The organism is Caulobacter segnis, assembly GCF_023935105.1.
GTDB classification, from domain to species: Bacteria; Pseudomonadota; Alphaproteobacteria; order Caulobacterales; family Caulobacteraceae; genus Caulobacter; species Caulobacter segnis_B.
In genome coordinates, this window is sequence record NZ_CP096040.1 from 2,806,329 (window position 1) to 3,034,290 (window position 227,962).

Here is a 227,962-nt window from a genome sequence, read left to right on the forward strand (position 1 = left end):
GCGAAAGCGGCCTGGAAGCCTGTCTGGGCCTCCCGAGAGCCGACGCCTAAGCCCCCGATCCGGGGCGCGCCGCCACAAAGCCCCGGCTTCGCCCTCTTTGCTTCAGCTTCGCCTCAGCTTGCGGGATCACACATCGCCGCGAGTTGGAGCGGCGCATGCAAGTTTTCTGCGATTTCGACGGCACGATCGCCAAGGTGGATACGACCGACCTGGTGCTGACCCGGTTGGCCGATCCTAGTTGGGAGGATCTCGAAGGGCGCTGGAAGCGCGGCGAGATCACCGCGGCCGAATGCATGCGCGGCCAGGTCGCGCTGATCGGCGGCGACGACGCGGCGCTGGACGCCGTGCTCGACAGCGTGGAGCTGACCGACGGCTTCGTTTCGTTCGCCGCCTGGTGCCAGGCCAACGCCGTGCCCCTGACGGTGGTCAGCGACGGCGTCGACTACTTCATCGCGCGGATCCTGGGCCGCCACGGCCTGGGGCACCTGCCCGTCATCGCCAACCGCCTGGCGGGCGAAGCGACCGCCAGGCGGCTGGAGCAGCCCTGGTCCCGCGCCGGCTGCGCGGCGGGATCGGGCGTCTGCAAGTGCCAGGCCGCCGCGCGGGCCGAGGGCGGCGAGGACGTCCCCCTGCTGGTCTTCATCGGCGACGGCCGTTCGGACTTCTGCGTCTCCGGACGCGCCGACCTGCTGTTCGCCCGCGACGCCCTGGCGGACTACGCCCGCTCGCGCGCCATGCCGCACCACGAATTCAGCGACTTCCACACCATCACCGCCACCCTGGCCGGGGCGCGCCAGCGCCTCGTCCGGCGCGCGGCCGTCTGAACGGAGCCCTCCCATGTACGACGCCTCCTCCCCTGCCCTCGACGAAGACAGCCTGCGCGCCCTTGAGGCCCAGTACTGCTCGTACGGCGACACGGTTCACTACCTGCCCGACCCCAAGTTCTTCACCGGCTGCGACGGCTCGTTCATGTACGACGCCCGTGGGCGCGAGTACCTGGACCTGCAGATGTGGTACTCGGCCGTCAATTTCGGCTACCGCAATCCGCGCCTGAACGCCGCCGTCCACCATCAGCTGGAGACGCTGCCGCAGGTCGCCAGCCAGTATCTGCATCGTGAAAAGGTCGAGCTGGCCGCGATGATCGCCCAGGACGCCGAGCGCAAGTTCGGCCGCAAGGGGCGCGTCCACTTCAACGTCGGCGGGGCCCAGGCGGTCGAGGACTCGCTGAAGCTGGTCCGCAACGCCACGGGCGGCAAGCAGCTGATGTTCGCCTTCGAGGGCGGGTATCACGGCCGGACGCTGGGCGCCTCGGCGATCACCTCGTCGTACCGCTATCGCCGCCGCTACGGCCACTTCGGCGACCGCGCCCAGTTCATCGAGTTCCCCTACCACTTCCGCGGCCCCAAGGGCATGAGCAAGGAAGAGTACGGCCACGCCTGCGTCCAGAAGTTCGCCCGCCTGTTCGAGACCGAATACAACGGCGTGCTCGACGTGAAGACGGGCCAGGCCGAGTACGCGGCCTTCTATGTCGAGCCCATCCAGGGCACCGGCGGCTACGTCATTCCGCCGATGAACTTCTTCGTCGAACTGAAGAAGGTCCTCGACCAGTACGGCATCCTGATGGTGGTCGACGAGATCCAGATGGGCATGTTCCGGACGGGCAAGCTCTGGTCGATCGAGCATTTCGGCGTCGAGCCGGACGTCCTCGTGTTCGGCAAGGCCCTGACCAACGGCCTCAACCCGCTGTCGGGCGTGTGGGCGCGCGAAGAGCTGATCAATCCCGAGATCTTCCCGCCGGGCTCGACCCATTCGACCTTCAATTCCAATCCGATGGGCACCTCTGTCGCCCTCGAGACGCTGAAGATGGTCTCCGAGGTCGATTACGGCGCCCAGGTCATGGAAAAGGGCGCCTACTTCCTGGAGGGCCTGAAGGAGCTGCAGAAGCGCTGGCCCCAGATCGGCGACGTCGACGGCCTGGGCCTGGCTCTGCGCGCCGAGATCTGCGAGGCTGACGGCTTCACGCCCAACAAGGCGCTGCTGAACCGCATGGAAGAGGTCGCCATGTCGGGCGAGCTCGAGGTCGACGGCAAGACCATGGGTCTGATCCTCGACGTCGGTGGCTACCACAAGAACGTCATCACGTTGGCGCCCTCGCTGGAGATCAGCAAGGACGAGATCGACCTGGCCCTGAAACTCCTGGATGCGGTGCTGCGTCGGTGCGTCGACTGAGTGATAGACTGACGCCGGTGCTCCTGGACCTCGACGGCGCGTTCGAGGACCAGGGCGTCCTGGTCGAAGAGGCCCTGGCGGCCGGCGGCGATCAGGTCGCCGCCCGCGACCTGGGCCCGGCCTTGCGCCTCTGGAGTCGCCCGCCGGCCCTGGACGCGCTGCGCGATCGCCTGAGCCGCGCGGCGCCGTCCGGGCCCAGCCTGGTGTTCACCGGATCCGGCGACTTCCACCATGTCTCGCCGCTGTTGATCGAGCGCGCGATCGCGGCCTCCTGGAGCGGCCCCGTGACGGTCCTGCACTTCGACAACCATCCCGATTGGGTGCGGTTCGAGAACGGGCTGCACTGCGGCTCCTGGGTCGGGCGCGCCGCGCGCCTGCCCGGGGTGGCCAAGGTCGTGACGGTCGGCGTCTGCAGCCGCGACGTCGAACGGCCGACGCCCAAGGGCGCCCACCTGGATCTGATCGAGGACGGGCGCCTGGAGATCTATCCCTATCGCGCGCCCGACGGCGGGCCCGCGCTAAAGGTGGGCTCGGTCACGCGACCGACCGTGGAAAGCCTAGGCGAGGCGGCCTTCGTCGACCTGCTGGCCGCGCGCATCGAAACCGACGCGGTCTATGTGACGATCGACAAGGACGTGCTGCGCACGGCCGACGCCGCCACCAACTGGGACCAGGGCCGCACCAGCCTCTCGTTTCTCGAGGCCATGCTGACGCGTGTTCTGGATGAACACCGGCTTATCGGCGCCGACATCGTCGGGGACTGGACGCGGCCGCGCTATGGCGGCGGTCTGACGGCCGCGGTCCTCAAGCAGGCCGAGGCCCTGCTGGACCAGCCCTGGACGGCGCCGGCAGACGCGGTCCGACAGGTCAACGAAGGTGTCAACCGGCGTCTGCTGCGCCTTTTCGTGCAGATGGCCGCGTGACCAGTCCGGTCGTCTCCGCGGCGGGGTTGCTCGCCTTCTGCGTCGCCGCCGAGATCGCCCGCGAGCTGTGCTTCAAGGCGGCGGCCAACGACGCCCATGACGCGCCGAACTACGCCCTGGCGCTGGCGCTTCGGCCGATCCTCTGGCTGGGCCTGGCCTTTTGGATCAGCGAGGCGATCTGCCTGGTGCTAACCTTGGAGAAAGTCCCCCTGTCGGTGGCCTATCCGATTACCAACCTGCCCTATGCGGGCATTCCGTTGGCCGGCGCGCTGCTGTTTCGCGAACGGCTGACCCGCGCCCAGGTGGCCGGCGCGGCGCTGATCACCGCGGGCGTGGTGCTGGTGGGAGCGTCGGGCCTATGACGCCGATCGACCGCAGTTTCCGCCTGCCGTCCGACAGTCGACGCGGCGTCTTGCTGATCCATGGCCTGACGGGCGCGCCGGACGAGATGAAGTTCCTGGCCAAGCGCCTGAACCGGCGGGGCTTCGACGTCATGGTTCCGCAGCTGGCGGGCCACGGCGCCGACATGGCCGCGTTGCTGCGCAGCAGCTGGCGCGACTGGCTGCGGTCGGTGACCGACGCCTACGACGCCTATCGCCGCGAGGTCGACGAAGTCTTCGTCGCCGGGATCTGCGTGGGCGGCGCCCTGGGCCTGGAGCTGGCGGCGCTGCGGCCGGACATCGCCGCGGCCGCCGTCTATTCGATGACGTTCGAGTACGACGGCTGGAACATGGAACGCTGGATGAAGGGCGCCTACCTGATCCAGGCGGTCGCCAACCTGCCGCTGATCCGCCACATCAGCTTCGCCGAACCCTATCCCTACGGCCTGAAGGACGAACGGCTGCGCGAGCGCGTCGCCAAGGCCCCCGAGGGCTTCATCGAAGGCGCGCTCGATCGCCTGCCGTTCGGGGCGCTGTTCCAGATGTACCGCCTGGGTCGCCATCTGGAGCGGGTCGCCGACCGGATCGCCGCGCCGTGCCTGATACTGCACGCGCGGGAGGACGACATGAGCCATCCCCGCAACGCTTCGAGGCTTAAGCGCGCCCTGGGCGAGCGGGCCGAGGTCCGGCTGCTCGAGGACAGCTATCACATGATCCATGTGGACCGGGAACGCGCCCTGGTCGCCGAACAGACCGGGACCTTCTTCCTGAGCCACTCGGCCCTGGAGCGCGGCGATGCTTGAGAGCCGCGTCGTCGAGACCTTGGCGGCCGTCGATCGCCAGGCGTGGGACGCGCTGTTCCCGCACGAGGTCGAGCGCTACGACTATCTGGCCGCCGTCGAGGCCGCGGGCCTGGAAGGCTTCGGCTTTCGCTACGTGCTGGTCGAGAAGGATGGACGGCTGGTCGCGGCCGCCCCGGCCTTCATCACGCGCTACGCGCTGGAGACCACCGTCGACGGCGCCGCCCGGTCTTTTCTGCGCGGCCTCGGCAAGATCGCTCCGGGTCTGGTCGCTCTGCGTCTGGCGTGCCTGGGCTCGCCCTGCACCGAAACCGCCCAGCTGGGTCTCGCGCCCGAGATGCGCACGGGTCCGGAGCGCGACGCCCTGGTGCGGACGCTGATGTCGGCGTTGGAGGAGGCCGCCCGGCGCGACCGCTGCGGCCTCGTCGCCGTCAAGGACATCCCCGTCCCTCAGGCCGACGCCTGGGACGCCGCCCTGGAGCGGCTCGGCTACCACGGCGTTCCAGGCCTGCCGCTGGCCGATCTGGCGATCGACTTCCCCGACATCGACGCCTATGTGGCCCGCCTCTCCCCGGCGACGCGCAAGGACATGCGGCGCAAGCTGCGCGCCTCGGCGTCGGTGCGCACCGAGGTGCGTCGCGACCTGACCGGCCTGGAAGACCAGGTCATGGCGCTGTACGCCGAGACCCACGCGCGCGGCGACCTACAGTTCGAGACGCTGACGCCAGCCTATTTCACCGGCGTTCTGGCGCGTATGGGCAAGCGCGCCGCCTGCGTGCTGTACGTCGTTGACGACCGCCTGCTGGCCGCGAACCTGGTGCTCATCGACCAGGGGATTCTGCTCGACAAGTTCTTCTGCATGGCCGAGGCGGGGCGCGCGCATAATCTCTATTTCCTGAGCTGGTTCACCAACATCGGCCTGTGCCTGGACCTGGGACTGACGCGCTATCAGAGCGGCCAGGCGGCCTACGCCAACAAGCTGCGGCTGGGCAGCCGGCTCACTCCGGTCACGATGCGCTTCCGGCACCGCAACCGTCTGGTCGACGCGGTCCTGCGGCTGGCGTCTCCCTGCTGGCGCCCGACGTCCCCGAAGCGTCCGCGCCGCCGCCGCCCGCGCCCTCCCCCGCGCCCCCGACCTTGCGGGCGCGCTGGGCCAGGCGCCTGCTGTTCCTGGCCCTGCCCCTGCTGGGGCTGGCCTATCAGATCAGCGCCAAGAAGACCGCCGAGGCGATGACCGGCGTGTCGTTCGGCCTCGGCTGGTTGCTGAAGGCGCTCGTCCTGCCTTGGGGCCAGGCCCTGATCGCCATGGAGATCCTGGCCTTCGCCGTCTGGATGGTGGTGCTGTCCGAGATCAAGCTCAGCGAGGCCTTTCCGCTGTCGGCACTCAGCTACGCGCTGGTGGTGGTCGCCAGCTGGACGGTCTTCCACGAGCCGGCCAGCCTGCTGCAGGCGCTGGGCGGGGCCGCCATCCTGCTGGGCGTCTGGCTGATGGGACGTTCGAGCGAAGCCAAACAATGACCTCGCGTCTTCTCCGAGCCTCGACCCTGGCGATGACGGCCAGCCTGACGCTTCCGGCCGTCGCCCTGGCCGCGCCCGCCGATCCGGGCGGCTGGGCCGTCGACGCCGGCTTGATCAGCCGCGTCCGCCCCGACCATCTGGGCGCCAGCCGCTATACGGACGACGTCCTGCCGATCCTGGAAATCGACTACGGCGATCGCCTGTCGTTCAGCGTCGACGACGGCCTCAAGATCGCCGCCTGGCGCGGCGGCGACTGGTCGGCGGGACCGGTGGTCGAGTACCGCCAGTCCTACAACGATCGCCTCCCCCGGGGCGCGTTCGCCATGAAGGACGCCATCGAGGCGGGCGGTTTCCTCAAGCGGCGCACGCCGATCGGCGAGCTGGACCTGCGCGTGCGCAAGGCCATCGACGGCTATGGCGGCTGGTCGGGCGATATGGCCTTCGACACCGGCGGCCAGATCTCGCCGCGCTGGAAGGTCGGCTTGGAAGGGCGTCTGTCCTGGGCCGACAGCAGCTTCTCTCGCGAGTACTTCGGCCTGCGCCGCGACGTCGTTCGCCCGCAGTCCCTGCCGCGCTTTGGCCAGAACGACTTCTACAGCGCGGGCGTCGAACTGGACGCCGCCCGGGCGATCGGGCCCCGCCTGTCGCTCGTCGCCACCCTCAGCGCCGACAGGATCATCGGCGAGGAATGGGAAAGCCCCCTGCTGTCCAGCCGCAACGTGATCACCGCCGGCGTCGGCCTGACCTACCGGTTCGGCCGTCTCGCTGGTCCAGGAGCGCCATGACCATGCCTTCGCCAGCCCCGCGGACCAGGACGGGCCGCGTCTTCCGCTACACGGCCTGGGACCTGGTCCCCGCCCTTCTGGCCTATCTGCATTTCGCGCTGATCCTGGCGTTCTTCTTCGCCTGGCCGGCGATGACTTGGCCCGAGCGGCTGGCGGGCGCGACGCTGTACGCCCTGGCGATCGGCTGGAACCTGGATTCGGTGTCGCACAACTTCATCCACAATCCGTTCTTCAGGTCGAAGACGCTGAACCGGATCACCGAATTCGTGCTGAGCTTCGCCCTGGGCACGCCCCAGACGATGTATCGCTTCGTGCACATGCGCCATCACGCCGGCAATTCGGACAGGCCCGGCGCCGACGGCCAGACGATCGATCCCATCTCGATCTACCAGTACGGCGCCGACGGCAAGGCCGAGCCGATGCTGCCCTATGTGCTGCTGCAGTTCTGGCGGGACGATGGGCCGTTCACCGTCGCGCGCCAGATCCGCGCCAAGCGTCCGGACGAGGCGCGCCGGGCCCTGCAGGAGTTCTGGGCGATGATCGCCCTCTATGGCGCCATGGCGATCGTCAACTGGCGCTTCGTGGTCTTCCTGGCGCCCTTCTACTACCTGGGCCAAAGCCTCTCGATGCTGATCGCCTATTACGAACACCTGGGCGCCGATCCCGACGAGCCGATGGCGATGGGCGTGTCGACCTACGGCCGGATCTACAATCTTCTGTTCCTCAACAACGGCTACCACGCCGAGCATCACTATCAGCCCAAGCGCCATTGGACGCAGATGAAGTCCCTGCGCGAAGCCACGCGCGAGGAACAGGCCCGCGCGGGGCTGCGCGTCCTGGGTCCGCCGCACATGTTCGGCTTCCTCGACCCGGCGACCCGGAAAATCGCGACCGCCAACAAGAACCATCCGAGCTGACACAACCGGCGATCTTGACTTGGCGAATCTGAAACGAACCTGCGGCGACCACGGGTCGGTCACGCGGAGCGTGCGCCGCCGCGCGCCCAGGTTGGGGCCTCTTTCCGAGCGGGCGCCCGCCGAACAGCCACCTTCAGGCCCCATCCGCCGCGTTCCGCGCCAGTCCGGTCAACGGAAAATACCATTTTAAGCCCAATTCGGGGAATCGGCCCAATCCGCCTTGCCTAAAAAGCCATACTGATCATACAAATCGTTCAGCAGCTCCTCGGCGAGTGGATCTAGATTGGTATGACCCCAATCACCACAACCTTGCCGGTCTCGGCTGTCGCCCGCGCGGCGCCCTCCCTCTTGCATAGGGAGCACGACGCCAGGCCCTTCTGGCGTCGCCGCCGGCATACCGCGGCGTCGATAGCCAGCATCGAGGAGTGGCTTCATGCTGTCGGGCTAAAGACAACACCCAATACACAGGGGATGACGGCCGAACAGGCCGGTGCGGAATACAAAAAATAATAAAATACTCGTCGCATCAAACGTCAGATGTCGAAGACGATCGCGAATAATCGCTTCGATAATGGGGGTACGGAAATGAACTTTAGACAATATGCCTTGCTTGGAACGGCCCTGTCGGGCGTTCTCCTGGCGGGCGCCGCGTCGGCGCAAGACGCCACGCCCACCGGCAACGATCAGGTCGACGCCGTCGTCGTCACCGGGTTCCGCAAGAGCCTCGCGACCGCGCTGCAGACCAAGCGTAACGACATCCGCGTCTCGGACGGCATCTCGGCCGAAGACCTGGGCAAGTTTCCCAGCGACAACATCGCCGAAGCCATTCAGCGCATTCCCGGCGTCCAGATTCAGAACGTCAACGGCCGCGGCGCCACGATCAGCATCCGCGGCCTGGGCCCGCAGTACGCCAAGGTGACTCTGAACGGCCAGGACTTCGCCAATCCCAACTTCATCGACGGCTTCCGCTTCGACATCATCCAGACCGAGCTGGCCAGCGCGGTGCAGGTGTACAAGTCGCCGACCGCCGACATGGACATGGGCGGTCTGGCCGGTACGATCGACATCAGCACGGCCAAGCCGCTCGACATCAACGGCCAGAAGCTGATCCTGTCGGCCAAGGCCCAGAAGGCCAAGCTGGCCGACGGCGGTGTCAATCCGGCCTTCGGTCTGGTCTACGCCAACCAGTATCTGGACGGGCGTCTGGGCGTCTATGCCGGCGTCAACTACCAGGAGCTGGACGACCGCGCCGACTACGCCTTCATGGATCGCTGGTATACCGCCTCGGGCGCGGCCAACGAGTTCTCGGGGACGGTCGCCACGCCCGCCGGCACGCTGGTGCCGCGCCGCTTCCGCTATCGCCGCATCGACCGCACGTCCGAACGCACCCAGTTCAACGCCGGGGTCGAATACAAGGCGACCGACAATCTGAAGCTGGGCTTCACGGGCGTCTATTCGAAGGACGCCACCAAGTACAACGTCAACCAGATGGTGTTCGGCAACTTCGCCAAGTCATCAGTGACGCCGGTCACGATCGCCAACGGCGCGGCCACGGTCGTCAACCTCGGCAACTTCACGTTCGACAACAACCGTCAGCTGGAAGTGCGCGACCTCTCGACCCAGGCCTATACGGGCTATGCCCGCTGGGACCTGGCCCCGAACTGGCAGGCCAACGTCATCGTCCACTACACCAAGGGCGACGGCTACCTGACCGAGGAAGCGGCGATCATCGAACCCAGGATCGCCTCGGGCTCGCTGGATTTCAGCAATCCCGACAACATCAAGTTCACGATGTCGAGCGCGGCGACCGATCCCAGCGTCTACGCCACCTCGAACCTGGCCTGGGCGACCTATCCGAACGGAGCCCAGAACCACCAGGTCACCGACAGCAAGTCGGCCCAGCTGGACGTCAAGTACGAGGCCGACTGGGGCGTCGTCAGCGAGCTGCAGTTCGGCGGCAAGCTGAAGAAGGAAGGCTTCGACCGCTACGTCACGCGTCGCGACTTCTTCGATGACTTCTTCCAGTACGTGCCGACCTACACAACCAACAATCCGAAGGTCACCAACTTCCTGGACGGCGCGATCACCGGCGTGAACAGCTGGCTGACGCCGGACATCGAAGCGTACCGGAAGGCGCTGGCCGCCAAGGGCGTGAACGTGCCCGCCGTCTACAACCCGCAGGACTCCTACGGCCTCTCTCGTAACGTCGACTCGCTCTACGCGATGGCCAATCTGCGCGGCGAGCTGGGGCCGGTGCCGTTCCGCGCCAATGTCGGCGCGCGTTACGAGTCGACCAAGCAGACGGTCAACGCCAACCTCACCGACGGCTGTGACTGCGACATCCAGAACGTGATCGGCAAGCTCTCGACCACGACCAAGTACGACGACATCCTGCCGAGCGCCAACGTGGTGTTCGATCTGACCGACAGCCTGATCCTGCGCCTGGCCGCGGCCAAGACCCTGGTCCGCCCCATCCTCGACAGTAGCTCCAGGCTTAACACCACCCAGTTCGAGGCCAAGGACAGCGCCGGCCAGACCACGGTCTTCGTCGACCAGGGCAGCCCGACCCTGAAGCCCCTGACCGCCAAGAACCTGGATGTCAGCCTGGAGTGGTACTACGGCCAGGGCGCGGGCCTCAGCTTCGGCGCCTTCGCCAAGGACGTGAAGAACGGCACCTTCACCTCGCTGGTCTGTCCGACCTCGTGGGGCAACGTCAACCTGACCAAGAGCGCCTCGACCAGCGATTGCGTGGGCGCCAATGGCAAGATCTACGACATCACCGTCACCCAGAACGATCCGTCGGTGGTCAAGCTGCGCGGCTACGAGATCAACTGGCAGCAGTCGCTGGACGCCTGGCTGCCGATCGAGGGCTTCGGGATCATAGCCAACTACACCTATGTCGACCCGAAGTACTCCGCCACGGGCTTCTCCCTGCGCAATCTGTCGCGCAAGTCGGGCAACCTGACCGGCTATTGGGAGAACGACAAGTTCAGCACCCGCGTCTCGGCCAACTACCGCAGCGCCTACGAGCAGAACAGCGTCGACAGCTTCTTCGCGCGTGAAGGTCACACCATCAAGTCGGGCGTGCAGGTCGACTTCTCGGCCAGCTATAACCTGAACGACCACATGACCCTCACCGCGGCGGGCCAGAACCTCTTCAACAAGAAGGAAGAGGCCTACAAGAACACTCCCGCCCTCTGGCAGGAGACCGGCGTGTTCGGTCCCAGCTATCAGGTCAGCTTCATCTACAAGATGTAGCTGTCTACCGCGCGTCGCGGCTGCAACCGCGACGCCATCCCCCCTCCTCGCCCGTCGCGCCTGGCCTGACAACCACGCGGCGGGCGCTCTTTTAGGCCGCCATCGAAAGCCCCGCCCCGATGATCGATCGACGCTCCCTGATCCGTGCGCTTCCGCTCGCCGGCGCGGCGATCGGGCCGGCCTTGGCGAGCGCGGCCGAACCGGCCCGCTCCCCGCAAGCGCCCTCGCCGCGCCAGCGGATCCGCCTCGACGACGGCTGGCGCTTCGCCTTCGGTCACGCCGCCGACCCCGACCGCGACTTCGGCTTCGGCGCTATCCAGGACACCTTCGCCAAGCAAGGACGCAGCGGCGCCAAGCCGGCGGCGGCCGACTATGACGATGGCGGTTGGCGCGCCGTGACGCTGCCGCACGACTGGGCGGTGGAGCTGCCATTCGTCCAGAACAACGCGTTCACGCGCAATCCCGCCGACAAGGACGACGAGGACCCCGCCGCCGCCCACGGCTACAAGCCCGTCGGCCGGGCCTTCCCCGAGACCTCGGTCGGCTGGTACCGCACGGTCCTGCCGATCTCGCCCGCCGACGCCGGCAGCCGGGTCTCGCTCGAGTTCGACGGCGCGTTCCGCGACTCCACGGTCATCCTCAACGGCTACGTCGTCGCGCAGCACCGGGGCGGCTACACCGCCTTCGCCGTCGACATCACCGAATTCCTCAACACCGACGACAAGCCCAACGTCCTGCTCGTCCGGGTCGACGCCAGCCTGGGCGAAGGCTGGTTCTACGAGGGCGCGGGGCTGTATCGCCACGTCTGGCTGGTCAAGACCTCGCCGGTACACGTGCCGAAATGGGGAGTGTTCGTGCGCGCCGGTCGCGACGGCCGGGTCGAGGCCGACATCGAAGTGGCCAACCATCGCGATGCGCCCGCCAACGCCACGATCGAAGCCGTCGTGCTGGACGCGGCGGGGACGCCGGTCGCCACCGCCACGACCGGTCGCGCCGTCGGCGGCTGGCGGACCGAGACGGTGGCCCTGGCTTGCGCCATCCCCTCGCCGCGCCTCTGGTCGACGGACGCGCCCAACCTCTACGTCCTGCGGGTGACGCTGCGCGAAGGCCAGGCGATCCGCGACACATACGAAACGCGCTTCGGCGTGCGCGACGTCCGCTTCGACGCTCGCGAGGGCTTCTTCCTCAACGACCGCCCGCTCAAGCTGAAGGGCGTCAACAACCACCAGGATCACGCCGGTGTCGGGGCGGCCATTCCCGACGCCCTGCAGGTCTGGCGGCTGAAGCAGCTGAAGGCCCTGGGCGCCAACGCCTACCGCGCCTCGCACAATCCGCCGACGCCCGAGCTGCTGGACGCCTGCGACGAACTGGGCCTGCTGGTCATCGACGAGACCCGGCAGATGAGCTCGGCGCCCGAGCCGCTGGACGAGCTGCGCGGCCTGATCCGCCGCGACCGCAACCACCCGTGCGTGATGCTGTGGTCGATCGGCAACGAGGAGCCCCAGCAGGGCACGCCGCGCGGCGGCAAGATCGCCAAGGCCATGGCCCGGGAGATCCGCGCGCTGGACCCGACCCGCAAGATCATCGCCGCCATGAACCGAGGCCAGGGCGACGGGATCACCGAGGCGCTCGACGTCATGGGCTTCAACTACCACGAGGACCTGATCGAGCCGTTCCGGGCCCGGTATCCGGACATGCCGATCATCGGCACCGAGACCGCCAGCGCGGTCTCCACGCGCGGCGAGTACGCCCGCGACAACCAGCGCGCCGTCGTATCGTCCTACGACGTCGACGCGCCGTACTGGGGCAAGACGGCCCACGCCTGGTGGAGCCTCTACAACGCCAAACCCTACCTGCTGGGCGGCTTCGTCTGGACGGGCTTCGACTATCGCGGCGAGCCGACGCCGTTCAACTGGTGGCCGTCGGTGGCGTCCAACTTCGGGATCATGGACAGCTGCGGCCTGCCCAAGGACATCTACTACTACTACCAGGCCTGGTGGCGCCCGGAGCTGCCGGTCCTGCACCTGCTGCCGCACTGGAACTGGGAAGGCCGCGAAGGCCAGCCGATCTCGGTCTGGGCCTATTCGAACCTGGACACGGTCGAGCTGTTCCTGAACGGCCGCTCGCTGGGCCGGCAGGCGCCGCCCAAGGACGGCCACGCCGAATGGAGCGTTCCCTACGCGCCAGGCCGGCTGGTCGCATACGGCTACAAGGGCGACAAGCTGGTGCTGAAGGCCGAACGCCGGACGGCCGGGCCGCCCGCCCGCCTGGTCCTGACGCCCGACCGCCCGCGCCTGGTCGCCGACGGCCAGGACGTCGCGGTGGTCAATGTGTCGGTCGTCGACAAGGACGGCGTGGTCGCGCCGCGCGCGGCCGTGAAGGTCGATTTCGACGTGCTGGGCCAAGGCCGCCTGATCGGCGTCGGCAACGGCGACCCCAACAGCCACGAAGCCGACAAAGCCGCGTTCCGGACCACCTTCAACGGCTGGGCCCAGGCCCTGGTCCAGACCCGCAAGTCAGCCGGCGCGATCCGCGTGTGGGCCCGGTCGGAAGACCTGACCCCCGCCGCCGTCGACTTCACCAGTCGCTAGAGGCCGCTAGAGCGCGGCCGCCGAGACCAGGGCGCGCGCCTCCTGCGCCGAAAGCCAGCGGCCGCGGTTCAGCGGGCCGGCACCCGGGCCGGTCGGATGAAACTGCGAGAACCGCGCGGACTCGGGCTGCAGCATGGTGCGCGGATTGCCGTCCTTGCCCGTGTACCACATCTCGGTCCAGCCCGCCGGAGCGATGTGGTCGTCCAGCCAGCAGTCGATGAACGCGCTCATGCCGACATAGCGCGGATCGCCGTAGCGGCCGTCGGCGAACTGGCTGGACGGCCGCCAGGGCCGGCCCAGGTAGACCGAGCCCGGCTTGGTCCCGGCCTCCTTAGTCAGGCGACAGCGATGGAAGACGAAGCCGACGACCTGGTCGATCGGCGTGCTGGGGGCGACGATATAGCCGTCGATCGGATCGACCGGACGCGGCCGCGACCGGATCTCGCAGTCGCGGAACAGGGCCCGCCCCGCGCCGAAGATGAAATCGTAGCTGCCTGTCACCAGGCAGCGGTCGAAGACCGCGCCGCCGGCGTCGGGAAACAGGGTGTCCTGGTAGCCCAGGATGTCGACCTTCGTCAGCCGCGCCCGGTCCGAGCCCTTGTCCAGCATTAGGGCCACGGCCTGGGGCCCGGCCCCGTCGTGGGAGTGCAGGCCGCCCGGCTTGGACATCTCGGCCAAGCCATCGAAGGCGTTCTGGATGGTGAGGTTGCTGGCCGCGAAGTCCGGCGCGCGGACGAACAGGGTCGGGGTGCGGAACGTGCCCCACCGCTTGCCGTCCGGCGCGGTCAGGCCCGAGGCGGCCAAGTGGCTGATCACCGAGCCGCGACGGTCCTGCCCGATCAGGTGAACGAACGGCTTGTCGATTACGACTTGCTCGTCCCAGGCGCCGCGGGTGACCAGGATGCGGAAGGGCTTGCGGCCGTCCGCCGGGGCGGCCGCGACCGCTTCCGACAGCTTGGCGTAGGCGGGCGCGGCGACCGGCGACTTTCCCGCCCCCGCCACAGCACCGCGTCATAGCGTTGGGAGGCCAGGACCGGCCCGCCGGAAGCCAACAGCGCCGCGCCGGCCAGGACGCCTCGGCGCGAAGGAAGCAGCAGCGACATCGAGCCTCTCAAATCAAAGGGGCGGGCGCCGGCGGGGAGGACCGCCGACGCCCTGTATTCCTCGGGAGGAGGAATGTTCCAGAGTTTGCTTAGAACGAGTAACGCAGCCCGAAATTGAACTGCCGGCCCGTGTGCGAATAGACGTAGACGCTGTCGCGGCGGCTATCTGTGTACTGATCGTTGAAGGCGTCGGTCAGGTTCAGTCCCTCGAACGTCAGCTTCAGCCGCGTGTTGATCGCGTACGAAGCCGAGGCGTCGATGGTGGTGATCGAGCGCACCCCGTCGATGTCGTTGGTGCTGGTGCCGCTGGGCACGGCGGTCAGGTACTTGTCGCGATAGGCCGCCGAGACGCGGGCGCTGAACTTGGAGTCCTCGTAGTACAGCGTCGCGTTGAAGGCGTTCTTCGACAGGCCGACCAGGTCGTTCTGCACGAAGCCGGTCGGCGAGCGGGCCGAGATGTAGTCGATCTTGGAGTCGACCACCGTGGCGTTGAAGATCGCCCCGGTGTGGCTCAGGAAGCCCGGCAGGAAGGTGAACGGCTGCTGGTAGCTGACCTCGATCCCTTTCAGCGGACCGCCTTCGGTATTGACCGGCTGGCTGAACAGGAAGGTGTCGTTGACCGAGACGCCCAGGCCGTCCAGCAGGCTGGCCGGCAGGCCCGAGGCGCTGAACGGCTGCGAGATCCGCGACGTCTGGATGTAGCTCTTGATGTCCTTGTAGAACAGGCCGACCGACAGCAGGCCGTCCTTGGCGAAGTACCATTCGGCCGACAGGTCGTAGGTCGTGGCGCGGATCGGCTTCAGGTACGGATTGCCCGAGCTGACGCTGAACACGCCCACGGTCGACAGGCTGCCGCCGGGGGTCAGGCTGCCCAGGTTCGGACGGGTCATCACCTTGGCCGCGCCGAAGCGCAGCAGGAAGTCCGGCGTCACCTCGGCCGTCAGGTTCAGGGCCGGCAGGATGTCGTCATAGTCGCGCTTGACCGTGGTCTGCTGGGCCGCGCCGGCCACCAGCTGATAGCCGGTCGAGCTCTGCTCGGTCTTGACGTAGCGCACGCCGACGTCGCCGCGGATCGGCCAGGCGAAGCGGTCGGTGTGGAAGTCCAGCTGGGCGTAGGCGGCGCTGTCCTTTTCCTCAACGCTGCGGATGTTGCCGCGGGCGTTGGCGTTGCTGGCGCCCGACAGCTCGAACAGGCCCGTGCCGCTGTAGATGTTGAACAGCTTGGCGAAGGCGTTCAGGTCCGGCGCAGCCCACTGGGTCGGGATGCCCGAGGCGTCCAGGCCCTTGCCGAAGCCCGAGACCAGCTTGGTCAGGCCCGACAGGGTCACGCCGGCCGGCAGCTGCGGCACGACCCCCTCGTTGACCCGGGCCAGGGCCCAGGAGTCGAAGTCGTATTTCTTGAAGTTGACGCCGACCTTCAGGTTCAGGCCGTCATTGAGGCGATAGTCGCCATCCAGCTGGGCGGTGGCGATTTTGTTGGTCACGCCCTGCGGCCGCAGCCGGATCTCCGAGCGCGCCGCGCCGAAGTTGTAGGCCAGCGGATCGGTGACGTCGAAGCCGAAGTTCATCGACGGCAGGTTGGCGTTGCCCCGATAGTCGTACGAGAAGCCGTCGGCGTTCTCGCGGTTCAGGATCACCGTGGTCTGGATCGGATTGTTGAAGTCCGACTTCGAGAAGCCCGCCAGGCCGCTCAGCTTGAAGCGGTCGCCGAACTCGTGCTCGGCGGTGAAGGTGGCCTGGGTGTACTTGGTGTCCAGCTTGTCGAAGCGGGTCTCGCTCTCGACGTCGACGTCGTCGAACAGGCCGTAGACCATATCTCCTTTCGCATTGACCACGCCGTCACGGACGATGATCTCGGGCCGGCCGCCCTGCGAGGCGTTGCGGGCGAACGACAGGGCTTCCAGCCAGTTCTCCTCGCGCGTGGCCTTGAAGTCCGAATAGAGGACGTCCAGGCCGATCAGGGTACGGTCGTCCGGACGCATCTGGAACGAACCGGTGATCCCCAGGCGCTTCTGCTCGTGGGTCAGGCGGCCGTAGCGCGGGAAGCGCGGGGTGTAGACCGAAGCCGAGCTGGCTTGCGTGAAGGTCGAGGCGGGGCTGAAGCCGCCGACCTCCGTGCCGTTCAGCCAGCCGCCCGAACCGTGCCCCTCTTCCAGCAGGCCGCGCTCGGTGTAGGCCACCGAGACCAGCGCCCCCAGCTTGCCGTCGAACCAGGTGTTTGAGGCCAGGACCGCGAAGCGCGGGTCCCACGACTTGGAGAGGTCGTTGTAGCCCTCCTGGGCCGAGACCACGAGGGTCGCGCCCTTGTAGTCGAACGGCCGGCCGGTCTGCAGGTCGACCGTGGCGCCCAGCGAACCCTCCTCGGTCTGGGCCGAGGCGGTCTTGCGCACCGTGATGCTGTTGAAGAGCTCCGAGGCGAAGACGTTGAAGTCGAAGGCGCGGTTGCGGTTGGCGCCGCCCGAGCTGTCGGTGCCGCTGGCCGTGCTCTGGCCTTCGACGCCGTTGATGCGCACGCGGGTGAACTGGGGACCCAGGCCCCGGACGGTGATCTGACGGCCCTCGCCGGCGTCGCGGGCGATCGACACGCCCGGCACGCGCTGGATGGACTCGGCCAGGTTGGCGTCGGGGAAGTCGGCGATGTCCTCGGCCTTGATGACATCAACCACGCCGCTGGCGCGGCGCTTCAGGTTCATGGCGCTCTGCAGGCTGGCGCGGAAGCCGGTGACGACGACCTCCTCGACCTCGGCGGCGGTCTCGGGCTCCTGGGCCGCGACGGGCGCGGCGGCCTGGGCGGCGATCAGCGGCACGGGCGCGGTGGAGGCCAGCTGCAGCGAGGCCGTCTGACCCAGCACCGCCGTGCGGCCGTTGTTGGAGACGACCGTCAGGTCGCCGCCGCGCAGCAGCCGCGCCAGGCCTTCCTCGACCGTATAGGCGCCGCGCACGGCGTTGACGCGCTTGCCCTGGACCGCGCCCTGCGGGGCCAGGATCTGCAGCTCGGCCTGCTTGCCGAACTGAGGAATGCCGGTGGCGGCGGGCTGTTCGGCGACATCGAACTTGCGCACCTGCGCGTGCGCGCCGGCCGCGACCAGCAGGGCCGTGGCCCCGGTGGCCAGCATCAGGCAGGACTTGGTGGTGTGATTACGCAGTGACGTCCGCATGCGCCCCTCCCTCTGGGTTTCATTCAAACGGCGCTTCTGGGAGCGCCCGTCTGGAGCGATGAGGCGGAAACCGGTTTCCGTCACAAAAAGTCGAAAAATTTCGCCGCGCCCTTCAGCCGCCACGCAAAACAATGGCGTCGCCGCTCTGGCTGACCTTGCCGTTGAAGGTCTGGGCGGCGGCCTCGGCGAAGCCTTCCGGGTCGTTGGTGAGGAACCAGCCGACGAAGCGCTCGTCGGCCAGACGCGCGTCGGCGACCTGGATCTTGCGGTCGTTGTAGCGATTGAACTCGGCGGCCGCCTCGGCCAGGGTCTGGCCGTCCAGCACGATCTGGCCGTCGCGCCAGGCCAGCTGCCGGGTGAGGTCGGTGTCGGCCTTGGGCGGCGAGATCATGCCGACGTCGTTGTCGGCGAACACCCGCTCGCCGGCGGCCACGCGGCGCGGCGGCGTGCGGCCGTCCTCGGTCCAGACCTCGACCACGCCCTCGGTGACCAGCACGTCGCTGCCGCCCTCGCGCTTGCGCACCGAGAAGGCCGTGCCGACCGCGCGCACCCGCACCGGGCCGCTCTCGACCACGAAGGGGCGCGAGGGATCCTTGGCCACGGCGAACCACGCCTCGCCGCGCTCCAGCTTCACCGCGCGCAGCCGGGGCTGCATGCTGACCTCCAGCTCGGAGTCGGTGTTGATCGCCGCGACCGAGCCGTCGGCCATCGGCACGCGTCGGATCTCGCCCAGGACGGTGTCGTAGCGGCGGGCCAGCAGGCGCGGCGCGGCCACGGCCGCGACCAGGCCCGCGGCGAGGGCGCCCAGGCCCGCGATCACGCCCCGCCGGCGCACCACCGGCGTCGCGGCCGTCGCCGGCGCATCCTGGACGGCCAGGACGCTGGCGCGATCCATGTGCGTCCACGCGGCCTCGGCGCGGGCATAGGCGCCGACGCGCCGCCGGTCACCGATCAGCCACGCGTCGAGCGCGGCCCGGACGCCGGGATCCTGGCCGTGACGGTCGACGCGGACCACCCACCGGGCGGCGTCCGCCTCGATGTCAGCGGCGCTTTCGCGTTCGACCATCGGTCTTCTCTCTGGCTCCGTTGGCCCGGGCGTGGGCGTCCTGTTCGGTCATGGCCGCGAGGATGGCGCGCAGCCCCCTCACCGCCTCGTTCTCGACCACGTGCTCGGTCACGCCCAGCCGCCGGGCGATCTCGCGCTGGGGCACGCCCTCGATCTTGCGCATCTCGAAGATCCGGCGACAGCGCTCCGGCAGAGCCGCGATCAGCCCCCTCACCCGCTCCAGCTCGCGCCGGCCCGAGACGATGCGCTCGGCCGACGGCTCTTCCAGCGCCAGGTCCAGCGACTCGATCTCGCTCACGGTCTCGATCCGGACCACGCGGGCGCGTCGGATCTGTTCCAGGGCGACGCTGCGCGCGGCCTGGAAGAAATAGCCGCGCGGCTCATCGATATGCTCGATGTTGGTCAGGGCGGCCAAACGGCAATAGGTCTCCTGGATGATGTCATCGACGTCCCCTGCCGCGGCGAACGAGCGCCGCAGCCAAGCGCGCACGGCGGCTTCATGGGGCAGGATCTCCCGCCCCAGCCAAGCCACGACGCGTGCGCGTCCTTCCGACAACGTTCCTCCGGCCTTGATCTATTGATCTTAACCCATCGCGATGCACGAGCCGCGAAATTCCGTCAAACAAAGTCGATGAACCCGCACTGAGCGAGCCCTCGGCCGGCGTCCGTCGGTCGGGTGGATGGGCAGAGGACGATAGGCTGACGCAGTTCCCAAGGCCGCCAGGCTTGGGATCGTTTCCTCGAAAGAGGCCTCGCCCCTACTTTACGGCGATGAAGATCGGGTTGGCGTAGAACCAGAGGTCCGACCAGGGGTCCTCGCCCAGCGGGTCCGGCAGCGGCTCGGCCTCGCCGCCGCCCGTTCCGCGCACCCGGACATAGGTGGGGCCGCGAACGTTCTTGAGGACGTGGACCATCGACAGCACCTCGCCCTCGCGCGCCCATGAGGTGGGGGTGAAGGCGCGGACGACGCGGGTCGAGGGATTGGCGTCGAGGGCGCGGTCGGCGGATGGCCCGGTGATGTCGCCCTGGATCAGGTCGATCCGGGCGACGCTGGGCGAAAGGCCGCCGAAGTTCTGGCCCGCCGGATCGCGCACCCGGATGACCACCGTGACGTCCGACCCCGCCGGAACCTCCAGGCGACCGCCGATCTCGGCCTTGGCGCCGCCGGCGCTGGCCGTGACGTCGACCTCCGAGACCAGGTCGCCCAGAGTCACGAAGATGCGGCCGTTGCGCAGACCGTCCAGCACGTCGTCATAGGTGTGGGCGGCCTTCACGTAGGTCTTGGAATATTGGCCGGGCCAGAAATCGTCGCCGCCGTCGGTGTAGTGGCGATGGGAGTCCGAAGTCGCTGTGACCCACCAGCCGCGCCCCTCGCCCAGCATGGCGTCCCAGAAGCCGCCCAGCTTGGCGGTCATCTGGTCGAAGCCGCCCATCGTCGGGGCGCGCGAATAACCGCCGCGATCGCCCTGGGGCTTCAGCGAACCGTCGGGCTTGAGGCTCGAGGCCTGGTGCCCGGGCGCGCCCTCCATGCCGACGGCGACGTCGGGGGCGGTGTCGTTCCAGTTGCGCAACTCGGACGGCGAGACCAGGCCGTAGCGGCCGACGCCGGTCGCGGACCGGGACGGATGGTTGGCGATCACCACGGGCGGCTTGGGCAGCGCCTTCATGTGGCGCAGCGCCTCCAGCATGAAGCCCTCCTGGTCGCGCGCCGGGTCAGCTGGCCAGGGTTCGCGCCGATTGTAGCGGCTCTCGATGCCGAACAGCGCGTCCCGTTCGTCCGCCGTGCGCGGCAAGATCAGGCTGGAGTGCTCGGCCGCTGGCGTATCCAGCTCCATGCCCCAGAACTGCAAGACGCCGGGCGTCTCGCGCCGCGAGCGCACCAGCTCGGGATAGGCTTCGTCTCGGTTCAGCTTGGAATGGTTCGGACCGCCGTGGTCGGTGGCGACCATCCAGGCGAGGCCGTACTTGGCGGCCATGCGGGCGTTGGTGGTGATCGGATTGCTGGCGTCGCCCGCCTTCACCAGAACAGGCGGCTGGGACGGGTCGGCGGCGGGCTTCACCGAAACGCTGAACCAGCTGTGGACATGATGGTCGCCAGCCAGCCAGCGGCGCTCCGAGGCCTTGGCGGGGCGCGCGGCGCGGTGCGCTGGCGCGACTGGTTGCACGGCGTGTCCGGGGTGAGCGAAGGCCGTCGTCGCGGAAGCCTCGGCCAAGAGGGCCATCGCCGCGACGGCGAGCGAAAGGCCCTGGCGTTTCTTTCGAGAGATCATGGACATGGACACGTCCTAGCCAGCGGTTGTGACAGTTGCGTCGCGAGGCTTGGACGACGCTGGCCCGCGCGGCGAAGCGCGGGCCAGTCCGAGCGCGACGGCTGGGCTGAGAGCCGGTTAGAACTTGGCCCGTAGGCCGAAGCTCACGGTGCGGCCATAGTTGGTGTAGCCGCCGAACCATCCGCCCTTCACGTACTGCCACTGGGAGGCGTTCGTCAGGTTCTGCGCCTCGATCGCCGCGGTCAGCTGCGACGTGATCTTGTAGCTGACGCTGGCGTCCAGCGAGCCGAATGCGCTGTCGTTCAGCGCCGACAACCCTGCCCCGCCGACGTCCTGCAAGACGTCGTCGACCCAGCTGTAGCTGGCGCGCGCGGCGAAGCGGTCCTTCTCGTAGAAAGCCGTCACGTTGAAGCTGTTCTTGGCGACGTTGACCATCTCGTCCTTGAGGGTCGGCGAGTAGGTCGCTTCGGTGTCGGTGTAGGTGTAGTTGGCCAGGAAGCCCAGGCCGTCGAACGGGGCCGGCAGGGCCTTGAACAGGTGCTGGTAGGCCAACTCGACGCCCTTGATCGTCGCCTTGCCGCCGTTGGTCGGCGAGGTCAGCTGATAGGTCAGGCCGTCGACGACGATGTTGGTCGTCTGGCTGTAAACGAAGGTGGTGATGTCCTTGTAGAAGGCGCCGGCGACCAGGGCGCTGCCCGGGGCGAAGTACCATTCCAGGGTCGCGTCATACTGCCAGGCCTCGAACGGCTTGAGCTGAGGATTGCCGCCCACCGCGGTCAGTTGCACGCCCGAGGAGTTCAGCGTCAGGCGCGGCGCCAGGTCGGCCAGCGACGGCCGGGTGATCACCTTGGCGGCGGCGACGCGGGCCTGCAGGGTGTCGGTCAGTTCCAGGGCGAAGTTGGCCGTCGGCAGCACGTCGGTGTAGGTCTTTTCGTATCGCACCGGGATGGCCGCCGAGCCGGTGTCGGCGTGGCCGGACGAGATCTGCTTGGTCTGGGCGATCCGGACGCCGACCTGGCCGCGCAGCGGGGCCTCGAACAGGCGGGAGTCGATGTCGCTCAGGGCGTAGCCCGCGGCGATGTCCTCGGACACGTGATACGAGTTGCGCTGATCGGCCCGCGCCGTGCCCTTCTGGTTCGGGTCACGCAGCGTCCAGAAGGCGGCCGGGTCGGGCATGACCCAGGTCCTGGGCAGGGTCCCATCGACCTCGCCCAGGAAGTCGCTGACCGGGAACGGGTCGAAATATTCGGCTCCGAAGAACTTGCCTGCCAGATTGGTGGTGTAGTTGATGTCGGCGCGATTGTACGAGCGCGAGCGCTCGCGGTACTTCACGCCGAACTGCAGGCGGCTGAGCGGGCCCCAGGCGACCGGCCGTTCAGCGTCGAACTGCAGGGCGGTCTCGTCATCGGTGGCGTCGTTGACGCGCCACTCGATGCGGCGGAACGGCAGCAGGGATGGATTGTTGAAGTCCGTCGTCAGCAGTTGGACGCTGGGGATACCGTCCTTGGCCCGCGTCATCGAGAAGGCCGTCTGGCCGATAGCGCCCTGCAGGCGCGTGCGGGTGATCGGCTTGGACGTCTCGGAATAGGCGCGCGCATAGGCCAGGTCGGCCGTGAGGGTCCAGTCCTCGAGCTTCTGGCGGATCTTGCCGGCGACCATCAGGTTGTCGTGCGCCAGGTCGCTGACCTCGCGGCCGATCTGGCTGGTGGAGGTCACCGTGCCGCCGACGAGCGTGCCATCCTTGACCACCGCCGTGCCGGCGACCAGGCTCGAGGCGGTCTGGTCGGCCGAATAGGTCAGCTCGTCATAGTGGTCGTCCAGCTTGGTGTAGCTGGCGTCCAGCGTGATCTCGGTCTCGTCGCTGGGGCGGTACTGGGCCGAAAGCACCAGACCCTTACGCTCCCGGTCTTCGCGCTCCAGCGTCGGACGGATCGCGAGGGGATAGAGGTTGATCCCCTGGGCGATGAGCGTGCGGCCCAGGCTGGTGGTCGGATCCGAATAGCTCCAGCCCACGCCGGTGATGCGGTCCTGGCGCAAGGTGCGCTGGTCGTAGACCGCGGCCGCCAGAACGCCGAAGGTGCCCGCCGCATTGGTCCAGCTGGCCAGGCCCGACAGGCGCGGATCGGTCTTGCCGGCCAGCTCCGGGCGGCTGGCGGTGGCCGACAGCGCCAGGGTGGTGCGGCCAAGGTCCAGCGGACGGAACGTCTTGATATCGACGACGCCGCCAATCGCCCCCTCGTCCAGCGAGGCCAGCGGCGTCTTGCCCACCTCGACTCCGGCCACCAGTTCGGACGGCAAGGTGTCGAAGCGGAATTGGCGGCCGCTCTGGCCGCTGTCGCGCATGTTCTCGTTCACCGCGGCGCTGCGGCCGTTCAGGGTGACGATCTGGAAGTTGGGGCCCAGCCCCCGGACGCGCACGAACAGGCCCTCGCCCCGGTCGCGGGTGATGGCCACGCCTGGCACGCGCTGCAGGGCCTCGGCGATGTTGTTGGACGGGAACTTGCCGATGTCCTCGGCCGAGATGGCGTCGACGACGTTGGCGGCCTTGCGCTTTTCCGACAGGGCGCGGGCCAGGGAGTTGGCGAAGCCGCCGGTGACGACCAGTTCCTCGACCGTGGCGGGCTCTTCCTGGGTCGGCGCGACCTCGGCCCGCGCGATCGGCGCGGCGATGGGCGCTGGCGCGGTGGAAACGCGCTGGGCGGCCGGGCGCAGGATCGCGGCTCCGCCATTGCGCACGAAGGTCAGGCCCGTGCCACGCAGCAGCTCGGCCAGACCGCGTTCGGCGTCGAACTGGCCGCGTACGCCTCCCGTGTGCTTGCCGTTCAGCAGCACCGGATCGGCCAGCACCTGAAGGCCGGTGGCTCGCGAGAAGCTGGGCAGGGCCGAGGCCAGGTCACCGGCCGGAATGGCCAGGGTCGGCTTCTCGGGCGGCGCGGCCACGGCCGGGCTCGTCGCCAGCAGCGCGGCGGCCGATGCCGAGGCCAGCCAGGTCCAGGTCTTCGCAGTCATGTCGTCATCCCCGAATTCACGGCGCTCGACGCCGGTTCGGCGGGGAAGACGCTGGCGGCGGCCAGATCCGGACAGGGATTTTTGTGAAGTTTCCGCGACGTGCTCAGCGCGACAGCACCAGACCGTCCGGCGTCTGACGAACCGTGAAGCCGTGCATCAGGGCCAGATTGCGCACCAGGGCCTGCGGCTCGTCGAGGCGGAAACGGCCCACCACCCGCTGACGACCCAAGCTCGGATCGGCGATCTTGATCGGCGTGGCCGACGCGCGGTTCAGGCGCTCGACCAGCCGCGCCAGGGTCACTCCATCTGTCTCCAGCCATCCCGAGCGCCAGTCGTCGGCGTGGAGGTCGAACGCGCGAACCGCCGACAACCGGCCCTCCTTGGCGAAGGCGCGCTGACCCATCGTCAGCTCGGCGGTGCGATGGATCAGCCCCGTCGGGGCCAGCCGTACGCGGCCGCGTCGCACCGAAAGCTCCAGGCGGCCATCGCCGCGCTCGAGGTCGAAGGCGGTGCCCAGCACGCGGGCCGATCCCTCGGGCGCCTTGACGGTGAACGGCCGTCCCGTGTCGTGGGCGACGTCGAAGAAGGCCTCGCCGCGCACAAGCTCCACCTGCCGGCGCCGGGTTCCCAGGCGCACGTCCAGGCGCGTGGCGCCGTCCAAGGTGACCCGCGTGCCATCGGCCAGGGTCGCGACACGCTGCTGGCCCGGCGCCGTTTGCAGCACGACCGGCGTGACGGTCATCAGTTGCGCTTGCGGCCAGACGGCGAAGGCGGCCAGGCCGCAGGCCACGATACCGCCGGCGAGCGCCACCCAACGCCCGACGCCGCGCGCGACGCCGCGCCGTTGCTCGCTCAGGCGCATCGCCTCGGCCAGGGCCGGATCCTGGCTGGCGCGCCAGACCTGATCGAAGGCTTGGGCGTGTGTCGGGTCGGCCGATTTCCAGGTCTCGAAGGCCGCGTCGTCACGGTCGGCGGCGTCCAGGCGCCGGGCGGCCCAGAGGGCGGCTTGCTGGCGGGCGCGGCTCATCGGCGCCCTCCTCCGACGCGCCGCTCGGCCCGCGCGATCTCACGATGCAATTGCTCCAGCGCTCGCGCCACGTGCTTTTCGATCGCCGCCTCGCTGAGACTGAGATCCTCGGCGATCTGGCGCGGCGAGTGGCCGTGCAGCCGGCGGCGGATGAAGACGTCGCGACGCAACGGCGGCATGGCGTCAAGCGCCTTGCCGAAGACCTCGACCTTCTGGCGATGCATCAGAATCTGCTCCGGCGCGGGGGCTTGGCAGGGAATGTCGTCGTTCAGCGCCTGGGCTGGTCGCCGGCTCGCGCGGCGGAAATGGTCGCGCACCAGATTCAACGCGATGCGATAGCCCAGAGCCGCGCGATCGACGATGGTCTTCGCCTGCTCGTAGGCCAGCAGCCGCTCGAAGGTTTCCTGCACCAGATCCTCGGCGGCCGCCGGATCGCGCGTTCGACGGACGATGAACTGATAGAGATCGCGCCGCTGCGCGCGCAGGCTGGCCAGGTCGCTCATCGGAGCTTTTTCTGGCCCACGGGGGCGACGGGACTTGGAGGCCACGGCGGCATGCCTCGGCGCCTAGCATGGGTTTGTGACAGTTCAGCCAGGCCTTAGGGGGCGACAGGGCCGGCGCCGAGGCTGTTCTGGCCATCACGTTCCTCAGAAGCGCCCGAATGCTAGGGCGACCTTGGCGCGCAACGAGAGCTCACTATAGCGGAATTAGTCACCGGCCATTCTTGCGGGGGTCGTCCATGGCGGGGCCGACCGACTTGCCGTGGACCAGCGTCAGGTCGATGCGCTCGTGTGGCCAGCTCGCCCGCGCGCCGCTGATCATGTCCAGCAGCCGTTCGGTCACGGCCTGAGCCATGTCGACCAGCGGTCGCCGGATGGTCGTCAGCGCCGGGGTGATCATCGAGGCGATGTCGCTGCCGTCGAAGCCAGCCAGTGAAAGCTGGCCCGGAACGGACACGCCGCGTTCGCGGGCGATCTTGGCCACGGCGGCGGCCATGATGTCGTTGGCGGCGAAGATCGCCGTCGGCGGCTGATCCAGCGACAGCAGCGCTTCGGCCGCGGCCGCGCCGCTGTCGAAACCGTAGTCTCCCTCGCGCCGGTAGGCTTCTGGCATGCTCCCGCCGATGCCTTCGAGAAAGCCGGCCTTGCGTTCCTGGGCCGACCGGAAATGCGCCGGACCTTCGATCATGGCGATCCGACGATGACCCAGTTCCAGCAAGTGCTGGCCCAGGGCTCGCGTCGCGCCCCGTTCGTTGCTGACCAGCATGCAGGGATATTCGGGCAGCGACACCGACGCGATCCCGACCGATGGCACGCCCAGGCGCGTCAGCCGCTCGGGAATGGCGGCGATCTCGGACGTCGGCGGCAAGACGATCAGCCCGTCCACGCGCGAGCGCCGGACGAAGTTCTCGATGTCGGACGCGATGTCCGGATTGGCGAAATGCACCGGGCGGACGACCAGCTCGTAGCCGTGCGAGGAACAGGCCTCGACGATGCCGCGCTGCAGAGCGCCGATCACGTGGGCGTTGGGATCGTCCTGGACCATGGCGATCAGGAACGACCGGCCCGAAGCCAGGGCCCGCGCCCGGGTGCTGGGGCTGTAGCCGAGGCGCTCGATGGTCTCGAGCACGGTCTTGCGGGTCTCTGCGCCGACATGGGGCGACTCGTTGAGGACGCGGGAGACGGTGCGAATCGACACGCCCGCCGCCAGCGCGACATCGTCGATTGTCACGGACAGCACCGCGCCAAACTCCCCTCGTCCCAACGCGAAACCTCCCTGTTCCCAGCATGTGGCATACAACGGCATTTGTATGATTGCTAGCGTTGGCAAATCGTCTGCCAGCGCTGGCATTTTTGATGCTACCGCTACCATTTGTCATTGACTCCACCCTGGGTGCGGCGCTTTTCTCTCGCTCAACGGCCTGCGGCAGACGGGTTTGGGGAGCGCCAGGATGAGATTTGATCGTAGAGGCATGGTGCTGGCGGGCCTGGTTGGAGCCGGCGCCCTGACGCCGAACCTGGCGACGGCCGCGCCGCCGAAGCCGACCTCCCCCACCGACCACTGGTTCAACATCCGCGACTACGGCGCCGTCGGCGACGGCGCGCGGATCGACACGACGGCCATCAACAAGGCCATCGCGGCGGCCGCGTCGCATGGCGGCGGCACGGTCTATTTCCCGCCGGGAACCTATGCCAGCTATACCCTGCGCCTGAAGAGCAAGGTCACCCTGCTGCTGGACGTCGGCGCGGTGCTGCTGGCGGCCGACACGCCGCCGGGCGGCCCTGGCTACGACAGTCCGGACGAAGGCGCGGCGACCAACAAGTTCCAGGACTACGGCCACAGCCACTGGGCCAACAGCCTGATCTACGGCGAGGGGCTGCACGACATCGCGATCGTCGGCCAGGGCCTGATCTGGGGCAAGGGCCTGAGCCGGGGCCACCGCTTCGACACCGATCCGCCCGACGTCAGCGGTCCCGGCGTCGGCGACAAGGCCATCGCCCTGAAGAACTGCCGCAACGTGCTGCTGCGCGACTTCAAGGTGCTGCAGGGCGGCTGGTTCGCCCTGCTGGCCACCGGCGTCGACAACATGACCATCGACAATCTGGTCGTCGACACCAACCGCGACGGTCTGGACATCGACTGCTGCCGCAACGTCCGCGTCACCAACTGCACGATCAACTCGCCGTGGGACGACGGCATCTGCCCGAAGAGCTCGTTCGCGCTGGGCTATGCCCGTCCGACCGAGAACCTGACCATCTCGGACTGCTTCCTGACCGGCGACTTCGAGATGGGCTCGGTGATCGACGGCACGTGGAAGCGCATGCCGCCGACGTTCTCTGGCTATGGCCGCATCAAGCTGGGCACGGAGTCGAACGGCGGCTTCAAGAACATCACCATCACCAACTGCGTGTTCGACAACTGCTACGGCCTGGCCCTGGAGACGATGGACGGCGCCCTCACCGAGGACATCGCCATCAGCAACATCGCCATGCGGGGCCTGCGCTTCCCGCCCCTGTTCCTGCGCCTGGGCAGCCGCATGCGCGGCCCGGCGGGCGCGGAGATCGGCAAGCTGCGGCGGGTGACGATCCAGAACATCGTCAGCCATGGCGCCAAGCCCTGGCCCTCGATCATCGCCGGCGTGGCCGGCCATCCGGTCGAGGACATCAAGATCAGCGACGTCTACTTCCACCAGCAGGGCGGCGGCTCGGCCGAGCTGGCCCGGCGCGATCCGCCCGAGGCCGACAAGGCTTATCCGGACCCGGACATGTTCGGCGACCTGCCGGCCAACGGCTTCTTTATCCGGCACGCCCGCAATATCGAGATGAGCAATGTCGAGATCGCCGTGGAAGCGCCCGACGCGCGCCCGGCCTTCTGGATGCGCGACGTCACCGACATCGACCTCTTCCGCCTGCGCCTGCCGCGCGGGGCGAACGGAGGCGCGAACTTCGCCTTGGACCAGGTCACCGGCTTCCGCAGCTTCGGCGGCCGATGGCTCGAGGACAGGCGCTTCGATGGGACCGTCACACAGACATTCTGACCGGCCATCAGGCCGACGGGATCAGCAAAGGACGGCCATCAAGAGCCGTCGCAGGAGGGATTTCAATGAGCAACAAACTTTATCTGACCGCGGCCTCGCCTATCGCGCTCGCCGTTTCCTTGCTTTTGCCAGCGCTGGCACAAGCCCAAACCGCGCCGACGACCAGTGATGGCGCCGAGGTCGAGACCATCGTGGTCACCGGCTCGCGCCTGGCTTCGCGAGGCTTCAGCGCGCCGACGCCGGTCTCGGTCGTCGACGCCGAGGAGTTCAAGCAGTCGGGCGCCGTCAATGTCGAGCAGGTGCTGAACAACGCGCCCCAGTTCATCGGCTCGCAGAACAACGGCCCGACGGCCAACACCGTCCCGGGCGGCACGGCCACGCTGAACCTGCGCGGCTTCGGGGCGCAGCGGAACCTGGTGCTGGTCAACGGTCGTCGCTTCGCCATCGCCGGCGCGGACCAGACGACCGACATCAACACCATCCCCGCCTCGCTGATCCGCCAGACGGAAGTGGTGACCGGCGGCTCGTCGGCGGTCTACGGCTCGGACGCCATCACAGGCGTGGTCAACTTCGTCCTGCGCCAGGACTTCGAGGGCGTCGAGCTGAACGTCCAGGAGAACTGGGACAGCCACACCACCACGCGGACCCATAACATCGACCTGACCGTCGGCGGCAACTTCGCCGACGGCAAGGGCAACGCGGTCGTCTCGGTGAACTATCTGGACCGCGGCGCCATCTCGCGGCGGATGCGTGGGAACTGGGCCTATGACTCGCTGTCGGACGGCTGCGTCACCGCGGCCTCGTTCAGCAAGAGCAAGGCCGGCACGCCGTTTTCGCCGCCGTCGGGCCAGACCTGCGCCCAGGCTGGCGGTCGCCAGGGCCTGATCGCGGGCGGCAGCGGCGACATCCCCAACGGCCGCTTCACCGGCGTGCCGCTGGTCGGCTCGTCGACCTCGAACCCGGCCCTGGACGCGGCGTTGGTTGCCGCCGGCCTGGGCGGCATGGGCTCGCGCGGCTTCACCTTCAACGACACCGGGACGACGGCCCGCCCTGCCCTCACCCCGCAGGACGACTTCAACCTGAGTCCGGACAACTACCTCATCATCCCGCAGAAGCGCTGGATGCTGAACGCGATGGGCCACTACGACTTCAACAGCAAGGTCACCGGCTACGTCGAGGCGCACTATAGCAACAACGTCGTCGACATGCAGCTGGCCCCGACCAACATCAACGGGCCGTTCCTGTTCAACGTCAACAACCCCTACCTCAGCGCGCCGATGCAGGAGGTCCTGCGCCAGCTGGACCTGAAGGAGACGGGGACGACGACGGTGACGACCGGCACGGCGACCCGCACCACGGTGGCCGGCGACGGCCTGGCGGTGATCAATGTCGGCCGCCGCCTGCGCGAGGTCGGTCTGCGCCGCAACAACGCCGAGCGTAACGTCTTCCGCTTCGCGGCCGGCTTCCGGGGGGACCTGGGCGACGTGTCCGAAAGCTTCCTGCGCGACCTGAAGTACGACGCCTACTATACCTTCGCCCGCACCTCCGAGACTGACCACCAGGACGGCAACGTCTCCCGCAGCCGCTTCCAGGCCAACCTGCTGTCGGTGGGCGGCGCGGCGCCGGTGCTGAACGTCTTCGGCCCGAACATCTCGGCCGCCGGCGTCCAGGCCATCGCCATCGGGGCCACCAACATCACCGAGGCCAAGCAGCAGGTCGCCGCGGCCAACCTGTCGGGCGAGGCCTTCAGCCTGCCGGCCGGCCCGGTCGACTTCTCGGCCGGCCTGGAGTGGCGCTACAACGCGGCCAAGTACATCCCCGACGAGTTCCTGCGCTCGGGCGACGTGGTCGGCTTCAATCCCGGCCTGCCGACCGGCGGCAGCACGATCGTTAAGGAGGTCTATGGCGAGATCCGCGCGCCGATCCTGGCCGACCTGCCGTTCATCAAGAACCTGACCGCCAACGGCGCCTTCCGCTATTCGGACTACAATCTGAAGGGCGTCGGCGGGGTCTGGACGTATTCGGTCGGCGGCGCCTGGGCCGTGACCTCGGACGTCAACTTCCGCGGCCAGTTCCAGCACGCCATCCGCGCGCCCAACGTCGGCGAGCTGTACGGCGGCCTGGCCCAGAGCTTCGACGCGGCCACCGACCCCTGTTCGAGCCGCGCGCCGACCGCCCAGCAGACCGCCGCCGTCCGCGCCGTCTGCGAGGCCACCGGCGTGCCGGCCGCCCAGGTGTTCAGCGCGGGCGTGCAGTCCAATACCATCATCGGCAACCTGTCGGGCGGCAATCCCAATGTCGGCATCGAGGAGTCGGACACCTACACGGTCGGCGTGGTCCTGACGCCCCGCGCAGTTCCGGGCTTGGCGGTCAGCGTCGACTACTTCAACATCGACCTGACCGGTGCGATCTCGCAGCTGGGCGGCGGCCTGAACAACACCCTGAACCTCTGCTACTACATCGTGCAGAGCGCCAGCAGCGAGTTCTGCCAGGCCATCAAGCGCAATCCCGTGACCGGCGAAATCGCCCCGCCCTACTATGCGACCGTCACCAACGCCAACACCGGCGGCCTGAAGACGGCCGGCGTCGACTTCGCCGCCAACTATCGGTTCAAGACCGACTTCGGCTGGCTGCCGGATGACAGCGCCTTCGACATCTCGACCAACTGGACCTGGACCGACGAATTCACCTCGACGCCCGTCCAGGCCTTCCCGAACATCAAGAACTACTGCGTCGGCGCGTTCGGCACGACCTGCGGCCAGCCGATCCCCGAATGGAAGGGCGGCACGCGGATCACCTGGCGCACGGGGCCGCTCAGCCTGAGCGTCAAGCACCGCTTCATCGGTGCGGTGACGACCGACAAGTACTTGCTGCCCAAGCGGCTGGGCAACACGGTCCCCGACCTGGCCACCCTGACCAATCCGAAGCTGCCGGCCCAGAACTACTTCGACCTGTCGTTCAGCTATGACCTGAGCAACGGCGTGCAGGTCTATGGCGGAGCCCAGAACATCTTCGATCGGGATCCGCCGATCGTCGGCAGCGCGGCGCCGGGGGCCAACACCTACGCGGCGACCTACGATGTCCTGGGAACCACCATGTTCCTGGGCGGTCGCCTGAGGTTCTAGAGATCGTCGAGGAAGGGCGCTTGCGCTTGTGCGGGGACCCGGCGCGTATCGGCCGGCCTGCCCCGCCGCCCTCCCTGGCGCCGGCGCGCGTGGATGCGGACCTCCCGCCGCTCCACGCGCGCCCGGACCTTCGTCTAGCCTGGAGTTCGTGATGCGATCGAGATCCCTGCCGGCCTGGATCACCGCCCTGGCGTTCCTGCCGCTCGCGGCCTTCGCCGAACCGACGCCGACCTATCGCAATCCGATCTTGCACGCGGACTATTCTGATCCTGACGTGATCCGCGTCGGGGACCGCTACTACCTGGTCGCCTCGACCTTCCACTTCTCGCCGGGGCTGCCGGTCCTGGAGTCCAGGGACCTAGTCCACTGGACGATCCTGGGCCATGTGCTGCCGCGCCTGCCGTTCGCGCCGGAATACGACCTGCCCGGCCCGGTTCCGACTGACGATACCGGCGCGCGGATGCCGCGCGACCAGCGGACCGTGGGACAGCGCTACGCCGGCGGCGTCTGGGCGCCGTCGATCCGTCATCACGACGGCCGCTTCTACGTCTATTTCGCCACCCCCTACGAGGGGATCTTCATGGCCACGGCCGAGAAGCCGGAGGGGCCTTGGAGCGCGCCGGTCGCGGTGATCGCCGGCCCCGGTTACGAGGACCCCTGCCCGTTCTGGGATGATGATGGCCAAGCCTATCTGGTCCACGGCAAGGTCGGCGCCGGCCCGCTGGTGCTGCACCGCATGGCGCCGGACGGCAAGTCGGTGCTGGACGCCGGAACCGTGATCGCCGAGGACGCCAAGGCTCTGCCGGTTCTCGAAGGCCCCAAACTCTACAAGCGCGACGGCTGGTACTACATCTTCGCCCCGACCGGCGGCGTCGAGACCGGCCCCCAGACCGTGCTGCGCTCGAAGACCATCTGGGGACCGTACGAGCATCGCGCCGTGCTGATCCCCGGCAACGGGCTGAACGGGCCGCATCAGGGCGGCTGGGTCGAGACCCCCTCCGGCCAGGGCTGGTTCGTCCACTTCAACAGCAAGGGCGCCTACGGCCGCATCGTCCACCTGCAGCCGGTGACCTGGAAGGACGGCTGGCCGTTCATGGGTCAGCCCCCGCCGGTCGGCGACGGGACCAGCGGTTGGCCGGTCATGCAGCACGCCGCGCCCGACGTCGGTGGCCGCTTCCCGGCGGTGAAGCCCCAGACTTCGGACGACTTCTCCGCCAAGGCGCTGGGCCCGCAGTGGGAGTGGAATCACAATCCCGACAACAAGCGCTGGAGCCTGAGGCAGCGCCCGGGCTTCTTGCGCCTGACGGCCGCGCCTGCTCCGAACCTGGTCAGCGCCCGCAACACCCTGACCCAGGTCCTGCAGAGTGAGCATGCCGTCGTCACGACCCGGCTCGACGCGACCGGCGTCGCCGAGGGGCAGCGCGCCGGGCTGTCGATGTTCGGCCAGGGGCTCAGCTGGATCGGCGTCGCACGGCGCGAGGGCGCGTTGCGGGTGGTTCAGTCCTATTCAGGCGCCGAGGTTCTCGGACCGCCGCTGAAGACCAGGACCATCGACCTCCGCGTCTCGGTCTCCGACCAGACCGCGCGCTACGCCTACAGCCTCGATGGCGGCGAGAGCTTCGTCGAGCTGGGCGCGGCCGCGCCGTTGCGATTCAGCTGGTGGAAGGGCGCGCGACCGGCGCTGTTCACCTATGGCGATCCGACGAAGTCGCGGCAGGGCTATGCCGATTTCGACTGGGTGAAGGTCACGCCGTGATTTTGATCCGTTTTCCGAGACAAGGCGGGTTGATCGACCCGCCGTCAACCGCCACCTCCTGGCGGTCGGCGTTCCGCGCCGACCGCGCTTTTTGACCGAGTGACGCGTAGCCATGCCCAGGCCACTGAATTTCCATGAAGATCGGCTGTTCCCGGCGGATGCGACGACGCGGTCGTACGCGCGGGGGCTTTATGGGCTGGTCAAGGACCTGCCGATCATCAGCCCGCACGGCCACACCGATCCTTCCTGGTTCGCGACCAACGAACCGTTCCAGGACGCCACCGACCTGCTGCTGGCTCCGGACCACTATCTCTTCCGCATGCTCTACAGCCAGGGCATCTCCCTGGACGCCCTGAAGGTGCGCTCCAAGGCCGGGGTTCCGGCCACCGATCCCCGCGCGGCCTGGAAGCTGTTCGCGTCGAACTTCCACCTCTTCCGCGGCACGCCCTCGTGGATCTGGCTGAACCACGTGTTCAGCCAGGTGTTCGGCTTCACCGAGTTCCTCGACGAAACCACGGCCGACGCCTATTTCGACGGCATCAACGCCGCCCTGGCCACCGACGCCTATCGGCCCCGGGCCCTGTTCGACCGCTTCAACATCGAGACCCTGGCCACCACCGAGGGCCCGCACGAGAGCCTCAAGCACCACCAGGCCATCCGCGAGAGCGGCTGGGGCGGCCATGTGATCACCGCCTACCGCCCCGACGCGGTCATCGACTTCGAGGACGAGCGCAGCCCGCGCGCCTTCGAGCGCTTCGCCGAGGTCTCGGGCCAGGACGTCTATAGCTGGAAGTCCTACCTGGAGGCTCACCGCCTGCGCCGGGCGGCCTTCATCGAGGCCGGGGCGACGTCTTCGGACCACGGCCACCCGACGGCGGCCACCGCCGACCTCTCCGACGTCGAAGCCGAGGCCCTGTTCCAGGATCTGGTGAAGGGCAATGTGACGCCGCAGAAGGCCGAGCTCTTCCGCGCCCAGATGCTGACCGAGATGGCCAAGATGAGCCTGGACGATGGGCTGGTCATGCAGATCCACCCCGGCTCGCACCGCAACCACAATGTCGGCCTGCTGGGCACTCACGGCCGCGACAAGGGCGCCGACATCCCGATGCGCACCGAATATGTCGATGCGCTGAAGCCCCTGCTGACCCGGCTGGGCAACGATCCGCGCCTGTCGGTGATCCTGTTCACCCTGGACGAGACCACCTACAGCCGCGAACTGGCCCCGCTGGCCGGCCACTATCCAGTGCTGAAGCTGGGCCCATCCTGGTGGTTCCACGACAGCCCCGAAGGCATGATGCGCTTCCGCGAGCAGGTCACCGAGACCGCCGGCTTCTACAACACCGTCGGCTTCAACGACGACACCCGCGCCTTCCTGTCCATCCCGGCCCGCCACGACGTCGCCCGACGCGTCGACAGCGCCTTCCTGGCCCGCATGGTCGCCGAGCACCGCATGGACCTCAACGAAGCCGAGGACCTCATCGTCGACCTGACGTACAACCTGCCTAAGAAAGCCTACAAGCTGGATCAGAGCGCCCGCCATGTTCATGCCCACTGACACGCCCGATAAGGCCGAACGGGTCAGCCAGACCTTGCTCCGTGCGCTGGACATCCTGGACGCCGCGCGCGGCGGTCCGGTCGCCCTGACCGAGCTGGAACGACGCCTGGGCCTGACTCGTAGCACCGCGCACCGCCTGGCTTCGGCGCTGGTCGATCGCCGGCTGCTGACCCACGACGCCCGCAAGGGCTATCGCCTGGGCCCCAAGCTGATGGACCTGGGCTTCCAGGCGCGTGAATCCACCAGCCTGGCCGCGGTCGCCCAACCCGTCCTCGACGGGCTCAGTCAGACCATGGAAGACGCCTCGAACCTGGGCGTTCCCGATGGGGATCATGTCGTCTACATCGCGCGCTCGCCCAGCCGCCGTCGGGTGGCCGTGCGCCACCAGGTCGGCGACCGCAACCGGATCAGCACGACGGCGCTGGGCCGGGCGCTGATGCTGGACGCGTCGACCGAAAGCTGGACCGCCTATTTCCCCGACGAGCCGCAACCGGCGGCCAAGGCGATCGGCGCGGCCTGGCACTTCGACGAGGCCGGCGACTGCATCCGTTGCGTGGCCGCGCCGATCCGCGACGCCAGCGGTGCGATCGTGGCGGCGGTCAGCCTGTCGAGCATCCCGCAGTACATGCCCGAGGATCGGATGGCGCTGGCCGAGCGCGAGGTCGTCGAGGCGGCTAACGCCATCAGCCGCCGCCTGGGCTGGGGCTGGGAGACCTAAGCCTCCCGACCGATCACCAGGTGAAGGTGCCCGCCGCCCGCGCCGGCAACGAAGCCTTGAACCGACGCCCGCCTTCCGTGATCGCGAAGGCCGCAGGCTCTTTACCCACGTTCAACACGATCAGGACACGGCCGCCGTCGCGATTCTGGAACGCCACCGTGCGCAGGTCGCCGACCTTGGCCGGCGAGCCGATCCGCACAGCGCCGGGCTTCACGAACCGGCTGGCGTGACCGAAGGCGTAGTATTCCTGGGTGCGGGTGATCGCGCCCGTCTTGCTGTCGATGGTCACGAACGGCCGGCAGTCGCTGCAGCCGCCCTTATGCGGACCGAAGGTCTCGTCCAGCGCCAGGTTCCACATCAAGACGCCGCGTGAGCCGCCGCGCACCGAGCCGATGATCAGGTTCTCGACCATCCAGGCGAAGCTGTCGTCGAACTTCGGGGCCCATTCGCCGCCCGAGCATTCGGTGAGGAACACCTCCTTGTCAGGGTTGGCGTCGGTCACCGGCTGCTGGGCCGAGACGTCGCCGGCGTAGCAGTGCCAGGCGACGCCCGCGAGGAAGGCCCTGGCCTTGGGATCGGCCAGCACCGTCGTCGGCTGCTCGGGTTTGTCCCAGTTATGGTCCCAGTCGAGGACCTTGGTCGCGATCTTCTCGCGCTCGAAGGTCGGCGCCAGGTGCTCGCCGAAGAACCGGGCGCGGTCCTTGGCCAGCCAACGCATGCCCGGATAGTTGTCAGGCTCGAAGTCCGGCTCGTTCTGGATGCTGAGATAGTCGGTCGGCACGCCGACCTTGCGGGCCGCCTTGACGTAGCGCGCGAAGAAGTCGGCATAGACCGGGTAGGCTTCGGGCTTCAGCTGGCCCTTCACCAGCGCCCCGGTGGTCTTCATCCAGGCTGGGGCGCTCCACGGCGAGGCCATGACCTTGAGATCGGGATTGATCTTCAGCGCCGCCCGAACTGTCGGGAAGACGTATTCCTGAGGCCGCTTCAGCGAGAAGTGCTCCAGTTTCGGATCGGCCGCGCCGCCGGGGGCCTCGTCCAGGCTGTAGTGGTCCAGCGAGAAGTCCGAAGCGCCGATGGTGATGCGGGTGAAGCTGAAGCCTAGTCCGCCCTCCCCGCGCCCATACAGCTCGCGCAGCAGCCGATCGCGCTGGGTCGGCGTCAGCTTGGTCTGGATCAGCCAGGCCGAGGCGTCGGTGATCGCACCGCCGAAGCCGACGATGGTCTGGTGGCGCTCCTTGGCGTCGACGTTCACGACCGGGAGGCCGGCGAGTTCCCCGGCCGTGACGACGCCGGACGACGGCTGCGCGGTCAGCAACTGGCTCTTGTCGCCCGTGGTCACCCAGCTCTGGAGCTTGGGCCCGGCGACAGCGGGGGCCGTCGCGACCAGCGCGACGGCGGCGACGGCGTTGGCGAGCAGTACGCGCATCACGGCTTCCTCGACCAGGCCTTCAGGTTGGCCGCGCCGGTCAGCGCGGCGTCGCCGGCGTGGCGACCGACATACAGAGGGTAGCGGCCTGCCGCGAGCGTCCAGCCGGGCTTGGCGGTGTCGTAGTCGGCTAGGAGGCGCGGCTCGACGGTCAAGGTTACCCGCCGGGTCTCGCCGGGCGCCAGGTCGACCTTCTCGAAGCCCGCCAGACGGACCATCGGCTTGCGCTTGCCGGCCGTGACGTAGAGCTGCGGCGTATCGGCGCCGGCCACCTTGCCGGTGTTGGTGACGTCGAAGCTTACCTTCAGCCCGGCGGCGTCCTCGACCTTGAGGTTCTTGTAGGCGAAGGCCGTGTACGAGAGACCGTAGCCGAACGGATAGAGCGGCTGGCGCTTTTCCTGGGCGTACCAGCGATAGCCGACGGCGGCGCCCTCGACGTACTTCACGTCGAAGGTCTTGATCGGACCAGCCTTCTGGCCGGCGCGGCGGGCGTCGTCGATCGCGGCCTGCTCGGCGAAGCCCGGCGCGCTGGCGCGCGGGGCCTGGTCGGCGGACTTCGGGAAGGTCATGGCCAGTCGGCCCGATGGATTGACCTCGCCGAACAGCAGGCGGGCGATAGCCTGGCCGCCGCGCTGGCCGGGATACCAGGCCTGCATAACCGCGCTGACGCGATCCAGCCACGGCATGGTCACCGGCCCGCCGGTCTCTAGCACCACGATGGAGCGCTTGTTGGCGGCGGCGACGGCGTCGATCAGGGCGTCCTGGTTGTCGGGCAGGACGATCGACGGCGCGTCCTGAGCCTCGGTCTGCCAGTGCCAGGCGAAGACGATGGCGACGTCGGCGTCCTTGGCCGCGGCGGCCGCGGCGGCGGGATCCTTGCCGTCGACATAGATCACCTCGGCGCCCGGCGCGGCGGCCTTGATGGCCTCCAGCGGCGAGGAGGCGTGCCAGGTGACGCGGACGAACGAGGCGGCCTCGCCACCGTCCAGCGGGATCTCGACTGGCGCGCCGCCGACCGATCGCACCTGCGACGAGCCGCCGCCCGAAATGACGCCCACATCGGCACGGGCGCCGATCAGCACGATCTTCCTGGCGCTCTTGGCCAGGGGCAGCAGGTTCCCGTCGTTCTTCAGCAGCACCGAGCCACGCTCGGCCACGGTCTGGGCGACCTTGGCGTGGGCGTCGTAGTCGATCGGCTGGGCGGTCGTCGGGGTCGGGTCGTCCATCAGGCCCGAGGTGATCACCCCGTGCAGGATGCGGCGGACCATGTCGTCCAGGCGCGCGGGGCTGACCTCGCCCTTCGCTACGGCGGCCTTCAGGTCGTCGCCGAAGAAGATCTGGCTATCCAGCTCCTGGCCCGACTGCTGGTCCAGGCCCGCCAATGCAGCCTTGACCGTGCTGTGCACCGCGCCCCAGTCCGACATCACGAAGCCCGGATAGTTCCAGTCGCGCTTGAGCACCTTGTTCAGCAGGAAGTCGTTCTGGCAGGCCCAGTCGCCATTGACCTTGTTGTAGGCGCACATGACCGAGGCCGGGTTGCTCTTCTCGATCGCGATCTGGAAGGCCAGGAGGTCGCTCTCCCGCAGGTCCGCCTCGTCGATCTGGGCGTCCATCACGTGGCGGCCGGTCTCCTGGGCGTTCAGGGCGAAGTGCTTGATCGTCGAGACGATGTGGTTGGACTGCACGCCTCGGATCTGTTCGCCCGCCATCTGACCGGCCAACAGCGGGTCCTCGCCCAGATATTCGAAGTTGCGGCCCGCCCACGGGTCGCGGGTCAGGTTGACGCCGCCGGCCAGCAGGACGTTGAAGGTCTTGGCGCGGGCCTCGGCGCCGATCATCGCGCCGCCGGCGAAGGCCAGCCTGGGCTCGAAGGTCGAGGCCAGGGCCAGGCCCGACGGCAGGGCCGTGGCGACGTCGCCCTTGCGCTGTTCGACCTGGTTGGCCACGCCCAGGCTGGCGTCGCTTTCCCGCAGCGTCGGGATCTTCAGGCGCGGCACGCCCGGCACGTAGCCCGCCGAGGGGATCATGTCGGCCGGCGCCGGCTTGGTGTTCGGCGGGAAGAGCCCGTGCAGATACGTGATCTTTTCGTCCAGGGTCATCTGCTTGACCAGGGCGTCGGCGCGGACCCAGGCCGGATCGTTGGCGCGCGGGGCCAGCGGGGCGCTGGCCTTTGTCGGCATGACCTCGGCGACGGCGCCCGACCCAAGGGCCAAAGGCAGGGGCGCGAGGGAAAGCAACGCCACGGCGGCGGTAGTCCGGCACAGGATCCGCAAGGCGGATGCAGGCTGGGCGGCGGTCGTCATGACGTTACTCCGTATGGTCTCAGGATGCTGGAACGGGGGCCGCGGCCAGCGGTGGCGCCTGGCATGTCCGGGCCACGAACTCGGCGTGGCTGGGCATGACATTCAGGCACTTGCCGATGACCGTCTCGATGTCGCCGAGGTGGCGGGCGATGGCCTCGTCCGAGTGGACGCGCACCAGCGGGTCATAGCTTCGCGGCACGACGCCCTGGCCCAGGAACACCTGGATCCAGCTCTCTTCGGTGAAGAGCTCGTCGTCCTCACGGAAGACCCGGCCGTTGGCGCGGAAGAGGTCCATCTTCCGCTGCAGCGTGGCGGGGACCTCCATGTCGCGGCAATAGCGCCAGAAGGCGGTGTCGTCGCGCTCGGTGGCCTTGTAGTGCAGGATGATGAAGTCGCGGATGCGCTCGTATTCGAAGTCAGTCTGGCGATTGAACTCGTCGATGTTGGCCGGGTCGAAGCCGCCGTCCGGCAGCAGGCGAACCATGCGGATCACCGCCGACTGGATCAGATGCAGGCTGGTCGACTCCAGCGGCTCCATGAAGCCGCTGGCCAGGCCCACCGAGACGCAGTTCTTGTTCCAGATCTTCCGGCGCTTGCCGGTCGTGAAGCGGATGCGCAGCGGATTGGCCCGCTGGGCGCCGTCCAGGTTCGACAACAGGACGCGCTCGGCCTCGTCGTCGTCGATGTGCTTGGACGAGTAGACGTGGCCGTTACCGGTGCGGTGCTGCAGCGGGATGCGCCACTGCCAGCCGGCGTCGTGGGCGGTCGAGCGGGTATAGGGCGTGAAGTGCGCCGAGCGCTCGGTCGGCACGGCGATGGCCCTGTCGCAGGGCAGCCAGTGCGTCCAGTCCTCGTAGCCGGACTTCAGGGCCTGCTCGATGATCAGCCCGCGGAAGCCCGAGCAGTCGACGAAGAAGTCGGCGGTGATCACCTCGCCGTCGTCCATGGTCACCGACTGCACGAAGCCGTCGTCGGACCGCAGCGTCACGTCGACGATCTTGCCCTCGCGCCGCTTGACGCCGCGCGCCTGGGCATAGGTCGACAGGTGCTTGGCGTAGAGGCCCGCGTCGAAGTGGAAGGCGTGGGCGATGTGGCCGATCGGGGACTCGGCCATGTCGGCGCGGGCCCGCATAAACTTGTCGCTCAGCGCCATGGCGTTGTTGATCGACAAGGCGTTGAAGTCGCCCTCGCGACCGAGCTCGCGCATGCGCAGCCAGTACTGGTGGACGCGCAACCAGCCCAGATCCTGACCCAGCACGCCAAAGCCGTGCAGGTAGCTCTCGCCCTTGCGCCACCAGTTCCGGAACTCGATGCCCAGCTTGAACGACCCCTGCGTCTTGCGCAGGAAATCGTCCTCGTCGAGGCCGAGCAGTTCGTTGAACTTCTTGATGGCGGGGATCGTCGCCTCCCCCACGCCGACGGTCCCGATCTCCTCGGACTCGACGAGCACGATCTCGTAGAGGCCCTGGAACAGGCGCGAGCACAGGGCCGCCGTCATCCATCCGGCCGAGCCGCCGCCGGCGATCAATATTGTCTTGAGCGGTTGCAACCACCCGCCTCCCGTTGAGCCGGTAGGTCGGGGACGCCGAAGCGCCCCCGCCTCCGATTGGTTCTTGCCTGGCGAGCCTGGACGCGGGGGAGCGCGGCCAGCTCAGCCTCTTGCTTAGAACCGATAGTTCACGCCGAACAGGATCTGGCGGCCGTACTTCTCGTAGGTCTCGGGCAGCGAGCCGCCGTTGCTGGTCTTGGTGCCGCCCTTGTCGAGGCCAAGGCGCGTGCGGTACGGCGAGTCCGTCAGGTTGTTGACCTGCAGCAAGACGCCCAGGTTGTTCAGCGGGCCGTCCTGGAAGGTGTAGCCGATCTGGGCGTCGACCTGCTTGTCGGCCAGGATCTCGGTGAAGCCCCGGGTCGCGAACAGCTGCACCACCTCGCCCTTGAAGGCCGAGCGATAGCGCTGGCTGATCCGCGCCTGGAAACCGCCACGCTCGTAGTAGCCGGTGACGTTGTAGACGGTGCCCGAGAGGCCCGGGATGCGGACTTCCTGGGTCGGATCGGGATTGCTGGTCGTGTTCAGGTTCGACTTGGTCAGCGACAGGCTTCCCTGCACGCCGAAGCCCTTCAGGAGGTCGGCGAACTGGCCCAGCTCGACCGCGCCGCTGAACTCCACGCCCTTGACCACGCCGCCGTTGCCGTTCGCTGGCAGGGTCATCTGGCCGATCGGGCTGACGATGACGTTTGACGGGATCGAGGTGGCCGACGACGGCGCGGGAATGCCCGTGAAGTCGAACGTGCCACTCTGCGAATAGATATAGGTGTCGAGCTTCTTGTAGAAGCCGGCGACCGAGACATAGGTCGCGGGGCTGATATACCACTCGTAGGCTAGGTCGGCGGCCTTAGCCATCCAGGGCTTCAGGTGCGGGTTGCCGCCGCTGGCGCTCCAGGGATTGACGGTCGAGCCGGCGGCGCAACCGCCTTGCCCGCTGCAGACCAGCGAATTGAACGACGGCGTCACATTGGCGCGCATGTCGTCCATGCGCGGGCGGGCCATGGTCTTGGACAGGGCGAAGCGGAGGCGATGACCGCCGCCCAGGTCGTAGATCAGGTTCAGGCTGGGCAGGACGTCGGTGTAGTCGTCCTTGGTGCTGATCTTGGTCGGGACGATCGGCTGGCCGGCTTCGGTGCCATTGATCACGACGCCGGCGGACTCCTGCTTCTGCTTGACCACCTGCACGCCGACATTGCCGCGCAGATCGCCGGTCTGGAAGTTGGCCTTGGCGAAGAAGGTCGTGACCTCCTCGGTGATGTCCCAGTTCTTGTCGTAGTAGTTGGCGTCGAGGATCGGCGCGGAATTGTAGTACTTCTTCCACACGTCGCCGATCTTGACGCTGAGCACGTCGCCAAAGCCGGCGAAGCCCAGATTGGTCGGGTCGACCAGGTCGGCGGCGTCGACATAGACCTGCTGGCGACCGTTCTTCAGGAACAGATCGTTGTCTGAAACGGTCTTGCCCTTGTCTCGCTTGGTGAAGTTTACGCCGGCCGAAAGCTGGGAGATGAAGCCGTCCATCTCGTGCTCGAGCCGGATGTCGACCGCCTTGACGTCCTCCTTGACGTGCGGGAAGCGGATCGCGCCGTCGTGACCCCAACCGCCCCAGGGGGCGCGGTCGCCCAGCGTGACCTTGCTGGCGTCGGCGTAGTTCAGGCCCTCGTCATATTGCGAGAAGCCGTTGTCGGCGACTTGGAAGCCGATGGTGTCATAGGTGCGGCCCACGTCCGGCGTGGCTGGGGTGACGCCGCCGACGCCGCGGCCGTAGCCCGCGTACGTCTCCATGATCTGTTCCTTCCGCTTGTTCGACGAATAGGACAGGTCGGCGACCAGCCTGGTCTTTTCGGACAGCTGGAACTCATTGTTGAAGCCGGCCGAGAACAGCTGGTCCTGGCGGGTGTTGAAGTCGTTCCGGATGATCGGGACGCCGTGGTTCAGCGTGCCGCCGGTGGCGAACTTCGAGCCGCCCAACTGCTCGGTGGTGACGTTCGAATAGGTGACGCCGTCGGCATAGGGGTTGGAGAACCACTGGGCGCCGCGCGTCGTCTCCTTCTGCTTGAAGGTCGAGTAGTACAGGTCCAGCGTCGAATGGATCTTGTCGTTCGGCCGGTATTCGAAGATGCCGATCACCGCGTCGCGCTTGTTGTTTCGCGAGACCGCCATGATCTCCTGGCCGTTCAACATCAGCGCGCCGTCGGCGCTGTCCGGAGAAGTCGATTCAGCCGGGAACGCCTCGTAGCCATAGGCCTTGTAGCGCTTCACCTGCGACGGCGAATCCAGGTGGGCGTAGCCCAGGGCCACACCGATCGTGCCGTCGGCGAACTGGTCGATGTAGCTGGCGCTGAAGCGGCCGCCGACGTTGTGGGAGTCGTCGTTCAACTTCTTGCCGGCGGTCTTCTCGCCGCGCAGGTTCAGCGCCAGGGCGCGCTTGCCATAGGCCAGCGGGCGCACGGTGCGCAGGTCGGCGGTGCCCGACAGGCCCATGCCCGAGACCTGGGCGTCCGGCGTCTTGTAGATCACGACGCTGGACAGCAGTTCCGACGGATACTGGTCGAACTCGACGGCGCGGTTGTCGCCCGAGCTGGCCTGCTGACGGCCGTTCAGCAGCGTGGTGGTGAAGTCGGGCGCCAGGCCGCGGATCGAGATCACCTGGGCGCGGCCGTTGACGCGCTGGGCGGCCAGGCCCGGCAGGCGGGCGATCGACTCGGCGATCGAGACGTCCGGCAGCTTGCCGATGTCCTCGGCCGAGACAGCCTCGACGATCGAGGTCTCGTTCTTCTTGATGTTGATGGAGTTCTGGATGCCGGCGCGGATGCCCGTCACCACGATGGCCTCAACGGTGTCGTCCTCGGCTTTCGGCGTCGGGGCGGCTGACTGCGCCCAGGCCGCGCCCGGCCCGGCGATGGCCAGGGTGATCGCGGCGGCTGAGGCCGTGGCGTAGAATCGCTGGATGGACGGACGCGCGCCGCTCGTGCGGTTTCGCATAGGCTCTCCCCTCTGAACCCGCCCTCTGAGCAAGGCGGCTCTTGTTCTTGTTCCAGTCAGCTTAGCTGTGGAAGCGCTTCCATGGAAGCGCTTCCAATTGCTCCTGACACGACAACGTTGTCAAGGCGGAAACAAAGCTGACCTTGTGAAAGACTAGCGCGCCGTCGTGGTCTGACGCGATACGACCGCGTGCTCGAGCTGCTCGAAGACCGGCTCGGGCCGAACGTTCGCGCCGGTCAGGCGCGCCACCAGCAGCTCGACGGCGCGCTGGCCCAGCACCTTGACGGGCTGGTGGACGGTGGTCAGTGGGGGCCAGACGATGGCGGCGACGGGGGCGTCGTCGAAGCCGGTGATCGACAGGTCGGCGGGGATGTTCAGGCCCCGCGCGTGGGCGGCCGACAGCACGCCGGCGGCCATGTCGTCATTGGCGCAGACCAGCGCCGTCGGCTTCAGCGCATGGTCCAGAAGCCGCGACGCCAGGTGGGTCCCGGACCGGAAGGTGAAGTCGCCGCGCAGAATCACGCAGTCACCCTCCCCCAGCCCCTGTTCGGCCAGGGCGCGCTGGAAACCCTTTAGGCGCCGATCGGCCGACAGGTGGCCTTCCAGGCCGGCGATGAAGCCGAACCGGCGGTGGCCCAGACGCAGCAGCTCGCGGGTGACGTCGTAGCCCCCGGCCTCGTCGTCGACCCCGACCCCGTCGGCCTTGCCCTTGCCGGGACCGCCCGGCGAGACGGTCACGACCTTGCAGCCCTGGGCCAGGACGGCCTCGATCAGGGCGACGTCGTCGCTGTAGGGCGGCGACAGGATCAGGCCTTCGCAGCGCTGGGTGGTGATCAGGTCCAGCACCCGCTTGTGGCTGTCGGGCGTCTGTTCGGGCACGTTCTGGACCAGCACCTGATAGCCCAGCGCCAGGCAGGCGCGTAGCGCGCCCAGCTCCAAGGCGGACTCGTAATACGAGTTGGGATCGTTCTCCGGATCCGAGGCGAAGACGAAGGCCAGCAGCCGGCTGGCGCCGCCCGCCAGGCTGCGGGCCTGGGGATTGACCTTGTAATCCAGCTGTTCGACCGCCTGCATGACGCGGGCGCGAACTTCGTCGCGGACATTGGGACCGCCGTTGAGCACCCGAGACACCGTCACGCGCGCCACGCCCGACAGTCGGGCGACGTCGTCGATGGTGGGTCTCTTGCTCGTCAAATCAGGCTCCCTCGAACCGGCCGGAAGATGGTCAGGAAAACGCCGCAACACAAGCGGTTCAACCGGAGCGATCTAATCTGGTCCGACCGATCAATCCATATTGGCATGACCAATAATTGACAATCTCGCGTATTGGCCAGATATCTTTCATCAAAGCGCTCGCGATAGGCGAGCAAAAAGCCCGGGGAGATCGCCTTGAAGACCGTCTGGCTGGCCGCCTGCGCCCTGACCTCAGCCGCGACCGCCGCGCATGCCGCCGACTACGCCCTGCTGGGACCGTCGTTTGGCAAGGGGCCTGTCACGCCCGCGCTGTCCGAGGCGGTGATCTCTCGCGCTATGGCGACCCCGGACCGCCCGCCGGGCGCGATTCCCCACGCGCACACCGAAGGCACCCTGCCCGGCAAGGGCATTCGCGAAATCAGCCTTAAGGCCCGCGAGGATCAGCCCATCGTACTGAACTTCGCCATCGCCTATCGCCTGACCGGCGATCGTCGGTTCCTCGACGCCGCCGGCCGCTATCTGGAGAACTGGGCCGACATCTACCAGTTCTCGTTCAACCCGATCGACGAGACGGGCTTCGACACGCTGCTGATGGCCTACGACCTGACCGAGGACGACCTCCCCGCCCCCGTTCGCGCCAAGGTCGATGCGTTCTGGCGCAAGATGGCGGTCGGTTATCTCGACGCCATCGACGCTGGGCCCCGGAACGCCAACACCAACTGGCAGAGCCATCGGGTCAAGCTGGCGACCATGGCCGCGTTCCAGACCGGCGACACGGCGATCATCGACCGGGCCCGTGAGGCCTACCGTAGGCAGATCGCCGCCAACCTGCTGCCAGACGGCAGCATGTTCGACTTCCACGAGCGCGACGCCCTGCACTACGTCACCTACAATCTGGATCCGCTGATGATGGCCGCGCTTTCGGCCCGGGCGCATGGCCTGGACTGGTTCGGCTGGAAGAGCCCGGCGGGCGCCAGCCTGCCCCACTCCCTCGACTGGCTGGCCGCCTATGCGCGGGGCGACAAGACCCATATCGAGTTCGCCAACTCAAAGATCCAGTTCGACCGCGACCGCGCCGCCGCCGGTCAGAAGGAGTACGCCCCGCACCCGTGGGACGTCGGCAACGGCGTCTCGACCTACAGCCTGGCCAGCCTGCTGGACGCCCGATACCTGCCGCTGCGCGACGACCTGGTGAAGCGCACCGGCAAGCGCCCACCCGTCTGGACCGAGATCCAGCGCGCTTCGCAGAGCCCGGCGCGTTGAACCGGTTCGGTTGACCCGGGTTCTCCCGTCTGACCCAATCGAGGCGGGAGAACCTGATGACTCGCAACAACCGTATCCTGGTCGGCGCCGGCGTGGTGCTCGCCGCCCTCCTGATCGCCGCCTATTTCGTCTCGCCGATTATCGCCCTGCACGGACTGACGACGGCGGCGAAGGCCGGCGATCGCGCCAAGCTGGAACGCGGCATCGATTTTCCCGCCGTCCGCGAGAGCCTGAAGTCTCAGCTCAAGACCGTGATGACCAAGTCCATCGCCGCGGATCCCAAGCTGCGCGACAACCCGTTCGCGGCGCTGGGCCAGATGCTGCTGGTCGGCGTGATCGACAAGGCCGTGGACGCCTACGCCACGCCGGACGCCATCGCCGAGATGGTCGCCACCAACAAGGCGCCGGAACATATCTCGACCGACGCGCCGCCGCCGATCGAGCAACCCAAGCCCGAGCCCAAGGCCAAGTCGACGACTGAAGCGCACTACGCTTACGACGGGCTGAACCACTTCCGCGCGACCTATCGCGACAAGACCGACAAGCCCGGCGACGAACTGGGCCTGGTCATGGAGCGGCGGGGCCTGTTCACCTGGAAGCTGGTCAAGATCGAGCTGCCGCCGAACCTCGGCCACTAGTCCAGGCGCCAGTCGATCATCGTCCCTTCGCAGGCGTCGACGCCCCGGCCGATGTCGGCGATCGCCGCGCGCATCGCGCCATCACGTGCCAGCGCCGCGTCCGCTAGCGCTACCATCAGGGCGTTCGGCGTGGCCTCGGGGCAGACCGCGCGCAGGTGCTTCGCCAGACTTGCTTCTCGCCCGGGCGGCCGGACCGCGCAGGCCAGGATATAGGCCGCCGCCGTCGAGCGGCTGACGCCGGCGTGGCAGTGGATCAGCAGGGTCGCCGTTCCCGCGAGCGCCAGGATCGCGGCGACATCCGCCGCCGACGGCGCCACCAGGCCGGCGCGCGGCTCGACGATGTCGTTGAACCGCAGCAGCGTGCGCGGGGCGGCGATCGATGGCGCATCGGCGTCCGGCGAGAGCAGGGTCAGGACATGGTCGACCGATGCGCGGGCCAGCAGGCGGTCGACGGCGGTGATCGGGCCGACCAGCAGTCTCATACCAGCGCCGCCACGCCCAGCAGGAAGCCCAGTTCGAACACCTGCTCGATCGCGCCCAGCACGTCGCCGGTGTGGCCGCCGATAAGGCGCTTGGCCAAGCTCGCCATGAGGATCGCCAGGAGCGCGCCGCCCGCCACGCCGGCCAGGGCCGCGCCCGCCGGCAGCAGCGCCAGCGGCCAGGCGGCGATCAGCACCGCCATGACGATCTCGCCCAGGCCTACGCCCCGGGGCACGGGTTTCCACTTGCCCGCCTCGCCCTCGGGCGCGTAGGGCGTCGCCCGCATGGCCACGACGGCGGCGGCGCGACCCAGGCCGTGAGCGGCCAGCAGGGCGACGGCGGCGGTCGGGACCGACGTCGAGGCCAGCACCGAGCCCTTTGTCGCCAGGCACAGCACCAGCGCGCAGACCCCATAGGTCCCGACCCGGCTGTCCTTCATGATCTCCAGGCGTCGCGCGGGCGTCTGCCCGCCGCCCAGCCCGTCGGCGGTGTCGGCCAGGCCGTCCTCATGGAACGCTCCGGTGATCAACAGGCCGACCGCAATGGCCAGCATCGCCGCCACCGCGCCGCCCCACACGCGCTCGGCCCCGACCAGCACCATGGCGCTGACCAGGCCGACGCCCTGTCCGACCAGAGGAAAGTACCGCGCCGAGCGGGTGATCCAGTCGGGTTTGAAGTTCGCCAGGTTCGGCGTCGGAACGCGCGTCAGGAACTGCACGGCGCACAGCAGCAGCCGGACCTGATGGCGCGCCCAGGTCATGGTCACAGGCGACCGCTCATGACGTCGTCCAGGCTGGCGACGTCGCTCAGCAATCGCGACGCCGCGCGCACGATCGGCAGGGCCAGCAGCGCGCCGGTCCCCTCGCCCAGGCGCAGGTCCAACTGCAGCAGCGGTGAGGCGTCCAGCGCCTGCAGCATCCCTTGATGCCCGCGTTCGGCCGACTGGTGGCAGAATACGCAGTAGGCCTTGGCCGCCGGGTTCAGCCGGATCGCCGCCAGGGCCGCCGCCGTGACGATGAAGCCGTCGATCAGCACCGGAACCCGCGCCGAGGCCGCGCCAAGCACCGCCCCGGCCATCATCGTGATCTCCAGGCCGCCGAACTGCGCCAGGACAGCCTCGGGCGCCGTGGCGTCGGTTCGAGCCGCCGCTCGCTCCAGCGTCGCCAGCTTGAGGGCCAGGCCCGCGTCGTCGTGTCCCGTTCCGCGCCCGACGCAATCCGCCAGCGGCGCCGGGGCCAGCCGGTGCATGACCAGAGCGGCCGAGGCGGTGTTGCCGATACCCATCTCACCCAGCGCCAAGATCTCGAAACCCTCGGCGACCGCCTCCCGGGCGACCTGCGCGCCACGCTCCAGCGCCTCGCCGATCTCGTCGGGCGTCAGGGCCGGCTCGACGGCGGCGTTGCGGGTCCCGCGCCGAACCTTCTCGTCGCGCAAGGCCGGATGCGCCGGCAGGTCGGCGTCGACCCCGGCGTCGACCACCCGCAGCTCGGCGCCGACCGCGCCGGCGAAGGCGTTGGCGCTGGCCTTGCCGGCCAGGAAGGTGGCGACCATGGCCTGGGTGACGCTGGCCGGATAGGCCGACACCCCCTCTGCGGTCAGGCCGTGATCCCCGGCGAAGACCAGCAGCAAGGCCTTGTCGAAGGCCGGTGGCGGTCCACCCGCGATCAGGCCCAGTTGGACCGCGAGATCCTCCACCCGTCCCAAGGCGCCGGGCGGCTTGGCCTTGCCGTCGAGCAGCGCGCGCCACGCCGCCGCGCCGGCCGTGTCGACCGGGGTCACAGGGGGAAGGTTCATCGTGAGGACTCCAGGCCCGCCAGACGCATGAGGGCGGGAATGTCGAAGGATTGCTCCAGGACGCCGGCGATCTCGTCCAGCGCCCGGTCGATGCGGACCGCCTGGTCCAGGCCGTCGGACGCCGCGCCAAGCTCGGACAGCAGCTCGGCCCGCGCCTCGGCCAGATCGAACAAGCCGTGGACGTAACAGCCCTTGACGCGGCCATCGGCCGACAGGGCGCCGTCGGTCCCGCCGTCGTCGAAGGCCAGCATCGGCGCGACGAGACCACCCGTTCGCCCGACATGCATCTCGTAGCCCTCGAACCGCGCACCGCCCGGCAGGTGGCCCGCGACGGGGCGCAGGGTCTTGTCGCCGGTCATCACCGTCTCGACGTCCAGCAGGCCCAGCCCCTGGATCGAGTCCGGCGCGCCCTCGACGCCGTCGGGATCCGAGAGCCGCCGGCCCAGCATCTGATAGCCGCCGCATACGCCCAGCACCCGTCCGCCCCGTCGTACGTGGGCCATCAGGTCGATGTCCCACCCCTGGACGCGCAGGAAGGCCAGGTCCGCCAGGGTCGCCTTGGTCCCGGGCAGGATGACGAGGTCGGCGTCGCCGGGCAGCGGCGTCCCGGGCGGAACGAAGGCGAACGCGACTTCGGGCTCGGCGCGCAGGGCGTCGAACTCGTCGAAATTGGCGATGCGCGACAACATCGGCACGACGATACGGATCTTGCGTCGGTCCGCCCCGGCGGCGTGGTCCAGCACCACGGCGTCCTCGGCCGGCAAGCGTCGCGCCGCCGCCAGCCACGGCGCCATGCCCAGATCCGCCCAGCCCGTGCGGCGAACGATCTCGGCGCGGCCATCCTGGAACAGGCTGGGATCACCGCGGAACTTGTTGATCACAAAGCCTCGGATCATGGCGCGGTCGTCGTCATCGAGCACGGCGTGGGCGCCGACCAGGGCGGCGATCACGTGGCCCCTATCGATGTCGCCGACCAGCACGACCGGCGTGTCCGTGGCCAGAGCGAAACCCATGTTGGCGATGTCGCCGGCGCGCAGGTTGATCTCGGCCGGGCTGCCGGCGCCCTCGACGATGACGAGGTCGCTCTGCGCCTCCAGGCGGCGGAAGCTCTCGACGACGGTGTCCAGCAGCGCGGCCTTGCGCTCCTGATAGCCCCGCGCCTTCCAGGTCCCGGCCATCTTGCCACGCACCACCAGCTGGGCGCCGACATCGCTCTGGGGTTTCAGCAGCACCGGGTTCATGTCGACGGTCGGGGCCACGCGACAGGCGATGGCCTGCAGCGCCTGGGCGCGGCCGATCTCGCCGCCGTCGGCGGTGACGGCGGCGTTGTTGGACATGTTCTGCGGCTTGAACGGTCGGACCGTCAGGCCGCGATTGGCGAACAGCCGGCACAGCCCGGCCACCAGCACCGACTTGCCGACGTCCGAGCCGCACCCCTGGATCATCAATGCGGCCATGCGAATCCCCCCACGGCCAGCATCAGCCAGAGCATCCCGCAGGCAAGCCGATAGACCTTCAAGGCGCGCCTCAGGTCCGCCGCCACAGTCGCCCTACCCTCGCCCAGGATCGGACGCTCCGACGGCGCGCCGTCGTACCAGGCCAAGCCGCCCAGCCTGACGCCCAGCGCGCCGGCCATCGCCGCTTCGGGCCAGCCGGCGTTGGGCGAGGCGTGCTTGCGGGCGTCGCGCAGCATGATCCGCCACCCGCCCTTCCCGGCCAGAGCGACGAGAACGCCCGCCAGACGGGCCGGAATCCAGTTGAGCACGTCGTCGAACCGCGCCGAGGCCCAGCCGAACGATCGCCACCGGGGCTCGCGATGGCCGATCAGGCTGTCGGCGGTGTTGACCGCCTTGTAGACGAACAGGCCCGGCAAGCCGCCGATCACGAACCAGAACAGCGGCGCGACCACGCCGTCGTTGAAGCTCTCGGCCAGGCTCTCGATCGCCGCGGCGGCGACCCCGCCCTCGTCGAGCCGCTCGACGTCGCGGCCGACGATCTTGCCGACGGCCAGCCGTGCGGCGTCCAGGTCGCCGGCGTTCAGTGGCTTGGCCACCGCGCGGACGTGGTCCCACAGGCTGTGCTGCGCCAGGCCCAACCCGCCGACAGCGACGACGGCCCAGGGACCGCCGTACCGGGTGATCAGCCATCCCGCCGCGCCGCTGGCCGCGACGACCGTCATCAGGGTCATCACCCCGAACACGCGCCGCAGCGCCTCGCCGAAGGCCGCCTGGTTCAGCATCTGCTCGAGGGCCGAGATCAGCGCCCCGATCCAGGCCACGGGATGCGGGACGCGCCGATGCAGCGCCTCCGGATAGCCGACGGCGGCTTCCAGGGCGGCGGCGGCCAGCACGATCCAGGGACTAGCCGACACGGCCCAGGACTTCGATCAGCGGGCCGATCTCGCCGGCGTGGCGACGGATCAGGACGCCGTAGACGTCCGACAGGATCTCGGGCGTCAAGGCGATCTCCGGCGCGGCGTCGGCGATCAGTTGACCGTCGCTGAGCACCAGCACCCGGTCGGCGAAGCGCGCGGCCAGGTTCAGGTCGTGCAGGGTGACGATCACGCCCTTGCCTTGGTCATGCGCCATCCGGCGGAACAGGGCCAGGGCGTCCAGGGCATGGCCTGGGTCCAGGCCGGTCAGCGGCTCATCGGCCAACAGCCAGTCGGTCTCGCCGGCCAGGGCGCGGGCGATCAGGGCGCGGGCCCGCTCGCCGCCGGACATCCGGGTGACGGGGCGATCGGCGAAGGCCTCCAGACTGGCCGCGGCGATGGCGGCGTCGATCACCGTCCGATCGCCGTCGCTGGGACCGAAGGCGCCCAGATGCGGCGTGCGTCCCAGGCCGACGAAGGCGCGGACGTCGACATCCCAGGCGATCTCGGGCGTCTGAGCCAGGAAGGCGAGGCGTCGCGCCCGTGTCCGGCCGGGCAAGGCCGCGATCGGCGCTCCGTCCAGGAGGGCCGCGCCGGCGTCCGACTTCAGCAGGCCCGCCAGGCAGGCCAGCAGGGTCGACTTGCCCGCGCCGTTGGGGCCGACGATGGCGATCACCTGCCCCCTGTCGAACCGGGCGGAGATTCCACGCAGGATCGGGCGATCGCCGAAGCGCAACGCGATGGCGTCCGCGCGCAGGCCTTGTTCGGTGCTCACGCCAGCCTCCGTCGCATCGAGATCAGCATGGCCAGGAAGAACGGACCACCCAGCGCGGCCATGGCGACGCTGAGCTTGATCTCGCTGGCCGCCGGGGTCATCCGCACCAGGATGTCGGCGCCCAGGGTCAGGGCCGCGCCGCCCAGGAACGACGGCAGCAGCACCGCGCTCGACCTGGAGCCCAGCAGCGGCCGCAGCAGGTGGGGGGTGATCAGGCCGACGAAGCTGATGACGCCGGTCACCGCCACGCTGGACCCGACCGCCACGGCGACACCGACGGCCATCAACAGGCGGGTCCGCGACAGATCCACGCCCAGCGACTTGGCGCCCTGCTCGCCCAGGGTCAGGGCGTCCAGCGATCGGCCCAGGGTCAAGAGCAGCAGCCCGCCGGCGATCACGCCCGGCGCGGCCAGCTTGACCTCCTCGACGCTGCGGTCGGCCAGCGAGCCCATCACCCAGTTGACGATCTCGTTCACCGCCCAGGGATTGGGGGCCAGGTTGAGGGCCAGGGCGATGGCCGCTCCGCACACGGTCTGGATGACGAAGCCGGCCAGGAGGAATGTGACGATGCTGGAGGTGACGCCGGCCAGGCTGAGCAGCAGAGCGACGCCGGCCCCGGCGCCGACCATGGCCGCCAGCGGCAGGATCCAGTGCGCCTCGCCCGCCGCGCCGAGATAAAGGGTCAGCACCGCCCCCAGCGCCGCCGAGGTCGAGACGCCCAAGGCGGCGGGATCGGCCAGCGGGTTGCGGGTGTAGCCCTGCAGCGCCGCCCCGGAGAGACCGAGCGCGCCGCCGACCAGGATCGCCAGGATCGTGCGCGGCAGGCGCAGGCCAAAGACGATGGCCCAGCGTGGATCCTGGCCGTGCGAGACCCAGGCGCTCCAGGGCGTCCAGACCCGGCCGGCGCACAGGCTGACGCCGAACAGGACCACCAGCAGCGCCACGAGGACGCCCATGATCATCCAGGCGGACTTTGGTCCGGGGATCTGATGGGGCTTCATGCGCCCTCCTTCAGCGCCTGGGCGCGGGCCTTGGCCATGGCGGCGGCGGTCTCGATCAGCACCGGGCCGCCGCAGTAGAGAAGCTTTTCAGGCACGCGCACCTGGCGCATCCGGCCCGCGATCGTCTTGAGCGCCGGATGGGTCATCACCCGGTCGGCCCAGCTGCGCGCGCCGGGCGCCGGCGCGCCGACCAACAGCACCTGGGGCGGATCGGCCAGCAGCCGCTCCAGCGGGACATTGCCCCAGGTCTTCAGGCCGAAGCGCCGGGCGACATTGTCGAAACCGGCACGATCCATCATCTCGTCGACCAGGGTGCCCGGACCGGCCGCGAAACCGTTGGGCTGGTAGATCAGGGCGCTCAACCGGCGCGCGCCTGGCGCGGGCGTCGCCGCGGCGATCGCCGCCTGGATCCGCCCGACCAGGGCCTCGCCCCGGTCGGGATGGCCGATCAGCTTGGCCAGCTTGCGGACCTGGGCCAGGCTCTCGTCGACCGACTTGGGGACCTTGAAGCGCTGCACCGGGACGTCCAGGCGTTTGAGGGCGTTGCGGGTGGCCAGCGCCGAGTGCTGGCTGGCCAGGACCAGGTCGGGGCGCAGCGCGATGACCTCCTCGGCGCTTTCCCAGGTGAACGGCAAGGTCCGGGCCTGGGCGGCGACGGTCGAGCCGTGCTCCTCGCGGGCGTAGTGGCTGAGGGCGGCGATCTGGCCGCGATCGGCCAGGTGGACCAGCATCGCGTCCAGACAGCTGTTCAGCGACACGATCCGGCTCGGGACGAGGTTGGACGCGATAGCGGGCGCTCCGGCCGCCGCCAGCGCCAGGGCCCCGCCGACAATCTCGCGACGATTGGCGCTCATGACCGCACCGCCTGAAGCGCTTGCTCGAAGCGATTGAAATCCTTACGGGAAGGCAAGCCGAGACGAAGCCGGTTGGAATGGTCGGCGAACGGTCGCGTCAGCACGCCCTGCCCGCACAGCCGCGCGAACAGGTCATGGGCGTCGGCGACCTCGACCAGGCGGAAGAGATCGCAACCGCCCAGCACCTTCAGTCCGGCTCGCGCCAGGACCGCGTCGACCCGCGCCGCCTGATCGGCCAGCCAGTCGCGAGCCGAGGTCCGCCAGGCGACGTCGGCATAAGCGCCAAGTCCCAGCGCCAGGGCGTCGGCGCTGATCGGCCAATCGCCCAGTCGTGCGCGAAGATCCCCAACGAACCCATTGTTTCCGATGGCGAAACCCAGGCGCGCTCCGGGCAGGCCATAGAATTTTCCGAACGAGCGAAGCGTCACCAGCCGGTCGATCTCGAGGTCCGCCACGCTGAGTTCGGGGGCGACCTCGACGAAGGACTCGTCGACGATCGTCCATCGTCCCCGATCCGACCGCTCGGCCGCCAAATCCGCCAGGGCCTCCCGCGAGATCCGGCGGCCGTCGGGATTGTTGGGATTGACCACGACCAGCACGTCGGCGGCCCTGCCCCTCGGATCGTCCAGCTCCGCGACCAGGCTCGCTTTCGCCCAGGCTTCGACGTGTCCTCCGTAGAGCGGCGCCAGCAGCGCGGCCGATGCGCCGCCAAGCAGGCCCGGCAGCAGCCGCAGGGCCGCTTCCGCGCCCGAGACCGCGACGACGCGCCCCGGATCGGCCACGCCGAACGCGCGCGCCGCCGCGGCTTCCAGATCCGCCAGGTCCCGCGGATCGGGCAGCCGCGTCAGGGCGTCCGCCGGCGCCCTCGGCCCCGGCCACGGCTCGGGATTGATCCCGGTCGACAGGTCGAGCCAAGGACCTGGCGCGTCCGGATAGGCGGCCATCGCCTCGCGGAGACGGCCGCCGTGCCGGAAGGCGCCGATGGTGGAAATCGACGCCGTCATCGGCCTAGAAGCGCGCCCGCAGGCCGACGAAGGCCCCGCGTCCGGGCGTGCCGTAGTTCAGGATGGCCTGATAGTCCTTGTCGAAGGCGTTCTCGACGCGACCGAAGACCTCGTAGGTCTCGTTGATCGTGTAGGCGGCCCGCAGGTCGACCAGCGTATAATCCTTCACCACCTGGGTGTTGAGATCGTTGTTGTAGGTCTTGCCCACGTAGCGCGCCGCCACCGTGGTGGTCAGGCCCACCGGCCAGCGATAGGCCGCCGACAGATTGCCCATGTTCTTGGGGCGACGGGTCAGCTGCTTGCCCTTGCTGGCGCCCGACTCCGACTGGGCGTCGGTGTAGGTGTAGTTGCCCGTGACCGTCAGGCCCGCGACCGGCTTGATCTCGCCGATCAGCTCGACGCCTTGCGCCTTGGTCTTCTGGACGTTGCTGTAGTAGCCGAAGCGCGGGGTTCCGCCGGGCGCGCACAGCGGATCGGTGCCGCCGGTGCACGAGAAGAAGCGGATCTCGTTGTCGGCCTCGCGCTGGAACCAGGTGGCCGAGGCGCGAGCCTTGCCGCCGAAGAAGCGTTGCTCGACGCCGGCGTCCCAGCTGTCGAACTTCTCGGGCGACAGGTCCAGGTTGCCGTATTCGCTGTAGAGCTCGTAGAGACCCGGGGCGCGGAAGCCCTGGCCGAAGCTGGCGCGCAGCACGGTGTTCCCTTCGTTCAGCGCCCAGGCGGCCGAGGCCTGGCCCAGGGTGTGCGAACCGTAGGTGTCGTGGTCTTCGTAGCGGACGCCGGCGGTCAGGGTCAGACCCTTGACCACCTCGGCCTGCAGCTGGCCATAGACGCTGTCGACGCCGACCTTGCCTGTCTTGAACACCGGGTTCGGGTCGAAGGTCGACGGCGAGCGCGTGCGCATGCGCGCCTTCTCGCTCTCGGCCCCGAAGGTGGCGCTGAACACGTCGGTGAACGCGAACACGCCCTGGTACTCCCAGCGTTTGTTCTTGCCGGCGGCGTCGAAGGTCTGCGGGACGGTCGGGCGCAGCGGGTTGATGTTCTCACGGTCCGTGTCGGTGTAGGCATAGCCGACGCGGTTGTTCCAGCGGCCGTCCAGCAGGGCGAAGTTCAGGCCCGTATAGACGACCAGTTCCTCGGTGCGGCCGTATTCGCTGCTGTCGCCGTTGAAGGTGTCGAAGTCGTTCTTGCCCTTCGAATAGACAGAGCGAACCTCGGCCGAAACCGCGTCGCTGAACGTGTAGCGCAGACGACCCGACAGGCCTCGGTTCTGGTAGCCGTCGGTCTCCTTGCCGGTCTTCCAGGCCGAGAAGCCGTCGGTCGAGTAGAAGCCGCCGGCCACCCGCCAGGTGATCTTGTCGCTGGCGCCGCCCAGGCCGGCGCGCAGATAGCCGGTCTGGCGCGCGCCGCCTTCGACGTCGACCGAGGTCGTGAACGGAACGGTCGGATCGGCGGTGACGATGTTGACCACGCCGCCGATGGCCTGGCTGCCCCACAGGGTCGACTGGGCGCCGCGCAGGATCTCGATGCGCGAGATGTCGCCGACCAGCAGGTTGCCGCTGTTGAAGCCGCCCTGGGTCGAGGACGGGTCGTTCAGCTTGACGCCATCGATCAGCACCACGGTGTGCTGGGTCTCGGCGCCGCGGATGTTCAGGCTGGTCGAGGTCCCCGGCCCGCCATTGCGGGTGAAGCTGACGCCCGGCGTCTGGGCCAGGAGCTCGACGATGGAAACCGCCTGGCTGGCCTCGATGGCGCCTTGCGTCAGGACGGTGACCGACGCCCCGACCTTCTCGATCGGCTGGGCGGTGCGGGTGGCGGTGACCACCAGTTCGGCGACGCCATTGGCGCCGGTGTTGCCGGCGACGTCGGCCTCGGGCGCCTTCTGGTCGTCTGCGTGGGCGGCCCCGGCGAGCAGGACGGTAGCGAGAGCGGTGGAGCTGATAAGCGCTCGGATCATGGTCTTTCCCCTTTTCGAAACGACCCGCGCGTTGATCCGCGACGCACTCGCAAGCCCGCAAAAGCCACGCGTACGCCCCGGACCGCGGCGCGGCCCTGTGACTGTCGTTTCTCGGGAGACCCCGTTCGTTTGGCGCACCCCGGCCAAGCGATGAACGACCACGCCGGGCAGGTCTCCTGGCTCGCGGGTCGTTGCTCTTGGCGTCGCCTTCCCAGGGTCTGGACCCCAGTGGCATGTGACGCGAGAGCTCGCCGCTTACAGTTGCGGGGGCAGCCGAGGTCTTGAACCTCGTTCCCTTTTAATCCTCTTTCGAGGAGCCTGACGCGCCGCCAGCCCTATATGCTGCGCCGCACACCGTCAATGTGGAGCTTCCATGACATCGACCCTGGTGCTGGGCGGGGCCCGTTCCGGCAAGAGCGCCTTCGCCCAGAAAGCCGCGGAAAACGTGGCGTTTGGCGGTCGCCCAACCCTGATCGCGACCGGTCAGGCGTTCGACGACGAGATGGCCGAGCGGATCGCCCGCCACCGGGCCGACCGAGGCGAATCGTGGATCACCATCGAGGCGCCGCTGGACCTGTCGGGCGCGATCACCGCCCTGCCCGCCGACGCGGTCGCCGTGGTCGACTGTCTGACCCTGTGGCTGTCGAACCTGATGCTGGCCGAACGCGACGTCGAGGCGGCGGCGACCGAACTGGTCGCGGCGGCGGCGGCCTGCCCCGCCCGGCTCTGGCTGGTCAGCAACGAGGTCGGCCTGGGACTCGTCCCCGAGACGCCGCTGGGCCGCCGTTTCCGCGACGAGGCGGGACGATTGCACCAGCGGCTCGCCCAGGCGGTCGACGAGGTCTATTTCGTGGCGGCGGGATTGCCACTGCGGCTGAAGCCACAGGGGTGAAGGGTGAGCGGAAATCCCTCTCGCATGTGTTCAGACCGGAGACAAGGTGGACACATGTTCGGGGACATGGTGGACGGTTTTGCTCTGACGTAGGTCGATCTGGGCCACGACGTGACGGCGGTAGCAGAGGTCGAAGAGGCCATCCTGGTTGGTGGCGCGTAAGGCCATTTGCTTTCCGGCGAAGGCCTTGGATGTCCGCAAGGTGCGGCCCTTGAAGGCGAACTGGCCGCTGCTGCTGATCTTCCGCACGGTGGCCTGGGGCTCGTATTCTGGCGGGCGGATGCTGTCGGGCATGGATCTTTGACTCATGCGATAGCGGGTGGCGGGGGTGTCCATGGCCAGGGCTTCGTGAGGCCGCTTGAGGTTGTAGACCGTTCGCCAGGCGTCGAAGGCGCTCTGGGCGTGGGCAAGGGACCTGAAGGTTCGCGCGTCGAGCGCCTCGGCGTTCAGGGTGCGATGGAAACGTTCGTCCTTGCCCTGGGTCTGGGGATGATAGGGGCGGCCGTGAGAGACGGCGATATCCAGATCCATCAGCCAGACGCTGAAGCTGGAGTGCTCGCCATGACCGGCTGAACCCCAGGGCGGGCCATTGTCGCACAGGATGCGCCAGGGCAGGCCGTAGCGGCGGAACACCGCCTCCAGACGCTCGCGCACCGTCTCGCCCGTCTGGTCGCCGCACGCCCCGACCTCCAGGGCGTAACGGGAATGGTCATCCAGCACCGTCAGGGGATGACATCGCCGCCCGCCCAGCGCGAACCAGCCCTTGAAGTCCATCTGCCACAGGTCATTGGGCTCAGCGTGCTCGAACCGGATCCAGTCGCGCGCCTGATCGGCTCCGGGGCCGTTCAGGGCGCCGTGTCGGCGAACGATCTGGGTGATCGTCGAGGCCGATGGCGGCTGGGCAAGACCTTGGTTCTGCAACACACGGCGGATCTTGCGCCCGCCCCAGGCCGGATGCTCAAGGCGAACCGCCATGACCTGCGCCTCCCGCTCGGGCGAGCTGCGGCCCGGAGCGCTCAACGGCCGACGCGACCGATCGCTCAGCCCCTCAACCCCCGCCGCCTTGTAAAGCGCCAACCACTTGTAGGCCGTCGTCGGACTGATCCCGAAGCGGCGACAGAGCAGTCGCACCTTACCCCCGGGCGACAGCGCAAGCCGGCAAAACTCTTCCCGTTGAGACACTAAAGAACACTCCCTGAACGGCATGTCGGCTCCTCCGCCTCATGCCAAAAGTGTCCACCATGTCCCCGAACATGTGTCCGCTATCTCCCCGATCTGTACAGCATGGAGAGAGGGATTCACGGGGATTGAACCCGCCGTATCCTCGGAGTTCGCGAGGTGGAGTCCATGCAAATCAATAACTTGTCGATTTCAGACGCCGCTGAATGATCCGCGTTCAGGCCTCCACCATACTGATCCCATCTCGTCGGGAGGAAAGGGCGCGTGGCCAGCGACCATCGTGGCGGCGGGGGGCGATCGAGCGGGGACAGGTCCGAGGGGGATACTCGGACAGTCCGGGGCTGGGCTTGCTGGGCTCACCCGCCCGCCGTCGGCGTGGTTGGAGGCAAAAGGGTCTGTCCTGATCAGTATTGATCCGCCCTCTTCGACCTTTGGGCTTCCGAGGAAACTCGGAGGCCTGGGTCCCGGTAAGGCCTGAACAGGGCCACCTGACGGGACGCTGGCGAATAACGGTCGCGCGGAGCGTCCTGGCTTCGTCGAAACGGTATCAACTAACTCACACTCCGGACGTCGTCCGGCGCTCCGCGTCCCTTTCCAGAAACTTCAGCGGCCAGCCGCGTGAAGCGGTGGACGCACGCCACGAATTGAGGAAGAGGCTGGCGCAGATGACGCAATGCCCGCACACTCGTTCAAACGGCCGTTCATCGGCCCTTGTGTCCAAGCGCGAGCAACAGCGCGGGGAGGAGTAAGCGATGACGCAGCGTAAATCGTCATGGGCTCTGGCCAGGTTCGCCGCGCCGGCCGTCCCGATCGCGGCGATGGGCTTGCCGCTGGTCGTCTATCTGCCCGAGTACTACGTCACCTCGCTGGGCCTTTCGCTGACCACGGTCGGCGCGGCCTTCCTGATCGTGAAGCTGCTCGACATGCTTCTGGATCCCGTGCTGGGCGGGCTCATGGACAACACGCGGTCGCGCTTTGGCCGCTTCCGGCCTTGGCTAGCGGCCGGCACGCCGGTGATCGCCATCGGCGCCTTCGCCCTGTTCATGGCGCGGCCCGGCGTTGGTCCTCTTTACCTGTGGTTCTGGCTGTCCGTCGTCTATGTCGGCTATTCGATGGTGGTGCTGTCGCAGACCGCCTGGGGAGCGGTTCTGTCCAGCGACTACCAGCAGCGCTCGCGTGTCTTCGCCTGGTGGCAAGGCGCCAATGTCGTCGGCATGATCCTGGTGTTGTGCCTGCCGCCGATCGTCACCGGCGTGTTCAAGGGCGACCACCTGGACAGCATTGCCGCCATGGGCTGGTTCATCGTCCTTCTGGCGCCGCTGGCCGTCCTGCTGGCTGTGACCACGGTCGGAGAGCCCGCCGCGCCGCCGCGACACGGCAAGACCAGTCTCAAGCAGTACTTCGGTTTGCTGGGCCGCCCGTCGGTGCAGCGCCTGCTGACCGCCGACCTGTTGATGGGCCTTGCGCCCGGCATCGCCGGCACGCTGTTCCTGTTCTACTTCGAGCGCATCAAGGGTTTCGACAAGACCCAGTCCGGCATCCTGCTGCTGATCTACTTCATCGCCGCCCTGGCCGGCGCGCCGATCTGGCCGATGCTGGCCAAGCGGATTGGCAAGCACAAGGCCCTCGCCGTGGCCTCGGTGGTCTACGCGGTCGTGCAACTGGCGACGGTCTTCATGCCGCCCGGCGAAGTTGTGCTGGGCATGGTCATCCTGGTCCTGGCCGGCCTGCCCTATTCCGCTGCGCAACTGCTGGTGCGGGCGATGATGGCCGACATCGGCGACGAGGAGCGGCTGGAAACCGGCGTCGACAAGACCGGCTTGCTCTATGCGATCGTAACGGGGACGGTGAAGCTGGGCTACGCCCTGGCCGTCGGCGTCTTCATCATCCTGGGCGCCCTGGGCTTCGACCCGAAGACGCCGACCGCCGCCGGCGACGCCGCGCTGGTCGGACTCTACGCCTTCGCGCCGGCGATCCTGGGACTGGTGGTCGCAGCCGTCATGATGCGCTATCCGCTGGATGCGAACCGCCTCGCCGAGATCCAGCGCCAGCTCGCGGCGCGGGACGCGGCGGCGGGCGCGCAACCGTCTCCAGCCGAACCGGATCCCCATGCCCTCCACGCCCCCGCCGAGTGACGTCCAGAGCCAAGACGGGCATCCGATCTTCCGCCTCGTGGAGATCATGGCCAAGCTGCGCGACCCGGCCGGCGGCTGCCCCTGGGACCTGGAGCAGACCTTCGCGACCATCGCGCCCTACACGGTCGAGGAGGCCTACGAGGTCGCCGACGCCATCGAGCGCAATGACCTGCCGGACCTAAAGGAAGAGCTCGGTGACCTTCTGCTGCAGGTCGTCTTCCATTCGCGGATGGCCGAGGAACAGGGGGTGTTCGACCTCAAGGACGTGGCCGCGGCCATCAACGACAAGATGATCCGCCGCCACCCGCACGTGTTCGGCGACCACGCCTATGACGACCTTTCCGCCCAGGTGGCGGGTTGGGAGGAGCTGAAGGCGCAGGAGCGCAAGGCCAAGGCCAAGACCGGGGTGCTGGACGACGTGCCGGCCGGCCTGCCCGCCCTGACCCGCGCCGTGAAACTGACCAAGCGCGCCGCCCGGGTCGGTTTCGATTGGCCGACGGCCGCGCAGGTTCTGGAGAAGCTGCGCGAGGAGACCGAGGAGATCGCCGTCGAGATCGAGGCCGGCGACATGGCCAAGGCCCGCGAGGAACTGGGCGACATCCTGTTCGTCTGCGCCAACCTGGCTCGCAAGCTGGACGTCGATCCCGAGGACGCCTTGCGCGCCACCAACGCCAAGTTCACCCGCCGCTTCGCCTTCGTCGAGGCGGGCCTGGCCGATCGTGGCAAGACGCCCGACCAGTCGGACCTGGCGGAGATGGACGCGCTGTGGAACGACGCCAAGGCGGCTGAAAAACAGGGCTGACCATGCGCATCGCCATCGCCTCGGACCACGCCGCCATCGCCCTCAAGGCAGAGTTGGCGCGGTGGCTGCGGGCGGAAGGCCATGACGTGACGGATCTGGGCGCGGACGACGACGCTCAACTCGATTACCCCGACCATGGCTACAGGCTGGCCGAGCACATCGCCGGTGGCCGGTCCGACCGAGGCGTCGCCCTGTGCGGCTCGGGAGTCGGCATCTCCATCGCCGTCAATCGCCACCCGGCGTGCCGCTGCGCGCTGGTCAACGAGCCGACCGCCGCCAAGCTCAGCCGTGAACACAACGACGCCAACGTGATCGCGCTGGGCGCTCGGCTGGTGTCGCTGGACATGGCCAAGGCCTGCGTGGCCGCCTTCCTCGCGACGGTCTTCCTCGGCGGACGCCACGGCCACCGCGTCGAGAAGCTCGGCGCGCCTAGTTATCGCTGATGGCGCCGCGGCTACTCCGCCGCGCTGATCCGGGCGTCGGGGAACTGGCGCTCGAAGCGACCCAGGGCCTGGCTGTCCAGCCGCGCGACCAGGGCGACCTCGCCGGCGGGACCGTCGTAACGGCTCAGCACCCGTCCGTTGCGATAGATCCACGCCAGGGCCTGGCCGTCCTGGGCGTCCAGTCGCACCTCGACCGGCGGCGAGTCATCGATCAGACCGCCGATGCGGCGAAGCAGGGCCTGGCAGCCCTCGCCGGTGACCGCCGAAACCGCCGAAGCCTCGGCGCGGCGCGCCTGGCCGTCGATGACCTCGCGGTCTTCCTCGCCCAGCAGGTCGATCTTGTTCCAGACCTCGACGACGGTCTTGCCCTCGTCGAAGGTGACGCCCAGTTCGCCCAGCACGGTCTCGACGTCGCGGGCCTGGGCCTCGCTGTCGGGATTGGCGACGTCGCGGACGTGCAGGACGACATCGGCCTCCTGCACCTCCTCGAGGGTGGCGCGGAAGGCCTCGACCAACTCGTGCGGCAGGTCGGAGATGAAGCCCACGGTGTCGGACATGATCGCCGGCCGGCCGTCGGGCAGCTTCACGGTCCGCAGGGTCGGATCCAGCGTCGCGAACAGCATGTCCTTGGCCAGAACCTCGGCCTCGGTCAGGCGGTTGAACAGCGTGGACTTGCCGGCGTTCGTGTAGCCGACCAGGGCGACGGTCGGGTACGGGACCTTCTTGCGGGCGCTGCGGTGCAGGGTCCGCGTGCGGCGCACTTCCTCCAGCTCTTTCTTGAGCTTGGTGATCGTGCCCGCGATCAGGCGGCGGTCGATTTCGATCTGGGTCTCGCCGGGACCGCCGGTCGAGCCGGTGCCGCCCCGCTGGCGTTCCAGGTGGGTCCAGGTGCGAACCAGGCGCGAGCGCTCGTAGTCGAGCCTGGCCAGCTCGACCTGCAGCTTGCCTTCGCGGGTCCGGGCCCGACGGGCGAAGATCTCGAGGATCAGCCCGGTGCGGTCCACGACCTTCACCTTCAGCGCCTTTTCGAGATTGCGCTGCTGGATGGGTGTGAGCTGGTCGTCGAAGACGGCGACGTCGATATGCTCGACCTCGCAGATCGCCGCGAACTCCTCGACCTTGCCCTTGCCGAACAAGGTGGCGGGCGTGACCACGCGCAAAGGCGCGATCATCATCTCGACGACCTCGAGATCGAGCGCGACCGCAAGGCCGACGGCTTCCTCGAGCCGGGCGTTGGGATCCCGGGCCTCGAGGGCCGCCTGGCCGCGCAGCTGCCGCGCCGGATGGATGACGAGCGCCTTCAGGATCGGCGCGGCGTGGTCAATCGACCTGGATGTGGATTTGGACAAACGTCTCTAATCAGTCGTCGGAGTCGGCGCTGGGCTCATAGAGCTGAACGGGTTGCGCCGGCATGATGGTGGAGATGGCGTGCTTGTAGACCAGTTGCGACTGGCCATCGCGACGCAGGAGGACGCAGAAGTTGTCGAACCAGCTGACCACGCCCTGCAGCTTGACGCCGTTGACCAGGAAGATGGTGAGCGGCGTCTTCGACTTGCGCACGCTGTTCAGGAAGGTGTCCTGAAGGTTTTGCTTCTTTTCGGCGGACATACGGGGGTTCCCCTCTCGTTGTTCTCGGAGGGCAACACGCCCCCCACACAAACAAGACCATGCTAGAGGATTTTTCGCCGAAAGCGACAAGCCGTCGGCGAAAATTTCCGCAAGGTCACGCGATGCCTGGCCGTCCCGGTCGAATATTCGTCCGACATCAGACCGCTTTTTGACGCGCCCGCTCAATATAGAGACGCCGCAGCCGCGTCGCCACCTCGCCCGGCTTACCACCACCCAGCTTGACGCCATCGACCTGCACGATCGGGGTCAGCAGCGAGCCCGCGCCGGAGATGAAGGCCTCCTTGGCGGCTTGGGCCTCGGCGATGGTGAAGGGCTTTTCGCTGAACGGAACGCCCGTCTCGCGGATCACCTCGAGCAGGGTCGATCGGGTCACGCCGCGCAGGATGTTGGCGTTGGTGTCGCGAGTGCGCAGCACGCCGTCGCTGTCGACGATCCAGGCGTTGGACGAGGCACCCTCGGTGACCAGGCCCATGTCGTCGACGAACCAGGCCTCGATCGCCCCGCGCTCCCGCGCCGCCTGCTTGGCCAGGGCGTTGGGCAGCAGGCCGATCGACTTGATGTCGCAGCGCCCCCAGCGGTTCTCCGGCACGGAGATCACCGAGGCGCCGACCGCGGCCTTGGCGTCGGCGGCCGCGCGGTCGACCGACTTGGCCGTGATCACGACCGATGGGAGGACGGCGGGGTTCGGAAAGGCGTGGTCGCGCTTGGCGACGCCGCGCGTGACCTGAAGGTAGCAGAGGCCTTCCTTGACCTTGTTGCGCCGAACGGCCTCGCGCAGCACCAGGGTCAGCGCGGCCTCGCTCATCGGATGGGCGATGCGCAGTTCGTCCAGGCTGCGCCACAGACGGGCGAAGTGCCCCGCTGCATCGGCCAGCTTGCCGTCGAACACGGCCCAGACCTCATAGACGCCATCGGCCAGCTGATAGCCGCGATCCTCAATATGGACGGCGGCCTCGCCATGACGCACGAAGCGGCCGTTCACATAGGCGAAACGCGACATCTACTCTTCCTCTTCGGCCCGGGCGCCGGCGACGCCGAGGGATTTTAGCTTTCTGTGCAGCGCCGAGCGCTCCATGCCGATGAAATTGGCGGTGCGCGAGATGTTGCCGCCGAACCGCAGGATCTGGGCGTTCAGGTATTCCCGCTCGAACAGCTCACGCGCTTCGCGCAGCGGCAAGGCGATGATCCGCTCGGCGCCGATCGCCCCGGCGTTGCCGGCGCTGGGCTGGTCGGCGCCCGCCAGCATTTCGGCGGTGATCAGGTCGCCGGGCTCGCCCGAGGCCAGGATTAGCATCCGCTCGACGTTGTTGCGCAGCTGACGGACGTTGCCCGGCCAGGTCTGGACCTGCAGCGTGGCCAGCGCGTCCTCGCCCAGGCGGCGACGCGCCAAGCCGGTGGCTTCGCTGATCTTCTCGACGAAATAGTTGATCAGCTCGGGGATGTCCTCGCGACGCTCGGCCAGGCCCGGCACACGCACCGGCACCACGTTCAAGCGATGGAACAGATCCTCGCGGAAACGGCCGCCGGCGATCTCGTCGCGCAGGTCGCGGGAGCTGGACGAGATGACCCGCACATCCACCTGGACGTCATTGTCGCCGCCGACCCGGCGGAAGCGCTGCTCGACCAGGACCCGCAGGATCCGCCCCTGTGTCTCGCGCGGCATGTCGGCGACTTCGTCGAGATAGAGGGTGCCGCCATGGGCCCGCTCGAACACCCCGATCTTGCGAGGCCGGCCGCCCTCGCCTTCCTCGCCGAACAGTTCGACGTCGAGACGTTCGGGCGCCATGCCGGCGGCGCTGACGGCGACGAACTCCTGCTTGGCCCGGGTGCTGGCGCCGTGGATCAGGCGCGCCACCAGTTCCTTGCCCGAGCCCGGCGGGCCTGACACGAGAATGCGGCTGTTGGCCGGCGCGACCTTCAGGATCAGCTGGCGCAGCGCCTGGGCTGGCGCCGACTTGCCGATCAGGCCATCGGGGGCCAGGGTCTGGGCGCGCAGGCGACGGTTCTCACGGCGCAGGCCGGCCGCCTCCAGCGCCCGCTCGACGATCAGCAGCAGCCGATCGGACTTGAAGGGCTTTTCCAGGAACTCATAGGCCCCGCGCTTGATGGCGCTGACGGCGGTCTCGATATTGCCGTGGCCCGAGATCATGATCACGGGCAGATCGGCGTCCAGCGACTTGACCATGTCCAGCAGTTCGAGGCCGTCCATGCCACCGCCCTGCATCCAGATATCCAGGACCAGCAGGGCGGGCTTGCGGGCGCGGATCGCGGCCAGGGCCTGGTCGGAATCAGCGGCCGTCCGAACCGCGTAGCCTTCATCCTCCAGGATTCCGGCCACGAGTTCACGGATATCGGCCTCGTCGTCCACCACGAGAACATCGGCGCTCATATCATCTCCTCAACGCCGCTTTGATCCGCGACGTTATTGGGGGCCGCGGCGGGTAGACGCGCGGTCGTCGGAAACTTCAGGATCACGCGGGCTCCGGGAAGCGCGCGCGCGTCGGTCAGGGCCAGGCTGCCGCCATGGTCCTCCATGATCCGCTTGACGATGGCCAGGCCCAGGCCTGTCCCCTTCTCGCGGGTGGTCACATAGGGTTCGGTCAGGCGATCCCGGTCCTTGGCGGGCAAGCCGACGCCATTGTCCTCGATCGTCACGCACAGGTCGTCGGCGTCGGACACGAGCTTGGCCGTAATGCGTCCACGCAGGGCGGGTTCGACCAGCCGGCGCGCGCCCACCGCCTCGCCGGCGTTTTTCAGGATATTGGTGAGCACCTGTCCGATCATCCGCTCGTCGCAGGTCGCCCAGACATCGTCGCCCTCGGAATGTTCGAGGATCACCTCGATCTCGGCGTCCTGGAAGCGCTGGGCGAAGACGGCCTGCCGCAGCATCTCGGTCAGGTTGGCCGGCGCGAAGCGCGGCGCGGGCATACGGGCGAAGGCCGAGAACTCGTCAACCATCCGGCCGATGTCCCCAACCTGCCGGATGATCGTGTCGGTGCAGCGATCGAAGGTCTCCAGATCGCTGGCGATCTCCTTGCGGTACTTGCGACGAAGGCGCTCGGCAGACAGCTGGATCGGCGTCAGCGGGTTCTTGATCTCGTGGGCGATGCGGCGCGCGACATCCTTCCAGGCGGCGTTGCGTTGGGCGGCGACCAGACGAGTGATGTCGTCGAAGGTCAGAACCAGGCCCTCGGCCACGTGACCGGCGGCGCGGACGCGCAGTCGGCGGGTCTCGCCCTCGCGCATCAGGTCCACCTCGACGTCCGTGTCCGGGCGGCTCTCCTGCAGCGCTTCCATCACGGGTTCGAACTCGGGCGCCAGCTGGATCAGGTCGATGCCCAGGGCGTCATCCGGCAGGCTCAACAGAGTCACCGCACGGCGATTCACGGCGGAGACCTTGCCGCGCTCGTCCAGGCCCACGACGCCGGCGCTCACCCCCGACAGCACGGTCTCGATGAACTGGCGACGACTTTCGGCGTCCAGGCTGGCGGCCTTCAAAGCGGCCTGCTGCAACTGCAGCTCGCTGGTCATCATGTTGAACGCGTTCGAAAGCGCGCGAATCTCCTCGGGGCCCGTATCGGCCTCGACCCGCGCATCCAGATCGCCGCCCGACACGCGGCCGGCGGCTTCCACCAGGCCGGCGACCGGCCCCGCGATGGAGTTGGCGGCGGCGATGCCGACCCAGACGGCGGCGACCAGGACCAACAGCGCCGTTTCCAGATAGCTGAGCCCGAAGATCGCCTGGATGCGTCCCCGGCTCCGCTCGGCGTCCCGGTACGAGACCAGGGCGTCCTGGGTCTCGATCAGGTGGTTCAGGATGCCCTTCTCGATCGGTCGGACCACATAGAGATAGGCGTCCGGAAAGGCCTTCAGGCGATACAGCGCCCGGAAGAGATCGGCGGACACGAAGCGCTGGGCGGTGACCTCTCCGCTGTCGGTCGCTTCATAGCTGGATGGCGGCGGCGCCAGGAATGGCGGGGCGTCCTTGAGCTCCGCGCGCGCCAGGATGCGTCCGTCGCGGTCCAGCACATAGGCGGCGGCGAAGCCGTTGTCCTTGGTCTGGTCGGCCAGGAAGTGGCCGAACGCGACGGGCGAGTGCGCCAAGGCGGGCGCCACCTCGTTCAGGTTGGTCGCCATCGGGCCGATGTGCTCGGAGATGTATTTGGTCTGCTGCTCTACGTAGGAATTGGCGACCTTGGCCGAGTTGCCGACCACGGTCTGGACCCGCTGGCTGAACCAGCCGTCCACGCCTCGGTTGACCAGCACGCCGAAAAACAGCGCCACGATCACGGCCGGCGCCACGGCCGCCAGCGAGAACAGACCGACGAAGCGCAAGTGAAGACGCGCGCCGGCGTCGCTGGCCCGAGCGTCGATCAGGTCGTAGAGGCGCAGACCGACGATGGTCGCCACGCCCAGGATCAGGACCAGATTGAAGCTCAGCACGACCAGGATGACGGTGCTGGCGGTGCTGATCGAATCGGTGCGTGGCGGCGAAGAGGCCAGCGCCACGCCGGCCACGGTCAGGATCGCCGCCAGGGCGTAGCCGCCCCCGATCAGGTATCGCGACCGCAGGAGCTCCCGCCACCAGGCCCGGCTGAACCGGGTCGGCGGGTCGTCCGATCCCGTCGCATAAGCCACTGAAGACATCGCCCCGGAGTTTAGGAGCGTGTGTCCCAAATTCAACAGTTATGTGCCGCGAAAGGCTCAGGCGTCTCCCTTAGCGGCGACCTCGGGTCATCTCCACGCCCAGGTCCTGGATCTTCTTGCGCAGGGTGTTGCGGTTCAGGCCCAGAATTTCGGCCGCGCGTACCTGATTGCCCCGCGTCGCCGACAGGGTCAGCTGGATCAGCGGACGCTCCACTTCCTGCAGGACGCGGTCGTAGAGACCGGCCGGCGGCACGCCATCGGGCTGATCGGCGAAGTGCGAAGCCAGGTGGCGCTCGACCAGGGTCGACAGGGTCACCGGCCCCTCTTCCGACCGCACCGCCGGCGTATGATCCTGCAGCTCGCGATCGACGATACGGGCGGTGATCAGCTCCTCGGCGTAGAGGGCGCACATCCGGCGCATCAGGTTCTCGAGTTCGCGAACATTGCCCGGCCACGGATGGGTCTTCAGGCGGTCGAGCGCGCTCTGGTCGATGGTCTTGGCGGGCAGGCCTTCGCGAGCGGCGCGCAGCAGGAAGGTGCGGGCCAGGTCCGGAATATCCTCGGCGCGGTCGCGCAGCGGTGGCAGACGAACGGGGGCGACGTTCAGGCGGAAGAACAGATCCTCGCGGAACAGGCCCTGCTGGATCAGGCCGCGCAGGTCGCGGTTGGTGGCCGCGATGATCCGAACATTCGGGCGGCGGCCAGTCTTGGGATTGATCACCGGCTCGGTGCCGTCAATCACTCGCAGCAGGCGGGTCTGGGCGTCCAGCGGCATGTCGCCGATCTCGTCCAGGAACAGGGTGCCGCCATCGGCCTCGACGAGGCGACCATTGTCACCCTCCCCGCGCCCGAACAGCTCGGCCTCGACCCGCTCGCGCGGCACGGCGGCCAGATTCAGGACCACGAACTTGCCGTCGCGACGACGGCCCAGCTCGTGCAGGGCGCGGGCGACCAGCTCCTTGCCGGTGCCGCTCTCGCCCAGGATCAGAACCGTCAGGTCAGCGCCAACCAGGCGGGCGATCGTGCGATAGACCTCCTGCATTGGCGCCGAGCGGCCGATCAGCGGCAGGCGCTCGTCGCGCATGGCGCGGGCCTGGGCCTTGGAGGCCTCGGCGTCGGCCGGACGCGACAGGGCGCGCCGCGCCGCGGCGGTGACGTCGTCGAGATCGAAGGGCTTGGAGACGTATTCGAACGCGCCCGCGTCGGCGGCGTTGACCGCCGTCAGCAAGGTGTTCTGGGCGCTCATCACGATGATCGGCAGCTTGGGCCGCTCCTTGCGGATGCGCGGCAGCACGTCGAACACGTTCTCGTCGGGCATCATCACGTCGGTGACGACCAGGTCGCCCTCGCCGTCGGTGACCCACTTCAGAAGCGTGGTGGCGTTGCCCGTGGCGCGGACCTGATAGCCCAAGCGCGTGAAGGCTTGGCTGAGCACCAGACGCACCGAGCTGTCGTCGTCGGCGATCAGGATCTTCTTGCTCGCGGCGTTCATGCTCAGGCGTCTCCGGAAAGAGTATCGGGGGCCCCGTTCTGGGGGGCGACCGGCAGCAGCACGCGGAACACGGTGCGACCGGGTTCGGACTCGAAGTCGATTAGGCCGCCGTGGGCGGTGACCAGCTTGGTGACCAGGGCCAGGCCCAGGCCGGTGCCGTTGACCTTGGTGGTGACGAACGGCTGGAACAGATGCTCGCGCAAGCTGGCCGGCACACCGGGACCGTTGTCGATCACCTTGACCTCGATCGGCGCGCCGCTGGTCGACTTGCCGTCGGCGCCGCGCACCCTGACGCCAGGGCGCCAGGCGGTATGGATCGAGATCTGGCCGCGATCGTCGCCGCGCATATGGGCGGCCTCGGCAGCGTTCTTGGTCAGGTTCAGGAAGATCTGGATCAGGTGATCCTCGTCGCCCCAGACCGGCGGCAGCGACGGATCGTAGCTTTCCTTAAGCTGCAGGCCATCGGCCACGCCGTTGGCGACCAGGGCGCGGACGCGGTCCAGCACCTGGTGGATGTTGACCGGTTCACGCGGGGTCGGGACTTCGTCGGAGAAGGCCTCCATGCGGTCGACCAGGCGGCGGATGCGATCGGTCTCGTCGACGATCAGCTGGGCCAGCGGCTGGTCGACGGCGCTGGCGCCGGTCTTCAGCAGCTGGGCAGCGCCGCGGATGCCGGCCAGCGGATTCTTGATCTCGTGAGCCAGCATCTTGCCCAGGCCCACGACCGAACGCAGACCGGCCGCGTCGGCGCCGCGATCCACGCCCAGGACGCCCTTCACGTGCAGGGTCAGCAGCACCGAGCCGTCGCCTAACGGCGCGGCGGCGCCGTCGGCCTCGAACGGCGGCTGGCCGAACAGGTTGACCTCGACCCCGTGTTCGCGAACCAGAGCGCCTTCGGTGATGGCGCGATCCAGCAGCGAGACCAGCACCGAGCCCGGCGGCAAGGCGGCGCGGAAGCGGCCTCGGGCCAGCAGCGACAGACCGTGGCCGAACAGCGCTTCGGCGGCCTCGTTGACCGCCACCAACCCACCCTCGCGGTCGACCACCAGGGCGGGCTCGGGGCTGAGGTCGAACGCGGCGGCCTTCAAGGCCTCGGGGGCGACGCCGCCCAGGACGCGGGCACGGTCGGTCATGCGGCTAATCTCCCGCCCGCCAGCCACAGGTCGCGCAGGGCGGCCTCCACGGCGGCGGGGTCCTCAAGGCGGCACAGGGTTGCGCGGGCGGCCCGCCGCGCCTCGTCCGTCTCGGGCCAAGGCGCGGCCTCGATGTACGAGGCCAGGTGCTTGCGAAACATCTTCAGGCCCAGTCGCTCGCCATAGAACGACAGGCTGCGGCGGAAATGGGTGAGCGCGATGGCCAGACGCTCCTCGGCCTGCGGCTCGGCGAAACCCCGGCCCTCGAGCGCGGCTTCGATCGCGCCGGCGATCCAGGGGCGGCCATAGACGCCTCGGCCGATCATCACGCCGTCGGCGCCGGACTGTTCCAGCGCCAGGCGGGCGGTGTCGCCGTCGACGATGTCGCCGTTGACGAGCACGGGGACCGACACGGCCTTCTTGACCGCCGCGACGGCGCTCCAGTCGGCGACGCCCTTGTAGAACTGGTTGCGGGTGCGGCCGTGCACGGTGATGGCCTTGGCGCCGACGGCTTCCGCGCGCCGGGCGATGTCCGGCGCGTTCAGGCTGTCGACGTCCCAACCCAGGCGCATCTTGACCGTCACCGGCACGTCGACGGCCTGGACCGCGGCGGCCACCAGGGCCTCGGCCAGATCGGGCTCGCGCATCAGGGCCGAGCCACAGGCGGCGCCGGCGGCCACCTCCTTGGCGGGGCAGCCGAAGTTCAGGTCGACGATATCGGCGCCGGCGTCCTGGGCCATCCGCGCGCCCTGGGCCATGAAATCGATATCGCGACCGACCAGTTGGATCACGGTCAGCGGAAGACCTTCGCCGACCGCCGCGCGACGCACGACATCGGGACGCCCCCTCGCGAACTCCGCGCTGGCCACCATCTCCGTCGCCACATAGGGCGCTCCAAGCGCCGTGGCCGTTTCTCTGAAGGGCAGGTCCGAGACCCCGGTCATGGGCGCAATCCACACCCGACCAGGGACCTCGATCCCGCCGACCTCGAGCTTGTTGCTCATTTTGTGATCATCCCCGTAGCCACCTTTTTAGGCATATTGTGCGCCGCAGTAAAGCCCCAACGACTGGACATCGGCGGCGGCCGGACTAAACAGCCGCCATGACCTTTTCCGCCGTGATCGTCGCCGCCGGCTCGGGTACTCGCGCCGGGCCCGGCCAGGCCAAGCAATGGCGGCTCGTGGCGGGCAAGCCGGTGTTGCGCTGGTCGGTCGAGGCGTTCCTGGCCTCGGGCGCGGCGCAAATCGTGATCGTAACGACCGAAGACGGCGGACAGGCCCTATACGACGTCCTAGCCGGGCTGAGCGGATGGAGCACGGCGCTGGGTGGCGCGACTCGCGCCCTGTCGGTCCAGTCAGGTCTCGCCGCGCTGGCCGCCCGCCCCGTCGACGAACCAGTCCTGATCCACGACGCGGCTCGCCCCTTCTTGAGCGGCGACACGATCGCTGGCGTCCTGCGGGCGCTAGAAGACGCCGACGCCGTTCTGCCTGCCCTGCCCGTCGCCGACACCTTGAAGCGCGCCGAGCCAGACCAGAACCCGGTCACGACCTCCCGAGAGCATCTCTGGCGCGCCCAGACGCCCCAGGCCGCGCGCCGCGAAACCCTGCTCGCGGCCTACGCCGCGTGGTCCGGCGGCGAGCCGACCGACGACGCCCAGGTGGTCGAAGCCGCCGGCGGTCGCGTGGCCATCGCGCCCGGCGATCCGCTCTTGATGAAACTCACCTATCCCGAGGACTTCGCCATGGCCGAACGGCTCGCCGGCGCCGCGCGCATCACCCGAGTCGGCCAGGGCTTCGACGCCCACCGCTGGGGCCCCGGCGAAGAGGTCTGGCTGTGCGGGGTGGCGATCAAGCACGACGAGACCCTGATCGGCCATTCCGACGCTGACGCGGGCCTCCACGCCCTGACCGACGCCATCCTGGGCGCGATTGGCGAAGGCGATATCGGCGACCACTTCCCGCCCACCGACCCGAAGTGGAAGGGCGCGGCCTCGGACCTGTTCCTGAAGCACGCCGCCGAGCTGGTCACCGCCAAGGGCGGCGCGATCGTCAATGTCGACGTCACGCTGATCTGTGAACGACCCAAGATCAAACCGCACCGTCAGGCCATGCGCGAGCGGCTGGCGCAGATTCTGGCGTTGCCGCTGGACCGGGTCAGCGTCAAGGCGACCACGACCGAGAAGATGGGTTTCACGGGCCGTGGCGAGGGCCTGGCCGCCTCGGCGGTCGTGGCGGTCGAGACGCCGGCCTGAACCGGCTAAGGTAGCGGCGCGAATCCGGAGAGCCCGATGTTTCCGCTGGAAATCCAGACCCTAGCCCGGCTGCTGATCGACGAGGCCCGCGAGAAGTCGTTGCGCGTAGTGGCGGCCGAAAGCTGCACCGGTGGCCTGGTGGCCGGGGCGATCTGCTCGATCTCGGGCGCGTCCGACGTCTTCGAGCGTGGATTCGTGACCTACACCAACCGCGCCAAGTCCGAGATGCTAGGCGTTCCGGGCGACCTGATCGCCGATCATGGGGCGGTCTCGGAGCCCGTGGCGCGAATGATGGCCGAGGGCGCACTGCGCGAAAGCAATGGGCATGTCGCCGTGGCCATCACCGGCGTCGCCGGTCCCGGCGGCGGCACGCCGATGAAGCCCGTGGGCACGGTCCACTTCGCCGTCGCCCGCGCCAACCGCTCGGTCGTCCATCGACACGAGCGCTTCGACGGCCAGACCCGCGAGGCCGTTCAGCTGGCGGCGGTGCGCACGGCGCTGGAGATGCTGCGCGAGGCGGTGGGCTAGTGCCCGAGACCGCGCCCAGCGACTGGCGGCGGTTCACGGGCCGCAATCTTTCGCAGAGGGCGCTGAAGGCGGCCGCGGCCCGCAAGACCGAAATCCGCCACGCCATCCGGGTGTCGGCCGCCGTCGGCGCAGCGTTCGCCATCGCGACGCTGCTGCGCTTGCCGCAAGGCTATTGGGCGGTCTTCACCGCCGTCATCGTGGTGCAGTCCAGCCTGGGCGCGACGATCACCGCCTCGGTCGAGCGGTTCATGGGCACGGTCGTCGGCGCCTTGGCCGGCGCCGCGGCGGCCTATTTCCACGCCCAATGGCCCGAATTCGGGGGCGTCATCCTTTGTGTCACCGTGGCGCTGCTGGCGTTCCTGGTGTCGATGCGGCCATCGCTGAAGGTCGCGACGGTCACCGCCGTGATCATGCTGATCGGCACGACCACACACATGGACCCGCTGATCGCCGCGGCGCTACGCGTGGCCGAGATCACGGTCGGCGGTGTCGTCGGTGTCGCCGCCACCTTGCTGATCTTCCCGGCGCGCGCCCACGCCTCCGTCGTGTCCAGCATCCAGAAGATCGCCGGCCTGCAGGCCCATATCCTGGACAGCCACGTCCTCAGCCTACGCGGAACGCCAGGCCCGACCGACTATCTCAAAGCTCAGGACGACCTGCGCGCCGCGCTGGCCAAGTTGCAGGCGGGCGTGACCGAGGCGGATCGCGAAAGCGCCAGCAAACTCAGCGACCGCTCGGTGTCCGACGCCCTGCCCCGCACGCTCTGGCGGCTGCGCAACGACACCGTGATGGTTGGGCGCACCCTGCACGAGCCTCTCCCCGCGCCCGATCTGGCGCCGGCCGCCGCCGACATGCTCGAGGCCAGCGCGCGGTTCCTGCGCGACACCGCGGATCTGCTGGCCGGCGGCCCACGTCCGGAGCGCATCGCCTTCGCCGAGGCGCATCAGGCCTTTCAGAACTGCGTCGAAGGGCTGCGCAAGAAGGGCGTGACGCGTGACCTTGTGTTCGACGACGCCGCCCGGGTGTTCGGCCTGGTGTTCGCGATCGAGAACCTGTTCGCCAACCTTAGCGACTTCGAGGAGCGGATCGAGGAAGCGGTCGCCAAAAATGACTAGAGCGAAGGGGCAGGCTTCACACCGTAGACCTGCCGGGCGCGATCCTCGAAACAGGCGATCAGCTTGTTGGCCGCCTTGTCGATATTGGCGGCCAGCATGGCGTCCAACAGCGCGGCCTTGAAGGCGAAGTCGATCACGAACTCGATGCGAGTCGCGCCGTCCCCGTTTCCGATCTCCGGAACGAATCGCCAGCCGTTGATCAGCCGCTTGAATGGGCCGTACAGCAGGCTGACGTCGATGGAGAGCGCCTCGCGGTCGCGACGGACACGGGTGGCGAATTTCTCGCGCAGAAAAGAGAAACCGACCTGCGCCTCGGCGTCGACGGTGCTGACGGCGCCGTCCTCGCGGGCGTTCCAGGTGCGCATGCCGGTGATCCACGGCACGAACTTCGGATAGGCCTCGACGTCGCCGACCAGGTCGAACAATTGCTCCGGCGCGTACGGCAGGACGCGCGTGACGGTATGGCGATGCAAGATTACGCCGTGCGAGCGTCGAGCGCCCGACGGGCGGCCTGCAGCTTGGCGAAATCGTCGCCCGCGTGGTGCGACGAGCGCGTCAGCGGGCTGGACGAGACCATCAGGAAGCCCTTGGCCCGGGCGATCGCCTCATAGGCCTTGAACTCCTCAGGCGTCACGAAGCGGTCGATGGCGGCGTGCTTGCGGGTCGGCTGCAGGTATTGGCCGATGGTGATGAAGTCGACGCCGGCCGAGCGCATGTCGTCCATGACCTGCATGACCTCCTCCTTGGTCTCGCCCAGACCGACCATCAGGCCGGACTTGGTGAACTGGGAGGGATCGCGCTGCTTCACGCGGTCCAGCAGGCGCAGCGAATTGTAGTAGCGGGCGCCGGGGCGGATCTTGAGATAGAGGCGCGGCACGGTCTCGAGATTGTGGTTGAAGACGTCCGGCTTGGCGTCGATCACCACGTTCTCGGCATTGTCCTTGCGCAGGAAGTCCGGCGTCAGGATCTCGATGGTCGTGCCGGGGGCCGCCGCGCGGATGGCAGTGACCACCTCGGCGAAGTGGCGGGCGCCGCCGTCCAGCAGGTCGTCGCGGTCGACCGAAGTGATGACCACGTGCTTGAGCCCCATCTTGGCGACGGCCTCGGCCACGCGGCGGGGCTCATCGGGATCCAGCTGAGTCGGCAGACCGGTGGTGACGTTGCAGAAGGCGCAGGCGCGGGTGCAGATCTCGCCCATGATCATCATGGTCGCGTGCTTCTGGCTCCAGCACTCGCCGATGTTCGGGCAGGCCGCTTCCTCGCAGACCGTGTGCAGGCGGTTCTCCCGCACGATGCTCTTGGTCTCGTTGTACTGACCCGAGCCGGGTGCGCGGACTCGCAGCCAGTCGGGCTTGCGGAGCACCGGCGTGTCCGGGCGGTTCTGCTTTTCGGGATGGCGCACCGCCCGGTCTTCCGGGCCGCGAGCCTTGAGGGTGTCGATCACCGTGGCCATGGCGCCTAAATCGGTCTTCTTGGCCTTCGGATCAAGCGCTCGATCTTGCTTAAGGCGACGATGCGCGAAATGACTGTCTGCGTATGCGTCGCCGTCCTCTCGCTGTCGCCCTGGCCCTGGTCCCGATCCTGACCGTCACCGCCTGCGGCGACGGAGCCGCGCGCGCGCCATTCGCCGACAGCCGGACCCCGCCGTCGCTGGGATCCCGCTTCTATCCGCCGCGGGGCTGGACCTGGGGTTTCGTGCGCAGCGGCGAGGGCCCGGTCCAGCGCTACGGCGTCTCGTCGCCGCCTGGCGTCCCGCGCGCCACCATCCTGATCCTGACAGGCTACGGCGAGAGCGCCGAGACATGGTTCGAGACGATCTCGGAGCTCGACGGCCAGGACTTCACGGTCTGGGTGCTCGAACGCCAGGGCCAAGGGGGCTCGGAACGGCAAACCCCGTGGCGAGATCTCGGTCATGTCGACAGCTTCGATCCCGACATCGCCTCGGTCCGGGCCTTGATCAATGGCGTCATCCGGCCGGGAAATGATGCGCCGCTCGTGGTGGTCGGTCACTCGGAAGGCGGCCTCGTCGCCCTGCGCGCGGCCGAGCAGGGCGCGCCCATGGACGGCCTGGTGCTGTCGGCGCCGGCCTTCGGCCTGAGCGACCTGCCTCGTTCGCGGGCCGAGTTCGCTCGCTTCGCGCCCGCCATGCGGAACTTGCGGTTGGGCTGGATCCGCGCGCCCGGTCAGCGCGGCTGGCGACGCGATGGTCCGGACGGCGTGCAGGCCGGACTGACCCACGACACGATGCGCGGCAAGGTCCAGGCCGCGTGGATGCTGGCCAATCCCGATCTGCGGATGGGCGGACGCAGCCTGGGTTGGTACGCTGCCTTCCTCGACGCCAGCGACGCCGCCGCGCACGGTGTTCGCCAAGTCAACACGCCGATCCTGATGCTGGACGCCGGCAAGGACCGGGTCGTCACGGCCTCGCCGCAGAACCGCCTCTGCGGCGAGATGATCGACTGCAAGGAGACACGCTACGCCGAGGCTGGCCACGACCTGCACATGGAATCGGACGCCATCCGCAGAGCTTGGCTGGCGGCGATCGTCGATTTCACCCGCGCCAGGATCGATGCCAAAGCCCCGCGTCACAGGGCTGAGCCTCACGGTTTGTGACTCTTTCTTGCAAAGCTGGACCTTCCCCGGCAGACTCCGCGTTTAACGAACGAGAGCAACTTTCGCTCTTCGGGGAGGTTTCGCCGGGATGCCGGTAGCTTACGACGTGCGGAACGGCCAAAAGGCCATCTTCGACGCCCTCATCGACGCTCGCGACAAATACGGCGCCAAGAAGCAGATCCTGGAAGACCAGGATCGCAACCCGCTCACCTATACGGACCTGATCCGCGCCAGCTTCGCCCTGGGCCGCAAGATCGCGGCCATGACCAAGCCCGGCGAGAACGTTGGCGTGCTGCTGCCGTCGGGCGCGGGATCGGTCGTGACCTTCTTCGCCCTGCACGCCTTCGGTCGCGTGCCGACCATGCTGAACTTCACGGCGGGCCTGCGGAACATCCGGGCCGCTTGCAAGCTGGCCCAGGTCAAGCGTGTGCTGACCGCCCACAAGTTCGTCGAGTTGGGCAAGCTGCACGACATCATCGACTGCATCGGCGAGCATGCCGAGGTCACCTACCTGGAGGACGTGCGCGCCACGATCGGCCTGTCCGACAAGCTGTTCGCGGCCGCGGCCGGTCTTTTCCCGCGCCATTTCCGGGCCCCGGCCAAACCGTCGGACAAGGGCGTGGTGCTGTTCACGTCCGGCAGCTTCGGCGCGCCGCGCGGCGTGGTGCTGACCCAGGAGAACCTGGTCCAGAACGCCATGCAGGTGGCGGCCCATATCGAGCTCGACCCGGACTGGGTGATGTTCAACCCCCTGCCGGTATTCCACTGCTTCGGCCTGACCGGCGGGGTGGTGCTGCCGATTTTGACGGGCATGAAGGCGTTCCAGTATCCCTCGCCTCTGCACACCAAGCAGATCCCGCCGCTGATCAAGGACGCCAAGGCCTCGATCCTGTTGGCTACCGACACCTTCGTGAACCAGTACGCCCGCGCCTCGGAGACCGACGAACTGGGCGGCTTGAAGTTCATCGTCTGCGGCGCTGAGAAGGTCCGCGAAGAGACCCACGCCCTGATCGCCGAGCGGTTCGGTGGCGTGCCGGTGCTGGAAGGTTACGGCGCTACCGAGGCCTCGCCGGTCATCGCGGTCAACAAGCCGACCGACAACCGTCCGGGCACCGTGGGCGGCCTGCTGCCCGGCCAGGAGGTTCGCGTCGAGCCCGTCGAGGGCATCGCCGAGGGCGGCCGCTTCTTCGTGCGCGGCCCCAACATCATGGCCGGCTACCTGCGCGAGGACGGCGGCGTCGACGCGCCCGAGCACGGCTGGCACGACACCGGCGACGTGGTGACCATCACCGACGACCAGTGGATCACCATCAAGGGCCGGGTGAAGCGCTTCGCCAAGATCGGCGGCGAAATGGTCTCCCTGACGGCCGCCGAGGACCTGGCCACGGCCGTCTGGCCCGATGGCCGCCACGCCGTGATCTCGATGCCCGACAAGAAGAAGGGCGAGAAGCTGATCCTAATCACCGATCGTCACGACGCTGATGTCGGCCCTCTGGTCGCGCACGCCCAGACGATCGGCGCTCCCGAGCTGGCCGTGCCGCGCAAGATCCTCAAGGTCACCGAGGTGCCGGTTCTGGGCAGCGGCAAGACCGACTATGTCGCCATCCAGCGCATGGCGGAGACCGACACTCGCGCGGCGTAACCCTATTGGCCAGCGCGCTATCGCTTCGCTGGCCCGCTACCTTCTCGTCTCGGTAAGCGTCGGGCCGCCAAGAGCCCAAAGCGTCTGACATCAAGGAAGGACAACGCATGGAACGTCTCGCCGTCTGGGCCCCGCGTGTACTCAGCCTGCTTCGCATCGTCACCGCCCTGCTCTTCATGGAGCATGGCCTGATGAAGCTCTTCCACTTCCCGGCCGCTCAGCCGGGCGCGCCCGATCCGCTGCCGCCCATGCTCCTGGCCGCGGGTTGGCTGGAAGTGGTCGGCGGCGCTTTGGTGGCGGTGGGCCTCTTCACCCGCCCAATAGCCTTCGTTCTATCAGGCCAGATGGCCGTGGCCTATTTCCTGGCCCACGCCAGCCAGGGCTTCTGGCCGGCGCTGAACGGCGGCGAGGCGGCGATCCTGTTCTGCTTCGTGTTCCTGTATCTGGTCTTCCAGGGGCCCGGGGAATGGAGCCTGGACGCCCAGGTCCGCAAGCGCCCCTAGAGGGTCGCGCCCAGGGCTTCCAGCTCCACGCGGAAGCCCTGCTTGCGGCCGTGCATGGCGCGGAGATCGGCGACGAACGCCTGGTGGTCGGGATATTCCCCGTAGTCGCTAATCATGGCCGACAGAGATTCCGCCTCCAGAAGCTGACGCGCGGCTTCGGCGTAGCGCGTGGCGACGCCATAGGTGAGCACGTACTGGATGGAAGCCCGCAGTAGCAGGGTCGCGGCGAGCGGATAGCCGCCTTCCAGGCGCCGCGCGGCCTCGGCCATCAGGGTGTCATCCGCGCCGTTAATCTCGCCCGAGCGGGTCAGCACCAGCCGCGAGGCCGCCGGCAGGTCGGGCCACGACACCAGGAACGCCAGCGCCGTGTCGAAGCGCGGGAAACGCCTGGCGACCGCCTTGGCCTGATCCTCGGCCTCGACGTCGTCGAAGTCCGGCAGGCCCTTCAGGTAGGATCGCAGAGGCGGTATCGACAGCGTGCGCTCGAATTCGGCCCAGCGGCGCTTCTGCGCCTCGTCGTGGTGGCCGGTGGCCTCGAGCGCCTCCAGCATCGCGTCTTCCCAGGCAGAGCGCTCTTCCAATGAGCTCTGGTGGCGGCCGCCCTTGTCGCTCGGCGCGCCGGCGTGGAGGGTGGCGAGCGCGTCCTCGGCGCGTCCGGCCGCCAGCAGACGTCGAGCGATCTCGGCCGAGACCAGGGGCGTCCTGCGCAGCTCCGGGGCGAAGGTGGCCTCGAAGGCGTCGACGTCCCCGCTGGCGTCGGCCAGACGCCGCAGGGCATCCTTGTAGATCGCGCCTCGGGCGTCTCGGATCGCGCGGGCGGCCGACAGCTTCTCGAGGGTCTCGCGAAGATGGGCCTGACCGGTCTTGCCCAAGGCGGGGCCGAGGGCGTTCACCAGGGGGCCGAACTGGGCGTAGTCGTCGCGGCGCAACAGGTTGGCGATGCGATCGGCGAGAGCGATCGGATCCGGCAGGGCTCCGGAGGCGATGGCGCCGATCCCGTCGCGGGCCGCCAGGAACACGTCCCCGATCGGTCCTTCGGCCTGGCTGAGGCGATCCAGAACTGGTGTCGCCAGATCCAGCAGGTCCAGCATCAGATCCAGCGCGGCGGTGGCGTCGTCCTGCGCCAGCCGCTCGATCATCCGGCGATGCAGGTCGAGGTCCTTGGCGAAGGCCGCGCGCTTGCGCCAGTGGATGCGCGAGGAGGACTTGCCGATCGTGGCCAGGCGCTTGGAGACTTCCAGGCCCAGCCCCTCCCCGCCAGCTTCGGCGAACAACTCCAGCCGCAACACGCGCTTGACGTGGCTGTCGCTGGAGAGGTCGAGCAGGATGGCGGCCAGGCGCTCGGGACCCAGGTCGACCAGGTTGGCCTCGGAAAGGGTCGTCTTGGACCCTTTCCGGACCTTGGCCGGCTTCTCAGTCGTCGTCGCGGCCTTGCGCGCCATCTAGTATCCTCAAGCGAGGCCTAGATGTGCAGGACGCGGCCGTAGGCGTCCAGCGCGGCCTCGTGCATGGCCTCCGACATGGTCGGGTGAGCGTAGACGATGCCGTGCAGGTCTTCCTCGGTGGCTTCCAGGGTGATCGCCGTGACGAAGCCCTGGATCATTTCCGTGACCTCGTGGCCGATCATGTGGGCGCCGATCAGGGCGCCGGTCTTGGCGTCGAACACGGTCTTGACGAAGCCTTCGGTCTCGCCCGCAGCCACGGCCTTGCCGTTGACCTTGAACGGGAAGCGGCCCGCCTTGACCTCGATGCCGGCCGCCTTGGCGCCGGCCTCGGTGTAGCCGACCGAGGCGACCTGCGGGTTGGCGTAGGTGCAGCCCGGAATCGGCGAATGCACGTTCGGGGTCTTGTAGCCGGCGATGGCCTCGGCGGCGTGGATGCCCTCGTGGCTGGCCTTGTGGGCAAGCCAGGGCGCGCCGGCGATGTCGCCAATGGCGTAGAGGCCGGCGACGTTGGTCTTGCCGTGCTTGTCGGTCACGGCATGGCCGCGATCCAGGTTCAGGCCGACGGCGTCCAGGCCCTCGCTGTTCGGCGCGATGCCGACGGCGACGATGCACTTCTCGGCGGTCAGCTGCTCGATCTTGCCGCCGACATCGACCGTGACCGAGACGCCGTCCTTGGTCTTCTCGACCTTGGCGACCTTGGCGCCGATGCGGAACTTGATGCCGCGCTTCTCGAACGCCTTCTGGGCGGCCTTGGAGACCTCCTCGTCCTCGACCGGCATGATGCGGTCGATGGCTTCGACGACGGTCACCTCGGCGCCGAGCGCGCGGTAGAAGCTGGCGAACTCGATGCCGATGGCGCCCGAGCCGATCACGACCAGCGACTTGGGCATAGCCTTGGGGGCCAGGGCGTCACGATAGGTCCAGATCTTGTCGCCGTCCGAGACCGCGCCGATGGCGGGGATTTCCCGAGCGCGGGCGCCGCTGGCCAGGATCACGTTCTTGGCCTGGACCGTGCGGCTGCCGCCGGCCTTCAGCGCGATGACCAGCTTCGGAGCGGGATTGCCCTTCTCGAGTTTGGCCTCGCCCTCGATGACCTCGATCTTGTGCTTCTTCATCAGGAAGGCGATGCCGCCCGACATCTGCTTGGCGACGCCGCGCGAGCGCTCGATGATCTTGGTGAAGTCGAACGAGGCGCCCTGCACCGCCAGTCCGTAGCCCGACAGATGCGACAGTTGCTCGTAGATCTCCCCGGACTTCAGCAGCGCCTTGGTGGGGATGCAGCCCCAGTTCAGGCAGATGCCGCCCAGGTTCTCACGCTCGACGATGGCCGTCTTGAGGCCCAGCTGGCTGGCGCGGATCGCGGCCACGTAGCCGCCAGGACCGGCGCCGATGACGACGACATCGAATTCCGTGGACATGTTCTTCTTACCCTAGCTTGAGCGCCATCCGGGGGAGCGGAGAACGCCGGTCGACCGAGCCTTGGGGGCCGGTCTGGGAGAAACTAAAGCAGCGCCTCGACCGCGACCTTCAGGTCTTCGGGCTTAACCGTGGGCGCGAAACGCTCGACGACCTCGCCGTCCTTGCCGATCAGGAACTTGGTGAAGTTCCACTTGATCGCCTCGGTGCCCAGGACGCCCTTCTGTTCCTTCTTGAGGAACCTGTAGAGCGGGTGGGCGTCGGCGCCGTTGACGTCGATCTTGCTCATCACTGGGAAGGTCACGTCGTAGGTCAGCGAACAGAAATTCGCGATCTCCTCGGCGTTTCCCGGCTCCTGAGCGCCGAACTGGTTGCAGGGGAAGCCCAGGACCGTGAAACCACGGTCCTTGTAGGTCTTGTAGAGCGCCTCGAGGCCTTCGTACTGGGGCGTGAAACCGCATTTGCTGGCGGTGTTCACGATCAGCAGCACCTGGCCGCGATAGTCGGCCAGGCTCACGTCCTGGCCGTCCAGCGTCTTGGCCGAATAGTCGTAGACCGACATGCTCGTCCCCTACTCCGTGATCCGGATCAGACGATCAGGGTCAGCGGCTCTTCGATCAGCGGCTTGAAGGCCGCCAGGAACTTGGCGCCGATGGCCCCGTCGACCACGCGGTGATCGCAGGTCAGGGTCACGGTCATCACGGTGGCCACGGCCAGTTGGCCGTTCTTGACCACCGGGCGCTGTTCGCCGGCCCCGACGCTCATGATCGCGCCTTGCGGCTCGTTGATGATCGACGAGAAGGCCTTGATGCCGAACATGCCCAGGTTGCTGACCGAGAAGGTGCCGCCCTGGAATTCCTCGGGCTTCAGCTTCTTGGCCTTGGCGCGGGCGGCCAGGTCTTTCATCTCGCTGGAGATCTGGGCCAGGCCCTTGGTCTCGGCGGCGCGGATGATCGGAGTGATCAGGCCGCCATCGATGGCCACGGCCACGGCGATGTCGGCATGCTTGTGCATGGCGATGCCTTCGGGCGTGTACGAGGCGTTGGCTTCCGGCACGCGCTTCAGCGCCACCGCGGCGGCCTTGATGACGATGTCGTTGACCGACACCTTCACGCCCTGGCCTTCCAGCAGGCTGTTGATCTTCGAGCGCGCCGCCAGCAGGCTGTCCAGCTCGATGTCGATCGTCAGCGGGAAGTGCGGGACGTCGCGGAAGCTTTCCGTCAGGCGGCGCGCGATGGTCTTGCGCATGCCGTCCAGCGGGATCAGCTCGTACGAGCCAGCCGGGATGCCCATCTGCTCCAGCGACTGGACCTTGCGCGGCTCGGCGCTCGCCGAAGCGGCGGCGGGCGCGGCGCTCGGAGCGGCCTTGGCGGCCGGAGCGCCCGACTTGGCGGCTTCAACGTCGGTCTTGACGACACGACCGTGCGGGCCGGTGCCCTTGATGCCCTTCAGGTCCAGGCCGGCGGCCGAGGCCAGGCGGCGAGCCAGCGGCGAGGCGAAGACCCGCGAGCCGTCAGCCGCCACGGGAGCGGCCGCCGGGGGCGTGGTTGGGGCGACCGCGGGAGCAGCGGCGGCAGGCGCCGGAGCGGCGGCGGCGGCCTTGGGCGCTTCGGCTTTGGGCGCTTCGGCCTTCGGAGCCGGCGCGGGGCTCTCACCCTCGCCCGCCAGCTTGGCGATCAGGGCGTTGACCTTGACGTTCTCGGTGCCGGCGTCGACCAGAATGGCTTCGACGACGCCCTCATCGACGGCCTCGACTTCCATGGTCGCCTTGTCGGTCTCGATCTCGGCGATCACGTCGCCGGCCTTGACGGTGTCGCCGACCTTGACGTGCCACTTGGCGAGGGTTCCCTCCTCCATGGTGGGCGACAGGGCGGGCATCAGGATGTCGATCGACATTGAGCTTCTTCCTCAAGCGTTCGGGACGGCTTCGACCAAGGTGGTCGGCGTCCATTTGGCCTTGCGACGAGCAAGGCGTTGTTCGTCCGTTTCGTCGTGATAGTCCATACGCTCCGGTTCGCGATCGGCGAAGCCGGGCATGTCGGTCCCGACGATATTGACGACGGCGTAGGCTTGGCCTTCGTCCTCGATCATCGCGCCGACATAGACGCCGCACTCGCGGCAGAGCAGGAAATCGACCTTGCGGCGGTTGAACCGGTAGCGATGCAGCGATCCGGGCGCGGCCGTGATGTGCAGGCGCCCGTCCGGATCACTGGTCGTGCGCGCCCCTTGCCGGCGGCAGAAGCCGCACTGGCAGGCGCGGATCGGCAGCTCGCCCAGGGGCTTGCCCGGTTCGAGCTGCACATGCACCGCGCCACAATGGCAGGAGCCGTTCAGGACCGTCATCAAAGCGCCCTCGCCCGCTCACACGAGCTGAAGCCGGAGTGAGCGGGCATCGGGATCACTTGTAGCTGACCGCCTTGGCCGCCTTCACGATCTTGTCGACCGAGGGCAGCGACAGGGCTTCCAGGTTGGCCGCGTAGGGCAACGGCACGTCTTCCTGGTGGACCCGCAGCGGCGGGGCGTCCAGGTAGTCGAAGCCGAACTCCGTGATGCGGGCGACGATCTCGGCGCCGACGCCCATCGGGCCCCAGCCTTCCTCGACCGTAACCAAGCGGTTGGTCTTCTTGACGCTTTCCAGGACCGTGGCGTGGTCCATCGGACGGATCGTGCGCAGGTCGACGACCTCCGCCGAGATACCTTCCTTCTCCAGCTCCTCGGCCGCCTTCAGGGCGAAACCGACCATGCGGCTGTAGGCGACCAGGGTGACGTCCGAGCCTTCGCGACGGACCTTGGCCTTGCCGATCGGCACGACCCAGTCCTCGACGTCCGGGATGTCGAACTCGTGGCCGTACATCATCTCGTGTTCGAGGAAGACGACCGGGTTCGGATCGCGGATCGCGGCCTTCAGCAGGCCCTTGGCGTCGGCCGCGTCATAAGGTGCGATGACCTTCAGGCCAGGGACGTTGCCGTACCAGGCGGCGTAGTCCTGGCTGTGCTGGGCGCCGACACGCGAGGCCGCGCCGTTGGGGCCGCGGAACACGATCGACGACTTGATCTGGCCGCCCGACATGTACAGCGTCTTGGCCGCCGAGTTGATGATGTGGTCGATCGCCTGCATGGCGAAGTTCCAGGTCATGAACTCTACGATCGGCTTCAGGCCGGCCATCGCCGCGCCGACGCCCATGCCGGCGAAGCCGTGCTCGGTGATCGGGGTGTCGATGACGCGCTTGTCGCCGAACTCTTGCAGCAGTTCGCGGCTGACCTTGTAGGCGCCCTGGTACTGGGCGACTTCCTCGCCCATCAGGAAGACGCGGTCGTCCTTGCGCATCTCTTCGGCCATGGCGTCGCGCAGGGCGTCGCGAACCGTGATCTTCTTCAGCGCCGTACCGGCCGGGATCTCGGGATCGGCGAAGGTCGAGGCGGCCGAGATCGGACCAGCCGCCGGAGCAGCGGCGACGGGAGCCGGAGCGGCTTCAGCGGCGGGAGCGGCAGCCGGAGCGGCCGGCGCCGCGGCTTCGCCCTCGCCCTTCAGGCGCGCGATCAAGGTGTTGACCTTGACGTTCTCGCTGCCGGCCGGGACCAGGATGGCTTCCACCACGCCTTCATCGACGGCTTCGACTTCCATCGTCGCCTTGTCGGTCTCGATCTCGGCGATCACGTCGCCGGCCTTGATGGTGTCGCCTTCCTTGACCAGCCACTTGGCCAGGGTGCCTTCCTCCATCGTGGGGGAAAGCGCGGGCATCAGGATGTCCGTCACTCGGCGGCCTCCAGGTAGACGTCGGTGTACAGTTCCGAGGGCTCGGGCTCGGGGCTCGTGCGGGCGAACTCGGCGGCTTCGGCGACAATGCGCTTCACGTCCGCGTCGACGCCCTTCAGGTCGTCTTCAGTGACGCCGGCCTTGGCCAGGCGTTCCTTGATGTGGTCGATCGGGTCGCGGGTCGTCTTGACCTCGTCGACCTCCTCCTTGGTCCGGTACTTGGCCGGGTCGGACATCGAGTGACCGCGATAACGGTAGGTCTTCATCTCGAGGATGTAGGGGCCCTGGCCGCTACGGGCGTGCTCGGTGGCGCGAGCGCCGGCTTCGCGGACGGCGACGACGTCCATGCCGTCGACTTCCTCGCCCGGGATGCGGAACGACGTGCCGCGCTTGTGGAACGCGGTTTCCGAGGCGGCGCGCTCGACGCTGGTGCCCATGGCGTACTGGTTGTTCTCGATCACGTACACGACCGGCAGCTTCCACAGCTGGGCCATGTTGAAGCTTTCGTAGACCTGACCCTGGTTGGCCGCGCCGTCGCCCATGTAGGCGTACGAGACGTTGCCATTGCCCTTGTAGTGGTTGGCCAGCGCCAGACCGGTGCCGAGCGCCACCTGGGCGCCGACGATGCCGTGGCCGCCGTAGAAGCCGGTCCCGATGTCGAACATGTGCATCGAGCCGCCCTTGCCCTTGGACGAACCGCCGGCGCGGCCGGTCAGTTCGGCCATGACCTCGCGGGGATCCATGCCGGCGGCCAGCATATGGCCGTGGTCACGATAGCCCGTGATGATCTGGTCGCCCTTCTGCGAGATCGACTGCATGCCAACCGCGATGGCTTCCTGACCGATGTACAGGTGGCAGAAGCCGCCGATCAGGCCCATGCCGTACAACTGGCCAGCGCGCTCTTCGAAGCGGCGGATCAGCAGCATGTCCTGATAGAATTTCAGGAGTTCGTCTTTGCCGACGAAGGCGTTGACACCGGTTTCCGGCGCCTTCCCCTCAGAGGCCTCAGCCTTGCGCGTACGCGCCATTCAAATCTCCCTGGCCAATCTTCATCGCGGCCTTCGTCCTGAGGGCAGCTTCCGCCGAAAATTCGTCGGTTCCGCGAAGGAAATACCCTGATGCACCATCAAGACCGATCCAGGACCGAATGACCCTTGGACCGACCGGCAGTCGATTCCGAAGTCTACGGGATCGGTCAGCTCGGACGCTTGACGCGGATCACATAGTCCCTCGGGTCGGCATATCCTAGGAGGGAACGCGCACGCTCCTCCAGAAGATCAGCCGACAAACTGCCGCTGCGTAATAGACGAGCGCGGGCCTCAAGGTCCATCCTCTCCGCGCGTATCTTCCTGAGTTCCTTTGTTTTTGCTGCGAGGTCCGCATTGCGTTGCGAGATCGACAGCAGGCCTCGATCACCCGTCAGAGCGTGAAAGGCGAAGTAGAAAATCAGGAAAAAGATCGCCGCGGTCGGCAGGAAGGGTTGCAGTCGGGCGAACATCTGAGCGTCCCAGAGAGGGATTCGTAGGATCGCCGACCGTGCTTAACGCCTTCTAAATCCAGGCCTTGAGAAGGGTTATCACCAGCTCGCGAATTCGACGAACGATGCTTTCAGATGAGATGGTTTCACCAGCATCTAGATACTGCATCGCCGAAGTCATTTCGCGACCGCGAAGGCCTCGAAAATGGTCTCGCTTGAAACCACTGCTGAGCTTTTAGAAAATTTGTGGGTTAACTGCACCGGCAACCATCGGCAACGATCTCCATAAGGCGAAAATCATCCCAGAATCGTCGAAGTGCGCTTCTCTCTAAAAGAGCTTTTCGGGGCGATGAAAACGATATCCGAGGCGCCGAAGCCCTGATTTGAGCCCAGGAAGGCGCCTGAGGCGAAGCCCGAAACGCAAAAGGCGCGGCCCCTTCGGAAGCCGCGCCTCGATAGTTCTCACGATATGAAAGGCCTTTAGCGGCCCTTCAGCGCCGCGCGACCGGCATAGACGCCTTGGTCGTCCAGCATCTGCTCGATGCGGAGCAGCTGGTTGTATTTGGCGGTGCGGTCCGAGCGCGCCAGCGAGCCGGTCTTGATCTGACCGCAGTTCAGCGCGACCGCGAGATCGGCGATCGTCGAGTCCTCGGTCTCGCCCGAGCGGTGGCTCATGACGCTGGTGTAGCCATGGCGATGGGCCAGATCGACGGCGTCGATGGTTTCCGACAGCGTGCCGATCTGGTTGACCTTGACCAGGATCGAGTTGGCCAGGCCCTTGTCCAGGCCCATCTGCAGGCGCTTGGGGTTGGTCACGAACAGGTCGTCGCCGACCAGCTGGACCTTCTTGCCCAGGGTGTCGGTCAGCAGCTTCCAGCCGTCGAAGTCGTCTTCGGCCATGCCGTCTTCGATCGACAGGATCGGGAACTTGGAAACCAGGCCGGCCAAGTAGTCGACCATGGCGGCCGGATCCAGCGACTTGCCCTCGCCTTCCAGCTCGTACTTGCCGTTCTTGAAGAACTCGGTCGAGGCGACGTCCAGGCCCAGGACGAAGTCGTCGCCGGCCTTGTAGCCGGCCTTCTCGCCAGCCTTGACGATGAAGTCCAGCGCGGCTTCGGCCGAGGCCAGGTTCGGGGCGAAGCCGCCCTCGTCGCCGACGTTGGTGTTGTGGCCGGCGTCCTTCAGGGCCTTCTTCAGGCTGTGGAAGATCTCGGCGCCCATGCGCAGGCCTTCGCGGAAGTCCTTGGCGCCCGTCGGCAGGATCATGAATTCCTGGATATCGATCGGATTGTCGGCGTGGGCGCCGCCGTTGATGATGTTCATCATCGGGGTCGGCAGCACGCGGGCGTTCACGCCGCCGACGTACTTGTAGAGCGGCTGGCCGGCCGACTCGGCGGCGGCCTTGGCGGCGGCCAGCGAGACGCCGAGGATGGCGTTGGCGCCCAGGCGGGCCTTGTTCGGCGTGCCGTCCAGTTCGATCAACAGGTTGTCGAGACGGCGCTGGTCCTCGGCGTCCACGCCCGACAGGGCGTCGAAGATCTCGCTGTTGACGGCTTCCACCGCCTGCAGGACGCCCTTGCCCAGATAGCGGGCCTTGTCGCCGTCACGCTTCTCGTTGGCCTCGTGAGCGCCCGTCGAGGCGCCCGACGGCACCGCGGCGCGACCGAACGCGCCGTCTTCCAGGATCACGTCGACTTCGACGGTCGGGTTGCCCCGGCTGTCGAGAATTTCGCGGGCGATGATGTCGACGATCTCGGTCATGACTGCTCCTCAAGGCCAAAAGGCGCGGCAGGCTTTAGCCGCCAAGCGCTTCGGGCGCAACTTGACTTCCCCTCGGGCGGGCGACTGAACATCCGTAACAAAAGGGAGGATCTCATGCTGGACGTCGAACGGCGCGGCCCCGTGGCCATCGTCACCCTCAATCGGCCCGAGGCGATGAATGCTCTGTCCAAGGCGCTGCGCAAGGCCCTGCACGGCGCGATGGTCGATCTGGACAAGGATCCGGACGTCAGCGTCGTCATCCTGACCGGCGCCGGCGAGAAGGCTTTCACCGCCGGTCTCGACCTCAAGGAACTGGGCGGTGATCCCGAAGCGATGAGCGCGGCCAACGCCCAGGACGCCCGCTCCAATCCGGTCCGCGCCGTCGAACGGTGCCGCAAGCCGGTGATCGGGGCGATCAACGGTGTGGCCATCACCGGCGGCTTCGAGCTGGCCCTGGCCTGCGACGTGCTGATCGCTTCGGAGAACGCCCGCTTCGCCGACACCCACGCCCGGGTCGGGATCATGCCGGGCTGGGGCCTGTCGCAGAAGCTCTCGCGTCTGATCGGTCTCTATCGCGCCAAGGAGCTGTCCCTGACCGGCAACTTCCTGGACGCCCAGACCGCGGCGGACTGGGGCCTGGTCAATCGCGTCGTGCCGGCGGCGGACCTGCTGCCCGCCGCGCTGAAGTTGGCGGAGGACATGGCCACGATCCCGGTGGAGACGCTATCGTTCTACAAGTCGCTGATCGACGACGGCTACGCTCGCTCGTTCCGCAAGGGCCTGGAGATCGAGCACGAGCGCTCGAGCGACCATAACCGCGAGGTCACGCCGGAGAAGGTCGAGGCGCGCCGGCGTCAGGTCATGGCGCGAGGCCGCGCCCAGTAGGTCTCAGGCGTTCAGGAGGGGGGCGGCAAGACCGCCCTGCCCCAGCCGGAACAGCACCCGCCCCGCGCCGAAGTCCAGTTCGACCCGGGCGAACAGCCGCAACACGTCGACCCCGAGCAGGGCCGCCGGGCGATTGTTCAGGTTCCAGACGTCGAAGATGTGCAGGTCGGCGAAGGCCATCGGAATGTTGGTGATCCGCAGATCGCCCATGACGATCGAGGGCACGACGCGGAACTCGCCCAACTGCATCTCGCCGCCAGCGGTCAGCAGGCGCGCCTGCTGGACCATGTCGGAAGAGCGTCGACGGCGCGCGGCGATGGCCCGCGCCAGGGCCATGTTGCCGATGCTGACCCCGCCGCCGGAGTCGATGAAGGCCAGCGATCGGGCGCCGGCGATCCGCGAGTCGGCGATCGTCAGTCTTCCGAACCGCTCATCAGCCACGACCGAGACTTCGCGCGACGAGCGCAGCAGTTGCGATATCGACTGACTGCGACGGACCTCCAGCTGTTTTCGGCGAAAGTCGATGACGACGTTGCGGTCTTCCAGGATGTCGACGCCCAGCAGGCCGTCGGCCCCGACCCGGTCGTAGGGCAGCACCGGCAGGACGACCTCGGCCAGCCTGGCGTCACCCGTGCGCAACTGGGCGACGCGGGCCGTGGTGCTGATGATGGAGCCCGAAACGCCGTGAACGATGACGTCCGGCCCGCGCGGCAAAGCGAGACGCTCGGCCAGGCCCGGGGTCAGGACGCTGCGGTCCGCGCCGGTGTCGACGACGAATTGGAAGGGCCCCTGCCCGTTGATCATGACCGGCACGGTCAGGCGGGCGTCCTGGTCCAGCGAGGCGTCCAGGATCAGCAGCGGCGGCTCACCGGGCGGCGCCTGGGGCGTGGCGAGCGGCGTTTGGGGCAGTGAAACCGGAGACAGCGAAACCGGCGTGATCGCGCCGGCCAGCGCGGATGGCGCGGCCAGCGAAAAACCCAGTCCCGCCGCTATATGACGGCGTGTGAACATGGGCGTACCTCCCTGCCCGGGAGGCTAGCACCTTTTCGACGCCAATGACGAAAATACGACGAAAAACGCCGCCCGGCGGACCGGGCGGCGCTTTCAAAGCCGTCAGTGACGGAAGGAGACCTTAGTCTTCCTTCGGCGTCAGGATCTGCTTGCCGTTGTACATGCCGGTCTTCAGGTCGACATGGTGCGGACGGCGCAGCTCGCCGGTGTCCTTGTCCTCGATGAACGCGTTGGCGCCCAGGGCGTGGTGCGACCGGCGCATGTTCCGGCGAGAAGGCGAAGTTTTTCTTTTGGGAACGGCCATCGAAGTGACTCTGCTCGCTGAGCGTGAAAATCGAGAGCGGCGACTCGGGCAATGCCCAGGCCGCCGCGTGAGGGCGCGCTTATGCCCGAATCTGTTTCCAGATGCAAGGACCTGGGGAAAACCGCTTTAGACCAGCCGTCCGTGCTCCTTCGCGGCGGCGATGAAGCTGGCGAAAAGCGGGTGTGGGGCGAACGGGCGGCTCTTCAGCTCGGGGTGATATTGCACGCCGATGAACCAGGGATGGTCGTCGCGCTCGACGATCTCGGGCAGCACGCCGTTGGGCGAACGGCCGGTCAGCTTCAGGCCCGCGTCCTCCATCAGGTGGACGTAGCCGATATTGACCTCGTAGCGGTGGCGGTGGCGCTCGCTGATCTCGGTCGAGCCGTAGATCTCCGCGACCTTCGAGCCGGCCGTCAGGACGGCGTCGTAGGCTCCCAGGCGCATGGTGCCGCCCAGGTCGTCGCTGGAGCGGCGCTGAACGGTCTCGTTGCCCTTGATCCATTCGGTCATGATGCCGACCACCGGACGCTCGGTCGGACCGAACTCGCTGGACGAGGCGTCCTTGACGCCGGCGACGTTGCGCAGGGTCTCGATGACGGCCATCTGCATGCCGAAGCAGATGCCGAAGTACGGCACCTTGCGTTCCCGGGCGAACTGGGCCGCGCGGATCTTGCCTTCCGCGCCGCGCTCGCCGAAGCCGCCGGGCACCATGATGGCGTGGGCGTTCTCCAGGCGGGCCGCGGCCGCGCCCTCGTCGCCCTCGAAGGTCTCGCTCTCGACCCAGTCCAGGTTGACCTTGACCTTGTTGGCCAGGCCGCCGTGGTGCAGGGCCTCGATCAGCGATTTGTAGGCGTCCTTCAGAACCGTGTACTTGCCCACGACGGCGATGGTCACCTCGCCGTCCGGATGCTGAACGGTCTGGTCGATCTGCTGCCAGCGCGACAGGTCGGGGGCCGGCGCGTCGTGCATGCCGAAGACATCCAGCACCTCGGCGTCCAGGCCTTCCTGGTGATAGTCGATCGGCACGGCGTAGATCGACGAGGAGTCCATCGCCTGGATGACGGCGCTGGGCCGCACGTTGCAGAACTGAGCGATCTTGCGCTTTTCCTCGGCCGGGATCTCCTGCTCGCAGCGGCACAGCAGGATGTCCGGCTGGATACCGATCGAGCGCAGTTCCTTGACCGAGTGCTGGGTCGGCTTGGTCTTCATCTCGCCGGCCGTCTTGATGAACGGTAGCAGGGTCAGGTGCACGTAGCAGCTCTGGTTGCGCGGCAGGTCCTGGCGTAGCTGGCGGATGGCCTCGAAGAACGGCAGGCCCTCGATGTCACCGACCGTGCCGCCGATCTCGACCAGCACGAAGTCGACCGGCTTCTTGCCCGTCTCGTCCATGGCGGGCGAGAGGACGAAATCCTTGATCTCGTTGGTGACGTGCGGGATCACCTGGACGGTCGCGCCGAGGTAGTCGCCGCGGCGCTCCTTCTCGATGATCGTCTTGTAGATCTGGCCGGTCGTGATGTTGTCGGCCTTCTTGGCCGACACGCCGGTGAAGCGCTCGTAGTGGCCGAGGTCCAGGTCGGTTTCCGCCCCGTCGTCGGTCACGAAGACCTCGCCGTGCTGATACGGGCTCATCGTGCCCGGATCGACGTTGAGATAAGGGTCGAGCTTACGAAGACGGACCGTGTAGCCACGCGCTTGCAGCAGCGCGCCGAGCGCCGCCGAGGCCAGACCCTTGCCAAGCGAGGAAACCACGCCGCCGGTGATGAAGATGTACCGCGTCATGGGCGATCAGATTACTCGTGATTCGACGGCGCCGGTGAAAAGACCTGCGTTCATCAACAAGATTAAACCCCCGAGGTCGCCCTCGGGGGTCAGTGGAAGGTCCGTCTTGGACGGTTAGGGCTTGGGCTGTTCCACCGGCGGGGCCGCGACCGTCGGGGTCGGGGCGGCGGCCGGAGCCGTCTCGGCCGGTTTCTTGGCGGCGGCCTTGGGCGCGGCGGCCGGCTTCTTGGCCGGTTCGGTCGGGGCCAGCAGCGAAGGCTGCTGCGCGGCCGGCGCCGGGGCGTTGATCTGCGGAGTCGGCGCCTGGATCGCGCCCGGTTGGGCGGTCGAGGGCGAAACGTCGGTCGTGGGAGCCGGAACGGCGGGCGCCGCGTTCAAGGTCTTGGCGTCCAAGCTCTTGATGTTCAGGCGGTCGGTGACCGAGCCGCCGGCATTTATGCGACCGGTCAGGATCGTCAGCGTCAGGCTGATCAGGAGGAAGACCGAGAACAGGATCCAGGTGATGCGCGTCAGCAGGTCACCCGCGCCGCGCGCGGTCATGAAGCTGCCCGAACCGCCGCCGCCCATGCCCAGCGCGCCGCCTTCGGAGCGTTGCAGCAGAACCACCCCGATCAGACCGAGGCAGACGACGATGTTGATGGCCAGCAGAACGCCGATGAGCATGACGAATGTGTTCTCGATCCGGGCGCGGGCGAAATGCCGCGCGAAAAACGAAGCGGCCCCTCTACCACTAGAGGACGCTCCGCGCCATAGCTGGGAAGCGTGCTCCCTCACGCAAGCCCCCAAAGCGCCTTAAGCGCCTCAAGCCAATTCTCCGGACCGCATGATCCTCGAGACCGAACGCCTGACCCTCTCTCCCCTGACGGTCGACGATACGCCCCTGATCTATCCGTTCCTGAGCGACGCGGAAGTGATGTCCAACCTCGACCAGGAACCGATCGAGGATCCCGACGAGGTGGCCAGCCGAGTCGCCGCCCAGGTCGACGAGATGACCGCTGGCGACGCCGCCTACTGGACGATCCGCCACACGACCAGCGGCGCCTTCCTGGGCTATTGCGAGTTCGTCGACATCGACAAGCGACACGATCGAGCCGAAATCCGTTTCGTGATCGACCGCAAGGGCTGGGGCCAGGGTTTCGGGGCCGAGGCGGTCGGCGCCCTGCTCGCCCATGGCGCCAGCAGCGGCCTGAAGAGCCTGGTGGCCAGCACCCACGTCGGCGACAACCGCGCCGAGCGCCTGTTGCAAAAGCTGGGCTTCAAGGCCCAGGGCTATCTGAAGGGCGCCGTGCACCGCGATGGCGAACGACGCGACCGGCGGCTGTACGGGCTGGAGCTCTAGGGTTCGGGGCATAGGCTCTCGTCCTCACGCGGTTGGCCGCTGAAGTTTCTGGAAAGGGACGCGGAGCGCCGGGCGACGCCCGGAGGATTTGGATAGATTACCGTTTCGACGAAGCCAGACGCTCCGCGCGACCGTTATCCGCCAGCGTCCCGTCAGGTGGCCCTGTTGAGGCCTTACCGGGACCCGGGTCCTTCCGTTTCCAGAAAGCCCCGAAGGTCGAAGAGGGCGGATCAATACTGATCAGGACAGACCCTTTTGCCTTCAACCCCGCCGACGGCGGGCGGGTCTGGCCAGCAACCAGATCCCCGGACCGTCCGAGTATCCCCCTCGGACCTGGCCCCGCTCGACCGCCCCCCGCCGCCACGATGGTCGCTGGCCACGCGCCCTTTCCTCGCGACGAGGTGAGAAGAAGCATAAGCCAGCTTTTCAGGGGGAGGAGGCAGAGCGCTGAATGCCCGTACCTCACCCTTCTCCCCTTGCGGGAGAAAGGGGCCGCCGAAGGCGGTCGGATGAGGGGGCGCACAGGCCTGACCGCTTGCGCCGCAAGGCTTGCCCGACAGGCCTATCGACCCACCATCCGGCGCTGCGCGCCACCTTCTTCCGCACGGGGAGAAGGATGAACGCCCGCGCTCCGACGAGCATTCACCCCCTGCCCCGTCCGAATCCGATACGCCTGCGCTCGTGACCTCCTGGAGTCCTCTCATGCTTTTCCGTCGGTTCGTGGCGATGACCCTGTCTCTTGTCGCGCTGGCTGTCTGCGGCGCGGCCGGCGCCGCCGACTACGGATTCAAGGACCTGCTGCGCGACCCGGGTACGCCGCGCGCCGGGGCCGTGGACGCCGATGTCGTCATCGTCATGTACGCCGACTACAACTGCGGCTACTGCAAGCGCATGGAGCCCGTTTTGGCCGAGGCGCTGGACGCGGATCCCCGCTTGGCCGTCGTCCACAAGGACTGGCCCATCTTCGGCGATGTCTCGGAACACGCCGCCAGGGTGGCGCTGGCCGCGACCTATCAGGGCCGGTACGAGGCCGTCCATCGCGCCTTCCTGCTGTCGCCCACGCGCCTCAGCGACAAGGACATGGTCGAGGCGGTCGCCAAACGGGCCGGTGTCGACTGGCCCCGCCTGACCCGCGACCTCAAGGCTCACGCCAAGGACATCGACGCCATCCTGGCCCGCAACGAACGCGAAGCCGCGCTTCTCTCACTCCAGGGCACGCCGGGCCTGGTGATCAACGGCTACGTGGTAGGCGGCGCGCTGTCGGGCGAGCAACTGAAGGCGCTGCTTCAGAAGATTCGCGCCGCCGGGGCGCGGCCGCCAGCGGCCTAGCCGCCCTACTCCTTCGCCAGCTTGGCCAGGACCGTCAGGATCTTCTCGGCCGCGTCCAGGCGCTGGGCCGGGGTGTCCCACTCGCCCTTGATCACCACCTTCTGGTCCGGGCGGACCTTCCAGATCAGGCTGTTCTTGGCGACGTACTGCATCAACCCCAGCGGGTTGGCGTAGGTGTCGTTGCGGAAGCTGGCCACCGCGCCCTTGGGGCCGACGTCGATCTTGGCGACATTGGCCTCGCGGCACAGGCCCTTGATGGCCACGACCTTGAGCAACGACCCGGTCTCGGGCGGCAGCGGGCCGAAGCGGTCGATCATCTCGGCGGCCAGGGCCTCGCGGTCGGCGGCCTGCTCGGCGTCGGACAGACGTCGATAGAGCGACAGGCGCACGTTCAGGTCCGGCACGTACTCGTCAGGGATCATCACGGCCGCGCCGGTGTTGATCTGCGGCGACCAGCCCCGGTCTTCCAGTAGGGCCTCTTGTCCTTGCCGCTGGCGCAGCTCCGCGACGGCGTCCTCCAGCATCTGCTGGTAGAGTTCGACGCCGATCTCCTTGATGTGGCCGCTCTGCTCGTCGCCCAAGAGGTTGCCGCCGCCGCGCTGGTCCAGATCGTGGCTGGCCAGCTGGAAGCCGGCCCCCAGGCTGTCCAGCGACTGCAGCACCTGCAGGCGCTTCTCGGCCGACAGGGTCAGCGACTTCTCTACGGGCGTGGTCAGATAGGCGTAGGCGCGGGCCTTGGAGCGGCCGACGCGGCCCCGGATCTGATAGAGCTGGGCCAGGCCGAACATGTCGGCGCGGTGGACGATCAGGGTGTTGGCCGAAGGGATATCCAGCCCGCTCTCGACAATCGTCGTCGCGAGCAGCACGTCGTACTGGCCCTCGTAGAACGCCGTCATCACGTCTTCCAGCTGGGTGGCCGCCATCTGGCCGTGGCCGACGACGTACTTCACCTCGGGCACCTGGGTGCGGAGGAACTTCTCGATGTCCTCCAGGTCCTTGATGCGCGGCACCACGTAATAGGACTGGCCGCCGCGATACTTCTCGCGCAGCAGGGCCTCGCGCAGGGTCACCGGGTCGAACGGGCTGATATAGGTGCGCACCGCCAGGCGATCGACCGGCGGGGTGGCGATGATCGACATCTCCCGGATGCCGCTGAGCGCCATCTGCAGGGTGCGCGGGATCGGCGTGGCGGTCAGGGTCAGCATGTGCACGTCGGCGCGAAGCTCCTTGAGCTTCTCCTTGTGCTTAACCCCGAAGTGCTGCTCCTCGTCGACGATGACCATGCCCAGGTCCTTGAACGAGACCTGCTTTGAGAGCACGGCGTGGGTGCCCACGACGATCTCGATCGTGCCGTCGGCCAGGCCCTCGCGGGTATCGGCGGCTTCCTTGCCGGTGACCAGGCGCGACAGGCGCGTGACCTTCACCGGCCAGCCCTGGAAGCGGTCCTTGAAGGTCTTGTAGTGCTGGCGGGCCAACAGCGTGGTCGGGCAGACCACGGCGACCTGCTTGCCGCTCATCGCCACCACGAAGGCCGCGCGTAGGGCCACTTCGGTCTTGCCGAAGCCGACGTCGCCGCAGATCAGGCGGTCCATCGGCTTGCCCGAGCTCAGGTCCTCCAGCACATCGTGGATGGCGCTGAGCTGGTCGTCGGTCTCCTCGTAGGGGAAGCGGGCGCAGAACTCGTCGAACACGCCCTGGGGCGCGTCGGTCTCTTCCACGGACTTCAGCTGGCGGGCGGCGGCGATCTGGATCAGCCCCTCGGCCATGACCCGAAGGCGTTCCCTGGCTTTCGCCTTGCGGCCCTGCCAGGCGGCGCCGCCCAGCTTGTCCAGCTGGACCGTCTCAGGATCGGAGGCGCCGTAGCGGGTCAGCAGGTCGATGTTCTCGACCGGCAGATAAAGCTTGGCTTCGCCGCCATACAGCAGGTCCAGGCAGTCGTGCGGCGCGCCCTGGACGTCCAGGGTCTTGAGGCCCTCGTAGCGGCCGATGCCGTGGTCGATGTGAACGACCAGATCGCCCGGCGTGAGCGCGGACGCCTCGGCCAGGAAGTTGGCGGCGCGGCGCTTCTTGCGCGGACGGGCCAGGCGGTCGCCCAGGATGTCTGTCTCGGAGATCACCGCCAGTTGGTCGGTCTCGAAGCCATGGTCCAGCGGCAGCACGACGCGTTGCGGAACCTTGGGATCGTTCGCCTTGGCCGCCTGCCAGTAGCCGGCGAATGGGATCTTCTTCAGGCCATGGTCGGCCAGCATCGTCCCCAGGCGCTCGGACGAGCCCTCGGACCACGAGGCGAACAGTACCCGCTTGCCCTCGGCGGCCAGCGCCTTGGCGTGGTCGGCGGTGGCCTCGAACAGGTTGACGCTGTCCTGGGCCCGCTCGGCGGCGAACACGCGGCCGAGCTTCGCGCCCAGGTCGACGACATCCAGGCCCTGCGGCTGGAACGGTGTGAACTTGCGGTGGGTGCGGTCGGAAAGCTCGCGGTCCCACTCTTCGGCGGTCAGGTACAGCGCCTCGGGCGCCAGCGGGCGATAGGCCGACTTGCGGTCGGCCTGGGCGCGGGCCTCGTAGGCGTCGAGGATCATCGACAGGCGCTCGTCGCGGGCCTCGGCGGCCTGGTGGTCGACGCCGATCAGCGAACCGGCCGGCAGATAGTCGAACAGCGTCGCCATCCGCTCGTAGAACAGTGGCAGCCAGTGCTCGAGGCCGGCCCGGCGCCCGCCCTCGCTGACGGCGGCGTACAGCGGATCGTCGCCCGGCGCGCCGAACTCGGCGACGTAGCCCTTGCGGAACCGCGAGATGCCGTCGGCGTCCAGCAGGGCCTCGCTGACCGGCAGCAGGTCGATTTCCTTCAGTTGCTTGGTCGAGCGCTGGGTCTCGGGATCGAAGGCCCGGATGCTCTCCAGCGTGTCGCCGAACAGGTCCAGGCGCACCGGCTCCTCGGCGGCCGGCGGATAGACGTCGATGACGCCCCCCCGGATCGCGAACTCGCCGCGCTCGGAGACGGTGGAGGCGCGGGCGTAGCCGTTGACGGCGAAATAGCGCTCCAGATCCTTGATATCGACGCTGTTGCCGACTTTCGCCGCGTACGAGGCGCGCAGCAGCACGTCCTTGGTCGGCACGCGCTGCAGCAGGGCGGGCGCGGCGATGACCAGGATGGCGGGCTTCTTGTCGCCCAGGCCTCGGGCCAGGCGCGACAGGGTCGCCATTCGCGTGGCCGAGACGCCCGACGACGGACCGATCCGGTCGTACGGCAAGCAGTCCCATGAGGGCAGCAGCACCGCCTCGATCTCGGGGGCGAAGAACTTCAGGGCGTCTATGAAGGCGCCGGCGCGTGCGGTGTCGCGGGCCACGAAGGCGGTCAGGCCGCCGCGCGCGCGGGCGATGTCGGCCATCACCAGCGCGTCGAAGCCCTCCGGCGCGCCGGCCAGGGTCAGGCCGCCGGCGGCCTTGGCGATCTGTTTGGCGTCGTAGGCCATGAAGTCTCTTTAAGCTGGTTAGGCGCCGTCGCCGGTCGGGCGCGCGGCGTGCGCTTCGAACCTGAACGCGCGGATCAGCGCCATGACGTCCGTCTCGAACGTTTCGGGGGTCGGCTCCTGGCCGACGATCCAGGCGTAGATCTCGCGATCGGACTCCTCGAGCAGGCGTTCCAGGGTGTCGAGCTGCTCGGGGCTGAGGTGCGGGCCATGGACATCCGCGAACGGGCCCAGAATGAGGTCCGCTTCCCGGAAGCCGCGATGCCAGGCGCGGAAACGAAGGCGCCGAAGGCGGGAGTCGTGGTCGATGCTCATGTGTCGGCGGATATAGAGCGGCGTCAGGTCTTGCGCCACTCCATGATGAGGTACCAGGGCACGCGCCGATATCTGTCAGCACGATCCTCGGGCCCGCCGGTCGGCTCGGGCTCGTCGAAATGCGTCAGAGTCAGCCCCTGCCCGAGGAACCACTGCATGTAGTCCCTCAGCGGCCGATGCCAGTTGACGATCCGGATACCGCGCCACGCCTCCCAGCCCGAGCGGGGCTCCAGATAGCGGTCGATGCCGAAATGGGTGCGCCTGCCCAGCAGGTCGCGGCGCCAGCCTTGGCCGGCGCGCGCCGTCGAGAAGCTGGTCAGGTTGGCGACCAGCAGGGTCCCGCCCGGCTTCAGCACCCGGACCATCTCGGCGATCGCCTGGCCGGCGGGTTCGATGTCGATCAGCGACAGGCAGCTGACCACCAGGTCGAAACTGGCGTCGGCGAAGTCCAGCGCCTCGGCGCGGCCCTCGACATAGGTCCCGTCCGGATCCCGCGTCCGGGCCGCCGCCAGCAGCTCGGAGGTCGGATCCAGGCCGACGGGATCGAAGCCCTCGCGGCGCAGGATCCGGCAGAACCGCCCTTCTCCGCAGCCGACGTCCAGCGCCCTGCCGCCGCCGAGCCGGCGCAGGCGTTCGATCATCGGCGCATCCAGGACATATTGGCGGCCGTAGTCTCCGGTCTCGCCCATATCCTTGATCCAGGCCTTGGCCGAGGCCTTCCAGCCATCGTCACTCATCTTCCGAATACCCCCTATCGCCTTGTGGCGATTGACTTTGCCGACTTTACGCCTATTTATCCCCAGCTTCGGAGCAGGTCTGGCGAATCCGCGCCGCCCGCTCGCCCAAGCACGGGCGGCTCCGAGCAGACCAGCGTGTAATGACTGAATTCACAGACCTCGGGCTTTCGCCCACGACCCTGCAGGCGGTCGCCGACACCGGCTATACCACCGCGACCCCCATTCAAGCCCAGGCCATTCCGGTCGCCCTCGCGGGCCAGGACGTCCTCGGCATCGCCCAGACGGGCACCGGCAAGACCGCCGCCTTCACCCTGCCCCTGATCGACAAGCTGCAGTCGGGCCGCGCCAAGGCCCGCATGCCGCGCGCCCTGGTCATCGCCCCGACCCGCGAGCTGGCCGACCAGGTCGCCTCCAGCTTCGAGAAGTACGCCAAGGGCACCAAGCTCTCGTGGGCGCTTCTGATCGGCGGCGTCTCGTTCGGCGACCAGGAAAAGAAGCTGGACCGCGGCGTCGACGTGCTGATCGCCACGCCCGGCCGCCTGCTTGACCACTTCGAGCGCGGCAAGCTCCTGATGACCGGCGTTCAATTCCTGGTAGTCGACGAAGCCGACCGCATGCTGGACATGGGCTTCATCCCGGACATCGAGCGCATCTTCAAGATGACGCCGCCCAAGAAGCAGACCCTGTTCTTCTCGGCGACCATGCCGCCGGAAATCACCCGCCTGACCAAGCAGTTCCTCAAGGATCCCGTGCGGATCGAGGTGGCCAAGCCGGCGACGACCAACGCCAACATCACCCAGCTGCTGGTCAAGGTCCCCTCCTCGGACCCCAAGGCCAAGCGCCTGGCGCTGCGAGCCCTGGTCGAGAAGGCCGGCATCGAGACCGGCATCGTCTTCTGCAACCGCAAGACCGAGGTCGACATCGTCGCCAAGTCGCTGCGCGTGCACGGCTTCGACGCCGCGCCGATCCACGGCGACCTCGACCAGAGCCAGCGCATGAAGACCCTGGCGGACTTCCGCTCGGGCGCGCTGAAGATCCTGGTGGCCTCGGACGTCGCCGCCCGCGGCCTGGACATTCCGGCCGTCAGCCACGTCTTCAACTACGACGTCCCCCACCACGCCGACGACTACGTTCACCGCATCGGCCGCACCGGCCGCGCGGGACGCACGGGCGTGACCTACATGCTGGTCACCCCGGCCGACGACAAGGGTTTCGACAAGGTCGTCAAGCTGATCGGCCAGACGCCGGAAGAAGAAAAGCTCGACCTCGACTACTCGAACGCCGTGACGGTGAAGCGCGAAGGCGACCGCGATCGCAAGCGCGGCGGCCGTGATCGCGACAGGGGCTCGGAACGGGGTGAACGCGGCGATCGTCCGCCCCGCGCGCCGCGGGGTCGTGGCCGCGCCGAAGACACCGCCGCCGAAGCGCCGGCCGAAGCCGTCGCGACCGAGGCCTCGCAAGCGCCCGAAGCCGCTGTCGTCGCCGAGGAGCGTCCCGCCCGCGAGCGTCGGCCGCGCCGCGAACGCGAACCTCGCGCCGCCGCTCCGGAGATCGAGGCCGAACGCCCCGTCCGCGCCGAACGTCCCGAACGGGCGCCTCGCCCGGAGCGCGCCGAAAGAAGCGAACGACCAGACCGCGCCGAGCGTGGCGAACGTCCCGAGCGCCCCGAGCGTCCGGTGCGCGGCGTTCAGCCAGTCCGCGACCGCGACGACGACGATCGTCGCGTGGTCGGCTTCGGCAACGACGTCCCAGCCTTCCTGGCCCGTCCGCCGCGCGGCAAATAGGCCTTTCCATAGAGACCATCGCGAAGGCGCCGAGCGGAGACGTTCGGCGCCTTTTGCTTGTCAGGTCTAGTGGATCAGCCGTCCCTGCAGCCAGAGGATGGCCGGATAGACCGCCAGCCAGGTCCAGAAGAAGCGGTTCAGCCCGAACAGGCAGGCGTTGGCCAGGTGGAAGGTCCCGGCCACGACCAGGCAGGCGATCAAGGCCGGCTTCCACAGCAGCGTGAACGGGAACGCCAGCTCGAACAGCATAACGGCCCAAGACATGGCCAGCAGCACGCGTGGTCTCCCAGCCCAGCCGCGCAGGTCCTCGCTGACCGGATAGGTCGAGAACTGGAAGACATCGGCCAGCGCCCTGCCCGATCGCCAGTCCGGGTTCACGATCTTGACGGCGCCCGAGATGAAATAGGACAGGGTCAGCTGCGCGCCCAGATAGCCGAAGGCCAGTTCTTGCAAGGGTCGCGATGGCGCCAGATGCGCCAAGGTCAGGCACCACAACGCCAGGAGGCCCATCCTGTCGCTGCCGCCGTTATAAGGCCCCTGGAAGCGGTGCAGGATCACCAGCGACAGGCCCGCCAGCCCGACCAGCGGCCAGGGCGACGCCACGCCGGCGACGACCAGTGCGCACAGGACGATCCGCGCGCCGAACAACGCCCGCTCGTTCCGGAAGCGCGTCAGATGCTCGAGGCTCTGCTGGACCAGGGCCAGGGCCAGCAGGATCTCGGTCAGGCGGACGGCGGCCTCCAGGCCCATCGGCGGCGTCATGCGACCGCGATCTCCGCCAGGCGGCGCGGGGCGGGCTGGAACAGGACTTCGCTGGACACCGTCTCGGCCTCGCGGCTGAGGAAGACCAGCCGGAAGCACAGCCAGGGTCGCTCGGCGTCCTCGGGTTCGCCGCGCAGGTCGGCGGCGATGCGCTTGAAGATCTCATCCTCGCTGTGGACCGTCGGCGCGTCGGTCAACCGCTCGGCGCAGCTGACCAGGAACAGGGTCTCGTTCCAGCGCGGGTTCCAGACCAGCCGTCGCAGCGTCTCAAGGGGCGGAACGCGCGCCGGACGCGGCCGGAACGCGCGCCAGTCGCCCGACGTATCGCCGATCGACCGCAGCCGGGCGTATTCGACGCGCGGCGACGGCGCGATCACGTCGAAGAAATTCCACGACGGGATCAGCGCCGGCAGAAGCAGCTTCAGGAGGCTGCGCACGGTCCCCTCCAGAATCGACGAGCAAGTAAGACACTAGCTGCCGACGCGTCGCGCGCCCAATGGCCACACTCGCGGAACGCTGTTATCTTGCCACACGTTTTCGGCTCGATCGCGCCGGAGCCCGGCCGGTCCCGAAACCCAACAAGACTGGGAGGACTGCACGTGGCCGCCATCGAACCCGAACTCGACAAGGAAGCCGTCCTGATCGCGCACGAGAAGACCTATCACGCCTTCTCGGTGCTGCTGCGCTGGTCGATGCTGGCCCTGGCCGCGGGCATCAGCAGCTTGACGGTATGGTTCGCCACGCCCGGTGGGTTCTGGGGCGGCCTGGTGACGTTCGTGATCGTCTGGCTGGCCGGCTACTACGGCATGGTCAAGCGCGAAGAAAAGCAGCCGCTGGACCCTTGGGTCCCGGGCCGCAAGGGTATTCTCTGACCGCTACAGCGCCGCGTCCACGAACGCCAGCAGGTCGTCCAAGGGCGGCCTGAAGGCGAACCTGAAGCCTCTGCGGAATCTGGCCAGCATCGGCGCCTCGCGCGCCGGGCACGGCGACGCGCAGACATAGCCGCGCCAGTCGACCCCCACCTGGCGACAGGCCGCCCTCACCCACTGGCTGGTGAAGTTCAGTGGTTGAATCTCCACGACCCGCGCGCCCTTCGGCAAGAAGACGGCGTTGGCCAGGGCCGCGCCACTGGCCCCGACCACGACCTCGGCCTCCCGCATCAGGGCGACCTGTTCGGCCGCGCCCATCGTCTCGGGACGGACGATCTTGAAGCCGCGCGCGGCCAAGGCTTTCTCGAAAGCCGCCTCGCCCACCATCACCCGCATCGACTGACCGCGCCGCGAGAGATAGACGCGCCGCGCGCCTTGGCTGGCCCCTTCCCGTCCCACGGGCGCTCGCTCCAGGACCCGGCTCGCCAGATCGGCCAGCAGGCCGTTCGGATGATGCAGGAAGTGATCCATGCTGGTGGCGAAGGCCGCGCGCTTCAGGCGAACGACGGGCGCGTCGATCTCCCGGACCGTGCGGCCGTGCAGCGCCAGGCCGATCAGCTCTCGCTGCCAAGGCGTCAGTTTCGGCGCCAGGATCGGCAGGTCGTCCAGCAGGCCGGCTTGATCCATGGCCAGCAGCGATGACAAGGCGTCGATGACGAAGTGACCGTAGTTGAAGGTCGCGCCCCAGGGCAGGAATACCGCGCCGCCTTCCAGCACGGGCGCATCGGCGGGCGGGGTGAAGTGCGTGGCGTTCTCGCGCAGACCCGGGATCGCCGACAGATCCTGCGAGCCGTGCCGCGCCTCGCCGATCGTGGCGTTGTAGAGCGCGCCGTCGGTTCCGATCAGCGCCCCGAAGCGCGGAAACCACCAGGCCTCGCCGATCGCGCACAAGGCCGGCACGTTGACCGACGGCGGCGCGGCGATGTCATAGGGCCAGGCGTTCGCTTCGGGGCCGCCCAGTATTCCCAGTGACGCGCCGGTCGAGGCGTCGTGCTCGGGCGTCCAGGCCACCCCCGTCTCGCCCCGCCCGAACCGCAAGCGCAGCTCGACCGTCGACATGCGCGGCAAGTCCTGGGCTTCGACGATGGGGCGCACGGAAAGCGACGCGGTCATGCGTCGCTTGGAGCATGCCGCGTCGCCATTGGCTACTTCTTGATCTGGCTCGCCAGGTACTTGCGGATCCCCTCCCCGTACGGCGGGCGCAGGCCCAGCATCGGGGCGATGTCCTTCTTCAGCTGCTGGAACACCGCCTTGCGGTGGCTGAACTCACGGAAGCCGTCGTGGCCGTGATAGGCGCCCATGCCGGCCGGACCGACGCCGCCGAACGGCAGGTCCTCCTGGGCGACATGGAAGATCACGTCGTTGACCGTCACCCCGCCGCTGGTGGTGCGCTGGAGCACCCGGTCCTTCTCGGCCTCGTCGGTCCCGAACCAGTAGAGCGCCAGCGGCCGGTCGTGAGCGTTCACATAGTCCACGGCCTCGTCGACGGTCTTGTAGGTCTTCACCGGCAGCACGGGCCCGAAGATTTCCTCCTGCATCACCTTCATGTCGTCGGTGGGATCCAGGATCAGGGTCGGGGCGATCTTGCGATGCTCCTGTTGGCTGAGGTCCTCGCCGGCGGGATTGATCTCGACCACCCGTGCGCCCTTGGCCCGGGCGTCGTCCACATAGCCCTTCACCCGGTCGTAGTGGCGCTGGGCGACGACGGCCGTGTAGTCGGGATTGTCCTTGATCGTCGGGAAGTAGCGGCCGACCGCGGCCTTGGCCTCGGCGACGAAGGTCTCGACCTCCTCCTGGGGGGCCAGGACATAGTCCGGCGCCAGGCAGATCTGGCCGGCGTTCAGGGTCTTGCCGTTCATGATCCGCGCCGCGGCGGTGACCATGTCGGCCCCGCGCGACAGGATCACCGGGCTCTTTCCGCCCAGCTCCAGGGTCACCGGCACCAGGTTCTCGGCCGCCGCCCGCATCACGTGCTTGGCGACCGAGGTCGCGCCGGTGAAGACCAGGTGATCGAACGCCAGGCCGGCGAAGGCCTGCCCCACTTCCGGGCCGCCGACGAACACCGCGACCTCCTCTTCGGAGAAAGCCTTGGCGAACATGGCTTTCAGGAGATCGGAGGTGGCGGGCGTGTATTCCGATGGCTTGATCATGGCCCGGTTGCCGGCCGCGAAGATCCCGGCCAACGGCGCGAAGGTCAGGTTGACCGGGAAGTTCCATGGGCTGATCACCCCGACCACGCCCTTGGGCTGCCACTGCACCGTGGCCTTGGCGCCGAACAGGCCCAGGATCGCCGGGGTGGTCTTGCGCTTCTCCGGCCGCATCCACTTGGCGACGTTCTCGCGGGCGAACTTCAGCGGGCCGATCGAGCCGGCGACGTCGGTCAGGGCCGTCGCCTCGGGCGAGCGCGAGCCGAAGTCGGCGTTCACCGCCTTGGCGATCTCGGCCTGATGGCCGATCAGCAGGTCGATGCTCCGATCCAGCCACTGAATGCGCTTTTCCGCGCTGGGCGGGCCGTCCCTCAAATGCGCGGCCTTTTGGCGCTGCAGGATGTCGTCCATGGCCGCCTTGTGGGCCTCGAAAGACAGATTCACCGGTGCATTCATGGCCTTGTCGCTCCTCCCCGGGTCCGCCTGTCGGCGCGACACTCATCTTATCAATGATCACCATGAGCGAGCGTGCGGTCGCGCGCAAGCGAACGTTGTTCGTTCTTAACGGCTCGTAAGAACTCTCCTGTCTAAGCTCGATCTCCAGGCGATCGGGGTTTCCGCACGGGAAGCGTCGACGGGGGAAGAAGAGATGTCGGACGTCGAAACCACGCTGCGCGGGCCCGAGGCTTACAAGATCGCCGCGCGCGCCGTGGAGCTCATGGAGCGCCATCAGGTTTGGCCGACGGCGCTGAATTTCGAGCTCTGGACCCACTATGTGGCCGACCCCGACGGCGCCCTGGCCCGTGAGCTGACCCGCCTGATCTCGCTGGGCGAGCCGATGACCGAACTGGTCAGCGAGGAGCTGGCCGCGGCCTATCTGCCCAAGGCCCGTCTGAACGAACAGATCCGCGACGCCGGCGACCTGCTCTCCAAGGAGCTGGAAGCCGTCGCCAAGGCCATCCAGAACGCCCAGAAGTCGAACGCCGCCTTCGGCAAGGAACTGGCCGGCGCCAGCAAGAGCCTGGACAAGTCGACCGACGTCGAAGCCATCAAGATCGTGGTGGACAACCTCGCCGAGGCCACCCGCCGCGTGCACAAGGAAAACCAGTCGCTGGAAACGCGCCTGGCCGACTCCACCGCCGAGGTCGAGCGTCTGCGCGAGCACCTGGAGCAGGTCCGCCGCGACGCCACCACCGACGGCCTGACCAACCTCGCCAACCGCAAGGCCTTCGACGAGGAGCTGGACCGCGCCTGCGCCGACGCCGACGACAGCGGCACGACCCTTTGCCTGGCCGTCCTCGACATCGACCACTTCAAGGGCTTCAACGACACCTGGGGCCACCAGACCGGCGACCAGGTCATCCGCTACGTCGCCTCGGTGATCGGCCGCGTCGCCGCCCCGCCGCGCTTCGCCGCCCGCTACGGCGGCGAGGAATTCGCGATGATCTTCCCGCGCGAGGCCTCGGCGATCGTCGCCACCACTCTGGAAGAGATCCGCGTCGAGGTCTCCTCGCGCATGCTCAAGCGTCGCTCGACCAACGAAGACCTGGGCGCCATCACCATCTCGTCGGGCTTCGCCGAGCGTCGTCCGAACGAGACCGGCCACTCGATCATGGAACGCGCCGACGCGGCGCTCTACGCCTCCAAGCGCGGCGGGCGCAACCGGGTCACGGCGGCGGAAGCCATGCCAGCCTCGGCCAACGCGGCCTGATCCCCCTTCAGCAGAAGACCTACTGTCGCGCCGCCGGTCTCACGATCGGCGGCGTCTTTCTTTTGAAGATTCCGCTAGCCTTCCCAAGGGGTAAAGGCGCCTAGACTCCCGCCAACGATCAAAGGGAGCCGGACCATGACCGCCCACGGGGACTATCAGAAGATCCGCGTCTCGACGCAGGACGGCGTCGCCACCGTCACCCTGGCCGATCCGGCCACGCTGAACGCGGCCAGCCTGGAGATCGCCCGCGAGCTGATCCACGCCTTCTCGTCCATCGCGGCGGGCAAGATCGAGGCGCGGGCGGTGATCCTGACCGGCGAAGGTCGCGGCTTCTGCTCGGGGGCCAATCTTTCGGGCGGCGGCGCGGCGGGACGCGAACTGGACGTCGACGGCAAGCCCGACGCCGGCTCGGCGCTGGAGAACACCTACAACCCGCTGATGACCCTGCTGCGCGACTTCCCGCTGCCGATCGTCACGGCGGTGAACGGTCCGGCGGCCGGCGTCGGCTGCTCGATCGCCCTGATGGGCGACATCATCGTCGCGGCCGAGAGCGCCTATTTCCTGCAAGCCTTCCGCCGCATCGGCCTGGTGCCCGACGGCGGCTCGACCTACCTGCTGCCGCGCCTGATCGGCAAGGCCCGGGCGATGGAGATGATGCTGCTGGGCGACAAGATCCCGGCCGCCACGGCCCTGCAATGGGGCCTGGTCAACCGCTGCGTCCCGGACGAGGAACTGGTCGGCGCCGCCACCGCCATCGCCCTGGAACTGGCGCGCGGCCCGGCGGCCCTGCGGTCCATCCGCAAGCTGGTCTGGGACAGCCTCGACAGCGACTGGACCGGTCAGCTGCACGCCGAGCGCAAGGCCCAGAAGTTCGCCGGCAAGACCGAGGACTTCCTCGAAGGCGTCAGCGCCTTCCTCCAGAAGCGCGCGGCGGCGTTCAAGGGACGATAGGCGCCGCCCTAGCCGGCAGCATCGCCAGGGTCTTCTTGGAAATCCTGGCCACGACGTGCGGGCGCGGATCGACCACCTCGGCAATGTCGTAGGCGACGGACGCGCCCAGCACGGCGGCGATTTCGGAGTCGTCTAGGCCGTAGCGTTCCTTGACCCAGCGCGCCAGGCCCGAGGTCGCCATCTTCAGCGCCTCGTCCAGGGTGTTGTCGACGCCCGAGACCATCACGAACTCGGCGTCCTCGCTCCAGGGCTGCCCCAGTGAGCGTCCCTTGATAAGCTCGACGGTCAAGGTGACATCCAGCGAGGTCTCCAGCCCCTGGCCAGTGATCTCGCCATCGCCCTGCAGGGCGTGGCCGTCGCCGAACGACAGCAGGGCTCCGGCCCGGAAGACCGGCAGGTACAGGGTCGCGCCCGTGGTCAGTCGCGAATAGTCCAGGTTGCCGCCGTGAAACCCCAGGTCGCCGGCCGCGAGGGCCTGGGCGCCGGGCGGGGCCACCCCGATCGAGCCGATCATCGGCTCCAGCGGCAGGACGAAGTCGGACAGCTTCCCGCCGACGACCGGCCGCCCCTCGTTGCGCTCGCGATCCAGCTTCCAGGTCGAATCCCAGCCGGCGCGCGGCGTCTGGAGGTAGCCGGCCTGGACGGCGCGGGCGCTGAGCCGGCCGCTGGCCATCTTGGCGGTGTCGCGGTTCAGGGCCACGCGGTCGAAGCGGATCGCCAGGGTGTCGCCGGGCATGGCGCCGTCGACATAGAACGGGCCGGTCAGGGTGTTGCCCGGCATCCCGCGCCAGACCAGCCCGGCGTCGCGCCCCTCGTTGTCCAAGGTGGTGGTGCGGATCGTGTCGCCGGGCGCGACATGCAGCACAGGCGGCGCATCGGGCGAATAGCGGGTCTGGAAGGTGGCCGGGGCGAAATCGTGGGTCTTGGGCGCACGTCGCTCAGGATTGCGCGCGCCCTCGACGGTGACCGCGACGCCGTACAGCGCCCCTTCGCCGGCCAAGCCGTCCTTGCCGGGCCGCAGGGTCAGCGTCCCGACGGGCAGAGTTCCACGCGACAGGGTCAGGACCAGCCGGCCGCCCGCCTCGCGCCCGGATACGACCAGCGGCCACGTCCCGACCTCGTCCAGAGGACCGGTGGTTCCGGTCACCGCGCCGCCTTCGCCCCGCGCCAGGGTCATGACCGCCGCCGAGCCGCCGCCGGCGAAGCGCGCCACCAGATTCCAGGGACCGGTCCAGTCGACCGGTGCGGTCGGGGCCGCGTAGGCTGCCGGCGACCCCAGCAGAAGACCGATCGCCAGACCCGCGCGCAGCATGCTTCCCCCTTACCCCTGCAGATACGGCTTGTAGCTCTTCTCCTCGACGATGTCCGAGCCGGCCGCCTCGTTGATGGCGCGCTTGAGGGCGGCGCGGCGGTCGTTGTCGATGTAGACGCGACGGGCCAGAGCCACGAAGTCGGGACCGAAGTCCTGGCGGCGCTCGCAGTCGCGCTTGCCATCCTCGATGTCCCAGAGGGCGGCGTTGACGCTCGTCAGCTCGTCGGTCAGGCGGGCGATCTCGGCGGTCTCCGGCAGGTGCTCGCGGGCCGTGGCCTCCAGCAGGGCCAGTTCCTTGCGGACATTGGCCTCCTTGGCGGGATCGCCGATGCGCTGGGCCTTCACGCGCAGGATGGTGATCTTGTCGACCAGTTCGCCCGCCGAGATCGGCGCGAGGATGGACATTCAGGAGGCTCCGGAAACCAGCGTCTTGAGGGCGTCCCAGGCCGCGTCGACCGGCAGGGCGCTCATGCCGCTTCCGTAGTCCTCCGCGACCAGCATCTCAAGCCGCTGGGCGGCCGGGCGGAACTTCACGGACTTGCGGCGGTCCTGCTGCAGCGACAAGAGCGGCGCGCCGCCGGCGGCCAGCATGTGGCCAGGCCCGGCGTCATTGGCGACCCCTGCCGCCAGGCGTCCGGCCAGGGCGATGACCAGCAGCGGACCCTTCACACCCGTGAAGCCGTCGATGCGATTGCGTTCGGGCTGCAAGCCCTCGGGGACCTCGCGGGCGGCGATGGCGGCGTCCTCGGCCTCGTCGGGTCCGAACAGGAAGACCGGCGTCCAGCCGTTGGCGATGATCCGCCGGGCCAGTTCCAGATAGTTCTCGAGCGGCCAGCGCTTGTCCTGACCGCCGGCGCCAGGCGCCAGACCGACATAGGTCGGGCCGGCCGGCAGCAGCGCCTCGGCAGCCTTCAGGGCGTCGGTGTTGTTGAGCGCCAAGGGCTTGGGCGCCCCCTGCCCGTCCGTCGCCAGGTCAAGAAGCCGCGCCAGGCGCTCGGTCACCGCCACGGGCCAGTCCTTGCGCCGCGCTTGACGAGCGGCGGAGACAAACCGTCCCGACGCACCGCGACGGGCCACGCCGCTGCGGCGCAGGTTCTCCTGGGTGTCGATGACGAGGTCGAACCTACGACCGCTAAACGGCCTGCTCCACAGCAGGCCGTCCAGCGCGCCAGCCCCGTTCGGCCCCTCCAGGATCACCTCGTCGACATAGCCGGCCACGACGCTTTTCAGCGGTCCGGCGTAGACGGTCTCGCCCTTGGCCGCGCACCAGCTGATCCGCGCCTCGGGAAACGCCGCCCGTAGGCCGGCGATGAAGGGCAGCTTGATCAGGCCGTCGCCGATGACCTCGCCCATCGAATAGATCAGAACCGTCTGGACCATGGCCGTGTTTGGCCGCGCGCCGGCGGCGGGTCAATCGCGATCACGGAAATGTAAGTGAACACTCACTTTCACTTCGACGAGGCCGTGCGATGCTCCGGTCATGAGCGCCAAGCCCCGCATCGAACGCGCCGCCCTCGAGGCCTTCGTTATCGAAGGCGTGGACGCCACGACGACCAGGACCATCGCCGCCCGCGCGGGCGTCTCCGAGGGCGCGATCTATCGCCACTGGAAGAGCAAGGACGCCTTGGCCGTCGGCCTGTTCATGGACTGCCACCGCCGCCTCTCGGCGCTGGTCGAGGATGAGGCCAGCGCCGCCGACGGGATCAAGGCCAAGGCCGCGGCTCTGGTGAAAGCCTACTGCGCGGTGGCGGACGAGGACTGGCTTCTGTTCTCGTTCCATCTTCTGCAGCTGCACCACTTCCTGCCCTACTACCAGGAGGACGGTCGCGACCCGGTCACCCTGGTCGAGGACGTGATCAAGCGGGCCATGATCAACGCCGAGCTGCCGCCGGGCGACCCGCGCGTGCTGGCCGCCATGGCCATCGGCGTGATCACTCAAACCGCGCAAAACAAGGCCTACGGCCGCCTGGGCGACGACGCCCTCTCGGCCCACGCTCCCCTGATGACCGCGGCCGTTCAGGCCGTGCTCTTCGCGCGCTGAAGGAAGCTGACGGATATGCGCAGCGCGCTGTTCAACGCCTATTACTGGGTTCTGTCGATCTTCTATGGCCTGTCGGCGGCCTTCGCCGCCCTGGCGCCAGGGCGCGACGCCGTCACCTTCGTGCTGCGCCTCTACAGCCGGCGGATGCTGACGACGCTTGACGCCCTGGCCGGCGTGAAGGTCCAGCTGAAGGGCCTGGAGAACCTGCCGCCCGGTCCGTGCATCATCGCCGCCAAGCACCACAGCTGGGGCGACGGCTTCGTGATGTTCGCCCATGTCGACAACCTCAGCTTCGTCACAGGCGACCATCTGGAGCGGTTTCCGCTGGTCGGGGCGATCCTGAAGAAGTTCGGCGCGATCGTCGTCGACAGCTGCGGCGGTCCCGAGGCCCGCAAGGCGCTGTCCGAAAGCGCCGCCCAGGTCGCGGCCGAGGGTCGGCGCATCCTGATCTATCCTGAAGGCCATCTGGCCGCGCCAGGTGAACGGTTCCGTTACCGGACGGGTGTCTATTACATGAGCAAGGACTTCGGCCTGCCGGTGGTGCCGGTGGCGACGAACCTGGGCTGCTTCTGGAAGCAGCGCGAGAAGAAGAAGAGCCCGGGAACCGCGACCGTCGAGTTCCTGCCGCCCCTGCCCCGGGGCCTTGAGAAGGACGCGTTCATGCAGCGCATGGAGGCTGTGATCGAAGGCCGGACGAACGAACTGATCGCCCAGGCGACCGGGCGACCGGTCACGCCGTCGGTGCTGGTCGAGTGGAACGGGCGGACGAACGTGGCGACGCCGCCGGTCGAGGCGCCCGCCCATGGCTGATCAACAACCGTCCACCGACCACGAACGGCGGTTCCACGCCACGGCCGTCATGGGCGTCTGGGGCTTGCTGGCGCTGTTCGGCGTCTATCTGGCGGTTACGTCGATCACGGCGCTGAACGCGCCAGGCGCCGCCAAGGACCCGAAGATCCTGGTCTTCGTGTCGAGCTGCTGGGCGCTTCCGATCTTCGCCGGCGTGGCCGCCATCGGCGGCTATTACGGCGTCAGGCGGTCGAGCCCGCGCCTGGCCCTTCTCACCGCCGCGCCAGCGATCGTGACGCTCATCGTCTTCGCCAGCGCCTTTGGCGCCTGGTGGACCTAAGGTTAATCCAGCGCTTCCGGCGCCGGCTGGATCGTGACGCTCTCGCCACAGCCGCAGGCGTCGGTTTCATTCGGATTGTGGAACACGAACTTCGAGGACAGCTTGGTCACTTCATAGTCGATCTCGGTCCCGATGAGGAACAGCACCGCCTTCGGCTCGACCAGGATGGTGACGCCCTTGTCCTCGACGACCTCGTCGATCGGGCCCTTCTCCTTGGCGTATTCGAAGACGTATTCCTGGCCGGCGCAGCCACCGTTCTTCACGCCGACGCGAAGACCGACATAGGCGTCATCGGCCCCATCTTCGTGCTTTTTGGCCATGATCTCCTTCACACGCGCGGCCGCGGTGTCGGTCAGGGTGACGACCTTGGGGCGCGGGCGGCGGGGACGTGCGGTGATCGCGGTTTCCATGACGTTCGAACCGATCAGAACATGTTCAGTTGCAGCTTGGCCTCGTCGCTCATCCGCGAGGCGTCCCACGGCGGCTCGAAGACCAGCTCGACATTGCACGACTTCAGACCCGGGATTTCCATGACCGCGTCACGGACCCAGCCGGGCATCTCGCCGGCCACCGGACAGCCCGGCGCGGTCAGGGTCATGTCGATGGCCACATCCTTCTCGTCGCTGACGTCGACCTTGTAGATCAGCCCCAGCTCGTAGATGTCGACCGGGATCTCCGGGTCGTAGACGGTCTTCAGCTTCTCGATCAGCTGGTCCGTCAGCCGATTGAGTTCGTCCTGCGAAAGGACGGTGACGGGCTCGGAGGAGGCGGCGTCGGTCATCGGTGGGCTCAACTGAAGAAACTGCGGGCCTTGGCCAGCGCGTCGACGAACGCGTCGGCCTCGGCCTCGGTGTTATATAGGGCGAAGGAGGCGCGCGCGCTCGAGGTGACCCCGAAACGGCGCATCAGCGGCTCGGCGCAGTGGGTGCCGGCGCGCACGGCGACACCGTAGCGGTCCAGCACCTGGGCGATGTCGTGGGCGTGGGCGCCCTCGACCGTGAACGACAGCACCGCCCCCTTGCCGGGCGCCTCGCCCAGGATCCGCACGCCGTTGACGCCGCGGAGTTGCTCGGCGACCCGCTCGTAGAGGGCGTGCTCGTGGGCGAAGATGGCGTCGCGATCCAGGCCGCTCAGCCATTCGATAGCCGCGCCCAGGCCGACGGCTTCCAGGATCGCCGGCGTGCCGGCCTCGAACCGGTGCGGCGGATCGGCGTAGGTGATCCGGTTCATCGAGACCGAGCCGATCATCTCGCCGCCCCCTTGGTACGGCGGCAGGGTGGCCAGGCGCTCGGCCTTGCCGTAGAGCACGCCGATGCCCGTCGGGCCGTACAGCTTGTGGCCGGAGAAGACGTAGAAGTCGACGTCCAGCGCTTTGACGTCGACGCGCGTGTGGACCACGCCCTGGCAGCCGTCCAGCAGCACCGGCGCGCCGGCCGCGTGGGCCAGGCGGACGATCTCGGCGACGTCGTTGACCGTGCCCAGCACGTTCGACATGTGGGTCACCGCGACCATCTTGGTCTTCTCGGACAGCAAGCCCTTGAAGGCCTCCATGTCCAGGCGGCCATCATCCAGCACCGGGATGAACTTCAGGACCACGCCCTTGCGCTCGCGCAGGAAGTGCCACGGCACGATGTTGGCGTGGTGCTCCATTTCGGAGATCACGATCTCGTCGCCGGCGTTCAGCGACAGGCCGAACGACGAGGCGACCAGGTTGACCGCCTCGGTCGCGCTCTTGGTCCAGACGACCTCGGTCGGCTCGGCATTGATGAAGCAGGCGACCGTTTCCCGCGCCTTTTCATAGACTTCCGTCGTTTCGTTCGCCAGGGTATGCAGGCCGCGATGGACGTTGGCGTACGAGGTGCGGGCCAGCCCGGTCATGGCGTCCAGCACCACGTCGGGCTTCTGGGCGCTGGCGGCGCTGTCCAGATAGATCAGCGGCTTGCCGTGCACGGTCCGTTGCAGGATCGGGAACTGCTGGCGGATCGCGGCGACGTCGAACGGGGCGTCGCCAAAAGGCGTGTCGAGGGCCATCAGACCTGGCTCCCCAGCTTGCGGGCGACCCAGGCGGCGGCGATCTCGCGTGCGCCGTCGTGCGCGATCCGCTCGACCACCTCGCCGACGAAGGCTTCCGTCAGCATGGCCTTGGCCTCGATCTCGGGGATGCCGCGCTGCTCGGCGTAGAACAGGGCGTTCTCGTCCAAGGCGCCGATCGTGTTGCCGTGAGCGCAGCTGACGTCGTCGGCGAAGATCAGCAGTTCGGGCTTGGCGTCGACCTCGGCCTTGTCGGACAGGATCAGGGCGTGGTGACCCATCCGCGCATCGGTCTGGTCCGCGCCCGGCGAGACCACGATGCGGCCCTGGAAGACGCCGCGCGCCTGGTCGGCGACCATGCCCTTGGTCAGCTGGCTGGTGATCCCGTCGACGCCGGCATGGGTGACGACCGTGGTCAGGTCGGCGTGACGTTGGCCGTCCAGCAGATAGACGCCGTCGAGGCGAACCTCGGCGTGAGCGCCGGGATGGCTGACCCGCGTCTCGATCCGCTGGCGGCGCGCGCCGGAGGTCAGGACGGTTTGGGAAAACTTGGCGCCGGGAGCCAGGGCGACCTCGGCGGTGACGACGTTGACGGCTTCCGCCTCGTCGTCGACCAGCACGATGCGCTCCAGCGAAGCGCCTTCGCCCACGGCGATGTCTAGGGCCACGTCGGACACATAGCCGGCGGCGCGGCCTTCGTGGCTTTCCAGCAGCACCAGGCTCTCGCCCGGCTTGACCACCAGGGCGTGGCTGGCGCTTTGCGAGGCCTTGTCTGCCAGGGCGACGAACCGCAGGGCCACGACGGCCGAAGCGGCCTCGGCGTCTGCGACTCGGCGGCCGTTGACGAAGACGGTCTCAGCGGCGGCCAGTTCGGCGAACAGACCGGTAGGCACGTCGCCGTCATGCGTCGGCGCGGCCGGCGGCAGCGTCCGGATCAGGCCGCGCAGGTCGGTCCAGCGCCAGTCCTCGTCGCGCCGCGAAGGCAGCTGCGCGACATCGCCGGTCTTCAGGGCGGAGGCGAGGCTCATCAGGCGGCCGCCACGTACTTGTCGTAGCCCTCGGCTTCCAGCTGCAGGGCCAGTTCCGGGCCGCCCGAGGCGACGATGCGGCCGGCGGCCAGCACGTGCACCTTGTCGGGTTTGATGTAGTCCAAGAGACGCTGGTAGTGGGTGATGACCAGCATGCCGCGCTCTGGGCTGCGCAGGGCGTTGACGCCTTCGGAGACGATCTTCAGGGCGTCGATGTCCAGGCCGCTGTCGGTCTCGTCCAGGATCAGGAACTTCGGCGCCAGCATGGACATCTGGAAGATCTCCATGCGCTTCTTCTCGCCGCCCGAGAAGCCGACGTTCAGGCCGCGCTTGAGCATGTCGAAGTCGATCTTGAGCGCCGCGGCCTTCTCCTTGGCCAGCTTCAGAAAGGCCGGCGCCGCGATCTCGTCCTCGCCGCGCGCGCGGCGCTGGGCGTTCAGCGCAGTGCGGATGAAGGTCAGGGCCGGCACGCCCGGGATCTCCAGCGGATACTGGAACGACAGGAACAGACCCTTGGCGGCTCGCTCGTTGGGCTCCAGGGCCAGCAGGTCATCGCCGTTCAGGCTGGCCGAACCTTCGGTGACCGCATAGCCGCCACGGCCCGACAGCACGTACGACAGGGTCGACTTGCCGGCGCCGTTCGGCCCCATGATGGCGTGGACCTCACCGGCCGGCACCTCCAGGGTGACGCCCTTCAGGATCGGCTTGTCTTCGACGCGGGCGTGAAGGTTCTGGATCTTAAGCATGGGTCTCGTCGAATCTTCTGTATTCCGCGTCGTGGCCCGCGAAGGTCCCGGCGACGGCGATCTGGCCTTGGATGGCGGCGTTTAACAGCGAAAGATCCTCGGGCGGGATCCAGTATTCCTCGTGCCCCGGCGTGCCCGAGACCTTGTTCTCGTAGGCGTCCAGGAAGCTCTTCAGCACCTCGAACCGGACGATGTAGCCGCGCCGATAGGTCGTGTGGGCGGCGTTCCAGTTCTGGGCCAGCTGGGCCGCGAAAGCCTCGTTGGTGACCGGACGGAAGATGGGCTGCTCGATGTCGTGCGGCGGAAACGCTTTCCACCCCGACGCCTTGATATCCTGCAGCTCCTCCATGCCCACCGGCTGGTAGAGCGTGACGGAGGTCATCCCACGCTGCCCTCCAAGCTGATCGCCACCAGCTTCTGGGCCTCGACGGCGAATTCCATCGGCAGCTGCTGCAGCACGTCCTTGACGAAGCCGTTGACCAGCAGGGCCACGGCCTCTTCCTGGCTGAGGCCACGCTGCTGGCAGTAGAACAGCTGGTCGTCCGACAGGCGCGTGGTGGTGGCCTCGTGCTCGAACACCGACTGCCCATTACGAGCCTCGATGTAGGGCACGGTGTGGGCCGCGCAGGTCTTGCCGATGAGCAAGCTATCGCACTGGGTGAAGTTGCGCGCGCCCTTGGCCTTGGGGTGGGCCGAGACCAGGCCGCGATAGGTCGAGGTCGACTTGCCGGCGCTGATGCCCTTGGCGACGATCCTCGACTTGGTGTTGGCGCCCAGGTGGATCATCTTGGTGCCGGTGTCGGCCTGCTGATGGCCGTTGGTCACGGCGATCGAGTAGAACTCGCCCGAGCTCCCCTCGCCGCGCAGCACGCAGGACGGATACTTCCAGGTGATGGCCGAGCCGGTTTCGACCTGGGTCCACGACACCTTGCTGCGGTCGCCCCGGCAGTCGGCGCGTTTGGTCACGAAGTTGTAGATGCCGCCCTTGCCGGTCTCGGGATCGCCCGGGTACCAGTTCTGGACGGTCGAATATTTGATCTCCGCATCGTCCAGCAGGACGAGTTCGACCACGGCCGCGTGCAGCTGGTTCTCGTCGCGCATCGGGGCGGTGCAGCCCTCGAGGTAAGAGCAGTAGGCGCCCCTATCGGCGATGATCAGGGTGCGCTCGAACTGGCCGGAATCCTTGGCGTTGATCCGGAAATAGGTCGACAGCTCCATCGGGCAGCGCACGCCCGGCGGGATGTAGACGAACGAGCCGTCCGAAAAGACCGCGCTGTTCAGGCAAGCGAAATAGTTGTCCGAGGTCGGCACCACGCTGCCCAGGTACTGGCGCACCAACTCCGGATGCTCGCGGATCGCCTCGCTCATCGAGCAGAAGATGACGCCGACGGCGGCCAGCTCCTTCTTGAAGGTCGTCACGACCGAGACACTGTCGAACACCGCGTCGACCGCATAACGGGGAGCGCCCTCGACGCCGGCCAGGACCTCCTGCTCCTTCAGCGGGATGCCCAGCTTGGCGTAGGTCGCCAGCAGCTCGGGATCGACCTCGTCCAGGCTCTTGGGGCCGTCCTTGGTCTTGGGCGCGGCGTAATAGTAGGTGTCCTGGTAGTCGATCTTGGGATAGCTGACCTTGGCCCAGTCGGGCTCGTCCAGCTCAAGCCAGCGCCGATAGGCCTCCAGACGCCACTCCAGCATCCACTGGGGCTCGTCCTTCTTGGCCGAAATGAAGCGCACGATATCCTCGGAGAGGCCCTTGGGGGCGAACTCCTGGTCGATCTCGGTGGTAAAGCCGTGCTCGTACTTCTCGAGCGCCGCTACGGTATCAACAGTCTCTTTGACCGCGGCCACTACGCCACCTCCCGGCGCCGGGCGCCGATACGCTTCCAGGCGGCGAGCCAGGCGTCGCCACACTTGATCCAATCGTCTTCCGTGCTGGCCCAGCCGCCGCTGACCCGCAGGGCGAACGGCGCCAGGTCGGACCGGCCCATAGCTTCCACCACGCGACTGGCCTTGACCTTGCCCGACGAGCAGGCGCTGCCGGCGCTGACCATTACCCCGGCCAGGTCCATGTTCATGACCTGGACCTCGGAGCCGAAGCCCTCGCCGGCGAAACACAGGGTTTGCGGCAGGCGGTCGGCATTCTCGCCGAGCACGACCGCGCCTTCCGCCTTGAGCCGCTGGGCCAGGGCGTCGCGCCATTGGGCCTGTTTGGCCATGGAGGCAAGGTTTTCCTGGGCCACCTTGCCGGCCGCGCCGAAGGCGGCGATGCCGGCCACGTTTTCGGTGCCGGCCCGGCGTCCGCGCTCCTGGCCGCCGCCGTGCTGGCGGCGGGTGACGGTCGCGCGGGTCCCAGCCACGAGGGCGCCAACGCCTTGCGGTCCGCCCAGCTTGTGAGCCGACAGGGCTAGGGTGTCCGCGCCCAGGCCCGAGAAGTCGACCGCGATCTTGCCGGCCGCCTGGACGGCGTCGACGTGCAGCAGGCCATCGTTGGCCCGCACCAGCTTCGAAGCTTCCGCCACCGGCTGGATGACGCCCGTCTCGTTGTTGGCCAGCATCAGGCAGACTAGGGTCTTGCCCGGGATCTCAAGGGCTTGCGCCAGCCAGGTCAGGTCGGCGACGCCTTCACTATCCACGGGCAGCACCTCGACCGGCAGGCTGGAAGCCTTGGCCGTCTCGGTGACCGCGTCATGCTCGATGGCGGACATGATGATGCGCTGAACGCCGGCGGCCTTGGCGCTCTCAATGGCCAGGGCGTTGGCCTCGGTGCCGCCACTGACGAAGGTGACCGAACCGGCCGGCACGCCAACCAGGGACCCGACCTGGGCGCGGCCGCGCTCGACCACGTCGCGCGCGGCGCGACCGGCGGCGTGGACCGACGAGGGATTGGCCGGGCTCTCCAGGGCGCGCAGCAGCGCCTCACGCGCCTCCGGCCGCAAGGGGGCCGTGGCGTTGTAGTCCAGATAGACCGATGTGCGGTTGATGCTCACTCGGCCGCGATCTCCAGCGGGCGAGCGGGGCGAAGTTCGCCCTTCAGCACGTCGGCGACCGACACGCTGGCCAGGTAGCCATGGATCTGGCGGCCCATCTCTTCCCACAGGCCGTGGGTCATGCAGCGCTCACCGCCGGCCATGCAGCCCTTGGCCTGGTTCTTGGACAGGCCGCAGCGGGTGGCGCGAAGGGGCTCGTCGACCGCCAGCACGATGTCGGAGATGAAGGTCTCGGTGGACGCCTTGGCCAGCCGATAGCCGCCGCCGGGCCCGCGGGCGCTGATCACCAGGCCCTTGCGGCGCAAGCGCGCGAACAGCTGCTCCAGGTAGGAAAGCGAGATCTGTTGACGCGAAGCGATCTCGGCCAGGGCCACGGCGCGGCCCTCGCTTTCGTCCTGGCGCTTGGCCAGGTCGGTCATCGCCATGACCGCGTATCGTCCCTTGGTGCTCAGGCGCATCGCCTTACCCCTTGCAGATTCCGCGCGCATCGGCTTTTGCGTGTGCTACAAGCCGCGACTTCGCGCGCGGGCCCTCCAGCCCGCGAACTGGTTGCGATCTAGGAAGACCAAGCGCAGTAGTCAAGTATTCGGCGACCCAAATCGTCGAATGGCGGACCGCTGGCGAGCTCAAGGGAACGACATGCCTGATGTGATTTTGACCGGCGCGTCCGGGCGGATCGAAGGTCGCTACTCTCCGGGCAAGACCGAAACGGCGCCGATCGCGCTGATCCTGCATCCCCACCCCAAGGCCGGCGGTCACATGAACCACCCGGTGGCCGTGCAGCTGTACCACCTGTTCATGAAGCGTGGTTTCGCGACCCTCCGCTTCAACTTCCGCGGCGTGGGCCGCAGCCAGGGCGAGTTCGACGCCGGCATCGGCGAGCTGGCCGACGCGGCCACGGCGCTGGACTGGCTGCAGACCTCCAACCCCGCCGCCAGCCAGACCTGGGTCGCCGGCTTCGACTTCGGCGCCTATATCGGCATGCAACTGCTGATGCGCCGCCCGGAGACCGACGGCTTCATCTCGGTGTCGCCGCCGACCAACATGTACGACTTCAGCTTCCTGGCCCCCTGCCCGGCCTCGGGTCTGTTCCTGACGGGCTCGGCCGACACCATCACCCCGCCGGTCGAGGTGGAGCGCGTGGTCACCAAGCTGCGCACCCAGAAGGGCATCACGATCGACTACGAGGTCATCGACAAGGCCACCCACTTCTGGGCCGAGCACCTGCCCAGCGTCGAGAAGAGCGTCAGCGACTATCTCGACAAGCGCCTGGCGGAAAACCCGATCTAGCAGAGTTTCAGAGGCCTCCCTTCGGGGAGGCCTTTTTCGTTGTGCGATACGGCCGAGCAGCCCTGGCGTAACGTGGGTTGGCGACCTATATTTTCACCGATTGATGAATATCAAGCGAGGCGGTGATGCACTACGACATCGTCATCGTCGGCGGGGGAGCCGGCGGACTAGAACTAGCGTCGCGACTGGGGCGCCGCCTCGGCGGTCGGCACGGAAAACGTCGGGTTCTGCTGATCGATCGCTCCAGCTTCCACATCTGGAAGCCGACCCTGCATGAGGTCGCGGCCGGCACCCTGGACGTCCACCAGGAAGGCGTCTCTTACTCGATCCTGGGCCGCTCGAACGGCTTCAACTTCCTCCTGGGCGAGCTGGCGACCTTCGATCCGACCGCCAAACGCCTGACCCTGAAGGCGATCATCGACGAGGATGGTCAGATCCTGGCGCCCGAGCGGGCCATCACCTTCACCTACGGCGTTCTGGCCATAGGCAGCGGCTCGAACCTGTTCGGCACGCCCGGCGCCGAGCAAGCGCACCTCCTGGAGCGCACCGAGGACGCGGAAGCGTTCCACGCTCGCCTGCTGGCGGCCTTCACCAAGGCCTCGTTCTCCACCGAGCGGATCATGCGCGTCGCCATCGTCGGCGGCGGGGCCACGGGCGTGGAGCTGTCGGCTGAGCTGATCGAAGCGCATCGCGAACTGCTGGACAGCCTGGGCGATGAACAGCGCTTCCGCCTGGATATCACCGTGGTCGAGGCCGCGCCGCGCATCCTGGGCGCCCTGCCGCAGAAGATCGCCGACAAGGCGACGCTGGCGTTGGAGCGCAAGGGCGTGACCGTGAAGACCGACGCCAAGGTGCTGGCCGTCCATGCCGATCGGCTCGAGACCAGCCAGGGGGACATCCCCGCCGATCTGATCGTCTGGGCTGCGGGCGTGAAGGCGGCCGAGGCCAATGCGGGCTTCGGCCTGGAGACCAACCGCGGCAACCAATTCGTGGTCAACGATCGCCTGGAGACCTCGGCGCCGGACATCTGGGCTCTGGGCGACTGCGCCGCGGCGCCCTGGAAGGACGGCAAGACCGTGCCCGCCCGCGCCCAGGCCGCGCATCAGCAAGCCAGCTATCTGGAACGCGCCATCATCGCCCGTCTGCATCAAGGCCGGCTGGACAGGCCCTTCGTGTATCGTGATTTCGGTTCGCTGGTCTCGCTGGGCGATCACAAGGGCGTCGGCTCGCTGATGGGCGGATTGGGCGGTCCGAACTTCTTCGTCGAAGGCCTTCTCGCGAAATGGGCCTACATGTCCCTGCACCTGGATCACCACCGGGCGATCCTGGGCGTCGGCCGCACGGCGACCCTGGCGCTGGCGCGGTTGCTGCAGCAGCGCGTGTCGGGTCGGCTGAAGCTGCACTAAGCTTCAGGTGCAGGGCGGGTACTGCGCGAAGATGGCTTCATATTCGGCGAGTGTCTGCGGAAAGCCCATGGCTTTTCGCCTTGCGTCCACCTGCTCGGGCGCCTCCAGTCGATCGACCACGTACTTGCCGTCCTTGCAGGTCATTTGACTGCCATAGCGCTGAGGACGGCCTTCGTTGATCGCCAGCCGGTCGTACATGAGACCGTAGCTCTGCCCCTCCACCTCCCCGGTAGTGACCAGGGGCTCCAGAACGGGGACGAAGCGACGCCAGAGCGACAAGTCCGAGTGCTGGACGATGTTGAAGGCCGCCTGTGAGGCCCGGGCGCCATAGCGGCTTTTCAGAAACCAGCCCTCGGGCGGCGTCATGGCCAAAAGAGCCTTCTGGTTCTCGGCGTCGATCTCCTTGATCGGAGCCCACATGGCCTTGCTGGCTGGGTCTCTTTCCTGCAGCGGCAGGACCGTAAGATCTATGCCGGTCAGCACGCGGCGACCGACCTGGTCCATACGCCCCATGCGCTCCAGCTTCTCCGCGTCGCTCGCTGGAGGCGGCAAGGCCGTCTGGGCCTTGCGCTCGGCGTCCAAGGCCTGCCGCACCGGCGCGATCAACGCTGTCGCCTGCGGGCTCAGGGGCGACGGTTGGGCGCCGCCTAAGAGGGCCGCCATCAGCAATCCGATCATGCTCGCCTCCGCGCCATCCGGCGACGCAAGCTCAACCGGAAATCGTGTCGAAGTCGAGACCTGTCTTCAGGGCGTAACGATCCGCCCGCCCGTCATTGGCGCCTTCACCCCCGTGGTGCCTGGGAAGCTGATCGGCAGGCCCTTGGCGGTGCGCGCGGCCAGATAGGCGAAGGCCTCGGCCTCGATGCTGTCGCCGCGCCAGCCGTAGTCCTCGGCGGTCTTGACCGGCACCGGCGCGCGTTCGGTCAAGGCCTTCATGATCTGCGGATTGTGGCGACCGCCGCCGCAGACGATCAGGGCGCTGGGCCGTGCGCCATGGTCGAAGGCCTTGATCACCGCCTCGGCCGTGAAGGCCACCAGGGTGGCGGCGGCGTCCTCGGCCGACAGGGGCTCGACCAGGTCCAGCGGGAAGTCGTAGCGGTCCAGCGACTTGGGCGCGGGGCCGGCGAAATAGGAACTGGCCAGGAAGGTGTCGAGGATGGTCTGGTCCACCCGGCCCGAGGCCGCCAGGCGCCCGTTCTCGTCGAAACGGCCCAGGCCCCGCTCCTGCAGCATCAGGTCGATCATGCCGTTGCCGGGTCCGGTGTCGAAGGCCAGCAGCTGATCGTCGTCGTTGATGAGCGTGATGTTGGCCACCCCACCGATGTTCAGCGCGGCCACCGGCGCGGCCAGGCCCGAGGCCCGGGCGCGGGCGGCGTGATAGATCGGGGCCAGCGGCGCCCCTGCCCGCCGGCCGCCACGTCGGCGCTGCGAAAGTCGAAGGCCACCGGCTGCCCGCTGACCTTGGCCAGACGCTCGGCGTCCAGCAGTTGCACGGTGCGGCCGATCCGGTCCGGAGTCGGGCGCTCGTGCAGCACGGTCTGGCCGTGGACGCCCAAGAGGTCGAAATCGTTCCACGCCAGGCCGTGCTCGGCCAGGAAGTTTTCGGCGGCATGGATGTGTTCGTCGGCGACGGCGCGGGCGGCCTCGGCGAAGATCTCCGGCTCGGCCTTGTCGCGCGGCCAGCCGCGGGCGATCTCGGTGGCGACCAGCAGCAGGTCACGGGTCTCGTCGCGCAACTTGCGCTCGCCCGCCGGCCCGAAGGCCTGGATCTCGTGGCCGTCGGTCTCCAGCACCGCCATGTCGACCGCGTCGAGCGAGGTGCCGGTCATGAATCCAAGGATACGCATGGTCCGTTGACTGCCATGGTCGCGAACGGGTAGCTAGGCCCCATGATCGACGCCCCCATCTTCTTGGGACAAGTCCTGGCCCGCCCCTACTACCGCCCGCTGCCATAGCGGGAGGCCGACCAGACACGTCGCAACCCCGCCTCGCCGGGGTCGCTCCATTTCAGTCGATCATGCGCTCCGGCCCCTTTCCGGAGTCCGAAATGAAACCGCCACACACCGATCTCGCCGTGCTAGACGGCCCGCCAAGTCAATCAGAGAGTCGAACCATGTCCGCCGCGTCGTCCTTCAAGTCGGAGTTCCTGCGAACCCTGGAGGCGCGCGGCTACATCCACCAGATCACCCATCCGGACGAACTGGACGCGGCCTGCGCCGGCGGGATCGTCACCGCCTACATCGGTTTCGACGCCACCGCGCCCAGCCTGCATGTCGGCTCGCTGATCCAGATCATGATGCTGCGACGCCTGCAGCAGGCCGGTCACAAGCCGATCGTCCTGATGGGCGGCGGCACGACCAAGGTCGGCGACCCGACCGGCAAGGACGAAAGCCGAAAGCTGCTGTCGGACGCCGACATCGCGGCCAACATCGCCGGTATCAAGCAGGTCTTCGCCAAGTTCCTGACCTTCGGCGACGGCCCGACCGACGCGATCATGGTCGACAATGACGAGTGGCTGAGCAAGTTCGGCTACGTCCAGTTCCTGCGCGACTACGGCGTGCACTTCACGGTCAACCGGATGCTGGCCTTCGACTCGGTCAAGCTGCGGCTCGAGCGCGAGCAGCCGATGACCTTCCTCGAATTCAACTACATGCTGATGCAGGCCACCGACTTCTTGGAGCTGAACCGCAAGTACGGTTGCGTTCTGCAGATGGGCGGGTCGGACCAGTGGGGCAACATCCTGAACGGGGTGGAGCTGACCCGTCGCGTCGACCAGAAGGCGGCGTTCGGCCTGACGACGCCGCTCTTGGCCACGGCCTCGGGCGCCAAGATGGGCAAGACCATGGCCGGCGCGGTGTGGCTGAACGCCGAGCAGTTGTCGCCGTACGACTACTGGCAGTTCTGGCGCAACACCGAGGACGCCGACGTGGGCCGCTTCCTGAAGCTGTTCACCGACCTGCCGCTGGAGAAGATCGCGGAGCTGGAGGCCCTTCCGGGCGCCCAGATCAACGACGCCAAGAAGGTGCTGGCCGACGAGGCCACCCGCATGGCCCACGGCGACGAGGAAGCCCGCAAGGCCCGCGACGCCGCCGAGAAGGCCTTCGAACAAGGCGCGCTCTCGGCCGACCTGCCGACCTTCGAGGTGCCCGCGGCCGACCTGGAAGCCGGCGTCGTGCTGGCGGCCCTGTTCGCCGACGCCGGTCTGGCCGCCTCGCGCGGTGAGGCCCGGCGCCTGGCCCAAGGCGGCGGCCTCAAGGTCAACGACAAGGCCGAGGCCGACGCCAACCGCGTGATCACCTCGGCCGACCTCGTCGAAGGCGTCGTCAAGCTGGCCGCCGGCAAGAAGAAGATCGTGTTGGTGAAGCCCGTTTAGTTATGGGGTTGATTATCGTTCCGACCCTGGCGTAGGCCAGGAGTCGGGACGGTGGTTTCCCTAACGGATATCAAGGACGCGTTCGATGCTGCAGCCCGGCGACAAGGCCCCCGACTTCGACCTGCCGACCGACACCGGCCGGGTCAGCCTGGCGGGCCTGAAGGGCAAGAACATCGTGCTCTACTTCTATCCGAAGGACGACACCGCCGGCTGCACGTCGGAGGCGTTGCAGTTCTCGTCGGAAGTCGAGGAGTTCCAGAAGCTGGGCGCGGTGATCGTCGGCGTGTCCAAGGACAGCGCCGCCTCGCACGCCAAGTTCCGCAAGAAGCACGACCTGACCATCGAGCTGGCCGCCGACCCGCTGGGCGACGTGGTCGAGGCCTATGGCGCCTGGGTCGAGAAGAGCATGTACGGCCGCAAGTACATGGGCATCGACCGCTCGACCTTCCTGATCGACCGCGAAGGCGTAGTCCGCGAGGCCTGGCGCAAGGTGAAGGTGCCCGGCCACATCAAGGCGGTTATGAACGCCGCCAAGGCCATCAAATAGATTTCGCCGGCGTTTTCGTCTCGCCTTGGAACGGTTCGATCGCGGCGGTGTTGTATCCGCGCCTCAACCTGTGACCTTTCGGCGCGAGCACAGCCTTAATTGCTGACTTCGCTGGTCAGGAAACGTTAAGGGTGCAGGCGCAACATTGGTATTTCGCGACTCACGCCTCTATCGGGCGCGAAGAGTCTTGCACGTTTCCGCTTTATCGTTGCATATCGCCGGACCTGAAACGGGGGTTCTCGGGCGATGGCGATCAAGCGCTTCAAGCGACTGCGACAATCTCTCGAAGCCCTATTCCCTGAACGGCACATCTATATCCGCTCCGGCGGCGAGATGCGCGGTTACGTCTTCTCCACCAACAAGCAGATCCTGGGCGCCACCTGCGTGGCCGGCGCGGCGCTGTGGATGGGGGTCTGCACCGCTTCGATGATGATCAACGTCCTGTCGGTCAGCGCGACCGACCAGCAGGTCATCAAGCAGAAGGCCTATTACGAGCGCCTGAACGCCGACCGTCAGGCGCGCCTGAACAGCGCGGTCGCCCAGCTGTCGGCCACCAACGGCTCGCTGGACGATCTGGCGAGCTCGGTCGAGAAGCGCCACGCCGCCCTGGCTCTGCTGGTCTCCGACTTCAAGGGCGTGCCCGGGGCCGCCGAGGCCCTGACCGTCGCCAAGCCCCGCCTGCTGGCCGCCAGCCCGATCCAGCGCATCCAGGCCACCCGCATGGACCAGGAGCGCCTGATCGACGCCGCAGAAAGCTTCGCCAAGAGCCGCGCCGAGCGCTTGCGCCTGGCCATGCGGATGGCCGGCCTGGACGCGGGCAACTTCACCGGTCGCGGCGTGTCGCTGGGCGGCCCGCTGATCGAGGCCAAGGATCCCCGCGCGCTCGCCGCCGTGCTCGACGTCGACGAGGAGTTCGCCAGCCGCATCCAGCATGCGGCCAACGACATGTCGGACATGCGCAGCCTGGGCGCGGCGGCCAAGAAGCTGCCCTTCTACCGCCCGACCAGCAATCCGGCCCTGTCGTCCAGCTACGGTGTCCGCTTCGACCCGTTCACGCGCCGGCCGGCCTTCCATTCGGGCCTCGACTTCCCGGGCGCCTTCTACACACCGATCATGGCCACGGCGCCGGGCGTCATCTCGTTCACGGGCGTGCGCTCGGGCTACGGCAACACGGTCGAGATCGACCACGGCGGCGGCTTCAAGACCCGCTACGCGCACCTGGCCACCATCGGCGTCCGCGTCGGCCAGCGTGTGTCGATCGGCTCGCGCGTCGGCGCCATGGGCTCGACCGGCCGCTCGACCGGCCCGCACCTGCATTACGAAGTCTGGGTCAACGGCAAGGCCCAGAACCCCAATCGCTTCTTGAAGGCTGGTGAGTATGTTCAGCAAGCAAGCTAAGTCGGCGCCCAAGACCACGGCCCGCATCGAATCCCTGCCGACCCCGGCCGCCGCCGGGCCCGCCGACCAGGCCCGTCGCGCCACGCCGAAGGTGGCCTCCTTGCTCTCGGCCGACCTGACCATCCAGGGCGACATCTCGGGCGAAGGCGAGCTGCAGGTCGACGGTATGATCAAGGGCGACATCCGCGTCGGCCGCCTGACCATCGGCGAGACCGGCCATATCGAAGGCTCGATCTACGCCGAGATCGTCGAGGTGCGCGGCCGCGTGGTCGGCACGATCACCGCCAAGCAGGTCCGGCTCTACGGCGCCTCGTACATCGATGGCGACATCACCCACGAGCAGCTGGCCATCGAAAGCGGCGCCTTCTTCCAAGGCCGCAGCCTGAAGTTCCAGCGCCCCGCCCCGGTCGTCCAGCCCGCGCCGCAGCCGGAACCGCAGCTGGCCATCGCCGAGGCGGTCGCCGGCTGACGGTCGATTATCGACTGCTGAGCACGAAGGTGTTGCCGTCGGGGTCCTTGAACTTGGCGAAGGTTCCCCAGGGCTGCTTCTGGGGCGGACCTTCGAATTCGACGCCCTTCTCGCTCAGCTTGCGATAGGCGTGCTCGACGTCGTCGCAGGCCAGCGAGCCGTTGAAGAAGCTGCCGATGCGGTCTTCATGCCCCTCGGGCGTGAACAGCACGAGGCCCGTCTCCGCGCCCGGGATCGACAGCTCGATCCAGCGCTGCTGGCCCATCGGCTGGTCGGTGGCGACCCGCAGGCCGACCTTCTCGGTCCAGAAGGCCAAGGCCCGATCCTGGTCGCTGGTCGGAATGCTGACGAACTTTACCTTGCTGATCACGCTCATCGCGTTTCTCTTCCCTGTGGGCGATCCAGGCCCGAGGTCGTAACGCGACGGCCTTGCGCCGGTGAAGTCGTGCAGGCAATGCTATAGCAATGACTACGCAGAGCTATGCGATCCATCGCTACGTGCTCGACACCCTGATGGCGGACCTGGTGGGTCACGACCACAGACCGTCGTCGTTCCTGGTCTATCTGGCGATCACGGCGGCGCACGCCGACGGACGGGCCAGCTTCAGCCACACCCAGCTGGCCGAACGCACGGGCCAGTCGCGGCGCACAGTGCAGAACGCCGTCGAGACCTTGAAACAAAGGGGATTGATCGAGGTCAGCCGCCAGGGGCCGACCGAAGCGGCGACCTATGTCCCGCTGACGCCCTGGAGACGCCAGCGGGACGAGGAAGCCTAGGCCTCGCCGCCGTCGCGCGTGTGACCCACGCGCTGGGCCAGGGAGGCGCCCATGAAGGCGTCGAGGTCGCCGTCCAAGACCCCTTGCGTGTCGGACGTCTCGACGTTGGTCCGCAGATCCTTGACCATCTGGTAGGGCTGCAACACGTAGCTGCGGATCTGGTGCCCCCAGCCGATGTCGGTCTTGGTGTCCTCCAGCGCCTGCTGGGCGGCTTCGCGCTTCTGCAGCTCGGCCTCGTAGAGGCGCGCGCGCAGCATCTTCCAGGCTTCCTCGCGGTTCTGGTGCTGCGAGCGGCCGGCCTGGCAGGCCACCGCGATGCCGGTCGGAATGTGCGTCAGGCGCACGGCCGAGTCCGTCTTGTTGATGTGCTGACCGCCGGCGCCGGAAGCGCGGTAGGTGTCGGTCCGCACATCGGACGGATTGATCTCGATCTCGATGTTGTCGTCGACCACGGGATAGACCCAGGCCGAGGCGAACGAGGTGTGGCGGCGGGCGCTGCTGTCATACGGGCTGATGCGCACCAGGCGGTGCACGCCGGCCTCGGTCTTCAGCCAGCCATAGGCGTTGGGGCCCTTGACCAGCAGGGTCGCGGACTTGATGCCGGCCTGGTCGCCGTCGGTCTCTTCGATCAGTTCGGTCGTCATGCCGTGGGCGTTGGCCCAGCGCGTGTACATGCGCAGCAGGATGCCGGCCCAGTCGCACGACTCCGTGCCCCCGGCCCCGGAGTTGATTTCGATATAGGCGTCGTTGCCGTCGGCCTCGCCGGACAGCAGGGCCTCCAGCTCGGCGCGACCGGCGCGTTCGCGGATCGCCTTCAGCTGGGCGCGGGCGTCGTTCAGCGACTCCTCGTCGCCTTCCATGTCGGCCAGTTCGGCGTATTCGACCGCGTCCTTGACGTCGCGCTCGATCGACTGGACGGCCTCGACCTTGGCGGCCAGGTTCGCGCGCTCGCGCGACACGGCCTGGGCCTCGGACGGACGGTCCCACAGGGTCGGGTCCTCGACCCGGGCGTTCAGCTCATCGAGCTTGCGGAGGGCGACATCCCAGTCAAAGACGCCTCCTGAGCAGTCCCACGGACTGCTCGATGTCGGCCGCGGCGGCCTCGACATCCGGTCTCATCACGTAACTCCGCGACAGTGTTGAAGGGCGCGGGAGATAACGCGCGTCGGCCTCCCGCGCAACGTCAATAGAGACCGCTGAGCGGATCCACCTTCTGCGGCGGCGGCTTGCCAGGCTGGGCCTGCGGCTGCGGTACCGGCGGCAGACCAGGCGACAGCTCGTTGTAGGGCACGGGGCCGGTCGGAGCGACCTCGACCTTGGGCTCGGTGCCGGGCCGGAAAGCCTCGCGGACGCCGCGCACCAGAGCGAACTTGGCGTTCTTCGGTGGCTTGAAATCGACGACGGGCTGGCCCTCCAGCGCGACCTTCATGAAGTCCATGAACACCGGCACGGGACCGGCTGCACCCGTCTCTCCCTCGCCCAGTGAGCGGTTGTCGTCGAAGCCGAAGAACACCCCGACCACCAGGTTCGGCGAGAAACCGACGAACCAGGCGCTGCGGTACTCGTTGGTGGTGCCCGTCTTGCCCGCCAGCGGACGGCCCAGCGAACTGACGGCGGCGGCGGTGCCGCGCTGGACCACGCCCTGCAGCATCGAGGTGATCTGGTAGGCCGTGACCGGATCCATGACCTGCTCGCCCGGCGCGGCGAATCTGGGACTCTCATCGCCGTTGAAGCCGGCCTCGCAGCGCTCGCAGTCGCGCTTGTCGGCCCGGAAGATCACCTTGCCCTCGCGGTCCTGCACCAGCTCGATCAGGTGCGGCTCGACCCGGCGGCCGCCGTTGACGAACGGCGCATAGGCGGCGGTCAGCTTGAACGGCGTCGTCTCTCCGGCCCCCAGGGCCATGGCCAGCACCGGGTCCATGGTCTTGACGACCCCCGCGCGCTTGGCGAAGTCGATGATCTTCTTCATGCCGACGCCCTGGGCCAGGCGCACGGTCATCGCGTTGATCGACTGCTCCAGGCCCTTGCGCAGCGGCTGAGCCCCATAGAACTCCTTGTGGTAGTTCTCCGGGCTCCAGTCCTGGCCGTTGGCCCCCTTCAGGGTGATGGCGCTGTCGACGATGACGCTGGCGGGCGTGTAGCCGTTCTCCAGCGCCGTCGCATAGACGAATGGCTTGAACGCCGAACCCGGCTGGCGATTGGCCTGGGTGGCGCGGTTGAACTTCGACAGCGAGTAGGAATAGCCGCCGACCAGGGCCACGATGCGGCCGGTATACGGCTCCATGGCCACCAAGGCTCCGTTGACGGCCGGGGCTTGGCGCAGGCGGTAGCCGCCGCTGGCCGCCTTCTCGACGAAGACCAGGTCGCCGGCCTTCAGGCCCTTGCCGTTCTTGGCCCAGGTCACGTCCTCGCCGACGATCTGGCCCTCGCCCTCTCCCTTCACCAGGCGCACGCGGCCGTCGTTGGAGGTGACCAGGGCCGGACGCCAGGTGTTGCGCTCGGACGGGATCGGCTTGGCCAGGGCGGTCTTTTCCCAGGCAAGGTCTGTAGACTCGACGTGCCCCCAGGCGCCGCGCCAGCCGTGGCGACGGTCGTACTTCTCCAGGCCGTCCATCAGCGCCACACGAGCCGCCGTCTGCAGGCGCGGATCCAGGGTCGTGCGCATGTAGTAGCCGCCCTCGTTGAGACGGGGGCCCAGCGTCGCCATGCCGCGCTGGCGCACTTCCTCGACGAAGTAGTCGGCGTCGCGATAGGCGGCGCGCTTGGGCCCGGGCTGCACGACCAGGTCCTCGGCCATGGCCTTGCGGGCGTTCTCCTTGGTGATCCAGCCCTGCTCGGCCATCTGGCCCAGCACCCAGTTGCGGCGGGCCATCGCCTTGGCCTTGTTGCGGATCGGGTGGTAGTTGTCCGGCCCCTTGGGTAGCGAGGCCAGATAGGCGCACTGAGCCAGGGTCAGCTCCGGCAGCGACTTGCCGAAGTAGTTGTAGGCGGCCGCGCCGACGCCGAACGAGCGATAGCCCAGCCAGATCTCGTTCAGATAGAGCTCGAGAATCTGCTGCTTGGTCAGCGATTGCTCCAAGCGGTGGGCCAGGATCGCTTCCTTGAACTTGCGGCCGACCGTGGCGTCGCTGGTCAGCAGGACGTTCTTGGCGACCTGCTGGGTGATGGTCGAGCCGCCCTCTAGGCGCCGGCCGCGGATGGCGTTGCCGACGTTGTTCAGCATCGCGCGCGACAGGCCGCCGACGTCAACGCCGCCGTGCTGGAAGAAATTGCGATCCTCGGCCGCCAGGAAGGCCTGGGCCAGCTGCGGCGGGATCTGGTCGTAGGGAATGAAGATCCGGCGCTCTTTGGAATATTCGCCGATCAGCGTGCCGTCCCACGCATAGACGCGCGTGGCGGTCGGCGGACGGTAGTCCTGCAACTCGCCGGCGTCGGGCATGTCATGGAACAGCCAGGCGGCGTAGATCGCGATCGCGAATCCCGCGACGGCGATGAACGACAGCACCGCCACGCCCGCGATGGCCATCCATCGTTCGCTGGGTTTCAGATCCACGCGACCTCCGTCGGGCGAGTCCCCTGCCCCGCCACACACCCTTCACTAGATCGCTTGTCGCGGAACCGTAAGCGGTTTCGCGGTCACGCTTTCTTCGACGAAGCGCGAACGATCGTCCCTGTGATTAGAGCGCGCCGGAGAAAAGGGGAAGCGGCGCCCGTCCGTTATCAGGACTTGCGCGAATCCGCCGAGAAGTAGGCCTCGATCGAATCGGCGACGGCGTTGACCAGACGGTTGCGGCTGGACTTGGTGGTGAGCAGCGCCTCGTCGTCCGGATTGGTGATGAAGCCCATCTCCAGCAGCACGGCCGGCACGTCCGGCGCCAAAAGCACGATGAAGCCCGCGTCGCGGTGGCTACGCCGCAGCAAAGGGGTCTCCTCGCCGACGTTGGCCAGCAGCAGTTGGGCGAAGGCGGCCGACCGGTTCTTGGTGGCGCGCTGCGACAGGTCCAGCAGGATCTGGCTGACGGCGCGATCGCGGCCCGGCAGGTTGGCCTTCATCAGCCAGTCGTTCTTGTCCAGGACCAGGCCGACGCGCTCGGTTCCCTTTTCGGACAGGGTGTAGACCGAAGCGCCTCGGGTGCTGGTGTCGGGACCCGAGTCGGCGTGCATGGAGATGAACAGGTCGGCGTCGGCGCGCCGAGCGACCTGCACCCGCGCTTCCAGCGGGACGAAGGTGTCGGTCTCGCGGGTCAGCACGACCTGGAAACGGCCGGTGCGCTCCAGACGCGCCTTGAGCGCCTTGGCGGCGGCCAGGGTGACGTCCTTTTCATAGACATTGGCGCCCAGCGAGCCGGGATCCTTGCCGCCGTGGCCGGCGTCGATGACGATGACCTTCTTCAGGCGCAGCGGCGCGGCCTTGACCGGCGCGCTGGCCAGGGTCAGGCGGGGCGCCTGCGGCGTGAAACCCGATCCATTCGGGACGCCGTCGACAGCCTTCAGGTCGATGACATAGCGATAGGCGGTCGCGCCATCGCCGGGTGGCAGCAGGAAGCGACGGCGAACCTCGGCCTTGCCGGCCAGGTCCAGGCGCAGGCGGGCGCCGCCCGCGGCCTCGTCTATGACCCAGCGCTTGACCAGGCCCTGGCCCGAACCCTGCAGGTCGCCGGAAACGACGACGTTGGGCAGCGCCATGACCAGGCGCTGATCACTCATGCCGTCGGAAATCAGCTTGCCGGCCGAGGCGCGGTCCAGGTCGATCACCACCCGGGTTTCGGTGCGATCGCCGCCGAAGCGGACCTTCTGCACCCCGCCGGCGCGGCGGGGCCCTGGGCGGTGGCGACCGCGACGCCGGCCGTCGTCAGACCGCCGACGATCAACGCCGCCCGAACCCAGCCCATGCGGGCCAAACTGATGAGAACCTTCCGCATCCCCGCCCGCGTAACCGGATTTGGTGAACCGAACGTCAATATCGCCCGGGCGAGGTAGCCAAAGGGTTAAGTCCTGTTGATCCGTCGAAAGCTTTTCTTTTGCGCGCCGATGTGGCTACAGTCCCGCCGCGCGTGAAGTCCGTGATCGTCACGACTCCATGCGAGCTGGCTTTGCCTCGAAAGTGGTCTGAACCTCTTCCGATGCGAAGATGGCGGACTAGATAGTGTTCGAGACACGGCCGACCTGGCGGGCAAGACGCCTACCGAAACGCCGTGTCGAGGGGCTCGCGTCGGGCTCAAACGCCCTTCCGGCGACGACGCGCCATCCGATCCGCGCCTTCTGGCGCGACAACAGACACCTTCTCGCGCCATTCGTGACGCGACAGGCACAACAATCCGGTCCGCGCCTCGCGCGGGAGGGACAAACGAAACCCCAATGGGCTGCGCCGCACCCGATCGCCTTTGGCACCTGACCCTTCGCAACCGCGCTGACGGTGCGACGGTCGGCGACGCGCGCGCCCTTCATTCAAATCGGCGACCGGGCCTCGCGCCCGCCGCGCGCCGTGGAGACTTCCTTAATGTCGAAGAAGATGCTGATCGACGCAGCACACGCCGAAGAGACGCGTGTGGTCGTCGTGGACGGAACCCGGGTTGAAGAGTTCGATTTCGAGAGCCAGACCCGCAAACAGCTTCGCGGTAACATCTATCTCGCCAAGGTAACCCGCGTCGAACCCAGCCTGCAGGCCGCGTTCGTCGAGTACGGCGGCAATCGCCACGGCTTCCTGGCGTTCAACGAAATCCACCCGGACTACTACCAGATCCCGGTCGCCGACCGTGAAGCGCTGATGCGTGACGACTCGGGCGACGACGAGGACGACACTCCGATCTCGCGTCGCGCCTCGGGCGGCGACGACGAGGACGACGTCAACGGCGGCGACCACGCGATCGACGACGATGACGACGACGTCGAGGAAGAGCTGGCGCGCCGCAAGCGCCGGCTGATGCGCAAGTACAAGATCCAGGAAGTGATCCGCCGCCGGCAGATCATGCTGGTCCAGGTCGTCAAGGAAGAGCGTGGCAACAAAGGCGCGGCCCTGACCACCTACCTTTCCCTGGCCGGCCGCTACGGCGTCCTGATGCCCAACACCGCCCGCGGCGGCGGCATCAGCCGCAAGATCACGGCGGTCACCGACCGCAAGCGCCTGAAGAACGTCGTCCAGAGCCTGGACGTGCCGCAGGGCATGGGCCTGATCGTCCGCACGGCCGGCGCCAAGCGCACCAAGGCCGAGGTCAAGCGCGACTACGAATATCTGCTGCGTCTCTGGGAGAATATCCGCGAGAACACGCTGCACTCGATCGCGCCGGCGCTGATCTACGAGGAGGAAGACCTCGTCAAGCGCGCCATCCGCGACATGTACGACAAGGACCTGGACGGGATCTGGGTCGAGGGCGACGCCGGCTACAAGGAAGCGCGCGACTTCATGCGCATGCTGATGCCGAGCCAGTCCAAGAAGGTCTTCAACTACCGCGACCCGACCCCGCTGTTCGTCAAGAACAAGATCGAGGACCATCTGGCCCAGATCTATTCGCCGGTCGTGCCGCTGCGCTCCGGCGGCTACCTGGTCATCAACCAGACCGAAGCCCTGGTCGCCATCGACGTCAACTCGGGCAAGGCCACGCGCGAGCGCAACATCGAGGCCACGGCCCTCAAGACCAACATCGAGGCCGCCGAGGAGGCCGCCCGCCAGCTGCGCCTGCGCGACCTGGCCGGCCTGATCGTCATCGACTTCATCGACATGGATGAAGGCAAGAACAACCGCGCGGTCGAGAAGGTCCTGAAGGACGCTCTCAAGGACGACCGCGCCCGCATCCAGATGGGCAAGATCTCGGGCTTCGGCCTGATGGAGATCAGCCGCCAGCGTCGCCGCACCGGCGTCCTGGAAGGCACGACCCACGTCTGCGAGCATTGCGAAGGCACCGGCCGCGTCCGCTCGGTCGAGTCCAGCGCTCTGGCCGCCCTGCGCGCGGTCGAGGTCGAAGCCCTGAAGGGCTCCGGCGCCGTGATCCTGAAGGTCGCCCGCTCGGTCGGTCTCTACATTCTCAACGAAAAGCGCGCCTATCTGCAGCGTCTGCAGCAGACGCACGGCCTGCATGTCACCGTCGTGGTCGACGACAGCCTGCACGCCGGCGACCAGGAGATCGATCGCACCGAACTGGGCGAGCGTATCGCCGTGGCCCCGGCCCCGTACGTCGACGAGGACGATGACTTCGACGCCGCCGCGTTCGAGGACGAGGAAGAAGACGACGAAATCATCGTCGACGAGGACGAAGAAGACGTCGAGCGCGAGGACACCGACGACGACGACGCCTCGGCCCGCAAGCAGGCCCGTGACGACGATCGTGGCGACCGCAAGGGCCGTCGCGGCCGCCGCGACCGGGGCCGCAATCGCGGCCGTCGCGACGAGCGCGAGACGGAAACCGAGTCCGAGGGCGAGGAAGAAGAGGTCGACGGCGACGCCGATGACCGCGCCGAGTTCGGCGAGGACGACGATGGCGGCCGTCGCCGCCGCCGTCGCGGTCGTCGCGGCGGTCGGCGCGGCGGTCGCGAGGACGGTGATCGTCCGACCGACGCCTTCGTCTGGATCCGTCCGCGTGTCCCGTTCGGCGAGAACGTCTTCACCTGGCACGACCCGGCCGCCCTGGTCGGCGGCGCCAGTGAACCGCGCCGCCCGGCGCCGGAAGCCCGCGCCGAAGCCCCGGAGGCCGTCGAGCGTCCGGAACGCGCCGAGCGCCCCGAGCGTGAAGAGCGTCCCGCTCGCGAACGTGGCCGTCGCGGCCGTGACCGTGGCCGCCGCAACCGCGACGAGGCCCCGACGACCGAAACGGCTGTCGCCGAAGCGGCTCCGGCCGAGGTCGTGACCGCCGAACCGGCCGAGCCGTTCGAAGCCCCGATCCTGGCGCCGCCGGTGATCGCCGGTCCGCCGGCCGATGTCTGGGTCGAGCTACCGGAAGCCGAAGAGGCCCCGAAGAAGCCCAAGCGCGCCCGCTCGCGCGGCAAGAAGGCGACGGTCGAGGCCGCCGAGGCCGCTCCGGACGCTGTCGAGGCCGTGGCCGAGACGGTGACCGAGAGCGTCGCGGTGGTCCCGCCGGAGCCGGTCGCCGAACCCGTCGCCGAGCCGGTCGTTCAGGCCGCGCCTGAGCCCGAACCCGTCGCGGAAACGGCGCCGGCCACGCCGGCCGAGCCCGATCCGAACGAGATCACCACCCCGCCCGAAAAGCCCCGCAAGGGCTGGTGGCGCCGGTAAGGTGAACTGATCGCGGCCCGCGTGTCCTGACCGACGCGCGGGCCGAAATCTTCGCGCCCTAAAAACGCCGTCCAGAATCGTCGCTATGGGAGCTGAAACCCTTGTTCCCTCGCGTCGGACTTCCAAGTTAGACTGGTCGGGGTTCGCGGGGGCGCGATCTGGAGATCATTCGATGACCTCGCGTAGCGGGCGCGCCGGAAGGCGTCAGGTGGGAAGGCGTCTGGGCGTGGCGTTGTCCGTCCTGTCGCTTCTCGCGTCCGGCGTTCCCCAGGTCGCCGCCGCCCAGGACGACGGCCCCTCCCTGATCCGCGACACCGAGATCGAGGAGATCCTGCACCACGACGCCGATCCGATCTTCGCGGCGGCGGGCCTAGATCCCAAGAACGTTCGGATCCTGATCGTCGGCGACAGGTCGCTGAACGCTTTCGCGACCCAGGGCCTGCAAATGGGCCTGAACACCGGCCTAATCCTGCAGACCGAGAACCCCAACCAGCTACGCGGCGTCATCGCCCACGAGACCGGACACCTGGCCGGCGGCCATCCGATCCGCTCGGACGAGATGATGAAGGCCGGCCTCAAGCCGATGATCCTGACCATGGGCCTGGGCATCCTGGCCGCCCTGGCCGGATCGCCGGACGGCGGCGCGGCCCTGCTGGCCAATTCGCAATACGCCGGCGCGCTCGGCGCACTTGGCTACAGCCGCGAACAGGAGTCGCGCGCCGACCAGGCCGGAGCCGGCTTCCTGGAAGCCACGGGCCAGTCGGGCCGCGGCCTCGTCGAGTTCTTCGACAACTTCCGCTATCAGGAGGTCTTCGATCAGGCCCGCCGCTATGCCTATTTCCGCAGCCACCCCTTGTCTTCAGAGCGGATCGAGGTGCTGCGCAGCCGCGTCGAACGCCAGCCACACTACAGCGCCGTGGACACGCCCGAGGACCTGGCCCAGCATGAGGTGATGAAGGCCAAGCTGGAAGGCTTCCTGAACCCGCAGGTCGCCTTGATGAAGTACAAGGAGACCGACACCGGCTTCCCGGCCCGCTATGCGCGCGCCATCGCCTACTACCAGATGAAGGACCCCGACCGGGCCCTGAAGCTGCTGGACGGCCTGATCGCCGACCACCCCGACAATCCCTATCTGTGGGAACTGAAGGGCCAGATCCTGTTCGAGTTCAACCGGATCACCCTGGCCGAGGAGCCGCAGCGCAAGTCGGTGCAGCTGAAGCCCGACGCGGCCCTGCTGCGCATCAACCTGGGCCAGACCCTGATCAGCCTGAACGATCCGGCCAAGATCGAGGAAGGCGTCCAGGAGCTGAAGCGCAGCCTGCTGAACGATCCCGACAACGCCGTGACGTGGAGACTGCTGGCCCAGGCCTACGATACCCAGAAGAAGGACGGCGAGGCCCGCCTGGCCACCGCCGAGCAGTATTACTCGCTGGGCGCCGTGCGCGAGGCCAAGGTCTTCGCCATGCGAGCCCGGGAGCTGCTGCCCAAGAACACGCCGGACTGGCGCCGGGCCACCGACATCGTCCTGGCGTCCCGACCGTCCAACCAGGACCTGAAGGACCTGGCCAAGGACAGCGCCATGCCATCCAACCTCGGGCGCTAAAGCCGCCCTCCTCCTTCCAAGACTTCGAGATCTAGATGACCCTGTTTCGTCGCGCCGCGACCCTCGCCGTTCCGCTGGCCATCGCCGGCCTGACCCTCACCGGCTGCGAACGGCCCGAACCCAAACCCAGCAAGCTGTTCGGTGAGAAGGTCCGCGCCTACCTGCTCGAGCACCCCGAGGTGCTGATGGAAGCCAGCCAGAAGCTGCAGGAAAAGCAGGCCGCCCAGCAGGCCGCCTCGTCGCAGAAGGCGATCGGCCAGTATCGCCAGGCCATCGAGCGCGATCCGCGCGACATCGTCATCAATCCCGCCGGCTCGATCACGGTCACCGAGTTCTTCGACTATCGCTGCGGGTATTGCCGTCACGCCGCGCCCGAGATCGTCGAGCTGGTCCAGAAGAATCCCGACATCCGCCTGGTGCTGAAGGATTTCGTGATCTTCGGCCACGACAGCGAAGCCGCCGCCCGCATCGCCCTGGGCGCCAAGGACCAGGGCAAGAGCCTGGATCTCTATAAGGCGCTGATGGCTGAAAACGCCCTCGACGCCGCCGCCGCCTTGCGCATCGCCAAGGGCCTGGGCGTCGACATGGACAAGGCCAAGGCCGCTGGCGAAAGCCAGGCCGTGACCCAGCATCTGGCCGACACCGAAGCCCTGGCCAAGACCCTGGCGCTGTCGGGCACCCCGGCCTTCATCGTCGGCGACACCCTGATCCCGGGCGCCGACATCAACGCCCTGAAGCTGGCGATCGAACAGACACGCGCCAGCAAGGTCAAGGCGGGGTGATGGGCCGTCCTCGCCCTTCGACAAGCTCAGGGTGAGGACTACTTTTGGCTCAGCGCATCACTAGAGCGTCGGACATGAAATCGGAATCGAAGGGATTCCAGGTTTGCGCGAAGCATGATTCACCGTGGTTGGAGGTGGATCATGGGCAAGAGCTATTCGGGTGATCTTCGAGATCGGATCATTGGCTACGTCAGCGCCGGTGGATCACGTCGTGGTGCGGCCAAGCACTTTGGGGTCAGCAACAGTTGCGCGGTGAAGCTGCTGGCGCGGGTGGAGCAGACGGGCTCTTGTGCGCCAGCGCGCCAGGGACGGCCGCCGGGAGACGGCAAGCTGGCGGCGCATCGGTCGTTCCTGATCGAACAGGTCGAAGCCAAGCCGGATATCACCCTGCCGCAACTGGCGGCCTTGCTGGAGGCGCAACGCGGGGTGAGCGCGGATCCCAGTTCGCTGTCGCGGGCGCTTCGCGCGGCTGGGTTCACATATAAAAAAAGCCCTGATGGCCTCGGAGCGCGCACGCGAAGCGGTGCGTGAACGGCGCAGGGAGTGGATCGAGCACCGCCAGCCCGTCATGCGCCAGCAGCCGGCGCGGCTGGTGTTCATTGACGAGACGGCGGTCACCACCAAGATGACCCGGCTGCGCGGCCGCAGCCTGCGCGGTAAGCGCCTGGCGGCCGATGCGCCCTTCGGCCACTGGAGAACCCAGACCTTCATCGCTGGCCTGCGATGCGCGCAGCTGACCGCGCCCTGGGTGCTCGATGGCCCGATGAACCGCGACGCCTTCGACGCCTATGTCGAGACCCAGCTAGCGCCGACGCTCAGCCCCGGTGACGTCGTGGTTCTCGACAACCTCGCCGCCCACAAGGGACCAAGAGCCGTCCAGGCCCTCAAGGCGCGGGGAGCCTGGTTCCTGTTCCTCCCGCCCTACTCGCCCGACCTCAACCCGATCGAGATGGCCTTCTCAAAGCTAAAAGCCCATCTGCGCGGCGCCTGCGCTCGCACCTTCGACGACCTCTGGAGGGCCGTCGGCGACATCTGCAGCCTCTACGAGCCCCAAGAGTGCTGGAACTACTTCAAGGCCGCTGGCTATGCGTCACATTAAACGCACGATGCTCTAGAAACCTCACCCTGAGCCTGTCGAAGGGCGAGGTTTCGGTCCCGCGACGCTAGATCAGCCCCGCCAGCGGCGAGCTGGGATCCGCGTACAGCCGCTTCTGCATCCGGCCCGCCAGATACGCTTCCCGCCCGGCGATGACCGCGTGCTTCATGGCCTTGGCCATGCGGATCGGGTCCTTGGCTTCGGCGATGGCGGTGTTCATCAGGATGGCGTCGCAGCCCAGCTCCATGCCGATCGCCGCATCGGAGGCCGTGCCGACGCCGGCGTCGACCAGAACCGGCACCTTGGCGTTCTCGACGATGATCCGCAGGTTCACGCGGTTCTGGATGCCCAGGCCCGAGCCGATCGGCGCGCCCAGCGGCATGATCGCCACGGCGCCGGCCTCTTCCAGCTTCCTGGCGTAGACCGGGTCGTCCGAGCAGTAGACCATGACCTGGAAGCCTTCGGCGACCAGCAGCTTCAGCGAGCGCAGGGTCTCTTCCATGTCGGGAAACAGGGTCTTGGGGTCGCTGAGAACCTCCAGCTTGACCAGCTCCCAGCCGCCGGCCTCACGCGCCAGGCGCAGGGTGCGCACGGCGTCCTCGCCGGTGAAACAGCCGGCCGTGTTCGGGAGATAGGTGAATTCCGTCGGCTTGACGTAGTCGACCAGCAGCGGCTGGCTCGGATCCGTCAGGTTCACCCGGCGCACGGCCACGGTGACGATCTCCGCCCCGGCCGCGCGGGCGGCGGCGGCGTTGGTCGCATAGTCCTTGTACTTGCCCGTGCCGACGATCAAGCGCGAGCGGAAGGTGCGGCCGGCGACGGTCCAGGTTTCATCGTTGTCGATGCCATCAGGGGGGGTGACGGTGTCGGGGGAGACGTGCGCGTTCATGGGCGTGGTTTACCCCCCAGAAGCGCGCGTTTCAAATACGCAGGATCAACCGCCGCCGATAAAAGTGACGATCTCGATGCGGTCGCCGTCGACCAGCGCCGTGTCGGCATAGGTCGAGCGCGGGGCGATCTCGAGATTGCGCTCGACCGCCACCTTGCGGGCGTCCAGGCCCAGCGACGTCACCAGATCGGCGATCGTGACCACGTCGGCCACGTCCAGCTCTTCCCCGTTTAGCAAAAGCCTCATCTCACCTCCGAAGCGAGCCGTGCTTGTGACCCGGCGGAACCGGCTATACAAGACCTCCCGGAATCGACGGCGGAGCCGCATGGTAAAACCGATCCACGTGCTGAGCGGACCCAATCTCAACCTGTTGGGGACTCGCGAGCCCGAGATTTATGGCAGGGACACCCTCGATGATGTCCGGGCGCGCTGTGAGGCGCGGGCGGCTTCGCGTGGCGTTTCGGTGGTCTTCCGCCAGTCCAACCATGAGGGCGTGCTGATCGATTGGGTGCAGGAGGCGCGTGAGTCGGCCTCGGCGCTCGTCCTCAATCCGGCCGGCTACGGCCACACCTCGATTGCGCTTCTGGACGCGCTCAAGACCTTGAGCATTCCGGTGATCGAGTGCCACTTGTCCAACCCGGCGGCGCGGGAGGAATTCCGCCGCCACACCTTCGTTTCGCTGGCCGCCACCGGGATCGTCTCCGGCTTCGGCGCGGCGAGTTATGAACTGGCGATCGAGGCCGCCTTCGGCCTGATCCGCGTTTAACAACGATATCGCCCGGCGTTTTCCGCCGCCGAGGCGCTTCAGAACAACAAGGTAAGCTTCCATGTCGAACCCCAAGGCCCCCGCCGATCCGGTCGAAGCTCCGGCCATCGACGCCCGTCTGGTCCGCAAATTGGCGGACATCCTGAAGGACACGGGCCTGTCCGAGATCGAAGTCGAGCACGCCGGCCTGAAGATCCGCGTGGCCCGCGAACTGACCGCCGCGCCGATCAACTACGTCCAGGCGGCGGCTCCCGCCTACGCCCCAGCCCCGGCCGCCGCTCCGGCCCCTGTCGCCGCCGCGCCTGCGGCGGAACCCGCGCCGGCTCCGGCCGCCGCCCGGGGCGACGCCGTGAAGTCGCCGATGGTCGGCACCGCCTACCTCTCGCCCCAGCCGGGCGCCGACGCCTTCATCAAGGTCGGCGACACGGTCTCGGCCGGCCAGACCCTGCTGATCGTCGAAGCCATGAAGACCATGAACCCGATCTCGGCTCCCAAGGCCGGCAAGATCGTCGAGATCCTGGTTGAAGACGCGCAGCCCGTCGAGTTCGGCGAGCCGCTCGTCGTCATCGAGTAACGCTCATGTTCGACAAGATCCTGATCGCGAACCGGGGCGAAATCGCGCTCCGGGTTCACCGCGCCTGCAAGGAAATGGGCATCGCCACCGTGGCGGTCCATTCCGAGGCCGACCGCAACTCGATGTGGGTGCGCCTGGCGGACGAAAGCGTCTGCATCGGCCCCGCGCCCGCCGCCAAGAGCTACCTGAACATCCCGTCGATCATCGCGGCCGCCGAGATCACCGGGGCCCAGGGCATCCACCCGGGCTATGGCTTCCTGTCCGAGAACGCCCGCTTCGCCGAGATCGTCGGCGCGCACGGCTTCACCTTCATCGGTCCGAAGCCCGAGCATATCCGGATGATGGGCGACAAGATCACCGCCAAGCAGGCCGTGAAGGACGCCGGCATTCCGGTCGTTCCCGGCTCGGACGGCGGCGTCTCGACCGAGGAAGAGGCCTTCGAGGCCGCCGAGAAGATCGGCTTCCCCGTGCTGATCAAGGCCGCCGCCGGCGGTGGTGGTCGCGGCATGAAGGTCGCCCAGACGCGTGAAGACCTGGCCGAGGCGGTCTCGACGGCCCGCGCCGAGGCTCGCGCCGCGTTCGGCGACGACACGGTGTACATGGAGCGCTACCTCCAGAAGCCGCGCCACATCGAACTGCAGGTCATCGCCGACAGCCACGGCAACGTGGTCCACCTGGGCGAACGCGACTGCTCGCTGCAGCGCCGCCACCAGAAGGTGCTGGAAGAAGCCCCCTCGCCGGCCCTGTCCGCCGAAGGCCGCGCCAAGATCGGCAAGGTCGTCGTCGATGCGGTCAAGGCCATCGGCTACCTGGGCGTCGGGACCATCGAATTCCTGTGGGAGAACGACGAGTTCTTCTTCATCGAGATGAACACCCGCCTGCAGGTCGAGCACCCGGTCACCGAAGCCATCACCGGCATCGACCTGGTCCGTGAGCAGATCCGCATCGCCGCTGGCCTGCCGCTGTCGTTCACCCAGGAAGACGTCGTCTTCGAGGGCCACGCCATCGAGTGCCGTATCAACGCAGAGAACGCGCGGACCTTCACGCCGTCGCCGGGCACCATCACCGACTTCCACGCCCCTGGCGGCCTGGGCGTTCGCCTGGATTCGGCGATCTACACCGGCTACGCGATCCCGCCCTATTACGACAGCCTGATCGGCAAGCTGATCGTGCACGGCCGCGATCGCGCCGAGTGCGTCGCGCGCCTGAAGCGCTGCCTGGCCGAAATGGTCGTGGGCGGCGTCGAGACCACGATCCCGCTGTTCCAGGACCTTCTGGTGCAGCCCGACATCCTGGCCGGCGAATACGACATCCACTGGCTGGAACGCTGGATCAAATCCCAGGAGGCCTAGGCGGGTTGGCGATGGAAGACGCCTTCTCGGTCGACGACCTGATCGCCTGTTACGCGCGCGGCGTCTTCCCCATGGCGGACGCCCGCGAGGACGAGAGTGTCTTCCTGATCGATCCCGAGCGGCGGGGCGTGCTGCCGCTCGGGGACTTTCATATCCCCAAGCGTTTGGCGCGCACCGTGCGCAACGGCCCCTACGAGGTCCGGATCGACACCGCCTTCGACGCGGTGATCGAGGGCTGCGCTGCATCCCGCCCGGGGCGGGTCGAAACCTGGATCAATCACCCCATCCAGAAGCTCTACGGCCAGCTCTATGCGCGCGGCCTGGCCCACAGCGTCGAGGCGTGGCTGGACGGTCAGTTGGTCGGCGGCCTGTATGGCGTCTCGCTGGGGGGAGCGTTCTTTGGCGAGAGCATGTTCTCGACGGCGCGCGACGCCAGCAAGGTGGCGCTGGTCCATCTGGTGGCGCGCCTGACCGCCGGCGGCTATCAGCTTCTGGACACCCAGTTCCTGACTGAACATCTGACACAGTTCGGCGCGACCGAAATCAGCCGCGCGGACTATCGCCGGCGGCTGGCCAAGGCCCTGGCGGTCCAGGGCGACTTCTACGGCTTGGCAGGGGGCGCGACCGGAGCCGACTGCCTGCAGGCGATCAGCCAGACGTCATAGACCGGGTGCTGCAGCGGGTTCAGGCCCGGCGAGCTGGCGTACATCCAACCCTTGTAGATCTGGCGTCCGGGCGGTGCGGCGCGGCCGGCCTGGGCCTTGGGCTGGGTGTCGACGATGACATAGGCGGCCGTCTCCGGCGCGATCTCGTCGGCGGCCGCCGTCTCGCAGGCGCGAACGGTGAAGATCAGGGTCTTGTAGCGGATCGGCTGGCCGACCGGGATCTCGAACCGCATGGTCTCGGTCGTGACCTTGTCCAGGGCCTGCAGGATGGCGATCGTGTAGCGCTGGCGCTTGGCGGGTTCCGGCGGTTTGACCGGCGCGGTCGGCTTGGTGGTCGTCGCGGGCGCCGGCTGGGGCGCGGGCTGCGCGCCGAGATTGACAGCCGCGGGCGGTGTCGGCGCCGGCTGGGCCTGGCGTGGCTCCGCGGCCTGGACCGGCGGCGCGGGACGCGGCGCGGACGTGGCCGCCGGCGCCTGCGAGGGCGACGGCGGGGTCTGGGGCTGCGGGGCGTTCTGGCGCGCGAGCGCGGCGCCCGCCACGGTCAGGCCGGACAGGGCCGCAAGGGCGGCGACCAGGGACGCCCGGCGGCGCATGCGCCTTATTCCGGCGTCCAGGCTTGGTAGTCGCTGGTGGCGGCCGCGCGTTCGCCACCCCGGGTCAGCGAACCCTTCGGACGCCAGGCGTGCACGGTGCCGGTCAGGTTGGGCAGGTGATCCTTTTCCCACTCGCGACGCTTCAGCGGAACCTGGGTCGGCGGCTCGTCGAAGGTGTAGTGCAGCCAGCCGCTCCAGTCCGGCGGGACCTTCGACGCCTCGGCATAGCCGTTATAGATCACCCAGCGGCGCTTGCGCTGGTCGTAGCTGTCACTGTTGTCGCGCGCTTCGAAGTAGCGGTTGCCCTGCTCGTCCGTGCCCACAAACACGCCGCGGCGGCCGATATGGAAGCGCTGACCCAGGGTCGCGCCGTTCCACCACGTGAAGATCGCTTTCAGCACTACGTTCGCACCTGAATTTGCAAGGCTTTGACGACACCACGGCGAGCGTGGCGAAGCGGCCGGAACATAGCGTTCCGAGCCCGCAGCGTCCAGCGCTGCTCGCCCCGAGCCAACTTCAACATCTTGTGGATTAGAGCCTACGGACCCGCAACATCTATTGAGGCTGAGCGAGCGAGGTTCTAGCTTGGGGTGCGACCTTACGCGCATCCCCTCGGCACGGAATCAGTCGTTAGGGATTTGGTAAGATATCACGACCGCCGCCCGGACCGGAACTCGCCCATGCGTACGCCCGCCAAAGCCGCCGGACTTGCCCCCGCCATGGAATGGCGCGACCTCGAGCGCGCCGATGAGATCGTCGTGGTCTCCGCGCCGTCGTCCTGGACAGACGCGCGCGTCGAGGCCTGGCTGGACTGGGCCGGCGAGATCCAGCCCAAGGCGCCGCTGGGCGGCGGTCCAGCCTGCTACGCCGACCGGATCGCCCAGATCGGCCTGACGCGCGGCTTGTTCGGCGACAAGGCCGACGCCTCGGCGTTTCGCGAAGCCCTGCTGGCCACCATGCTCTCGGGTGTCGCCACCCCTGCCGGCGGCCAAACCGGCCTGACGCTGCTGCCCGACGTCGGCGAGTTCGAGTTCGAGAGCGCCGTGAAGGGCGCCCTGGGCCAGCGCCGCGCCCGGATCCTGGCCGCCCAGGCGGCCGCGCGCCTGGACGCCGCCCTGGCCCAGGTCGCCGACGCCGTCCGCCGGTGTTCGGGCGACCCGCGCGCCTGTGGCGACGTTCGCAAGAACCCGGCCCTGGCCCGCGCCGCCCGCAAGGCCCGCGAGTTGGGCGCCGACGACCGCACCATCCTGGACGCCATCGCCACGGCCGATGCGCCGCGTCCGCCGCTGACCGAACCGGGCTCGGAACGCGAAGCCCCCATGATCGCCTCGGCCAGCCGCCAAGGCGTGTCCGCCGGCGACGAGGCCGCCACGCTGGCCGCCCAGGTCGGCTGGGAAACCAGCGCCCTCACCCTGGCCCTGTCGCCCACGGACGCAGACCTTCTGTCACGCGGCGTCGGCGTAAGCGCGGCGATCGACGCCAGCGCCTTCCTCGACGACGATGGCTTCGACATCGAGCGCTTCACCTATGTCTGCCACCTGTGGGGCACGGCCCTGGAGTTGGAACGAGACGAGCGCCCGGCTCGCCTGGGCCTGGCCGGCGTCGGCGATTGCCTGCTGAGCCAGGGCCTCTCGCAGACCAGCGTCGAGGGCCGCGACGCCGCCGCCGCCCTGTGGGCCCTGGCCGTCGGCGCCGCCCTTTCAGCCAGCGCCGAAGCGGCTGCCGCTCTGGGTCAGGACGAAACCTTCGCCCAGGACCGACAGGGCGTGCTGAAGACCCTGGCCGAGCGCCGCGTGCGCGCCGCCGCCCTGCGTTCGGACCTGGCCACCGAGGCGGCCGCCGCCTTGGCCACCGCCCACGCCCTTGCCCGCAAGCACGGCCTGCGCTCGACGGCCCTGGTCGGCCCGTTCGAGGACGCCGAGGCGTCGCTACGCCTGGGCGGCGCGCCGGTCGGCGCGGCCGGCGCCATCTCGCCCGTCTCGGTCACCCAGACCGCCGATGGCTGGCTGCTGCCCGCCTTCAGCCCCGCCGCCTTCGAGGCCCTGTCGACCGAGGGCGTCGACCTGGACGCCGCCCGCCGCCACGCCCTGGGCCACGGTTCGCTGCTGGACAGCCCGGCCATCGACCACGTCATGCTGCAGACTCGCGGCTTCACCGCCCATGAGATCGAGAAGGCCGAGAACGCCCTGCGCGAGCATCAGGGCCTGCGCGCGGCCTTCGCCCCGGCCATCGTCGGCGCCGGCTTCCTGCGCGACGTGCTGGGCGCCTCGGCGGAGGACGTCGCCCGCCACGACTTCGACACCCTGGCCTTCGCCGACTTCTCGCCGACCGAGATCGCCACGGCCGAACGCCACGCCCTGGGCGCCGGTACGCTCGGCGACTGTGAGACCCTGAATCCCGAACTGCGCGAGGCCTTCCGTTCGGTCGAGGCCCCCACCTTCGCCGACCGCCTGGCCATGCTGGTCGCGGTCGAGGCGTTTGCGTGCCTGCCGACGGCGGTCGCCGTGCCGGTGGCGTTCGACAGCCGCCCCGCCGACGCCGTGCGGGCCCAGGCGGCGGCGGCGCGGGCCGGTGTCCGCGCGCTGCGCCTGCACCGCGCGACGGCGCCGGCCGATTTCAAGCTGGACCTGCCCGAGGAGCCTGCCGCTGAACCGGCGCGCGCCGCGCCGCTTCTCGATAAGATCGGCCGCGAGCCGGTCGTCACCGAACGCGTGGTGGAAAAGATCGTCGAGCGCGACCGCTCGCGCCGCCGCCTGCCCGACCGGCGTAAGGGTTACATCCAGAAAGCGGCCGTCGGCGGCCACAAGGTCTATCTGCACACCGGCGAGTACGAGGACGGCGAGCTGGGCGAGCTGTTCATCGACATGCACAAGGAAGGCGCGGCCTTCCGCAGCCTGATGAACAACTTCGCGATCGCCGTGTCGCTGGGCCTGCAGCATGGGGTGCCGCTGGACGAGTTCGTCGACGCCTTCGTCTACACCAAGTTCGAGCCGGCGGGCCCGGTGTCGGGCAACGACTCGATCAAGTCCGCGACCTCGATCCTGGACTACATCTTTCGCGAGCTGGGCGTGTCCTATCTGGGCCGCGACGACTTGGCCAACGGCGATGCCGGCCAGTTCAACGCCGACGGCCTGGGCTGGGGCAAGCCGCTGTCGGAAGACGAGATCGACGACGTCGGTCCCGATCCGGTGCTGGCCAGCAAGTTCATCTCCAAGGGCTTCTCGCGCGGGGCCGCGCCCGACAACTTGGTCTTCGCCTCGTTCGGCCGTCGCCGGGTCGAGGGCGCCGAGCGTCCGGGATCCGAAGGCGAGATGTGCCCGGCCTGTGGCGACCTTTCGCTGATCCGTCGCGGCGGCCTGACCGTCTGCGACACGTGCGGCGCCCAGTCGGATCGTCCCGGTCCCGTCGCGTCCTCGTAACGGTCTCGACCTAGGCCGGTTGAGAGGCGCTGGCGGCGACGACTTCACGTTGCCGACGGCCGTTTTTCCATCGCTTGTAGCGGTTAAATCCCCGTCATTACCGCGATTTAAGTGGCTTCTACCCCTCCGTCGGTTCAAACCGTAACTCACACAGTCGCGTATCGTATGGACTGCACGGAGAAGTCGATGTCCCGCTTGGGCGCTTCCATCGCCGCCTTGACGCTGAGCCTCCTGGCCCTGTCCGGCCAGGCTCAAGCCTCGATCGAAGACAAGGACGTCGCCAAGCTGACCTCCTTCGGCGGGATGTGCGCCAACTGCGACCTGGCCGGCCGCAAGCTGATGAACGCCAAGTTCACCGGCGCCAACTTCGCCAGGTCCGTCCTGATCGGCGCCGACCTGCGCGGCGCCATGTTCTACGGCAGCAATTTCGCCGCCGCCGACCTCAGCCGCGCCGATCTGCGCGGGGCCGAGATGCGCGGCGCCAACTTCGTGGCCGCCAACTTCACCGACGCCAAGATGTCGGGCATGGAAGGCAGCGGCGTGAACCTGCAGTCGGCCACCCTGGTCCGCGTCGACCTGTCGTCCTCCGAACTGCATGGTTCGCAGTTGGTCGGCGCCAACCTGCAGCGGGCGCGCCTGTCGAACGCCGAGCTGACGGGCTCGAACCTGACCGGGGCCAACGCCCGCGACGCCGACTTCTCGAATTCGGATCTCAACCACGCCATCCTGGCCGGCGCGCGTTTCGAAGGCGCCAACTTCCGCAACGCCGACCTGACCGGCTCCAATCTGCGCGGGGCCATCTTCTCCGGCGCCGATTTCCACAACGCCGACCTCAGCGCCGCCGTGCTGTCCGGCGCGGACTTCACCGGGGCCCGGGGCCTCGATCAGGATATGCTGGACGAAGCCTGCGGCGATGGCGGCGTGCGCCTGCCCTCGGGCCTGACGGTGCGTCCCTGCAACGGCTTGCGAGGCGCGCGCTTCATGCTGTTGCGCGAGATGCCCAAGGCTCCGCCCGCGCCCCCGGCCCCGCCGAGGCCGCCCAAGTCTCCGAAGGACTGATCCCTTCCGGGAACACCGACCAAGAAAAAGCCCTCCGATCGCGAGACCGGAGGGCTTTCTCGTTTTGGCTTGAGCGCTGGCCTGGCCTTTTGGGCCTAGACCTTGATCGGCGGCGCGGTGCGGATGTGCAGCTCCTTCAGCTGCTTGTCGAGCACGTTGGCCGGCGCGTTCATCAAGAGGTCCTGGCCCTGCTGGTTCAGCGGGAAGGCGATGACCTCGCGGATGGCGACCTGGTCGGCCAGCAGCATGACGATGCGGTCGATGCCGGGCGCCAGGCCACCGTGCGGCGGCGCGCCGTAGCGGAAGGCGTTCAGCATGCCGCCGAACTGCTCCTCGACCACTTCGGGGCCGTAGCCGGCGGTGGCGAAGGCCTTGAGCATGATCTCGGGCTTGTGGTTCCGGATCGCGCCGGAGCACAGCTCGTAGCCGTTGCAGACGATGTCGTACTGATAGGCGCGGATGGTCAGCGGGTCCTGGGTCTCCAGGGCCTCCAGACCGCCCTGCGGCATCGAGAACGGGTTGTGGCTGAAGTCGACCTTCTTCTCGTCCTCGTTCCACTCGAACATCGGGAAGTCCACGATCCAGCAGAACTTGAACTGGTTCTCGTCGACCAGCTTCAGCTCCGTACCGACGCGGGTGCGGGCCAGGCCGGCGAACTTGGCGAACACGGCCGGATCGCCGGCCACGAAGAAGGCGGCGTCGCCTTGGCCCAGGCCCAGCGATTCCATCAAGGCCTGGGTCGGCTCGCCCAGGTTCTTGGCGATCGGGCCGCCCCACGAACCTTGGTCTTCCGACCAGAACACATAGCCCAGACCCGGCTGGCCTTCGCCCTGCGCCCAGCTGTTCATGCGGTCGCAGAAGGCGCGGCTGCCGCCGGTCGGGGCCGGGATCGCCCACACCTGGTTCTTGGCGTCGGCGCCCAGGATCTTGGCGAACAGGCCAAAGCCGCCGTCACGGAAGTGCGCCGAGACGTCCTGCATCTTGATCGGGTTGCGCAGATCCGGCTTGTCGCTGCCGTACCAGGCCATCGACTGGGCGTAGGTCAGGCGCTCGAAACCCTTGTGCTCGAACGATTGGCCAACGTCGTTGGTGAAGGTGTGGGTCCCGCTGATCGGCGAGACTGGCTTGCCGTTCGAGAACTCCTCGAAGACGCCGTGCATCACCGGCTCGATGGCCGCGAACACGTCTTCCTGGGTGACGAAGCTCATCTCGACGTCGAGCTGGTAGAACTCCAGCGAACGGTCGGCGCGCAGGTCTTCGTCGCGGAAGCACGGGGCGATCTGGAAGTAGCGATCGAAGCCCGAGACCATCAGCAGTTGCTTGAACTGCTGGGGCGCCTGCGGCAGGGCGTAGAACTTTTCGGGGTGCAGACGCGAGGGCACCAGGAAGTCGCGCGCGCCTTCCGGCGAGCTGGCCGTCAGGATCGGCGTCTGGAACTCGTTGAAGCCCTGGGCGAACATGCGGTTGCGGATCGACTGGATCACGCGCGAGCGCAGGACGATGTTCTTGTGCAGCGTCTCGCGACGCAGGTCGAGATAGCGGTGCTTGAGGCGGATTTCTTCCGGATAGTCCGGCTCGCCGAAGACCGGCAGCGGCAGTTCGGCGGCTTCGCTCAGCACCTCGACGGCCGAGACGCGGATCTCGATCTCGCCGGTCGGCAGGTTGGGGTTCACCACGCTGGCGTCGCGGGCGACGACTTCGCCGTCGATCTTGATCACGCTCTCGGCGCGCAGGCGCTCGACGATCGAGAAGCCCGGGGTCTCCGGGTGCAGCACCAGCTGGGTCAGGCCGTGGTGGTCGCGCAGGTCGATGAAGACCAGACCGCCGTGGTCGCGCTTGCGGTGGATCCAGCCCGACAGGCGCACCGTGGAACCGGTGTCGGAGGCGCGCAGAGCGCCGCAGTTGTGGGTGCGATAGGCGTGCATGGAGGTCATGAAAGTCTTGAATACGCGGTGATTTGCAAGGCGCGGTAAGGCGCACGTGGGCGCCCTGATGTCAAGGATTCTGGGACGGACCACGCGCTCGCGCGGCCCGTTCGCGAAAGGTGCTAGATGTCCTAGGCCGCTTCGACGATGGCCAGGAAGTCCTTGGCCTTCAAAGAGGCGCCGCCGACCAGAGCCCCGCCGACTTCCGGCGCGGCCAGGATCTCGCGGGCGTTCTCCGGCTTGACCGAGCCGCCGTACAGGATCGGCGTGGCCCTGCCCTGCTCGCCGAACCGGGCGACCAACTCGGTCCGGATGGCCGCGTGCATCTCGACGATGTTCTCGACCGAGGCCACGTGGCCCGTGCCGATGGCCCACAGCGGCTCATAGGCGACGTCGAAGGCCTGGCCCGCCAGGCTGTCCGGCAGAGAATTGCGCAGCTGGCCGATCACGAAGCTCACCGCCTCACCGGCCTGGCGCTGTTCCAGGCTCTCGCCGACACAGATGATCGGCTCCAGCCCGGCGGCCAGAGCGGCCTGGGCCTTGCCGGCAACCTGCTGGCAGGTCTCGCCGTGATCGGTCCGGCGCTCGGAGTGGCCAACGATCACCATGGTCCCGCCGGCGTCGGCGACCATCTGGGCCGAGATGTCGCCGGTGTGGGCGCCGCTCGCCGCGCCGTGGCAGTCCTGGCCGCCGACCAGGACGAACGAGCCCTCGACGGCCTCGCCGAGGCGATGCAGCAGAGTGGCGGGCGGGAAGATCGCGACTCGGGCGGCGGCCGGTCGCCGGTCCAGGCCGGCCGCGATGGCCCGGGCCTCGTCGAGGGCGGTCGAAAGACCGTTCATCTTCCAGTTTCCGGCGATCAGCGGCCGGGGCGTCGTGCTCAAAAGGGTCATGAGCGCCTTCTTGGGGTCATGCTCGCCTGGGAAGTCAAGCCCAGGCCGCTTGCCCGGTCACCCACGGCTCTACTATACCCGCTGCTCTCGACCGCCTTGCCCATTCGTTCGGCGGCTCCGACTGGAAGGTTCTCGTCCAAATGCTCGCCGGTTTCCGCTCCTTCGCCAAATCGCCGTTCGCGGTTCTGCTGTTCGGCCTGCTGATCGTCAGCTTCGCCATCTTCGGCATCAGCGACGTGTTCAAGGGCCCACGCGGCTCGGGCGTGATCAGCGCCGGTTCGCGCACGCTGTCGGCCCAGGATTTCAAGGCGCGGTTCGACAACTACCGCAAGGCCATGGAGCAGCGCGGCGGCGAGGCGATCACGCCCGACCAGGCCGTCGAGCGCGGCATCGACCGCCAGATCGTCCAGGAACTGACCCTGCAGGAATCGATGGCCGCCGCGATCCAGAAGATGGGCGTCACGCCGTCGGACAAGCTGGTCGGCGACATCGTCCACGAGCAGATGAGCCAGCTGCCCCCCGGCCAGCGTCCGTTCAGCCCGATCACCGGCAAGTTCGACCAGCAGGCCTACGCGGCCCTTCTGGCCCAGAACAACCTGACGCCTCAGGCCTACGAGGCGTCGCTGCGGGACGAGATCGCCAACGCCCACTTCTTTTCGGCCGTCGCCGACGGCATGAAGGCCCCGCGCATCTACGCGGCGCTGCAGGGCGCCTACATCCTGGAAGCGCGCGACGTCGCAGCCTTCGCGATCAATCCGGCCTCGGTCGAAAAGCCCGGCCAGCCGACCGACGCCCAGTTGACCGCATTCATGAAGGAGAACGCCGAGCGCCTGACGCGTCCGGAGACGCGCGTTCTGTCGATCATGCGCGTCAGCGCCAAGGCCCTGGAGCCGACCGTCGCGCTGAACCCGGCCGACATCCAGAAGGCTTTCGACTTCCGCAAGGACAGCCTGGCCCGCCCTGAAACCCGCTCGCTGATCCAGATCTCGGCGCCGGACGCCAAGGCGGCCGCCGTGATCTCGCAGCGCCTGGCCAAGGGCGAGGATCCGGCCGCCGTGGCCAAGGCCTACGGCAATACGCCGCTCATCCTGGCCGACAAGCCCAAGACGGCGGTGCCGGACCGCAAGGTCGCCGACGCCGCCTTCACCCTGGCCGCCGGTCAGGTCAGCGGCCCGATCACGGGCGAGCTGGGCGTCTCGGTGATCAAGGTCACCAAGGTCACGCCGGGCGTCGTCGCCACGCTGGACAGCGTCCGCCCGCAGATCGAGGCCGAGGTTCGCGCCCAGACCGCCCAGGCCAAGGCCTACGACCAGACCCAGGCCTATCAGGACGCCCACGACGGCGGCGCCGATCTGGTCGCCGCGGCGAGCAAGGCCGGCGCCCTGGTGCTGACGACCGCCCCGATCACCGCCCAGGGCGCCGATCAGACCGGCCAGCCCGTCGCGGGGTTGACGCCGGACATCCTCAAGACCGCCTTCTCGCTGTCGCAAGGCGGCGAGAGCGAACTGGTCGAGCTGGGCAAGGGCGAATACTACGCCGTGAAGGTCGAGAAGGTCGTACCGGCCGCGATGCCGCCGCTGGCCGAGATCAAGCCGCAGCTGACCGCCGTCTGGCAGGCCCAGGAGATGGGCAAGCGTCTGAAGGCCAAGGCCGACGAGCTGGCCGCCCGCGTCAAGAAGGGCGAGAGCCTGGACGCGGTGGCCGCCTCGGCCCAGTCCAAGGTTCAGAAGGTCCCCGGCCTGTCGCGTCAGAACGCCCAACAGCACATGGGCCTGGGCCGCGAGTTCCTGGCCGCGGCCTTCCAGGCCAAGAACGGCGAGGCCTTCGTGGCCCGCGCCGGCCAGCAGGGCGAGGCCTATGTGGTCGCCAAGCTGGAAGCCGTCCGCGCCGCCCCGGCCGATCAGGTGGCCCAGATCGCGGCCTTCACCCAGTCCCAGACCGCCAGCGGCCTGATGCGCGACCTGGGTGAGGCCTCGCGCAACGCCGCCAAGGCCCAGCTGAAGACCAAGAGCAACCTGACCCTGGCGCGCCAGGCCATCGGCGTCGACACCGACGCCCTGGCCAAGGCGCAAGGCGCCACGGGCGGAAAGAAAGCCGAGTAATGAGTCTGGAACCCGCCTTCGACGCCTTTTCGGAAGCCTATGATTCCGGACGTCAACAGGTCGTCTGGACCCGTCTGATCGACGATCTCGAGACCCCGGTCTCGGCCTATCTGAAGATCGCCCAGACGCGTCCCTACAGCTTCCTGTTCGAGAGCGTGGAAGGCGGCGCCTGGCGCGGTCGCTATTCGATCGTGACCATGAACCCGGACCTCGTCTGGCGCTGCCGCGGCGACCAGGCCGAGATCGCCGAGGACGGCGACATCGCCGCCGGCCGCTACACGCCTCAGCCGGGCGGCGCGCTGGACAGCCTGCGCGATCTGGTGGCGCGGTCGCGCATGGAGCTGCCCAAGGGCCTGCCGCCCATGGCTGCCGGCGTGTTCGGGGCCCTGGGCTACGACCTGGTTCGCCTGGTCGAGCGCCTGCCCGACATCAACGAGGACACCCTGGGCCTGCCGGACGGGATCATGACCCGGCCGCAGATCGTCGCGATCTTCGACGCCATCGCCCAGGAGATCATCCTGACCACGGCCGTGCGTCCCAAGGCCGGGGTGTCGGCCCACGACGCCTACGCCGCCGCCCGTTCGCGGATCGAGACGGTGATGGCCGACCTGCGCCGCCCGATGGGCCACGACGCGCCGCGCCCGGCCCGGGATCCGATGGAATTCACCACCCCGGTCAGCCGCGCCGATTACCACCAGGTCGTCGCCAAGGCCAAGGACTACATCGCCGCCGGCGATATCTTCCAGGTCGTAGCCAGCCACCGTTTCCGCGCCCCCTTCGACCTGCCGCCGTTCGCCCTATACCGCTCGCTGCGCCGGACCAACCCGTCGCCGTTCCTGTTCTTCCTGAACCTGGACGGCTTCAACCTGGTCGGCTCCAGCCCCGAGATCCTGGTCCGCCTGCGCGATGGCAAGATCACCATCCGGCCGATCGCCGGCACCCGTCCGCGCGGCGCTACGCCCGAGCAGGATGCGACGCTGGAAGCCGAGCTGCTGGCCGATCCCAAGGAGCGCGCCGAGCACCTGATGCTGCTGGACCTGGGCCGCAACGACGTTGGCCGCGTGGCCATGCTCAATCATCAGGGCAAGAACGCGCCGGTGGAGCGCTCCAAAGGCCCGAACGTCCGCGTGACCGAGAGCTTCAAGATCGAGCGCTACAGCCACGTGATGCACATCGTCTCGAACGTCGAGGGCAATGCGCCCGACGGCGTCGATCCGGTCGACGTGCTGATGGCGGCCCTGCCCGCCGGCACGCTGTCGGGCGCGCCCAAGGTGCGGGCCATGGAGATCATCGACGAGCTGGAAGTCGAAAAACGCGGCATCGGCTACGCCGGCGCCGTGGGCTATTTCGGCGCGGACGGCTCGGTCGACACCTGCATCGTGCTGCGTACGGCGCTGGTCAAGGACGGCATGATGTACGTCCAGGCCGGCGGCGGCATCGTCGCCGACAGCGATCCGGACGCCGAGTACGACGAGACCCTGCACAAGTCCCGCGCCCTCAAGCGCGCGGCCGAGGAAGCCTGGCGATTCAGCTGAGCCTTAGGGCTGCCTCTTCCGCTCCTACGGACCGCCTAGCCGGTCGTCCGGGAGGTGCTGGGTGACCGTCGGCGGCGCCAGCACCATCACCGTGGCGAAGCTGATCGCGCAGAGCGCGGCGAAGGCCGCGGCGGCCAGCACCGGCGCCATCTTCTGTCCGCGCGTCTTCTGCCGCAGCAAGGCGCGGACATAGGCGACGGCGACGGGGTCCAGGGCGGAATCACGCGGGTCCATCCCCATATGATGCTCCACACCGCGTCCGCTGTAACCGTAACTGAAGGCCACGCGCGAAAATGCCGCTACACAAAGGGCCCGCGCAGGCTAGAACCGCACTTCGAAAGGCGGCGTCATGATCCTCGTCATCGATAACTACGACAGCTTCACCTACAACCTCGTCCACTACCTGAACGAGCTTGGGGCCGAGACGGTCGTCTACCGCAACGACGCCCTGACGGTGCAGGAGGCCCTGGGCCTGGCGCCGGCCGCCGTCCTGTTGTCGCCGGGCCCCAAGGCCCCTGATCAGGCCGGCATCTGCCTGCCGCTGCTGCGCGCCGCGCCCGAGAACCTGCCGATCCTGGGCGTGTGCCTGGGCCACCAGGCCATTGGGCAGGCGTACGGCGGCGAGGTGATCCGCGCCAAGGCCGTGATGCACGGCAAGGTCAGCAAGGTTCGCCACAACGACAAGGGCATCTTCAAGGGCCTGCCCAACCCCTTCACCGCCACGCGCTACCACTCGCTGGCCGTCCGCCGCGAGGACCTGCCGCCCGAGCTGGAGGTCACCGCCTGGACCGACGACGGCGAGATCATGGGCGTGCAGCACAAGACCCGCCCGGTGTTCGGCGTCCAGTTCCACCCGGAATCGATCGCCACCGAGGGCGGCCACCAGATGTTGGCCAACTTCATGGACCTGGCCGGCGTCGAGCGCGACGCGGCGGTCTGGGTCTAGGGCGGGCCGCATCATGTCCGACGCTTTCAAGCCGCTGCTGGCCAAGCTGGCCGACGGCCAGACCCTGGGCGACGAGGACGCCGAGGTGTTCTTCGCTGCCTGCCTGCGCGGCGAGCCGACCCCGGCCCAAGTGGCCGCCGCCGTCACCGCCATGCGCCTGCGCGGCGAGACGGTTGGCGAAATCGCCGCGTGCGCCCGCGCCATGCGCCGCGCCGCCGTCCAGCTGGAGCATCCGTACGAGGTCATCGACGTCTGCGGCACCGGCGGCGATGGCCTGCACACCCTGAACATCTCCACCGCGGTCGGCTTCGTCGCCGCCGGCGGGGGTCTCAAGGTCGCCAAGCACGGCAACCGCGCCATCACCTCCAAGTCCGGCACCGCCGACGTCCTGACCGCCCTGGGCGTCAATATCGACGCCACCCGCGAGCAGCAGCGGCGGGCCCTGGACGAGGCCGGCATCTGCTTCCTGTTCGCCCAGACCCATCACGGCGCGATGAAGCACGTCTCGCCGATCCGCCAGCAGCTGGGCTTCCGGACGATCTTCAACCTGTTGGGCCCGCTGACCAATCCGGCCGGCGCCAAGCGGCAGGTGGTGGGCGTCTCGGCTCCACGCTTCGTCGAGCCGATCGCCAAGGCCCTGGGCGCTCTGGGCGCCGAGCGCGCCTGGTCGGTGCACGGCTCGGGCCTGGACGAGCTGACCACCACGGGCGAGACCGAGGTCGCCGAATGGCGTGACGGTCGCATGCACCTGTTCACGATCACGCCCGAGGCCGTCGGCCTGCCGCGCGCGGCGCTGTCGGACATCACCGGCGGTGATCCCGCGTTCAACGCCGCCGCCCTGACCCGTCTGTTCGACGGCGAGACGGGTCCCTATCGCGACATCGTGCTGCTGAACGCCGCCGCCGCCTTCCTGGTGGCCGACAAGGTCGAGACCCTGGTCGAGGGCATCGAACTGGCCGCCGACGTCATCGACGAAGGCCGCGCCAAGGCCGCCCTCGCCGGCCTCGTGGCCACCACGAACACGGAAGTAACTGCGTGACCGACATCCTCGCGAAAATCGCCGCCTACAAGCGCGAGGACGTCGCCGGTCGCAAGGCCGCGCGCTCGCAAGCCGATGTCGACGCCGCCGCGAAGGCCGCCTCGACCCCGCGCGGTTTCAAGGCCGCGCTGGAAGCCAACCACGCGCCGGGCAAGCTCTCGCTGATCGCCGAGATCAAGAAGGCCTCGCCGTCGAAGGGGCTCATCCGTGAGGACTTCGATCCGCCGGTCCTGGCGCGCGCCTATGAACTGGGCGGCGCGGCGTGCCTGTCGGTGCTGACCGACGGCCCCAGCTTTCAGGGCGCCGACGAATACCTGGTCGCCGCCCGCGCGGCGACCGCCCTGCCCTGCATCCGCAAGGACTTCCTGGTCGATCCCTGGCAGGTCGCCGAGAGCCGCGCCCTGGGCGCCGACGCCATCCTGGTCATCCTGGCCATGATCGACAATGGTCTGGCGGCCGAGCTGATGTCTGAGGCCCGCCGCCTGGGCATGGACGCCCTGGTCGAGGTCCACGACGAGGCCGAGATGGCCCGCGCCGGCGCCCTGGGCTCGGACCTCGTGGGCATCAACAATCGCGACCTGAAGAGCTTCGTCGTCGATCTGGCCGTCACCGAGCGTTTGGCCGCTCAGGCGCCCAAGGATGCGCTCCTGGTCACCGAAAGCGGCGTCTTCACCCACGACGACGTCGTGCGCATGGAGGCGACCGGCGCCAAGGCCATGCTGGTGGGCGAGAGCCTGATGCGCCACGCCGACGTAACGGCGGCCACGAAGGTCCTGATCGGCTAACGCCACGATTTGGCCAAGCTCGGCGACCTAACCTCGGCGTGAGCCAAGGGAGAGGATCGCATGACCAAGCCGCGCTGGGCCGAGGGCCTGATTGAAACCCTCAAGACCGTCGCCCTCGTGCTGGTGGTGGCGCTGGTCCCGCGCACGGTGTTCAGCCAGCCCTTCACGATCCCCTCGGAGTCGATGGAGCCGACCCTGATGGTCGGCGACTACATCCTGGTCTCGAAATATCCCTACGGCTGGAGCCGGCACTCGATCCCGCTCAGCCCGCCGATCGGCCACGGCCGCCTGATGGACAAGGCGCCTGTGCGCGGCGACATCGTCGTCTTCAAGAAGCCCGGCGACGGCCGCACCGACGTGATCAAGCGTGTCATCGGACTGCCCGGCGATCGCATCCAGATGATGGGCGGCGTTCTGCGGATCAACGGCGCACCGGTCCGCCAGACGCTGACCGGCGTCGACGCCGAGGGTTCGCCGGGCGACTATCCCATCCCGGTTCGCCATCTGCGCGAAACCCTGCCCAATGGCCGAACCTACGCCACCAACAGCTTCGGCGCCGACACCCCGGCGGCCAATACCGGCGTCTATACCGTGCCCGCCGGCTGCTATTTCGTGATGGGCGACAATCGCGACAACTCGGCCGACAGCCGCTTCAACCCCGGCTCGACACCGAAGGGCTACGCCTCCTGCGCCTGGGACGTGGCGCGCGACGTGGCCCTGCCGCCGGAGCTAGGCATGGGCTTTATCCCCGCCGAGAACCTGGTCGGCCGCGCCGAGCGGATTCTGTTCTCATGGACCGGCCACGGCCTGCGGCTGGACCGTACGTTCCGCAAGCTGCCCGCCCCGACGGTTGGCTGAGGCCACAACCGTCGTTAGGGTCCGCTCAACTTCGGATTGAAGGGGAATCGGATGCGGGACAGCTCACTCTTGGCGGCGCTGCGCAGCGCCACGCCCGCGCCCCTGCGTCCGGTGCTGGGCCGCCTTCGCCGCGCGCTGCTGCCCGCCGCGCCTCCAGCGATCGCGCCCCCGCCTCCCGCCGCCGATGCGGACGCCGTCGCCGCGCCGCAGGAACTCTGGCACCTGGTCGGCGCCGCCGACGCCGACTACGTCCGCGTGGGCCAGGAGTTCAAGCGTCTGTTCATCGAGGCCGGCCTGCAACCGCACCACGCCATTCTCGACGTTGGCTGCGGCATCGGCCGCGCCGCCGCGCCGCTGGTCGACTATCTGGACGAGTCCGGCCGCTACGCTGGCTTCGACGTCATGGCCCAGGCCATCGACTGGTGCAGGGCCAACATCGCCGTGGGCGATCCGCGATTCGCGTTCGTGCACGCCGACATGCATAGCGACCGCTACAACCCGGCCGGCTCGCAGCCCGCCAGCGCCTACGTCTTCCCCTATCCGGACGCCAGTTTCGACTATGTCTGGCTGGGCTCGGTGTTCACCCACCTGCTGGCCGCCGACCAGGCCCAGTTCGCCCGTGAGATCGCCCGCGTGCTGAAGCCCGGCGGGACCAGCATCGTCTCCTGGTACCTGATCGACGACGAGGCCCGCGCCAACACCGGCAACGGCCAGATCGCCTTTGACATGGTCCATCGTCTGGACGGCTGCTGGACCGCCACGCCGGAGCTGCCGGAGTCGGTGATCGGCTACGACCTCGAGCCGATCCTGGTCCAGTACGACGATTTGGGCCTCGACGTGCTGAACCAAGCCCTCGGCGTCTGGCGTCGCCAGCCCTTGCAGGACCAGGACATCATCGTCGCCCGCAAGCGCGCCTGAAAGCTTTCGTTAAGCTTTTGATTCTGGGCGACATTTACTCTATTCGGCCGCCTAGGCTTTGATTTTGCAAAGCTTTTCACGAGGGTCGCGCCCCGACTTGACTTTGACGCGGAACGCCTAGAGAACATTCGCAAGGTTTGCGGTTTGTTCCGCGCTCCAGCCGAGGTCGACATGCTCACCCGCAAGCAGCACGAACTGCTGATGTTCATCCACGAGCGTATCAAGGAGACCGGCGTCTCCCCGTCCTTCGACGAGATGAAGGAAGCCCTGGATCTGGCGTCCAAGTCGGGCATCCACCGGCTGATCACGGCGCTGGAAGAACGTGGCTTCATCCGCCGCCTGGCGCACCGGGCCCGGGCGCTGGAGGTGGTGAAGCTGCCGCAACAGGCCACGACGGCCGCCCCGCCCAAGGGGCGCGGCGCCTTCCGGCCGCAGGTGTTCGAAGGCGGCGGCGCGCCGCCCGCCCCGGCGCCATCGGCGGCTCCGGCCAACGATAGCCGCGAACTGCCGATCCTGGGCCGCATCGCCGCCGGCACGCCGATCGACGCCATCCAGCACGAGCGCGAGCGCCTTCCGGTGCCCGAGGCCATGCTGGGCAACGGCGAGCACTACGTCCTCGAGGTGCAGGGCGACTCGATGATCGAGGCCGGCATCCTCGACGGCGACTACGTGATCATCAAGAAGGGCGACACCGCCACCTCGGGCGAGATCGTCGTCGCCCTGGTCGGCGAGGAAGCCACCCTGAAGCGCCTGCGCAAGAAGGGCGGCTCGATCGCCCTGGAAGCGGCCAACCCCAAGTACGAGACCCGCATCTTCGGCCCCGATCAGGTCGAGGTGCAGGGCAAGCTGGTGGGTCTGATCCGCCGCTACCACTAGGCGAATATACTCAATCTGTGATTTAAGAAGGTCAGCCCCTCAGAGGCTGGCCTTTTTCGTGTGAGAGATATGCCATGATTGTCGCTTGGCTGGTCATGGCGCAGATCGCAACGGCCGCGCCACTGACGCCACAGGACGTCGAACTCCGTCACGCGAGACGCTGGCCATTCAGCGCCTACTATCCTGATCAGGCTCAGCGAATGGGCGTGGCCGGAGACGTCCAGGCCCGCTGCCTGGTCAACGACAAGACCCGGCTCGAGAATTGCGAACTGCTGTCAGTCACGCCAGCGGGCCGAGGCTTCGACGATTCCGCCAAGCGGCTGCTGCCGGACGTCGTGGTGGACAGCGTCGCCAAAGACGGCCAGCCGACTGCCGGCCGGTCCATCACCCTCACCATCGAATATCGCTCGACCGGGCTCCGAAGCGCGAGTTCCTCGCGAAACCCAAGCTATAGCGTCGTCTTCAAGTAGAGGCGGTTACAGACGCCCCTCCTCCGCCAACCGCTTGGCGACGACATCGAAGCCGGACCAAGCCGCAGCGGCCAGGGAGGCCCCGGTGCTGACCCGGCGAACGCCCAGCGCGCCCAGGCTCTGCACCGACATCTCGGATCCCCAGAACAGGACGTTGACCGGGTTGGGCGCTACGGCCTGAACGATGGCGCGGATCTCATCGTCATCAGTCACCGCCGGCGCATAGAGGCAGTCCGCTCCGGCCTCGGCATAGGCCTTCAGACGCTCCAGGGTCGGCGCCAGGTCGCGGACGCCGCGTAGATAGCCCTCGGTGCGCCCGACCAGGATCACGTCCTGGCCCGAGGCGTCGATCGCCGCGCGAGCCGCCTTGAGCCGCGCCACGGCGGTCGGCAGGTCGTAGAGCGCCGAGCCCGACCAGTCCTCGATCGACAGCCCAGCGACGCCGGCCTGGATAGCCAGAGCGACGCTCTCTCCGACCCCTTCGGGCGTGTCGGCGAAACCGGCCTCGAAGTCGGCGTTCACCGGCAGGTCGGTGGCGGCGCAGAGCTGTGTCAGGTGAGCGATCACCTCGTCACGGGTTATCTGGCCGTCGTCCTTGCCCATGGCCCAGGCGGCTCCGGCGCTGGTCGAGGCCAGGGCCTTGAAGCCCAGCCTTTCCAGCCTCTTGGCGCTGCCGACGTCCCAGGGATTGGGCAAGGCGAAACAACCTTCGGCGTGCAGGGCGCGGAAGGCCGCGCGGCGGGCGGCGAACGGGTTCGACATCACGGATCCTCCAGAAGGCGAGCGAGACTTAGCCGCCACCCGTGCCATCAGGTGTCAGCAGGCGGCTGCCCGAAGGGCGGCTCCACGGTCGATCGCCCCGCAAGGGTTGGGCCCAGACGATGCGCCAGCCGTCGGAGCGGCGATAGAGTTCGGCGGCCCCGCCCCGCGCGAAGTCTTCGGCCGTCAGCAGCACGGTATCGGCGCACAATGGCGGGATGCGCTCGGGCGCGGCGCCGCGTATCACCACGACCTCGCTGTTCACGCACAGGCCCGACAGGGTTTCGGCGTCGGGGGCCTTGCGGCTCCAGGCCAGGGACAGCCGAACCGGCGCGCCCAGGGCCGGCGCGCAGATCCGCTTGTCGCAGGCATAGAGGCTCCAGGTCGCCGGCGTCAGGCCCCGGCGCCGGGCCCACAGCTCGGCCCCGAACCGCTTGGCGTCGGTGCGCAGCAGGACGGCCGCATCGCCCGAGCGCACGGCGGCCGTGGCCCCATCGGCGGCGATCCAGGCATCGGGCGGCGCCGGCCTTGGCCACAGGGCGACGGCCAAGGCCAGCGGCGCGCCGATCCAACGCAGCTTCCCGCGCCACAGGCACAGGATCATCAGACCCAGAAAGGCGATCACCAGCACCTGGGGCGGCGCGCTGGCCACGATCCGCTGAGCGCCCTGGGCGCCGGCGAAGGCGTTTGCGATCCCGACCATACCGTCGATGCCCCAACCAGCGACAGCCAGGAACGGCGCGCCCAGGCCGAAGGGCTCCAGCAGGGTGCCGACGGCCAGGAACGGCATGATCACGAACGAGGACAGCGGCGCCACCGCCAGGTTGGCCGGAAGACCCCAGACGGCGACGCGGTTGAAATGCTGCATGGCGAACGGCGCGGTGGCCAGACCCGCGACCAGGCTGGCCGCGACGCTGGCGGCCAACCAGGTGAACCCCGCCTGCGGCCAGCGAATCCACCAGGGCGTGGAGATCTCGCGCACCGGCTGTGGCCAGCTTTCCGCCAAAGCTACTAGCGCGGCGGTGGCCGCGAACGACATCCGGAAACCCGGCTCGCCGGCGGTCTCGGGCTTCAGCGCCAGGATCAGCAGCGCCGCCACCGCCAGGCCGTGCAAGGTGATGGCCCGCCGGTCGAACAGTATGGCCAGGAACGCCACGCTGGCGGTGATCGCCGCCCGCTCGGCCGGCGGTGGCGCGCCAGAGATGACCAGATAGCCGAGCACAGCGACCAGCCCGGCCACGGCGGCGATCTTCTTGCCCGGCGCCCGCAGGGCCAGCCATGGCCAGGCCGCGACGCCCAGCCGCGCCACGCCGAACACGAAGCCGCCGACAATGGCCATGTGCAGGCCCGAGATCGACAGGATGTGCGCCAGGCCGGAGGCCCGCATCGCTTGGGTCTGCTCTTCCGTGATCCAGGCCTCATGGCCCGTGACCATGGCCGCGCCGATACCCCCGCTGCCCGGCCCCATCCGCGCTAGAATTCGCTCGGCCAGGCTCCAGCGGAAGGCGTTCACCGCCATGGACAGACGCAGCCGCCAGGGCGGCGGATCCAGTCGCGCCGGCGCGATCTCTCCGATCGTGAAACCGACGCCCCCAACCGAGTCGAACCAGGCGTCGCGGGCGAAGTCATAGGAACCCGGCGCGGCGGGCGGCGGCGGCGGTCCCAACATGGCCTTCAGCCGTACGGCCCGTCCCGGCCCTGGGGTCTCGTTCTCGCCAATCGTCACCCGGATTCGACGCGGTGTTCGTTCGGGCGACAGCCCCGACACCGAGGCCGGCGCGATCAGCACGCGCGGCCCGCTCGCGCCAGGACTGACGACGTCGACGACGAAACCGTCCACGCGCCGCACGACGCGTTCACCCGCCATGATCGGCGCCGCCACGCGGTCGCTACGGATCTTGGCCGCCAGCCCGCCGGCCGCGCCGAACGCCATGAGACCGACCAGAACCAGGACGAACGTCGTCGCCTCGCGGCGGCGCAAAATCAGCCAGACCGTCCCCAACAGCAGCGCCAGGCCGCCGAGCCCCCACACGGACGGCTCCCGGCCCGCCTCCAGATAGGCCGCCGCCCCCAGACCGAACGCGACCGGCGTCCACAGGAAGGCGCGCTCCGCATTGACCCGCAGCTCGGCCATCGCCAATGCGGCCAGGCCTGGCCACGAGAACCGCGTCGCGGGCGCCGGCGACGCGCCATCGATGACTTCGACGCCTAACATACCGAAACCGTTGTATTTTTGACGGCAATGCCAAGTTCGCCGCGATGCGGAAAAGCGCTGGTCCCGGCGGGAAGCGGCGTGCTAAGACGCCCCGCCCAAGCCGCGTCGCGGCTCGCGTTCTTCGACGCCGTTCCGGCGTTCAGCCCTGCAGCCTTGAAGTCCATGTCGAACCCCACCCCTACCGGCCTTTCCACGACGGGCGTTGTCACGCGCTTCGCCCCATCGCCCACCGGTTTCCTGCATATCGGCGGGGCCCGCACGGCGCTGTTCAACTGGTTATATACCCGGCATACGGGAGGGAAGTTCCTTGTTCGCGTCGAGGACACCGATCGCGAGCGTTCGACCGAGGCGGCCGTCGCCGCCATCTTCGAGGGGTTGGACTGGCTGGGCCTGAAGTCCGACGACGAGGTCGTCTTCCAGCACACCCGCGCCCCGCGCCACGTCGAGGTCGTGCAGGACATGCTGGCCAAGGGCCGCGCCTATCGCTGCTGGATGACCGTCGAGGAGCTGGAAGTGGCGCGCGAGAAGGCCCGCGCCGAAGGCCGCGCCATCCGCTCGCCCTGGCGTGATGCGCCGGAGGGCGATCTCTCGGTCCCGCACGTGATCCGCTTCAAGGGCCCGCTGGACGGCGAGACCGTGGTCGACGACCTGGTCAAGGGTCCGGTGACCTTCCGCAACATCGAGCTAGACGACCTGGTCCTGCTGCGCGGCGACGGCGCCCCGACCTACAACCTGGCCGTGGTCGTAGACGACCACGACATGGGCGTCACCCACGTGATCCGCGGCGACGACCACCTGAACAACGCCGCCCGCCAGACCCTGATCTATCAGGCCATGGACTGGTCCGTGCCCGCCTTCGCCCACATCCCGCTGATCCACGGTCCCGACGGCGCCAAGCTTTCCAAGCGCCACGGCGCACAAGCCGTCGGCGAGTTCGCCGACCTCGGCTACATCCCCGAGGGCATGCGCAACTACCTGGCGCGCCTGGGCTGGGGCCACGGCGACGACGAGGTCTTCAACGACGAACAGGCGATCGGCTGGTTCGACGTCAAGGACGTGGTCAAGGCGCCCGCGCGCCTGGACTGGGCCAAGCTGAACCACATCAACGCCCAGCATCTGCGCAAGGCCGACGACGCCCGCCTGACCGAACTGGCCCTGACGGCCGCGGAAAAGCGCGGTGAGGCCCTGCCGGCCGACGCCCGCGAGCGCATCGCTCGCACCGTCCCCGAAGTGAAGGAAGGCGCCAAGACCATCCTGGAGTTGGTGGACCACTGCGCCTTCGCGCTGAAGACGCGCCCGCTGGCCCTGGAAGAAAAAACGCAGAAGCAACTGACCGAGGAAACGGTCGAGCGGCTCTCGCGCCTGCGCGCCCAGCTGGCCGCGGCGCCGGCCTTCGACGCCGCGGCGCTGGAAACCGTGTTGAAAACGTTCGCGGAATCCGAGGGCGTCGGCTTCGGCAAGTTCGGCCCGGCGCTGCGCGGGATCCTGACCGGCGGCGCGCCGGCTCCGGACCTGAACAAGACGATGGCCGCGCTCTCCCGCGAAGAGAGTTTGGGGCGCCTTGACGACGCCCTGGCGTCGCGCGCATGAGGCGCTATAACGCACGTGCGAAAACGAAAGTTGGACTGCTCGTTCCAATTTATGAAGGGGTCTAAGTATGACCGATAAAGCCACGCTGACGATCGGCGACAAGAGCTACGACCTGCCGATCCTCAAGGGCAGCACGGGTCCAGACGTCCTGGACATCCGCAAGGTCTACGCCGAGAGCGACCACTTCACGTTCGATCCGGGTTTCACCTCGACCGCATCGTGCGAGAGCAAGATCACCTATATCGACGGTGACGCCGGCATTCTGCTGCACCGCGGCTATCCGATCGACCAGCTGGCCGAGAAGTCCTCTTTCCTCGAGGTCTGCCACCTGCTGCTGAACGGCGAACTGCCCAGCGCGGACGAGTTCGCCAAGTTCGAAAAGAACATCACCTATCACACGATGCTGCACGCGCAGTTCGACGCCTTCTTCCAGGGCTTCCGTCGCGACGCGCACCCGATGGCCGTGATGACCGGCGCCGTCGGCGCCCTGTCGGCCTTCTATGCCGACAGCATCAATGTCGACGACGCCCGTGAGCGCGAGATCAGCGCTCATCGCCTGATCGCCAAGATGCCGACGATCGCCGCCCGCGCCTACAAGTACACGGTCGGCCAGCCGTTCGTGTCGCCGCGCAACGACCTGTCGTACTCGGAAAACTTCCTGCGCATGTGCTTCGCCGTGCCGGCCGAGGACTGGAAGCCGAACCCGGTGCTGACCCGCGCCATGGACCGGATCTTCATCCTGCACGCCGACCACGAGCAGAACGCCTCGACCTCGACCGTCCGTCTGGCCGGCTCGTCGGGCGCGCACCCGTTCGCCTGCATCGCCGCCGGCATCGCCTGCCTGTGGGGCCCGTCGCACGGCGGCGCCAACCAGGAAGCCCTGGAGATGCTGGAGACCATCGGCTCGGTCGAGAACATCCCGGACTACGTCCAGGGCGTGAAGGACCGCAAGTACAAGCTGATGGGCTTCGGTCACCGCGTGTACAAGAACTTCGACCCGCGCGCGAAGGTCATGCAGAAGACCGCCCACGAAGTGCTGGCGGAACTGGGCCACAACAACGATCCGTTGCTTCAGGTCGCCCAGGAACTGGAAAAGGTCGCCCTGAGCGATCCCTACTTCATCGACCGCAAGCTGTACCCGAACATCGACTTCTATTCGGGCATCACCCTGCGCGCGATGGGCTTCCCGACCAACATGTTCACCGTGCTGTTCGCCCTGGCCCGCACCGTCGGCTGGATCAGCCAGTGGAAGGAAATGTTCGAGGACCCCACCCGCAAAATCGGTCGTCCGCGTCAGCTCTACACGGGCGCCACGCAACGCGACTACGTGCCGGTCGAGAAGCGCTAGGCGCTTCGTCTTCAGGAAGACAACGGATCAGGCCTCGCTTCGGCGGGGCCTTTTTCGTTTCAGGTCAGCGCTTCAGGAGGAAGCCGAGCACCTCGGCCACGGCGCGGTAGAGCGCCTCAGGGATCTCCTCGTCGATCTCGATGGTCGACAGGGCCTGGGCCAGCACCGGATCCTCCTCGATCGGCACGCCGTGCTCGCGGGCCGTTTCGATGATCTTCTCGCCGACCCAGCCCTGACCGGACGCGACCACCCTTGGCGCATGGGGGTCCTCGTGGAGCAGGGCCACGGCCAGGCGCGGCCGCCCGGAGGGACCGGTGATCCCGCTCATGAGGCCTGGTCCACGAAATGGCCCAGCGGGCTGACGCCGCCAGGGCTGGACGGAGTCCCCGAATGGACGGCGACCTCGGGCGACAGATCGGCCTGGCGCAGGGCCGCGCCCAGGGCCTCCTCGCCCGCCCGCAGCCGTGCGATGGTCTCGGCCCGCTCGGCCCAAAGAGAAACGCGAGCCCGGGCGCCGGTCAGGGTGACCAGGGCGTGGACCGGGCCCAGCGGCTCGACATCGATCGAGAAGCGAACCTTGTAGGTGCGCTCCGCCGACCCGACCGCGCCGCCCCCAGACCCGCCGCCGTCATGGCTGATCTCGAATTGCGCCACGGCCACGCCCTGCGGCGTCACGAACGGCAGGTCCAGATTCAGGCGCGCGCCCTGCGGACGCGCTTCGGTGGCATCGGTCTCGCCGTGGCGCTGGGGCTCGGGCAGCGAGGCGATCTGCATCAGGTCCTGTCGGGCCAGGGCGCCGGCGGCGCCCTTGAGCAGGCCACGCACGACATCGGCTGGCGACTGGTCGCCGGACATGACCGGCGGACCTGGTTTCTGGCCCGCCATGGGTCCGCTGGCATAGGGCGGCGGCGGAACCCTGGAGCGAGCGGCGTCGGCCGCGGGCGCGCCATACCCCCTCGCCACGGCGGTCTTGGCCTCGGCGAACGAACCGGCTGGCGTCTCCGCCGCGGCATCCTCGGCCATCATACCCGCCTGGAGCAGCGGCGACAGCGCTCCGCGTGCGGCGACCGTCGCGTTCGGCGCGACCTTGGGCGCGGTCGTGAAAGCGGCGAAGCGCGGCGCGATCGGCTCGTCCCCTGAGGACGAGGGCGGAAGGTCGGGCTTCGCGGACACGCGCTCCGGCTCCGGCGGCTCGGCCCGAGGCGCGGGACCGGTCGAAGGGATCTCGTCGGGCGGCGCCTCGACCGACGCGGACGGGGTCGGCTGGACCGACGGCGCGGGACGCGTGGACATCGCCGCCGCCGGCGACGCGACGCCCCCGGAGGGCAATCTGGCGGAGGGCGCGGGCGCCTCGGTATCGGCGCCGACACCCGGCTCGGCGGCCAGACCGGGCGCAAGGTCGGCCGCTTCCTGTGGGACGGCATGAGCCAGCCAGGCCGACAGCGCCCCTCGGAACACCAGAAGCGCGGCCTTCATGTCACCCGCCGGCGACGGCGTTGGGGCGCCTCCCGTGGCCGGAGCCGCGGCGGCGCGCGCCATGTGGGCCTCCAGGAAGACACCCGAACGCACGACGGCCTGGCGCAATCCCCGGGCAGTCGTGATCTCGTCGGCGTGCGGCGCCATGGCCAGCAGGACGCCGCCCGCCTCACGCACCTCGTCCGGCATGTCGTCGCGATCCACGACGGCCCTGACGTTGGCCATAAGCGGCGCCAGGCCGGCCTGGCGCGGCACGGCCTCGGTGGTGGCCATGCGGACCGCGCGCGCCATACGGGTTTCAGGCGATCCCTTGGCGGCTGGAGCCTGCTGGGTCGGCGGCGCGCCCTTGGCCGCGCCGGGAGCGTCGTCGGCATGCCCCGCGTCCTGGGTCGAGGTTCGACCGGCCTGCTCCACGGGCGCGCCCGTCCTGGGGGTCTGGGGCGCGGAAGGACGACCGACGATCTGGCCGAGCTCGGCGGCCGTGTTGGCCAGCGCCTGGCGCGCCATGGCCTGCAGAACCACCAGCGAATCCGGCGCGGCTCCGGCCGGGGCGGATGGAAGGATCGGGGTCAAGGGCGCGGTCGGGTCGATGGCCACGACGACGGCTCCGGGCGGCGGTTATTTCGAAGGTATGGGGCGATCGTAAATCAGTGATTAACCCTAAACATAACACTCTGCGTATGTTCACCTTTTCCAAGCACTCGACGCCGAACGTGAACAACGGAACCGTATTTTCCTAGCGCGGAGCGCATTCAGGTCATGGGCTGGCGCAGTATCGTCGAGCATCGACGGCGTGATCTGTTGTCCATCGTACCGATGACCCTGCTGGCCGCCGTCGGCGCCATGGTTTGGCTGGGGGTGCAGACGAGCCTGATCTGGCTGGCCGCCGCCCTGATGCTGATCCTCTTCAACCAGTTGTTGTGTAGCGCCATTGCTCGGCTGGGAGACGCCGCCGACGGTTTCGAGACGGGCCTGGCGGCCTTCACCCTGGCCTATACCTTTGTCTACGCCGCCCTCCCCGGCGCCCTGGTGCTGCACGGGACGCGCACCTCGGTCCTGGCCGGCAGCGCGATGATGGGCGCCATCGCCCTGTCCAGCACGGCAGAGTTCGTCATCTCCCGCCGCATCGGCGCGGCCGCCCTGGCGGCGCTGCTGCTTCACGTGCTGGTCACGGCCGGGCTGACGTTCAAGACGACGCCGCCCTCTCAAGTGGCGCTGTCCCTGGTGGCGATCATCTGCTTCTTTGGCTACGTCCTGCAGTACGCCCTGCACCGCGAGAAGGCCGCCCGCCGCATGGCGGAAGCCACCGCCCTGGCCCAGGCGCGCGAGGCCGAGGCCGCCAGCGCCAACCGCGCCAAGACCGCGTTCCTGGCGACCATGAGCCACGAGATCCGCACGCCGCTCAATGGCATACTGGGCATGGCCCAGGTCATGGAGGCCGACGCGCTGTCGGCCCGGCAGCGCGAACGCCTGTCGGTGGTGCGTCAGTCAGGCAAGGCGCTGACCGACATCCTCAACGACGTGCTGGACCTGGCGCGCATCGAGGCCGGCCAGCTGGAGCTGCGCCCCGACCCCTTCGACCTGCGCGCGCTGCTGGTCGGCTGCGGGCGCACCTTCGCCGCCCTGGCCGAGGGCAAGGGCCTGTCGCACGACCTGGTCATCGCCCCGTCCGCCGAAGGCGCTTATCTGGGCGACGCCGGACGGTTGCGGCAGATCCTGCACAACCTGCTGTCCAACGCCGTGAAATTCACCGAGGCCGGGGGAGTCTCGATCGCGGCGCGGTTCGAGGCCGGCCGGCTGGAACTGACCGTGGCCGACACCGGCCCCGGTGTCGCGCCCGACGAGCAGGAGCGCCTGTTCGGGCGCTTCGTGCTGCTGGATGACATCGCCACGCGTCGGCACGGCGGCGCAGGCCTGGGCCTGGCCATCTGCCGCGAGCTGGCCCGCCGTATGGGCGGCGACATCACCCTCTACAGCCGCCCAGGCGTCGGCAGCGCTTTCATGGTAACCCTGCCGCTGGCGCGGGTGCGGGAGCCGATTTCCGTTCAGAACGCGGCCAAGGCCGACACCGCCCCGGGCCTTCGCGTCCTGGCCGCCGAGGACAACCCGACGAACCAACTGGTCCTGCGCTCGGTGCTACGTCAGGCCGGCGTCGAGCCCGTCATCGTCGACGACGGCGCCAAGGCCCTGGAGGCTTGGCGCGCGGGCCGATGGGACGTGGTGCTGATGGACATCCACATGCCGGTCATGGACGGTCTCACGGCGCTGAAACAGATCCGCCGCCTGGAGGTCGCCGAGGGCCGCGCGCGGACGCCGGTCATCGCCTTGACCGCCAACGCCATGCGCCACCAGATCGACCACCTGCTGGCGGCCGGCATGGACGATCACGTCGGCAAGCCGCTGGACGTCGCTCAATTGCTGGGCGCCCTGGATCGCGCCACGCGCCTAGAGCATCGTGCGTTTAATGTGACGCATAGCCAGCGGCCTTGAAGTAGTTCCAGCACTCTTGGGGCTCGTAGAGGCTGCAGATGTCGCCGACGGCCCTCCAGAGGTCGTCGAAGGTGCGAGCGCAGGCGCCGCGCAGATGGGCTTTTAGCTTTGAGAAGGCCATCTCGATCGGGTTGAGGTCGGGCGAGTAGGGCGGGAGGAACAGGAACCAGGCTCCCCGCGCCTTGAGGGCCTGGACGGCTCTTGGTCCCTTGTGGGCGGCGAGGTTGTCGAGAACCACGACGTCACCGGGGCTGAGCGTCGGCGCTAGCTGGGTCTCGACATAGGCGTCGAAGGCGTCGCGGTTCATCGGGCCATCGAGCACCCAGGGCGCGGTCAGCTGCGCGCATCGCAGGCCAGCGATGAAGGTCTGGGTTCTCCAGTGGCCGAAGGGCGCATCGGCCGCCAGGCGCTTACCGCGCAGGCTGCGGCCGCGCAGCCGGGTCATCTTGGTGGTGACCGCCGTCTCGTCAATGAACACCAGCCGCGCCGGCTGCTGGCGCATGACGGGCTGGCGGTGCTCGATCCACTCCCTGCGCCGTTCACGCACCGCTTCGCGTGCGCGCTCCGAGGCCATCAGGGCTTTTTTTATATGTGAACCCAGCCGCGCGAAGCGCCCGCGACAGCGAACTGGGATCCGCGCTCACCCCGCGTTGCGCCTCCAGCAAGGCCGCCAGTTGCGGCAGGGTGATATCCGGCTTGGCTTCGACCTGTTCGATCAGGAACGACCGATGCGCCGCCAGCTTGCCGTCTCCCGGCGGCCGTCCCTGGCGCGCTGGCGCACAAGAGCCCGTCTGCTCCACCCGCGCCAGCAGCTTCACCGCGCAACTGTTGCTGACCCCAAAGTGCTTGGCCGCACCACGACGTGATCCACCGGCGCTGACGTAGCCAATGATCCGATCTCGAAGATCACCCGAATAGCTCTTGCCCATGATCCACCTCCAACCACGGTGAATCATGCTTCGCGCAAACCTGGAATCCCTTCGATTCCGATTTCATGTCCGACGCTCTAGGCGATCGCGTTCCGAGCCTTCAGGAAGCTCAGTAAGGCGTCGGCGGCCGCCTCGGACGGGTCGGGCATGCCTCGGCCCATCTTGTCCAGCGCGGCGCTCTGCTCGGCCGCCTGACGGGCGCGCAGGTCGGGATCGTCGAGCAGCCTAGCCACCTCGCGCGCCAGTCCCTCACCCTCGCAGGCGTCCTGCAGCAGCTCGGGCGCGACCGCCTTGCCGGCGGCGATGTTGAACAGGGTGACCCAGCGCGGCTTCATCAGGCGCTTGAGGATGGCGTAGGTGATCGCGCCGGTCTTGTAGCCGACCACCATCGGCGCGCCGGCCAGGGCCAGCTCGGTGGTCACCGTGCCGCTGCAAGCCAAGGCGACATCGCCCGCGACGAAGGCGTCGTCCTTGAGCGCTTCATCCTCGATCACGTGAGCGCGGAACGGCCAGCCGGCCACGCGCGCCTTCACGGCCTCGGCGACCGTGTAGGCGGCGGGAATGACCACGACCAGCTCGGGCCGGTCGGCCTTCAGCCGGCGCACGGCGTCCTCGAAGGCCGGCATGACCCGCTCGATCTCGGACGGACGGCTGCCGGGCAAGACCAGCAGGATCGGATCGCTCGCGGACACCCCGATCGCCGCTCGCAGTCTGGCGCCATCGGCGTGGTCGAAGCGCTTGGCCAGGGCCGAGTTGCCGACGAAGACGTTCTCGAGGCCCGCCGCGTCGAAATACGGCTTGTCCATCGGCTGGATCGACAGCAGCAGGTCGACGGCCTTGGCCAGGCTGAAAGCGCGCTTCTCGCGATAGGCCCAGACCTGCGGCGCGACGTACTTCACCAGCGGCAGCTTGGGATCCAGCTTCCGCAAGGCCTTGGCCAGGCGGATATTGAAGCCCCAGCTGTCGATCAGGATCGCCACGTCGGGCTTTTCCCGGGCCGCTAGAGCCACGGTGTCGTCCAGGCGCGCCTTGACCGTCGGATAGGCCTTCAGCCCCTCCCAGATGCCCAGGATCGAAAGCTGGGCGATGTCGAAGGGGCTTCGCACCCCCTCCTCGGCCATCTTGGCGCCGCCGACGCCGACGAAGGTCACAGCCTGACCCAGTCGCGCCCGCAGCGCCTTGGCCAGGCTGGCGCCCAGGGTGTCGCCCGAGGCCTCGGCGGCCACCAGCATGACTTTGAGGCCCGCCATCAGGGCCGCCCCTGCGGATCGACCCCCAGCACGAAGAGGCCCAGATCGTCGGCGCAGGCGATCACCGCCTCACGGTCGACGACCAGCAGCCGGCCGGTCTCGCCGACCACGCCGGCCAAGCCCGCCCGGGCGGCGCGCTGGATGGTGGCGACGCCGATGGTCGGCAGATCGACCTTGGTCTCCTGGATCGGCTTGGGCGCCTTGGCCAAGACGCCCTTGGAACGCTCGGCCGAGCCGCGGATGGCCTGGGGCAGTTGCTCCACGCGACGCAGCATGGCGTCGGTGCCTTCCTGGGCCTCGACGGCCAGGACCAGGCCGTCGCAGACCACGGCGCCCTGCCCCACGTCCAGCCGGCCGATCTCGCGGGCCACCATCAGGGCCTTGTCGATATCGGCCATGTGCTCTGGCCGGGGCGAGATCTTGCCCAGGCGGCCACGCGGCAGGGTCATCTCGCCCATCACCTCGTGGGCGCCCTCGATCTCGAAGCCTTCCTTCTCGAATTCGTCCAGCACGCGGCGCAGGAGGGCGTCATCGCCCTTGCGGGCGGCGACGATCAGGCTGGGCAGCACCTTGACGCCTCGGCCGTCCGGCATCAGGGCGGCGAAGTCCGGACGGCTGACATTGCCCGCGAAGCAGACGACCTGGCAGCCCTCGGCCCGCAGCGCCTTGAACACCTTGCCGAACTCGCCCAGGCCGACCTCGACGCCCGGATAGCGGGCCAGAACCGGGTCGGCGAAGCTCCGCAGGCGCATGACCGAGAACGCCCGCCCGGCGGCCTCGCAATGGGCCGCCAACTCGACGGGAAGCGACCCGCCGCCGGCGATCAGACCCAGCTTGCGCATATCCCGCCTCTAGACTTCCCGCTCGGGCAAGCAGAGCGGGCGGTTGGCGTCGGCGCGGATGAAATCGACGATCTCCATCACCTCGGGAATGGCCGCGTGGGTCTCGGCCACGTCGTCGAGGCGTTCCTGGAAGGTGCCTTCGTCGGCGAACATGAGGCGGTAGGCCGCGCGCAGGGCGTTGATCGTCTCGCGCGGAAAGCCCCGGCGCTTGAGGCCGACCAGGTTCAGGCCCTCGAGGTGGGCGTGGTTGCCCCAGACCGAGCCATACGGAATGACGTCCTTGGTCACGGCGGCCAGGCCGCCGATGAAGCTGTAGCGGCCGATGCGCGAAAACTGGTGCGCGGCGGCCAGGCCGCCCATGAACACGTAGTCGCCGACCGAGACATGGCCGCCCAGGGTCGCGCCCTTGGCCAGCACCACGAAGTCGCCCAGCACGCAGTCGTGGGCGACGTGCGAGCCGACCATGTAGAGGCCGTCCGAGCCGATCACGGTCACGCCGCGGCCCGAGGCCGTGCCGGTGTGCATGGTGACATGCTCGCGGATGATGTTGCGCGGACCGATCAGCAGTTCGGTGCGCTCGCCCTTGTGGCCCAGGTGCTGCGGCGGACCGCCCAGGTTGGCGAAAGGATGGACGATCGTGTTCTCGCCGATCGTCGTCGCGCCTTCCACCACCACATGCGACAGCAGGCGCACGCCCGCCTCCAGGGTCACGTCGGGGCCGACGATGCTGTACGGCCCGATCTGGACGTCCGAGGCGATCTTGGCTTCGGGCGCGACGATGGCGGTAGGATGGATGGTCATGCCTTGGGCCCCGTCTCGACGACCATGGCGGCGAACTCGACCTCGGCCGCGACCTTGTCGCCGACCTTGGCCACGCCCTTGAACTTGAAGATCGAAGAGCGCGCGCGGACGACCTCGACTTCCATGCGGATCACGTCGCCCGGCCGCACCGGCGTGCGGAAGCGGGCGTTGTCGACCGACATGAAGAAGATGGTCTTGCCCTCGGTGTCGACTTCCAGCGACTTGCTCATCAGCACCGCGCCCGTCTGGGCCAGGGCCTCGATGATCAGCACGCCGGGCATCACGGGATTGCCCGGGAAATGGCCCTGGAAGAACGGCTCGTTGACCGTCACGCACTTGATGCCGACGATCGACTTGTGGGGCTGGTAGTCTTCCGCGCGATCGACCAGCAGAAACGGATAGCGGTGCGGGATGCGCGCCAGGATTTCCGCGATGTCGATATCGGTCCGCACCGCTTGCTCGGCGTTCTGGCCCATACTCAGCCCCTCGTCCCTCGGCCGCCCGCCATGCGCGAGAGCCATGCGGTCTCCCGAAGCCACCGCTTGAGCGGTCGCGCCGGAAAGCCCGTCCAAGTTTCACCTTCCGGCACGTCCTTGAACACCGAGGCGGCGGCCCCGATGCTCGCGCCCGAGCCGATCTTCAAATGGTCGGCGACGCCGGCCTTGCCGCCGAACGCGACGCCGTCGCCGACGACCGTGCTGCCGGAGATTCCGGTATATGCCGCCAGCACGCAATTGCGACCCACACGGACGTTGTGCGCGACATGCACCAGGTTGTCGATCTTGGTGTTTTCCCCGATCGTCGTATCGGCGAACGCGCCGCGGTCGACACAGCTGTTGGCGCCGATCGTGACGTTGTCCTGGATCACCACTCGACCCAGCTGCGGCAGGTCGACCATGCCGGCCGGACCGACGGCCGCGCCGAAGCCCGCCTCGCCCAGCACCGCGCCCGCCGAGATCGACACCCTGTCGCCCAGCAGAGCGAAGCCGATCACGGCGTTGGCGCCGATCACGCAGTCGCGGCCGACCAGAACACCGGGGCCAATCACGACCCCGGGTCCGATGCGCGCGCCGCGCCGATCCGCGCGCCCTGCCCGATCGTCACGTTCGGCGACAGCAGGACACCGTTCTCGAGTTCCGCTTCAGGATGGATGGCGGCGGCGCCCGTCCCGTGCCGACGCGGCGCGTGCAGACGATTGGCGGCCGCGGCCCAAGCCGCCTGCGGATGGCGGGTAACCAGCGCCGCACAGCTCGCGGGCAGGAAATCCTTGTGCTCAGGACGCACGAAACAGGCTCCGGCCCGGGTGGTCCCGGCGGCGTCCCTGCGCTTGGCATCCGAGAAGAAGGTGACAGCCTGATCATCGGCCGCATCAAGCGGCGCGGCGTGAGCAATCAAGCGGTCGCCACGCGCCGCGTCCACCAGTTCGGCGGCGCCGGCCCGGGCCAACTCGGAAAGCGATGCCGGACCCAGGCTGTCAAAAAAACGCGGGTCCGGCATGGCTCCTCACGGCGAAAACGTTCCCCTAGGTAAACCCTGAGGAGACGATTCGCTTACTTACTTATTGGTCGGCTGCAGCGGCGCGGCGCCCGGGACCTGTTGGTCCAGACGTTCGCGATCGAAGGTCAGCGTCTTGATACGGGCGTCCAGGGCGGTGACCACAGCGTCGGTGATATCCATCGCCGGGTTCGCCAGCATCACCGACTCACGGTCGAACAGGATGCTGCACTTCTGGGCCTGATAGACCTGCTTGATAGGCGTATCGAGCTCTTGATAGACGCGCGAGAGCGCCTTTTGCTCGGTCGCTTCCACTTCCTTCTGGCGCAGCTGGCCCTTGCGCTGCCAGGCGTTGGCCTTGACCTGCAGAGCCGAGGCCTGCTGCTCAAGCGCGTCCTGCGCCATGGTGGCCTTCTTGGCGTCGAGGGCCTTGGCTTCGTTGTCGAGGCCGGTGCGCTCGCCGGTCAGCTCGGCGTTCACTTGCTGAATGATGGTCTTCAGGCGCGCATCGACGGCCTTGCCGACTTGCGAGCTGGCGACCGCGCGCGGGCTCGAGAAGATGCAGACGCCCGGGAGCGCCGGGCCGTGCGTGACGGCCGGAGCGGCCGGCGCGGCGGCCGGAGCCGTCTGGGCCGAAGCGGCCGTCGCGATAGCAAGAGCGACGACGCTGGAGGCGGCCGCGGACAGGAACTTGGACATGTCTATTGGAACCTTGTGGAGGTGGAGAACCGGAACGTTTCGGTTCGGTCGTAGCTTTCCTTGGCCAAAATGCGGCTGATATCGAACCGAATGGGCCCCATCGGGGATTTCCAGTCAATCGAGATACCGGCCGAGGCACGCAGGCCAAGGTTATCCTTGATGTTCGGATCGAAGACGCCGGGCGACTTCTGGCGATCCACATCATCCAGCAGACCCGCCGTACCCACGTCGCTGAACAGCGCGGCCTTGATGCCGTATTGTTCGGGCAGGAAGGTCGGAACGGTCAGCTCGAAGGTGCTGATGGCGTAGAGCTTGGCGCCCATCGAGTTGTTCGTGCTCGAGATGTCGCGCGGACCGATACCGGCGATCTCGAAGCCGCGGAACGAGGTGCCGCCGCGATAGAAGCGGTCGTTGATGCGGACGTTGTCGCCGCCCCAGCCCTCAATATAGCCGAACGAGCCGGTGGCGCTGAACACCAGGTCCTTGTTGAAGCCCCAATACCAGCCGGCGTCGGCTTCGGTCTTCAGGTACTTCACGTCGCCGCCGATGCCGGCCAGATCCTGGTTCAGGTCGGCGAACCAGCCGCGGGTCGGGTTGATCGGATCGTTCCGCTTGTCGATACGCAGCCCATAGCCCACCAGCGAGGTGATGTAGGAACCGCGCTGCAGGCAGAGGATCTGCGAGACCGAACCGCTGGTGCAGAGGCTGTCGGCGACGCTCACGTTATCCTGACGGATCGTGTAGCGCAGACTCATCGACGAGTCGTTGGTCAGCGGGAAGCCCAGGCGGACGTCGCCGCCGACCGACTTGGTGTCGTAGGCCGCGTAGTCCGACAGGTCGTAGCGGAAGGTGTAGAGGTTCACGCCCGCGACCAGATTACGGCCCAGGAAGCGCGGCTCGCTGAAGCCGAAGTCGATCTGCTGGCGCAGCGAACCGACGGAGGCGCGGGCGCGCAGGTTCTGACCGCGACCGCGGAAGTTCCGCTCGGTGATGCCGACGTCCAGCACAAGCTTGTCGACCGAGCTATAGCCGGCGCTGAACGACAGTTCGCCCGTCGGCTGTTCCTCGAGCTTGACGCGCAGGGCGGTGCGGTCGGGGGCCGAGCCCGGCGCGTCCTCGATGTCGACATCCTTGAAGAAGCCCAGGCGGCGGATGTTGTTCTTGGACCGGTCGACCAGCACGCGGTTGTAGGCGTCGCCCTCGGCGACTTCCAGCTCACGACGGACGACGTAGTCCAGGGTGCGGGTATTGCCGACGATGTCGATGCGATCGACATAGACGCGCGGGCCTTCACGGACCTGGAAGACGACGTCGACGGTCTTGGTCTCGCGGTTGGGCACATAGCGCGGACGCACGTCCACGAAGGCGAAGCCGGCCGCGCCCGCCGCGAAGGTCAGGGCGTCGGTGGCCTGCTCGATGCGCTCGTCCTCGTACAGCTGGCCGGCGCGGATCGGCAGAATCTGGGCCAGCAGGTTGCCGTCCAGCTTCTTCAGTTCCGTTTCGACGGTGACCTTGCCGAACTTGTACTTCGGGCCTTCGTCCAGGGTGTAGGTGACGGCGAAGCCGTTCTTGTCCGGCGCCAGTTCGGCGACCGACGAGACGACGCGGAAGTCGAAGTAGCCGCGGTTGCGATAGAACTTGCGCAGCTGCTCGCGGTCGTACTCGATCCGGTCGGGGTCGTAATTGTCGTTGCTGGTCAGGATTTTGTACCAGCGGCTTTCCTTGGTCACGACCACGTCGCGCAGGTCGTTGTCCGAGTACTCGCTATTGCCCAGGAAGTTGATCCCCAACACGCCGCTCTTGGGACCTTCGCTGATTTCGAAGACTAGATCGACGCGCTTCTGCGGCAGTTCGACCACCTTGGGCGTCACGGTCGCCGAGATGCGGCCCGAGCGGCGGTACAGTTCGATGATGCGCTGAACGTCTGCTTGCACTTTGGCGCGGGTGAAGATGCCGCGCGGACGGATCTGCACCTCGTCCTTCAGCTTGTCTTCCTTGAGGGACGAATTCCCTTCGAAGACCACCTGGTTGATGATCGGGTTCTCCACGACCTTCACGACAAGGTCGCCGCCCTGCATCTCGATCTTCACATCGGCGAACAGGTCCGTTCGGGCCAGGGTCTTCAGCGCCAGGTCAAGGCGCTGGGAATCCACCGTGTCGCCCGGCTGGATCGGCAGATAGGACAGAACCGTGCCCTGCTCGATGCGCTCGTTGCCCTGCACGACGATGCGCTGGACCACGCCGGTCTGAGCGGCCTGCGCGAAAGCCTGATGCGGAGCCACCAAGGCCGTGGAGCCGAGCAGCAGCGCCATACCAGTGGCGAACGCGGCGCTTTGGGCGCGAAGTTTGTTCATGTGACCAATCATGGACCGAGGGCTGGCGTTGTTCACGTGAACAGGCCGCCGATGAATTTGAACACGTCGTAGCGGTTGAGGTCGTTCCACGCCGCGAACAGCATGAAACCCAGGATCAAGGCAAGCCCCGCGCGGAACCCCGCCGCTTGAAAATCAGCCCGCAGGGGCCGTTTGGCGATGGCCTCGTAGGCGTACATCAGCAGGTGACCGCCATCGAGGACCGGGATCGGCAGCAGGTTCATAAAGCCGATGCTGACCGACAGGCTGGCGATCAGCAGCATCGACGAGATGAAGACCCGCAGCGCCATGGTGGCGACATCCGGCGCGCCTTGGGCCGAAGCCTTGGTCACCGCGCCGGCGGTGTGACCGATGCCGATCAGGCCGCTGATCTGGTCGGCGGGCAGCTGCCCCGTGACGAGGCGGCCCAGATAGAAGCCGATCGTCTTGATCATGCCCCACACCTCTACCGTGGCGTCGGGAATGGCCGAAAGCACGGTCGAGCGCTTGAATTGGGTGATCCCGGCGTTTTCGATGCCCAGCTGACCGGTCTTCATCCGGCCGCTGATCTTGTCGTTGATCTCGACCAGACGCGGCGTCGCGGTCAGGCGGACCTGCTGCTCGCCGCGCTTGACCGTGAAGTCGATCGGCAGGTTGGCGCGCAGCGACACATAGCCCTGCAGGTCCTGGAAGGTCGCGATCTTGCGGCCGTCGGCGGCGACGATCACATCGCCCTTGCGGAATCCCGCCGCCTCGGCCGCGCCGCCCGGCGCCACGCCGTTGACCGTCGCCGCGCGCTGCGGCGAGCCGACCATGACCAGGAACACGGCCATGATCAGGATGGCCAGGATGAAATTCGAGACCGGACCGGCCACGGCGATGATCGCGCGCTGCCAGACCGGCTTGAAATGGAAGTACTTGGCGACGCCCTCTTCGCCCTCCCGCCGCACGATGCTCTCGCGCATGGCGGCCAGGTTGTCCTGGTCGGGCACGCTGGCGGCGTTCTCGTCGCCGGAGAAGCGGACATAGCCGCCCAGCGGAATCGCGGCGATGCGCCACTCGACGCCACGCTTGTCGCGCCAGGACAACAGCGGCGCGCCGAAGCCGATCGAGAAGCAGTCGATGGCCACCCCGCATGCCCGCGCGGCCCAGTAGTGGCCCAGCTCGTGGATGGTGACCACGACGGACAGCACGAAGACCGTGGACAGTATGAAGATCAAAGCGTCAGTCATTAGGTGGCCGGTCCCCCGGATCAGAGCCGGCGATGCTTTTGCGCGACAACCTCGGCCGCAATGCGGCGAGCGCTGGCGTCGATCATCATCGCATTGTCGACAGCATCGTCATTATCGGCGGCGGCGAGACTGCCAAGACTGTTCATACGCTCGAGGGTCCCCGCCACCGAGGCGGCAATATCGAGAAAGCCAATCCGCCGGTCAAGGAAAGCGGCCACGGCCACCTCGTTGGCGGCGTTCATGGCCGCCGGCGCGGCGCCCGCCAGGCGCAGGGCCTCGCGCGCGATGCCGATCGAGGGGAAGCGATCCAGGTCGGGCGATTCGAAAGTCAGCTGGCCGTAGGCGGCCAGATCCAGGCGCGGCGCGGGCCACGGCAGGCGGTCGGGCCAAGCGAACGCGCAAGCGATGGGACTACGCATGTCCGGCGGGCCCAGCTGGGCCAGGGTCGAGCCGTCGGCGTATTCCACCAGGCTATGGATGACGGACTGGGGATGGATCACGACGTCGACGCGGTCTTCAGGGGTTCCGAACAGGTAGGAGGCCTCGATCATCTCGAGCCCCTTGTTCATCATCGTCGCGGAATCGACCGAAATCTTGGCGCCCATCGACCAGTTCGGATGGGCGATCGCTTGCTCCGGCGTAGCGACCGCCATGGCGGCCTTTTCCCAGGTGCGGAAAGGCCCGCCGGAGGCGGTGAGGATCAGCCGCGCGACCTTGTCGGCGCACGCCGGCTGCAGCACCTGAAATATTGCGGAATGTTCGGAGTCGACCGGGATCACCGAGCCGCCGGCCGCCTTGGCGATGCCCAGCAGCGCCGGCCCGGCGCACACCAGGCTCTCCTTGTTGGCCAGGGCGATGACCGCGCCGGTGCGAGCGGCCGCCACCGTCGGCGCCAGACCCGCCGCGCCGACGATGGCCGACATCACCCAGTCCGCGCCCATGGCGGCGGCCTCGGCCACCGCGGTCGCGCCGGCCGCGGCGCGCACGCCGGTCCCGGCCAGGCCGTCCTTCAGCCGCGCGAGCTTGGTCTCGTCCTCGATCACCGCGACCTGAGGTCGCCAGCGAACGGCCTGCTGGATCAGACGTTCGACATTGCGCCCGGCCGTCAGGGCCAGGATCTCGACCGGGACGCCGGATTCCTCGAAGAGGCTCAAGGTCGAAAGGCCGATCGATCCGGTCGAGCCCAGCACCACCACCTTGCGGGGTAAGGTCAATGCGCCCATCCCCAGTGGTCGATCAGGCGCACGGCGGCGATGACGATCGCCGCGAACATCAGCCCGTCGACGCGGTCCAGCAGACCGCCATGGCCCGGGATGATGTCGCCGCTGTCTTTCACGCCGAACCGGCGCTTGAGCATCGACTCCCAGAGATCACCGGCCATGGTCGCCAGACCGCCCAGAAAGCCGACCAGCGCCGCCGCCGGCCAGACCAGCTTCAGATGGGCGAAATGGGCCACCAGGACGGCGCCGATCGTCGCCGCCACCAGCCCGCCGATAAAGCCCGACCATGTCTTGTTCGGCGAGATTTGGGGCCACAGCTTGGGTCCCTTGAAGATGGAGCCGGCCACATAGGCGAAGATGTCGGCGAACCAGGTCACCACGAACAGCAGCAGCGTCCACCACAGGCCGTCCGACAACGAGCGAATCCAGACCAGGGCGATGACCGCCGGCGCGATATAGACGACACCATAGGCCGCGTCGGCCCGGCGCTCGACGGCGCCTCGAGCGATCAGGCCGGCCAGGAACGCGCCGGCCAGCACGACCGACCAGGCGATGAAGAAGTGGTGCAGGAAGCCGGCCAGGACCGCGATGGCGCAAAAGACGCCGACCACGGCGCCGACCGCCCGCGGGGCCTTGGGCGCGCTGATCTTGCCCCATTCGCGGGCCAGCAGCCCTACGCAGACGAGCGCGAGCGCCAGGATCCAGTAGCCGCCCAGCCAAACGGCGGCCACGACCGTGGGCACGAGCACGGTGGCCGAGACCACGCGCATTCGAAGATTGCCCCAGTTGAAGCGCTTAGCCGGCGACGGCGACGTCATCGGCCGCGATCCCTCCATACCGTCGATCCCGGCGTCTGTAGTCGGCGATGGCCGCCGCCAGCGCCTCGGGGCCATAGTCGGGCCAGAGCACATCCTGGAACACCAGCTCGGCGTAGGCGCATTCCCACAGCAGGAAGTTGGAGATGCGGCGCTCGCCGCTAGTGCGCACGATCAGGTCGGGCGGCGGCGACGACGCGGTCGACAGGAACCGCTCGAACGTCGCCTCGGTCAGGTCCGAAGCCTTGGCCTCGCCCCGCTCGACCTTCTCGGCGAAGGCCCGGGCGGCGTCGGCGATGTCGGCCTGGCCGCCATAGTTGAAGGCGACCTGCAGCGTGAATTCGGTGTTGTTCTCGGTGCGCTTCTCGGCGCGTTCGATCACAGCGGCGATATCGGCCGACAAACCCGTGCGACGGCCGATGATGCGGACACGGACGCCCGCCTTGGCCAGGCGCTCGAGGTCCGATTCGACGTAGGCCTTGAGCAAGCTCATCAGCTCCGAGACCTCGTGCGCCGGCCGGCGCCAGTTCTCGGTCGAGAAGCCGAACACCGTCAGCACGCCGACATTCTGGCTCTGGGCGCCCTCGACGGTGCGCTTCAGGGCGTTGACCCCGGCGCGATGACCCAGGACGCGCGGCATGCCCCGCTGCTTCGCCCAGCGGCCGTTGCCATCCATGATAATGGCCACGTGCAGACGCTGATCGGACCCGCCCCCTCCGGCGCGCTCCGAAACGTTCTGCAGACCGGTGGTCGCCGGCATTCGCTCCAACCTTCCCTCGTCGTCTCCCCACTCACTCCAGGGTGGCGATTAGACCTGCATGATCTCTTGTTCTTTGGTTTTCAAGGCCTCGTCGATGCGCTTGATGGCCTCGTCGGTGATCTTCTGGACCTCCGTCTCCATCTTCTTGCGTTCGTCCTCGGCGATCGCGCCGTCCTTCTCGGCCTTCTTCAGGTCGTCGTTGGCGTCGCGACGGACGTTACGGACCGCGATCTTCTGCTGCTCGGCGTACTTGCCGGCGATCTTCTGGAGGTCCTTGCGGCGCTCCTCGGTCAGCGGCGGGATCGGAATGCGCAGGTTCTGGCCCTCGACGACCGGGTTCAGGCCCAGGCCCGAGGCGCGGATCGCCTTCTCGACCGAGACCACGACGCCGCGGTCCCAGACGCTGACATTGATCTGGCGCGGCTCGGGTACGCTGACCGAGGCCACGGCGTTCAGCGGCGTGGTCGAGCCATAGGCCTCGACCATCACCTGATCCAGCAGGCTGGCCGACGCGCGGCCGGTACGCAGGCTGCCGAACTCTTCCTTCAGAGCGGCGATAGCCTTGTCCATGCGATCGCGGTAGCGCGACAGGACGGGTTTTTCGGCGGCGGCCATGAGGGGCTCTCCTCGCTAGGTCTTGGTCTTAGGCGGTAGGGCGGTCGGCGGCGACCACGGTGTAGGTCCCCTCGCCTCGCAGGACGCCCAGCAGATTGCCGCGCCCCTTGATCGAGAAGACCACGATCGGAATGTTGCTGTCGCGCATCAGCGCCACGGCCGAGGCGTCCATGACCCGCAGGTCCTTGGCCAGCACGTCCATGTAGGTCAGGCGGTCGTAACGCCGCGCGCCCGGATCCTTCTTGGGATCGGCCGTATAGACGCCGTCGACGCTGGTGCCCTTGAACAGGGCGTCGCACTGCATCTCGGCGGCGCGCAGGGCCGCGGCGGTGTCGGTGGTGAAAAACGGATTGCCGGTGCCCGCCGCGAAGATCACGACGCGGCCCTTCTCCAGGTGACGCTGGGCGCGGCGGCGGATGTAGGGCTCGCAGACGGTGGCCATCGGAATGGCCGACTGCACGCGGGTCTGGACGCCGATGCGTTCCAGGGCGTCCTGCATGGCCAAAGCGTTCATGACGGTGGCCAGCATGCCCATGTAGTCGGCGCTGGAGCGCTCCATGCCCTTGGCCGCGCCGGCCATGCCGCGGAAGATGTTGCCGCCGCCGATCACCAGGCACAGCTCGACGCCCGACTTGACGATCTCGGCCACGTCCTCGGCCACGGACTGCACGGTGTTGGTGTCGATGCCGTAGGGCGTGTCCCCCATCAGGACCTCGCCGGAGACCTTCAGCAGGATGCGGCGATATTTCGGGGGTGCGCTGGTATCGGACATGGGACCGCTATTCCTGAGTCGTCGGCACGCACATTACGTGCGTTCTACAGAAGTGGGATGTGTTTTGCCAACCGGCGCGCGTCTTTGGGCGAGCGCTGACGCCATGGCGCAAAAAGGGCGCGGCGCGCGTCTAGACGCGCCGCGCCCTGATTGTTTGTCGGGAGTTCGAAAACCCCCGACGACAGGTCTTAGGCCTGGCCGGTCATTGAGGCGACTTCGGCGGCGAAGTCGTCCTGCTTCTTTTCCACACCTTCGCCCAGGGCGAGACGGGTGAAGCCCTTCACGGCGATCGGCGCGCCCAGGGTCTTGCCGGTCTCGGCGACCAGCTGCTCGACGGTCTGGTCCGGGTTCATGACGAAGGCTTGCTTCAGCAGCACGACTTCTTCCAGGAACTTGCGGATACGGCCGTCGATCATCTTTTCGACGACCGCCGGCGGCTTGCCCGACTCCAGCGCCTGCTCGGTGAACACGGCCTTTTCACGCTCGATGGCGGCCGGGTCCAGATCGTCCGGCGACAGCGACAGCGGCGCGGTCGCGGCGACGTGCATGGCGATCTTGCGGCCCAGCTCGCGCAGGGCGGCCTTGTCGCCGGTCGACTCGAGGGCGACCAGCACGCCGATGCGGCCGAGGTCCGGCGCGGTGGCGTTGTGGATGTACGAGGCCACGACGCCGTTCTCGACGCTGTGCTTGGCGGCGCGACGGACCATCATGTTCTCGCCGATCGTGGCGATCAGGTTGGTCAGGTGATCCTGCACGGTCTCGCCGCCGGCCAGCTTGGCGGCGGTGATGGCGTCGACAGAACCATCGGTGCCCAGGGCCGCGCCGGCGATCTGACGCGCCGCGCCTTGGAACATGTCGTTGCGCGACACGAAGTCGGTTTCGGCGTTCACTTCGACGGCCGTGGCGGTTTCACCCGCGCCGTGGTCGGTGGTGGCGATGGCCACCAGACCTTCGGCGGCGGCGCGGTCGGCCTTCTTGGCGGCCTTGGACAGGCCCTTGGCGCGCAGCCAGTCGATGGACGCTTCGATGTCGCCGTTGTTTTCCGACAGCGCCTTCTTGCAGTCCATCATGCCGACGCCGGACTTTTCGCGCAGTTCCTTGACCAGCGCAGCCGTGATCTCAGCCATGGAAAATCTCCATATTCAAACGGTTAGCGACCGGGCTTTTAGCCCGCCTAATCCACAAAGAGTAGCGACCGGGCTTCTAGCCCGGTCGCATGTCAGGGTCGCGACGGTCCCCGCACCGGCCAGGCCGATCGGGGACGCGTTGAAAATCAGCCTTCGGCCGATTCCGGAGCGGCTTCGGCGGCCGGAGCTTCCGGAGCGGCTTCAGCGGCGGCCGGAGCAGCTTCAACAGCAGCTTCCGGGGCCGGTTCCGGAGCCAGAGCGCGGGCCAGGGCCGGCTCGGTCGGGTTCACGGCGGCGCCCAGATCGACACCGGCGCCGGCCTGGCCAGCGGCCAGACCATCGAGGACGGCGTCGGCGATCAGGTCGCAGTACAGCTGCAGAGCGCGAGCGGCGTCGTCGTTACCCGGGATCGGATAGGTGATGCCGTCCGGATCGCAGTTGGTGTCGAGGATGGCGACGACCGGGATGTTCAGCTTGCGGGCTTCCAGGATCGCGATCGCTTCCTTGTTGGTGTCGATCACGAACATGATGTCGGGGATGCCGCCCATGTCCTTGATGCCGCCCAGCGACAGTTCCAGCTTGTCGCGCTCGCGGGTCAGCTGCAGCAGTTCCTTCTTGGAACGGCCTTGAGCTTCGCCGGCCAGGACGCCTTCCAGCTCGCGCAGACGAGCGATCGAGCCCGAGACGGTGCGCCAGTTGGTCAGGGTGCCGCCGAGCCAGCGGTGGTTCACGTAATACTGGGCGCAGCGCTTGGCGGCCGTGGCGACCGGGTCGCTGGCCTGACGCTTGGTGCCGACGAACAGCACGCGGCCGCCGGCGGCGGCGACTTCACGAACCTTCACCAGGGCTTGGTGCAGCAGCGGGATCGACTGCGACAGGTCGATGATGTGGATGTTCGAGCGCGAACCGAAGATGTAGCGGTCCATCTTCGGGTTCCAGCGGTGCGTCTGGTGACCGAAGTGGGCGCCGGCTTCCAGGAGCTGACGCATGGAGAATTCGGGAAGAGCCATCGGGCCTTTATCCTTTTTCCGGTTGAACCTCCGCGGACACCCCCGTTCCAGACCATTCTGGAGCGGGACCGGAACGGCGACGTCGGGATGTCTCCCCGGCGCAACCGAACGTCCACGTGTGGAATGGCCGCGCAGATAGTCCCTTGTCGGTGAAAATGCAAGCCCCGTGGCGGCGCTCCGACGCCACGAAAAGGATCGATGAGGCGTTCTAGAGGGCACGGCGTCATCTCGATGAGCCGTCCACAAGGCGCGCGACTTCTCCACCGAGGATCGGCGGAACGTTCGCGAGACCTACACACGGACGTGCCTCAATCGTGTGGCCCTGACGGGCTCGGCGCATGGAGAACAGTATCATGCTGGCGGTCTTTGATCTGGACGGAACCTTGCTGGACGGCGATTCCACGGCCCTGTGGCTCTGGGATCGCGTGCGCCGCTCGCCGCTCCGCGCCCTGGCGACGCTGGCGATTCTTCCAGTCGCGGTCCCGATGGTCGCCCTGCCCCGCACCCGGCGCGCCGGCGCGTCCATCCTGCTGTGGATCGCCACGGCGGGTCTGCGCGAGCAGGCCTTGCGCCAGTCCTGCGCCCGCTTTGGCGAGACCTTCCATGCGGGCGGCGGCGCCCTGGCCTGGCGGCCCGGCGGTCTGGCGACCTTGAACGAGCACCTGCGGCGCGGCGACCGCGTGATCGTGGTCACCGCCGCGCCCGCCATCCTGGCCGAGGCCCTGATCGGCCCGCTGAACCGTCCGATCGAGGTTCTGGGCACCTCGCTGAAGCGCCGGGGCGGCGGCTGGGTCGCCGACATCCACTGCCGCAACCAGCGCAAATGCCAGGCCCTCGCCGAGGCTGGCCATGGCGCCCGCTGGACCTATGCCTATACCGACAGCCTCGACGACCTGCCGCTGCTCCGCGGCGCCGAGCGTCCGGTCATCGTCAAGGGCGGCAAGGCGGCCGAACGGCGGCTGTTCAAGGCCGGGCTGGCGAACGGCCGGGCGGCGGCGTGGTGATTTTCGCCCCCACGCTCGGACAGCCCCACCGACTTAGCCGCATGGACCTCAGCCGGACTTCCGCGCCGTGACGACGGCCCAAGGCCTTTCACCGCCCTCGTAGTCGCCGCCCGTATAGGCCTCGACCGCCAAGGTCCGCCAATCCGCGGAACCGCGATAGGCGGCCTCAAGCGCGTCCGTCGACAGATAGTTGAAGTAGCGCCCCAGGCCGTCGCGCCCTTCAGCGTCGCCGGTCTTGTAGCTGGCGACGTGAAATCCGCCCGGCCTCAGCGCCCTGAAGACGCGCGACAGAACACCGGGGAGCGCGGATCGAGGCACGTGCAAAAGACTGGCGTTGGCCCACACCCCGTCATACGCGTTCATCGCCTTCAACTCGTCGAATCGCATCACCGACACCGAGCGCCCGAGCCGCCGCTCCGCCTGCCTGGCCATCGCCTCGCATCCGTCCGTGGGATCGACGTCGAAGCCGCGGACCAGCATGGCTTCGCTGTCCCGGCCATCTCCGCAGCCCAGTTCCAGCACGCGCGCGCCGGGCTGGAGAAGATCCAGAAACGCCTCCAGGCGTCGACTGGGGCCGCCGCGCCCGCTCGCCGCGTAGACCGGCGCCTCGGCCGCATAGAAATGCAGTGTCGCCCTATCGTACGCCACGGATCCCGACGAGTTGGCGGCGAGCGGTTTCATGGCGCCTCCAGATGTTGGATAGCGATCCCCTGCCATCCCCGCCCAAGGCCGGGCACGCCCGGGCGACGGCCTCAGAACGCCCTGCCGTCCACCTGTTGGGGTTTCAGGGAGAAGACATCGACCCCATCCAGACAGCGGACATTGATCGCCACCATCTGTTGGCCATTCGGCGCCACGCCTCGGCCGAACGACTGGATGCCGCAGGTCTCGCAGAACAGGTGCGAGATCTTGTGGGTGTTGAACTGGTACTCGGTCAGGGCGTCCTCACCACTCTTCAGCGAGAAGGCCTCGGCGCCCGCAAAGGCCAGGATCGAGCCCAGCTTGCCGCAGCGCGAACAGTTGCAACTGATCAGGTCATCCAGCCCGACCTCGACCGCGAAACGGACCCGCCCACACTGGCATCCGCCTTCATGACTGGCCATCACGCTCTCTCCGCCCGGCCCTTTCGGGCTCTCCAAACCTGTCTTCCCGCTACCTAGCGCGTTCGATCAATCGACACGCCCCAAAATAGGAAAATATTCCTACACATCTTCCAGTAGCGCCACACCCGGCGCTGTTTTCAGCGCCCCGCGCAGGGCCGCGTCCAACGTATAGCGACCCGGCAAGCGCAGCTCGATCTCGCGGCCGCCGCCGATCGCGGCGACGAAGGTCACCTCTCCGCCCTTCTGGCCCTGGGCCGGTTCGAGGCGGCGCCTGAGCGCCTCGATCTCGGTCGCCGACGGCGACAGATGCACGCGCAGGCCGGCCACGACGTTCTCGATAGCCTTCTCGATCGGCTCGGCGTCGTCCCCGAAGAAACGGACCTCGCCATCGCGGGCCTTGGCGCGGACCTTGATGACCACGGCCTTGCCGGGCTCCAGGACGTCGCGACACTTGCGCAGGCTCTCCGGTGGGAACAGCACCTCATACTCGCCGGTCGGATCCGACAGCGAGACGAAGGCGAACTTCTCGCCGCTCTGCGAGGCGCGTTCCTGTCGGCGACGGACGACGCCGCACATGCGCAAGGCCTCCATGCCGGCCTCGGCCTGGGCCATGGCCTCGGTCAGCATGGACGTGCGGCGACGGCGCAGCATGCCGACCACGTCCTCCAGCGGATGACCGGTCAGATAGAAGCCCACGGCCGACAGTTCTTCGTCCAGCAGATCGACCTGGTTCCAGTTCTCGGTCTTGGCAAGGCGCGGGCGACCAGCGCCCGGGTCCGAGCCGAACAGGCCGCCCTGACCGCCCTGACGGTCGGCGTGACAGCTCTGGGCGTGGGCGATCAGCACGTCGGCCGACGCCACGATCTGGGCGCGGTTCTTGTGAATCTGGTCGAACGCCCCGGCCCGGGCCAGGTTTTCGATGGCGCGCTTGTTGACCTGCTTGGGATCGATCCGCTCGACGAAGTCGAAGATGTCACGGAACGGCCCGCCCTCCTCACGGATGGCCACCAGATGCTTCATGGCCTCGAGGCCGACGTTGCGGATGGCGCCGAGGGCGTACAGCACCTCGCCGTTCTCGACCTCGAAGTCGGCGCCCGAGACGTTGACGTCCGGAGCCCGCACCGTGATCTCGAACTTGCGGGCGTCCTGATGGAAGACGGCCAGCTTATCGGTGTTCGACAGGTCGAGGCTCATCGAGGCGGCGAAGAACTCGACTGGCGTGTTCGCCTTCAGCCAGGCCGTCTGGTACGAGATGAAGGCATAGGCGGCCGCGTGCGACTTGTTGAAGCCGTAGCCGGCGAACTTGGCCACCAGTTCGAAGATCGAGCCCGACTGCTCCTCGGGGACGTTCTTCTCCTTGGCGCCGGATACGAAACGGATCTTCTGGAGATCCATCTCCTCCTTCTTCTTCTTACCCATGGCGCGACGCAGAAGGTCGGCCTCGCCCAGGCTGTAGCCCGCCAGGATCTGGGCGATCTGCATCACCTGTTCCTGGTAGACGATGACGCCATAGGTCTCCTTCAGCACCGTCTCCAGCGACGGATGCAGGGTGTCGACGGGTTTGCGGCCGAATTTGCAGTCCACGAACGTGTCGATGTTATCCATCGGTCCCGGACGATAGAGGGAGATCAGCGCGGTAATTTCCTCGATCGAGCCGCAGCGCATCTTGCGCAGCGTGTCGCGCATGCCCTGGCTTTCCAGCTGGAACACGCCGACCGTCTGGCCCGAGGCGAGCAGTTCGTAGGTCGCGGTGTCGTCGAACGGCAGCTTGCCCAGATCGATCTCGAAGCCACGCTTCTTCAGGTGCTTCACGGCGCGGTCCAGCACCGTCAGGGTCTTCAGGCCCAGGAAGTCGAATTTCACCAGGCCGGCGCTTTCGACCCACTTCATGTTGAACTGGGTGGCCGGCAGGTCCGAGCGCGGATCCTTGTAGAGCGGGGTCAGCTGGGTGAGCGGTCGATCGCCGATCACCACGCCGGCGGCGTGGGTCGAGGCGTTGCGGAACAGGCCTTCCAGCTGCAGGGCCACGTCCAGACAGGCCGAGACGTTGGCGTCTTCCTTCTTGGCCTGCTTCAGACGCGGTTCCAGGTCGATAGCCTGGGCCAAGGTCACCGGCGCGGCCGGGTTGTTGGGCACCATCTTGCAAAGACGGTCGACCAGGCCCAGCGGCAGCTGCATCACGCGCCCGACGTCGCGCAGCACGGCGCGCGCCTGCAGCGAGCCGAAGGTGATGATCTGCGCCACGCGGTCGCGGCCGTATTTCTCCTGCACGTAGGAGATCACCTCTTCGCGCCGCTCCTGGCAGAAGTCGACGTCGAAGTCGGGCATCGAAACCCGCTCGGGATTGAGGAAGCGCTCGAACAGCAGACCAAAGCGCAGCGGATCCAGGTCCGTGATGGTCAGCACCCAGGCGACCAGCGAACCGGCGCCGGAGCCCCGTCCGGGACCAACCGGGATCCCGTGCGCCTTACCCCACTTGATGAAGTCCGACACGATCAGGAAGTAGCCCGGGAACCCCATCTTCTCGATGATGTCGAGTTCGAACTCGAGACGTTGCTCGTACTCTTCGAGCGTGGCCGACATCGTCAGCCCGTCAAGGCGCATCTTCAGCCCTTCGCGAGCCTGGTGGCGCAACTCCTCGGCCTCGTTGCGGCCGTCGCCGGTCGGGAAGCTGGGCAGGATCGGCGCGCGCTTATGCACCATGAAGGCGCAGCGGCGGGCGATGTCGAGGGTGTTGTCGCAGGCTTCCGGCAGGTCCGAGAACAGCTTGCGCATGACGTCGGCCGGCTTGAACCAGTGCTCGGGCGTGACGCGGCGGCGCTCATCCTGGCCGACGAACGAGCCGTCGGCGATGCAGAGCAGCGCGTCATGGGCGTCGTAGAAGCCTTCCTTGGCGAAGTAGACGTCGTTGGTGGCGACCAACGGCACATCGTTATCGTAGGCCCAGTTGACCAGGCCCGGCTCGGCCGCCGCCTGCTTGGGCAGGCCATGGCGCTGCAGTTCGACATAGAACCGGTCGCCGAACACCCGGTGCATCTCGGCTAGGGCGGCCGAGGCCTCGGCCGACTTGCCGGCGGCGTAGAGGGCGTCGACCGGACCGTCGGTTCCGCCTGACAGCAGGATCAGGCCTTCGCTGTATTCGACGACCTTGGCCCACGGCACGATGGGTTCGGGCAGTTCGGCGCTGTCGAGATAGGCGATCGACGACAGTTCGGAGAGATTGAGATAGCCCTGCTCGTTCTGGGCCAGCAGCATGACCGTCGGCGCCCGGGCCCAGCGCTCGGTGGGGCCACCGCCGATGCCGGTGACCGGAATGGCGCAACCGATGATCGGCTGAACCCCAGCGTCCTTGGCGTAGGACGAGTACTCCAGGGCCCCGAAGAGGTTGGCGCGATCGGCGAGACCGGCGGCGGGCATGCCGGCCGCGGCGGCCAGCTTGCCGATCTGGTCGGCCTTGATGGCCCCTTCCAGCAGCGAATAGGCCGAGCGGACCCGCAGGTGGACGAACCCTTGTCCCTCCTCGTCCGCCATGACCGACCTCCGCTTACACCGACTCAAGCCACCAGTTGGGCGACCGTACACATCATCCAGACGAAGCTGGCGACGGACACAAGGGCCAAAGACTCACGCGCGATACGGATCATCGGAACCTCCACAGATTTCTTGTTTTGTTCCATATTCTGGTTTTGTTCTGTTCACAAGATGTTCCGCGACGTTCCACCGCATTTTCTTTGGGCGAGTCAGTCGGCAGGCGCCCCGCCGCATGGGATTCCATATGGCCAAGCCCGTCGGATCAGGGCAGATCGACGCCATGCGCCTGATCATCGACACCGACACCGCCGGCGACGACGTCTTCTCGCTGATGCTGGCCCTGACCCGCCCGGGCGTCGAGGTCGAGGCGATCACCATCGCTCATGGCAATGTCGGCTTCGTCCAGCACGCGGAAAACGCCCTGGTGACGCTGGAGGTCTGCGGCCAAGCGAACCAAGTCCCCGTCTACCTCGGCGCTGAGACACCCTTCACCCGCGCCCCCCTGGACGCGGCCTATGTCTTCGGCCACGACGGCATGAGCGACAGCGGTTTCGCCAAGACCGTCCAACGCCCCGCCGACGGCCACGCGGTCGATGAGCTGGTGCGTCGGATCATGGCCGCGCCCGGCGAGATCACCCTGATCGCCCAGGCCCCGCTGACCAACATCGCCCTGGCCTATCTGCGCGAACCGCGCATCGCCAAGGCCCTGAAGCATCTTTGGGTCATGGGCGGCACGGACAATGGGGTCGGCAATGTCACGCCGGCGGCCGAGTACAATTTCTATGTCGATCCGGAAGCCGCCAAGATCGTCGTCAACGCCGGCTTCAACCTGTCGATCGCCACCTGGACCCTGACGCTGAAGGACGGCCTGTGGAGCACCGCCCAGCTGGCCGAGCTGGAAGCTCTGGGCACCGACAAGGCTCGTTTCTTCACTGACGTGAACCGCGCTTCCCTGGCCTTCGCCCGCGAGACCGAGGGCCTGGACGGCAGCCTGCACCCCGACGCCCTGACCTGCGCCATCGCCCTGGACGAGCGCCTGATCCTGGAGGCCGAGGACTGCGTGGTCGACGTCGAGACTCTCGGTGAGCTGACGCGGGGCTATCTCAGCGTCTCCCATTCGATCCTGCCGGACATCGAAGTCGCCGATCCCGCGCTCAAGCGGCGCACGCCCAACGCGCGCGTGATCAAGAAGATCGACCAGGCCGGGTTCTTCGCGGCGATGAAGCGCGCGCTGCTCTGAGAACCGCGCTTCGGCGCTAGAAGGTCCGGACTTCCAGGTGGCCATCCTTGAGGGCGACCACACGGTCCATGTAGCGCGCCAGCTCCATATTGTGCGTGGCGATCAGCGCCGCGACGCCCTGCTGGCGGCAGATCTCGTAGAGCGACTTGAACACGGCCGCCGACGTCGCCGGATCGAGATTGCCGGTCGGCTCATCGGCCAGCAGCAGCTTCGGGTGATTGGCCAGGGCCCGAGCGATGGCCACGCGCTGTTGCTCGCCGCCGGACATCTGGGCCGGCTGGTGGGTCAGCCGATGGCCCAGACCCAGGCTCTCCAGCAAGTCCTTGGCGCGCGCCTCGGCCTCCTTGCGGCTCTTGCCGGCGATGGTCAGCGGCATGGCCACGTTTTCCAGCGCCGTGAACTCGGGCAACAGATGGTGGAACTGGTAGACGAAGCCGACCGTGCCCAGCCGGATGCGCGTGCGCACCCGCTCGGACAGCTTGGAACAGTCGCGGCCTTCCAGGGACACCAGGCCGCCGTCGGGATGCTCCAGCAAGCCCGCCGAGTGCAGCAGCGAGGACTTGCCCGAGCCCGAGGGGCCGATCAGGCCGACCACCTCGCCCGGATAGACGTCGATATCGACGCCACGCAACACCGGCAGGTCACCCGCCTCGGTCTTGTAGACGCGCTCGACGCCGCGCAGGGACAGGACTGGATCACTCATAGCGAAGCGCCTCCACCGGATCGAGGCGCGAGGCGCGCCAGGCGGGCGGCAGGGTCGCCAGAACACTCATCAGGGCCGAGGCGGCCACGATGCCGGCGACCTCGGTCCAGTCGATCTTCGCGGGGATGTGCGAGAGCATGTAGACATCCGCGCTGAACACGGCCGTGCCGGTGACCCACTCCACGAAGTTCTGGATCGGGGTGATATAGGCGCTGAACAGCACGCCCAGGGCCAGGCCGCACAGGGTGCCGGCCACGCCGATCGAGGCGCCGGCCATGACGAAGATCCGTAGGATGGCCCCCTGCCCCGCGCCCATGGTGCGCAGGATGGCGATGTCCTTGCCCTTGTTCTTCACCAGCATGACCAGGCTGGAGATGATGTTCAGGGTGGCGATGGCGACGATGCAGAACAGGATCAGCCGCATCACCTTGCGCTCGACCTGGAGGGCGGTGAAGTAGCTGTGGTTCTTGTCCTGCCAGTCGCTGACCAGGGCGCCGGGGCCGCTGGCGACCTCGACGGCGTGCTTGAGCTCCTTGGCCTTGTCCGGATCGTCGACCTTGATCTCGACATAGTCGACGGAAGTGTCGCGGCCGAAGAACAGCTGGGCCTGTTCCAGCGGCATGTAGACGAAGGCCTCGTCGAACTGGCTCATGCCGACGCTGAAGACACCGCCGACGATGTAGTTCTTTTCGCGGGTTGAGGAGCCAAACGCCGTGGCCGGGCCCGAGGGCGAGATCAAGGTGATGGCGTCGCCTGGCTTCACGCCCACGCTCTGGGCCATGCGGTCGCCGATAAGCACGACATCGCCGCCGTATTCGCCCTGGCCGAAGCCCGCGAGCGAGCCCTGCTTGATGTTACCGGCGATCAGCGACATGTGCCGCAGGTCCGAGGTCGTCACCCCGCGCACGATGGCGCCGGTCACCTGGCTCGGGCCGATGACCATGGCCTGGGCCTCGACCATCGGCGCGGCCTGGATGACGCCCGGCGCGGCCTTGATGCGCCGGATGATGGTGTCGCGGTCCGGGCCATTGATCAGCGGCGACTGAGCGTAGAGATGGCCGTTGAAGCCGAGGATCCGACCCAGAAGCTCGGCCCGGAAGCCGTTCATGACGCTCATCACGGTGATGAGGGCGAAGACAGCCAGCGTCACCGCGCAGAACGAGATCACCGCGATGAGCGCCACGCCGCCGTTCTTGCGCTTGGCGAACAGGTACCGGCGCGCGACGGAGCGCTCCCAGCGACTGAAGGGACCGGCGGCGCGGGCGTCTGACATCAGGCGGTCTTGCCTTTGGTGAGGTTGTCGATGACGGCGTCCAGCCCGGCGGTGTAGCGCTCGCCGGTCTTGCGGTTCTTGACCTCGACCACGCCCTCGGCGACGCCCTTGGGGCCGACGATCAGCTGCCAGGGCAAACCGATCAGGTCCATGGTGGCGAACTTGGCGCCGCCGCGGGCGTCGGTGTCGTCGTAGAGGACGTCCTTGCCGGCGGCGGTCAGGGCGGCATAGGCCTTGTCACAGGCCTCGTCGCAGGCGGCGTCGCCCTGGCGCATGTTGACGATGCCGACATCGAACGGCGCGACGCCTTCCGGCCAGATGATCCCGGCCTCGTCGTGGCTGGCCTCGATGATCGCGCCCAGCAGGCGCGAGACGCCGACGCCGTAGCTGCCCATCTGCACCGGCGTGTCCTTGCCGTCCGGGCCCATGACCAGGGCCTTCATCGGCTCGGAATATTTCGTGCCGAACGAGAAGATGTGACCGACCTCGATGCCGCGCGCCGACAGGCGGTCAGCTTCGGGCACCGCGTTGAAGGCGGCCTCGTCGTGCATTTCCTCGGTCGCGGCGTACAGCGCCGTGCGCTGGTTCACCAGCGGCTGCAGGTCGCCGTACCAGTCGACGTCCGGGCCCGGAGCCGGCATCTCGACCAGATCCTTATGGCAGAAGACGGCGCTTTCACCCGTCTCGGCCAGGACGATGAACTCGTGGCTCAGGTCGCCGCCGATCGGGCCGGTGTCGGCGCGCATCGGCACGGCCTTCAGGCCCATGCGCGAGAACAGGTTCAGATAGGCCACGAACATGCGGTTGTAAGACTTGCGGGCGCCATCGGCGTCGAGGTCGAAGCTGTAGGCGTCCTTCATCAGGAACTCGCGGCCGCGCATCACGCCAAAACGCGGACGGCGCTCGTCCCGGAACTTCCACTGCACATGGTAGAGGTTCTTCGGAACGTCCTTGTAGCTCTTCACATAGGCCCGGAAGATCTCAGTGATCATTTCCTCGTTGGTGGGCCCGTACAGCAGCTCGCGCTCGTGACGGTCGGTGATGCGCAGCATCTCCGGGCCGTAGGCGTCGTAGCGCCCCGACTCACGCCAGAGGTCGGCCAGCTGCAGCGTCGGCATCAGGAGCTCGATGGCGCCCGCGCGATCCATTTCCTCACGGACGATCTGCTCGATCTTCTTCAGCACGCGGAAGCCGAGTGGCAGCCAGGCGTAGATACCCGCCGCTTCCTGGCGGATCATGCCGGCGCGGAGCATCAGCTGGTGCGAAACGATCTGGGCGTCGGACGGTGCTTCCTTCAGCACCGGCAGGAAATAGCGCGACAAGCGCATGCGCGTGGAAACTCCGGGAATTCGAGAAGGGCCTGAGATAGCCCCTCGCCCGTGAGCTTGGCAACGCGCGAGGCTAAAGTAAGGCTCCCGAAGCGAATAAAAGAGAGGCCGCGCGATCCGTCGCGCGGCCTTTCAAGTTCATCGTCGGGGAAGACGCCACAGAGCGAGACCGGCAAGGCCGATCTCCTGAAGTCACCTTACCGACCGAACGCATGTTGGGGCACGCCCATGCGATGGAAGCGCTGACAATGAGGCGCTTCGCCCAAGGCTTGGGCGATCGCGGGCAAATAACCCGCATCACGCCCAAGGCTTGTGCATTCGCACATCAGGTGGCGGCCGGAAGATCCGGCAGGGTCACCAAGTGGAAGTGGACGATGGCGAAGAACAGCACGAATACGACGGCCGAAACCCACGTCGTGGTGATGAACTTGCGCTTGAGGTTCGGATTGACCGGCGCGCCCGGGTCCACGCCGGGCGGCGGGGTGACGCCGGACTCGTGAAAGCTGCGCGACCCCAGCGGCAGAACGGCGAACAGCACCGTCCACCAGATCGTCAGATAGATCGCGAACCAGGTGATCGGGCTCATCAGTGATGCGCGTCCGCTTCTTGAGTGTTTCGGGGCGTTTCCATGAGCTCGACCAGCAGGCCGCCCATGTCCTTGGGGTGTACGAAGATGATCAGGGTGCCGTGAGCGCCGATGCGGGGCTCGCCCAGCACGGTCGCGCCCTTGGCCACCAGGTCGTCGCGGGCCGTGTAGATGTTCTCGACCTCGAAGCAGATGTGGTGCTGGCCGCCCTTGGGGTTCTTGGCCAGGAAGCCGTGGATCGGCGAGCTTTCGCCATAGGGCTCGATCAGCTCGATCTGGCTGTTGGGCAGGTTGACGAAGCAGACCCAGACGCCCTGCTCCGGCATCGCCCATTTCTCGGTCACCGAGGTGGCCCCGAGCAGGTCGCGATACATCTTCACCGAGTCGTCGATCGACGGCGTGGCGACACCGACGTGATTGAGCTTGCCGATCATCCTAGAAAACTCCCGCTGTGCTTTTCTGGTTATCGGCCATCGGCCTAACACCCGCACGCTGCGGAAAGGAAGGGCGACCGTGGCGTTTTCACGGCCGCCCCTTCACGATCAGATTCGCAGCACCGTGGTCTCGACGACCGGCTTGCGTTCCCAGATTCGGAACGCGGCCTTCTTCACGGCGCGGGAGATGGCGTTCTCGATGCTGTCGTCGATCTCGCGCGCGTCGCCATCCAGCTTCTTGTAGGCGGTCTCGGCTTCCTCGGCGAGATCGTCCAGGGCGTCGTCGAGGCTGTATTCCTCGTCGCCGGTCAGGCCGATGCCGCGTACCTGCGGGCCGGAAACGATCTTGTTGCGGCCATCCAGCACGATCGACACCGCGAGGATGCCGTTGAACGCCGCGTGGCGTCGCTCGCGCAGGGCCTCGCCGTTCTCGGGCGTGACGACCCCGCCGTCGACATACAGGCGACCGGCCGGCACTTCGTCGATGATCTCCGGCTTACCCGGCGCCAGGCGCACCATGTCGCCATTACGCGGCGAGATGGCGTCCGGAACTTGCAGATCCTTGGCGAAGGCGGCGTGCTCGATCAGGTGGCGACGCTCGCCATGGGTCGGCACGGCGATCTGGGGTCGCACCCAACCGTACATCTGGCGCAACTCGTCCCGGCACGGGTGACCCGAGACGTGGATGCCGGGCGTGTCACGCTCGGTGTGCAGGCGCACGCCCCGATCGGCCAACTTGTTCTGCAGGTTGCGGATCGGGATCTCGTTGCCCGGGATCACACGCGAACTGAAAACCACATGATCCCCGGACCCCAACTTGACATGCGGATGACTGCCGTCGGCGATCCGCGACAGGGCCGCGCGGGCCTCGCCCTGACTGCCGGTGCACAGGAACAGGATCTCGTTCTCGGGCAGGTGCTTGGCCTGGTCGTCATTGATGAAGGGCTCGATGCCCTGCAACAGCCCGACCGAGCGGGCGGCGGCGGCCATGCGATGCATTGAGCGGCCGGCCAGGCAGACCTTGCGGCCGCAAGCCTGGGCGGCGCGGATCACGGTATCCATGCGCGCCACGTTCGAAGCGAAGCAGGCCACGGCGATCTTACCGCTGAGGCTCTTGATAAGATTCCCCAGGGCCTCCCGAACATCGGCCTCGGAACCGGCCTGGCCTTCCACGAAGACGTTGGTGCTGTCGCAGACCATGGCCAGCACGCCCTCGTCGCCAAGGCGGCGGATGGCGGCCTCGTCGGTCGGAGCGCCCAACTGGGGCTCGGGGTCGATCTTCCAGTCGCCGGTGTGCAGGATCGTGCCCAGCGGCGTCTTGATCGCCAGGCCGTTCGGCTCGGGGATCGAGTGGGTCAGGGTGATCAGCTCCAGCTCGAACGGGCCGAGCTTGAAGTTGCCGCCCAGCGGAACCTCGGTGATCTCGACCTCGTCCAGCAGGTCGGCGTCGCGCAGCTTCTCGCGCAGCAAGAAGGCGGTGAACGGCGTGGCGTACACCGGGGCCTTCAGGCGCGGCCAAAGCCAGTGCACCGCGCCCAGATGGTCTTCATGCGCGTGGGTCAGGACGATGCCGACGATGTCCTTGGCGTAGGGCTCGATATACGACGGGTCGGGCAGGATGATCTCGACACCGGGCGTCGTCTGATCGCCGAAGGTCACGCCGAGATCGACCACGATCCACTTGCGATCGTGGGCCGGGCCGAAGCCGTACAGGTTGAAGTTCATGCCGATCTCGTTCGACCCGCCCAGGGGCAGGAAGACGAGCTCGTCGTTCTTGGATTTTTTCATCAGGTCTCGGAAATGGTGTTTCTTCGGTAGATTTCGAGGAGACCCCGGATCGTAAGATCGGAGTCGAAGTGATCGATGCTGTCGGTGGCGCCCTCGAACAGGGAGGCGACGCCGCCGGTGGCGATGACGGTCATGGGCTCGCCGCGCTCGGCCTTGATGCGCGTCACGAGGCCCTCGATGAGGGAGATATACCCCCAGAAGACACCCGATTGCATGGCTGACACCGTGTCGGTGCCCACGATCCTGTTACCGGCCGGCCTCTGGATGGCGATCCGGGGCAGCTTGGCGGCCGCTTCATGCAGAGCCTGCATCGAGAGATTGATGCCTGGCGCGATGATGCCGCCCTCGAAGGCGCCGTCGGCCGCCACGATGTCGAAGGTCGTGGCCGTGCCGCTGTCGATCACGACCAGCGGTCCCGGATAGACCATGGCCGCCCCGATGGCGTTGACCAGACGGTCGGCGCCCGCCTCGGAGGGCTTTTCGATGCGGACGTCGATTCCCAGCCTGGCGTTCTCGCCGATCACCAGCGGCTCGACGTTGAAATAGCGCCGGGAAAGATTGCGCAGATTGAAGATCGACTGCGGCACGACGCTGGAGATGATCACCGCGTCGATGGCTCGAAAGCCCAGCCCTTGCATCGACAGGAGTTGCGAGAGCCAGACCACGTACTCGTCGGCGGTCCGAGTGCTCTCGGTCGCCGAGCGCCATTGGGCCACCCATGACGCGCCATCGTGTATGGCGAACATGGTGTTGGTGTTGCCCTGTTCAATGGCCAGCAGCATCAAGCGCCTCCAAAGAAAACGTCGCCGGCGGTGATCCGGCGGAGTTGACCGTCGTCCAGACGGAGCCTCAAAGCCCCGTCACCATCCAGTCCCTCAGCGATCCCCTCGACCGTCTCGACGCCCAGACGGGCGACGCAGGGCTCACCCAGGCCGTGGGCGCGGGCCGTCCAGGCGTCGGCGATGGCGGGAAAGCCCAGGGCGTTCCAGGTTCGGAACCAGCGCTCGAAGGCGCCGGCCAGGACCTCGATGGCTTCGGTCGGAGGCGGCGGCGGGATTTCGCGATAGGTGGCGATCGAGGTGGCCGGTCGCTCGGCGTCGATCGGCCGGCGCGCCAGGTTCACGCCGACGCCCACGGCGATCCAGAGCCCGCCCATGGGCGAGGCGCCGGACTCGATCAGGATGCCGCTGACCTTCAAGCCGCCCAACAGGGGGTCGTTGGGCCATTTCAAGCTGACGAGGGAAGCCGGCACGTACTGGGCCAGCATGTCGGCCACGGCCAGGGCGGCGACGAACGAGACCTGCGCGGCCTCGGCCGGCGCCTTGTCGGTGCGGAAGAGCAAGGTGGCGGCGAGGTTGCCCTCGCCGGTCTCCCAGGCGCGCCCTCGACGGCCGCGCCCGGCGGTCTGGCGGAGACCGACCAGCCACACGGGGCCGGCCTCGCCCGCCTCGGCCCGACGACGGGCCTCGGCGTTGGTGGAGTCGATCTCGCCCAGAACGACGATGGGTGGGACGACGACGGGCAGGACGCCCGTCACGTCACGCGTGACCAAAGGCGGCCGCGGCCGCCTTGGCGGCGGGATCCAGCCAGACCAGAGCCACGAGGACGATCGGGAACGAGAAGAACGCGGCCGCGTAGCCGACAGCGCGCGCCGAAGGCGACGGGGCGTCGACCGAACCGGCCGGTGCGTCGAACCACATCGATTTGATCAGGCGCAGATAATAGAACGCCGCGACGACCGAGCCGACCAGGCCCAGAACGGCCGCCCACTGCAGCATCACGTCGCCTGTGCCCAGGGCCGCCTTGAAGACATAGTACTTCGACCAGAAGCCCGAGAACGGCGGCAGGCCCAGGGCCGACAGCGAGAACGCGGTCATGGCGATGGCGATGCCCGGACGCTCCTTGATCAGGCCGGCCATGTCCTCGATGGTTTCCATCGGCTTGCCGCCGCGGTTCAGCGCCTGCAGGCAGGCGAAGAAGCCGGTGACGTCGACCATGTAGAGGGTCATGAAGACCAGCATCGACTGCAGGCCGACCTCGCCGCCGGCCGCCACGCCCAGCAGGGCGTAGCCGACATTGGCGATCGAGGAATAGGCCCACAGGCGCTTCAGGTTCGTCTGGGCCAGGCCAGCGAAGGCGCCGACGAACACGGACAGCAGGGCCGCGATCACCAGGATCTGGCGCCATTGCTCGACCGAGCCCGGGAAGGCGTCGCCCAGCACGCGGGCGAACATCATCATGGCCGCCAGCTTCGGCGCGGCGGCGAAGAAGCCGACGACCGGGGTCGGGGCGCCTTCGTAGACATCCGGCGTCCACATGTGGAACGGCGCGGCCGAGACCTTGAAGGCCAGGCCGCAGATCAGGAAGACCAGGCCGAACAACAGGCCCACGCCGTGCGAACCGCCGTGGGCGGCGGCCAGGGCGATCTGGCCGAAGTGGGTCGAACCCGTGAAGCCGTAGATCAGCGACGAACCGTACAGCAGCAGGCCCGACGACAGGGCGCCCAGCACGAAGTACTTCAGGCCTGCTTCCGAAGACTTGGCGTCGTCGCGGCGCATGGCGGCCAGGACGTACAGGGCCAGCGATTGCAGCTCGACGCCGACATAGAGGCTGATCAGGTCGCCGGCCGAGGCGGTGACGCCCATGCCCAAGGCGGCCAGGATGACCAGGACGGCGTATTCGAACTTCTGGTCGCCGCGCTGGGCCAGCCAGCGGTCGCCGAGCACGACGGCCACGGCGCTGGAGAGATAGATGGCCACCTTGGCGTAGGTCGCCGCGGCGTCGGCCGCGTAGACCCCGTTGAAGGCGTGGCCGTGCGGACCGAGGACCGCCGTGGCGGCGGCCGCGATCAGCGACGCGACGGCCGCCAGGGTGAAGATGGCCCCGACCTTGCCTCGAAAGGCGCCGGCGACCAGCAGGACGAGCGCCGCGATCGCGAGAACGACCTCAGGCAGGACGAGCGAGAAGTTGGCGGAAAAGGTCATAGGCTCCTCACCCACCCAGGGCGGCGCGCCAGGCGCCGACCAGCGCGTCGACGGACGTCGCGGTCAGGTTGAACACGAGATTGGGATAGATGCCGAGCACCAGGGTCATGACGATCAGCGGCGTGAACAGCAGGATCTCGCGAGCGTCCAGATCCGTGATGGTCTTCAGCTCGGGATTGGTGATCTCGCCGAACATCACCCGACGGTACAGGGTCAGGGCGTACATGGCCGACAGGATCACGCCGGTGGCCGCCACGATCGCCGTCCAGGTCGAGGCCTTGTAGACGCCGGTCATGGTCAGGATTTCACCGACGAAGCCCGAGGTGCCCGGCAGGCCGACATTGCCCATCGTGAACAGCAGGAACACGAAGGCGTAGTGCGGCATGCGGTTGGTCAGGCCGCCGTAGAAGGCGATCTCGCGGGTGTGCATGCGGTCGTAGACGACGCCGACGCAGAGGAAGAGCGCGCCGGAGATCACCCCGTGGCTCAGCATCTGGAACAGAGCGCCCTGCTCGCCCGCCGCGTTGCCCGAGAAGATGCCCATGGTCACGAAGCCCATGTGGGCGACCGACGAATAGGCGATCAGCTTCTTGATGTCGGTCTGACGGAAGGCGACCAGCGAGGTGTAGACGATGGCGATGGCCGACATCGCGAACACCAGCGGCTGGAACATCTCCGAGGCGTTCGGGAACATCGGCAGGCTGAAGCGCATGAAGCCGTAGCCGCCCATCTTCAGCAGGATGCCCGCCAGGATGACCGAACCGGCCGTCGGGGCTTCCACGTGGGCGTCGGGCAGCCACGTGTGGACCGGCCACATCGGCATCTTCACCGCGAACGAGGCGAAGAAGGCCAGCCACAGCCAGGTCTGGAGCCACGGCGCGAACTTGAACGTCATCAGCACCGGGATCGACGAGGTGCCGGCGATGCTGATCATGGCCAGGATAGCCGCCAGCATCAGCACCGAGCCGAGCAGCGTGTAGAGGAAGAACTTGTAGGCCGCGTACACCCGGCGCTTGCCGCCCCAGATGCCGATGATCAGGAACATCGGGACCAGGCCGAACTCGAAGAACAGGTAGAACAGCACCAGGTCCAGCGCCGCGAACACGCCGATCACCAGGGTCTCCAGGACCAGGAAGGCGATCAGATATTCGACGACCCGCTTCTCGATCGACTTCCAGCTGGCCACGATGCAGATCGGCAGCAGGAAGGCGGTGAGCAGGACGAACAGCACCGAGATGCCATCGACGCCCATGCGGTAGTGCAGGCCCGCGAACCAGGCGAAGTCTTCCACGAACTGGAAGCCCGGGTTCTTAGGATCAAACTGGACGGTCAAGACGATCGACAGGCCGAACGTGACCAGCGTGGTCACGAGCGCGATCCACTTGGACAGGGTGTCGGTCTTTTCGCTCGCGCCACTGAAAGCGCGCGCGGCGAGGATCACCGCGACGCCGACGATCGGCGCGAAGGTCGTAAGGCTGAGAAGGCCGCTCATTAGCTCCGTCCCCCTCAACGGAAGGCGTACAGGGCGAAGGTCAGCAGACCGGCGACGCCGAGCAGCATGACAAACGCGTAGTGGTAGAGATAGCCGGTCTGCAGCTTGCCGGTGCGCTTGCCGACCTCATACGAGACCGCGCTGACGCCATCGGGACCCAGGCCGTCGATGATCTTCTGGTCGCCACCCTTCCAGAACAGGTCGCCGAGGAACTTGGCGAAGCGCACGAACGTGGCATCGTAGAGTTCGTCGAAGAACCACTTGTTGTAGAAGAAGACGTACAGCGGGCCCTTACGCTCGGCCAGCTTCAGGCCCAGGCGCTCGTTGCCCTTGATCAGGTAGACATAGACCGCGATCAGCAAGCCCAGGAGCGAAGCGATCAGCGGGCTCCACTTCACCCACTCGGCCACTTCGTGCGCTTGGTGCAGCACGTGGTTGGTCGGAGCCGTGAAGATCGCGCCGCGCCAGAACTCTTCCTGGTGATGGCCGACGAAGTAGTCGGTGAACACGAAGCCGGCGGCTACCGCGCCGATCGACAGGGCGACCAGCGGGAACAGCATCACCCACGGGCTCTCGTGCGGCTTGTGGTCGTGACCGTGGCCGTGATCGTCGTGGGCGTCGTGATGATCGTCCGGCAGCGGCTCTTCGTGCGTCTCGTGCGCGGCGCCGTGGGCGTCGTGGGCATGAACGTCGTGGGCGTGGTGATCGTCATGACCCCAGCGCGCCTTGCCGTTGAAGGTGAAGAAGGCCAGGCGCCACGAGTAGAACGAGGTCAGGCCCGCCACCAGCACGCCGATCACCCAGGCGAACATGGCGATCGAATTGTGGCCGCCGGCGGCGAAGGCCGCCTCGATGATGGTGTCCTTCGAGTAGAAGCCGGCGAAGCCCAGGTGCAGCGGCGGGAAGCCGAGGCCCGTAATGGCGATCGTGCCGATCGTCATGGCCAGGAAGGTCACCGGCAGCAGCTTGGCCAGAGCGCCGTACTTCCGCATGTCCTGCTCGTGGTGCATGCCGTGGATCACCGAACCGGCGCCCAGGAACAGCAGGGCCTTGAAGAAGGCGTGCGTGAACAGGTGGAACATGGCCGCCTGATAGGCGCCGACGCCGGCCGCGAAGAACATGTAGCCCAGCTGCGAACAGGTCGAGTAGGCGATCACGCGCTTGATGTCGTTCTGGGTCAGGCCGACCGTGGCGGCGAAGAGAGCCGTCACCGCGCCTATCACCGTGACGATGTTCTTGGCCACCGGGGCGTATTCGAACATCGGCGACAGCAGGCACAGCATGTAGACGCCGGCGGTCACCATGGTGGCCGCGTGGATCAGGGCCGAGACCGGGGTCGGGCCTTCCATGGCGTCCGGAAGCCAGGTGTGCAGGAAGAACTGCGCCGACTTGCCCATCGCGCCGATGAACAGCAGGAAGCAGGCGATATCCATCAGCGGCCAGGCGTGACCGGCGAACTCCCAGGTCTTGCCGGCGTGGCTGGCGATCATCGGGAACAGCTCGGCGAACTGGATCGTGCCGAACGCCCAGAAGGTGGTCATGATGCCCAGGGCGAAGCCGAAGTCGCCGACGCGGTTGACGACGAAGGCCTTGATGGCCGCGGCGCTGGCCGAAGGCTTCTTGTACCAGAAGCCGATCAGCAGGTACGAGGCCAGGCCCACGCCTTCCCAGCCGAAGAACAGCTGCATGAAGTCGGCGGCCGTGACCAGCGACAGCATGGCGAAGGTGAACAGCGACAGATACGCGAAGAAGCGCGGCTTGCTGTCGTCCTCGGCCATGTAGCCCCAGGAATAGATGTGCACGAGGGCCGAGACCGTCGTGACCACGATCAGCATGGTCGCCGACAGGGCGTCGATGCGGATCGACCAGTTGGCCTGGAAATCGCCGATGCTGATGAACGGCAGCAGATGGACGGTGAAGGCCTCCATGTGCCCCCAGGTCCACTGGCTGAACGTGTACCAGCTGAGGCCGCAGGCCAGGATCAGCGCGCCGGTGGTGACCGACTGGGACGCCACGTTGCCGATGCGGCGGCCGAACAGGCCGGCGATGGCCGCGGCGATGATCGGCGCGAAAACGAGAATGGTGACAAGCGTCTGCATGACGTCGCTTAGCCCTTCATCATGCTGGCGTCGTCAACCGCGATATCACCACGGTTGCGGAAGAAGGTGACGAGGATCGCCAGACCCACGGCCGCCTCGGCGGCGGCGACGGTCAGGACGAACATGGCGAAGATCTGCCCCGCCACGTCGTGCAGGTAGGCCGAGAACGCCACGAGGTTCACGTTCACCGCCAAGAGGATCAGCTCGATCGACATCAGGATGACGATGATGTTCTTGCGGTTCACGAAGATGCCGAAGACGCCGATCGTGAACAGGATCGCGGCGACGACGAGATAGTGCGGCAGGCCGATCATTCGGAGATCCCCTCACCCGGCTTGATCTGAACCAGCTCCATGCCGGTCTTGGGCGTGCGGGCCACCTGCTTGCCGATGTCCTGGCGCTTGACGCCCGGCTTGTGGCGCAGGGTCAGGACGATGGCGCCGATCATGGCGACCAGCAGCACCAGGCCCGCCAGTTGGAAGAAGAAGACGTAGTCGGTGTAGAGCACCCGACCCAGCGCCTCGGTGTTCGGCACGCCGCCCGGCGAGGCGTTCGGCAACGGGTTCTTGGCCGCCGCGCCGTTCGTGGCGACCGTGGCGGCGACGAACACCATTTCCAGCGTCAGGATGCCCCCGACCAGACCGCCGATCGGCAGGTACTGGGCGAAGCCCTGGCGGAGCTCGGCGAAGTCGACGTCCAGCATCATGACGACGAACAGGAACAGCACCGCGACCGCGCCGACGTAGACGACGATCAGCAGCATCGCCAGGAACTCCGCGCCCAGCAGGACGAAGAGGCCGGCGGCCGAGAAGAAGGCGGTGATCAGGAAGAGCACCGAGTGCACGGGGTTGCGCGCCGAAACGACGAGCAAGCCCGCCGCTATGGTCGTGAACGCCAGCAGATAGAAAGCGATCGCCTGCAAGGCCATTGGCCCAGGTGCTCCCCTGAAAACTTAAGTCCAATGACGACGCGGCCGATCGGCGCGCCGCCTCCTAGGAATCGCCCCGTCCTTTAGCGGTAGGGCGCGTCCAACTCCAGATTCTTCGCGATCAGGCGCTCCCAGCGGTCGCCGTTATCGAGAAGACGTTCCTTGTCGTAGTAGAGCTCTTCACGGGTTTCGGTCGCGAACTCGATGTTCGGACCTTCGACGATGGCGTCGACCGGGCAGGCCTCCTGGCACAGGCCGCAGTAGATGCACTTGACCATGTCGATGTCGTAGCGGGTCGTGCGGCGGCTGCCGTCCTCGCGCGGTTCGGCCTCGATGGTGATGGCCTGGGCCGGGCAGATGGCTTCGCACAGCTTGCACGCGATGCAGCGCTCCTCGCCCGACGGATACCGACGCAGGGCGTGCTCGCCCCGGAAGCGCGGCGACTGCGGGCCGCGCTCATTCGGATAGATCACCGTCTTCTTCGGCGCGACCAGGTACTTCATGGCCAGGCCGAAGGCGCCGGCGAAGTCCAGAAGGGCCGCGCCCTTGGCCGCTTGAGTGATGCGCTGGAACACCAGAGCTCTCCTAACACTTTTCCTTGGGGAAAGGACGGACGTCCCTGCCCTGCTCTTTCTGCTGCCGCCGCATCTGTTGCTCGAGGACGCACTTCTTGGTCTTCTCGTCCGCCTTCTGGCGGGCGTCGACCTGCTCCTCGAGCGTCCGCTGCGGCGGATGCTGAATACTGCGTCCCCAGGTCCCGCACCCGGCCAGCAGGCCGACCACGACGATCCCGAGGACAACCCGCCTCATTTCCCGTCCCGGGGAATGACGCAGGTGTAGTTCGATAGCTGGACGGGATCGCCCCCGTCCAGCTTGCCCCGGATGGTCCCACCCGAGGCCTTGCACTTGTCGCCCTCGCGTCGCAGGTCGTCGTAGCTGACGACCCCATCGCCCAGGGAGTAAGACCGATCCGGCGCCGAGACAGCCTGGCAGGCCGTCAGCGCCAGGCCGGTCAGACCCAGGACCGCGAGGCCGATCCGGCGCATCAGGCGGCCGGACCGAACACGCGCCAGGCGGCGACCGCGGCCACCAGCACCAGCGAGGTCGGCAGGAACACCTTCCAACCCAGGCGCATCAGCTGGTCGTAGCGGTAGCGAGGCACGATGGCCTTCGCCATGGCGAACATGAAGAACCAGAAGACGATCTTGGCGTAGAACACCAAGGCCAACAGGAAGTTGACCAGGAACGGCGGCCAGCTGGCCGTGAAGCCGATCGGGAAGCCCGGATTCCAGCCGCCGAAGAACAGCACGCTGATCATGGCGCACATCAGGACGATGTTCGAATACTCGGCCACCATGAACAGCAGGTAAGGGGTCGAGCTGTACTCGACCTGGTAACCGGCCACGAGTTCGGATTCGGCTTCCGGCAGGTCGAAGGGCGGGCGGTTCGTTTCGGCCAGGCCCGAGATATAGAACATGCCCATGGCCACGACCATGACCGGCAGGATGATCAGGTTCTTGAGACCGCCGCCGCCGAAGACGTTCCAGTTCCAGATCCAGCCCGACTGCTTCTCGACGATGGTCGACAGGTTCATCGAACCGGCCAGCAGGATCACCGTGATGATGATCAGGCCGATCGAGACTTCGTACGACACCATCTGCGCCGCCGAACGCAGGGCGCCCAGGAACGGATACTTCGAGTTCGAAGCCCAGCCGCCCATGATGATGCCGTAGACGCCCAGCGAGCTCATCGCCAGCAGGTACAGGATGCCGACATTGAGGTTCGACACGACCCAGCCCGGCGCGAACGGCACCACGGCCCAGCCCACGAAACCCAGGATCAGGCTGATCAGCGGGGCCAGGATGAAGACCACCTTGTCGGCCCCGGCCGGGATGACGATTTCCTTCAGCACGAACTTGAAGAAGTCGGCGAAGGACTGCAGCAGGCCGAAGGGACCCACGACGTTGGGACCTTTGCGCATCTGGACACCGGCCCAGATCTTGCGGTCGGCGAGCAGCAGGAAGGCCAGGCTCAGCAGAACCCAGATCACGACCAGCAGGATGCCGCCCGTCGTGAGACCAAACCAGAGAAGCGGAGAGTTGGGGCCCACGGTCTACTCCGCAGCGATCTTGGCGGCGCCGGAAGCCACGGCCGCGCATTCGGCCATGGTCACGCTGGCGCGCGCGATGGGATTGGTCAGGTGGAAGGCCTTGATGGCGCTCTCGAACGGCGCGTCCGAGACCTCGCCGTCAGCGCCCAGGGCGCCGACATCGAACGCGGTCGCGACCGAACCGGGCGCGTAGTCGATCTGGCCGAAGGTCGGATGGTCGGCGAACAGCTTGGCGCGCAACTGGTCCAGGCTGTCGTACGGCAGCTTGTGGCCCAGCACTTCCGACAGCGCCCGCAGGATCGACCAGTCTTCCTTGGCCTCGCCCTTCGGGAACACGGCGCGCTTGCCTTGTTGCACGCGACCTTCGAGGTTCACGTACAAGCCATTCTTCTCGGTGTAGGCGGCGCCCGGCAGGATCACGTCGGCCTTGTGCGCGCCGGCGTCGCCATGCGTGCCCAGATAAACCTTGAACGCGCCCGTGGCGGACGTCTCGCACTCGTCCGCGCCCAGCAGGAACAGCACGTCCAGAGCGCCCGGCTTCAGCATGTCGGCCGTGGCCAGGCCGCCCTCGGCCGGAACGAAGCCCATGTCCAGGCCGGCGACGCGGGCCGCGGCGGTGTGCAGGACGTTCCAGCCGTTCCAGCCTTCGCGCACGACCTTGACGGTCTTGCCCAAGGCGGCGGCGGCCTTGAGGATCGCCGCGCCGTCGGCGCGAGCCAGAGCGCCCTGGCCGATGATGATCGCGGGACGCTCGGCGGCCTTCAGGGCGGCGACGAAATCGCTCTTGCTCTTGGCCAGGCCCGACAGGGTCTGGGCGCCGGCGCCGAGATAGTCGTAGTCGAACGTCAGGTCGGCCTTTTCGCCAATGACGCCGAAGCGGGTCTTGCCGGCGACCCACTGCTTGCGGAAGCGGGCGTTCAGGACCGGAGCCTCGAGGCGCGGATTGGCGCCGACGAACAGGACGACGTCGGCGTTCTCGATGCCGGCGATCGTCGAGTTGAACAGCCAGCCTTCGCGCGGACCAACGCCCAGGGCCGAGCCGTCCTGACGGCTGTCTAGGTTCTTCACGCCCAGGGCGGTGAAGAGGTCCTTGGTCGCCTTCAGGCTTTCGGCGTCCTGCAGGTCACCGGCGATGACGCCGATGCGCTCGGGCGCGGTCGCCTTGATCTTGCTGGCGACGGCGGCGAAGGCCTCGGCCCAGGTGGCGGGCTTCAGCTTGCCGGCGGCGTCGCGGACGTACGGACGATCCAGGCGCTGACGGCCCAGGCCGTCGACGGCGTAGCGCGTCTTGTCAGAGATCCACTCTTCGTTGACGTCATCGTTGACGCGCGGCAGCACGCGCAGCACGGCCGAGCCGCGGGCGTCGACGCGGATCGACGAGCCCAGGGCGTCCATGACGTCGATGCTCTCGGTCTTCTTCAGTTCCCACGGACGGGCTTCGAAGGCGTAGGGCTTGGAGGTCAGGGCGCCGACCGGGCAAAGGTCGATGACGTTGGCGCTGAGCTCCGACGTCACCGCCGCGCCCAGATAGGTCGTGATTTCAACGTCTTCGCCGCGCGAAATCAGGCCGATCTCCGGCGAACCGGCGACTTCGGTGATGAAGCGGACGCAGCGCGTGCACTGGATGCAGCGCGTCATCACGGTCTTGATCAGCGGGCCCATCGACTTCTCTTCGACGGCGCGCTTGTTCTCGTCATAGCGGCTGTCGTCGCGGCCATAGCCCACGGCCTGGTCCTGCAGGTCGCACTCACCGCCCTGGTCGCAGATCGGGCAATCCAGCGGGTGGTTGATGAGCAGGAACTCCATCACCCCTTCGCGGGCCTTCTTGACCATCGGAGTCTTGGTGAAAATCTCCTGGCCCTCGGCGGCCGGCAGGGCGCACGAAGCCTGCGGCTTCGGCGGGCCGGGCTTCACCTCGACCAGGCACATCCGGCAGTTGCCGGCGATGGACAGACGTTCGTGGTAGCAGAAGCGCGGGATCTCTTCCCCGGCCAGTTCCGCGACCTGCAGAACCGTCATGCCGGGTTCGAACTCGACTTCGACGCCGTTGACCTTGGCGATAGCCATTCTTGTTACTCCGCCGCGATCAGCTTGGCGCCCTGCACGTGCAGGCGACCGCTACGATAGGAAGCGATCCGCTCCTCCACCTCGTGGCGGAAGTGGCGGAACAGACCCTGGATCGGCCAGGCGGCCGCATCGCCTAGGGCGCAGATGGTGTGACCCTCGACCTGGGTCGTGACGTCCAGCAGGGTGTCGATCTCTTTCGGATCGGCCTCGCCGGTCGCCATGCGCTCCATGACGCGCCACATCCAGCCGGTGCCTTCGCGGCACGGCGTGCACTGGCCGCAGCTCTCGTGCTTGTAGAAGTACGACAGGCGGGCGATGGCGCGGACCAGGTCGGTCGACTTGTCCATGACGATGACGGCGGCCGTACCGAGACCCGACTTCAGGTTCCGCAGCGCGTCGAAGTCCATCGGCAGGTCTTCGCACTGTTCGGCCGGGATCATCGGCACGGACGAGCCGCCCGGGATGACGGCCTTGAGGTTGCCCCAGCCGCCGCGAATGCCGCCGCAGTGGTCTTCCATCAGCTGACGGAAGGGGATGCTCATGGCTTCTTCGACGTTGCAGGGCAGGTTCACGTGGCCCGAGACGCAGAACAGCTTGGTGCCGGCGTTGTTGGGACGGCCGAAGCTGCCGAACCAGGCCGCGCCGCGACGCAGGATGGTGCCGGCGACGGCGATGCTCTCGACGTTGTTGACCGTGGTCGGCATGCCGTAGAGGCCCGCGCCGGCCGGGAACGGCGGCTTCAGGCGCGGCTGGCCCTTCTTACCTTCCAGGCTTTCCAGCAGGGCCGTCTCTTCGCCGCAGATATAGGCGCCGGCGCCGTGGTGGACGTAGATGTCGAAGTCCCAGCCGTGGACGTTGTTCTTGCCCACGAGATTGGCCTCGTAGGCCTGCTTGATCGCGGCTTCCAGGCGCTCGCGCTCGAAGACGTACTCGCCGCGGATGTAGATGTAGCAGGCGTGGGCCAGCATGGCGCGCGAGGCGATCAGGCAACCCTCGATCAGGAGGTGCGGGTCATGCCGCATGATCTCCCGGTCCTTGCAGGTGCCCGGTTCGGACTCGTCGGCGTTGACGACCAGGTAGTGAGGACGACCTTCCTTCACTTCCTTGGGCATGAACGACCACTTGAGGCCGGTCGAGAAACCGGCGCCGCCCCGGCCGCGCAGGCCGGAGTTCTTCATGTTGTCGATGATCCAGTCGCGCCCGGCGTCCAGGATGTCCTTGGTGCCATTCCAGCAGCCGCGCTTCTTCGCGCCCTCGAGGCCCCAATCCTGGAGACCGTAGAGGTTCGTGAAGATGCGGTCCTTGTCTTCGAGGATACCGACCATGACTCAGCTTTGCGGATCGAATGGATGGGCGCGCACATAGCGCGTCCGACGAATGATGACATAGGCGAAAAGCAGCCAGCCCACGCCGATGATGGCGAGACCGGCGACAACCGCCCAGAACGGCGCGCCTTGAACGGTGCGGCCCCAGATCAGGAGCAGCGCGCCGACGAGGCAGGCCACGAAGCCCACGCCGCGTTCGCGACGATGCAGGCCCCGAATGGTGTCGGCATAGGCCGCCCTGCGGGTGTTGAGGAGGCTGTCGTCGATCATGACGAGGCCCCCTCGCCCTTGGATCCGCGCATCCAGCCCAGGATGAACCAGACATGCGAACCCAGGCCCGCGATGATGGCGCCCAGGAAGACCAGGCGTAGCCAGTCGATCCGCAGCGACACCGCGCCATAGATCGCGACGCCGGCCAGCACGAAGCACACCGCGTTGATGACGAACATCGCGATCAAGCGCTTCTTCTGGGCGTTGGCGTCGGCGGTCATGTTAGGCGGTCGGCTCCGGCTTCGTCTTCGAGGCCTTCGGCTTCTCGGGCAGGTTCGGAATCTTGATCTTCTTGGCGTACGAGCCGTCGTACAGCTTCGGATCCGTCAGGGTGTGGATCGCGCCCTTCGGCTCCGAGGCGCTGCGGCCGTCGTAGCTGCCCGGCTTCGGGGCCTTGCCCGCCGCGAAGTCGTCGAGGATCTGGGCCAGGCTCTCCGGCGTCAGGTCCTCGTAGTAGTAGTCGTTGATCGCGGCCATCGGGGCGTTGCAGCACGCGCCCAGGCATTCGACCTCTTCCCAGCTGAACTTGCCGTCGGCCGAGACGTGATTGGCGTCGCCGATCTTGTCCTTCAGGACCTTCTTGAGGTCCTCGGCGCCGCGCAGCTGGCAGGGCGTGGTGCCGCACAGCTGCACGAAGGCGACCTTGCCGACCGGCTGCAGCTGGAACATCACGTAGAAAGTGGCCACTTCCAGCACGCGGATGACCGGCATCTCGAGCTGCTTGGCGATCTCCTGGATTGCCGGCTCGGACACCCAGCCTTCCTGCTTCTGGGCCAGCCACAGCATCGGGATCACCGCCGACTGCTTGCGGGCGGCGGGATACTTGGCCTTCCACCAGTCGGCCTTGGCCTGGCTGTCCTTCGAGAAGGCGAAGCTGGCGGGCTGTTCCTTGGCGAGACGCCGAACGCTCATTGGGAGACACTCATCGGGCGAAATCCACGCGGACGATCTTGTCGCCCTTGAAGGTGTAGATGGCGGCGACCTGGAACGGCGCGTCGCCGTTGCCGCGGTCGACATGCTCATGGTCGATCACGTTCGAACCGACCACGATGCGGTTCAGCAGCTTCGCGTGGTTCTTGGGGAACTCGGCGAAGGTCTTCTCGTAGAAGGCGCGATAGGCGTCGAGGCCCGTGCGCGCCACGTCGCCGTTCAGACCCGCCACGACGACGTCGTCGGCGAAGTGGGCGCAGTGGGCGTCCAGGTCCTGGGCGTTGTAGGCGTCCAGCTGCGCCTGAGCCACTTTTTCGAGGGCGATGGCTTCCAGGCTCACCGGTCCACCTCGCCGAACACGATGTCAAGCGAGCCCAGAATGGCCGAAACGTCGGCCAGCTGGTGGCCGCGGTTCATCCAGTCCATGGCGGCCAGGTGCGAGAAGCCCGGAGCCTTGATCTTGCAGCGGTACGGCTTGTTGGTGCCGTTGCTGACCACGTAGACGCCGAACTCGCCCTTGGGCGCTTCGACGGCCGCGTAGACCTCGCCTTCCGGCGTGCGGAAGCCCTCGGTGTAGAGCTTGAAGTGGTGGATCAGGGCTTCCATCGACCGCTTCATCTCGGCGCGACGCGGCGGGCTGACCTTGTTGTCCTCGGTCAGCACCGGGCCCGGCGTGCCGCGCAGCATGGCGACGGCCTGCAGGATGATCTTGGTCGACTCGCGCATCTCCTGCATGCGGCAGAGATAGCGATCGTAGCAGTCGCCGTTCTTGCCCAGCGGGATGTCGAACTCGAACTCGTTGTAGTTCTCGTACGGCTGGTTGCGGCGCAGGTCCCAGGCGATGCCCGAACCGCGCACCATCACGCCCGAGAAGCCCCAGGCCCAGGCGTCTTCCTTGCTGACCACGCCGATGTCGACGTTGCGCTGCTTGAAGATGCGGTTGTCGGTGATCAGGCCTTCGATGTCGTCGCAGATCTTGGGGAAAGCCTTCGCCCAGGTCTCGATGTCATCGATCAGCTCGGGCGTCAGGTCCTGGTGGACGCCGCCCGGACGGAAGTAATTGGCGTGCAGACGAGCGCCGCAGGCGCGCTCGTAGAAGATCATCAGCTTCTCGCGCTCCTCGAAGCCCCAGAGCGGCGGCGTCAGGGCGCCGACGTCCATGGCCTGGGTCGTCACGTTCAGCAGGTGGTTCAGGATCCGGCCGATCTCGCAGAACAGCACGCGGACGATCTGGCCGCGACGCGGCACCTCGACGCCCAGCAACTTCTCGATGGCCAGGCAGAACGCATGCTCCTGGTTCATCGGCGCCACGTAGTCGAGGCGGTCGAAGTACGGGATGTTCTGCAGGTAGGTGCGCGCTTCCATCAGCTTCTCGGTGCCGCGGTGCAGCAGGCCGATGTGCGGATCGACGCGTTCGACGATTTCGCCGTCCAGCTCCAACACCAGGCGCAACACGCCGTGCGCGGCCGGGTGCTGCGGGCCGAAGTTGATGTTGAACTTGCGGACGGGCGTCTCCGGGATGGCCGGGGTCGTCGGTTCGTCGCGGAAGAAGTCGGTCGCCGCGGCGGGCGCGTTCGTGCCAGTCATGACTTAAGCGTCCCCTGCCCGCTTCTCGGCCTTCTCGTCGCCCGGCAGGGCGTACTTGGCGCCCTCCCACGGAGACAGGAAGTCGAAGGCGCGGAACTCGGTGATCTTCACGGGTTCATAGACGACGCGCTTGAGTTCGTCGTCGTAGCGGACTTCCACGTAACCCGTCATCGGGAAGTCTTTCCGCAGCGGATGGCCGTGGAAGCCGTAGTCGGTCAGGATCCGGCGCAGGTCGGGGTGGCCCTCGAAGAAAACGCCATACATGTCGAACGCTTCGCGCTCGAACCAGTCGGCGACCGGGAACACCGGCGTGGCGCTGGGGACCGGGGTGTCTTCGTCGGTCTGCACCTTCAGGCGGATGCGGACGTTCTTCACCATCGACAGCAGGTGATAGACGACGTCGAAACGGCGCTCTCGCTGCGGATAGTCCACGGCCGTCAGGTCCACCAGCTGGTGGAAGCGGTAGTCGGGATGGTCGCGCAGCAGCTCCAGGGCCTGGACGACGCGGTGCGCCGGGCCGTGGATGTTCAGCTCGCCGAACGCAATGTCATAGCCGGTGATCGCGCCGGTGGCGTTGGCGACGATCGACTGGCCGAGCGCTTCGAGGTCCTGGCTCATCGCTCGATCGTCCCCATGCGACGGATCTTCTTCTGGAGCTGCAGCACGCCGTAGACCAAGGCTTCGGCCGTGGGCGGACAACCCGGCACGTAGATGTCGATCGGCACGACGCGGTCGCAGCCGCGCACGACGCTGTAGCTGTAATAGTAGTAGCCGCCGCCATTGGCGCAGCTGCCCATCGAGATGACGTAGCGGGGCTCCGGCATCTGGTCGTAGACCTTGCGCAGGGCCGGAGCCATCTTGTTGGTCAGGGTGCCGGCGACGATCATCACGTCCGACTGACGCGGGCTGGCGCGCGGCGCGAAGCCGTAGCGCTCCAGGTCGTAGCGCGGCATGGCCGAGTGCATCATCTCGACGGCGCAGCACGCCAGGCCGAACGTCATCCACATCAGCGAGCCCGTACGGGCCCAGGTGATCAGATCGTCGGCGGCGGCGGTGATGAAGCCCTTGTCGGCCAGCTGTTGCGAGACGCCGTCAAAGAACGGGTCGTGCAGCTTGGGGTCATAGCCCTCGACCGTCGAACGACCGGCCGAAAGCGCGGGAGCCGAGTTGGCGGGAACGATCACTCCCATTCGAGGGCGCCCTTCTTCCATTCATAGATAAAGCCGACGGTCAGGACGCCCAGGAAGGTCATCATCGACCAGAAGGCGAACTGGGCCACGTCGTGCGGCAGCTTCATCAGCGTCACCGCCCAGGGAAACAGGAACGCCACTTCCAGATCGAAGATGATGAAGAGGATCGACACCAGATAGAACCGAACGTCGAACTTCATGCGCGCGTCGTCGAAGGCGTTGAAGCCGCATTCGTACGCGGACAGCTTTTCCGGGTCCGGCGCCTTGGGCGCGAGCACGGCGGCCGCGAGGATGAAGACGATGCCGATGGCCGCCGCGATCCCTAGAAAGATCACGATCGGCAGGTACTGGAGAAGGAAGGCGGTCATGACAGCCCTTGGCTTGAATCGAGCGGGTTGTAGCCCACTGTCGCCAACGCTTCAAACACCCGAAGCACATTGAGAAACGATCGCAACTAGACCTGCTTTCCCTAACGCTGGTCTGGGAAAAACAAGGGGTCGCGCAGCGAAGCCAAGGCCAGCGTCTTTGCGGTTATCCCATGGAAAACCGGGCCGGTCCGGACGCTATTTGTCGCTTCTTCGATATCGCCGTTGACACGAGTCTTCGAGCGACATATCAGACGCGCCTCGCCGATCGGCGGGTCGCACTTTCGCTTCGGCGAAGGGATATGCGGATGTAGCTCAGTTGGTTAGAGCGCCGGCCTGTCACGCCGGAGGTCGCGGGTTCGAGCCCCGTCATTCGCGCCACCCCTTCATAGGTGGTATGCTTCCCTCCCTCGGTCACGGACGACCGTCGCGCCTTGGCGCACGACGCGGATGTAGCTCAGTTGGTTAGAGCGCCGGCCTGTCACGCCGGAGGTCGCGGGTTCGAGCCCCGTCATTCGCGCCACCGTCCAGTGGGTCTTCTCCTCAAATCGGGAATGGTATCCGCAACGCCTTGAGTTGCTGACCGCGCGCGCCATCTAGCAACGATGACCAGCGCTGCTTACCCGCCCTTCTCCGTCCTCGACCTCGCGCCCGTTCCACATGGAACCCCCGTCGGCCAAGCGCTCAACAACAGCCTGGACCTGGCGCGACACGCCGAATCCCTGGGCTTTCACCGCTACTGGCTGGCCGAGCATCACAACATGCCCGGAATCGCCAGCGCGGCTACGGCCGTGGTGATCGGCCACGTCGCCGGCGGGACCAAGACGATTCGGGTCGGCTCAGGCGGCGTCATGTTGCCCAACCATGCCCCGCTGATGGTCGCCGAGCAGTTCGGCACCCTGGCCGCCCTCTATCCCGGCCGCATCGATCTGGGCCTGGGCCGAGCGCCCGGCACCGACCAAGCCACCATGCGGGCCTTGCGCCGCTACGCCGGCGCTGTCGATTCGTTCGCCCAGGACGTCGTCGAGCTGCAGCAGTGGTTCAAGCCAGCGACGCCCGACCAGAGCGTGCGCGCCGTGCCGGGCGAAGGCCAGGACGTGCCGATCTGGATCCTCGGTTCCTCGACCTGGGGCGCGCAGCTGGCGGCAGCCTTGGGTCTGCCCTACGCCTTCGCGGCCCACTTCGCCCCCGACTCGCTGCTGGACGCCCTTCTCCTCTATCGCCGGCACTTCAAGCCGTCGGAGGTTATGGAGAAGCCGTACGCCATGGTCTGCATCGGCGTCTGCGCGGCGGATACGGACAAGGAGGCGACTCGTCTGGCCACCTCGACCCAGCAGCAGTTCCTGGCCCTGCGCCGCGGCCGTCCAGGACTCCTGCCGCCACCGGTGGACGATATCCGAGAGCATGCCTCGCCGGCCGAGCTGGCGGGTCTGGACCATACCTTCCAGTACTCGGCGATCGGCTCGCCCGAGACGGTGAAACGCAAGGTCGACCAGATACTGGCGCTAACGCAGGCCGACGAGCTGATGTTCGCCTCGCAGATCCACGACCATGCCGCGCGCAAGCACAGCTACGAGGTCCTGGCCTCGATCCGGGGTTAGTGGTTGCGTAGCTGAGCCAGGCCGCCGAACGCCCGACGGCCGGTCAATCCGCCGTAGATCGCGCAGAGCTGGCGGAACACCGCGTCCCAGCCGTGTCGCTCGGCCGCCCTCAGGCGCGCGGCCGCGCCGATGGAAGCGATGTCGCGGGAGAACAGGGCCTCGATTGCTTCCGCGAAGGCGGCGGCCTCGGAGGCGATAGCCAGCTGGCCGACCTCTTCATCGACGGATTCGGCCACGCCGCCGGCGCCAACGCCGACCACGGGCAGGCCACAGGCCATGGCTTCCAGCACGATCAGGCCGAACGGCTCGTTGTCGTTGGCGTGAACGAAGGCGTCGCAGCTGGCCAGCACGCGCGCCAGCTCGGCCGGGTCGCGAACGTAGTCCAGGCAGATCGCCCGGTCGCTGACCGGCGCCCCACCGCCCGCGCCGACGAACAGCAGCTTGTAGGGCGCGCCCAGCCGCTCGACCGCCCCGACCAGCACGTCCAGCTTCTTCTCGCGCGCCGGACGACCGGCGAAGACCAGCAGCCGCTCGTGGGCGGCCACGCCCAGCCGTCGGCGAAGGCCCTCGCGATCGGCCCGCGACGGGTGGAAGATCTCGGTGTCGACGCCCAACGGCAAACCGATGGCGTTGTTCACGCCTGCCTCGATCAGCCGCCCCGCGATGAACCGGCTGGGGGCCACGGCCTGATCGAACTGGCGATAGATCGCCGCCCAGCGCTTCTGAACGGGCTTTTCCGCCCACTCGCCGATGTGCAGCGCCGCAAGCTTGCCCAGGTCGGTGTGGCAAAAGCCGACGACCGGTACGCCCAAGGCGTCGCCGGCCCGCAGCGCGGCCAGGCCGGGCGTGTAGGGATCGCCGGCCTCGATGATGTCGGGGCGCTGGCGGATCAGACGCTCCATCCAGGCCGCTTTCACGACCGGCCATCGATAGCCCGCGCCGAACGGCAGCGGCGCGGCATAGATCGAGACCCGCCCCTGCCCGTCGTAGGAATCACGGGAGCCCGGCACGACCAGCGTGTGGCGGACTTCGGGACGATTGGAGGCCAGCCAGGCGCGCTTTGACGCCAGGTAACGGCGAACGCCGCCGCTGCGCGGGGCGTAGAGCATGGTGGTGTCGACAAGCCTTACGACGTCGTCAGTCGGCGGATTGAGGGCGGCGGAGGAAACGCGCAGGCCGAGCGGCCGGTCCGATCTGGTTTCCGTCACGCCGAATCCTCACCGCTACTCCAGGCCGCCCCATTCGGCCCTGGAACGATAAAGCTTTTGCGACACTCAGGGTTCCTCGCCGCTCCCGGACGATTTGACCGGTGCGCCGCGTCGCGCCAGAGCCTCGCGCAGCAATACCTCTACCTGAGCATTCACGCTGCGCAACTCCGCGCTGGCCAGGCGCTCGACAGCGGCCAGCACCTCGGGACGGACGCGCATCAGGAAGGCGCGCCGCCCGCCCCCGGCCCCCTTTGGCGGCTCGTTCGGATCGCCCGCCACGTCAGCCGTACAACGTGCCGGTGTTGACCACGGGCTGGGCCTCGCGGTCGGCGCACAGCACGACCAGCAGGTTCGAGACCATCGAGGCCCGACGTTCGTCGTCCAGGGTGACCACGCCGCGTTCGCTCAACTGGCCCAGGGCGCTCTCGACCATGTCGACGGCGCCGGCCACGATCGTACGACGGGCGGCCAGCACGGCCTCGGCCTGCTGACGCTTCAGCATCGAGCCGGCGATCTCGGGGGCGTAGGCCAGATGCATCAGGTGGGCCTCGTCGATGGCGACGCCCGCGACGTTGCAGCGCTGTTGCAGGTCCTTCTGCAGCCGGTCGCCGACCTCCTCGGCATGGGCGCGCAAGGTCGGCTCGCCCTCCTCGGCGTGGTCGTAGGCATAATGCGAAGCGACCTCGCGCAGGCCGGTCTCGATCTGGATGTTCACGAAGGCCACATAGTCGTCGACGTCGAACAGGGCCTGGGCCGAATCCTTGACCCGCCAGACGATGTTGGCGGCGATCTCGATCGGGTTGCCGCGCTTGTCGTTGACCTTCAGCGTCTCGCTGGTGACGTTGCGCACCCGCAGGCTGATCTTCTTGCGGCCGTACCAGAACAGGATCCAGCGCAGCCCGGTCTTGCGGTCGGTGCCGACGTAGGACCCGAACAGGGTGATGGCGTAGGCCTCGTTCGGCTGCAGCGAATAGAAGCCGGCCGAGATCAATAGGAACAGCAGAACCAGCGCGACACCGATGACCGGCATGGTCTGGGAGAACGCGAAGATCCCGCCCCCCAGCAGGAACGGCAGAACCAGCAGTGGCAGACCGCCGTCCATGCCGGCATGAGGGCGCTCGACGGTCGGATTGATGGTGCGGGTATCGGTCATGGCAAGCCTCCAGGGTTGCAATCAAAGTGATATCACTTTGATCAGCGTTATCCAGAGAAAAGCGACACCATGAGACCGCGCCCTCACGCCAGCTGGCGCGAGGCTTCGTGGGATGGGATTTGAAGGGAATGGTGGGCAGTGAGGGGATCGAACCCCCGACCCTCTCGGTGTAAACGAGACGCTCTACCGCTGAGCTAACTGCCCGCTCGGGCCCGCCTCCTTCGAATGACATCGAATGAGGAGACAGGCTCGACCTTCTGACTCGGTCGGCGCTTCTAGCCTTAGCCGCGCGCCGCGCAAAGCGCGAAAACGAAAAGGCGGAACGCCAGCCCCTGACGCCCCGCCTCCCGTGACGCGGAAAACTGGTTTTAGCCGTTCAGCGAGGACTTCAGGCCTTCGCCGACCTGGAAGCGCGCGGTCTTCGAAGCGGGACGGTTGACCGTCTCGCCGGTGCGCGGGTTTCGGGCGGTGCCGGCGGCGCGGGTCACGGCCTTGAAGGTGCCGAAGCCGACCAGGCGAACGTCCTGACCCGATTTCAGCGAGTCGGTGACGGCGTCGATGAAAGCTTCCAGCGCGTCCTTGGCCTGGTTCTTGTTGATGCCCGCCTTCTCGGCGATCGCCGTAACGAGTTCGGCTTTTGTGGTCATGTTTTTCTCCCAGCCTGAGCAGCGCCGTTTATTCCTTACGGCGCCTGGCTCAGCGGGGGATTATGGCGGCATAAAATGCCCCGTCAAACGCGAGCGGCGCGGGAAACTCCCGCGCCGCCTAAGTTATCGACGATTAGTTGGGTTTAGTGAGTGAGAACGGCGTCTGCGTCGCCCTCATCCTTCTTCGCACCCGCAGCAATCGGCTCGTCGGCCTCGTTCCATTCGACGGGCGTCAGCGGGCCGGTGAGGCCGTGCTTGAGCACCTCGTCCATGGTCGAGACCGGGATGATTTCCAGACCGTCCTTGACGCTCTGGGGCACATCCACGAGGTCCTTCTCGTTCTCCTGCGGGATCAGGACGGTTTTAACGCCCGAACGCAGGGCAGCCAGCAGCTTCTCCTTCAAGCCGCCGATCGCGGTGACCCGGCCGCGCAGGGTGATCTCGCCAGTCATGGCGATGTCCTTGCGGATCGGGATGCCGGTCAGGACCGAGACGATGGCCAGGCCCATCGCGGCGCCGGCCGACGGACCGTCCTTCGGCGTGGCGCCGTCGGGCACGTGGATGTGCACGTCGGTCTTCTCGAAGACCGGAGGCTTGATGCCGAACTGCAGCGACCGCGAGCGGACGTAGCTGTTGGCCGCCGAGATCGACTCCTTCATCACGTCCTTGAGGTTGCCGGTGATCGACATGCGACCCTTGCCCGGCATCTTCACGGCTTCGATGGTCAGGATGTCGCCGCCGAACTCCGTCCAGGCCAGACCGGTGACGATGCCGACCTGGTCGATCTCGTCGGTCTCGCCGTAGCGGTACTTCTTGACGCCCGCGTACTTGGCAAGACGCTCGTCGTCGATGGTGATCGTGGCCAGCTTTTCGCGGGCCAGGTCACGCACCGTCTTGCGCGCCAGGGCGCCCAGTTCCCGCTCCAGCGACCGCACGCCGGCTTCCCGGGTGTAGTAGCGGATCAGGTCGCGGATCGCCTTGTCCGGAACGATGAATTCGGCCGGCTTCAGGCCGTGGTCCTTGGCCAGCTTCGGCAGGATGTGACGCTTGGCGATCTCCAGCTTCTCATCCTCGGTGTAGCCGGGGATGCGGATGATCTCCATGCGGTCCAGCAGAGGCTGGGGCATGTTCAGGCTGTTGGCCGTCGTGACGAACATCACCTGGCTCAGGTCGTAGTCGACCTCCAGATAGTGGTCGCCGAAGGTCGAGTTCTGCGACGGATCGAGCACTTCCAGCAGCGCCGAGGCGGGATCGCCGCGGTAGTCGCTGCCCATCTTGTCGATCTCGTCGAGCAGGACGAAGGCGTTCGTGGTCTTGGCCTTCTTCATCGACTGGACGACCTTGCCGGGCATCGAGCCGATGTAGGTGCGGCGGTGACCGCGGATCTCGGCTTCGTCACGCACGCCGCCGAGGCTCATGCGCACGAACTCGCGGCCGGTGGCCTTGGCCAGCGACTTGCCCAGCGAGGTCTTGCCGACGCCGGGAGGACCGACGAGGCACAGGATCGGGCCCTTCAGCGAATTGGTCCGGGCCTGGACGGCCAGGTACTCCAGGATCCGCTCCTTGACCTTCTCCAGGCCGTAGTGGTCGGCGTCGAGGATTTCCTCGGCTTCCGGCAGGTCGATCTTCTTGGTCTTGGCCTTGCCCCACGGGATCGACAGCAGCCAGTCCAGATAGTTCCGGACCACGGTGCTCTCGGCCGACATCGGGCTCATGTTGCGCAGCTTCTTGAGCTCGCTCTCGGCCTTGGTGCGGGCTTCCTTGGACAGCTTGGTCTTCTTGATGCGCTTTTCGAGATCGATCAGCTCATCGCGCGAGTCATCGGGGTCACCCAGCTCGCGCTGGATCGCCTTCATCTGTTCGTTCAGATAATACTCGCGCTGGGTCTTCTCCATCTGGCGCTTCACGCGCGAGCGGATCTTCTTCTCGACCTGCAGCACCGAAATCTCGCCCTCCATCAGGGCGAAGACCTTCTCCAGGCGCTTCACGACGTCGAAGATCTCCAGCAGGTGCTGCTTGTCGCCGATCTTCACCGACAGGTGGGCGGCGATGCTGTCGGCCAGCTTGCCCGGCTCGGCGATCTGCGGGATCGACGCCAGGGCCTCCGGCGGCACCTTCTTGTTCAGTTTGACGTAGTTTTCGAATTGCTCGACGACCGCGCGCGACAGGGCCTCGGCCTCGGGACCGGCGCCTTCGTCTTCGCTGACCTCGCCGATCTGGGCCTCGTAGAAGGACTCCTGGTCGGTGAACTTCACGACGGCCGCGCGGCCCTTGCCCTCGACCAGCACCTTGACGGTGCCGTCGGGCAGCTTCAGCAGCTGCAGCACGGTGGCCAGCACGCCGACGTCGAAGATGTCGCCCGGCGCCGGATCATCGTCCGCCGAGTTCTTCTGGGTGACGAGCAGGATCTGCTTGTCGCCGCGCATCACTTCCTCGAGGGCGCGCACGGATTTGTCGCGGCCCACGAAGAGCGGCACCACCATGTGCGGGAACACAACGATGTCCCGGAGCGGCAAGACAGGAAGCGTACGTAGTTCGGACATGTGCTCAATACTCCCGGCCGCGCGTCCTTAAGACGCTTGGCCATGCGGGCCGCCGTAACATCAGACGATGCGCCTGAGTCGAACGACCCGTCCGCCCTGGACTGGGCGAATGGTCGTTATTTATGTGGACGTTTTACAACAGGGTTCAAGCGCGCTCAGATGACAGCGGCGACAGGTCGCGCGCGTCAGGCCAAGCTGAAGCGGACATGCCCCCTGCCCGCCCCTGAGGGGCAAGTTCGCCCAACGCTCGGAGTTTTCGAGGTTTTCGCTCGCTCAAGCTGCCCGTGGCGCCGAAGCCTCACCGGTCGTCCATCTGGTGTACGAAATCAGGTTATCCACGAAAAAAGGCGCGCCTTCACAGGAAGGCGCGCCCCGATTTTCACGGCAAAGCCCGCGGCGTTTAGGCCGAAGCGGCCCCGCCCTTCTTCTCGGCGTAGATCAGCAGCGGCTGAGCCCGGCCTTCGACGACCTCGGCGTTGACCACCACTTCCTCGACGCCCTCGTAGTTGGGCAGCTCGAACATGGTTTCCAGCAGGATGCCTTCCATGATCGAACGCAGGCCGCGCGCGCCGGTCTTGCGGGCAATGGCCTTCTTGGCCACGCCGTGCAGGGCGTCCTCGGTGAAGGTCAGGCCGATGTTCTCCATCTCGAACAGGCGCTGGTACTGCTTGACGAAGGCGTTCTTCGGCTCGGTCAGGATCTTGACCAGGGCGGTCTCGTCGAGATCCTCCAGGGTCGCGACCACCGGCAGACGGCCGATGAATTCCGGAATCAGGCCGAAGCGCTGCAGATCGTCGGGCTCGACGTTCCGCAGGATCTCGCCCGTGCGGCGCTCTTCCGGGTCGGTCACCTTGGCGCCGAAGCCGATCGACTTGGCCGCGCCGCGCGCCGAGATGATCTTCTCGAGCCCGGCGAACGCGCCGCCGCAGATGAACAGGATGTTCGTCGTGTCGACCTGCAGGAACTCCTGCTGCGGATGCTTGCGCCCGCCTTGCGGCGGCACGGAGGCGACGGTGCCTTCCATGATCTTCAACAGGGCCTGCTGCACGCCTTCGCCCGACACGTCGCGGGTGATCGACGGGTTGTCGGACTTGCGGCTGATCTTGTCGATTTCGTCGATGTAGACGATGCCGCGCTGGGCGCGCTCG

At 67.7% G+C, this 227,962-nt stretch carries 203 protein-coding genes, 3 tRNA genes, 7 pseudogenes and 1 riboswitch (2 of these 214 only partly in view); of the genes and pseudogenes, 74 read left to right on the forward strand and 139 right to left on the reverse strand.

Features of this window, described 5'->3' with window-relative positions:
• The 12 genes from MZV50_RS13250 to galA all read left to right on the forward strand — a co-directional run.
• Positions 1-50: the 3' portion of a sensor histidine kinase gene (locus tag MZV50_RS13250; protein ID WP_252635123.1), read on the forward strand. The gene continues 1,297 nt to the left of window position 1, outside the view; the window shows 50 of its 1,347 coding nt (coding positions 1,298-1,347); the start codon falls outside the window, past its left edge; it ends in the stop codon at positions 48-50.
• Positions 51-155: 105 nt separating this feature from the next.
• On the forward strand, positions 156-824 hold the full coding sequence (locus MZV50_RS13255; RefSeq protein WP_252635124.1) for an MtnX-like HAD-IB family phosphatase: 669 nt from the start codon (positions 156-158) through the stop codon (positions 822-824).
• Positions 825-837: 13 nt separating this feature from the next.
• Complete coding sequence (locus MZV50_RS13260; RefSeq protein ID WP_252635125.1) at positions 838-2,229, forward strand: aspartate aminotransferase family protein; 1,392 nt, start codon at positions 838-840, stop codon at positions 2,227-2,229.
• Positions 2,217-3,152, forward strand: coding sequence for an arginase family protein (locus MZV50_RS13265; protein WP_252635126.1), 936 nt, complete (start codon positions 2,217-2,219; stop codon positions 3,150-3,152). Before MZV50_RS13260 ends, MZV50_RS13265 begins: the two co-directional genes overlap by 13 nt.
• Entirely contained in the window at positions 3,149-3,514 is a 366-nt protein-coding gene (locus MZV50_RS13270) for an EamA family transporter (protein WP_252635127.1), read from the forward strand. The genes MZV50_RS13265 and MZV50_RS13270 overlap by 4 nt, the downstream gene beginning before the upstream one ends.
• A complete protein-coding gene (locus MZV50_RS13275) occupies positions 3,511-4,335 on the forward strand; it encodes an alpha/beta hydrolase (protein ID WP_252635128.1) in 825 nt (274 codons plus the stop codon). The genes MZV50_RS13270 and MZV50_RS13275 overlap by 4 nt, the downstream gene beginning before the upstream one ends.
• The gene (locus MZV50_RS13280) at positions 4,328-5,566 is read left to right on the forward strand and encodes a GNAT family N-acetyltransferase (RefSeq protein WP_252635129.1); all 1,239 of its coding nucleotides are present in this window, start codon (positions 4,328-4,330) and stop codon (positions 5,564-5,566) included. The genes MZV50_RS13275 and MZV50_RS13280 overlap by 8 nt, the downstream gene beginning before the upstream one ends.
• On the forward strand, positions 5,470-5,850 hold the full coding sequence (locus tag MZV50_RS13285; RefSeq protein WP_252635130.1) for a hypothetical protein: 381 nt from the start codon (positions 5,470-5,472) through the stop codon (positions 5,848-5,850). The genes MZV50_RS13280 and MZV50_RS13285 overlap by 97 nt, the downstream gene beginning before the upstream one ends.
• Complete coding sequence (locus tag MZV50_RS13290; RefSeq protein WP_252635131.1) at positions 5,847-6,635, forward strand: MipA/OmpV family protein; 789 nt, start codon at positions 5,847-5,849, stop codon at positions 6,633-6,635. The genes MZV50_RS13285 and MZV50_RS13290 overlap by 4 nt, the downstream gene beginning before the upstream one ends.
• Positions 6,636-6,637: 2 nt before the next feature.
• Complete coding sequence (locus MZV50_RS13295; RefSeq protein WP_252635132.1) at positions 6,638-7,552, forward strand: fatty acid desaturase family protein; 915 nt, start codon at positions 6,638-6,640, stop codon at positions 7,550-7,552.
• A gap of 585 nt (positions 7,553-8,137) precedes the next feature.
• A complete protein-coding gene (locus tag MZV50_RS13300) occupies positions 8,138-10,810 on the forward strand; it encodes a TonB-dependent receptor (RefSeq protein ID WP_252635133.1) in 2,673 nt (890 codons plus the stop codon).
• Positions 10,811-10,929: 119 nt separating this feature from the next.
• Positions 10,930-13,401 carry a beta-galactosidase GalA gene (galA, locus tag MZV50_RS13305; RefSeq protein ID WP_252635134.1) on the forward strand — a complete coding sequence of 824 codons (2,472 nt, stop codon included), beginning with the start codon at positions 10,930-10,932 and terminating at the stop codon, positions 13,399-13,401.
• A gap of 6 nt (positions 13,402-13,407) precedes the next feature.
• Here the strand turns inward: galA and MZV50_RS13310 are convergent, their stop codons facing one another.
• The 9 genes from MZV50_RS13310 to MZV50_RS13350 form a co-directional block, all read right to left on the reverse strand.
• On the reverse strand, positions 13,408-14,403 hold the full coding sequence (locus tag MZV50_RS13310) for a pectinesterase family protein (RefSeq protein ID WP_252635135.1): 996 nt from the start codon (positions 14,401-14,403) through the stop codon (positions 13,408-13,410).
• A gap of 190 nt (positions 14,404-14,593) precedes the next feature.
• A complete protein-coding gene (locus MZV50_RS13315; RefSeq protein WP_252635136.1) occupies positions 14,594-17,662 on the reverse strand; it encodes a TonB-dependent receptor in 3,069 nt (1,022 codons plus the stop codon).
• Between the two features lie 112 nt (positions 17,663-17,774).
• Positions 17,775-18,728: a FecR family protein gene (locus tag MZV50_RS13320; RefSeq protein ID WP_252635137.1), complete on the reverse strand. Its 954-nt coding sequence runs from the start codon at positions 18,726-18,728 to the stop codon at positions 17,775-17,777.
• Entirely contained in the window at positions 18,703-19,284 is a 582-nt protein-coding gene (locus MZV50_RS13325) for an RNA polymerase sigma factor (RefSeq protein ID WP_252635138.1), read from the reverse strand. The genes MZV50_RS13320 and MZV50_RS13325 overlap by 26 nt, the downstream gene beginning before the upstream one ends.
• Positions 19,285-19,486: 202 nt before the next feature.
• Entirely contained in the window at positions 19,487-21,004 is a 1,518-nt protein-coding gene (locus MZV50_RS13330; RefSeq protein ID WP_252635139.1) for a phosphoesterase, read from the reverse strand.
• A gap of 111 nt (positions 21,005-21,115) precedes the next feature.
• Positions 21,116-24,007, reverse strand: a complete 2,892-nt coding sequence (locus MZV50_RS13335; RefSeq protein WP_252635140.1) for a TonB-dependent receptor — start codon at positions 24,005-24,007, stop codon at positions 21,116-21,118.
• 103 nt (positions 24,008-24,110) lie between these two features.
• Positions 24,111-25,034, reverse strand: a complete 924-nt coding sequence (locus tag MZV50_RS13340; protein ID WP_252635141.1) for a FecR family protein — start codon at positions 25,032-25,034, stop codon at positions 24,111-24,113.
• Positions 25,031-25,537, reverse strand: coding sequence for an RNA polymerase sigma factor (locus MZV50_RS13345; protein WP_252635142.1), 507 nt, complete (start codon positions 25,535-25,537; stop codon positions 25,031-25,033). The genes MZV50_RS13340 and MZV50_RS13345 overlap by 4 nt, the downstream gene beginning before the upstream one ends.
• A 208-nt stretch (positions 25,538-25,745) precedes the next feature.
• Positions 25,746-26,774, reverse strand: coding sequence for a LacI family DNA-binding transcriptional regulator (locus MZV50_RS13350; protein ID WP_252635143.1), 1,029 nt, complete (start codon positions 26,772-26,774; stop codon positions 25,746-25,748).
• 211 nt (positions 26,775-26,985) lie between these two features.
• Here MZV50_RS13350 and MZV50_RS13355 point away from each other — a divergent pair, with 211 nt between their 5' ends.
• The 5 genes from MZV50_RS13355 (at position 26,986) to MZV50_RS13375 (ending at position 35,726) form a co-directional block, all read left to right on the forward strand.
• Positions 26,986-28,572 carry a rhamnogalacturonidase gene (locus MZV50_RS13355; RefSeq protein WP_252635144.1) on the forward strand — a complete coding sequence of 529 codons (1,587 nt, stop codon included), beginning with the start codon at positions 26,986-26,988 and terminating at the stop codon, positions 28,570-28,572.
• A 65-nt stretch (positions 28,573-28,637) separates the two neighbouring features.
• A complete protein-coding gene (locus MZV50_RS13360; RefSeq protein WP_252635145.1) occupies positions 28,638-31,697 on the forward strand; it encodes a TonB-dependent receptor domain-containing protein in 3,060 nt (1,019 codons plus the stop codon).
• Positions 31,698-31,848: 151 nt separating this feature from the next.
• Entirely contained in the window at positions 31,849-33,453 is a 1,605-nt protein-coding gene (locus MZV50_RS13365) for a glycoside hydrolase family 43 protein (RefSeq protein ID WP_252635146.1), read from the forward strand.
• Between the two features lie 112 nt (positions 33,454-33,565).
• On the forward strand, positions 33,566-35,008 hold the full coding sequence (uxaC, locus tag MZV50_RS13370; RefSeq protein ID WP_252635147.1) for a glucuronate isomerase: 1,443 nt from the start codon (positions 33,566-33,568) through the stop codon (positions 35,006-35,008).
• Positions 34,992-35,726 carry an IclR family transcriptional regulator gene (locus MZV50_RS13375; protein WP_252635148.1) on the forward strand — a complete coding sequence of 245 codons (735 nt, stop codon included), beginning with the start codon at positions 34,992-34,994 and terminating at the stop codon, positions 35,724-35,726. The genes uxaC and MZV50_RS13375 overlap by 17 nt, the downstream gene beginning before the upstream one ends.
• 13 nt (positions 35,727-35,739) lie before the next feature.
• On the opposite strand, the gene MZV50_RS13380 is transcribed toward MZV50_RS13375, so the two are convergent.
• The 5 genes from MZV50_RS13380 to MZV50_RS13400 form a co-directional block, all read right to left on the reverse strand.
• Positions 35,740-37,152 carry a glycoside hydrolase family 30 protein gene (locus MZV50_RS13380; RefSeq protein ID WP_252635149.1) on the reverse strand — a complete coding sequence of 471 codons (1,413 nt, stop codon included), beginning with the start codon at positions 37,150-37,152 and terminating at the stop codon, positions 35,740-35,742.
• Positions 37,152-39,455: a beta-glucosidase gene (locus MZV50_RS13385; RefSeq protein WP_252635150.1), complete on the reverse strand. Its 2,304-nt coding sequence runs from the start codon at positions 39,453-39,455 to the stop codon at positions 37,152-37,154. Before MZV50_RS13385 ends, MZV50_RS13380 begins: the two co-directional genes overlap by 1 nt.
• A 19-nt stretch (positions 39,456-39,474) precedes the next feature.
• Positions 39,475-41,004 carry a tryptophan halogenase family protein gene (locus MZV50_RS13390; RefSeq protein ID WP_252629678.1) on the reverse strand — a complete coding sequence of 510 codons (1,530 nt, stop codon included), beginning with the start codon at positions 41,002-41,004 and terminating at the stop codon, positions 39,475-39,477.
• Positions 41,005-41,118: 114 nt separating this feature from the next.
• Positions 41,119-43,983 (reverse strand): TonB-dependent receptor, encoded by a 2,865-nt coding sequence (locus tag MZV50_RS13395; RefSeq protein ID WP_252629679.1) that lies wholly within the window; start codon positions 43,981-43,983, stop codon positions 41,119-41,121.
• Positions 43,984-44,136: 153 nt separating this feature from the next.
• Positions 44,137-45,177, reverse strand: coding sequence for a LacI family DNA-binding transcriptional regulator (locus MZV50_RS13400; protein ID WP_252629680.1), 1,041 nt, complete (start codon positions 45,175-45,177; stop codon positions 44,137-44,139).
• Between the two features lie 195 nt (positions 45,178-45,372).
• On the opposite strand from MZV50_RS13400, the gene MZV50_RS13405 reads away from it, so the two are divergent.
• Together MZV50_RS13405 and MZV50_RS13410 are read left to right on the forward strand one after the other, a co-directional pair.
• On the forward strand, positions 45,373-46,440 hold the full coding sequence (locus MZV50_RS13405; protein WP_252629681.1) for an alginate lyase family protein: 1,068 nt from the start codon (positions 45,373-45,375) through the stop codon (positions 46,438-46,440).
• Positions 46,441-46,496: 56 nt separating this feature from the next.
• Positions 46,497-47,078: a DUF2939 domain-containing protein gene (locus MZV50_RS13410; RefSeq protein ID WP_252629682.1), complete on the forward strand. Its 582-nt coding sequence runs from the start codon at positions 46,497-46,499 to the stop codon at positions 47,076-47,078.
• Here the strand turns inward: MZV50_RS13410 and MZV50_RS13415 are convergent.
• From MZV50_RS13415 to MZV50_RS13460, 10 genes are read right to left on the reverse strand one after another with little or no spacing between them, the layout of a single operon-like run.
• Positions 47,075-47,560, reverse strand: coding sequence for a tyrosine phosphatase family protein (locus MZV50_RS13415; protein ID WP_252629683.1), 486 nt, complete (start codon positions 47,558-47,560; stop codon positions 47,075-47,077). The two genes, MZV50_RS13410 and MZV50_RS13415, sit on opposite strands and share 4 nt — an antisense overlap.
• Positions 47,557-48,318: an adenosylcobinamide-GDP ribazoletransferase gene (cobS, locus tag MZV50_RS13420; protein WP_252629684.1), complete on the reverse strand. Its 762-nt coding sequence runs from the start codon at positions 48,316-48,318 to the stop codon at positions 47,557-47,559. The genes MZV50_RS13415 and cobS overlap by 4 nt, the downstream gene beginning before the upstream one ends.
• A gap of 2 nt (positions 48,319-48,320) precedes the next feature.
• Entirely contained in the window at positions 48,321-49,352 is a 1,032-nt protein-coding gene (gene cobT, locus MZV50_RS13425; protein ID WP_252629685.1) for a nicotinate-nucleotide--dimethylbenzimidazole phosphoribosyltransferase, read from the reverse strand.
• On the reverse strand, positions 49,349-50,809 hold the full coding sequence (locus MZV50_RS13430) for a cobyric acid synthase (protein WP_252629686.1): 1,461 nt from the start codon (positions 50,807-50,809) through the stop codon (positions 49,349-49,351). Before MZV50_RS13430 ends, cobT begins: the two co-directional genes overlap by 4 nt.
• Positions 50,797-51,723 carry an adenosylcobinamide-phosphate synthase CbiB gene (gene cbiB / locus MZV50_RS13435; RefSeq protein ID WP_252629687.1) on the reverse strand — a complete coding sequence of 309 codons (927 nt, stop codon included), beginning with the start codon at positions 51,721-51,723 and terminating at the stop codon, positions 50,797-50,799. Before cbiB ends, MZV50_RS13430 begins: the two co-directional genes overlap by 13 nt.
• Complete coding sequence (locus MZV50_RS13440; protein ID WP_252629688.1) at positions 51,713-52,498, reverse strand: ABC transporter ATP-binding protein; 786 nt, start codon at positions 52,496-52,498, stop codon at positions 51,713-51,715. Before MZV50_RS13440 ends, cbiB begins: the two co-directional genes overlap by 11 nt.
• Entirely contained in the window at positions 52,495-53,499 is a 1,005-nt protein-coding gene (locus MZV50_RS13445) for a FecCD family ABC transporter permease (protein ID WP_252629689.1), read from the reverse strand. Before MZV50_RS13445 ends, MZV50_RS13440 begins: the two co-directional genes overlap by 4 nt.
• Positions 53,496-54,353, reverse strand: a complete 858-nt coding sequence (locus MZV50_RS13450) for an ABC transporter substrate-binding protein (protein WP_252629690.1) — start codon at positions 54,351-54,353, stop codon at positions 53,496-53,498. The genes MZV50_RS13445 and MZV50_RS13450 overlap by 4 nt, the downstream gene beginning before the upstream one ends.
• Positions 54,350-55,357 carry a threonine-phosphate decarboxylase CobD gene (gene cobD, locus MZV50_RS13455; RefSeq protein WP_252629691.1) on the reverse strand — a complete coding sequence of 336 codons (1,008 nt, stop codon included), beginning with the start codon at positions 55,355-55,357 and terminating at the stop codon, positions 54,350-54,352. Before cobD ends, MZV50_RS13450 begins: the two co-directional genes overlap by 4 nt.
• Before the next feature lie 4 nt (positions 55,358-55,361).
• Entirely contained in the window at positions 55,362-57,311 is a 1,950-nt protein-coding gene (locus MZV50_RS13460) for a TonB-dependent receptor plug domain-containing protein (protein ID WP_252629692.1), read from the reverse strand.
• A gap of 149 nt (positions 57,312-57,460) precedes the next feature.
• Positions 57,461-57,648: riboswitch (cobalamin riboswitch) on the reverse strand.
• 36 nt (positions 57,649-57,684) lie between these two features.
• Between MZV50_RS13460 and cobU the strand changes: the two genes are divergently transcribed.
• Entirely contained in the window at positions 57,685-58,203 is a 519-nt protein-coding gene (cobU, locus tag MZV50_RS13465) for a bifunctional adenosylcobinamide kinase/adenosylcobinamide-phosphate guanylyltransferase (protein ID WP_252629693.1), read from the forward strand.
• A gap of 30 nt (positions 58,204-58,233) precedes the next feature.
• Here the strand turns inward: cobU and MZV50_RS13470 are convergent, their stop codons facing one another.
• Positions 58,234-59,409, reverse strand: a complete 1,176-nt coding sequence (locus tag MZV50_RS13470) for an IS481 family transposase (protein ID WP_252629694.1) — start codon at positions 59,407-59,409, stop codon at positions 58,234-58,236.
• A 725-nt stretch (positions 59,410-60,134) separates the two neighbouring features.
• On the opposite strand from MZV50_RS13470, the gene MZV50_RS13480 reads away from it, so the two are divergent.
• The 3 genes from MZV50_RS13480 to MZV50_RS13490 are packed head-to-tail and all read left to right on the forward strand — an operon-like array spanning position 60,135 to position 62,762.
• On the forward strand, positions 60,135-61,517 hold the full coding sequence (locus tag MZV50_RS13480) for an MFS transporter (RefSeq protein ID WP_252629695.1): 1,383 nt from the start codon (positions 60,135-60,137) through the stop codon (positions 61,515-61,517).
• On the forward strand, positions 61,492-62,319 hold the full coding sequence (gene mazG, locus MZV50_RS13485; RefSeq protein WP_252629696.1) for a nucleoside triphosphate pyrophosphohydrolase: 828 nt from the start codon (positions 61,492-61,494) through the stop codon (positions 62,317-62,319). The genes MZV50_RS13480 and mazG overlap by 26 nt, the downstream gene beginning before the upstream one ends.
• A gap of 2 nt (positions 62,320-62,321) precedes the next feature.
• Positions 62,322-62,762 carry an RpiB/LacA/LacB family sugar-phosphate isomerase gene (locus MZV50_RS13490; protein WP_252629697.1) on the forward strand — a complete coding sequence of 147 codons (441 nt, stop codon included), beginning with the start codon at positions 62,322-62,324 and terminating at the stop codon, positions 62,760-62,762.
• A gap of 11 nt (positions 62,763-62,773) precedes the next feature.
• On the opposite strand, the gene hflX is transcribed toward MZV50_RS13490, so the two are convergent.
• The 8 genes from hflX to dusB form a co-directional block, all read right to left on the reverse strand.
• Entirely contained in the window at positions 62,774-64,111 is a 1,338-nt protein-coding gene (hflX, locus tag MZV50_RS13495) for a GTPase HflX (RefSeq protein WP_252629698.1), read from the reverse strand.
• Positions 64,112-64,121: 10 nt separating this feature from the next.
• A complete protein-coding gene (hfq, locus tag MZV50_RS13500) occupies positions 64,122-64,370 on the reverse strand; it encodes an RNA chaperone Hfq (RefSeq protein WP_013079113.1) in 249 nt (82 codons plus the stop codon).
• A gap of 157 nt (positions 64,371-64,527) precedes the next feature.
• On the reverse strand, positions 64,528-65,391 hold the full coding sequence (locus tag MZV50_RS13505; protein WP_252629699.1) for a D-amino-acid transaminase: 864 nt from the start codon (positions 65,389-65,391) through the stop codon (positions 64,528-64,530).
• Complete coding sequence (gene ntrX / locus MZV50_RS13510) at positions 65,392-66,780, reverse strand: nitrogen assimilation response regulator NtrX (protein ID WP_252629700.1); 1,389 nt, start codon at positions 66,778-66,780, stop codon at positions 65,392-65,394.
• On the reverse strand, positions 66,777-69,038 hold the full coding sequence (locus tag MZV50_RS13515) for a sensor histidine kinase NtrY-like (RefSeq protein WP_252629701.1): 2,262 nt from the start codon (positions 69,036-69,038) through the stop codon (positions 66,777-66,779). The genes ntrX and MZV50_RS13515 overlap by 4 nt, the downstream gene beginning before the upstream one ends.
• Positions 69,039-69,108: 70 nt before the next feature.
• The gene (locus MZV50_RS13520; protein WP_252629702.1) at positions 69,109-70,530 is read right to left on the reverse strand and encodes a sigma 54-interacting transcriptional regulator; all 1,422 of its coding nucleotides are present in this window, start codon (positions 70,528-70,530) and stop codon (positions 69,109-69,111) included.
• A 2-nt stretch (positions 70,531-70,532) separates the two neighbouring features.
• A complete protein-coding gene (locus MZV50_RS13525) occupies positions 70,533-71,663 on the reverse strand; it encodes a two-component system sensor histidine kinase NtrB (RefSeq protein WP_252629703.1) in 1,131 nt (376 codons plus the stop codon).
• The gene (dusB, locus tag MZV50_RS13530; protein WP_252629704.1) at positions 71,660-72,667 is read right to left on the reverse strand and encodes a tRNA dihydrouridine synthase DusB; all 1,008 of its coding nucleotides are present in this window, start codon (positions 72,665-72,667) and stop codon (positions 71,660-71,662) included. Before dusB ends, MZV50_RS13525 begins: the two co-directional genes overlap by 4 nt.
• 98 nt (positions 72,668-72,765) lie before the next feature.
• Here dusB and MZV50_RS13535 point away from each other — a divergent pair, with 98 nt between their 5' ends.
• The 3 genes from MZV50_RS13535 to MZV50_RS13545 are packed head-to-tail and all read left to right on the forward strand — an operon-like array spanning position 72,766 to position 75,557.
• The gene (locus MZV50_RS13535) at positions 72,766-73,914 is read left to right on the forward strand and encodes a bifunctional 2-C-methyl-D-erythritol 4-phosphate cytidylyltransferase/2-C-methyl-D-erythritol 2,4-cyclodiphosphate synthase (RefSeq protein WP_252629705.1); all 1,149 of its coding nucleotides are present in this window, start codon (positions 72,766-72,768) and stop codon (positions 73,912-73,914) included.
• A 36-nt stretch (positions 73,915-73,950) separates the two neighbouring features.
• Complete coding sequence (locus MZV50_RS13540) at positions 73,951-74,442, forward strand: CinA family protein (protein WP_252629706.1); 492 nt, start codon at positions 73,951-73,953, stop codon at positions 74,440-74,442.
• Positions 74,442-75,557, forward strand: a complete 1,116-nt coding sequence (locus MZV50_RS13545; RefSeq protein ID WP_252629707.1) for an FUSC family protein — start codon at positions 74,442-74,444, stop codon at positions 75,555-75,557. The genes MZV50_RS13540 and MZV50_RS13545 overlap by 1 nt, the downstream gene beginning before the upstream one ends.
• Here the strand turns inward: MZV50_RS13545 and MZV50_RS13550 are convergent.
• Positions 75,554-76,030, reverse strand: coding sequence for a type II toxin-antitoxin system RatA family toxin (locus MZV50_RS13550; RefSeq protein ID WP_252629708.1), 477 nt, complete (start codon positions 76,028-76,030; stop codon positions 75,554-75,556). The two genes, MZV50_RS13545 and MZV50_RS13550, sit on opposite strands and share 4 nt — an antisense overlap.
• A gap of 2 nt (positions 76,031-76,032) precedes the next feature.
• Complete coding sequence (gene lipA / locus MZV50_RS13555; protein WP_252629709.1) at positions 76,033-77,010, reverse strand: lipoyl synthase; 978 nt, start codon at positions 77,008-77,010, stop codon at positions 76,033-76,035.
• Positions 77,011-77,093: 83 nt separating this feature from the next.
• Between lipA and MZV50_RS13560 the strand changes: the two genes are divergently transcribed.
• The 3 genes from MZV50_RS13560 (at position 77,094) to MZV50_RS13570 (ending at position 80,315) form a co-directional block, all read left to right on the forward strand.
• On the forward strand, positions 77,094-78,170 hold the full coding sequence (locus MZV50_RS13560) for an alpha/beta fold hydrolase (RefSeq protein WP_252629710.1): 1,077 nt from the start codon (positions 77,094-77,096) through the stop codon (positions 78,168-78,170).
• A gap of 88 nt (positions 78,171-78,258) precedes the next feature.
• Positions 78,259-79,812: an AMP-binding protein gene (locus tag MZV50_RS13565; protein ID WP_252629711.1), complete on the forward strand. Its 1,554-nt coding sequence runs from the start codon at positions 78,259-78,261 to the stop codon at positions 79,810-79,812.
• Positions 79,813-79,919: 107 nt separating this feature from the next.
• A complete protein-coding gene (locus MZV50_RS13570) occupies positions 79,920-80,315 on the forward strand; it encodes a DoxX family protein (protein ID WP_252629712.1) in 396 nt (131 codons plus the stop codon).
• Here the strand turns inward: MZV50_RS13570 and MZV50_RS13575 are convergent.
• The 10 genes and pseudogenes from MZV50_RS13575 to eno all read right to left on the reverse strand — a co-directional run bounded on the left by MZV50_RS13575 (position 80,312) and on the right by eno (position 90,171).
• Entirely contained in the window at positions 80,312-81,757 is a 1,446-nt protein-coding gene (locus MZV50_RS13575; RefSeq protein ID WP_252629713.1) for a DUF6880 family protein, read from the reverse strand. The two genes, MZV50_RS13570 and MZV50_RS13575, sit on opposite strands and share 4 nt — an antisense overlap.
• 20 nt (positions 81,758-81,777) lie before the next feature.
• Complete coding sequence (gene lpdA, locus MZV50_RS13580) at positions 81,778-83,178, reverse strand: dihydrolipoyl dehydrogenase (protein WP_252629714.1); 1,401 nt, start codon at positions 83,176-83,178, stop codon at positions 81,778-81,780.
• Between the two features lie 83 nt (positions 83,179-83,261).
• Positions 83,262-83,738, reverse strand: a complete 477-nt coding sequence (locus tag MZV50_RS13585; protein WP_252629715.1) for a glutathione peroxidase — start codon at positions 83,736-83,738, stop codon at positions 83,262-83,264.
• 26 nt (positions 83,739-83,764) lie between these two features.
• The gene (locus MZV50_RS13590; protein ID WP_252629716.1) at positions 83,765-85,072 is read right to left on the reverse strand and encodes a pyruvate dehydrogenase complex dihydrolipoamide acetyltransferase; all 1,308 of its coding nucleotides are present in this window, start codon (positions 85,070-85,072) and stop codon (positions 83,765-83,767) included.
• A gap of 12 nt (positions 85,073-85,084) precedes the next feature.
• Positions 85,085-85,168: pseudogene (locus MZV50_RS13595) on the reverse strand (aldehyde-activating protein); the annotation flags it as partial.
• 60 nt (positions 85,169-85,228) lie between these two features.
• Positions 85,229-85,519: pseudogene (locus MZV50_RS26720) on the reverse strand (GFA family protein); the annotation flags it as partial.
• Positions 85,520-85,574: 55 nt separating this feature from the next.
• Positions 85,575-86,933, reverse strand: coding sequence for a pyruvate dehydrogenase complex E1 component subunit beta (locus MZV50_RS13600; protein ID WP_252629717.1), 1,359 nt, complete (start codon positions 86,931-86,933; stop codon positions 85,575-85,577).
• Positions 86,930-87,961, reverse strand: coding sequence for a pyruvate dehydrogenase (acetyl-transferring) E1 component subunit alpha (gene pdhA / locus MZV50_RS13605; protein WP_252629718.1), 1,032 nt, complete (start codon positions 87,959-87,961; stop codon positions 86,930-86,932). Before pdhA ends, MZV50_RS13600 begins: the two co-directional genes overlap by 4 nt.
• A gap of 167 nt (positions 87,962-88,128) precedes the next feature.
• Positions 88,129-88,431 carry an FtsB family cell division protein gene (locus tag MZV50_RS13610; protein WP_047405705.1) on the reverse strand — a complete coding sequence of 101 codons (303 nt, stop codon included), beginning with the start codon at positions 88,429-88,431 and terminating at the stop codon, positions 88,129-88,131.
• Between the two features lie 459 nt (positions 88,432-88,890).
• On the reverse strand, positions 88,891-90,171 hold the full coding sequence (eno, locus tag MZV50_RS13615; protein WP_252629719.1) for a phosphopyruvate hydratase: 1,281 nt from the start codon (positions 90,169-90,171) through the stop codon (positions 88,891-88,893).
• A gap of 114 nt (positions 90,172-90,285) precedes the next feature.
• Between eno and MZV50_RS13620 the strand changes: the two genes are divergently transcribed.
• A complete protein-coding gene (locus MZV50_RS13620) occupies positions 90,286-91,056 on the forward strand; it encodes an enoyl-CoA hydratase (protein ID WP_252629720.1) in 771 nt (256 codons plus the stop codon).
• Positions 91,057-91,059: 3 nt separating this feature from the next.
• On the opposite strand, the gene MZV50_RS13625 is transcribed toward MZV50_RS13620, so the two are convergent.
• The 4 genes and pseudogenes from MZV50_RS13625 to secG all read right to left on the reverse strand — a co-directional run.
• Positions 91,060-92,067, reverse strand: a complete 1,008-nt coding sequence (locus tag MZV50_RS13625) for a retropepsin-like aspartic protease (protein ID WP_252629721.1) — start codon at positions 92,065-92,067, stop codon at positions 91,060-91,062.
• A 121-nt stretch (positions 92,068-92,188) separates the two neighbouring features.
• Complete coding sequence (rpmF, locus tag MZV50_RS13630) at positions 92,189-92,371, reverse strand: 50S ribosomal protein L32 (RefSeq protein ID WP_252629722.1); 183 nt, start codon at positions 92,369-92,371, stop codon at positions 92,189-92,191.
• A gap of 126 nt (positions 92,372-92,497) precedes the next feature.
• Positions 92,498-94,150 (reverse strand): CTP synthase, encoded by a 1,653-nt coding sequence (locus tag MZV50_RS13635; RefSeq protein WP_252629723.1) that lies wholly within the window; start codon positions 94,148-94,150, stop codon positions 92,498-92,500.
• Between the two features lie 192 nt (positions 94,151-94,342).
• A pseudogene (gene secG, locus MZV50_RS13640) lies at positions 94,343-94,813 on the reverse strand (preprotein translocase subunit SecG); the annotation flags it as partial.
• A gap of 160 nt (positions 94,814-94,973) precedes the next feature.
• Here secG and MZV50_RS13645 point away from each other — a divergent pair.
• Positions 94,974-95,489: a GNAT family N-acetyltransferase gene (locus MZV50_RS13645; RefSeq protein WP_252629725.1), complete on the forward strand. Its 516-nt coding sequence runs from the start codon at positions 94,974-94,976 to the stop codon at positions 95,487-95,489.
• A gap of 702 nt (positions 95,490-96,191) precedes the next feature.
• A complete protein-coding gene (locus MZV50_RS13655; RefSeq protein WP_252629726.1) occupies positions 96,192-96,818 on the forward strand; it encodes a DsbA family protein in 627 nt (208 codons plus the stop codon).
• A 5-nt stretch (positions 96,819-96,823) separates the two neighbouring features.
• Here the strand turns inward: MZV50_RS13655 and mfd are convergent, their stop codons facing one another.
• From mfd to MZV50_RS13670, 3 genes are read right to left on the reverse strand one after another with little or no spacing between them, the layout of a single operon-like run.
• Positions 96,824-100,291, reverse strand: a complete 3,468-nt coding sequence (mfd, locus tag MZV50_RS13660; protein ID WP_252629727.1) for a transcription-repair coupling factor — start codon at positions 100,289-100,291, stop codon at positions 96,824-96,826.
• Positions 100,292-100,309: 18 nt separating this feature from the next.
• Positions 100,310-100,603 carry an FAD assembly factor SdhE gene (locus tag MZV50_RS13665; protein ID WP_252629728.1) on the reverse strand — a complete coding sequence of 98 codons (294 nt, stop codon included), beginning with the start codon at positions 100,601-100,603 and terminating at the stop codon, positions 100,310-100,312.
• A gap of 23 nt (positions 100,604-100,626) precedes the next feature.
• On the reverse strand, positions 100,627-101,358 hold the full coding sequence (locus MZV50_RS13670; RefSeq protein ID WP_252635237.1) for a class I SAM-dependent methyltransferase: 732 nt from the start codon (positions 101,356-101,358) through the stop codon (positions 100,627-100,629).
• Positions 101,359-101,480: 122 nt separating this feature from the next.
• Here MZV50_RS13670 and MZV50_RS13675 point away from each other — a divergent pair, with 122 nt between their 5' ends.
• A complete protein-coding gene (locus MZV50_RS13675; RefSeq protein WP_252629729.1) occupies positions 101,481-103,124 on the forward strand; it encodes a DEAD/DEAH box helicase in 1,644 nt (547 codons plus the stop codon).
• Between the two features lie 66 nt (positions 103,125-103,190).
• On the opposite strand, the gene MZV50_RS13680 is transcribed toward MZV50_RS13675, so the two are convergent.
• Together MZV50_RS13680 and MZV50_RS13685 are read right to left on the reverse strand one after the other, a co-directional pair.
• Positions 103,191-103,886: an HTTM domain-containing protein gene (locus tag MZV50_RS13680; protein ID WP_252629730.1), complete on the reverse strand. Its 696-nt coding sequence runs from the start codon at positions 103,884-103,886 to the stop codon at positions 103,191-103,193.
• Positions 103,883-104,323 carry a hypothetical protein gene (locus MZV50_RS13685; protein WP_252629731.1) on the reverse strand — a complete coding sequence of 147 codons (441 nt, stop codon included), beginning with the start codon at positions 104,321-104,323 and terminating at the stop codon, positions 103,883-103,885. The genes MZV50_RS13680 and MZV50_RS13685 overlap by 4 nt, the downstream gene beginning before the upstream one ends.
• Positions 104,324-104,485: 162 nt before the next feature.
• Between MZV50_RS13685 and MZV50_RS13690 the strand changes: the two genes are divergently transcribed.
• Positions 104,486-104,758: a hypothetical protein gene (locus MZV50_RS13690; RefSeq protein WP_252629732.1), complete on the forward strand. Its 273-nt coding sequence runs from the start codon at positions 104,486-104,488 to the stop codon at positions 104,756-104,758.
• A gap of 3 nt (positions 104,759-104,761) precedes the next feature.
• Here MZV50_RS13690 and MZV50_RS13695 read toward each other — a convergent pair whose 3' ends face one another.
• The gene (locus MZV50_RS13695) at positions 104,762-105,928 is read right to left on the reverse strand and encodes a glycosyltransferase family 61 protein (protein ID WP_252629733.1); all 1,167 of its coding nucleotides are present in this window, start codon (positions 105,926-105,928) and stop codon (positions 104,762-104,764) included.
• A gap of 32 nt (positions 105,929-105,960) precedes the next feature.
• Complete coding sequence (locus MZV50_RS13700) at positions 105,961-107,418, reverse strand: coniferyl aldehyde dehydrogenase (RefSeq protein WP_252629734.1); 1,458 nt, start codon at positions 107,416-107,418, stop codon at positions 105,961-105,963.
• A gap of 193 nt (positions 107,419-107,611) precedes the next feature.
• Here MZV50_RS13700 and MZV50_RS13705 point away from each other — a divergent pair, with 193 nt between their 5' ends.
• Entirely contained in the window at positions 107,612-108,673 is a 1,062-nt protein-coding gene (locus tag MZV50_RS13705; RefSeq protein WP_252629735.1) for a GGDEF domain-containing protein, read from the forward strand.
• 135 nt (positions 108,674-108,808) lie between these two features.
• Entirely contained in the window at positions 108,809-109,624 is an 816-nt protein-coding gene (locus MZV50_RS13710) for an enoyl-CoA hydratase/isomerase (protein WP_252629736.1), read from the forward strand.
• On the opposite strand, the gene MZV50_RS13715 is transcribed toward MZV50_RS13710, so the two are convergent.
• From MZV50_RS13715 to MZV50_RS13725, 3 genes are read right to left on the reverse strand one after another with little or no spacing between them, the layout of a single operon-like run.
• The gene (locus MZV50_RS13715; RefSeq protein ID WP_252629737.1) at positions 109,611-110,936 is read right to left on the reverse strand and encodes an acetamidase/formamidase family protein; all 1,326 of its coding nucleotides are present in this window, start codon (positions 110,934-110,936) and stop codon (positions 109,611-109,613) included. The genes MZV50_RS13710 and MZV50_RS13715 overlap by 14 nt on opposite strands.
• A gap of 9 nt (positions 110,937-110,945) precedes the next feature.
• Positions 110,946-111,341, reverse strand: coding sequence for a DUF6165 family protein (locus MZV50_RS13720; RefSeq protein WP_252629738.1), 396 nt, complete (start codon positions 111,339-111,341; stop codon positions 110,946-110,948).
• Positions 111,342-112,316, reverse strand: a complete 975-nt coding sequence (locus MZV50_RS13725) for a glycosyltransferase family 9 protein (RefSeq protein ID WP_252629739.1) — start codon at positions 112,314-112,316, stop codon at positions 111,342-111,344.
• 100 nt (positions 112,317-112,416) lie between these two features.
• Here MZV50_RS13725 and MZV50_RS13730 point away from each other — a divergent pair, with 100 nt between their 5' ends.
• Genes MZV50_RS13730 through MZV50_RS13740 form a run of 3 tightly spaced genes read left to right on the forward strand, consistent with a single transcriptional unit; the run spans position 112,417 to position 114,106 of the window.
• The gene (locus MZV50_RS13730; RefSeq protein WP_252629740.1) at positions 112,417-112,977 is read left to right on the forward strand and encodes a TetR/AcrR family transcriptional regulator; all 561 of its coding nucleotides are present in this window, start codon (positions 112,417-112,419) and stop codon (positions 112,975-112,977) included.
• Positions 112,978-112,992: 15 nt separating this feature from the next.
• Positions 112,993-113,787 carry a lysophospholipid acyltransferase family protein gene (locus MZV50_RS13735; RefSeq protein WP_252629741.1) on the forward strand — a complete coding sequence of 265 codons (795 nt, stop codon included), beginning with the start codon at positions 112,993-112,995 and terminating at the stop codon, positions 113,785-113,787.
• Positions 113,780-114,106, forward strand: coding sequence for a hypothetical protein (locus MZV50_RS13740; protein WP_252629742.1), 327 nt, complete (start codon positions 113,780-113,782; stop codon positions 114,104-114,106). Before MZV50_RS13735 ends, MZV50_RS13740 begins: the two co-directional genes overlap by 8 nt.
• Before the next feature lie 2 nt (positions 114,107-114,108).
• Here the strand turns inward: MZV50_RS13740 and MZV50_RS13745 are convergent, their stop codons facing one another.
• The 9 genes from MZV50_RS13745 to MZV50_RS13785 are packed head-to-tail and all read right to left on the reverse strand — an operon-like array spanning position 114,109 to position 121,356.
• Entirely contained in the window at positions 114,109-114,516 is a 408-nt protein-coding gene (locus MZV50_RS13745) for a HesB/IscA family protein (RefSeq protein WP_252629743.1), read from the reverse strand.
• A 14-nt stretch (positions 114,517-114,530) separates the two neighbouring features.
• Positions 114,531-114,887, reverse strand: a complete 357-nt coding sequence (locus MZV50_RS13750; protein ID WP_252629744.1) for an SUF system Fe-S cluster assembly protein — start codon at positions 114,885-114,887, stop codon at positions 114,531-114,533.
• Between the two features lie 8 nt (positions 114,888-114,895).
• A complete protein-coding gene (locus tag MZV50_RS13755) occupies positions 114,896-116,137 on the reverse strand; it encodes an aminotransferase class V-fold PLP-dependent enzyme (protein WP_252629745.1) in 1,242 nt (413 codons plus the stop codon).
• Complete coding sequence (gene sufD / locus MZV50_RS13760; protein ID WP_252629746.1) at positions 116,137-117,165, reverse strand: Fe-S cluster assembly protein SufD; 1,029 nt, start codon at positions 117,163-117,165, stop codon at positions 116,137-116,139. Before sufD ends, MZV50_RS13755 begins: the two co-directional genes overlap by 1 nt.
• A complete protein-coding gene (gene sufC, locus MZV50_RS13765) occupies positions 117,165-117,911 on the reverse strand; it encodes a Fe-S cluster assembly ATPase SufC (protein ID WP_252629747.1) in 747 nt (248 codons plus the stop codon). The genes sufD and sufC overlap by 1 nt, the downstream gene beginning before the upstream one ends.
• Positions 117,904-118,293 carry a hypothetical protein gene (locus MZV50_RS13770; protein ID WP_252629748.1) on the reverse strand — a complete coding sequence of 130 codons (390 nt, stop codon included), beginning with the start codon at positions 118,291-118,293 and terminating at the stop codon, positions 117,904-117,906. Before MZV50_RS13770 ends, sufC begins: the two co-directional genes overlap by 8 nt.
• A complete protein-coding gene (gene sufB / locus MZV50_RS13775; RefSeq protein WP_252629749.1) occupies positions 118,290-119,759 on the reverse strand; it encodes a Fe-S cluster assembly protein SufB in 1,470 nt (489 codons plus the stop codon). The genes MZV50_RS13770 and sufB overlap by 4 nt, the downstream gene beginning before the upstream one ends.
• A complete protein-coding gene (locus MZV50_RS13780; protein ID WP_252629750.1) occupies positions 119,759-120,898 on the reverse strand; it encodes a cysteine desulfurase family protein in 1,140 nt (379 codons plus the stop codon). Before MZV50_RS13780 ends, sufB begins: the two co-directional genes overlap by 1 nt.
• Positions 120,895-121,356 carry an Rrf2 family transcriptional regulator gene (locus MZV50_RS13785; protein ID WP_252629751.1) on the reverse strand — a complete coding sequence of 154 codons (462 nt, stop codon included), beginning with the start codon at positions 121,354-121,356 and terminating at the stop codon, positions 120,895-120,897. The genes MZV50_RS13780 and MZV50_RS13785 overlap by 4 nt, the downstream gene beginning before the upstream one ends.
• Before the next feature lie 181 nt (positions 121,357-121,537).
• Here MZV50_RS13785 and MZV50_RS13790 point away from each other — a divergent pair, with 181 nt between their 5' ends.
• Together MZV50_RS13790 and MZV50_RS13795 are read left to right on the forward strand one after the other, a co-directional pair.
• Complete coding sequence (locus tag MZV50_RS13790) at positions 121,538-122,188, forward strand: alpha/beta hydrolase (protein ID WP_184719478.1); 651 nt, start codon at positions 121,538-121,540, stop codon at positions 122,186-122,188.
• 125 nt (positions 122,189-122,313) lie between these two features.
• Positions 122,314-123,594: an NAD(P)/FAD-dependent oxidoreductase gene (locus MZV50_RS13795; protein WP_252629752.1), complete on the forward strand. Its 1,281-nt coding sequence runs from the start codon at positions 122,314-122,316 to the stop codon at positions 123,592-123,594.
• A gap of 3 nt (positions 123,595-123,597) precedes the next feature.
• On the opposite strand, the gene MZV50_RS13800 is transcribed toward MZV50_RS13795, so the two are convergent.
• Together MZV50_RS13800 and MZV50_RS13805 are read right to left on the reverse strand one after the other, a co-directional pair.
• A complete protein-coding gene (locus MZV50_RS13800; RefSeq protein ID WP_252629753.1) occupies positions 123,598-124,272 on the reverse strand; it encodes a DUF6624 domain-containing protein in 675 nt (224 codons plus the stop codon).
• Positions 124,273-124,338: 66 nt separating this feature from the next.
• A pseudogene (locus MZV50_RS13805) lies at positions 124,339-125,441 on the reverse strand (anhydro-N-acetylmuramic acid kinase).
• 200 nt (positions 125,442-125,641) lie between these two features.
• Here MZV50_RS13805 and tyrS point away from each other — a divergent pair.
• The 4 genes from tyrS (at position 125,642) to MZV50_RS13825 (ending at position 129,381) form a co-directional block, all read left to right on the forward strand.
• Entirely contained in the window at positions 125,642-126,967 is a 1,326-nt protein-coding gene (gene tyrS / locus MZV50_RS13810) for a tyrosine--tRNA ligase (RefSeq protein ID WP_252629754.1), read from the forward strand.
• 85 nt (positions 126,968-127,052) lie between these two features.
• The gene (locus MZV50_RS13815; RefSeq protein WP_252629755.1) at positions 127,053-127,514 is read left to right on the forward strand and encodes a peroxiredoxin; all 462 of its coding nucleotides are present in this window, start codon (positions 127,053-127,055) and stop codon (positions 127,512-127,514) included.
• A 246-nt stretch (positions 127,515-127,760) separates the two neighbouring features.
• The gene (locus MZV50_RS13820) at positions 127,761-128,912 is read left to right on the forward strand and encodes a peptidoglycan DD-metalloendopeptidase family protein (protein WP_252629756.1); all 1,152 of its coding nucleotides are present in this window, start codon (positions 127,761-127,763) and stop codon (positions 128,910-128,912) included.
• Entirely contained in the window at positions 128,893-129,381 is a 489-nt protein-coding gene (locus MZV50_RS13825; RefSeq protein WP_252629757.1) for a bactofilin family protein, read from the forward strand. The genes MZV50_RS13820 and MZV50_RS13825 overlap by 20 nt, the downstream gene beginning before the upstream one ends.
• A gap of 7 nt (positions 129,382-129,388) precedes the next feature.
• Here MZV50_RS13825 and MZV50_RS13830 read toward each other — a convergent pair whose 3' ends face one another.
• Positions 129,389-129,757 carry a VOC family protein gene (locus MZV50_RS13830; RefSeq protein WP_252629758.1) on the reverse strand — a complete coding sequence of 123 codons (369 nt, stop codon included), beginning with the start codon at positions 129,755-129,757 and terminating at the stop codon, positions 129,389-129,391.
• An 89-nt stretch (positions 129,758-129,846) separates the two neighbouring features.
• Between MZV50_RS13830 and MZV50_RS13835 the strand changes: the two genes are divergently transcribed.
• Positions 129,847-130,158 carry a helix-turn-helix domain-containing protein gene (locus MZV50_RS13835; protein ID WP_252629759.1) on the forward strand — a complete coding sequence of 104 codons (312 nt, stop codon included), beginning with the start codon at positions 129,847-129,849 and terminating at the stop codon, positions 130,156-130,158.
• On the opposite strand, the gene prfB is transcribed toward MZV50_RS13835, so the two are convergent.
• The 3 genes and pseudogenes from prfB to MZV50_RS13850 form a co-directional block, all read right to left on the reverse strand.
• Positions 130,155-131,277 (reverse strand): peptide chain release factor 2 gene (prfB, locus tag MZV50_RS13840; RefSeq protein ID WP_252629760.1). Its coding sequence is split into 2 segments (ribosomal slippage): positions 130,155-131,207 and positions 131,209-131,277, totalling 1,122 coding nucleotides; the frame shifts between segments, so codons are not numbered across the junction. The genes MZV50_RS13835 and prfB overlap by 4 nt on opposite strands.
• Positions 131,278-131,341: 64 nt before the next feature.
• Entirely contained in the window at positions 131,342-133,711 is a 2,370-nt protein-coding gene (locus MZV50_RS13845; protein WP_252629761.1) for a penicillin-binding protein 1A, read from the reverse strand.
• A 167-nt stretch (positions 133,712-133,878) separates the two neighbouring features.
• Positions 133,879-135,080 (reverse strand): annotated as a pseudogene (locus MZV50_RS13850) (N-acetylmuramoyl-L-alanine amidase family protein).
• 436 nt (positions 135,081-135,516) lie between these two features.
• Between MZV50_RS13850 and MZV50_RS13855 the strand changes: the two are divergent.
• The 5 genes from MZV50_RS13855 to MZV50_RS13875 all read left to right on the forward strand — a co-directional run bounded on the left by MZV50_RS13855 (position 135,517) and on the right by MZV50_RS13875 (position 141,869).
• Entirely contained in the window at positions 135,517-135,735 is a 219-nt protein-coding gene (locus tag MZV50_RS13855) for a hypothetical protein (protein WP_223395669.1), read from the forward strand.
• Entirely contained in the window at positions 135,659-138,385 is a 2,727-nt protein-coding gene (locus MZV50_RS13860; RefSeq protein WP_252629762.1) for an Rne/Rng family ribonuclease, read from the forward strand. Before MZV50_RS13855 ends, MZV50_RS13860 begins: the two co-directional genes overlap by 77 nt.
• 172 nt (positions 138,386-138,557) lie before the next feature.
• Positions 138,558-139,988 carry a tetratricopeptide repeat protein gene (locus MZV50_RS13865; RefSeq protein WP_252629763.1) on the forward strand — a complete coding sequence of 477 codons (1,431 nt, stop codon included), beginning with the start codon at positions 138,558-138,560 and terminating at the stop codon, positions 139,986-139,988.
• Between the two features lie 35 nt (positions 139,989-140,023).
• Entirely contained in the window at positions 140,024-140,770 is a 747-nt protein-coding gene (locus MZV50_RS13870) for a DsbA family protein (protein WP_252629764.1), read from the forward strand.
• A gap of 141 nt (positions 140,771-140,911) precedes the next feature.
• Positions 140,912-141,869 (forward strand): IS630 family transposase gene (locus MZV50_RS13875; RefSeq protein ID WP_252629765.1). Its coding sequence is split into 2 segments (ribosomal slippage): positions 140,912-141,237 and positions 141,236-141,869, totalling 960 coding nucleotides; the frame shifts between segments, so codons are not numbered across the junction.
• Positions 141,870-141,933: 64 nt separating this feature from the next.
• Here the strand turns inward: MZV50_RS13875 and MZV50_RS13880 are convergent.
• Positions 141,934-142,755: a thiazole synthase gene (locus MZV50_RS13880; protein ID WP_252629766.1), complete on the reverse strand. Its 822-nt coding sequence runs from the start codon at positions 142,753-142,755 to the stop codon at positions 141,934-141,936.
• Positions 142,756-142,800: 45 nt separating this feature from the next.
• On the reverse strand, positions 142,801-143,001 hold the full coding sequence (gene thiS, locus MZV50_RS13885) for a sulfur carrier protein ThiS (protein WP_252629767.1): 201 nt from the start codon (positions 142,999-143,001) through the stop codon (positions 142,801-142,803).
• A gap of 79 nt (positions 143,002-143,080) precedes the next feature.
• On the opposite strand from thiS, the gene aroQ reads away from it, so the two are divergent.
• From aroQ to aat, 4 genes are all read left to right on the forward strand, one after another.
• Positions 143,081-143,521 (forward strand): type II 3-dehydroquinate dehydratase, encoded by a 441-nt coding sequence (gene aroQ / locus MZV50_RS13890; protein ID WP_252629768.1) that lies wholly within the window; start codon positions 143,081-143,083, stop codon positions 143,519-143,521.
• 61 nt (positions 143,522-143,582) lie between these two features.
• A complete protein-coding gene (gene accB / locus MZV50_RS13895; protein ID WP_252629769.1) occupies positions 143,583-144,095 on the forward strand; it encodes an acetyl-CoA carboxylase biotin carboxyl carrier protein in 513 nt (170 codons plus the stop codon).
• A gap of 5 nt (positions 144,096-144,100) precedes the next feature.
• On the forward strand, positions 144,101-145,447 hold the full coding sequence (gene accC / locus MZV50_RS13900) for an acetyl-CoA carboxylase biotin carboxylase subunit (protein WP_252629770.1): 1,347 nt from the start codon (positions 144,101-144,103) through the stop codon (positions 145,445-145,447).
• An 11-nt stretch (positions 145,448-145,458) separates the two neighbouring features.
• Positions 145,459-146,112 carry a leucyl/phenylalanyl-tRNA--protein transferase gene (gene aat / locus MZV50_RS13905; RefSeq protein ID WP_252629771.1) on the forward strand — a complete coding sequence of 218 codons (654 nt, stop codon included), beginning with the start codon at positions 145,459-145,461 and terminating at the stop codon, positions 146,110-146,112.
• Here the strand turns inward: aat and MZV50_RS13910 are convergent.
• Together MZV50_RS13910 and MZV50_RS13915 are read right to left on the reverse strand one after the other, a co-directional pair.
• Positions 146,049-146,705, reverse strand: coding sequence for a DUF2155 domain-containing protein (locus MZV50_RS13910; protein ID WP_252629772.1), 657 nt, complete (start codon positions 146,703-146,705; stop codon positions 146,049-146,051). The genes aat and MZV50_RS13910 overlap by 64 nt on opposite strands.
• A gap of 5 nt (positions 146,706-146,710) precedes the next feature.
• Positions 146,711-147,106, reverse strand: coding sequence for an NADH:ubiquinone oxidoreductase subunit NDUFA12 (locus MZV50_RS13915; protein WP_252629773.1), 396 nt, complete (start codon positions 147,104-147,106; stop codon positions 146,711-146,713).
• 279 nt (positions 147,107-147,385) lie between these two features.
• Between MZV50_RS13915 and MZV50_RS13920 the strand changes: the two genes are divergently transcribed.
• The gene (locus MZV50_RS13920; RefSeq protein ID WP_252629774.1) at positions 147,386-150,124 is read left to right on the forward strand and encodes a TSCPD domain-containing protein; all 2,739 of its coding nucleotides are present in this window, start codon (positions 147,386-147,388) and stop codon (positions 150,122-150,124) included.
• Between the two features lie 186 nt (positions 150,125-150,310).
• The gene (locus MZV50_RS13925; RefSeq protein ID WP_252629775.1) at positions 150,311-151,183 is read left to right on the forward strand and encodes a pentapeptide repeat-containing protein; all 873 of its coding nucleotides are present in this window, start codon (positions 150,311-150,313) and stop codon (positions 151,181-151,183) included.
• Between the two features lie 95 nt (positions 151,184-151,278).
• Here the strand turns inward: MZV50_RS13925 and aspS are convergent, their stop codons facing one another.
• Positions 151,279-153,117, reverse strand: coding sequence for an aspartate--tRNA ligase (aspS, locus tag MZV50_RS13930; RefSeq protein ID WP_252629776.1), 1,839 nt, complete (start codon positions 153,115-153,117; stop codon positions 151,279-151,281).
• 122 nt (positions 153,118-153,239) lie between these two features.
• The gene (gene tpiA, locus MZV50_RS13935; protein WP_252629777.1) at positions 153,240-154,001 is read right to left on the reverse strand and encodes a triose-phosphate isomerase; all 762 of its coding nucleotides are present in this window, start codon (positions 153,999-154,001) and stop codon (positions 153,240-153,242) included.
• Positions 154,002-154,141: 140 nt separating this feature from the next.
• Between tpiA and MZV50_RS13940 the strand changes: the two genes are divergently transcribed.
• Positions 154,142-156,103 (forward strand): peptidylprolyl isomerase, encoded by a 1,962-nt coding sequence (locus tag MZV50_RS13940; RefSeq protein ID WP_252629778.1) that lies wholly within the window; start codon positions 154,142-154,144, stop codon positions 156,101-156,103.
• Entirely contained in the window at positions 156,103-157,638 is a 1,536-nt protein-coding gene (gene trpE / locus MZV50_RS13945; RefSeq protein ID WP_252629779.1) for an anthranilate synthase component I, read from the forward strand. Before MZV50_RS13940 ends, trpE begins: the two co-directional genes overlap by 1 nt.
• Positions 157,639-157,662: 24 nt before the next feature.
• Here trpE and MZV50_RS13950 read toward each other — a convergent pair whose 3' ends face one another.
• Complete coding sequence (locus MZV50_RS13950) at positions 157,663-157,872, reverse strand: hypothetical protein (RefSeq protein ID WP_252629780.1); 210 nt, start codon at positions 157,870-157,872, stop codon at positions 157,663-157,665.
• Positions 157,873-157,987: 115 nt separating this feature from the next.
• Here MZV50_RS13950 and MZV50_RS13955 point away from each other — a divergent pair, with 115 nt between their 5' ends.
• The 7 genes from MZV50_RS13955 (at position 157,988) to MZV50_RS13985 (ending at position 163,530) form a co-directional block, all read left to right on the forward strand.
• Entirely contained in the window at positions 157,988-158,584 is a 597-nt protein-coding gene (locus MZV50_RS13955) for an anthranilate synthase component II (protein WP_252629781.1), read from the forward strand.
• Positions 158,585-158,597: 13 nt separating this feature from the next.
• Positions 158,598-159,623, forward strand: coding sequence for an anthranilate phosphoribosyltransferase (trpD, locus tag MZV50_RS13960; RefSeq protein WP_252629782.1), 1,026 nt, complete (start codon positions 158,598-158,600; stop codon positions 159,621-159,623).
• A complete protein-coding gene (trpC, locus tag MZV50_RS13965; protein WP_252629783.1) occupies positions 159,620-160,408 on the forward strand; it encodes an indole-3-glycerol phosphate synthase TrpC in 789 nt (262 codons plus the stop codon). The genes trpD and trpC overlap by 4 nt, the downstream gene beginning before the upstream one ends.
• 60 nt (positions 160,409-160,468) lie before the next feature.
• Entirely contained in the window at positions 160,469-161,266 is a 798-nt protein-coding gene (gene lepB / locus MZV50_RS13970; protein WP_252629784.1) for a signal peptidase I, read from the forward strand.
• 51 nt (positions 161,267-161,317) lie between these two features.
• Positions 161,318-162,184 (forward strand): class I SAM-dependent methyltransferase, encoded by an 867-nt coding sequence (locus MZV50_RS13975; protein ID WP_252629785.1) that lies wholly within the window; start codon positions 161,318-161,320, stop codon positions 162,182-162,184.
• A gap of 171 nt (positions 162,185-162,355) precedes the next feature.
• Positions 162,356-163,060, forward strand: a complete 705-nt coding sequence (lexA, locus tag MZV50_RS13980) for a transcriptional repressor LexA (protein ID WP_252629786.1) — start codon at positions 162,356-162,358, stop codon at positions 163,058-163,060.
• A gap of 74 nt (positions 163,061-163,134) precedes the next feature.
• Positions 163,135-163,530 carry an energy transducer TonB gene (locus MZV50_RS13985; RefSeq protein WP_252629787.1) on the forward strand — a complete coding sequence of 132 codons (396 nt, stop codon included), beginning with the start codon at positions 163,135-163,137 and terminating at the stop codon, positions 163,528-163,530.
• A 6-nt stretch (positions 163,531-163,536) separates the two neighbouring features.
• On the opposite strand, the gene MZV50_RS13990 is transcribed toward MZV50_RS13985, so the two are convergent.
• A complete protein-coding gene (locus MZV50_RS13990) occupies positions 163,537-164,292 on the reverse strand; it encodes an isocitrate lyase/PEP mutase family protein (protein ID WP_252629788.1) in 756 nt (251 codons plus the stop codon).
• 28 nt (positions 164,293-164,320) lie between these two features.
• Entirely contained in the window at positions 164,321-166,504 is a 2,184-nt protein-coding gene (locus MZV50_RS13995; RefSeq protein ID WP_436792175.1) for a ComEC/Rec2 family competence protein, read from the reverse strand.
• A 162-nt stretch (positions 166,505-166,666) separates the two neighbouring features.
• Between MZV50_RS13995 and gltX the strand changes: the two genes are divergently transcribed.
• Together gltX and gltA are read left to right on the forward strand one after the other, a co-directional pair.
• Positions 166,667-168,094 carry a glutamate--tRNA ligase gene (gltX, locus tag MZV50_RS14000; RefSeq protein ID WP_252629789.1) on the forward strand — a complete coding sequence of 476 codons (1,428 nt, stop codon included), beginning with the start codon at positions 166,667-166,669 and terminating at the stop codon, positions 168,092-168,094.
• Positions 168,095-168,161: 67 nt separating this feature from the next.
• Positions 168,162-169,442 carry a citrate synthase gene (gene gltA / locus MZV50_RS14005; protein WP_252629790.1) on the forward strand — a complete coding sequence of 427 codons (1,281 nt, stop codon included), beginning with the start codon at positions 168,162-168,164 and terminating at the stop codon, positions 169,440-169,442.
• Between the two features lie 64 nt (positions 169,443-169,506).
• Here the strand turns inward: gltA and MZV50_RS14010 are convergent, their stop codons facing one another.
• Both MZV50_RS14010 and MZV50_RS14015 read right to left on the reverse strand, forming a co-directional pair.
• A complete protein-coding gene (locus tag MZV50_RS14010; RefSeq protein ID WP_252629791.1) occupies positions 169,507-169,770 on the reverse strand; it encodes an EscU/YscU/HrcU family type III secretion system export apparatus switch protein in 264 nt (87 codons plus the stop codon).
• Entirely contained in the window at positions 169,767-171,515 is a 1,749-nt protein-coding gene (locus MZV50_RS14015; protein ID WP_252629792.1) for a flagellar hook-length control protein FliK, read from the reverse strand. Before MZV50_RS14015 ends, MZV50_RS14010 begins: the two co-directional genes overlap by 4 nt.
• Positions 171,516-171,677: 162 nt before the next feature.
• Between MZV50_RS14015 and MZV50_RS14020 the strand changes: the two genes are divergently transcribed.
• On the forward strand, positions 171,678-173,408 hold the full coding sequence (locus tag MZV50_RS14020; RefSeq protein WP_252629793.1) for an ATP-binding protein: 1,731 nt from the start codon (positions 171,678-171,680) through the stop codon (positions 173,406-173,408).
• Here MZV50_RS14020 and MZV50_RS14025 read toward each other — a convergent pair.
• The 16 genes and pseudogenes from MZV50_RS14025 to rpsB all read right to left on the reverse strand — a co-directional run bounded on the left by MZV50_RS14025 (position 173,380) and on the right by rpsB (position 189,325).
• Positions 173,380-174,337, reverse strand: a protein-coding gene (locus tag MZV50_RS14025; protein ID WP_252629765.1) for an IS630 family transposase whose coding sequence is annotated in 2 segments (ribosomal slippage) — positions 173,380-174,013 and positions 174,012-174,337 — 960 coding nt in all. Because the reading frame shifts where the segments join, the coding sequence is not laid out codon by codon here. The genes MZV50_RS14020 and MZV50_RS14025 overlap by 29 nt on opposite strands.
• Positions 174,338-174,414: 77 nt before the next feature.
• Positions 174,415-175,587, reverse strand: coding sequence for a lipid-A-disaccharide synthase (gene lpxB / locus MZV50_RS14030; protein ID WP_252629794.1), 1,173 nt, complete (start codon positions 175,585-175,587; stop codon positions 174,415-174,417).
• The gene (gene lpxI / locus MZV50_RS14035; protein WP_252629795.1) at positions 175,587-176,429 is read right to left on the reverse strand and encodes a UDP-2,3-diacylglucosamine diphosphatase; all 843 of its coding nucleotides are present in this window, start codon (positions 176,427-176,429) and stop codon (positions 175,587-175,589) included. The genes lpxB and lpxI overlap by 1 nt, the downstream gene beginning before the upstream one ends.
• Positions 176,430-176,438: 9 nt before the next feature.
• Complete coding sequence (lpxA, locus tag MZV50_RS14040) at positions 176,439-177,230, reverse strand: acyl-ACP--UDP-N-acetylglucosamine O-acyltransferase (RefSeq protein ID WP_252629796.1); 792 nt, start codon at positions 177,228-177,230, stop codon at positions 176,439-176,441.
• Positions 177,227-177,706 carry a 3-hydroxyacyl-ACP dehydratase FabZ gene (gene fabZ / locus MZV50_RS14045; RefSeq protein ID WP_252629797.1) on the reverse strand — a complete coding sequence of 160 codons (480 nt, stop codon included), beginning with the start codon at positions 177,704-177,706 and terminating at the stop codon, positions 177,227-177,229. The genes lpxA and fabZ overlap by 4 nt, the downstream gene beginning before the upstream one ends.
• Positions 177,707-177,708: 2 nt before the next feature.
• A pseudogene (lpxD, locus tag MZV50_RS14050) lies at positions 177,709-178,727 on the reverse strand (UDP-3-O-(3-hydroxymyristoyl)glucosamine N-acyltransferase).
• A gap of 57 nt (positions 178,728-178,784) precedes the next feature.
• Complete coding sequence (locus MZV50_RS14055) at positions 178,785-179,423, reverse strand: OmpH family outer membrane protein (protein ID WP_252629798.1); 639 nt, start codon at positions 179,421-179,423, stop codon at positions 178,785-178,787.
• Between the two features lie 2 nt (positions 179,424-179,425).
• Entirely contained in the window at positions 179,426-181,789 is a 2,364-nt protein-coding gene (gene bamA / locus MZV50_RS14060; protein WP_252629799.1) for an outer membrane protein assembly factor BamA, read from the reverse strand.
• A 20-nt stretch (positions 181,790-181,809) separates the two neighbouring features.
• The gene (locus tag MZV50_RS14065; RefSeq protein WP_252629800.1) at positions 181,810-183,006 is read right to left on the reverse strand and encodes a M50 family metallopeptidase; all 1,197 of its coding nucleotides are present in this window, start codon (positions 183,004-183,006) and stop codon (positions 181,810-181,812) included.
• Between the two features lie 20 nt (positions 183,007-183,026).
• Positions 183,027-184,229 (reverse strand): 1-deoxy-D-xylulose-5-phosphate reductoisomerase, encoded by a 1,203-nt coding sequence (dxr, locus tag MZV50_RS14070; protein ID WP_252629801.1) that lies wholly within the window; start codon positions 184,227-184,229, stop codon positions 183,027-183,029.
• Positions 184,217-185,062 (reverse strand): phosphatidate cytidylyltransferase, encoded by an 846-nt coding sequence (locus MZV50_RS14075; protein WP_252629802.1) that lies wholly within the window; start codon positions 185,060-185,062, stop codon positions 184,217-184,219. Before MZV50_RS14075 ends, dxr begins: the two co-directional genes overlap by 13 nt.
• Positions 185,022-185,801 (reverse strand): polyprenyl diphosphate synthase, encoded by a 780-nt coding sequence (uppS, locus tag MZV50_RS14080; RefSeq protein ID WP_252629803.1) that lies wholly within the window; start codon positions 185,799-185,801, stop codon positions 185,022-185,024. The genes MZV50_RS14075 and uppS overlap by 41 nt, the downstream gene beginning before the upstream one ends.
• A 48-nt stretch (positions 185,802-185,849) precedes the next feature.
• Positions 185,850-186,416, reverse strand: coding sequence for a ribosome recycling factor (gene frr / locus MZV50_RS14085; RefSeq protein ID WP_252629804.1), 567 nt, complete (start codon positions 186,414-186,416; stop codon positions 185,850-185,852).
• 28 nt (positions 186,417-186,444) lie between these two features.
• Positions 186,445-187,188: a UMP kinase gene (pyrH, locus tag MZV50_RS14090; RefSeq protein ID WP_252629805.1), complete on the reverse strand. Its 744-nt coding sequence runs from the start codon at positions 187,186-187,188 to the stop codon at positions 186,445-186,447.
• Between the two features lie 188 nt (positions 187,189-187,376).
• A complete protein-coding gene (tsf, locus tag MZV50_RS14095) occupies positions 187,377-188,315 on the reverse strand; it encodes a translation elongation factor Ts (RefSeq protein WP_252629806.1) in 939 nt (312 codons plus the stop codon).
• Between the two features lie 146 nt (positions 188,316-188,461).
• A complete protein-coding gene (gene rpsB, locus MZV50_RS14100; protein WP_252629807.1) occupies positions 188,462-189,325 on the reverse strand; it encodes a 30S ribosomal protein S2 in 864 nt (287 codons plus the stop codon).
• Between the two features lie 353 nt (positions 189,326-189,678).
• On the opposite strand from rpsB, the gene MZV50_RS14105 reads away from it, so the two are divergent.
• Entirely contained in the window at positions 189,679-190,329 is a 651-nt protein-coding gene (locus MZV50_RS14105; RefSeq protein WP_252629808.1) for a haloacid dehalogenase-like hydrolase, read from the forward strand.
• A 48-nt stretch (positions 190,330-190,377) separates the two neighbouring features.
• Here MZV50_RS14105 and MZV50_RS14110 read toward each other — a convergent pair whose 3' ends face one another.
• From MZV50_RS14110 to sidA, 4 genes are all read right to left on the reverse strand, one after another.
• Complete coding sequence (locus MZV50_RS14110) at positions 190,378-191,010, reverse strand: class I SAM-dependent methyltransferase (RefSeq protein ID WP_252629809.1); 633 nt, start codon at positions 191,008-191,010, stop codon at positions 190,378-190,380.
• 71 nt (positions 191,011-191,081) lie between these two features.
• Complete coding sequence (locus tag MZV50_RS14115; protein WP_252629810.1) at positions 191,082-191,432, reverse strand: GFA family protein; 351 nt, start codon at positions 191,430-191,432, stop codon at positions 191,082-191,084.
• A 99-nt stretch (positions 191,433-191,531) separates the two neighbouring features.
• Entirely contained in the window at positions 191,532-194,963 is a 3,432-nt protein-coding gene (gene dnaE / locus MZV50_RS14120) for a DNA polymerase III subunit alpha (protein WP_252629811.1), read from the reverse strand.
• A gap of 23 nt (positions 194,964-194,986) precedes the next feature.
• A complete protein-coding gene (sidA, locus tag MZV50_RS14125) occupies positions 194,987-195,076 on the reverse strand; it encodes a cell division inhibitor SidA (RefSeq protein ID WP_156136740.1) in 90 nt (29 codons plus the stop codon).
• A gap of 167 nt (positions 195,077-195,243) precedes the next feature.
• Between sidA and MZV50_RS14130 the strand changes: the two genes are divergently transcribed.
• Positions 195,244-196,203, forward strand: coding sequence for a nucleoside hydrolase (locus MZV50_RS14130; protein ID WP_252635238.1), 960 nt, complete (start codon positions 195,244-195,246; stop codon positions 196,201-196,203).
• 16 nt (positions 196,204-196,219) lie between these two features.
• Here MZV50_RS14130 and MZV50_RS14135 read toward each other — a convergent pair whose 3' ends face one another.
• From MZV50_RS14135 to MZV50_RS14265, 28 genes and pseudogenes are all read right to left on the reverse strand, one after another.
• Positions 196,220-196,906 (reverse strand): ABC transporter ATP-binding protein, encoded by a 687-nt coding sequence (locus MZV50_RS14135; protein WP_252629812.1) that lies wholly within the window; start codon positions 196,904-196,906, stop codon positions 196,220-196,222.
• Positions 196,899-198,179, reverse strand: coding sequence for a lipoprotein-releasing ABC transporter permease subunit (locus MZV50_RS14140; protein ID WP_252629813.1), 1,281 nt, complete (start codon positions 198,177-198,179; stop codon positions 196,899-196,901). The genes MZV50_RS14135 and MZV50_RS14140 overlap by 8 nt, the downstream gene beginning before the upstream one ends.
• Positions 198,179-199,507: a proline--tRNA ligase gene (gene proS / locus MZV50_RS14145; RefSeq protein WP_252629814.1), complete on the reverse strand. Its 1,329-nt coding sequence runs from the start codon at positions 199,505-199,507 to the stop codon at positions 198,179-198,181. The genes MZV50_RS14140 and proS overlap by 1 nt, the downstream gene beginning before the upstream one ends.
• Positions 199,474-199,575: pseudogene (locus tag MZV50_RS26725) on the reverse strand (hypothetical protein); the annotation flags it as partial. The pseudogene MZV50_RS26725 and the gene proS, both read right to left, overlap by 34 nt.
• Positions 199,576-199,832: 257 nt before the next feature.
• A complete protein-coding gene (locus tag MZV50_RS14150; RefSeq protein ID WP_252629815.1) occupies positions 199,833-200,093 on the reverse strand; it encodes a DUF1467 family protein in 261 nt (86 codons plus the stop codon).
• Positions 200,093-200,527: a methylmalonyl-CoA epimerase gene (mce, locus tag MZV50_RS14155; RefSeq protein ID WP_252629816.1), complete on the reverse strand. Its 435-nt coding sequence runs from the start codon at positions 200,525-200,527 to the stop codon at positions 200,093-200,095. Before mce ends, MZV50_RS14150 begins: the two co-directional genes overlap by 1 nt.
• 108 nt (positions 200,528-200,635) lie before the next feature.
• Positions 200,636-202,315 (reverse strand): ribonuclease J, encoded by a 1,680-nt coding sequence (locus MZV50_RS14160; protein ID WP_252629817.1) that lies wholly within the window; start codon positions 202,313-202,315, stop codon positions 200,636-200,638.
• On the reverse strand, positions 202,315-203,100 hold the full coding sequence (locus MZV50_RS14165) for a type III pantothenate kinase (RefSeq protein WP_252629818.1): 786 nt from the start codon (positions 203,098-203,100) through the stop codon (positions 202,315-202,317). The genes MZV50_RS14160 and MZV50_RS14165 overlap by 1 nt, the downstream gene beginning before the upstream one ends.
• A complete protein-coding gene (locus tag MZV50_RS14170; RefSeq protein ID WP_252635239.1) occupies positions 203,097-203,852 on the reverse strand; it encodes a biotin--[acetyl-CoA-carboxylase] ligase in 756 nt (251 codons plus the stop codon). The genes MZV50_RS14165 and MZV50_RS14170 overlap by 4 nt, the downstream gene beginning before the upstream one ends.
• Before the next feature lies 1 nt (position 203,853).
• A complete protein-coding gene (gene nuoN / locus MZV50_RS14175) occupies positions 203,854-205,314 on the reverse strand; it encodes an NADH-quinone oxidoreductase subunit NuoN (RefSeq protein WP_252629819.1) in 1,461 nt (486 codons plus the stop codon).
• Complete coding sequence (locus MZV50_RS14180; RefSeq protein WP_252629820.1) at positions 205,307-206,809, reverse strand: NADH-quinone oxidoreductase subunit M; 1,503 nt, start codon at positions 206,807-206,809, stop codon at positions 205,307-205,309. The genes nuoN and MZV50_RS14180 overlap by 8 nt, the downstream gene beginning before the upstream one ends.
• A complete protein-coding gene (nuoL, locus tag MZV50_RS14185; RefSeq protein ID WP_252629821.1) occupies positions 206,806-208,890 on the reverse strand; it encodes an NADH-quinone oxidoreductase subunit L in 2,085 nt (694 codons plus the stop codon). The genes MZV50_RS14180 and nuoL overlap by 4 nt, the downstream gene beginning before the upstream one ends.
• A gap of 8 nt (positions 208,891-208,898) precedes the next feature.
• Complete coding sequence (nuoK, locus tag MZV50_RS14190) at positions 208,899-209,204, reverse strand: NADH-quinone oxidoreductase subunit NuoK (RefSeq protein ID WP_223390198.1); 306 nt, start codon at positions 209,202-209,204, stop codon at positions 208,899-208,901.
• Positions 209,201-209,818, reverse strand: coding sequence for an NADH-quinone oxidoreductase subunit J (locus MZV50_RS14195; protein ID WP_252629822.1), 618 nt, complete (start codon positions 209,816-209,818; stop codon positions 209,201-209,203). Before MZV50_RS14195 ends, nuoK begins: the two co-directional genes overlap by 4 nt.
• Before the next feature lie 83 nt (positions 209,819-209,901).
• Complete coding sequence (gene nuoI / locus MZV50_RS14200) at positions 209,902-210,393, reverse strand: NADH-quinone oxidoreductase subunit NuoI (protein ID WP_184719347.1); 492 nt, start codon at positions 210,391-210,393, stop codon at positions 209,902-209,904.
• Between the two features lie 10 nt (positions 210,394-210,403).
• A complete protein-coding gene (locus MZV50_RS14205) occupies positions 210,404-210,628 on the reverse strand; it encodes a hypothetical protein (RefSeq protein WP_252629823.1) in 225 nt (74 codons plus the stop codon).
• A complete protein-coding gene (locus MZV50_RS14210) occupies positions 210,625-210,864 on the reverse strand; it encodes a hypothetical protein (protein ID WP_252629824.1) in 240 nt (79 codons plus the stop codon). Before MZV50_RS14210 ends, MZV50_RS14205 begins: the two co-directional genes overlap by 4 nt.
• A complete protein-coding gene (gene nuoH, locus MZV50_RS14215) occupies positions 210,864-211,928 on the reverse strand; it encodes an NADH-quinone oxidoreductase subunit NuoH (protein WP_252629825.1) in 1,065 nt (354 codons plus the stop codon). The genes MZV50_RS14210 and nuoH overlap by 1 nt, the downstream gene beginning before the upstream one ends.
• 3 nt (positions 211,929-211,931) lie before the next feature.
• Positions 211,932-213,995, reverse strand: coding sequence for an NADH-quinone oxidoreductase subunit NuoG (gene nuoG, locus MZV50_RS14220; protein WP_252629826.1), 2,064 nt, complete (start codon positions 213,993-213,995; stop codon positions 211,932-211,934).
• 5 nt (positions 213,996-214,000) lie between these two features.
• Positions 214,001-215,320: an NADH-quinone oxidoreductase subunit NuoF gene (gene nuoF, locus MZV50_RS14225; protein ID WP_252629827.1), complete on the reverse strand. Its 1,320-nt coding sequence runs from the start codon at positions 215,318-215,320 to the stop codon at positions 214,001-214,003.
• Positions 215,321-215,323: 3 nt separating this feature from the next.
• Positions 215,324-215,590, reverse strand: a complete 267-nt coding sequence (locus tag MZV50_RS14230; RefSeq protein ID WP_252629828.1) for a hypothetical protein — start codon at positions 215,588-215,590, stop codon at positions 215,324-215,326.
• A complete protein-coding gene (locus MZV50_RS14235) occupies positions 215,587-215,811 on the reverse strand; it encodes a hypothetical protein (protein WP_252629829.1) in 225 nt (74 codons plus the stop codon). The genes MZV50_RS14230 and MZV50_RS14235 overlap by 4 nt, the downstream gene beginning before the upstream one ends.
• A gap of 1 nt (position 215,812) precedes the next feature.
• Positions 215,813-216,502 carry an NADH-quinone oxidoreductase subunit NuoE gene (gene nuoE / locus MZV50_RS14240; protein ID WP_252629830.1) on the reverse strand — a complete coding sequence of 230 codons (690 nt, stop codon included), beginning with the start codon at positions 216,500-216,502 and terminating at the stop codon, positions 215,813-215,815.
• Positions 216,503-216,512: 10 nt separating this feature from the next.
• A complete protein-coding gene (locus MZV50_RS14245; protein ID WP_252635240.1) occupies positions 216,513-216,845 on the reverse strand; it encodes a nuclear transport factor 2 family protein in 333 nt (110 codons plus the stop codon).
• Between the two features lie 11 nt (positions 216,846-216,856).
• Complete coding sequence (locus MZV50_RS14250; protein WP_252629831.1) at positions 216,857-218,107, reverse strand: NADH-quinone oxidoreductase subunit D; 1,251 nt, start codon at positions 218,105-218,107, stop codon at positions 216,857-216,859.
• A gap of 3 nt (positions 218,108-218,110) precedes the next feature.
• Positions 218,111-218,725: an NADH-quinone oxidoreductase subunit C gene (locus MZV50_RS14255; protein WP_252629832.1), complete on the reverse strand. Its 615-nt coding sequence runs from the start codon at positions 218,723-218,725 to the stop codon at positions 218,111-218,113.
• Positions 218,722-219,318 carry a NuoB/complex I 20 kDa subunit family protein gene (locus tag MZV50_RS14260; protein WP_223390211.1) on the reverse strand — a complete coding sequence of 199 codons (597 nt, stop codon included), beginning with the start codon at positions 219,316-219,318 and terminating at the stop codon, positions 218,722-218,724. The genes MZV50_RS14255 and MZV50_RS14260 overlap by 4 nt, the downstream gene beginning before the upstream one ends.
• Positions 219,288-219,665: an NADH-quinone oxidoreductase subunit A gene (locus MZV50_RS14265; protein ID WP_125158569.1), complete on the reverse strand. Its 378-nt coding sequence runs from the start codon at positions 219,663-219,665 to the stop codon at positions 219,288-219,290. Before MZV50_RS14265 ends, MZV50_RS14260 begins: the two co-directional genes overlap by 31 nt.
• Before the next feature lie 301 nt (positions 219,666-219,966).
• Between MZV50_RS14265 and MZV50_RS14270 the strand changes: the two genes are divergently transcribed.
• The 3 genes from MZV50_RS14270 to MZV50_RS14280 all read left to right on the forward strand — a co-directional run bounded on the left by MZV50_RS14270 (position 219,967) and on the right by MZV50_RS14280 (position 221,263).
• Positions 219,967-220,043: transfer RNA gene (locus MZV50_RS14270), tRNA-Asp, on the forward strand.
• Positions 220,044-220,108: 65 nt separating this feature from the next.
• Positions 220,109-220,185, forward strand: a tRNA-Asp gene (locus MZV50_RS14275).
• 82 nt (positions 220,186-220,267) lie between these two features.
• A complete protein-coding gene (locus tag MZV50_RS14280; protein WP_252629833.1) occupies positions 220,268-221,263 on the forward strand; it encodes an LLM class flavin-dependent oxidoreductase in 996 nt (331 codons plus the stop codon).
• On the opposite strand, the gene MZV50_RS14285 is transcribed toward MZV50_RS14280, so the two are convergent.
• From MZV50_RS14285 to clpX, 6 genes are all read right to left on the reverse strand, one after another.
• Complete coding sequence (locus tag MZV50_RS14285; protein WP_436792176.1) at positions 221,260-222,471, reverse strand: glycosyltransferase; 1,212 nt, start codon at positions 222,469-222,471, stop codon at positions 221,260-221,262. The genes MZV50_RS14280 and MZV50_RS14285 overlap by 4 nt on opposite strands.
• A 280-nt stretch (positions 222,472-222,751) precedes the next feature.
• A complete protein-coding gene (locus MZV50_RS14290; protein ID WP_252629834.1) occupies positions 222,752-223,624 on the reverse strand; it encodes an SPFH domain-containing protein in 873 nt (290 codons plus the stop codon).
• Positions 223,625-223,753: 129 nt separating this feature from the next.
• Positions 223,754-223,828: transfer RNA gene (locus MZV50_RS14295), tRNA-Val, on the reverse strand.
• 164 nt (positions 223,829-223,992) lie between these two features.
• Positions 223,993-224,271, reverse strand: a complete 279-nt coding sequence (locus MZV50_RS14300; RefSeq protein ID WP_013079364.1) for an HU family DNA-binding protein — start codon at positions 224,269-224,271, stop codon at positions 223,993-223,995.
• Positions 224,272-224,414: 143 nt separating this feature from the next.
• Complete coding sequence (lon, locus tag MZV50_RS14305) at positions 224,415-226,814, reverse strand: endopeptidase La (protein ID WP_252629835.1); 2,400 nt, start codon at positions 226,812-226,814, stop codon at positions 224,415-224,417.
• Positions 226,815-227,214: 400 nt separating this feature from the next.
• A protein-coding gene (gene clpX, locus MZV50_RS14310) for an ATP-dependent Clp protease ATP-binding subunit ClpX (RefSeq protein WP_223390216.1) crosses the window boundary here: on the reverse strand, positions 227,215-227,962 show its 3' portion. It continues 515 nt past the right edge of the window; 748 of the gene's 1,263 nt are visible here — the last part of the coding sequence; the start codon falls outside the window, past its right edge — the gene reads right to left on this strand; it ends in the stop codon at positions 227,215-227,217.

Coding starts and splice junctions, on each gene's coding strand:
- MZV50_RS14160 (WP_252629817.1), bottom strand. CDS start 202,315: ATGAAAAAATCCAAGAACGACGAGCTCGTCTTCCTGCCCCTGGGCGGG.
- lepB (WP_252629784.1), top strand. CDS start 160,469: ATGACCAAGCCGCGCTGGGCCGAGGGCCTGATTGAAACCCTCAAGACC.
- gltX (WP_252629789.1), top strand. CDS start 166,667: ATGTCGAACCCCACCCCTACCGGCCTTTCCACGACGGGCGTTGTCACG.
- cobS (WP_252629684.1), bottom strand. CDS start 48,318: ATGACCTGGGCGCGCCATCAGGTCCGGCTGCTGCTGTGCGCCGTGCAG.
- aroQ (WP_252629768.1), top strand. CDS start 143,081: ATGGTAAAACCGATCCACGTGCTGAGCGGACCCAATCTCAACCTGTTG.
- aat (WP_252629771.1), top strand. CDS start 145,459: ATGGAAGACGCCTTCTCGGTCGACGACCTGATCGCCTGTTACGCGCGC.
- MZV50_RS13620 (WP_252629720.1), top strand. CDS start 90,286: ATGCTGGACGTCGAACGGCGCGGCCCCGTGGCCATCGTCACCCTCAAT.
- MZV50_RS13380 (WP_252635149.1), bottom strand. CDS start 37,152: ATGCGCGTACTGCTCGCCAACGCCGTCGCCGCCGTCGCGCTGGTCGCG.
- MZV50_RS13610 (WP_047405705.1), bottom strand. CDS start 88,431: ATGTTCGCCCGACTGCAACCCTTCCTGCCGACCGCGGCGATCTTTTTC.
- MZV50_RS13830 (WP_252629758.1), bottom strand. CDS start 129,757: ATGAGCGTGATCAGCAAGGTAAAGTTCGTCAGCATTCCGACCAGCGAC.
- MZV50_RS14115 (WP_252629810.1), bottom strand. CDS start 191,432: ATGGCCAGTCATGAAGGCGGATGCCAGTGTGGGCGGGTCCGTTTCGCG.
- mazG (WP_252629696.1), top strand. CDS start 61,492: ATGCCCTCCACGCCCCCGCCGAGTGACGTCCAGAGCCAAGACGGGCAT.
- MZV50_RS13535 (WP_252629705.1), top strand. CDS start 72,766: ATGACCTTTTCCGCCGTGATCGTCGCCGCCGGCTCGGGTACTCGCGCC.
- MZV50_RS13730 (WP_252629740.1), top strand. CDS start 112,417: ATGAGCGCCAAGCCCCGCATCGAACGCGCCGCCCTCGAGGCCTTCGTT.
- MZV50_RS14260 (WP_223390211.1), bottom strand. CDS start 219,318: ATGGAAGAAGGGCGCCCTCGAATGGGAGTGATCGTTCCCGCCAACTCG.
- MZV50_RS13480 (WP_252629695.1), top strand. CDS start 60,135: ATGACGCAGCGTAAATCGTCATGGGCTCTGGCCAGGTTCGCCGCGCCG.
- MZV50_RS13665 (WP_252629728.1), bottom strand. CDS start 100,603: ATGAGCATCGACCACGACTCCCGCCTTCGGCGCCTTCGTTTCCGCGCC.
- MZV50_RS13865 (WP_252629763.1), top strand. CDS start 138,558: ATGACCTCGCGTAGCGGGCGCGCCGGAAGGCGTCAGGTGGGAAGGCGT.
- MZV50_RS13460 (WP_252629692.1), bottom strand. CDS start 57,311: ATGATCCGAGCGCTTATCAGCTCCACCGCTCTCGCTACCGTCCTGCTC.
- MZV50_RS14235 (WP_252629829.1), bottom strand. CDS start 215,811: ATGACCGCCGACGCCAACGCCCAGAAGAAGCGCTTGATCGCGATGTTC.
- MZV50_RS13345 (WP_252635142.1), bottom strand. CDS start 25,537: ATGAGCGACCTGGCCAGCCTGCGCGCGCAGCGGCGCGATCTCTATCAG.
- trpD (WP_252629782.1), top strand. CDS start 158,598: ATGTCCGACGCTTTCAAGCCGCTGCTGGCCAAGCTGGCCGACGGCCAG.
- lpdA (WP_252629714.1), bottom strand. CDS start 83,178: ATGTCCACGGAATTCGATGTCGTCGTCATCGGCGCCGGTCCTGGCGGC.
- MZV50_RS13560 (WP_252629710.1), top strand. CDS start 77,094: ATGCGTCGCCGTCCTCTCGCTGTCGCCCTGGCCCTGGTCCCGATCCTG.
- MZV50_RS13385 (WP_252635150.1), bottom strand. CDS start 39,455: ATGACGACCGCCGCCCAGCCTGCATCCGCCTTGCGGATCCTGTGCCGG.
- MZV50_RS13280 (WP_252635129.1), top strand. CDS start 4,328: ATGCTTGAGAGCCGCGTCGTCGAGACCTTGGCGGCCGTCGATCGCCAG.
- MZV50_RS13710 (WP_252629736.1), top strand. CDS start 108,809: ATGACCGCCCACGGGGACTATCAGAAGATCCGCGTCTCGACGCAGGAC.
- MZV50_RS13815 (WP_252629755.1), top strand. CDS start 127,053: ATGCTGCAGCCCGGCGACAAGGCCCCCGACTTCGACCTGCCGACCGAC.
- MZV50_RS13570 (WP_252629712.1), top strand. CDS start 79,920: ATGGAACGTCTCGCCGTCTGGGCCCCGCGTGTACTCAGCCTGCTTCGC.
- mfd (WP_252629727.1), bottom strand. CDS start 100,291: ATGGCCTACGACGCCAAACAGATCGCCAAGGCCGCCGGCGGCCTGACC.
- MZV50_RS13395 (WP_252629679.1), bottom strand. CDS start 43,983: ATGCGAAACCGCACGAGCGGCGCGCGTCCGTCCATCCAGCGATTCTAC.
- MZV50_RS14010 (WP_252629791.1), bottom strand. CDS start 169,770: ATGAGCGGGATCACCGGTCCCTCCGGGCGGCCGCGCCTGGCCGTGGCC.
- cobU (WP_252629693.1), top strand. CDS start 57,685: ATGACATCGACCCTGGTGCTGGGCGGGGCCCGTTCCGGCAAGAGCGCC.
- MZV50_RS13340 (WP_252635141.1), bottom strand. CDS start 25,034: ATGAGCCGCGCCCGCCAGCAAGCCGCCCTCTGGGCCGCCCGGCGCCTG.
- MZV50_RS14280 (WP_252629833.1), top strand. CDS start 220,268: ATGACCAGCGCTGCTTACCCGCCCTTCTCCGTCCTCGACCTCGCGCCC.
- MZV50_RS13870 (WP_252629764.1), top strand. CDS start 140,024: ATGACCCTGTTTCGTCGCGCCGCGACCCTCGCCGTTCCGCTGGCCATC.
- MZV50_RS13315 (WP_252635136.1), bottom strand. CDS start 17,662: ATGCGGACGTCACTGCGTAATCACACCACCAAGTCCTGCCTGATGCTG.
- MZV50_RS13955 (WP_252629781.1), top strand. CDS start 157,988: ATGATCCTCGTCATCGATAACTACGACAGCTTCACCTACAACCTCGTC.
- MZV50_RS13255 (WP_252635124.1), top strand. CDS start 156: ATGCAAGTTTTCTGCGATTTCGACGGCACGATCGCCAAGGTGGATACG.
- mce (WP_252629816.1), bottom strand. CDS start 200,527: ATGATCGGCAAGCTCAATCACGTCGGTGTCGCCACGCCGTCGATCGAC.
- MZV50_RS13645 (WP_252629725.1), top strand. CDS start 94,974: ATGATCCTCGAGACCGAACGCCTGACCCTCTCTCCCCTGACGGTCGAC.
- MZV50_RS13825 (WP_252629757.1), top strand. CDS start 128,893: ATGTTCAGCAAGCAAGCTAAGTCGGCGCCCAAGACCACGGCCCGCATC.
- MZV50_RS14065 (WP_252629800.1), bottom strand. CDS start 183,006: ATGACTGACGCTTTGATCTTCATACTGTCCACGGTCTTCGTGCTGTCC.
- MZV50_RS13520 (WP_252629702.1), bottom strand. CDS start 70,530: ATGAACGCCGCGAGCAAGAAGATCCTGATCGCCGACGACGACAGCTCG.
- accB (WP_252629769.1), top strand. CDS start 143,583: ATGTCGAACCCCAAGGCCCCCGCCGATCCGGTCGAAGCTCCGGCCATC.
- MZV50_RS13505 (WP_252629699.1), bottom strand. CDS start 65,391: ATGTCGCGTTTCGCCTATGTGAACGGCCGCTTCGTGCGTCATGGCGAG.
- aspS (WP_252629776.1), bottom strand. CDS start 153,117: ATGACCTCCATGCACGCCTATCGCACCCACAACTGCGGCGCTCTGCGC.
- MZV50_RS13950 (WP_252629780.1), bottom strand. CDS start 157,872: ATGGACCCGCGTGATTCCGCCCTGGACCCCGTCGCCGTCGCCTATGTC.
- MZV50_RS14020 (WP_252629793.1), top strand. CDS start 171,678: ATGGGCTGGCGCAGTATCGTCGAGCATCGACGGCGTGATCTGTTGTCC.
- MZV50_RS13940 (WP_252629778.1), top strand. CDS start 154,142: ATGCTCGCCGGTTTCCGCTCCTTCGCCAAATCGCCGTTCGCGGTTCTG.
- pdhA (WP_252629718.1), bottom strand. CDS start 87,961: ATGGCGCGTACGCGCAAGGCTGAGGCCTCTGAGGGGAAGGCGCCGGAA.
- proS (WP_252629814.1), bottom strand. CDS start 199,507: ATGCGCTTGTCGCGCTATTTCCTGCCGGTGCTGAAGGAAGCACCGTCC.
- tyrS (WP_252629754.1), top strand. CDS start 125,642: ATGAAACCGCCACACACCGATCTCGCCGTGCTAGACGGCCCGCCAAGT.
- nuoF (WP_252629827.1), bottom strand. CDS start 215,320: ATGGTCGGTATCCTCGAAGACAAGGACCGCATCTTCACGAACCTCTAC.
- MZV50_RS14205 (WP_252629823.1), bottom strand. CDS start 210,628: ATGAGGCGGGTTGTCCTCGGGATCGTCGTGGTCGGCCTGCTGGCCGGG.
- MZV50_RS13275 (WP_252635128.1), top strand. CDS start 3,511: ATGACGCCGATCGACCGCAGTTTCCGCCTGCCGTCCGACAGTCGACGC.
- MZV50_RS13410 (WP_252629682.1), top strand. CDS start 46,497: ATGACTCGCAACAACCGTATCCTGGTCGGCGCCGGCGTGGTGCTCGCC.
- MZV50_RS14105 (WP_252629808.1), top strand. CDS start 189,679: ATGCTGGCGGTCTTTGATCTGGACGGAACCTTGCTGGACGGCGATTCC.
- MZV50_RS13360 (WP_252635145.1), top strand. CDS start 28,638: ATGAGCAACAAACTTTATCTGACCGCGGCCTCGCCTATCGCGCTCGCC.
- MZV50_RS13320 (WP_252635137.1), bottom strand. CDS start 18,728: ATGGTCGAACGCGAAAGCGCCGCTGACATCGAGGCGGACGCCGCCCGG.
- MZV50_RS14075 (WP_252629802.1), bottom strand. CDS start 185,062: ATGGAGGGATCGCGGCCGATGACGTCGCCGTCGCCGGCTAAGCGCTTC.
- nuoG (WP_252629826.1), bottom strand. CDS start 213,995: ATGGCTATCGCCAAGGTCAACGGCGTCGAAGTCGAGTTCGAACCCGGC.
- MZV50_RS13290 (WP_252635131.1), top strand. CDS start 5,847: ATGACCTCGCGTCTTCTCCGAGCCTCGACCCTGGCGATGACGGCCAGC.
- MZV50_RS13625 (WP_252629721.1), bottom strand. CDS start 92,067: ATGTTCACACGCCGTCATATAGCGGCGGGACTGGGTTTTTCGCTGGCC.
- MZV50_RS13705 (WP_252629735.1), top strand. CDS start 107,612: ATGTCGGACGTCGAAACCACGCTGCGCGGGCCCGAGGCTTACAAGATC.
- MZV50_RS14210 (WP_252629824.1), bottom strand. CDS start 210,864: ATGCGCCGGATCGGCCTCGCGGTCCTGGGTCTGACCGGCCTGGCGCTG.
- MZV50_RS13770 (WP_252629748.1), bottom strand. CDS start 118,293: ATGACCTCCGTCACGCTCTACCAGCCGGTGGGCATGGAGGAGCTGCAG.
- cobD (WP_252629691.1), bottom strand. CDS start 55,357: ATGACGGCGTCGATTTCCACCATCGGCGCCTTCCGGCACGGCGGCCGT.
- nuoE (WP_252629830.1), bottom strand. CDS start 216,502: ATGAGCGTTCGGCGTCTCGCCAAGGAACAGCCCGCCAGCTTCGCCTTC.
- MZV50_RS13985 (WP_252629787.1), top strand. CDS start 163,135: ATGATTGTCGCTTGGCTGGTCATGGCGCAGATCGCAACGGCCGCGCCA.
- MZV50_RS13880 (WP_252629766.1), bottom strand. CDS start 142,755: ATGAACGCGCACGTCTCCCCCGACACCGTCACCCCCCCTGATGGCATC.
- MZV50_RS13910 (WP_252629772.1), bottom strand. CDS start 146,705: ATGCGCCGCCGGGCGTCCCTGGTCGCCGCCCTTGCGGCCCTGTCCGGC.
- lpxI (WP_252629795.1), bottom strand. CDS start 176,429: ATGCGCAAGCTGGGTCTGATCGCCGGCGGCGGGTCGCTTCCCGTCGAG.
- MZV50_RS13820 (WP_252629756.1), top strand. CDS start 127,761: ATGGCGATCAAGCGCTTCAAGCGACTGCGACAATCTCTCGAAGCCCTA.
- lipA (WP_252629709.1), bottom strand. CDS start 77,010: ATGGCCACGGTGATCGACACCCTCAAGGCTCGCGGCCCGGAAGACCGG.
- MZV50_RS13470 (WP_252629694.1), bottom strand. CDS start 59,409: ATGCCGTTCAGGGAGTGTTCTTTAGTGTCTCAACGGGAAGAGTTTTGC.
- lexA (WP_252629786.1), top strand. CDS start 162,356: ATGCTCACCCGCAAGCAGCACGAACTGCTGATGTTCATCCACGAGCGT.
- MZV50_RS13785 (WP_252629751.1), bottom strand. CDS start 121,356: ATGCGCCTGAGCACCAAGGGACGATACGCGGTCATGGCGATGACCGAC.
- fabZ (WP_252629797.1), bottom strand. CDS start 177,706: ATGGGCCAGAACGCCGAGCAAGCGGTGCGGACCGATATCGACATCGCG.
- MZV50_RS13855 (WP_223395669.1), top strand. CDS start 135,517: ATGGGCTGCGCCGCACCCGATCGCCTTTGGCACCTGACCCTTCGCAAC.
- MZV50_RS13835 (WP_252629759.1), top strand. CDS start 129,847: ATGACTACGCAGAGCTATGCGATCCATCGCTACGTGCTCGACACCCTG.
- MZV50_RS14300 (WP_013079364.1), bottom strand. CDS start 224,271: ATGACCACAAAAGCCGAACTCGTTACGGCGATCGCCGAGAAGGCGGGC.
- frr (WP_252629804.1), bottom strand. CDS start 186,416: ATGGCCGCCGCCGAAAAACCCGTCCTGTCGCGCTACCGCGATCGCATG.
- MZV50_RS13375 (WP_252635148.1), top strand. CDS start 34,992: ATGTTCATGCCCACTGACACGCCCGATAAGGCCGAACGGGTCAGCCAG.
- thiS (WP_252629767.1), bottom strand. CDS start 143,001: ATGAGGCTTTTGCTAAACGGGGAAGAGCTGGACGTGGCCGACGTGGTC.
- sufD (WP_252629746.1), bottom strand. CDS start 117,165: ATGAGCCTCGCCTCCGCCCTGAAGACCGGCGATGTCGCGCAGCTGCCT.
- MZV50_RS13990 (WP_252629788.1), bottom strand. CDS start 164,292: ATGTCGAACCCGTTCGCCGCCCGCCGCGCGGCCTTCCGCGCCCTGCAC.
- MZV50_RS13920 (WP_252629774.1), top strand. CDS start 147,386: ATGCGTACGCCCGCCAAAGCCGCCGGACTTGCCCCCGCCATGGAATGG.
- MZV50_RS13295 (WP_252635132.1), top strand. CDS start 6,638: ATGCCTTCGCCAGCCCCGCGGACCAGGACGGGCCGCGTCTTCCGCTAC.
- MZV50_RS14265 (WP_125158569.1), bottom strand. CDS start 219,665: ATGACCGCCTTCCTTCTCCAGTACCTGCCGATCGTGATCTTTCTAGGG.
- MZV50_RS13565 (WP_252629711.1), top strand. CDS start 78,259: ATGCCGGTAGCTTACGACGTGCGGAACGGCCAAAAGGCCATCTTCGAC.
- MZV50_RS13975 (WP_252629785.1), top strand. CDS start 161,318: ATGCGGGACAGCTCACTCTTGGCGGCGCTGCGCAGCGCCACGCCCGCG.
- MZV50_RS14195 (WP_252629822.1), bottom strand. CDS start 209,818: ATGGCCTTGCAGGCGATCGCTTTCTATCTGCTGGCGTTCACGACCATA.
- dnaE (WP_252629811.1), bottom strand. CDS start 194,963: ATGGCGGACGAGGAGGGACAAGGGTTCGTCCACCTGCGGGTCCGCTCG.
- MZV50_RS13795 (WP_252629752.1), top strand. CDS start 122,314: ATGCACTACGACATCGTCATCGTCGGCGGGGGAGCCGGCGGACTAGAA.
- MZV50_RS14255 (WP_252629832.1), bottom strand. CDS start 218,725: ATGAGCCAGGACCTCGAAGCGCTCGGCCAGTCGATCGTCGCCAACGCC.
- MZV50_RS14130 (WP_252635238.1), top strand. CDS start 195,244: ATGCGCCTGATCATCGACACCGACACCGCCGGCGACGACGTCTTCTCG.
- lon (WP_252629835.1), bottom strand. CDS start 226,814: ATGTCCGAACTACGTACGCTTCCTGTCTTGCCGCTCCGGGACATCGTT.
- galA (WP_252635134.1), top strand. CDS start 10,930: ATGATCGATCGACGCTCCCTGATCCGTGCGCTTCCGCTCGCCGGCGCG.
- hfq (WP_013079113.1), bottom strand. CDS start 64,370: ATGTCCGCCGAAAAGAAGCAAAACCTTCAGGACACCTTCCTGAACAGC.
- gltA (WP_252629790.1), top strand. CDS start 168,162: ATGACCGATAAAGCCACGCTGACGATCGGCGACAAGAGCTACGACCTG.
- MZV50_RS13675 (WP_252629729.1), top strand. CDS start 101,481: ATGACTGAATTCACAGACCTCGGGCTTTCGCCCACGACCCTGCAGGCG.
- MZV50_RS13680 (WP_252629730.1), bottom strand. CDS start 103,886: ATGACGCCGCCGATGGGCCTGGAGGCCGCCGTCCGCCTGACCGAGATC.
- MZV50_RS14140 (WP_252629813.1), bottom strand. CDS start 198,179: ATGTCAGACGCCCGCGCCGCCGGTCCCTTCAGTCGCTGGGAGCGCTCC.
- nuoK (WP_223390198.1), bottom strand. CDS start 209,204: ATGATCGGCCTGCCGCACTATCTCGTCGTCGCCGCGATCCTGTTCACG.
- MZV50_RS14230 (WP_252629828.1), bottom strand. CDS start 215,590: ATGATCGACGACAGCCTCCTCAACACCCGCAGGGCGGCCTATGCCGAC.
- MZV50_RS14290 (WP_252629834.1), bottom strand. CDS start 223,624: ATGACCGATACCCGCACCATCAATCCGACCGTCGAGCGCCCTCATGCC.
- MZV50_RS13540 (WP_252629706.1), top strand. CDS start 73,951: ATGTTTCCGCTGGAAATCCAGACCCTAGCCCGGCTGCTGATCGACGAG.
- MZV50_RS13585 (WP_252629715.1), bottom strand. CDS start 83,738: ATGTCGGTCTACGACTATTCGGCCAAGACGCTGGACGGCCAGGACGTG.
- MZV50_RS14250 (WP_252629831.1), bottom strand. CDS start 218,107: ATGACTGGCACGAACGCGCCCGCCGCGGCGACCGACTTCTTCCGCGAC.
- MZV50_RS13800 (WP_252629753.1), bottom strand. CDS start 124,272: ATGATCGGATTGCTGATGGCGGCCCTCTTAGGCGGCGCCCAACCGTCG.
- MZV50_RS13525 (WP_252629703.1), bottom strand. CDS start 71,663: ATGACCGACCGTGCCCGCGTCCTGGGCGGCGTCGCCCCCGAGGCCTTG.
- MZV50_RS13740 (WP_252629742.1), top strand. CDS start 113,780: ATGGCTGATCAACAACCGTCCACCGACCACGAACGGCGGTTCCACGCC.
- MZV50_RS13860 (WP_252629762.1), top strand. CDS start 135,659: ATGTCGAAGAAGATGCTGATCGACGCAGCACACGCCGAAGAGACGCGT.
- cobT (WP_252629685.1), bottom strand. CDS start 49,352: ATGAACCTTCCCCCTGTGACCCCGGTCGACACGGCCGGCGCGGCGGCG.
- MZV50_RS14135 (WP_252629812.1), bottom strand. CDS start 196,906: ATGAGTGATCCAGTCCTGTCCCTGCGCGGCGTCGAGCGCGTCTACAAG.
- dusB (WP_252629704.1), bottom strand. CDS start 72,667: ATGAGCAACAAGCTCGAGGTCGGCGGGATCGAGGTCCCTGGTCGGGTG.
- MZV50_RS13355 (WP_252635144.1), top strand. CDS start 26,986: ATGAGATTTGATCGTAGAGGCATGGTGCTGGCGGGCCTGGTTGGAGCC.
- trpE (WP_252629779.1), top strand. CDS start 156,103: ATGAGTCTGGAACCCGCCTTCGACGCCTTTTCGGAAGCCTATGATTCC.
- MZV50_RS13750 (WP_252629744.1), bottom strand. CDS start 114,887: ATGACCGACGCCGCCTCCTCCGAGCCCGTCACCGTCCTTTCGCAGGAC.
- dxr (WP_252629801.1), bottom strand. CDS start 184,229: ATGGGCGCATTGACCTTACCCCGCAAGGTGGTGGTGCTGGGCTCGACC.
- MZV50_RS14055 (WP_252629798.1), bottom strand. CDS start 179,423: ATGTCCAAGTTCCTGTCCGCGGCCGCCTCCAGCGTCGTCGCTCTTGCT.
- sidA (WP_156136740.1), bottom strand. CDS start 195,076: ATGATCCGTATCGCGCGTGAGTCTTTGGCCCTTGTGTCCGTCGCCAGC.
- rpsB (WP_252629807.1), bottom strand. CDS start 189,325: ATGGCTCTTCCCGAATTCTCCATGCGTCAGCTCCTGGAAGCCGGCGCC.
- MZV50_RS13745 (WP_252629743.1), bottom strand. CDS start 114,516: ATGGAAACCGCGATCACCGCACGTCCCCGCCGCCCGCGCCCCAAGGTC.
- accC (WP_252629770.1), top strand. CDS start 144,101: ATGTTCGACAAGATCCTGATCGCGAACCGGGGCGAAATCGCGCTCCGG.
- nuoL (WP_252629821.1), bottom strand. CDS start 208,890: ATGCAGACGCTTGTCACCATTCTCGTTTTCGCGCCGATCATCGCCGCG.
- MZV50_RS13790 (WP_184719478.1), top strand. CDS start 121,538: ATGCCTGATGTGATTTTGACCGGCGCGTCCGGGCGGATCGAAGGTCGC.
- MZV50_RS13335 (WP_252635140.1), bottom strand. CDS start 24,007: ATGACTGCGAAGACCTGGACCTGGCTGGCCTCGGCATCGGCCGCCGCG.
- lpxB (WP_252629794.1), bottom strand. CDS start 175,587: ATGGCGGGCCTCAAAGTCATGCTGGTGGCCGCCGAGGCCTCGGGCGAC.
- pyrH (WP_252629805.1), bottom strand. CDS start 187,188: ATGTCCGATACCAGCGCACCCCCGAAATATCGCCGCATCCTGCTGAAG.
- MZV50_RS13700 (WP_252629734.1), bottom strand. CDS start 107,418: ATGAATGCACCGGTGAATCTGTCTTTCGAGGCCCACAAGGCGGCCATG.
- MZV50_RS13655 (WP_252629726.1), top strand. CDS start 96,192: ATGCTTTTCCGTCGGTTCGTGGCGATGACCCTGTCTCTTGTCGCGCTG.
- MZV50_RS13995 (WP_436792175.1), bottom strand. CDS start 166,504: ATGTTAGGCGTCGAAGTCATCGATGGCGCGTCGCCGGCGCCCGCGACG.
- MZV50_RS13490 (WP_252629697.1), top strand. CDS start 62,322: ATGCGCATCGCCATCGCCTCGGACCACGCCGCCATCGCCCTCAAGGCA.
- sufC (WP_252629747.1), bottom strand. CDS start 117,911: ATGCTTAAGATCCAGAACCTTCACGCCCGCGTCGAAGACAAGCCGATC.
- MZV50_RS13415 (WP_252629683.1), bottom strand. CDS start 47,560: ATGAGACTGCTGGTCGGCCCGATCACCGCCGTCGACCGCCTGCTGGCC.
- MZV50_RS14150 (WP_252629815.1), bottom strand. CDS start 200,093: ATGAGCCCGATCACCTGGTTCGCGATCTATCTGACGATCTGGTGGACG.
- MZV50_RS13300 (WP_252635133.1), top strand. CDS start 8,138: ATGAACTTTAGACAATATGCCTTGCTTGGAACGGCCCTGTCGGGCGTT.
- MZV50_RS13755 (WP_252629745.1), bottom strand. CDS start 116,137: ATGGCCCTCGACACGCCTTTTGGCGACGCCCCGTTCGACGTCGCCGCG.
- bamA (WP_252629799.1), bottom strand. CDS start 181,789: ATGATTGGTCACATGAACAAACTTCGCGCCCAAAGCGCCGCGTTCGCC.
- MZV50_RS14110 (WP_252629809.1), bottom strand. CDS start 191,010: ATGAAACCGCTCGCCGCCAACTCGTCGGGATCCGTGGCGTACGATAGG.
- MZV50_RS13695 (WP_252629733.1), bottom strand. CDS start 105,928: ATGACCGCGTCGCTTTCCGTGCGCCCCATCGTCGAAGCCCAGGACTTG.
- tpiA (WP_252629777.1), bottom strand. CDS start 154,001: ATGACCCTTTTGAGCACGACGCCCCGGCCGCTGATCGCCGGAAACTGG.
- MZV50_RS13735 (WP_252629741.1), top strand. CDS start 112,993: ATGCGCAGCGCGCTGTTCAACGCCTATTACTGGGTTCTGTCGATCTTC.
- uxaC (WP_252635147.1), top strand. CDS start 33,566: ATGCCCAGGCCACTGAATTTCCATGAAGATCGGCTGTTCCCGGCGGAT.
- MZV50_RS13635 (WP_252629723.1), bottom strand. CDS start 94,150: ATGACGCGGTACATCTTCATCACCGGCGGCGTGGTTTCCTCGCTTGGC.
- MZV50_RS13925 (WP_252629775.1), top strand. CDS start 150,311: ATGTCCCGCTTGGGCGCTTCCATCGCCGCCTTGACGCTGAGCCTCCTG.
- eno (WP_252629719.1), bottom strand. CDS start 90,171: ATGACCGAGATCGTCGACATCATCGCCCGCGAAATTCTCGACAGCCGG.
- MZV50_RS13575 (WP_252629713.1), bottom strand. CDS start 81,757: ATGGCGCGCAAGGCCGCGACGACGACTGAGAAGCCGGCCAAGGTCCGG.
- MZV50_RS13330 (WP_252635139.1), bottom strand. CDS start 21,004: ATGTCCATGATCTCTCGAAAGAAACGCCAGGGCCTTTCGCTCGCCGTC.
- MZV50_RS13725 (WP_252629739.1), bottom strand. CDS start 112,316: ATGGTCCAGACGGTTCTGATCTATTCGATGGGCGAGGTCATCGGCGAC.
- lpxA (WP_252629796.1), bottom strand. CDS start 177,230: ATGACCATCCATCCTACCGCCATCGTCGCGCCCGAAGCCAAGATCGCC.
- MZV50_RS13515 (WP_252629701.1), bottom strand. CDS start 69,038: ATGTCTTCAGTGGCTTATGCGACGGGATCGGACGACCCGCCGACCCGG.
- MZV50_RS13365 (WP_252635146.1), top strand. CDS start 31,849: ATGCGATCGAGATCCCTGCCGGCCTGGATCACCGCCCTGGCGTTCCTG.
- ntrX (WP_252629700.1), bottom strand. CDS start 66,780: ATGAGCGCCGATGTTCTCGTGGTGGACGACGAGGCCGATATCCGTGAA.
- tsf (WP_252629806.1), bottom strand. CDS start 188,315: ATGGCTGAGATCACGGCTGCGCTGGTCAAGGAACTGCGCGAAAAGTCC.
- uppS (WP_252629803.1), bottom strand. CDS start 185,801: ATGCCGGCGACCACCGGTCTGCAGAACGTTTCGGAGCGCGCCGGAGGG.
- MZV50_RS13430 (WP_252629686.1), bottom strand. CDS start 50,809: ATGGCCGCATTGATGATCCAGGGGTGCGGCTCGGACGTCGGCAAGTCG.
- MZV50_RS13590 (WP_252629716.1), bottom strand. CDS start 85,072: ATGTCGATCGACATCCTGATGCCCGCCCTGTCGCCCACCATGGAGGAG.
- MZV50_RS13720 (WP_252629738.1), bottom strand. CDS start 111,341: ATGTCCATCCTCGCGCCGATCTCGGCGGGCGAACTGGTCGACAAGATC.
- MZV50_RS13715 (WP_252629737.1), bottom strand. CDS start 110,936: ATGCTGCGCGCGGGTCTGGCGATCGGTCTTCTGCTGGGGTCGCCGGCA.
- rpmF (WP_252629722.1), bottom strand. CDS start 92,371: ATGGCCGTTCCCAAAAGAAAAACTTCGCCTTCTCGCCGGAACATGCGC.
- MZV50_RS13445 (WP_252629689.1), bottom strand. CDS start 53,499: ATGAAGCCCCATCAGATCCCCGGACCAAAGTCCGCCTGGATGATCATG.
- MZV50_RS13450 (WP_252629690.1), bottom strand. CDS start 54,353: ATGAGCGCCAATCGTCGCGAGATTGTCGGCGGGGCCCTGGCGCTGGCG.
- MZV50_RS13260 (WP_252635125.1), top strand. CDS start 838: ATGTACGACGCCTCCTCCCCTGCCCTCGACGAAGACAGCCTGCGCGCC.